Below are 230686 nucleotides of genomic sequence, written 5' to 3' on the forward strand. Positions count from 1 at the left end.
TTGGACGAGCGCAGCGATGGACAAAGACCGGAATCTCAAGGGTTCTAATTAGGCTTTAATCTGTTGGATTTCGATCTTCCTTCTTGTCTATCCTTCGACACGGCAGTCTGCGACCGCCTGCTCAGGATGACAAATTCGACATGGCAGTATGCAGAAGGTCGTGTAATTGTAAACCGGAAGGACAACCTTCTATTCTATTACCACTTTTCGTCTGTATAGCTGGGTGTCCGTTTGAATTTCCAGTAGGTATACCCCCCTTTCAAAATGTGAAACATCAATGGTTGAGGTGGCTCCACCGGATGGAATGCTTTGGAGCAGTCTTCCTTGTAGATCGAACACTCTCACTGATACCAGTTGTCGCTTTGAAGTAATCTGAATATTGTTGGACGTAGGGTTTGGAAATACACTTAATGCGAAATCCAGCGGCTGAGCACCCAAAAGGTCAACATCCAAAACATTGTCAGCTTTCCAGTTGGACGGATCATTGTTATCAGCAGTTGGGTCGATCACACTTAGAAAATAACCATCACCATCCGCCTCCGTGGGCCAGGGTGCCTCATCAAGATAGGTCACCTCGTCTATCGTCATCCCATAACCATTGAGCAAGGTGATCGTTTGGCCGCCATTGTTCAGGCTTCTGCTAAACTCATCAAAAGGATTGAAGCCATACGCTTCCTTAAACGCATCAGCTTCATTGGCCAGGTAGACACTACTGCCTGCTCCCAGCGTAATATTCGGAGGAAACTGATAGACCAGACCTGTACCCCCAAAATAGACTCCCGTGAGGTCAATGGTAGTGCTGCCAGTGTTGGTGATTTCAATGAATTCCAGGTCCTTCTCATCCTTCCCATCTTCAGTCATCGGGTGATAGTTGATCCTGGTGATGACCAGATTGGACACCGATTCTCCTTTACAAGCCTGTCCATTACCAAGTTGTGAAGTGATCCAGTCGACCCGATCCATTACCCATTGTTTCATTAAGGCGACATGCTCCGCACGATCTTCGCCTATTCCCCACCTGGCGTGATTTCTTTCGGCAGCTGCCTGTGTCTCTGCGAATACTTCATCAATGAAGGAGTTAACCGCGTCAGGATGTAGTGGCTGCCCCACGGCGGTGAGCGCCAGCCAACGCTTGCTGAAGTAGCAGTGGAACGTAGGGTCCTGGAAAAGATCTCTCCAGAACCTGGCGCCTACATTGTCCCCATCATCAAACTGCCAAACATCTGTATGGCTTCTGTCTAAGCCCCAGAAAAAGAGGTCATTCCCAAATGTCAGGTTGAAATCCCACAGTGGGCCGGCGCGAAGTTTTCCGTTTCTGTCTTTGTGAAAAAAGGTGCTAAACTGGTAGGCATCCGCATTGGATGCCAGCTCATTCATGATCATAAAATCCACGAAAGATGGTATGTCAATAATCGAGGGATAGCCACCAACCAGGGCATCATTATTATTGAATGCCTGTGTTTCCAGGTTAAAGAAAATCTCCCGAATGTAGTTGTTTTGTGAGGCAGTAACGGTGGTGGGCTTAGGGTGCTCATGCACAAAAGCCGTCTGCCATCCGGAGTAGTTGTCCATGTACCAGGCAGCCACATCGCTCCCTTCGGTTTTGTCTGACTTGGTAATGTAACCTCCGGTAAGTGCCTTCCCTTCTTTGTCTTCGGGCTCTATTTTATTGATGTCTATTCGGTTGTCATCCGCTTTCAGCTTTTCCTGCAAAACATAGACGCCCATATAGTCTCCATTCAAGATCACCTCGCAGTACCTTCCCCTTGACGCATACTCGCCTATTTTTAGTGACAGCTGATAGGCGATATAATCCCGCATCAATGAAGGGTCGAAAGCAAAACCATTCAAAATCCAGTCATTTTCTTTGGGCATACCAAACAAACTCACATTGTCTTTTTCATTGGCCTCATCGTAAGTGGTCAGGGCATATTGCTTCTTATCTGAGCAGCAATTGGAAGAGGAGCCTCTGATCTCGATCTCTATATTTCCATCATAATCAAGGCTTTCAGGGTTGGAACTGTCGGTAACGGCGTTATCCTGTCCGGGGCCATTGTCAATGATCGTCATCGTGGCCCTGATCTTGGGTTCATTCGGGATGGTTTGCCCACCAGCCGTATGGATGATGACTATGGGCAGATTGGAAGTCTCCAGCACAATGTCCTGTTGTTCCACAGGTTCATCAAACCAGTCCGGAACACTCCGATAGTGATTGGTGGTGGTGTTTATACCTACGGACATGGTGGGAATCGCTGTGAGGTCGGAGGACGTCAGACTTTCATTGTGTACCTCAACGGCCAAAATATTGGCCCCTTCTATCAAAAGGCTTCGGTCCACCATGTGCCGCTCCGGATCTGCACCCGTGTAGAGCTGTGCTTCATGCAGGCCGTCAGAAGGCTGATCAAAGGCCGGTGGCTCTCCGGATACTAACGAGCGTGCTATTTCCGTCCCATTGAGATACGCTACAAATCCATCATCATAGTCCATGTCCAACAGCAACTGCTCTACCTCTGCCAACGAGACAATGGTAAACCCTATTCGCATATAGACAGCCATAGTTGCATCAATGACCGTCTGGTCATCATCATCGCCATAACCTATTCCTGAAGGCCCCTGACTCCACTGAGCATCATCAAAATCAATCTGAGTCCAATCGGCAGCTGGCTGTGAAGTTGGCACCTGGTAGCTCCACGTGTCTCCGGGAAGGACCACGCTCTCCCAATGATTGATTTGACTTTGAGCAGCCAGAGAAAGCATGACGAAAAGGATCGTGGGAAAATGGAATGTTTTCATTATGGATTTATAAATTTTTTAAATATAAGGGAAATCGCCATTCTGACAGTTGAAATATGCCTGGGAATGGGCAAATGGATGTCAGGAAAGTTAGAAATACCTTCCTTCATGCCGGGGTTTGTGATCATGCAATTTGTTTTGATTGACAATCGTTTTAAAAGTCACCTTTTCTCTAACTTTATCCGGTGGTACGATTCGTTAGCAAATATTTTATCAGACCAATCAGCATCCTGATGAGTGTTTATATGATAAACCTCTCAATAGATGCTGCAGATATGGAAGGCCGGTTTGATCCGACAGTCAATGAGATAGAATCTGCCTTCGAATTGGTAGTGGAAGTGCTGATGGATCAAGGAGATGTCGTACCCGAACAGGATGAACCTGATCCGGAGGCAGAAACGTGCTTTCCCGGTTTGGACCACATCATTCCTGCTAATCCATTCCTGATGGAAGTAATGCTGAGGTACTACCTTCATCAAGCAGGAGCCTTGGTTTTACTGAACCATACGGATCCTTTCTTAACTTCCCTATCCCCTCCACCTGAGTTCACCTACGCCACCCTGTATTGTTAGTGTGCCAGTAACACTCCGACAGAGTGTTTCAAATTTCAAATATTCCGATTGGTGTATAGGTACTTGATTTTTAGTGCTTTAATTCTGTGTAATTAAAGTTGGTTATCAGGATGACTGTGCAGAAATTAATGATCGCCAGGGTGAACCTATGCCCTTCCCGGCAGATTGCCAGACTGCCTGATCGGATACTTTGGAGTGGATTAAAATGAAATCAAAAATTTAAAAGGATAAAGAATGCAAACAGTTAATGTCATAGAGATAGATTATAAAGGTGAAATGGCACCTGTTCAGGAGTACCAATTTGAACATTTGCCTCGTACCGATGAAAGAATAATCCTGACTAAATCAAATGGTGATCAGAAAGTATATCAGGTGAAGGATGTACATCACATGCCGTTTGACAAAACAACGATCTACATCATTGAGGATTTCAAATCGCTAAAGGGTGTGATTCAAAGCATTGCTAGCCACATGGCCTGATCGGTTATGACAGGGAGGGAATTTTGTGTTCCCTCCTTAATGTCTATTGAGTCAACCAGGTCATTATGGATCAATCTGGAAAGTTGGGGGAAAGATGAGTTGATGTTTCGCTGAAATAGAAAAGGGATCAATCTGAAAACCTATGGGGGAATTGCATTGAAGTTGGATGTTGGCATTAGTGATCTGATTCACTGTATAGTCCAGCTAACGGCTGAGCCGCTAACCCTTCATTTTCTTTGCTTGCCCCGGGCCGCGTAGGCAAAGAAAACAATTGGTTAGATGACAGAGGCACCAACCTAGCCGGTCGCACGCAAAAAATCATTTTGACTTATAAGTGTTGAGGTTTTTTTTGGAAATCTCCAAGTCAAAATGATTCACACTTGTCCCGGCCGGGCAAGGCTTGGATGCTCCGCCCGCCTTAGCGCCCAATAGTCTTCTGAATTACGAGTACATTAATGCGATTGGTAAAAATATAATCTTATGGACTTACCCCAGAAATACGGATTGATCCGTCATTATCAGCTAAGAAGACATGATTACTACCTTGATACGGTGTGGCGTGTCTATCCCTTCTGCCAATCAATAGCCCAATACCCAAATATCATCTGAAAGATTGCTGAAGGATGCGGCAGCAGATTCTGCCTGCTCACGGGTGGGATAATCTCCAACTGACACCCGGTAATAGATCAGTTTTCCGGTATCATGCTCAATGATTTTGATGGCATTTCCTTCCTTAGCCAGCTTGTTGGCGTAATCCATGGCCAAATCATCATCTATACTACTGGAGACGATGATGTGGAAGCGACCGGTACGGGTGGAAACTGATTCCACTACTCCAGCCGCTCGTCGGGCCTCAATGGCAGCTAATTCATCCAGCTTCTTATTGACAATTGCCAGTTGATCCTTGGGATACTTTTCATTTGGAAAGAGAGATGACGCTTCAGAGTACAGGGATCTTGCCCGCTGCCAGTTTTGCAGTGGCATTTCCGCATCGGCATCTTTGATCAGTTGGTCGTACTTAATTTTATTTTGTGCGGTGAGTTCTGCAGCCTTTTTTGCAGCTTCCTCCCTGGCAATTTGCTCCAGCTGCGCTCTTTCCCTGGCCTCTTGCTCTGGCTTATACATCACCCAATACCATAAGCCCACCAAACCGGCAACTATAAACACTGTGAATACAATAACTCTTATTGCCTTATTACTTCCGTTAGCTTCCTCACTCATGGTTTTAATGATTTTATGGACTAAAGGTAGTTAAATGGTATTTACAATGCCAAATCATTACAGAACACATCAGGTTTCGCAGAGAATGTCAGATCAGGATGAAGTCCTTCAGTGGGATGTTGTGCCCATAGAATTTCTTTCTCCCATATTATCCGGTTTTAGAAGAACCGCGGGCAAGCACAAATACCGGAAGCTTTTACACCTCAGTTGGAAAGATTTTGGTATTATCTTGCTTTTTAAGTTGGTTTTAACAATTCAGGTCTCTGCGATACCGGAAGGTTACGGTGTTTTACATTTACTTTGCTCAGTTCAATTTTACTTCCAATAACCCCAGTTCTCTGTAGTATGAAAAATCTTAACATCTATTACTGGATTTCCATCGGATTGATCCTTTTTTTCCTTGTTCCGGGCTCTATCATGAATATTATGAAAACCCCCGATTGGCTAGAGGTGTTTACCCAATTGGGTTACCCCGAGTATTTACTCCCTTTTCTGGGAGTGGCCAAGTTGTCCGGATGTGTTGCCTTGCTCCTTCCAAACTTTAATCGCCTTAAAGAGTGGGCATACGCCGGGTTGTTTTTCGATCTTGTCGGGGCTACTTATTCAGGACTAATGGTAGGAGGATTTGAACCTGCCATGCTGATTATGTTTATCGCATTAGCCGTGGTGCTGATCTCCTACTGGCTGTGGCACAAGAAACTAGCTCAGGGATAGCGTGCAGACTTCCGAAGACTCGCTGTCCCGTTTTAAAAACTCAGAAAGTCTCCGAACTATATGCAAAACATGAGTAGGTAAATACAGACTTCCGAAGACTAGCCGTCCGCGTTTTAAAACTTCGGAAGTCTACATTCAAACCTTGGTTGGTGCATGACTGACTATAGCGGGATAGGATGAGTATTTCCAGTCGGCAATGCTACTAACCAGACCTGCTCTCAGAGGGTTGAGATGGATGTAAGCAATGATCATTGAATAGTAAGCATCGCTATCAATCTCCTTTTTTTTGAATTTGCTTTGAAAAAGGCTGCCTGTTCTGTCGTAGCCCTTGTTAATAGACTTTGCATATGTCCGTTTTAAAAACTTCGGAAGTCTCCGAACTAAATGCAAAACATGAGTAGGCAAATCATGGGCTAATTGGCTGGTTTATGTTTGTAAATCATGTCATGAGTCCATCCCCTATTGATAGGGCGAGATTGTGATTTGAATGCAGACTTCCGAAGTTTCCAGAACTTCGGAAGTCTACACCCGCCCCTGCTTTTTCACGGCATGAGATCAGGTACTGAAGGAGTTGCAAGCGGTTTTTGAAATGATCATTCAGCTCATCGAAACCCTCGCTGGCACATTGCTGTGCGATGAGGGTAAGCTCGCTGGATGGCAGTATGGAAAGATAGGAAATGAAATCTTCGTCCACTGCGTGAAGCAGTAGTTTGAGTACCCTGGTGTTGTACCTGAATTCCGGGTGGTGCCTGAGGGGAAGTACATCCAGCAGGTTTCTAACCGCTATCTGGTTGATGTCGCTTTCCAGCACTGCTTCCTTATGGCCACTGAGGTCCAGCAGATAAAAGAACTGGATATCACCCACGACTGATTGCAACCTGTCTCTGATGGCTCGCTCATGCATGCCTGTCACATAGGCATCATCCACCACGATCACCGATTGGCCTTGCAGCTCAGACAGGACATAGTCAAACTCCAGATAATGCGTATAAGAAAGGCGCTGCTGCCGTGTGAGGGTGGCAAAATCTACTGAGGCCACCCTCCTTCTCTGGAGCATGGATCGCTTAAAGCGACTTCCCAGTTGGGGAAGCATGGTTTCCACCAGCTGATTGGCCGCATTGGGCACGGATAAATAGGAAGATGATAGCAGGATGTAGTGCTTGTGCTGGTCTATGTGATCCAGGATGAATTGTGAAAATATCGCACTGAAATAGTGCTGGCTGGTCACACATCCGTGTTTCATCAGGCTATACTGATCACCGGGGAAGGTCGTGTTGGTAAAGAGCGGGTGATAGATTGCCCTGCGTTCGTTAATGCCCATTGTATTGCCAATGCTAGTAAAATCCGTGCGTAAAGTGATGTGTTAAATATTAAGCGTTTATTGGGTTTTTGTTGACTTAAAACCCCGTTTGGCTTATGGTAATTTTACTTCCGCACACATTGATTTTTCACCGGCTCCAATTCGTTACCCTTCAAGGCTAAAGAAGTGCACAATACTAATAAAAAATAGGAAATAAAGTGAATACTCGAAAGACGAAAAATGACTTTTATTAACAAGCTGATATCTGAGGAGTTCAACGTGACTTTTTCATACTCATGGCTGGTTTCGTGCCATTCAATTACATTCTCAGATTTTTGACAAGGCTTCCATAAAACCCATGTTTTCTCCCTTATCCTTGACAATTAGTATGGGGGTGCTGCTATCCAGATATACAAGTTTTTCGGCTACAGATCCCATCAAAACAGAGGAGAGATTGGTACGCCCTCTTGAGCCGAGGATGATCATATTTGAATGTGTTCTTTCTGCCAGTGCGTATGTCAGGGCAGAATGGTTGCCATCTTTTGACAAAATATACTCACAAGGTATATCCGTTGGGAATTCATGTTGAGAAAGAAATCTCTGATACTCCTTTTCGGCTAGTGACTTCATAATCTCCGCAAATTCAGTATATGATTTTCCTGTTTTGTAATACCCTATAGGAACGGCATATACGTGCATTGTGAGTAGTTTAGCCTTGGTGCTTTCCGAGAGTTTTAATGCACGACCCATTGCCAGAGCAGAGTGTTTGGAGAAATCCAGAGGTACCAGGATATTTTTTACGCCGAGGGTATGCTCTTCTGTAACCAACAGCAGGGAGCATGGACACTTTCGGGCAATTTTACTTGAGACCAGACCAGAACCCTGAAGGTTTTTTTTGCGCCCCATGACCAGCAGGTCTATATTCTTGATCTTACACAGTTTTAGGATTTTTTCTATTGAATTACCTTCCTGCACCATGCATTCTACGGATATTTGTGAAGCGCCGAAATGCTCATAAACCTTCTTTTTGAGACCATTCTCAATGCTCTCATCCAAGGGATCCAGGAGGCTGGGGTATTTTTGGAGCAGCTCCTCCGGGAGTTCCAGTGTTTTGGCTATGTGAACAAAAAATATTCGTTCAAGAGATAATGACTCACTGATCATAGCCATGTATTTAATCAGATGATCATCCATTTCAGAAAGATCTAGGGCAACCAGGGCAACTTTGTAAGGTTCTATTTTAGTGTTTTTCATTATTAAGTCATTTTGAGTTAAAGGATTCCACGAATGAGAAACAGAGATGCAAAGGCTATGATGGCATAAAGTTCGGGAAAGACCGCCAGAATCAGTGCTCTTCCAAAAACATCATTGCCAGACCCAATACTATCAATACTGCTGGCACATACCCGACCTTGATACAACCCAGAAAAAAGCCCCGCCAAACCAAGTGCCAGTCCCCCACCCAATATGCCGGCACCTTGCATCAGTGTCATGCCCGGCCCAATGAGGTCTTGCAGAATAAAGAAACCCGCAAAACCATACAGCCCCTGAGTGCCGGGAAGCGCACTTAAGACGATAAAAGACCCAAAGGATTCTGGTCTTTTTTTGAGTGCCCCTACTGTAGCCATGGCACCAATTGCGGTTCCCATGGCACTACCACAACCGGAGAGCCCAACTAAAAGGCCAAGGCCAATAAATGCGAGCGTTAAAGGTAAAGCTTCCATATTTTTCTATTTTGAGTGTGACACATCTATTTTCCGGAAGGGCTTATAAGGCATTCCTCCGCCTCCGAATTGAGCATTATTATAAAATTCAACAAACGTAAGTCTCAGTGGGTGTACAAATGCACCCAGCGCCGCTAACGCGAAGTTGAGGCTGTGCCCTAAAAGGAGAAAGATAACCCCAATGAGTACACTCCACCATTGATCTCCCATGATTTGCATGCCTATCTGATTCACCACCAGGGCCAAAACGGACGATGCCACTCCAAGAGCAAACAAACGAACATAGGACAGGATATCCCCCAGTATACCTGTAATGATGAAAAATAACGGCAAAATAGCGCTGGCGGCCCTGGTCAGTACGGGCTTCTTTAAATCGTGAAACAGGAGGACCATCAACACTCCCATTGCTAACATGAGCTTACGAGCCCGATCATAAGGGAGAAACAAGTCTACACCCTGCATATCCGCCAGGAAAATCCAGATCAAGCTGACGACCATCAGCAGCTTCCCTATTTGTGAAAGGCTTGCTAAAATGCTCTGGTATACGATCTTATTAATAATGGACACCATTATCCCAACCAATATCTGCACCACACCGATCAACAGTGCTACATTGAAAGCGTTGAAGAAAACTTCCCGGTCTTCCGGGATCATCACATACTGTGCGAGAAATTCAAAAATGGGGTGAGCCTGATCAGCTATTATCGGTATTCCAAAAAGGCTACCCGATTTGACCACTCCCATCACGGTAGTAAAAGCCCCAAGGATCATCCCTAAAAATGCCAGATTTCTGGACTTACTCAAAAAAGTGAATACACCAATAAGCGCAATGGTGAATAGGATGAGCCCATATCCGGCATCTCCCAGACAATAGGCAAAGAGGATGGGGTAAAACACCGCTATGAAGGGAGTAAGATCCATTTCATAGTAATCTGGCAATTGAAAGATGCGGGTGATGGGTTCGAAGAGTTTGGGATATTTGGGGTTATTCAACAACACAGGGATCACATCTCCAGCAGAGGGCTCTGAAACACCATAGGACAGCTCTTCCTTTTGGAGGAAATGCAGCAACCTATCTTCCATATTGGCCGGATACCAACCCTCTAAATGTAAAATAGAGGTCTTGCCGTATGTCTTATAGCTGCCATTAGCCAGTTGTAGTTGCAGTTGATTTTCCAGATGAAGCGCTTCCTCCCGGAGCAAGGGCAAATAGGGTATGTATGAGCATATATCTTTAATAAGTTCATTCTTTTCCCCTTCCAGCTTTGCTTCTTCGGATTGAATATCAGAAATACGCATGGGTGGAAGGTGTACTCTTTCGAAAGGTAAAGACACATTCCCCCCTTTTGAAATCAGCACGAAATAAATGCGACCAGCCCCTTCATGAATAACCTGATGTACCAATGACCCAAAGTCATATTTTTTGAAGTCCCTCTTTTCACCAATATAAAAGTCAACGCTAACCCCTGATTCTGTTAATCGCTCCAGTGTATTCTCATCAAAATCACCCCAAGGCGAGCGTTTCTGTTTGTCCTTATTGAGCACTCCCTGCTGCTTATGGTTAAGTTCCAGTTGACGCTTCAATACCAGCGTTTCATCGATCACCAAATCAATAGCACCTGACTCAGACGCTGTAACTTTTAAATATTCCTGCTTTTTGTCTACATGTTCTTCAATCAGTTCAATGGCTTTGCTCAACCTTGTTTTCCTTAATTCCAGGTCTTCCACAGGCTGACTTCTAAAATCCCGATTGAGTTCTAAATGAATCACCCCCAGGTCCTGAAGCATAGTGGCAATGGTCGATTTGTCTCGATGGTGTACCAGTAGCTCTATTTTTTTGAACCTTACCTTCATACAGCTTCCCTCCTTTTTGTTCTACTTTTCACGATCTTCAGGGCCGCTTTGGAGATGTTCTCCTTATCTTCTAAGAATCGTTTGATTTTCAATATGGCGTCCTCATAGGCCGGTATTTGCACCTTTTCATAGAGGTTGACTTTTTGAGTCGTCCTTTTTCTCGCAGCATCAAGTAAGTCTATCTGAAGGGTTTTAAATTTTATTTGAAGATCCAGCGTAATCACTCGCTGCATCAGATCAATACCTGCGGGAAGCCATGCAGGATAATTCCACCAGCTTATGTCAGCTATTTTAAAAGATACTTTCCCGATTTCAGGGAGATTCACCCCGACTATCTTTTTCTGATATACGCCCGGGTCCTCCAAAGTAACAATGTCGGGAAACTCACACCAAAAAGGCTGGAAGGCAATGAGCCTGTCTTCAAGGGAGCTCCTCTCTACGCGCAGCACCTGCAATTGACTTTTGGCCTTCTTTTCTTCCTGGCGCAAGGCCGTTTCCTTATTTTTCAAAATAGGAAGTGCCTTTTCCCGGATGGTCAATTGCTTCTGGAATTGCTGAACGGTGCTTTTATTATAGTGAAACTTGATGGCCATAGGAGTATTTCTAGTGGTGTTCGGCTGTTGATTCAGATGCTTTCCAATACTTCTCTATCAACTGCTCTTTAATTCCAATCTCATACTTCTCAAAGTACCGTTGAAACAAGTACCATCCCGTATCGAGCATTTCTTCAATTGAAATGTTAATATCAATCGCTAAAAGGCGCATGGCATACTCTTCGGAGAAAGCCAGGCATTTTTTATCATATTCGTTGAGGTCAAATCCGTTTTCTCTTTTGGTTTTAGCTTCCATCGCGTCGGCATACAGCCGAATGAGGGCGTTCATCACCTGTGGGTGATCCTCACGTGTTTTTTTGCCTATTACGTTTTGTTTGAGCCTGGACAAGCTGCGAAAAGGATCTACAATGATCTTTCCAATGTCTGTGTCATGTTTTAGGAAAAGCTGCCCCTCGGTGATGTATCCGGTATTGTCCGGAATGGCATGGGTAATGTCGCCTTCATTAAGTGTGGTGACGGCAATGATGGTAATGGATCCGCCATGCACAAACTGAACTGACTTCTCGTAGATACCGGCCAGCTCACTGTAAAGCGAGCCCGGCATGGAGTCTTTGGATGGAATCTGATCCATTTTATTGGCCACTATAGTCAGAGCATCTGCGTACAGGGTCATGTCTGTGAGCAAGACCAGCACATTTTGCTTCTTATCATTGGCAAAATACTCGGCCGCTGTGCAAGCCATATCCGGGATTAAAAGTCGCTCCAGAGGTGGGTCTTCAGGTCTATTGATGAAAGAAACGATCTTGTCCAATACCCCTGCTTGTGAAAATGTGTTTTTAAAAAAGATGTAATCGTCATTGGATAACCCCATCCCACCTAAAATGATCATATCCGCTTCTGCCCGCATAGCCACCTCTGCCAGGATCTCATTGTATGGCTGATCCGGATCCACAAAAAATGGAATCTTCTGGCCGGTAACAAGTGTGTTGTTTAGGTCTATCCCTGCGATACCTGTAGCCATTAAGGTAGAAGGCTTAGCTCGCTTGACAGGATTGACGGCACTTCCATTGATCAGTCGCTTCTCACCTACCAATTCAGGGCCTCCGTCTATCGGGGAGCCGTAGGCATTAAGAAAACGACCGGCCAGCAGGTCACTTACCTGTAAAGTTGGAGGCATGCCTGAAAATATGACTTCTGATTGTGAGGATATACCCTCGGTGCCGGAAAAAACCTGAAGCGTGACTTTATCTTCAATGACACTGATCACCTGTGCAGGACGCTCATTTATCCATGCCAATTCACCATAGCGCGCTCCTCGTGCTCTGACTTCACAAGTGGCTTTTGTGATTCTTGTGATCTGTGTGTATATCCGCTGAAATGCCTTCGTTCTCATATAAGGTTGATTTCAGGGTTGACATTTTTTTCTTTCTCCACCGACAACTCCTTGTCCAGCTCGGCTGCATATTTCTTGAAACTGGCTGATTGGAAAGCAGTGTAATTCATTTGTTTTAATAGATTAATGAGCTTTTTGAAATAGGTTCTTACCTCTTCAAAGTCGGAAAATGAAAATTCTTTCTCTCCAATCTCCATCACTTTGTTGAGCATATATTGCTGCCTTTTCATAGGAGTATTCATATCTATATTGTCAAATGAATCCTGCTGAATAAGTGCAAAGTCAATGACTTCACTCTTCCAAAAACTGATATGATAGATGACAGGGACCGCATCATCACCCAGAATACTGATCTGATCTCTTGCCTCTATTCCATTTCTTATGATATCCTTGGCCCTTTTAACCAATCGAACCCACCCATCCTGTATGTTTTTATCAGTATCAGCTATGAATTCCGGGTAGTCGAGGTATTTGGAATAAGAAGCCAGGGAATCAATTGCCGGGTAGCGTTTGGCATCTGCTCGCTTCTGCGAAAGGGCGTAAAAACACCTGGCTACCTTGCTGGTGGCTTCGGTCACTGGTTCTTTGAAATTGCCACCTGCCGGAGAAACAGTGCCAATAAAGGTCACTGAACCTTTCGCTCCGTTGGTCAACTCCACCAAACCGGCACGACTGTAGAAATTGGCAATGGTAGCGGGCAGTTCTACAGGAAAGGCATCTGGCCCGGGTAATTCCTCCATCCGGTTGGACATTTCCCGAAGCGCCTGCGCCCATCGCGAGGTGGAGTCTGCCAGCATCAGCACTTTCAAACCCATGTTTCGGTAGTACTCTGCCATGGTCATACCCACGTATACCGAAGCTTCCCTGGCTGCCACAGGCATATTGGAAGTGTTACAAACAATAGAAATCTTTTCATCGAGTTTTCGTCCGGTGGAGGCATCCGTGAGCTGTGGAAACTCAGTGAAAATTTCCACCACTTCATTGGCTCGCTCACCACAAGCGACAATAATAACAATGTCGGCTTCACTGTTTTTTGCAATGGATTGTTGCAAAACTGTTTTTCCGGTACCGAATGGTCCAGGGATATATCCTGTCCCGCCCTCCACTATGGGATTCAATGTGTCTATGACTCGTAAGCCAGTCTGCAGAATGTGATAGGGTCGTAGCTTTTGGTCAAAACTATCGATGGCCATTTTTACAGGCCATTTTTGACACATGGTGATGGTCTGTTTGTCTCCTTCTTCTGAGATCAATGTGGCCATAGTATCAGAAATCTTATAGTCACCAGGTTTGGTAATGGTTTCTACTTTGAATTCACCCCTCAACTTAAAAGGAACCATGATTTTATGATCCACCCAGTTTTCCTGCACACTTCCCAACCAATCACCGGCCTTTACCAGATCCCCCTGTTTCACCAGAGGTGTAAAAGAAAAAAACACATTATCATCGAGTGCCGCGGTTTCTTCACCGATATCAATGAAAAGACCACCCATTTTGGACAAGTCATTCTGTAGTCCGTCATATCTCTTGGAGAGCATACCGGGTCCCAGCTCCACTTCCAGCAAGTGTCCTGAGAATTCTACTTCAGCACCTATTTTGATGGTCCTGCTAGACTCAAACAACTGAGCGGAGGCCACCCTGCCAATTACCCGAATCACTTCAGCCTTTAACCTCTTCCCTTCACTCAGGATCAGACATATTTCATTTTGAATCACCGGTCCTTCGGCCTCTATTGAAATAAGGTTAGATACGATCCCTGTTACTTTTCCCCTGGTCATTTATCTGATATTTTGGAGTGAACGAACATTATGTTTAATGCGCTCCTGCATTTCCACGAAACGACTTGCTCCTCTTTCTGGCAAGAGGTTTTGCCAACGTTGGACCATCAGGAGTTTTAAGGTATACTCAAAGACTTGTTCCTTGTTGAACACACCCTTTTTCTCATCCAGATAGTCCCACTTCATCTGGTTCATCAACTTTTCAATCTTTCCAGGCTCTTTGGAGGAAATAGCTTCACCAATGTCTTCAATATGAGGATGGTTTCTTAGCCAGTCTGGCGGTATGGACAGCCCTTTTCCGATCTGATTTAAGATGCCTTCTTCAGCATTAGGCACGGTTAAGAAATCAAAATTGGAATAATTATAGGCCGAAAAGAACATTTTCAGTTTCCTTTCAAATTGGTAATATGCTACAATGAATGGGTCTTGATGCTCCACCTCTTCATAAAAAAGCTCCCATAAAAGTTCTTCCGTTTCTTTCATCGTCAGAGTCGGAAATTGATCGGTGTACTCATCCAAGAAATAGCTCATATAGGCAGGGAACATCATTCTGTTTTTATGATAGTCTGCAAGCTCTTTTTCAGAAAAGATAGCCGGGTAGACTTTCGGTGTTTGAGGAATAGCTTTGTGCTTTTCGAATAAAACATGAAGCAGATTCTGATGATCATTGGGATACAAGAGGTATCGAAATTGTCTGGCATCTGAAGGTTCCAGATTTCTTTGGATGGTATCCAGAATGTCTTCATAATCAATCTTTTGTGCTTTCTTGTTTAAGCTCAACCCGGGCAAACTGGCTATTAGATAATAGTAGCTCATGTTGGTTGACTAAAGAGTAAGTCTCTCGTTTGCTTATTCAGGTAGGATGAGAACAGGATGATGAAGTCGTCTTCTGAAAATGAAATCTGATAGCCTTCTGTTTTCTCAATGATTCTAAAACCTTTGTCCAATCTGTTATTGAATGTGATTGTGAGGTTCTTGACATGCTGCACGGTACTTTGAAGAAAGCCGGCATCCAATTTATTTTCAAGCTCTTTCGATAATACTAATTCCAAATCATCTGAGGGCTTCCAGCTGGAAATGGCTTCCAGAATACAACTCTTGAGAAACGAATCATCCGCAAAAGCATCTTTTGCATCCTTCACTAAAATTTTCTTTGATAGTGTGTTTTGGATTTCTTCCTTCAGGTCGCTGATCAATTGCATCCCCTTCAGCTGGACTTCTTTTTCCGTGCTTCTGGCTATTTTTTGAGCTTCTTTTTTGGCAAGAGCCACTATACCATTGGCCTCATTATTGGCATTGTCCAATAATTTCCTGGCCTCAGCTTCAGCTTGGGAGAGAATCTTCAGTGAATCCATTTTGGCCTCTTCAATTCCCTCCTGATAAATCTTATCTGTCAGCTTATTTAGGTTATTAATTTCCACCATAATTCTACCTTATTTTAGTACCAGTAAGGGAAGTGGACTCGAAAAAGCCATCTTTTCGGTCAGACTCTCATGAAAAAGCCGTTCCATAAAGCTGTAACTTTTGGGCATCATTGCAATGAGTCCAATATTATTCTTCTTTGAGTAATCAATGATCCCCTCATTAATGTTCTCGCTGAATACGACATGAAACGAAGTGGGGACTGGTTCCAGCTTTTTACGAACCAGTTGACGATAGGCCTTTTCGTTTTCAGTCATCACTTTTTCATTTCTATTAAGTGTGATTGTGTCAATATTTAGTTTCAACTTTTCTGCCAGGGCCAACAAGAAATCAAGCGAGTGGTAATTTGCTTCTTTGCTATAGTCACATATCAGTCCTACAGTATTGATGTCAGCTAGCGAAGTATTATCCGGGATCACCAAAACAGGAATGTCTACGCTTTTTACAATCCGGGCGGTTTTGGTTCCCCAAAGCTCTCCAAGTCCATTGGCTCCTTTGGTAGCCATAATAATGAAGTCGATGTTCTCCATTTTGGAGATTTCAACAATGTTTTCAATAGAAACGCCAAGTTGTTTATGAAACTCATGCTCCACATTTTTTAGTTCTCTATTCTGATCAAATAGCTTTTTGAACTCCTTGTCAATACTATGTTCTGCTTTATGAAGCAGGGTTTCCATATGGCCAGATCCATCTCCAGTATGTACAGGTCGAGAGTAGGTATGGTGGATAATGATCTTGCTATTAAAACTTTCTGCAATGGCCACAGCCTGCTTCAATGCTCTATTTGCTCTTTCAGAAAAATCTGTGGGGAAAAGTATCTTTTTCATATTTATCAAAGTTGAGTTAGCTATTTATTGTAATAACGGTATCTAAGGGCCATGATTCAATGACTTGCATCCTGAGACATTATGATTTCTATCATGTTGGCTCTGGTCATCTATGTCCGATCCAGCCCTGTGCATTCCGATTATAACCAGCTAATCATTTTCAAGGGTAGAATAGCCTATCCATCATCTATTGGAAGGATTACCAGGTGGAATCAGCCATGGTGAGTAGCTGCTTTGCCCGGCACCCTGCTTTATATCCTCTTCGCCTACTAAGGCCTGGTTAGGATAATTGGACCAGGGCATATCTTGGTGATCATTACGATTACGCTACCGTTTGAATAGAGTGTGATAAAGGTTTTAAGCAAAAAGTAGGTTGATCGGTCTCAGTCTATCCCATCCTCACACGGCATGCCTGACATAAGTGATATATGTAACTCTTCCCTTTTTGTATGTAGCACATCCCGCAGTGTATCGTCTCACCTTTGCTCAAACAATAAGGTCACTTAAATAAGAATGAAATGAAACTTTTGAAACAAATTGGAATATTGGCGCTGATACCTCTTTTTTTACTGGTAGGCTGCAAGGACGATGAGCCCACGATTTTGGCACCGACGGTGGTGTCCTCTAATCCGGCTGAGAATGATGTGGATGTGGCGACTAACACTGCAGTGGAAATTACCTTTAATAAGGAAATGGATGCTACGACCATTAATACCACTACGTTCACTTTACTGAAAGGCACAACTGCTGTGGTAGGTACAGTAGCGTACAGTGAACAAACAGCTACTTTTAGCTCAGTTAGCAACCTGGAAGCCAGCACTTTATATACAGGCACCCTGACGAATGCTGTAAAAGATATGAGTGGCCAGGCGATTGCAAATAATTATACTTTTAGCTTCACCACAGGAGTTGTGGTGGACGAGACACCACCTACAGTGGTTTCCACCAACCCGACTAATAATGCAACTAATGTGGCGCGTAACAAAGTGATTTCCATCACTTTTAGTGAGGCCATGAGTTCGGCATCCTTTACTTCTACTTCATTTATAGTAGTTCAGGGCACTAATCCCGTTGCAGGATCTGTAGAATATGCTGATAAAGTAGCTCGCTTTATCCCGGATAATATTTTGGATGCAAGTTTAAGCTACACAGCCACCGTTACCACAGACGTCAAGGATTTGGCTGGTAATGCCATCGCCATCACCAAAGCATGGACGTTTACAACAGGTGCAAAAGCAGGTTTATCAGTCGTAAACCTTGGCGCATCCGGCAACTATGTTATTTTGGCAAAAACAGCCATCAATAACTCACCCACATCGGCAATCACCGGTGACTTGGGCCTGAGCCCGGCGGCCACGTCTTTTATTACAGGATTTGGATTGACAGATGCTACAGGATATGCCACTTCGCCACAGGTAACAGGTAAAGTGTATGCGGCTGACATGGCGCCTCCTACCAATACCAACCTGACGACTTCTGTTGAAAACATGATCACAGCGTATAATGATGCGTCTGGTCGCCCCTCTCCAGACTTCTCCGAGCTGGGTACAGGAAACATTGGTGGAATGACACTGGAAGCAGGTCTTTACAAATGGACCAATACTGTTACTATGCCTTCGGACGTCACCATATCTGGCAGTGCAGATGATGTTTGGATTTTCCAGATAGCTGGAGACATGACCATGAGTTCTGCGGTGAACATAACGTTGAGTGGTGGAGCACAAGCCAAAAACATCTTCTGGCAGGTAGCTGGTGAAGTGGTTTTGGGAACCACCTCCCATTTTGAAGGCATCATCCTGTCAAAGACTGGCATCACCTTGCAGACCGGGGCATCGATGAATGGACGTGCACTTTCACAAACGGCTGTTATTCTGGACATGAATGCTGTTACAAAGCCGTAATTGCAACAAGCGATAATTGACTGAATCAGAAAAGCCAGTCCACAAAATGTGGGCTGGCTTTTCTCTTGCGGAAAGAGGTATCATCATAAGGAACTTGATGACCATCTCGTTGACACGCCGGTTCAAAGTGGCTGTAAAGTCCCGCCGACTACAATCAATCCACTCCTCTAAATCACCCATTGGCAAGGCAGTTCCTTATGTAGTGAAGGGATGGTTTGGGATGATTCAAACTTTTAGTCTGGTGGTATGTTTTACAGCTAACACAGCGCTTAGCCGGTACTGTATCTTTTTAGGGTGCAGGCTATGTGGCAATGAAATAGTTTAAAACTTAAATAGACAGCAATATGGACTATTACCATTCAAAAAAATCAAAGGCACCACAGTGACCGCTATCCGATCAAAAGTCGAAGCGGCTTTGAAAGCTGAAGGATTTGGAGTGCTCACCGAAATTGATATCCAAGCCACTATGAAGAAGAAACTCGAGAAGGATTATTTGCCGCATCTTATTTTGGGTGCTTGCAATCCTGTTTTTGCTGACAAAGTACTTTCTGTAGATCAACATATCAGTTTGATGCTTCCATGCAATGTAACCATTCGTGAGTTAGAAGATCAAGAAGTGGAAGTAGCAGTTATTAACCCATTAGAAGCTATGAAGCCAATTGACAACCCCAGTATTGAAGGTTATGCCAGAGAAGTAAGCGATAAATTAAATCAAGCTTTAGGAAACATTTAGTCATTTAAAAATAGCAAAAACTTATCCCTTTTAAGGATCTGGAAATAGGGATGGAATCCGCGGATATGGTGATAGCCATTAATGTGAGACCAGTCTACATCCTATCCACATACCAATTTAATTCCTTTTGAATTTTATTGAGTTTCAATAAGGCAGTGATGATTTTTTGCATGCGAATAAAGGCCGTTTCGCTCTTGACCACATAGTCAGAGGCCTTGTGGTGCATACAGTTTACAGCCACCTCTATTTTGTCTTGTGCCGACAACATGATGATTGGGATATCAGGATCGATGGATTTGATCCGGTCCAGTGTTTGGAGCCCGTTCATAGCTGCTTTATCAATCCCATTGAGATGATAATCCAGGATGATGACATCAGGGCTCGTCGCCATATTTTCCAGACAGAGCTCACCCGTGGCAAAAGTCTTCACGGTATATTCGTTGAGCTGCATGAAGTCTATTTCCAACGATTTTAAGAACAAGGCGTCATCATCCACCAGAAACAATGTTGTTTTTTTATTTGATACCATTAGCTAACAATTCTAATTTCTTAAACTCAAGTTTCAATTCTTCACATGCTTGCATGCAAACATTGCCAAGCTGACGGACCAGCCCAGGTATTTCTTTCGACCGTTGCTGGTTATGCGCATATTCCTGAATCATGCGTGCCTTGTTTTCAAAATCCAGATCAATACCCATGATGGAAAAAGAAGGAATTATTTTATGTACAGCAGCTTCCAGGGCTTCCCAGTCCTTCTCCAGAATGCCCTTGTTCATCTCATTGATGAGCCGTGGTGTCATTTCCAGATAGAGAGAGATCATTTCCATCATCAGTTTGGGGTCCGACCTGGTTCGTTTGTTCAAAGAACCCAGATCTATGCAACTCTTCATACTTTCCTGATCACCGGTATTGGACAGATTCTCTGTACTTTTATCTTTTAAGGGCATCTGTATGAGGTTAAGAATCTTGCTATAAAGGAGTCTTTCATCCACGGGTTTAGCAATGTAATCGTTCATTCCCACCGCCTTGCATTTAGCCAAATCTACAGTGGTCACATCAGCTGTTAACGCAATGATTGGAATATCCAAATTCAGGTTGTTTCGGATGTATTCTGTGGCAGCAAACCCATTCATAATGGGCATTTGCAGGTCCATCAAAATGATGTCGTAGGTTTTGCTTCTAAGTTTTTCAATGGCTATTTCACCATTGTCGGCAATGTCTCTTTTAAATCCAAAATCATCGAGCAGTGTCTTCATGAGCAATTGGTTGAGGGGAATGTCTTCCACTATCAATACATTGATATTCTTGATTTCATCGTTCAGTTCGACTAGTTCTGCATCTAATTCCGCTTCTTCGTTGGTTTTGAGGAATGTTAGCACAAAACTAAAAGTTGACCCTACTCCCATTTGACTGGTCACAGCTATGGTCCCCCCCTGTGGTTCGACCAATTGCTTGACGATGGCCAACCCCAAACCTGTGCCACCATATATTCTGGAGGTGCCACTCGTAGCTTGCTGGAAATCATCAAAAATATTGTCGAGCTTATTCTCTGCGATCCCAATGCCAGTGTCCTTGATATCAAACTGGATCGTCACTTTTTCATCATCTTCACTCAACATCCGCACGCTTACAGTGATGGTCCCGGTAGTAGTGAATTTCACCGCATTACTCACCAAATTCATGATGATCTGGTGCAGCCGCACAGAGTCGCCCATCAATACATCCGGGATGTTATCATCGTACTCCTTCACCAGGTTTAAATTCCGTTCCTGAATTTTGATTTCAAACAAATGAAGCATGGCTGAAATGGATGACCTCAACTTAAATGGCGTCTGTTCAAAGACCATTTTACCAGAATCTACCTTAGCCAAATCCAGTATATCGTTGATCAGCACGATTAATGCATCCCCACTCATTTTGATGGCCGTCAGGTATTCCTTTTGCTTTGCAGTCAGATCAGTTTTCAATACCACTTTGGTAAATCCAATAATGGCATTCATGGGTGTGCGAATTTCATGACTCATATTGGATAGAAACTGCTGCTTGGCTTTTACCGCGTTTTCTGCAATGAAAGTGGCACTTTCTGCCTTCACCTTGGCCTCTTCAGCAATTTTGGTGGCAAGTTCAGCGGCAATTTTGGCATCTAGCAGTTCGGTAGCTATTCTTTTCTGCTCTGTGACATCTCTGGCTACAATCACTACACCCAGCACGTTGTCCCGGTCATCTTTGTAAATAGACCCATTGAACAAAACATCCGTTAGTTTTCCTCCTTTGTGGCGCAGCGTCAATGGTGAGTCAGCTACCGACCCATTGGCAAACACTTGCTGGTACACTTCACGTGCCTTTTGAGGTTCTGTGAAGTAATCAAAAAAGTCAGTTCCTTTTAGTTTTTCACGTGCATGGCCTGTAATGTTTACAGTGGCTTCATTCATGTCCGTGATCTTGCCTTCGGTGCTGATGGTCACCAAAGGATCAAGGCTCGCTTCGATCAAACTAAGCGAATATTGGGAAGCCAATTTGACAGATCGACTGAACGCCCCAAGTTCCTGATTGGTGATTTCTGTCTTGGTTTTGGCACCTCCCGACTGAGTAGGTAGTTTATGCTCTGGCGGCTGGCGGGCCACGAACACCGTGCCCAGTACAATGCCCTCATGATTCTTCCAAATGGTAGCATTGTAGGTCACCTCTGTTAAGATTCCACTCTTATGCCTAAAGATCAATGACTCATTGGTTATAAAACCTTCGAGCTGAGCACGTAAACAAATCTCCTTCGCTTTCTGTTTGTCGGTGAAATAATCGGAGAAGTTGCTTCCTTGCAATTCCTTGCGCGAATAACCAGTGATATTCACCATGGCCTCATTGAGATCGCTGATCTCATCGGAATTGATAACCACCGAGGGATCAAGGCAAATCTCCAGTAAGCTCCTGAAGTAATGCTCATTTTGATCGATATCTAACCTGTTATTCATTCTTTGTGATCCTTTTCTATAAGTACAGTTGAATTTCCTATCTCTTCTATCGGGGTCCTTCGTTTGTCCTTCATCTGTTTGAAATGTGAAGGTGAAAGGCCGGTATTTTTCTTGAACTGATTGGACAAGTGGGCCACACTGCTATAATTCATCTTCCAGGCTATTTCTGATATGCTCAGCTCGTCATATATGATCAACTCCTTCACCCGCTCTATTTTATGATTGATGATGAACTGCTGAATGGTGATGCCCTTTACCTCTGAAAAAATATTGGATAGATAGGTATAATCGTACGCTAATTTCTCACTGATGTAATCTGAATAGTTGACTTTGGGCACCTCAGATGAATGATGGATCATTTCGGTGATCAGGCTCTTGATTTTCTCAATGAGAATGGCCTTTTTGTCTTCCATCAGTTCTAGTCCTATCTCGTGCAATGCTGCTTTGAGCGCGGCTTCCTGCCCGGCTGAGAGGTCCTCCATGATCTCTACTTCACCTAAATCCACCACAATGAAGTGTAGCCCCAGATTTTTGAAGACCTCCTTGACAGCTATTTTGCAGCGTACACTGACCATGTATTTGATAAATAGTTTCAATGGCTATAATGGTTGAGCAATTAATAGCCAAGGTAACCCCAAATCACGACGAATGAATTGCATGATTACAATTCATACTTACATATATCACGGATTTTTGACGCACTACCTGTTTTTGGGGGTAACAGGCCTATTTGTGCGCGATTCAATGGGTAACCACAATGGCCCTACTGACCATAAGGGTTGGCTACCTCGGGAATATCCTTTTCAGTCATCAAGCCCTCTTCAAATTTTCTCCGACTTACAGCGCGATGGCAAGCGCTTTGGACATATATATTCACTTCGGCAGCATTCTGAGGGCCCCATCTGTGATAGATATAACTTATTGCCATACCTGTGTAACAATCCTGGAGCGCAGGGGAGCGAACTTTGCTTCTCAATTAAACAAAACAAATGAAGACAAATCTGATCATTTTACTTGTAGGTTTGGTGCTCGTCTTTTCGGGATGCGGAACCAAGACCGAGAACAGCGAAACAGCCACAACGGAATCGGCTATAGCTGAGCGAAGTGCGAAGCTTAAAAAGCAACGCGCCAAGATAGAAGCAGAGCGCCAAATGGAACTCGACAAGCTACTTGCAAGCACTCCCTACTATGAAAAACCTGATGGAATACTGGTCTATTATAAAGCAGAAGTGGATCCTGCTTACATCGGTGGAGAGAAGGCTTTGAATAGATTCTTGAAGGAAAATTTAAAGTTTCCGGCTGATGCTGAAGACGAAGGACTGGAAGGAACAGTCTATGTGGATTTCGTGGTGTCCAAAACCGGTGAAGTGAGTGATGCTACAGCCACCAATTATACCTATTCTGAGACAGACAATCAATTCATCATGGAAGCCTTGCGAGTGGTCAACTTAATGCCCGATTGGGCGCCTGGCAGTCAAAATGGCGATGAAGTAAATGTGAAATTTAGCCTACCGATTACGTTCGTGATGCGGTAAACTGTATTGATCCCTATTTTTTGATAAAATGACGCGAGAAGATTTCTCGCGTTTTTTGTTTGAGCGGCCCACTCCTGCCCAACCTCCCTTTTTACTGTGCCGATAAAGGTCACCTTCACTGGTGATGTCTGTCAGCTTTTATGATGTCTGAATGGTTGAATTTTATCAGAGCTAAAAAGGTTCTATTACTGAGGCACTTATCGACCCGGAGATAGTGGCCTGATTGGCAATTTTTAGATCGACTAGACATGGACATACGCATCAGGTTTCTTGGTGGAGCGGGCTCAGTTACCGGCTCTAAATTTCTGCTGACAGTAGATAGCTATAACCTACTGATAGACTGTGGATTATTTCAGGGATTGAAAGAGTTAAGGCTGAGAAACTGGGAGGATTTCCCTGTAGCTCCGGCCGCTATCGATGCGGTAATATTGACCCATGCACACATCGATCACTCGGGTTACCTTCCTCTCTTGTTTAAAAATGGTTTCAATGGGGAGATTCACTGCACAGAGCCCACCCTGGATCTTGCAGAGATCTTACTGATGGATAGCGCCAAACTACAGCAGGAAGAAGCCGATTTTGCTAACCGAAAAGGATATTCCAAACATGATCCGGCGCTGGCACTATACAAGGTGCAGGATGCCATCAATGTATTGAGTGCCTTTAAGTCGCATCCCTTCGAAAAGACTTTTCGCATCCGTGATCACATAGAGGTTCGGTTTTTTCATGCCGGCCATATCCTGGGTGCTGCCAGTGTCGAATTGAAAATCTATACCAGCCAGGGTGTCAAGTCACTGATCTTCTCAGGAGATCTGGGACCTATGCACAGCCCCCTGCATGTTGCACCAGCTGATCCTCCTGCCGCGGATGTGCTTTTTGTAGAGTCTACCTATGGCGGACGCAATCACCGTCATCAAAACCTGGAAGAAGAGCTCAGACAATTGATTCTGGAAAGTGATCGCAAAGGCGGGTGCATTTTAATCCCTGCTTTCTCGGTAGGCCGCACACAGCTCATCCTTTATTATCTATGGAAAATCTTCCAGAACATGAAATCCAGGCCCGTATATGTGGACAGCCCTATGGCCATCAGTGTAACCCGACTCTATAAGCAATACAGTGCCTACCACAGACTGGAAAGTGACAGTGAGTTTGGGCATCACATTTTCGATGCACCCTTTATCCACTATGTCAGAGAGCAAGGCAAGTCGAAGTTGCTCAATACCATCCGGGATCGGGCCATCATCATCTCTGCGAGCGGCATGGCTACCGGGGGCAGGATTTTGCACCACCTCTACCACAGACTTCCTAATGAACAAGATACGATACTCTTCTCTGGCTTTTTGCCGGAAGGCACCAGAGGCAGAGACATTGCCAATGGCGAACCCATGGTGAGAATCTTTGGAGAGCAGGTACCCGTAAAAGCCAAAGTCCACGTGCTTGATGGCCTTTCAGCGCATGCCGATCAGGATGAGCTTGTAGAATGGACCAGTCACATCAAGGAAGCCCCTAAGAAAACGTTTATCATTCACGGGGAAAAAGAGCAGGCTGAAGTCTTCAAGGCCAGGCTACAGGGCCGTGGCTGGAATGTAACGATTCCGGACTATCTGGAATCCTTTACCCTGTTTGATCATGTTTAAACTTTAAGTCCTTATGTCAAAATTTAGTGAACTTATTAATGGTGACCAGCCGGTGCTGGTCGACTTTCATGCTACCTGGTGTGCACCGTGTCATACCATGGCTCCTATTCTGGAAGCGCTGAAAACCGAGATCGGTAGTAAAGCACGCATCATCAAAGTGGACATAGATAAGAATCAGGCGGCTGCCCGGCAATACAATGTGCGCGGCGTGCCCACTTTCATCTTGTTTAAGAATGGCAAGCAGCTTTGGCGACAATCGGGAGCCATCCCCAAACAGATGCTGGAGCAGGCCATCAATGCGGCTTTATAAGTCATCTTCATAGCGACGGAGCTTGTTCTTCACCTCAGCCAGTTCTTCTTCAAGCCGCTGATTCTTTTCCAGCAGGTTGATGATGGTATCGATTCCCTCCAGATTGATGTTGAGTTCCATGTGAAGCCTGATCATTCGCTCTACCTCACTGAGCTGATCGGTATGAATATAAGGAGCCTGCTCTACAAGATGAATCTCAATAAGATTGAGGTCATGCAGTCCGGTAAAAAATGCCATCTCTACCTCATAGTGTGTAGACAGTGTACTGAGCGGTATGAGCACTTCTGGTTTCATAGGGTTCTGAGCTTAGATAGTTCGTGGAATAGATCCTTTTCCTGGTCGGTGAGCTTGGTGGGCAGCACCACACGGAAGGTTACATAGAGGTCTCCAAATTGACCTTCCTTCTTGTACATGGGAAAGCCCTTTCCTTTGAGTTTCACTCTGGTGCCATTTTGGGTTTCAGGTTTCACCTTTAGTTTGGCTTTACCATCGAAGGTATCTATAGTCACCTCCCCACCCAGCAGGGCCTCATACAAACTGAGATCTACGGTGGTATGCAGGTTGTTTCCATCCTGCTTGAACACTGTGTGATTGGAAATGGAAAAGCGCAAGAACAGGTCTCCCTTGGGGCCACCATTTACTCCAGGCCCGCCCTGCCCTTTGATTTTAATCACCTGGCCGTCTTTTACACCAGCAGGGATCGTCAGGCGGATGTTTTTGCCATCTACGGTAAGGGTACGCTTATGCGTCACATAAATGTCCCGAATATCCAGTTGCAGTTCGGCATTGTAGTCTGGTCCTTTAAACTTCACCTGCCGCCCCTGAGAGTGCCCGCTAAACCCACCGCCAAACATGGATTCGAAGAAATCGGAATAGTCACTTTCTGAAAAATTCTCCGATCCGTGTGATTGACTGCTGGCCCGCGACTGCCGGTTTCTTTCAAACTCTTCGGCATGTTTCCAATCTTTTCCATACTTATCGTATTTCTCCCGGTTGGTAGCATCACTCAGTACAGCATTGGCTTCATTGATTTCCTTAAACTTCTGCTCAGCATCCTTATCGTTGGGGTTCAGGTCTGGATGATACTTACGTGCCAGCTTGCGATAGGCTTTCTTGATTGCTTCGCTCGTTGACTTTTTATCAATGCCAAGTACCGAATAATAGTCTATGAAATCCATGTTATTTCAATACATCCGTTACTTCCGCAGTTTCCAGCACTTCAATGTTGGAGATCATGGTCACCTGTGTTTTGATGGAATTGGAGATGAGGCAGGCCCGTTCCGATTTTTGGAGTACCCGCTCTGTATGGTCCCGATCCTTTTCATGATAGATGGTGACTCTGGGCTCCAGGGTGATTTCCGTCATCAAAAACTTGCCTTCCACTTGCTCCAACTTGCCTTTTGACTTACAGCTGAAGCGGGCAAATTCCAACCTGGAGTTTTCTGCCACTGCCAGGAAGGTAGTCATCAGACAGCTATTGACAGCAGCCGTATACAAATGCTCCGGAGACCATATGTCAGGCATGCCTTTTGGAAAATCCGGTGGGGTGGCCACTTCTATATAGTTGGCACCATTTTCAAGTTCGGGAGAGCACATCACTCCTTTTCGTGCTTCACTCCAGCTAATGTCAACTTGATAATATTGAGGTTCCATAAGACGAATGATTTAGTTCTTTTACAAAGACGAAAGTCCTGGAATTTGTTGACTCCTGAGCTGACATTAGTCATGGTACGGCGGGATATTGGTCAGGGTGTAGAGGTCAATCAGGTCCACCACCTTTAGGATGTAGGATTTTTAAGGAAAATGCACGTCAAAATGGGTGGGGTAATTGAGGATTTTGGGTGTGAAAATTGACCAAAGGGAGATTTAGTAACTCTTCCAGGCCACTCCACTTTCACTCACCCTGCTACTACAGCCCATAAACAGATCACCCATCCTTCCCCATGAACAGAATCCTATCGATGAATCCAAAAAAGACCGCCACCTTTTCTGAAAAGATGGCCATGTTTTTCAAAAAGATCGCCATCTTTTTCAGAAAGACCGCCATGTTTTTCAAAAAGACCGCCATCTTTTTTCAGGAGATGGCGGAACCTCATTTTTCACTCGGTGCGCTCTTGTATCCACCCCAATAATTGGAGTTTATCCTTTACCGAAATATAGGCGAATACATCAATTTAGGATCACTTCATGCCAGGACTCAGCCAATCGGGATTGTCGTACGCTTCAGCAGGCTAAGACTGACAATGCCGGGATGAGCATGACCATGTCTGAAAGCAACGCTTGGAGCCTCCGGCCACTCCTTTGAGTTAACTCATCTAAATTAGAAATGAACTAACAACAAACATATGTAGCGGTGAGTCTTGTCAGTGTAAATGACCGCTATATAAGCCTCCTTTGTAGACAACAAATAGCATTTAAAATAAGCCTCATTATGGAAGCAATAGAAGAACAAGCAGTGGCCATGCCACGCATCGGAGATCAGGCTCCGGAATTTACCGCTATCACTACACAGGGTGAGATTCATTTCCCTGCGGATTACGAAGGCAAATGGATCATTCTTTTCAGCCATCCGGCTGACTTTACACCTGTATGTACCTCAGAATTCATGACGTTTGCCAAGAGAGAGTCGGAGTTCTCGGCCCTCAACTGTCAGCTCGTGGGTTTATCTATCGATGGTCTATATAGCCACATTGCCTGGCTGCGCACCATCAAAGACAAGATCGAGTATAGGGGTATGAAAAACATTGAGGTGACCTTTCCATTGATCGAAGACATCAGCATGGAAGTGGCCAAAAAATACGGCATGATACAACCCGGAGAAAGCACGACCAAAGCGGTTCGGGCGGTCTTTTTCATAGATCCAAAGGGCACCATTCGAGCCATTATCTACTATCCCCTTTCTACGGGTAGAAACTTCGACGAACTGAAAAGGGCGCTTATCGCCATGCAAACCGCCGATGCCTATGCCATCGCTACGCCTGCGGACTGGCAGCCTGGAGATGACGTGATCGTGCCTACGGCTGGTTCCTGTGGCGTAGCCAAAGACAGAATGGAAACTAAGGACGCCGATGTGACCTGCCTCGATTGGTTCTTCTGTACCAAAAAGCTATCATTGGATCAGGTAAACAATCCACCGAACTAAAGTAACATGGTTGAATAATGAAGGGAATGGCCAGGCAAACCGGGAAGTGCAGGTTCGCGGCCTATTCCCTTCTTCTCTTATTTTTCAAACAAACACTATTCAATAGTCACATGAAAACTTTCATTCAATCAGTCCTCTTCATCACCTTCTATGCCTTTGCCCTCGTGGGTTTCGCACAGAAAGGTGCCGGAGACGCACAAGGCGTAAGTAGCCAGGGACTGAACCCCGAACTCCTGGAAATGGAGGGCACCATAGAGCGGATAGCATCCGGTCCATGCAAGTATACCACTGGAAGGGCTGCTGCAGGCACACACTTGTTTGTGAAAACACAGGAAACCCTGGTCAATGTACACTTGGGCCCTTCTGATAAGGTGTTTCCTTTATTCACTGCCACAGAAGGCGACCGCATTGCCATGACGCTATTCCGAACCGACAAACTGCCGCCGGACGAATACATTGCCAAAGAAGTGAGCATCAATGGAAAAACTACTGTGCTGAGAGATGGGTCCCTCAAACCCATGTGGGCAGGTAAACACAAGGAAAAGTGGAGAAAGGGTAAGCAGCCCGCTCCAAAACAGGAATGAATTAACTCAAAACATAAATGATACGACCATGAAAAAGAATATGGGAATAACAGATCGAAATATCAGAATACTACTGGCAGTGAGTGTCGCTGTCCTTTACTATCTGAATGTCATCACAGGTGCTTTGGCGCTGGTATTGGTACTGGTGATAGGTATACTACTCACCACCAGCTTATTTCGGGTATGCCCGCTTTACCTGCCATTTGGGTACAATACCCTCAAGAAAACAAAGAAGTCAAAAACAAAGCATGAGGTGCACCCAACCTGATAGGCCGGAGTGCAGGTAATTTGAAGAGCGACTCAGTGCGGTTTAAATGAAAATTCAAAATCAATTGAACCCATTTGACCATCAAACACTTTCCTATACATGAAACAAGAGAGAATAGTGATCGCCAATTTGAAATGCAGTGGCTGTGCAACGACCATTCAAAACAAACTTTTGGCAATGGCCGGTGTAACCAGTGTGTCCATTGATCAGGAAGAGGACTCTGTGCTGATTCATAACGATGGCACTGCCAGTCGGGATGACTTCACCAGCGCACTGCATGCGCTGGGCTATCCGGAAGCTACAGAAGAAAATGGGTTACTGCTCCAGGTGAAAAGCTACGCCAGCTGTATGGTTGGGAGGATGAAAAACACGTTTTGACAGGTGTATTTGCAAAGAACGAGTAAGATCTTTTTGTCAGCGTAGGTCCATACGGACTCCTGCAATGCGAATACTGATGCCATGCAGGAGCAACTTTAAGGCTAAATAAGGTAATCTTCCAGGTGCCCTACTACCCAATCCTGGACTCTGAGTACAGGTTATAGGCCGCCACGAGGGATTCCCGGCCCGTAGATTCCTGATACCGCTGGTAGTCCTGCATTTGCTCACGGCGCTCGGCGTACACCGGCAGATATGCAGCCTCAAAAGCATCCCAAACGACCAGTAAGAAGGCATAGCCGATTTTACTCTGGCGGCCATTCTCCAGCCACTGATCAAAAACTTCCTCATCCAGAGGTTTTGGGAAATCCGAACCATCAAACATATTGAAAAGGGATAATCGCTAAAACAAAGCCGCAAGTTAGGGAGATCTGTGCCTTCAGCACGGCAAAAGACTCATTTTATCCCTCACCTTACCCACACTCAGTAAAAGGAAAATCTTGACTGGCGGTTTATGACGGTTTTAAAAGCACCCGTTGGTGGGTAGTCAAAATTGAGATTGAACAGTTATTATTGTAACTGGTCAGGTTTCAGCCAAACAATCATCAGGATTATGTCTAAAATACTCGTCTTGTTTGCCCACCCCAAATTTGAAAGATCCAGAGTGAATAAATTACTGGTGGAGAAAGTAAGGAAGCGGCCGGGAGTCACTTTCCATGACCTGTATGAGCACTATCCTGATTTTAACATCGATGTGGTGTTCGAAAAAAAACAATTGACGGAGCACGACATCATCATTTGGCATCATCCCTTTTATTGGTACAGCTGTCCGCCGCTGATGAAGCAATGGATCGATGTGGTACTGGAATTTAAGTGGGCCTATGGGCCGGAAGGGAACGCGCTCAAGGGCAAGCAGGCACTCAACGTCCTGACCATGGGCGGATCGAGGGAGGTCTATTGCGCTGAAGGCCGCAATAATTACACGGTCAATGAATTTTTAAGACCTTTTGAGCAGACCGCCAGGCTATGTGGAATGGATTACTTGCCGCCGTTTGCGGTCATGGGCACGCATCGCCTGTCTGATGAGGACCTGGTGAAGTACACCGCTCAGTATGATGTCATGATATCCATGCTACAGCAAGGTGTGTCCCCTAAGCTGACGGGGAAATGTGACTATTTCAATGATATTCCCGAACTCAATAACTTAAGCTGATATGAGTGGAAGTATTCTTTTTCAGGCAATTATCTTTCTGGCCGGAGCCATCATATGTGTTCCCATCGCCAAGCGCTTTGGCTTGAGTTCTGTGCTCGGGTATCTATTGGCTGGCATCCTGATCGGCCCTTATGTACTGGGTTTTGTGGGTGAGGAAGGTGAAGATATTCTCCATTTTGCAGAATTTGGAGTGGTGATCATGCTTTTCCTCATCGGTCTGGAGATTGAGCCAAGGAGTTTCTGGAAAATGCGAAAAACCATCGTGGGAATGGGTGGCTCTCAGGTGGCCATCACCCTGCTGCTGTTTTACCTGGCATTCCTTACCATGGGCTTTAGCTGGCAGGTATCCCTTGTGATTTCCATGGCGGTGGTGCTGTCTTCTACCGCCATAGTACTACAGACCATCAAGGAAAAGGGGCTGATGGATACGTCGTTTGGCACTTCCGCTTTTTCTGTTCTGCTTTTTCAGGACATCATCGTCATCCCTATGCTGGCCATCATTCCACTGCTCACCACCATGGCACCCGAAGCGGTCTCCGGCGGTCATGAGGGTGAGGCTCATACCTATATCCTCGAAGATCTGCCCCTGGGAGTTCAGACATTGGCCGTGTTTCTTTCGGTGGTGCTGGTGGTGGTAGCCGGCCGGTATCTGATAGTGCCTGTGCTCAGACTCGTGGCCACTACCCGATTGCGGGAGTTATTAACGGCCTCCGCTTTACTGATCGTTTTGGGCCTGGCCTTCACCATGGAGCTGGTAGGGTTAAGCCCTGCGCTTGGGGCCTTTCTGGGTGGTGTGGTGCTTGCCACCAGCGAGTTCAAACATGAACTGGAGAGTAACCTCGAGCCTTTCAAGGGGCTTCTTTTGGGACTGTTCTTCATGGCCGTGGGCGCTTCAATCAATTTCATTGTGATTAGTGACAACCCCCTGATGATTAGCGGGTTGGTGTTTGGCGTAATCGTACTGAAGGCAATTATTTTGTTTGTGGTGGGTTCCTTTTTCAAAATGAAAATGGATCAGAAACTGCTCCTGAGCATTGGCCTGGCCCAGATTGGGGAATTTGCGTTTGTCTTACTCTCCTTTGCCTTTCAGCTGAATATCCTGGATCGTGTACAGCTGGACATGATGCTGGTGGTGACGGCCCTCTCGATGACTTTGGCCCCTATTCTGGGCATTATCAATGAGCGGCTAATCCTACCCAAAGTAGGTACCAGGCAGTCTGCACACAGAACCATGGATCACATAGCCAAATCTCAAAAAATAATCCTCATCGGGTTTGGGCACTTTGGCAGTACCATTGGTCGCTTTCTGAGGTCCTATGGCATAGAGGCTACCATACTGGATCACGACTCCAACCGGGTGGACGTCCTGAGAAAGATGGGATTTGAAGTATACTATGGAGATGCCTCAAGGGTAGAGCTGCTGGAATCTGCCGGGATAGCAGACGCCGAGTTGCTGATTTGCGCCATCGATAACCCTGACACTAACATTAGCCTGGCCAGGGAGATCAGTGAAAAGTACCCGCACGTAAAGTTAATGATGCGTGCTAAAAACCGATCGGATGCTTCAGAACTACTCAATATGGGGATCTCAAATGTTTACAGAGAAACCCTCGAAACATCCGTAAGAGTGGCCAGCGATGTTCTTCATTACATGGGGTTCAGAAAGTACACTGTCCATCGGCAGGCACAGAATTTCATCAAATACGATGAGGAAAGCCTCAGAAAACTGGCTGCCGAGCCGATCAACGACCAGTACGTATTCAAGGTAAAAGAGGAAATGGAGCAGCAGGAAAAACTACTGGAAGAAGATCTGAAACGAGGCATCGTGGACAATGACCATCAATGGGACAGCGCACGTATCAGAAAGGACACGAACTAGACTACTTCAAAATAGTTTAGTAGCAAAGGTGTCTATCACCTCAATGACAATGAGGATGATGATGATCCACTCCAGCCGACTGCTTTCCCTATGGTGGTTATAGGACATATAGACGGTGAGATTATCTTCCACGATCTTCAGGGTATTGTCAATCTCTCTGTAGCGCGGCACCAGCTCGAAGTGACGTACCAGTGTATCATGTAGCCTGTCAAGGTATTCATTGTCCCAGGCCACATCCGGACTGTCCAGAATGTAGAGGTTTTCAGCAATGGTATTCTTAGTGTTCAGGGTTTTGCCAATAAAACTCATGGCTTTTTTCTGGCCCAGTTTCACTTTGCCATAGACCTGCATGTCCTGTGTGTAGGCCTTTATTTCACCAAGTATCGACTGACTCAGCCCATTGAAATGATCAAGGGCTACGGATTGTGCCAGGTGCATCATGATCATTTTGTTTACAGAATGATTAAAAGTACCGAGCGTTAAGGTTTCAAAACTCAAGGCAATTTCATCCTCTGTCTCACCCAATAAAACCTCCAGATCATCAGTGGTTACATGGCTTTTGGGACGAACAGCGGACGTCTCCAGCGACTTCAGATATTCCCGAATTTCGTCGGGTGTCATTCCTGTAAACACCACAGCACCGTAACTGACGATGTAGACATATCGTGTCACGTCAATCTGGTAATACAACTCGAGGGTGCTTTTGGTGATCAAATGCTCAGGGTGAAGTAACCGATGGTTGGCTACATCTATCCTGTCAGCAATGTGGTAAGCGGTGTAGAGTATTTTATCGTTCATTTTGAGGATCAGTTTAACCCTTAAACGGTAAATCAAAACAAACAATCAGCACACGTTTAAAATATTTTTATGACTAACAGATAACACCTTATCTCCTTGGAATGTCCCATTCTACCTCACCCATCACTCATATCTAATAGAGTTCACGGGATTGACCATTGCTGATTTGAGCGTTCTGAATCCCGCGATCATCAGTGATACCACAATGATGGTGGTGGAAGGAATTCCGAAAGTGAAGAAATCCATTGGCTTATAATTGTTGAATATAGAGCCAATGAGTCCGTCCACCAGGTAGAATCCGGCCGTGACACCTACCACTGAGGAGATGAAAAGAAGCAGGAAATAACTCCTGCTGATCAGGTATACAATGTGCCCTACGCTCCCACCAAGTACTTTTCGCACGCCGATTTCCTTGGTTCTTTTGATCAGGTTAATGGACACAAGGGTATAGAGACCAAGGCAGGAAAGCACGAAAGCGACGGTACCCAGAAAACCAAATATCATTAAGATGTTGCTATTCACCTCTTTGGCTTCCCGCAGGAGATCATCCTGATAAAACCCAGCAAAGGTCTTGGTTGGGATTTTACTGTTCCACTCCCTTTCCAGGTAGTCATAGACCTCCTTGACGTGGTTGATGTTGACCTTCGCTACCATAAAACTATAGGTGCCATCATCCTGAAACTTAAGGCTTTTCAGGCGCATGGCGGTGGGTTCTATGGGTGCCCAAAAACCATACATGTAGAAGTTCTTTACCACGCCCACCACGGTGAGTGTGGTGGAGTCATTGAGGTACACCCGCTGACCAATGGGATTAGTCCAGCCAAACTCTTCCACAGCACGCTCATTCACCACCAGAGAGTTCTGACTGTCAGAAGCTTCCAGCTCTTTGGAGAAAGATCTTCCATTGACGATTTTCAGTCCCATTGCTTCGATATAATCGATGCCCACATCCAACATGTTGGTCTGAACTTCCATATCCTGATTTTTGAGGAGTGCACCATAGTTTCCCCGGCCGATATGGTTCTTGGCACTGGCTATTTGTTCTATGTCGGGGTTGGCCAGCATGGAGGCATAGATTTTCTGCTGCTGGGTTTCGTTCAGCAGACTTACACCGATGATCTGGTCTCGGTTATAGCCCATGTCGAGCGTTTCCTGGTAGCGGGCATTTTGAATGAAGGCCACACTGGCAAATATGGCGATCACGGTGAAGGCATACTGCGTGGCCAGGAGCACCTTGGTAAGCTTGCCAGCTCCGCCTATGCTCAGGCTGCCGCGGAGGATGCTCACAGGCTTGTAGCGGCTGATGTAAAGCGATGGGTAAAAACCTGCCAATAAAGTGGTGAAAACCAGCAGGCCCACCAGAAACAAGTAGAACTTAAAATCCTGGGTAAGGTCTAGCTGAAGATCCAGTCCCTGCCACATGGCCCCGTAGGCTGGCACCAGGTAGGAAGCAATCCCCAAAGACATCAACAACGCCAACAGACAAACCGTAAGGTTTTCGGTCATAAACTGCTTGATCAACTGCCTTCTGGTGCCTCCAAGCACCTTTCGTACCCCTATTTCTTTCAGTCGGCGGTTAGAGTTGGCAATGGCCGTATTTGTGAAGTTGAAACACGCCACCAGCAGGATCAATAACGCCATCACCTGTGGGGTGAGAATGGCTGCGGGAGGCATGGCATTGCGCAGGTTATCCCATCTGAGCTGCCGGGATATCTGGGCGTGGTTGTTCATGGGGCTGAGGATGAACCTTTTGATGGTAAAGTCCGGGCGGGCCTCCTGTTGCACAGCGAGGTATTTATCCAATAATGGCTCGAATGTTTCTGCCTGGTTCGGATCATTGAAATACACAAAGGTGTTTTGTGCAAAAGCACCCCAATTGCCCTTCACATTGTCGTCATACATTCGGAACCGGTTCTCAAATGAAGTGAGTATTTCAAAATGTACAGAGGAGTTCTGTGGTGGCGCTTGCACCACACCCGCAATGGTAAAATTGAAACTCATGCCCGTATCATCAAACACTGTGAGCACCTTTCCTATGGGGTCCTCATCCTCATAAAACTTGCGGGCATATTCCTCAGTCACCACGGCCTGGTCCAGCTTGTGATAAGCCAATGGGTTGCCAGTGACCATCGGAAAAGTAAACGACTCAATCAATCCCGGATCGGCATAGCAAACGCTGGTGTTAAAAACCTTGTCCATGTTCACATCCCTGACGGTGAACACATGACTTTCAAAGCGAAAGACCCTTTCCACCCCGGCCAGATCATTTCTGATGGCATCAGCCATGGGCATGGGAATGCGGCCATATTCTATCAGGTCCCCTTGGGTTTCCCTGAGGTTGTGGATTTTGTAGATATGATCGATCTGCGCGTGACTTTTGTCAAAGTCCCAGTTTTGCTTGGAGTTGAGGTAGGCCACGATACAGCAGGCAAGCGCGAGGCCCAGTCCTACAATGTTGATGGTCACATAGACCTTGTTTTTCAGGAGGTTACGAAGAGCGACTTTCAGGAAATTCTTAAGCATGGCTTGTTCGGTTGTTATGGATAGTGGTGATGAGCACTTGTACTTTTTAGTTGATTTCCAAAAGCCAATCATTATGCCAACAACCATAACATTCAGAAATACAGCGAGATACAGACTTTCTATGAACATCTAACCGTTCAGAACCGAACGATCCGGTGCGGTTTTTTGTCCGGTTTGGAGCAAAGTCAGGGTGTGGAATGACTTTCCTCTCCAAGTTGATACCTGACTGGTAAGAGTAATTCCGCAATAGAAGTGATTGTAATGAATACACTTGACCTTTCAAGTGGTATCCATTATGAAGTTGGAACCAAGTGTAGGGGGCTGAGTTGATTGATTCATCTCTCCTACCCATCTTTCATAATTTGCCTCCAATAACCCGCCCCAAAATCAAAAAGGCTCCTATTTTTGCGCAAATCAAAAATTACAAATGAAAGATTTCGTAGCAGAACTAAAATGGAGGGGCATGATTCAGGACATCATGCCGGAGACGGACGAACACCTGATGGAAAGCATGCGATCTGCTTATTTGGGCATTGACCCCACTGCCGACTCTCTGCACATTGGCCACCTGGTGGGTGTGATGATGCTGAAGCATTTTCAGCAGTGCGGACATAAGCCTTATGCCCTCATTGGGGGTGCTACAGGCATGATCGGTGACCCTTCCGGGAAGTCTGCCGAACGAAATCTTTTAGATGAAAAGACCCTCCGTCACAATCAGGATGCCATCAAATCACAGCTTTCCAGGTTCCTGGATTTTGACTCTGCCGCATCCAACGCTGCCGTGCTGGTTAACAACTACGATTGGATGAAGGACTTCACCTTCCTTGGCTTCATTCGTGACGTGGGCAAACACATCACGGTCAACTACATGATGGCCAAAGACTCTGTGAAGAAGCGATTGTCATCGGAATCATCTGACGGGATGAGTTTCACGGAGTTCACCTACCAGCTGGTGCAGGGCTATGACTTTCTACACCTTTACAAGGAAGCCCAGTGTACCCTGCAGATGGGTGGTAGTGACCAGTGGGGCAACATCACCACGGGTACTGAACTGGTCCGCCGGATCGCAGGCGGCAAGGCTTATGCCCTCACCTGCCCACTCATAACCAAGGCTGATGGAACCAAATTTGGCAAAACCGAAGGTGGAAATATCTGGTTGGATGCCGAGCGCACCTCTCCCTACCAGTTTTACCAGTACTGGCTCAATACCTCCGATGCAGATGCTGAGAAGTACATCAAAATCTTCACCTTCCTCTCGAAAGAGGAAATCGAAACGCTGATTGCCACACATCGCGAGGCGCCTCACCAGCGTGTTTTGCAGAAGAAACTGGCAGAAGAAATTACGGTTAGCGCACACTCTCAGGCGGACCTGGAGATGGCCATCAAAGCGTCAGACATCCTATTTGGGAAGTCTACCACGGAGGACCTTACGTCCATCAATGAAAAGACTTTGCTTCAGGTCTTTGAGGGAGTGCCACAAGTGGAAATCTCCAAAGCTGAATACGAGGCTGTGGCTAATGTCACCGACTTGCTTAGTGAATTGACCCAGGGAGTTGTATTCCCCTCAAAAGGTGAAGCACGCAAAATGATCAAAGGCGGTGGTGTCAGCATCAATAAAGTGAAGGTAGAATCCTCTGAAGCAGCAGTCAACTATGATTTACTTCAAGGCAAATACCTCCTGGCGCAAAAAGGCAAAAAGAACTACTACCTCATCAAAGTATCCTGAGTTTCGGGTAATTGCATTATTTTTACTTTGTATTGAATTTTTACCAGCTATGAATCGAGCGCTTATTTACCTTTTCTTCTCAGTCTTTTTATTGAGTTTGTCCGTACCTGCTTTGGCACAGGAAACGGAGGAAGACCCCTACGCGGACTACTCCTACTTGTGGGAGGACACCAAAAAGAAGAAAAAGAAAAAAAAGAAGAACGATGCGCCGGAAGAAGTCAAAACCGAATCGGTTTCCGAGCCCATTCAGCCGGAAGAGGAAGTGATCTATACACCTCCCGCAGATACGCTAATTGATGAGCCCGCGACTGATAGCCTGCAGCCATCAGAGGATCTTCCGCTTGATTCACTGGAGGAAGCACCGCAGGAAGAACTCCAATACCCGGTAGATAGTCTGGATAAGCCACTGGATAAACAACCGCTTGAAGAAACAGATGAAGAGGAATATCAGGAGCCTGAAGTAGAGAAAGCGCCCAAAGAAAAGAAGGAGCGTAAAGACCGATCCGGTGCACCTCCTGTACAGGACTTTCGCTCTGGTATGGGCACTGAGACCGGCGGGGGTTCATTTGATGGTGGCTTCACCGTCACCCAGATAGACGACCAGTATTTTGTGGGACTGGTGCTCAATCCGGAGTTTTCAATTGGTAAAGTGGGTGTAGGCTTGAACGTACCCATTCTTTATGGCCTGGATGACCAGTCGATTCGTACGGAGATCTTCAAAGACGGTGTGGGAGCCGCCAGGCTCATCACTTACATTCGATATGGTGTACAAAAGGCTGATCCTGTCTATGTAAAGGTGGGTCAGCTCAACAATACCATGATTGGATTCGGTGGTTTGATTAATAACTATACCAACTCCACCAGTTTTGAGAAGCGAAAAGTGGGTCTGCACTATGACCTGAATGTAAAAGGAATTGCCGGCATAGATGGGCTCTACAGCGATTTTAGCCCCGGGTCCTTCAACCTCTTTGCCATGCGGCCGTATGTGCGACCGATGGCGTGGACACCCATACCCATTGTTCGCACCTTTGAATTCGGAGCCACCTTTATCCGGGACAAAGACCAGTCGAAGATTGTCACGAGTGATAGCACGTCAACTTCTTATCTCTTTACCCGAAATGGCATAGGTGCTTTTGGATTAGATATGGGCGTCACTTTGTTGCGGGTACCGTTTATTCAGATTGACCTTTTTGCTACCTACTCCAAGCTTAATGTTACCTCTGAGGCGCTGCGGGATTCACTACAGTTTACCTATACCACTACCAACGAACCCTCTATCATGTCTGATGGGTTTCAGGATGGAACTGGAGCCAGCGTAGGTGTCAACTTTCGGTTCCATTTCATTGCAGATCTCCTCAGTACAGATATTCGCATTGAGCGTCTGAACTATTCGGATCACTATCTGCCACAGTTTTTTGATGCCACCTATGAAATCAATAAAGATGCTAAAATCTATGCGCTGGGTGCTGCAGAGAAAATGAGTGGTTTCTACGGAAGCCTTACCGGCCACATATTGAAAAAAGTGCAGCTGGGAGGTAGCCTGATGATCCCGGATGACATCACCGAAGCTACACCTGCCACCGTGCGGGTGAATGCGGACCTGGATCGACTGGCGGATAAGTTTTCATTTCACGGGAGCTACATCAAAGGTAACCTGACGGACCTGGGAGACACCTTTAAATTCGATGAACGCTCACTGGCTAAGCTGAGGGTGGTGTATCACCTCAATAAGTTTCTGGCAGCCGGATTTGATTACTATTGGGCGTTTACTCCTACCGCGGACGGAGGCTATAAAGCCACCAAGTATGTATCGCCATACTTTGGGTTGAGCATTCAGTTTTAAAGCTGTAGAAAAACGCCAATTCCGAAGTTCGGAGCAGCCAAAATACGCTTCCCGGATGATGCGAAGCCTGCAGAGGCAGCAAAGCCCCAACCATTTTCCAAAGCGTAAATCAGCTCCGGAGTGAAAGACACATACTCTGTGTTATTGGCAAAGACACCATTGGCATTAGAGGTGTCCGCATCACCATTGTAGAGGGAGTTGACACTATACACTTTAAGAAGCGCTGTGACCGGCTTGAGAGATACACCTATTTCTCCACCATAGTGAAATTCATCAGAAAAGCCCTGAGTCCTGTTATTGAAACCCAAAATACCCGTAATGTAAGCCGGAGTCCCGCTGATCGAATGACTGGCCTCCAACTTCAATAGCTGATTGAACTCACCATCCCCTGTTTGGAGTATGCGATCGCTGGAGACCTCAGATGAACCGAATGGTAACCCAAAGATCAAACTGGCCGCCAGGTGGACAGGTTGATCCTGAAACATACCATATTTTAATCCCACGTTGGTATCTCCAAACGAGTTGATCTCGTCTCCCGGAATGGTGTTGCCACTCTGGTTAAACTCCACGCGATTCAGTGTGGACCTCACGAAAAAAGGAACATACAAGACCACGTTGAGCCGATCCGAGAGTCCATACTCGCCATAAAAGCTGGTGGTGTACAAACTCACCGTTGGTATGTCAGTGATGTTTCCTCCTGAATCGAAAAAGTATTGTGAGCGGATCATATTTTGCCCCAGCTTCAGAAAGCCTTTGTTTTTCTGATAGACCCATCCACCCCCGGCCAGTATGTGGAGTGAGTATAACAGGGACAGTAGTGAGAGTAAGATTTTTTTCTGAGCCATCATATTAGTTGAGTTCTGCTGATCCGAAAGTAATACTGGCGGGCTTGCACAGGAGAATTACGTAATTGTAGTCATTCAGGCCCACACCGGAGTTGACCAGGCTGACGTTATAAGTTTTGGCCCCGTTGGTGGTCACTTCAGCGATCTCCAGTCCTTGTGAGCGCACCACAGTTCCGCTGGTGGAGTTGGCCAGATAGACGAATGTGCCCAGTGCAAAGCTGGTTTCAAAGTCTTCACTGAAGGTAAGAATCAAAGCATCATTGTCATCAATAAATAAAGTGGCAGTGCCCACGGCTTTGTAGCTCCCACTGCCCTCAAAAACACCCGTACGCGCCTGTGTGCCGATCATGAGCTGGAAGGGAGGGCTTTTTACCTCTTCTATCTCAGCGGTGATGGACACGATTCCATTGGCATGTGCTGTCACCAGTCCTGTACTGCTCACCGTTGCCAGCGCTTCATTGGCTGAAGTCCAGCTCACAGGCTTGCCGGTCACCTCAACATCAGCCATGGTGTAAGCCCTGGCCGTGAGCTGTATGGTTTCATTGATCATCAGGGAGCTCTTTGGTGCCGTGATCTGCACCCGGGCCACATCATCCGTATTTTCTACCACGGTCACGTCCACCGTTACCGTTTCTTCATTGGCATAGCTGATCTGAATTTTGGTTTGGCCTTTTCCTACGGCTGTCACCAACCCGCTTTGATCTACAGAAGCTACGCTCCGGTCATTGCTTTGCCAGATGAGTTGAGCGTCCTCTCTGGGCACCCACATGTTGTAGTAATATGTGGCTTCTATCTGAGCCGTCTCCCCCACTTTCAAGCTGATACTGGTCACATCCGTGAGAATGGCAGCATCCTTTGGGTCATCAATGAAATCCGTCCCAATACAGGAAGCCAGATTCACAAGACAGTATAAATACATTACAGAATACCTCATGAGATAAATTTAGGAAAGTCGGTGGTCAAACCTGCCCTTTCAAATGTCATGGTTGAGGCATTTGGAGTAACTAATGTTTGGACATGTGCTTTCATTCGCATCAAAAATCACCCGATCAAGTAATACCCGGCCTTTCGCCTTGACTTTTTTGTGTAGGTTTATCGCTTCCAAATAAACAACTATGAAAAGATATTTTGCTTACCTCCTGATCACCCTTCCGCTGATGGCATTTTCCCAAAAAGTGGATATGGAGCTGCTCAAAGGGATAAAACCAAGAAGTATAGGTCCTGCTGGTATGGCCGGACGAGTAACAGCCATCGATGTGGTGAATAACCGACCCGAGGTGATCTATGTGGGTACCGCTTCCGGTGGCCTTTGGAGATCTGAAAGTGGTGGCACTGCCTGGGAGCCCATCTTTGATAAGCAGACTACCGCGTCCATTGGCGCTGTGGCCATTCAGCAGTCCAACCCTTCAGTGATATGGGTGGGTACAGGTGAAGGCAATCCAAGAAACTCCTTGAATGGAGGGGACGGAATCTACAAGAGCCTTGATGGTGGTAAAAATTGGATTAAAATGGGTCTGGATAAGACACGAAATATTCACAGGATCATCGTAGATCCCCAAAACCCAAATACAGTATACGTAGCAGCCATCGGGTCACCCTGGGGCATTCATCCTGAACGTGGAGTATTTAAGACCACAGATGGTGGTAAAACCTGGAATAAGATCCTCTATGTCAATGACAAGACCGGGGCAGCAGATATGGTAATGGATCCTACCAACCCCAATAAGTTGATGGTAGGCATGTGGGAGCATTACAGGCAGCCATGGTTTTTCACCTCCGGTGGGTCAGGATCAGGCTTGTATGTGACCCATGATGGTGGTGACACCTGGGTGAAGCGCATTGATGAAGACGGTTTACCAAAAGGTGATCTTGGTCGCATGGGCCTGGCCATTGCTCCCAGCAACCCTAAAATTGTATACGCTCTGGTAGAAGCCAAAAAGAATGCACTTTACAAATCTGAGGATGGAGGCTTCAAGTGGAACAAGGTGAATGACAAAAGTGAGATTGGCAACAGACCTTTTTACTATGCCGACATTTTCGTTGATCCTGTGAATGAAAACAGACTTTACACCGTCTACACCTATATCAATGTGAGTACAGATGGCGGCAGGTCGTTTGATCAGCTAATGCCGGCGTATAACACTACACGTGGTGTACATCCCGATCACCACGCCTGGTGGATTCATCCTACAGATCCCAATTATATCATAGAAGGCAACGATGGTGGCCTTAATATCTCCCGAGACCGAGGCACCACCTGGAGGTTTGTTCAGAACCTACCCGTGGCACAGTTTTACCACATTGCAGTGGACAATGACTTTCCGTACAATGTGTACGGTGGTATGCAGGACAATGGCTCATGGGCCGGGCCGGCCTATGTTTGGAAAGACCAGGGTATCAGAAACAGCTACTGGCAGGAAGTTTCCTTTGGTGATGGGTTTGATGTAGTGCCCGATCAGGATGATAACCGGTATGGTTTTTCTATGGCTCAAGAAGGCTGGGTGGGCAGATATGACCTAAAAACGGGTCATTTTGAATATGTGAAACCACATGCGCCGGAATTGGATGTGAAACTTCGGTTCAACTGGAATGCAGCCATTGGTCAGGATCCTTTTGATAGCAAAACCCTTTATTTTGGAAGTCAGTTTGTGCACAAGAGCATAGACAAAGGTCAAACCTGGGACATCATCTCCCCGGATCTCACCACCAATGATAAGAGCAAACAAAAACAGGATGAGAGCGGCGGGCTCACCATGGACGCCACCGGAGCGGAAAATTATTGCACCATATTGGCCATTACTCCGAGTGTGCTGGAAAAGGATGTGCTGTGGGTAAGTACCGATGATGGAAACATTCAGATAACCAGGGACGGTGGCAAGACCTGGACCAAAGTGTCTCAAAACATCAAAAACCTTCCTGTGAATGTCTGGATACCACAAATACAGGTATCCAATAAGAATCCGGGCGAGGCTTTAGTGATTGCCAACAACTATCGCAACTTTGATTTCAAACCATACGCCTATCGCACCACCAACTATGGCAAAACCTGGGAACGGATAGTAGATGAGAATGATGCGACTAGCTACGCGCTATCGATCGTTCAGGATCCTGTGGAGCCGAAGCTCATGTTTCTCGGCACGGATGATGGACTCTACATTTCCATAGACGAAGCTACCACATGGACTAAGTGGACCAATGACTACCCTACTGTGAACACCATGGATATGGTGATCCATCCCCGTGAACATGATTTGGTGATCGGAACTTTTGGTCGTGCTGCATATGTCATCGATGACATTCGTCCACTCAGGGCCATGGCATCTGCAGGTATCGGAATACTTGATAAACCCATTCATCTTTTTGAGCCCCCTACTGCTTACAACGCCATTTGGCAACAGCCCACAGGCTCTCGCTTTGGCGCTGACGCGATGTTCAATGGAGAAAACAGGAAAAGTGGCGCCATGCTATCCTATGTGATCAATGTTCCGAAAAAGGATGAAACCGAAAAGGAGAAAGGCGAAAAGAAAGATGAGGAGAAAGGACTGGACTCATTGACCCTGGAGGTGTTTACAATGGAAGGCAAGCTGATCAGAACCATTAAGCAAAAGGTGCCGGATAAGAATGGGGTGAATAGGATGTACTGGAGCCTTGATGAAAAAGGTGTGAGTGGCCTGTCCAGAAAAGAGCTTGATACCAAACGCGAACCGGGAGGTGTGGATGTAATGCCCGGCACTTACAAACTGCGCCTGTTCTATGCAGGCGAGTCATCAGAATCCCAGATCGATGTGAAATTTGATCCAAGAATGGAGGTCTCCACAGAGGCACTCAAGGCCAGATATGACGCGCTCAAGGCCCTGGAGTCTGATAAAGAATTGGCGCTCGGGCATGTGGAGCAGATCAAAGAAAAGCTGGCGATAATCGATGAATTAACCAAGCGAATGAAGGCAAAGAATGAAAAGGCTTTTGAAGCAGAGCTTAAGCTTTCGACAGAAACCAGGGATACCCTCAACAGTCTGCTAGACCTCTACCTCGGGAAAGAGGATGACCGACAGGGAATCACCGCTGATCAGACTGATAATGTCAATAGCTATTACGAAACGGCTGATTTCTATCTATCGAATGGCCTGCACGTGCCAACCAAGACAGAAAAGGCCATGGTAGCCAGATTTCAGTCGGTCATGGAAGCTGCCAATCAAAAAACAGATGACTACCTGGCTTCAAATTGGGCTACGTATAAAGCACAAATGGAGGCCCTTGACCTCAGCCCGTTTAAAGATTAGTCAACCGGATTTAAGAGTTAACAGGATATTTGGATAAATCGTATTGTTTATCGTATTTTGTACGATAAACAATACGATCATGAAAGTCACAGCACTCATTGAAGATGATTTGGTTGAGAAAATCAAGGAAGCCACAGGCGGTAGAAACATCACCGATAGCATCACCATAGCCCTCAAGGAATATTTGAGCAATAGGAATATCGACAAGGTGATAGATGAAATAGAGCGAGAGCCTTTCGTATTCAATGAAGATATGGCGGCTTATGGCATCCGCAATCTCAATCGAAACAGATGATTCTGGTAGATACCTCTGTTTGGATCAGTTTCCTTAGAAACTCAGATCCGGATCTCAGCGCTATTTTGAAATCTTATTTGAAAAGAAAGGAAATCTATGCGGTGAGCGCGGTATTTGGAGAGCTTTTGCAAGGCGTAAAGAACAAACGGGAAAGAGCGCTTGTCCTGTCCCTTTGGGAAAACCTGCCTGCTGTGAATGAGTCAGATTTATTCATTAAGGCAGGAGACCTCTCAAATAAGCATAAGTTTTACGCGCATGGAATTGGATTGATTGATTGCTACATCCTGGCGGCAGCCCTGAACAACGATCTGGCACTTTGGACGTTGGATAAAAAACTGGGTGCGGCGGCAGATAGTTTAATCCGGTAAAAGCCTTTATTTGTTTTTCTTCTAAAAAAAGACCGGCATGAACCGGTCTTCTTTCAATAATCATAATCCCTACTTATGTTATTTCACGATTACCCTGAAATCAACCAGCCCCTGACTGGTATTGAGCTTCAAGAAATAGACTCCAGCCTTAAAGCTGCTAAGAGGAATTTCCATTTCCTTCACCTTGTTGACCTGAATGATCCTGCCTGTCAAATCAACGAAATAGCTTTCATAGACTTGAACCTGATCCGCCAGCCTCAAATACAACCTGTCAGTGGCCGGATTTGGGAATACTTCTATGCCAACCTGCTCACCATCCACAGCCAGTACCATGTCTATTGTGACGCTACCTTCAGCTGGTTGTGCTACACCATCAGATACGCTCACAGTTAATACCCTTTCTCCGCCTATCGCAGGTAATTGAGTGACGTCAGCGATCTTCAGTTCCCCATCGCTGGACAATGAAAAGGCGCCATCATCATTGCCATCGGTGATCTGATAGATCAGCTCATCACCATCAGGATCATCCGCTGACAAACTACCCACGAGATGCCCATTGGTGAATCTTGAAAGGGAAAAGTGGCTGTCCTCAAGTGTAGGAGCTCCATTGTCAGCCGTCACGCTCAGCATCCAGTTGAAGTCTGTTTGAAAAGGCTCACTACCCCACTTAATTAAGAGTGTCTGATCCGCTTCCAAATCCTCTATGGTTACCTCAGCCATCAGATGGAACCAGCCGTTCTCAGGATCATCGTTCGCGGCAAGCAGGTTCCCATCGCAGGCATCATACACTTCAATGTATGAGTTGGCATACGATACGTTATCCAGACCGACAGATGTCAGGGTTACATCACCGGCTTTTGGCAGCGTATATTCATACCATTTCGGAGCGCCCTTAAACCGGTATAAGCCTGGAAGTATCTCTATGGCGCTATCGCAGTGATCACCACTTTCCAGTTCCACAATCTCCAACTCCCAGTCAAACCCCGGTCGTGTACCATCTGTCAGCTCACCAAAAAAGATCATCACTTCCTCTCCTGCCTCCAGGCCTTTCACCTCTACCCTGTCTTCACTGATCGCATAGCTGTTCAAGGTGCTGCAATCCGCACTCACCCCCATGGTGCGGTAACGTGCGGACGAAGGTTCCAACCTGGAAATAACAAGCTTTTTATCGGCTGCAGGCATCGTGTAAGAAACCCAGTAAAAATTACTCACATAGTTCGGTACGGTATTAATGCCCTCGTGCGCCTGGTACGGGAACTCACAAAATATACCCTGCTCCGGATCACCCACAAATAGTCGCCAGTCAAAGGAATACTGGGCTGAGTTCATGCTATTGGCCCACCTGATGTAGACGGTTGTACCGGCTTCCAGTTCCGGGAGGTATGCAAAGCTCTGTGGGTCACCACCGTAATCATAACTGTAAGCGATCAATTCACCATCACAGGCGTCATAGATTTCCACATATGTGTCAGTGGAAGTATAACCTACTGAGCTCACAGAAAATGAGGTGGTTACGGGCATCGTGAAAGTAAACCACGCGGGCATTGGTCTCTTACCATTGTTGACACCTTCCACCGCTACTAGTGGATCTTCACATGAATCTCCTTGTCTGGGCTCATCTGTGACAATTTCCCAATCAAAAGCCTCGTATGAGTAGGCTCCGTCCCATTTGATCAATAAAGTTTGACCTGCTTCCAGGTTTTCAAGGATCACCCTGCTTTGGAAGTATTCAATCCAATCTTCCAATACCAATATGTTATCATTACTGGCCAGCAGGTTCCCATCACAGCCGTCATATACTGACAACAGCGTGTTGGAGAAAGTGAATGGCATGGATGAAATCGTATAGTTTCCGGGAGTTTCCACAGTATAGGTAAACCACTGGGAAGCATATTCCGCATGATTTAGCCCATAACTGGCTACTAGTGGATCATCACATTGATCACCCTGCTTCACAGGAATTTCCTCCAACATCCACTCCACTCCCGGAAACGGGTAATCGATTGACCAGAAGATGAGCACTTCTTGTCCCTTGGAAAGGCCCGACATAAATGCCTCACCCACTCCACTGTAAAGAATGTCAGCGTTGGTACACCCGTCAAGTATCGCTACAAAGGGGCTCCCATCTCTATGGGCACCCTCATAAGTGAGCTTCAGACTACCGTCTTCAGCCATTTTGTAGTTATACCAAACAGGAGCTGTCTCCGAAGTGTTACTCCCTGTCACTGCTGTGATAGTGTGTTCACAATTATCACCCGGCATGATGTCTTCAACGGTAAGTTCCCAGGTAAAACTTTCATCAAAGTAATCTAAACTCCAGATAAACACGAGCTCCGTTCCTGCAGGAAGGTCAATGGCTCTGCCCTTTCCACTTCCGCTACCCACCCAGCTGAATAGCTGACAGTCATCATTCACAAAAATGGCCATTTCCACCGACTTGCTGCTGAATGCTGTAATGGTCTTTCCATTTGCCGGTACGGTATATTTATTCCAAAACAGATGACCAAAATAGTAGTGCTCCCTGTCCACTGTTACAGTGTTAGTCCCTGCGTTGGCTTGCACAGCAGTGGCGCAATTGTCTCCTGGCAGAGGATCAATTTCTTCTATGATCCAGTCAAATCCTTCGTAGGACCATTTCTCTGACCATAGAATGTAGAAGGTCTCTCCTGCCGGCACACCATATAAAATGAGCTGAGCCTGATCATAAGAATCGTAATTCGCATCATACCCCTCGTCATTGTCCATTATAATCTGACCATCACATTCCTGCTTGATCACCAGGTGAGTATTCACCTCCGTAAGACCTATAGAACTGATCATCAGATTGCTGTATTTGGTGGTAGTGAAGGCAAACCACTGCGGTGCGGCATCCGTATGATTGAGGCCTGCCTGCACCTGCTTAGCAACTGAACATACTTCACCATTTTCGAATGGTGAAGCGGTGAGAGTCCATTCATACCCAGATGCCAGGGATGCACTTTCCCATGCAATTTTGACGGTTTCTCCTCCTTGTAAAGCGGTAGTCAGTCCCACTTCAGTACCTGTGACACTGCTCAATAAAAAGCCATCACAGTCATTGAACAACTTTAAACTGACCGGTTCATCTGTGCCTTCTCCACGCAAGGTAAGGTTCCCGGTGGCAGGCATGGTGAAGGTGTACCAATATTCAAAAGGTGCATCGTAGGGAATAATGTTTGGCCCCTCTACAGCAGCAATTGCTTCGCTGCAGGCTTCACCGCTCCTGATAGACGCAGTGCTAAGTGTCCATTCTGTATTTCCGCCCTGAGGTTCAAATGAAATAAAGAGACTTTCATCAGCACTTACATCAAACACTGTCAGTGTGCCCTTTCCTCCCTTCATCAAATTGAGCTGGTTACAGTCATTTCCGTACACATTGACATCCAGGTTACCTCCTGAGATAGTGATCTTTTGATGATCCATATCGGGACTAAACTGGTACCAGTAAGTACCCAATGAAGTTGCCGGAAGTGTGTTGGTGCCTTCTATCGCCACAGCAGCCACCCCACAGGCAGCTCCTTCCTCCGGGGTGTCGGTAGACAGCTGCCATGTGAAAGGATCCCACTGTCTGTTCTCCCAAAGGATTCTAATGGTTTCCCCAGCTTCGAGTGCCATAGAAAGCTCCGATTGTAGCGTGCCATAGGCATCATCACTTACATTTATCGGATGTGTTTGACATTCCCTGAACAGCGACAGCTTCGTATCAACGGAGGCTCCCAATGAAGAAACAGTGATCACCTCCTGATCAGCTGCAGTATACTGATACCAGGAAAGTGGCATTTCTGCGGTGTTGTTTCCGGCGATGGCCGGAGGTGCAAGCTGGCAAACCAACAAGGCATTTCGCATTGGGCTCATTTCTAAAACCGTACGCATGCGCCAGCGCTGATCATTGGTAAAGATATTCATACAGCCATCGGTGCTGTAATCCATGTAATTTTCGATCATGTCCGAAGCTCCTCCGGGACAGCTGTCTCTGACCTGACAGGAGCGGTTGGGGCCATCGGCAGCTGGAGTATCTTCACAATAATCATCCGCATTGCAATCCCCATCTCCCCATATATGTCGAAGACCGAGCCAGTGGCCCACCTCATGAGTGGTAGTCCTCCCCTGATCAAAAGGAGCTGATACCTCGCCTGTTCTTCCAAAAAACTGGTACCCAATCACAATACCATCGGTAAAATCAAATCCATCTTCAGGAAGACCGTCCAGTCCTGATAAGTTGGGAAACTGAGCATATCCAAGTAACCCTGAGTTCCCGAAGTTGAGCACCCAAATATTAAAGTATCGATAAGGATCCCATTGGGTATTAGGCTTCAACTCTTCCTCAATCGTAGTATAATCATAAGTGGAATTATAGCCAGTAATGCGATCAATCCCCGGCTCCTCCAGAAGGTGGCCGTAAGGGTCCGTCAGCACGGGTACAAACTCTATATGGATGTCAGCCCCATCAGGGTGTTCGTTGAATCCCGCACCTAATCTTCTGAAATCTTCATTGAGTACGTCAAACTGGGACATAATCTGCTCCTGACTGATATTTGATCCGATACCACGGGGCTCACCACTGTGAACCACGTGAACGATGGTCGGGATTCTATAAATAGTCTCCGGATCAGAAGACATTCTGGTCACGTTCAGCTGCCTGGAAAGCCGCTCTTCAAAATCCTCTGTAGACAATCTTCCGGAATACTTTTCCCTCAACTTCTGCTCGTTTTCTACAGTGAAGCAGGTTCTGACTTGCGGAGAGGAATCAGCCGATTGAAAAGGGTTCCAATGCGCTGAAGTTGAACCCTTACTCCCGGAATTTTGCGCGCCAAAAGATGAATGAGTAGTCTTGGGTTCCGCTTGAGCATTCGAAGGAATTTGCGAACCGAATTGGCTTTGAGTAATCGGAACCGGGTATTCCCGATGCTGGTCAAAAGGATTTTGCCCGTATATTAAGTTGTAATGGCTGCATAAAATGGTGAAAAGAAAAATCATGCATACGTGTTTCATATTGGATTAAATTATGGTTGTTTAAACAGACAAAAACACGCGTTGAAATCAATCCGTTGGAACGGAGGTTTGAAATTTTGATGGGTGGCAAAATGAGGATGTGAACGATAATTCTGAGGGTAAAAAAACCTGGTGAGTTTTACGATTACCTCATGTTAGCTCGCTGTTCTTTTTGACTGAAACGTATCGATGGCCTCAAAAAAAAGCGCCACATTCCTGTGGCGCTTTCCTGTTATCCTTTGTTTTTATTTGATCAACCTGTATTTCTCATAGCTGATGCTATGCCATTGATGGTGAGCATGAGCTGAGTCTGAGTGATCTCCGCTGCGGGATCGTTGGCAGCCTTTTCCTTTCTCCACTTGGCCAGCAACTTCACCTGACGCTTATGCAGGTACATCATGAGGGAAGCACGGAGCTGATTAGAGTAATAGTGGTTTTTTCTTCGTTTCTCGATGTCCTGTCCGAGCAGATCCATAAGCATCTCTCTGGTGAGGGCCAATTCTCCAAGGAAAAGACCCAGGAATTTCTCTCTGAGCTTGGTGTCGCTAACGAGTGACGCGTATTCAGTCATCACTTCTTCATCAGTGGCGGCCAGACTGGTATCCACATTGGTGAGTACGTACCTGATAAACGGATCATAGACCAGCACCTTTTTGAACTCTTCATAAGCCTTATTGTCTTTGTCTCTCAGCTCACTCAGGGCAGTACCCAGACCGTACCAGCTGGTCATGTTGTAGCGCGACTGGCTCCATGAAAACACCCAGGGAATGGCCCGGAGATCTTCCAGAGAATTAGCTCCGGTTCTTTTGGCCGGCCTGGACCCTATCTTGCTGGTTTCAATAGCATCAATCGGGGTGGCTTCTCTGAAGTACGGAATAAACCCTTCCTCACGCATGAGGTTCTCGTAGTGCTTTTTGCTATCGTCTGCCAGCCGCTGTAGTACATGAGCCAACGGATGTGGCTTGCGCTCTGTAAATTGACTGAGTATGGCTGTGGCAGCCGTACTGGCCATCAATAGTTCAATGTTATACTCAGCATTCACCTTGTTAGCATATTTCTGTGCTATGGTTTCTCCCTGTTCGGTCAGCCTCAAATCTCCTCCAATACTGGAATGCGGCAGTGAATTGATAAAATAGTGCGTAGGGCCAGCTCCACGGCTAATGGAACCGCCTTTCCCATGGAAAAACCTGATTTTTACATCGAAGTTCTTTCCAGTTTCATATAACCTGGATTGTGCTTTATAAAGGTTCCATTGGCTTGCCATGATCCCTCCATCTTTGTTGCTGTCGCTATAGCCCACCATTACCTGTTGCACAGGTTTGTCCAGTTCTTCTTTTTGCTTGAAGTGATTCAGGCTGCGCTGGGTAAACGGGTGTTGTAAAAAACCTCTCATAATATCCGGACCATTTTCCAGGTCTTCAATGGTCTCCAAAAGCGGTACCACGGGCAGCTCAGACACCAGGCCTTCCTTGGTCTGCCTGGTAAGGCCTGCTTCCCTGGCCAGAAGGTATACCAGTAGCAAATCTGAAACGCTCCGCGTCATACTTACGATCAGCGATCCTATGGAATCAGTACCGTATTTTGATATATGACTCTCCAATACCCTGTAACAGTTGACCACAGCCTCTGCATTGGGGCCCAATTTGATTTTTTGATGAGTAAAAGGCCGGTTGGATTTCAACTCCTGATTGATGAACTCGATTCTCTCCTCTTCACTCCACTCAGGGTAATTGGTTTTCTCAAAGCCAGCGGCCTCCAGCAGCTGCTGCATGGCCTTGTCGTGGAAAGCGCTATTTTGTCTCACATCCACTTTGGCCAGATGAAAACCAAAGGTCTCTACACTCCTGATCGCTGTATGAATGTCATCATAAGCTATTGATTTAGAGCCATATTCAATCATTGCCTTTTGAAGTAACTTTAAATCATTCAAAAGTTCTTTGGATTCCACATAACATCCGGGGTACTCCATGATCTCGGTGGCATGGCCACGTCGGGTGTCTACCGGTAGTTTGGTGATGAGCACATTCACAAATTGCCGGAAGGCCTCGCCCCTGTTTCTCGAAAAAGCCTCATCCCCTCTGGAGCCGAGTTCCGACTGAATCTGAAGCATTCGTTTTTTCAGATCAGCATTGACCTCATCCATTTCAGCTGTAAAACTCAGATGCCTTACGAGATCAGTAAGCTTTCTTCTGATCACCACGATTGCATTGAGTCTGAGCGATTTAAGTGTTTCCTCGGTCACCTGCTCCGTGACCAGTGGGTGACCATCACGGTCTCCGCCCACCCAGTCGCCAAAGGACAGCTTTGGCCACGCATTGAGCTCATAGATGGTTTGAGCGTTAAAGCCCTGATCTTCCCATGCCTGAATCATTCTGCGATCCATCACCGGGATTACCTCCGGGAATACATTGATGAGGTAGTGCATAATGTTTCGCAGCTCAGACTGCACATCCGGCTTCTCCAGAAAAATCTCCCCCGTCTTCCACAGCCTGTAGAGTGTCTGCTTGATGTTGTGGCGGATATTGGCAATCTCTTTCCTGGTATACATGGAGTTTTCCCTGTTCACCATCAGTAGGTATAGTTCCCTATGATGCTCCAATACGGTAGCCCTTTTGGCCTCTGTCGGGTGAGCGGTGAGTACAGGCTCCACCCGGATGTCTTTCAGGCGTATGGCAATATCCCTTTCGTCGATGTTGTGCGACTTTAGCTTTTGTAGATTGTTGGCCCACAGACCGTTCACAGAAGCCAAATCCTGATCTTCCAGGCTTCTTCTATGCTGAACTGCACCATTAATCTCCACCATGTTGACCAGCTGAAAAACAAGTGAGTAAAGCTGTATGTGCTTCTCCGTTAGTTCCTGAGAGGCAAGTTCCGGGATATCATTGATCCAGGGAATCTGTGAAGCCATGGCTTCCTCTCCATTTTCCAACAAAATCTCTTTTAATGCATTCAGCAGGTACTCTAAATCCTCATATGGTTTCCCCAAAGTTTCCTTCAATAGGTTCAGCGTGGCTTTCATTGTTATTATTTTTATGAAATGATGCAAATTACATGATATTTTGCAATGAAAATTAAAATAATTTGAAAAATCAATAATTTAACTTTAGATCTTGGTATTCGCCAATAGATAAGCTTCCCCGTATTAACTTTACGTTTCATTTATACCAAAAACCACAAAATGGATAATCGCAAGTACCTACCCCTTATTATAGTCACAGCAATCGTTCTTATTGTTTTACTGACCATTTCCAACAGTATAATTTATAAAGTAAAGTCTGGAGAAAGAGCAGTCATTTTCAACACATTGACAGGTGAACTGGACAAGTCAAACATTATCGGACCGGGCTTTCATGCTAAGGTGCCCTGGAGTGATGCCTACATCTATGATGTAACTGAAAATCAGATAGAGGAAACCATGGATGTTCTGGATAAAAATGGTCTGAACATCAATGTTGATATCACTGTGAGGTTTCACCCGGTATACGATAGCATTGGAGAAATTTATGAAACATTCAGATTGGATTACATACGTCGCCTGGTCATTCCTGAAGTGAGGTCCACTGTAAGACAAGTGATGGGTAGGTACACTGCCGAAGAAATCTACTCCACCAAGAGACCTGAAGTAGAGGGCTCAATAAAAACCGAAACGGATGCCATCTTGGGTGCTCCTGGAAATAACATTGAAATGAGGGCTTTGCTCATCAGATCCATCAAACTTCCTGAGCAAATCAGATTAGCCATTGAGAATAAGTTGAAGCAGGAACAAGAGGCCCTTGCCTACCAGTTCAGGTTGGACAAAGAAAAAAGTGAAGCCGAAAGAAAGCGGATTGCTGCTGAAGGTGAGGCCGTGGCCAACAAGATCATCAATAGCAGTTTGACAGATGAGTTATTGAAAATGAGAGGCATTGAAGCCACTATTGATATTTCTACTTCCGCCAACTCAAAAGTTATCGTGATTGGTAGTGGAAAAGAAGGTCTTCCATTAATTTTAGGCGGGAATTAATTTTCGCCAAACAGTCAGTGCCGTCAGGAGTTAAATGAGGATAAATAATTATTTTAGAGTAAATTCTAGCAATTAATAAACACGCAAGCAGATGTCGAATACAGCCGAAATCAAAGTAGATGGTAAAAGTTATGAGCTGCCTCTTATTGAAGGAACCGAGAACGAAAAAGCAATTGATATTAGTAAACTAAGAGGTGAATCAGGTATCATTACCATTGACCCGGGTTTCAAAAACACCGGATCCACGAAAAGTGCCATTACTTTTCTGGATGGTGAAAAAGGAATCCTGAGGTATCGTGGATACCCCATCGAGCAGCTGGCTGAGCACTCCACCTTTTTGGAGGTCGCGTATTTGTTGATCTACGGAAGTTTGCCTGAAGCTTCCCAATTCGAGGCCTTCAAATCTCAAATCACCAACCATACGCTGGTGCATGAAGACATTAAGAAACTCTTAGATGGTTTCCCTTCTACTGCGCACCCAATGGGCGTTCTATCCTCTTTGGTGACTTCATTGACTGCTTTTTATCCTCAGAGTCTGGATCCGAACAGGTCCGGTGATGATGTGAATCTTAGCATTATCAGAATTATCGCCAAGATGCCAACTTTTGCGGCATGGTCTTACAAAAATCAAATGGGGCATCCGGTGGTTTATCCGGATAACCGACTTGATTATTGTGCCAACTTCATGAAAATGATGTTTGGGCTGCCTACCGAGGAATACAACGTGGATCCTGTGGTCGTAAAAGCTTTAGATAAATTACTCATCCTGCACGCTGATCACGAGCAAAACTGTTCGGCTTCTACTGTTCGGATTGTTGGAAGTTCTCAGGCCAGCCTTTATGCTTCGCTTTCTGCCGGCATCAATGCACTCTGGGGCCCTCTTCATGGTGGTGCCAACACTGCAGTAATTGAAATGCTGGAAGCCATTAAGGCAGACGGTGGCGATACCAAGAAATGGATGGCCAAAGCCAAAGACAAGGATGATCCTTTCCGTTTGATGGGATTTGGTCACAGAGTTTATAAGAATTTTGACCCGCGTGCTAAAATCATCAAAAAAGCTGCGGATGATGTATTGGAGAAGTTGGGTGTGAATGATCCGGTATTGGATATCGCCAAAGGCCTGGAAAGAGAGGCGTTGGAGGATCAATACTTCGTGGACAGAAAGCTTTATCCTAACGTTGACTTCTACTCCGGTATTATCTATAGAGCACTTGGAATCCCGGCGGAGATGTTTACCGTAATGTTTGCCCTTGGCAGGCTCCCGGGTTGGATTGCTCAGTGGAAAGAAATGCGAGAGAACAAAGAACCAATCGGAAGACCCAGACAAGTGTATGTCGGAGAAAACGAAAGAGATTATGTGGCTGTAGCGAAGCGGTCATAAAAGCAAAAGCCCTTCAGGAAATTCCTGAAGGGCTTTTTTTATTTGGGATTTTAACTTTCAGTACTTTCGGTTGAGTATTTCGCTCAGGATCACCGCTTTCTTGGCGGAGTTGGTATCCTGAAGCATCGATTTTATATCGGCACCCAGAGACTGCCCATCGCCCTCATCCTGCTCACGTTGCATTTTGGATTTGAAGTGCTCATCACGTTTAAACTCCAGATTAGCTCCTTCAGCCAATTTTATGGACTCCTGATAGACGCGTCGGCTCTCCTCATCTGCAAACCTGCGGGTGCGGCCTTCTTCGAACTCCTTCGGTTTTTGTTGCTCCACCCACTCCCGCTCTTGGACCAGTTGCCGCGCCTCTACAGGCTCAGGCACTTCCCGCTCCGGTTCTTGTTTGCCCTCTGTAAACTCTTTCAAAAGATCCTCAAAAGAAACCGGTTTGGTGCGCCTTTCGGTATGCACTGGTTCTCTTTCATCCCCTTGTGTGGGCTCAGGAGCGTTCTTCTTTTTCATCATCCGTGTGATGAAATATATCGCAGCAAAAGCGAGGTAAAGCCAGAATTGAATATCATCCATATACGTCGTAAAATATAAAATTAATTCTAAATTTGTTAGCTTCATTCGAGCTTAACATCACAAGCACTTCATGCAATTAACACGTTTAGAAATAAAGGGATTCAAGAGTTTTGCTGATAAAGTTACCATTAATTTTGATGAGGGCATTACAGGCATCGTTGGACCCAATGGATGTGGAAAGTCTAACGTAGTGGATTCGATCAGATGGGTGCTTGGTGAGCAGAAAACCCGCGTGCTTCGCTCCGACAAAATGGAGAATGTAATTTTCAACGGGACCAAAGCAAGAAAAGCTACCCAGTTGGCAGAGGTTTCTCTCACTTTCAATAACACTAAAAATCTCATTCCTACTGAGTATTCAAACGTGACGATTACGCGTCGTTATTTCCGTTCTGGCGAAAGTGAATACCTGCTCAATAACGTGCCCTGTAGATTAAAGGACATCACCAACTTGTTTCTGGACACTGGAATTGCCTCCAATACCTATGCTATTATAGAGCTGAAAATGGTAGATGACCTCCTGAATGATAAGGATAACTCCCGAAGAAGCCTTTTTGAAGAAGCTGCAGGTATTTCCAAATTTAAGATCAGGAAAAAGGAAACCATGCGTAAGCTTCAGGATACTGACGCTGACCTGGATCGTGTAGAGGATTTGCTTTTCGAAATAGATAAGAACCTTAAGTCACTGGAAAAACAGGCTCGTCAGGCTAAGAAGTACTATGAAATCAAAGAGGAATACAAGCAGTACAGCATTGCCCTGGCCAAGAAATCCATTGGGGATCAGAATGCTGTGTTTGAACGCATTGAAAAGCGAATCACTGAAGAGTCGGACCGAAAAAACTCCCTAAACACCCAGCTACTCGAGAAGGAGGCCAATCTGGAGAAGACGAAGGCTGAATTGATTGGGAAAGAAAAACTCCTCTCCTCCCGACAGAAGACGCTCAACGAGCATGTGGGCAAAATCCGGAATTATGAGAGTGAGAAGAAGATCAAGAACGAGCGGCAGCGTTATCTTCAGGATAAGATAGAAAAACTGCAGGAGCAACTTTCACAGGATAAGCTAAGCAATGAGCGGGCTGCATTTTCGCTCAAAAGTCTGGATAAAGAAAGTGATCAGGCCCGACAGATCCTCTCCGATATAAGTAACAAACTGGAGCAGCTCCAGGCCGACTATGACGCGCAAAAGGCCAAAACTCAGGAAGCTCAGGAAATACTGAATGAGTACAATCAACAGTACAACACTAAACGAGAGCAGGTTTATCAGGTAGGCAAAGATCTGGAAATCAAAGAAGTGCAGATAAAGTCGCTTCAGAGTGAGCTCAACCGGTCCAGAGAGGACTCCTCTCAGCAATCAGAGAGTCTGAAGGATTTTGATCAGAAACTGGCTGAGATCCGGAAGGAGAAAGAGCACAAAACAGAGGAATTTCAGGCGCTCAAAGCAAAGGAAACTGCCCTCAAAGATAAGATAGAGTCTAATCAACAGCGAATAGACCTGATCCGTGAAGAACTTACCCAGGTCAACAGAAAGCTGGACTCCAGACAAAACGAGTATAACCTTACCAAGTCGCTTGTGGACAGCCTGGAGGGATTCCCGGAAGCCATCAAGTTTCTGAAGAAGAGCAACCAGTGGAAAAACGCCCCGCTCCTTTCGGATGTCATTGCCTGTCCTGAGGAATACAGAATCAGTATCGAAAATTTCCTGGAACCCTACATGAACTACTATGTGGTGGAAACCCGGGAGGATGCCCTCAAAGCCGTGAACCTGCTGAGTGACTCAGCCAGAGGAAGGGCTCATTTTTTCGTGCTGGATCAGCTGGAAAAATATCACGCCAATTCGGCGCACATCTTTGCCAATACCCGTCCTGCCACAGAGGTGGTGGAGTACGACGAGAAGTACCGAAAACTGATCGCCCACCTCCTGGACAATGTGTACATCTATGAAAACGAAGCACCTACCACCGAGGATGATGATGTTGTTTTTGTAGATAAGAGCGGAAAGATTACCAAGAGAAAATTCTCCATGTCAGGTGGTTCTGTTGGACTCTTTGAGGGAAAGCGTATTGGGAGGGCTAAAAACCTGGAGAAATTAGCTTCAGAAATTAAAATCCTGACCAAGAAACAGGAGCAGGCAAAATCCAACCTCAATGAGCAACTGAATGAGCTGGAGCAACTGAAGAAATCTACTCAGACCAGTCTTCTGGAGGAGCTGCGGGGGGAACTCAACCGGATCAATGAAACCTTTGTTTCTATCCAGACAAAGCAGGAGCAATATAGTAACCTCCTTAACTCCAACGAGACCAAGAGAGAAGACATAGAGGAGCGGATAGAAACCCTGGGCAGTGAAATAGAAAGCCTTAGACCCGAATTTGATCAGTCGGCAGGTATCCTGTCAGAGTTGGAAATGCAGGTGGTGAATAAGCGCGAAGAACTCAACGAATTGAATGAATTGTTGACGCAGAAGTCGTCTGCTTATAATGAGGAAAATGTCCTCTATCACCGTCAGCAAAACAAGGTAAATAGCATCACTCAGGAAATCAGTCATAAGGATGAGACCTTCATTAGTAGCTCTGCCAGAATAGAGCAGAACACTGAGGAGCTCCAGAAAGCTACCCAGGATCTGAATGAACTGGTGAAAAAGTCAGAAGAAAGCGATGACGATCTGGTGGCTATGTATGAAGAAAAAGAGTCCATTGAAGTGGGAGTCAATGAAGCTGAAAAGGACTACTATGCCGTGCGCAATGCCATAGACGAAGCGGAAAAAAATGTACGTGAAATCCAGCGCATGCGAGAATCTGCAGATCAGGTGCTGATGGAGTGGCAGAATAAGCTGAATGAAACCAAAATACAGCTTAATTCCATCAAAGACCGACTCTCAGTAGAATTTAACCTGGACATGAAGCAGGTTGAGCTGTTTGATAATGAAGAGCTCCTCAGTCAGCCTCTGGAGGATCTTCGTGAGCGGGTGGATAAAATGAAGAACCGCCTGGAGAATATGGGGCCGATCAACCCCATGGCCATGGAGGCCTACGAAGAGATCAAAACCCGTCACGACTTTATTTCCGAACAAAAGGAAGATCTCATCAAAGCCAAAGAATCGCTCCTCACCACCATTGGTGAGATTGATGAGGTGGCCAGAGTGACCTTTCTTGATGCTTTCAATAAGATTCGGGACAACTTTATCAAGGTGTTCCGCACGCTCTTCACAGAAGAGGATGACTGTGAGCTTAAACTGACCGACCCTGATAATCCGCTGGAATCTTCCATTGAGATCATGGCCAAGCCAAAAGGTAAGCGACCCCTTACGATCAATCAGCTCTCCGGCGGAGAAAAGACACTAACGGCCACCTCACTCCTTTTTGCCATTTACCTCCTAAAGCCTGCACCCTTCTGTATTTTCGATGAGGTGGATGCACCACTGGATGATGCCAACATTGATAAATTCAACCAAATCATTCGGGAGTTTTCAAAGGACTCACAGTTTATCATCGTCACGCACAACAAGCGAACCATGGCCAGCACAGATGTGATCTACGGAATCACAATGATAGAACAGGGTGTATCGAGGGTCGTGCCTGTGGATTTGAGAGAGCTCGCATAAACCGGCATCTGCTCATACACATTATCTTTGGTGTATGAAAACACTGTGGGGATACTCTTCTGAAATCGATTGGTTTGATCCTGGTGATTCGATGCGCGCCACGATTCGACAACAGGTGCAACCACTTCTTCACAGAGCCTCAGTGAATAACCTGTCGGGTGGTCAGCACACTCATGCTGTTGGAAATCTACTCTCCGGTAAACTCCATCTCACTTACAACCCTGAGCCCTCCAGCCACGAGGTGTGCTTTGCGGACAGTTACGAAGTACGGCCTGAATTCAGAACTTCATTTCGCACTGCTGATCTGATCGATTATGGCTACGCCATGGTGTTCAGCGATGTTTTTAAGCATGAATTTAATGATTTTCTTACTCAGAATTTCTCGATACCAGCACCACCCGATGTGCAGTTCTTCTGGAAAATGAGCCATGTGGGCAACCAGTTAAGATTATTGCATACACACGAAAGTGTCAATAGTTCTTCAGGATACCGCTTTGAAAAAAATGTATTGATCGGGAAGTGTGAATACAGGAAGAGGGCCATTTACATCAACCAGGAACCCCTGATTAATGATGTAACGGAGGGAGTATGGAATTTTAAACTTGGAACGATATACCCCGCTCAAAAGTGGCTGCATGGCTATCAGGGTCAGGTGATGGGCCCTAAGGAGTTTTCTGATTATACATACCTGCTTGAAGTACTTAAAAGAACAGAGGCCTTGAGCAGAGCAATAGACCTGATCTGTGCGGGTGAAGTGGAGTTTTGAAGGAAATATTCGGTCATTTGCTTCAACCAAATATCAAAAATGTCGTTATTGCATTCGCCCGTAAAGTTGACGGGACTTGAACCTTAAAAACACGACCATGTCCAAATCTCAAGACGCCAAGAAGAGCGTAAAAAAGGAACCGGCCAAAACTCCTAAGGAGAAGAAAGCTGAGAAGCGAGAAAAAAAAGCCAGTAAGAAAGGCTGATTCGGGCCCTTATAAAAACATGCGCCCTGTGACACAATCGCAGGGCGTTTTTTTATCGCTTGTTTTTCTTCTTTTTCTTCCGGTTCTGCTCAAATGCTTCCGCTTCTCTGATGAGGGATTGCACATCATAGGCGTTCTCTTTAGAGAAATCCATGGTATTCTTATACTCCCCTTTGGTGATTTCAATTCGTTGGATGGGTTTACCCAGATTCTCTTCGATTTCCTTCAGCACGGCTTTCTCCTCGGTGCTGCAAAAGGAAATGGCCTGTCCCTTTTGGGTGCCGCGTCCGGTTCTTCCTACCCTGTGCACATAGTTTTCGGATGATTCAGGGAGGTCATAGTTCACCACAAACTCCACATTAGGAATGTCAATGCCACGAGCCGAGATATCTGTAGCGATGAGCACCTTTAATTCCCCACTACGGAACTTCTTCATGGCCTGATCGCGCTCTTTTTGCTCTTTGTCACTGTGAATGGTATCTGACTCCAGTCCCACCCGCTCCAGAGCTTTCTTCACTCGCTCGGCTCGGACCTTTGTACGAACAAAAACCAACAGCTTACTCTCGGGGTGATTATTGATAAACCCTTCCAGAAAGAAACGCTTGTCATCCATTTCGATAAAACCTACCGCGTGTTCAATGTTCTTAGCCACAGGGTCCTTTGGGGATACCTGTATACGTATGGCATTGGTCACTAATGAATAAGCTAGTTTTTTGATCTCAGGGTTGATGGTGGCGGAGAAAAACAGGGTCTGACGTTTCTTCGGCAGGTGCTGCATAAGGTCCCTAATGTCCTTGATAAATCCCAAATCAAGCATATGATCTGCTTCATCCAGAATGAGCGTATCCACATCTTTGAGCACCAATGCCCCCTGACTGACCAGGTCAAACATTCGACCAGGAGTTGCCACTACCACATCCACGCCCTTGCCCAGCTGTGTTATTTGTGAATCCTGTTCGACTCCACCATGCACGCAAAGGGTTTTCACCTTCGTAAACTTACCCAAAGTGTCAAAGGCACTGGTGATCTGAAGGGCCAGCTCGTGAGTAGGTGCCATTACCAGGCAGCTCACCCGCTCACTACGTTTGCTGGATTTCCGCTCATCAATCATACTTATGACAGGAATGGCAAAAGCAGCAGTCTTCCCGGTGCCAGTCTGAGCAATGGCCAGCACATCCTCCCCTTTCAGCACCGCTGGAATGGTTCTGAACTGTATGTCTGTTGGCTTCTTATAACCCAACTCCTTAATGCTTCTTTTAAGTGCATCCCCGATGCGGTAGTCTTCAAACTTCATATCAATGCGAAAGCTGCAAAGATAGCGTGTTATTACAGTTTAGGGCTCCGTTTTCATTCTTTACCAAAGAGATGACCAGAGGATGAGCACACATGTCTTGCCCAAATATATTTCAGGTTGATATTTGGGCTTCCATCTTTTAATCAAAAAACAGTTACCGAGGTAGCTTCTGACTTTTGAGGCTCAGAGAAATGGATAATATTTACCTGCCTATTCACTAAACTAACCCGGGTAAAGTCTACATTACACGGTAAACCATTACGGACCTTATTTATGCCTGTTACTACCCTTATTATCATTGGTGCCGTATTGGCAGGTTTGTGGTTCTTTACTTTCATCTTCCCCATCAGTCTTTGGATTAGTGCCATTTTCTCCGGGGTTCAGGTCAATCTCCTCGATCTGGTATTCATGCGCTTCAGGAAAGTACCTCCCGCGCTCATTGTGAAGTCTCTGATTCTTGCCACCAAAGCCGGTATCAAAGACGTGGACACGGCCAAACTGGAAACCCATTTCTTGGCCCACGGCAACCTTATGAAAGTTATTAAGGCACTGATAGTGGCTGACAAGGCCAATCTCAATATGAATTTCCAACAAGCCACAGCCATTGACCTGGCGGGCAGAGATGTATTGGAGGCCGTTCAGGTATCGGTCACACCCTATATCATAGTTGTACCTGCCATCACGGGAGTCTCAGTGGACGGTATCCAGCTAATCGCTGAGGCCAGAGTGACCGTGCGAACCAACCTTCAGCAATTGGTGGGTGGTGCCGGTGAGGAAACCATACAGGCAAGGGTTGGCCAGGGGATCATTTCCCGAATTGGTGAAGCTACGAACTACATGGAAGTACTGGAAAAGCCGGAGGAAATCTCAAAAAGAGTATTGGCCAATGGGCTGGATGCGGGTACAGCCTTCGAGATCCTATCCATCGACATTGCTGACATCAACATTGGTAGGAATATTGGCGCGATTCTCCAGATTGATCAGGCGCAGGCAGACCTGGTCATTGCCAATGCCAAAGCGGAAGAAAGAAGGGCCATGGCCGTGGCGCTGGAACATGAGATGCTTGCCAAAATACAAGAAGCACGTGCTCAGGTGATAGAGGCCGAATCTGAAATACCTGCAGCGCTTTCAGAAGCATATCGAAAAGGCAACTTCTACAAATCCAATTAATCAGCATAGCCCCTATCAGTTGAATTTCGTTTGAGTCTTTGAGTATACACACTCAAATCAAAACCCCGGTTAGAAAATAAGGCACAAAAAAAAGCCATTGACGAATCAATGGCTTTCATTTTTATGTATTCGGAGGAGAATTAGTCAACCAACTCTACGTTGACTGCATTCATTCCTTTTCTTCCTTTTTCTACATCAAATTTTACTTTGTCATTCTCACGGATATCATCCACAAGGCCACTCTCGTGAACAAAGATGTCTTCACTTGAGTCATTTGGTTTAATAAAACCAAAACCTTTGGAGTTATTAAAGAATTTTACTGTTCCTTCTTGCATTGTACTAGATTATTATTAATTGTAATGTTTCTTGTTTGAATGCTCAATTTTCAACTAAAATGAGCGATAAGGAAGGTGTAAGGATCAAATATTGAATCGTGTGGATTTAATACGTAAAGGTTTACTCCTGCTTTACGAGGCAAAGATATAGTTTAATTTATTAGAAGCCCTCTTTATTTAAAACATTCTTGAAGGTGGGTTAAAGAAGGTAACTAACACTTCCACACCAAAAAGGCCCAATTCACGGCCCAAACCGCCAAAAGAGGCCTTCCCACCACTCTCATTGGACATTCAAATTAATTTCAGGAATACCGTTAAATTTAGTTTTTGGCTGGTAGAATCTTTACTTTTGCACCTCGAAAACCAAGGGAGCATATGATTTCAACTCAAAATATATCACTTCAGTACGGCAAAAGGGTTCTTTTTGATGAAGTAAACGTAAAATTCACTGGCGGTAACTGCTATGGCATAATTGGAGCTAATGGTGCTGGTAAATCCACTTTTCTTAAGATTCTCTCCGGAGAGATTTCACCCAATTCAGGATCTGTACATATAGAGCCTGAAAAGCGTATGGCTGTGCTCAAGCAGAATCACTTTGAGTATGATGAATTTCAGGTGTTAGATACCGTGATGATGGGCCATGACAAGCTTTGGGCCAACATGAAGGAGAAGGAAGCCCTGTATTCGAAACCTGATTTTTCAGAAGCCGATGGCAACAGGGTTTCTGACCTGGAAGCGGCATTTGCTGAGATGGATGGATGGAATGCTGAGTCTGATGCCGCAGCCCTACTGAGTGGCCTGGGTATTGTGGAAGCTGACCACTACCGGATCATGGGCGAGTTGAGTAATCAGCAGAAAGTAAGGGTATTGCTGGCTCAGGCCCTTTTTGGCAACCCTGACATCCTGATTCTGGATGAGCCAACCAACGACCTGGACCTGAAAACCATCGAGTGGTTGGAAAACTATTTGTTAGATTTTAAAAATACGGTGATCGTTGTATCTCACGACAGACACTTTCTGGATACAGTATGTACGCACATCGCCGATGTGGACTTTGGGGCGATTAAAATTTATACAGGAAATTACACCTTCTGGTACGAGTCCAGTCAGTTGGCATTGACCCAACGGTCTTCAGCCAATAAGAAAGCAGAGGAAAAGAAGAAGGAATTGCAGGAGTTTATTGCCCGCTTCAGCGCCAATGCGTCTAAATCCAAGCAGGCTACCTCCAGAAAGAAACTGCTTGAAAAGATCAATGTGGACGATATTCAGCCTTCCAATAGAAAATATCCGGCAATCATCTTCAACCAAAGTCGTGAGGCCGGCGATCAGATTTTGGAAATCAAGGGGCTTACCAAGAGCATTGATGGAAACACACTCTTCAAGGATTTTGATCTTTTTGTAAACAAAGGGGAGAAAATCGCCTTTGTTGGTGACAATACTCTTGCGCTCACTACCCTTTTTAAAATCTTGATGGGAGAAGCCAAAGCGGACTCTGGTACTTTTAAGTTTGGTCAAACGGTGACAACCGCCTATTTACCCAACGAAAATGCCGAGTTTTTCAAAAGTGATGAAAATTTGATCGACTGGTTGAGAGAGTTCTCTCCAGGAGAAAAGGATGAAGTATACATCCGCGGGTTCCTCGGTAAAATGCTCTTTTCAGGTCAGGAAACACTGAAAAAATGTAATGTACTCTCGGGAGGTGAAAAAGTGAGGTGTATGCTCAGCCGCATGATGCTGCAGGAAGCCAATGTAATGGTCTTGGATGATCCTACGAATCACCTGGATTTGGAATCCATCACAGCGCTCAATAATTCCTTGAAGGATTTTCCGGGCACACTCCTATTCACTTCTCATGACCACACGTTTACGCAAACCATCGCTGATCGTATCATAGAGATCTCACCGAATGGGTTCATAGATAAACTTGGAACCTATGATGAGTACCTGGAAAGCAAACGTGCTGCCGAACTGATTTAAACATAGTGGCATGGAATAAAAAAAGGCCATTCTAACAATTTTAGAATGGCCTTTTACTTTTAGAAGGGTTATTTATTGGTTTTCATCTTTCTTTTCGTCCTTCTTCTCATCTTTCTTTTTGTCTTTGGCCTTTGGCGGCTCTGGTGGCTCGTCACTGAAGTTGCCAAACTCATCTACATAGACAATCATATCATCCAAAGTTCCCCCCTTGTCATTATTTTCCTGACGTTCCTTTTTCTTCTCTTGCTTCTCCTTCTTCTTCTGGAGCTTTTTCTTCTCCTTCTGTTTTTTGATAAAGCTATTTTGTGATCTTGCCATAATTGTAGAAATATTAAATGTAAAACATGCTGCCCTATCCCTCCCCGGATGTGCCGGGTAAGTCCAGCATTCAGGCTTATTAAAATAAAGGGCTCATCAGTACTTTAGAAGAAAGATATTAAGTTGTTGTTAATCAACTTTTTATGAGCCCAAATGAACAAAAGCGATGATAATGCAACATTATCTATTGCCGCTTTCATACTGCAAAGATAAACTTTTTCCGATGGTTTCCAGAGATGATCTACCCACAGAGTTTGGCGCTCAGGTCAACTGATTGATTTACGCAGGGTTAGGGCATAAAAAAGCGTTCCCCACTGGTTGTCGGGAACGCTTTTCGGCTCTGAAATCTTATCTTCTTCTACTTGATCTTCTTCCGAAATCCTTCTTGGGTCGAGCCGAACGGCGTCCGCCACCTCCACCACCGGATCCGTAGCTCTTCTTAGGTCCTGAAGGACGTTTGGATCGTTGTCCACCATCGTCATCCCTATTGACACGAATGCTGCGACCTTCTATCTCCACACCTTCAAACTTCAGGTTCATCCCCTTATCGTGTCCATTGTCCACATCAAAGTAAGCACAGTTTTTCTGCAGTGATAGCTCACCAAAGTACTTTCTATCCACGCCTGATACATCAGACAAGAAGTGAATAATGTCAGCGTTGGTCATACCGTCGATACTCCCAATATTGACAAAATAGCGGTGAAACTTGCTCTTGTCGCGCTGATCCGGAGATCCACCCGCTGCCTCATTGAGGTTGTTACTATCACCACTCTGGCTCATAATGTGATCCAGCTGGGTAGTGATCAAACGCTTCAGGAGATCATCCTTGCTCAGGTCAGCAAAGCGACCCTGCATGTCTTGTAGGATAGCATCTGCCTGATCATCCACCTTCGTATTGATGATGAAATTGGCCCAGTTGTGAATGCGGTTGGACTTAAGCGCTTCCAAAGTGGGAACTTCTATTCGCTCGAATTTAACTTTGATTTTCCTTTCAAGTTCTTCTATTCTACGGCCCTCCCTTGGGTTGATAAAAGCCAGGGAAATACCTTTCTTTCCTGCTCTTCCGGTACGCCCACTTCGGTGCGTATAACTTTCGAGCTGATCCGGTAGTGTGTGGTGGAGCACGTGGGTGAGGTCATTTACATCGATCCCTCTGGCCGCCACATCGGTTGCAATAAGCAGCTGCATGGACCGTGTTTTGAATCGCTTCATTACCGCGTCTCGTTGTGCCTGGGACAGATCTCCATGCAGTGCTTCCACTCCATAGCCAATTGCACTCAGATCATCCGCAATTTCCTGTGTTTCGCGCTTGGTGCGACAAAACATGATTCCCCTCATTTCGGGTTGCATATCCAAAAAGCGACGTAACGCGGGTATCTTATTGCCCGTTTTGGTGGTTACGTACTGATGAGTGATGTCCTTGTTACTTTTCTCTTCACTGTTTACAGAAACTTCCAACGGAGAGTCCATGTACTTTTTCACGATCCGTCTGATCTCAGCGGGCATGGTGGCTGAAAAAAGCCAGGTGACCCTTTCGTCCAGGGTATGGGATAATATGGTGTCTATGTCTTCCTTGAAGCCCATATTGAGCATCTCGTCAGCTTCATCCAATACCACATACTTGACACTGTCCAGGTTGACTGCCTTGCGCTTAATCAAGTCAATCAGTCGGCCAGGAGTGGCTACTACGATCTGAGTTGGTTTTTTGAGGGCTTTTATCTGATTCATGATAGCCGCTCCGCCATACACCACCTCTATGTTGATGGCTTTATTGTTTCTGGAAAAATCCATGAGTTGCTTGGCTGTTTGCTGACCAAGCTCTCTGGTAGGTGCCATGATCAATGCCTGAGTAGCTTTATTGTTCTCATCGATTAAATCAATCAATGGAAGGCCAAAAGCGGCAGTTTTACCCGTACCTGTCTGAGCCAAGCCGATAAAGTCGGTTGGGTTTTGGGTAAGGAGCATCGGAATGGCTTTTTCCTGGATGGGTGTTGGGTTCTCAAACCCAAGTTGATCAAGAACTTCAATAATTGATGCTGAAAGTCCTAGTTTGCTGAAATTATTCAAAAATATTGTGTTAAATGAGGCACAAAGGTAGCCAGAACCAACGTATAAGTTGGGTTATTCAATTATTTAGTTTAAATCACACGGGAAATGGATTCATTTTAATCCCTTAACAATTTACTTGTGATTCTTTTTTTATAGATTCCGTTGTCTAAAATTTAATTTCCAATGGACGCAGGACGAATTCTTGAAATTGTGACCGTGCTGGTACTCAGCAGCTACTTCCCCATCCTTACATATTCCTTTTTCAGGTATCGGCTTACACGTAAACAGCAGGAGTTGGAGTTGCTCCTGGATCGGGTAAATTTGCTCAAAAATCGACCTGGGGCTGTAAAGGAGCACATGGCCAGGGAATTCACTTCACGTGATTATTTCTTGCCAGTCACTTTTGTGACGTTTATCACCTTTGTAGGAATGGTGATATTATTAGCCTCCTGGGTGATCTATGGCCTGCCGGGTGCTCACAATCCTGATGGTTACCGAAGTGTCATATTCTCTGGCAGCGCCTTTTGGGAAACCGCTAGCGTCTACTCGATAGAAAAGCGCAATCTTGCAGTGGTTGCTTTTTCCATCATGGGGAGCTTCATAGGAGCCTCTCAATACATTTATCGACGATTTTCCACCATTGACCTCACACCCGGTAACTTTTTTTCTGTGGGTATTCGCATGGTCAATGCTGCCTTGATTTCCTTAATGTTAGCATTTTTAAGCAAAGACGTTGGATTTTCAGAAGGCAACCATATTCTCGCAATCTCCTTTTTGGTGGGCTTGTTTCCAGAACGAGGCATGCGACTTCTATTAAATAAGGTAAAATTCTTCCCGAAAGAGGAAGATGAATTCAAAAATCGGCCGGTGGATGTGGTGGAAGGAATCAGTGCCCTTCATAAACAAAGGCTAGCAGAAGTTGGTATTGATAATATTCAGAATCTCGCCTATTTCAATTTCCTAATTCTGATAATTAAAACCCCCTTTCCGGTGCAAATGCTTTTGGATTGGACAGCTCAGGCCAAGCTGGTGGTTGAATTTCAGCACGAATTTGAGCTTCTACAAAAAGCGGGGATACGTAACGTATTGGATTTTCTGGATGCTCTACAAAATGGCACCAATCGCCTTGAGGAAATTGCTCAGATCACCGGTATCAGCCGGTTGGCGTTGGAAGTCAATCATGAAAACCTCCGAAATGATCAGTCCGTGCAACTATTGGTTCATTTCAAATCGGAGTTGGAAACGTTTCGGGTGGAATAGCAGTGTCATATGAAATTAGATTTTGCTTTCAGCTTGTTGAAATTATCCGGGGTTTGTTCTTACTTAGATAAGTCTGTATAATCGCTATTTTTTCCTGGCTAGCCGTGTCTGTGTTGAGATAATTTCTGAAATCATCCAGCGTACTTACAGTGTGGAGTTCCTGGTTTACCACACCATATCCAATGTATTCATGATCCTCGATCATCACAAATGCCTGCTCATTGGACATCAACCCCTTTTCTACGATCACAAAATCACTCTTGCTAAAGCTTCTTTCGGCAAGGGCCGTTTGAATCCTGGTATTGTGACTCCCGGCAGGCTCCAGTTGCCGACATGCACCCAGGCATATGTGCTCAGCACATCGCTCACCTGGTTTTAATCCGCATAGCTGAGGACATAGTTCATATTGTTTGCACAACTTTTCCAAATAGGCCTCTCCCTCCCTTCTGGTGTTGAAAATCAGTCCATTGTCATTGTTTGATGCACGTGGAGACACCTGAAGGTGAATGTACCCAAAGAGGTCTGTGCTCACACTCACCGAATAAGCTGCCTTGCGGTTGGGAACGTGATTAAACACTGGCTGATGCTCCTGAATGGCAGACATCACTTTGAGTCGGGCGATCAACTCACTCCCGGTACCTTCAAAATCAATATCAGCCAATAAGGACTTCATCTCCATGGCCTTTCTGGCTTTACTCACCAGCAAGGTTTTGACCTTTTTGAAAAGGTTACCAGCACTGCCAATAAAGATGGGTGTGCCCTGATCATTATAAAAATAGTACACCCCTGCCCCTTCCGGCAAGCGATCCACCTGCTCTCTTTTGAGCTGATGCGGGAGCGACTTTACCCATTTCTCACTGGCCAAATTAAAATCGCCGCCAGAAGCTTCCATGATCATTCTAAAGAGTTGGACGGTAGCTTCTGCATCGCCACGAGCCCTGTGTCTTCCGTGAATGGGTATTCCCAGGTCCTCACAGATCTTTCCCAGACCGTAGCTCCTGTGACCGGGAATAAATTGTCTTGACAATCGCACCGTGCATAATTTCGGCCGCTCATAGGCATACCCCAACCTCCTGAATTCAGAGCTGATCATCCCAAAATCAAAATTGACATTGTGGGCCACAAAAGTGGTGCCTGCTGTGATATCCAGCACCCGCTGGGCCACTTCTGAAAAGGTGGGGGCGCCTGTCACCATCTCATTGTCAATACCCGTGAGTTGTGTAATGAAGCCCGGGATAAACATCTCCGGATTAATCAGGCTGGAAAATTCATCGAGGATCTCCTTACCATCAGTTACGAAAATGGAAATATCCGTAACCCTGGAGGAATGCGTCGTCCCGCCAGTCGTTTCAACATCGATTACAGAATATAATTTAGCAGACAAATCTTCACTTTTAAGGAGGCCATAAAGCTAATAAAAACTGAAGGGTGTATGAGCGATTGGATGCACTTCATTTTTATATTTGCCATTCGAAACATTTCTCCCCTCCTGGAGATTTATAGATCAAAAAAGAACTTATGATTGCTGTACTCTCACCTGCCAAGACATTGGACTTTGAAACTGAAACAACCCTTGAGAAAAGTAAGGCCCGGCTGTTTGACAGGTCCAAAGTACTGCTGGACACCCTGAAAGATAAAAACGAGCAGGACCTGCAAAGCATGATGAGTATCAGTGACCAGTTGGCAGCGCTCAATGTGAAACGTTTTCAGAAATTTTCCACCAGGCACACACCCAAAAACTCAAAGCAAAGTCTTTTTGCGTTTAGAGGAGACGTCTATGTGGGGTTAGACGCTGATGATTTCTCAGCTGATGATACGGCGTTCGCTCAGGATCACTTGCGGATATTATCAGGGCTTTATGGACTTTTGCGGCCCTTGGATGGTATACAGCCCTATCGATTGGAAATGGGCACACAACTTCATGTAAACGGTTATAAAAACCTGTACGAGTTTTGGGGAGACACCATCTCTAAAACCCTCAACAAAGATTTGAGAAAGCAGGGCGATAAGGTATTGGTCAATCTGGCATCAGTGGAGTACTTCAAGTCAGTGGACCGGAAAGCCCTGAAAGCGAAAGTAATTGACGTGGATTTTAAGGATTTCAAAAACGGAGAGTATAAGATCATCTCCTTTTTTGCTAAGAAAGCCAGAGGTCTCATGGCCAGATATATGATCAAAAATCGAATTAGCCAGGTAGAGGATCTAAAAGGATTTAATTACGAAGGCTACTATTTTGATGAGCAAAACTCCACTGACACCTTTCTGGCGTTTAAGCGAGGGTAGCCTACCTGTACCTGGCCAGTGCTTTTTTTGTAAAATCTGAAAGCACCAGCCGGCCACTCATGGCCGCCCTTTCCGCCAGCAGTGCATCCCAGTTTTCACAGCCATCCCAGAACACTCTTTTGAGCGCCGTTCTGGCCTCCGGACTGGTGGCAGCCAATGATGAGGCAATTTTCATGACCGCCTGATCAAGCTGTTGCACATCCGCATGGATTTCAGCGTACAGTCCTTTTTCCTTGGCCCACTGAGCCGACTGAAACTCAGTAGCATTAATAGAGAGCTGTGAAAACGCTGCCAGGCCTATTTTTCGCTCCACCGCAGGCCCTATCACAAAGGGACCGATACCTATGGTAATTTCACTTAATCGGATAGACGCATGTTCAGTAGCCAGGCAATAATCTGCAGCAGCAGCGAGGCCTACTCCACCCCCTACCACCTTGCCCTGTACCCTGCCGATGATCAGTTTGGGGCACTTTCTGCAGGCGTTGATTACATTGGCAAAACCAGAAAAGAATGCCGTGCCTGTTTCGAGGTTATCTATCTGAACCAGTTCATCGAAACTAGCCCCTGCGCAAAAAGTGCGATCTCCCCCACTTTTCAAAACAATAACCTCTACAAGATTATCCTTGCCACATGCATCAATGGTCTCCGCCAGTTCCGAGAGCATCCCGCTGGGCAGCGCATTATGCTGTGGGTGAAAAAACGCTATTTCGGTAATGCCATCCTGTAGATCCTTTCGTGTGACGTATGCTTCCATTTTTGGTGTTTCGGGGTGTTTGTTTTATGGGTGGAAATTTAAAGGGAATTTCCAAAAGGACCCTAGCAACCACCAGTTAAACCAGAGGCGATTTCATGATTTGACAGCCACATCTGTAACTTAAAGCTGACTCAGTTCAATTTACCGTACGCATAAATGTTTTTTCCTTTAATTTGTTAACCAAACCATCATCCACCCTATGCACCCAATTATTGGCGAATTTGTCGGCACCTTCATACTGCTACTGCTGGGCAATGGCGTAAATGCCAATGTCTCCTTGAACAAAACCTATGGTAACAGTTCAGGATGGATCGTAATCTCAATGGGTTGGGGTCTGGCGGTCTTTGTGGCAGTCTTCATCGCAGGTTCTTCAAGTGGCGCGCACATCAACCCTGCAGTGACGCTGGGGTTGGCCCTCGCAGGTCGATTTTCATGGTCAGCGGTCCCTGCTTACATACTCGCTCAAACACTTGGCGCCTTTGCCGGAGCCTGGGTTACTTATCTCCAGTACCGCCCGCACTTCTCCGCTACAGAGGATCAGGATGTTAAGCTCGGACTTTTTTGCACCGGGCCCGCCATCAAGTCAACCTTTAATAATTTTATTTCGGAGGTCATTGGCACTTTCACGCTCATATTTGCGGTGTTTTATCTGTCATCAGGTGAGGGGCTCGGTTCTCTGAATGCCTTGCCTGTGGGCCTGCTTGTTGTGGGCATAGGCTTGTCATTGGGAGGTACCACGGGATATGCCATCAACCCCGCACGCGACCTTGGCCCAAGGATTTTTCACGCACTGGCCCCCATTAAGGGAAAGCGAGATAGCAACTGGGGGTATGCGTGGGTGCCTATAGCCGGCCCGATAGTGGGTGCAGCGTTGGCAGCGGGACTCTATTTAGCCCTGATGTAGTGATCACATATTATCGAAGCCAGAAACATAGACGGGATGCCCTTTCAACTCCTCCAGGTTGGCTCCTTTAGCCACTACCGCCATTTCCTTTTCTGAGGAAAGTATCCTGATAAGCCCCTGATCCAGCTGCTTAAACTGCCCGTATAAATCAGATTTCGGGTCGAGACAGATAATGGCAGTATTCCGTCCGGAACGAGCCAATGCATCTTCCAGTAAAGTCTCTATAAGCTTCTGCCTGCCCTCCGGATAAAAAATCCCTTCAACTGACAAAAACCTAAAGTTCTTACTAAACAACCTCCGGATCAGCGGGATTCTGGAAATCAGACCAAGCAGAAGTTTTCCGCCTGGGATTTCATAGATTTTCCATGCTTCAGAGTTGGCCTGTAGCCCGGCGATCAGCTCTCCATTTTCATAATAGCCCAAATAGCCGTCTTGAAATCCTATATTCTCCGTGGTGAAGAGGCAATGCTGCTCATAGGCTTTCCTCAAAACTGCCTGCACACTATCCCATTCGCGCTCTTGGATGGATTCAATTTGAGCGTGCCTTTTTGGAAAAAAACGACTAAAAAACACCGTTCGAAACCTCCCAACTTCCTCAAAGCCAAAGGACGAAATGAGTCTTGAGGACCTTATGTTTTCCGGATCCACATAGGCATAAAATAAATGATTGTCCGGAGTGTCCAATACTCCCCCTGAGAGGACTTCAGTAATTTCATCTTTAAGAACAGACTTCTTTTCAAGCCGCATCATGGGGTTCGGTTGAGACCTGAACCGCTTTCGAAAAGTAAAATACCTGATATAGTGGCAAGGTGTATTTCGCCCAGTGTTGATGGTGGTTCTGCCCACCAGGCAACAGGCTCCCACCACACTACCCCCTAGCTCCACTGTAAGAAAAACGGGTTCCTTTATGTGATCCAGTTTTGGGCTGACCATGAGCTGCTGGTAAACCAGGCTCTCACCCGGTGTACCGATGATGTTTTCATTTAGTAACTCCCTTAGCTGCTTATTGGGAGCCCCTCTGTGTATTTTCAGAATGCGCATCTATTGAATAATCAACTTACCATTAAATGATTGATTGCCTGCCTCTATCCTGTAAAAATACAAACCACTCCGAATGCCATGGATCGGCACAGATTCCTGACTACTCAACAACCGCTGGGTAAGGATAAGTGCTCCCCCACGGTCGTACAGATGAAAGACTGGTGGCTCTGAATCAAACGCCCTGGTATACACATTGAGAAAGGGCGAGTTATTCAAAGGGTTCGGGAAGATCAGTATCGGTTGTTCTGTCAGATAATAGGTATTGTTGGCTGTTTGACTGAGCGTTTGACCATTTTGAAAATACAAGGTCACCCGGTGCTCATTATGGCCTTGCCGGGGCCGTGAGTCCAGCAGCCGGATGCTGGTGGTAGTCGGATTGATCAACTCTCCTACCCATTCAAATTCTTCATCTGATCTTCTTTCAAACAGAATCCGCTCTATCCCATAAGTAGTACTCAGACTAAGGTTAAGATAAATACCTTCCTCCAGCGCTACCTCCTGATAAAAGGAACTCAGGAAACATCCAGCACCCTGCGCCGTATAATCAAAGGTGTAGCTCGGGAGAAAAGCTTTGCCAGAACTGCTAATGGGCTGAATGGAGAACTGTGAGCCCGTGAGGTCTTGTTGGTTCAGCAGCAGAAAAGTATCCGTCACCACTGCGAAAAGTTCAAGATGCCTCTCTCCCAATACGGAAACCTTATATTGTGCCGCCTGATTCTGCCCGGGCCATTGAAGCATCAAAGAGTCTCCGCAGTTAAATCCGACCGAGGTATTGAGTCTTCTGGAAATGGTGAATACCTCCGTTTCGTATTGCACGCCATCTATGGACATACGGGCTCTGGCCATACCGGTCAGAGCATCAGGCAAAGAGTTCCATCGGAAATAACCTTTTTCCAGTGCTACAGTCTCTTCAATCATCCGCCAGTCACTTTCACCTTCCATCTGGTATTCCAGAGTGCCTGTTTCACTTCCGAAGGTACTCACCCATCTGAAATAGGTGGTAGTTTCTCCATTATAGGGAAAATGATCACTTCCCGTGGGAAAGTCCCATTCAAAGGTATCCAGTGTATCCCAGTCATAAACCACCTCAAAGTGTTGTGATTGAGTGAGGAGCCCTTCTCCTTTTATCGCCAGCTTATAAATGCCTGCTTCGGGTGTGCTCAGTGAAATCTGCTCAATGTTATTCAGATGATCTTCGGCTCTGACCGCAGGGAGGCTGAGTGCCTGGCTATCTGAAGAGGTACTGAGTACCCATGGGTGGTAGATGGTTCCCTTGGGATCAGACAAGTCCATATCCAGGTCATTGATTAGCGCGATGGCATCACCGGGATGTGCCGGAGGATCTGTCCAAACCAGCGTCATCTTCAGATTGGTTGCAGTCTCCGGAATCAATAAGTCAAAGGTCCTGACCTCATCCTGAGTAATAGCTGATGAAATAAAATTTCCCGAAATCAGGGATTGCATGGATTTCCAGGCATTGAGGCCCCCAAACCCGGTAATGTGATCGGGGCCTGTTTCACCAACATCATCTGCCCCATTAATAAAGAGAGCCTTAATGAGCGCAGATGTAGGCTGATAACCATAGAGCTTACCGAATTGCTCCTGAAGCAGGGAAGCTGTACCTGACACCAGGGCCGCCGAGTTAGAGCTTCCATACATACTGTACGATACGATTTCCGGCTTTACCCGACCATCATATGCCGGGCCACGGGATGAGAACTCCAACCTGTGGCCGGTGGTATCTACAGCGCCTACTACGAGCGCATTTTTGGCCATTTTAAAATTACCGGTTATGTTGCAAAATCCATTAACCCCAGCATAATGGCCTTCCTGAGCAGTCAACGATCCCTGATTTCCACTACTCATCACATGCAACAAAGTGGGATTATCATAGGCACTTTGGTCAAAAGCCTCAGCCTGTAACCCATAAAAGCTCTCTATACTGGTACCGTAGGAATGATTTTGAACATGGATATCGCTCTCAGTAAAATAATCATGAGGCTGTGGAAGTACATTATTGAAACCAGATGAAGAGAGCTGAATAGCCCGACTAACTCCCTTACCGGTTATAAACGAGTTACCTGCTCCACCAATCACTGTGGCCATTTCAGTGGCATGCTGACTGATTTCCGGGGAGGACACCTCCGAAATAATGCTACGCCCTATCAGGTCTATATCCTTAGGGTCAAACTGGTCTTCCTGGATGGACAGCGTAGATTTGCTACCATTTAGCAAAGGAAAAAAGTGATGAAGTTTATTGACTCTATTCGGGTTCAGGTTAAGATCGATCACCCTGCTCTCATTAATTGGTTGCACAGACTCCTTTGAGATGAACAGAACCTGTGGGTTTCCGGCGATTTCCAGCAGGTATTTCCCTTGAGTTTTTAAGGAATATAAACCTCTTGAGCGGTCAATGATTTCGGCATTTCCAAACTTTTGTAGAAAAAGCAGTATATCAATTGATGAACTTTTGAGCATATAGGTTCCCCACCTGTCAGGTGGGCTCAGGTACTCACCGGATTGTAGTTTCCAAATATTATTTGTTCGAATTTCACTAATGCCATATAATTTGTTTTTAGTAAGATTGACACCCCGCAGGATGTACGAATTTTGACCTGTTCGCCGAAGAATTTGAATGGAGGTGTCCCTCAGGTAATCCTTTTCAAAACCTTCGTGGAAAACAACCTCCAGAATAGGAACGTCATTTTTTCTTATTTCTGAGCCCATTTTATCAGAGCCTTCGCCCCTGCCTGATTCGCCAGTCATGATCTGCCCCTGAGCATAAAAACACAAAAGTGTTAACACTAAACAAGCTGGTACCTTAATCATTGATTTCAAATTAGTCATAAATTTCCCCCAAAGGCTTCAAGAATGCCCACTAAACCATCCTGAAATTAGGATTTTCAGCCTTTTATTGATTTCGTTAAACAGAATTTTATTTTGCTATACCACATAAAAGTGTTATAATATCCTATGTATCAAATGATATATAGGTAAAATAAATACAATCATTCCCTCTGCAAATAGAATCTATTTTTCTACATTCGATGCATAACTAAAACCTAATTCATTATGTCTAAATTAAAATTCACGCTATTTAGCACTGCTGTGCTTCTGGCGTCTTTCACGTTGGTGACGTCTTGTACACAAGATGAAGTAGTACCTAATAACAATGAGATTTCGTATGAAGTCTCAGCCAAGTTCGAGGAACTTGGATTTGACGTAAGCGATATCCGCAAAGTCAACACCACCAATCCACTGACCAAAGAAACCACATCTGGTTTCTTACTCGAGGGGGATATTATGATTCCTTTGGCACAGATGGAATCAATGCTAGGAAGTGAGCTCTTTCATCAGGGCCCATGCGGTGAACAGTACCGTACCAATAACCTTGTGAGTTCACCAAGAACGATCTCGGTCATTGGCTACACGGGAGGTTCTCAAGCCTTGGATAACACCATGCGTACTGCTTTGAGCTGGGCTGTAGACAACTACAATGCGCTCAACATCGGGCTCACCTTCACACTCTCCTATGGGACCAACTACGGTAGCAAGGATATCGTAGTGTATAAAGGAGGCAGTGGTGCCGGGGGATCAGCCGGATTCCCAAGTGGCGGAAATCCTTACAAGTATGTGCAAATCCTTTCCGGAACAAGCAGCTATGGAACAAACGTAACCGAGCACGTGATCACTCACGAAATTGGTCATTGCCTGGGTATGAGACATACTGACTACTTCAATAGGTCATTGTCTTGTGGCTCCGGTGGAAATGAAGGTGATGGTGGTGTAGGTGCCAACCACATCCCGGGTACTCCTACTGGTTTTGATGCCAACTCCATCATGCTATCTTGCTTCAGCTCAGGTGAAGATGGCGAGTTTGGCTCTTATGATGTGACTGCTTTTGAGTACCTCTACTAAAAGGTTCAGACCAGTCTATTGCTAATAAAAAAGGCTGCCATTCGGCAGCCTTTTTTATTACTCTGTAATGACAGGGACTTCCATCTTAATTTTGTCCCATTTAAAAACGATTTTCGCTCCCGTGTCATACAATGGCTCTAATGCAATGGTAAATTGCTCTGTATGCTCGGACGGCAACACTGGAATCATCACGGAAAGAATGTCTAACTCACTATCTGCTTCAAAAGCACCCCACTCTCCAAGTTCCGTGTTTAACCTAAACTCAAAGTATTGAGGACCAGGGATCGCATACATGCGGTAAGTTCCTTTTTCCACTGCCTGATCTACAAAAAGGACATCCTGACTGAATGTGATCTCAGTGGACTCATTAGCGCCAAGTCGCCAGTACGCTCCAAAGGGTTGCAAAGCTTCCTCTTCTTCTGTACCGAAAATCAGGCGATCCCGTACAGACGGTCTACTATATGAGATATCTACCGTCAGCTCTCCATTGGTAAGGTTGGCTGCTCCTCTCGGACTGAGTGTTCGGTTTCTGTTATCCAGATAGAAGTAGGCCACTACCAGCAGGACCACAACTACTCCAAGTGAGATTAATATTTTCTTCAGCATTTTGTTGATGTTTATTTTGGGCACAATCTAGCGATAATCTATTGTATGCAGGATACCCCGGAGATGATTTATTCCAACTCAAGCTAACCGGAAACACTGCCTATTCATTCATATTTTGGTAAGTTTAAGGCAGGATGAAAATATTAGGAATAGACATTGGTGGCACCGGGATCAAAGGGGGTATTGTAGACACTAAAAAAGGTGAATTAATCACTGAAAGGCATAGAATCGCCACACCGGATCCGGCAACACCAGCGGCTGTTATAGAGACCGTCATTGAATTGGTGAAGGAGTTTAACTGGAATGGGCCCATAGGTTGTGGATTTCCAGCTGCGGTGCGACACGACATAGTGGTTACCGCTTCCAATATAGACAAAAGTTGGATCGGCATGAATGCAGCCAAAGCCATCCAAAAAGCAACTGGTTGCCCCACTCACCTGGTGAATGACGTAGATGCTGCGGGCATGGCAGAAATGAAATTTGGAGCTGGAAAGAACCAAAAAGGCGTGACCCTCATGGTGGCGGCTGGCACGGGAATCGGTACGGCCCTGTTTATAGGTAAGCATCTGGTCCCCAATACAGAGCTCGGCTTTGTGCATGTAAAAGGGATGCCTGGCGAACACTATGCGGCCAATTCAGTTAGGAAGTCCGAAGATCTCTCCTGGCAGGAATGGGCAGAAAGACTGAATGAATATTTTAAAAAACTGGAATTCCTGTTCTGGCCAGATCTGTTTATTTTAGGGGGTGGCGTCAGCAAAGACTTTGACTCGTATAAACAATACTTTACTTTGGATACCCAATTGGTGCCTGCCGAGTCAAGAAATCATGCCGGAATCATAGGAGCTGCTCTGGCGGCTAAAGAAGCACTCAAATAGATCACTTATCTCATACAGACAACATGAAAGACTACCCATGGCTGGCCCAGTACCCGGAGGCTACTCCCCACGACATTGATCCTGACACCTACCCTTCACTGGTGGCCTTTCTGGCCGACTGTGTGGCGAAATTCGGAGATAAGAGTGCCTATGAAAATATGGGCGTGGAAATATCATTTAATGACCTGGATGAGCTCAGTAGTGCATTTGCCAACTACCTGATGCATGAAACCAATCTTGAGAAGGGCGACCGGGTGGCTCTGCAGATGCCTAATGTGCTCCAGTATCCGGTGGCGCTGTTTGGTGTCCTCAAGGCTGGAATGGTAGTGGTCAATACGAACCCTCAGTATAAGCCCTCCGAAATGGAACACCAGTTTACAGATGCGGGGGCGAAAGGCATTATTCTGCTCAACACCTTCGCCTTCAAACTGGAGGAAATTTTGCCGAAAACCCAGATTGAGACGATCATCATTGCTGAGGTGGGTGATATGTTGGGAACGCTAAAGGGTGCATTGGTTGATTTCATGATCAAAAGGGTTAAGCGAATGGTGCCTGATTACGATCTCCCTATGGCTGTGGATTTTCAAGAAGTCATCAAGGCAGGTAAACAGCATACCTATACGCAACCCGAAATTAGAAACACAGATCTGGCGCTGCTGCAATATACAGGTGGCACTACAGGGGTAGCCAAAGGTGCGGCACTCAGCCATCGCAATCTGCTCGCCAATATCGAACAGGTAGAAGCCTGGATGCGTCCAAAACTGGTGGAGGGTGAAGAGGTAACAATCACCGCCCTCCCACTCTATCACGTATTTGCGCTTACGGTGAACTGCTTTGGAATGCTGAAAATCGGGGCCAAAAGCGTCCTCATTACAGATCCCAGGAAAATGGATGATTTCATTAAGGTACTTAAAAGTCACCCGTTCTCAGTAATCACAGGGGTCAATACACTCTTTAACGGGCTGGTTCAGAGGCCTGAGTTTCAGAATGTCAATTTTGAGCACCTGAAAGTAGCCGTGGCAGGTGGCATGGCATTACAAAAAGCCGTCGCTGATAAGTGGAAATACCTCACCGGCAATGACATTGTGGAAGGCTATGGCCTTTCAGAAACATCTCCACTCCTCACCTGCAACCCCATAGACGGCACTGAAAAATTAGGAACGATTGGTTTGCCCGTCCCCTCTACCGAAATCAAAATTGTCAGCGATGAAGGCGCAACCCAGGGTGTTGGTGAATTTGGGGAGATCTGGGCCAGAGGACCGCAGGTGATGATGGGTTATTGGCAAAACCCCAAAGAAACGGACATTGTGATGGAGGGTGATTGGTTCAAAACCGGGGACATTGGTTTCTTCGATAGTGAAGGATTCATCAAAATAGTGGACAGGAAGAAAGAGATGATCAATGTGTCCGGGATGAAAGTTTTCCCTAATGAAGTGGAAGATGTGATTGCACAGCTGGAGGGTGTTTTGGAAGTAGGCGTGATCGGTGTGGCACACAAAAACTCCGGGGAAGTGGTTAAAGCCTTCATTGTAAAAAAAGATAAGAACCTGACTGAAGAAGTGATAATGAAGCACTGCCGGGATCATCTGGTGGCTTACAAAATGCCAAAGTTTATAGAATTCCGCGAAGAACTACCCAAATCCACGGTCGGGAAGATTTTACGCAAAGAACTTCGAAAAGAAGAAATTGCCAATGCCTTATAAAATTGTGGTATTGGACGGCATTTATGCCAACCCCGGAGACTTGAGCTGGGAGGCCTTAGAGACTTATGGAAACCTCACGGTATACGATCGAACCAGCCCGGAACAGGTCATGGATCGCGCAATGGATGCTGATATTCTCATTGTCAACAAGGTGGAATTAAGAAAACCTTTGCTCGACAACTTTCCACATCTGAAAATGATTGTGATCTCTGCGACAGGCATGAACAATGTAGACCTGGAAGCAGCAAAAGCCCTTGGAGTTGTGGTGAAGAATGTAGTGGGATACGGTGCCCAATCGGTAGCACAGCACACTTTTGCACTAATACTGGAATTGACCAACCGGGTTTCTGCTCACAATGACAGTGTACAAAAAGGTGAATGGGATGCAGAGAAGGGATTTAGCTACACCACTTCTCCGGTCACTGGACTGGATGGTAAAACCCTTGGTATCTATGGTTTCGGAAGTATTGGTCAGGAGGTGGCCAGCATCGGCCGGGCCTTTGGTATGCGCATCATGGTAGTGAGCAATCATGCCGTCCCGACTGATTATCCCTTTTATGAATTTGTAAACCTGCGTGAATTATTTGAGCAATCAGACCTCATCAGTTTGCATGCACCCCTGAGAGATGACAATAAACATGTGGTAAATAGTGCACTCCTCAGTCACATGAAGCCGGATGCACGCCTGATCAATACCGCCCGAGGGCCTTTGGTCCATGAAGAGGATTTAAAAAGCTGGCTCATAGCCCACCCGATGGCAGGAGCGGCGTTGGATGTACTCGAAACAGAACCACCTGGTCCGCAACACATTCTGTTTGGGTTGCCCAACTGCATAATCACCCCACATATGGCATGGACCGCTAAAAGTGCCAGAAAAAAACTCATTGTTGAGGTGACCTTATTGGTGAAAACGTTCGTTTCCTGACAAAATTCACTTTTAAGGGGTTTTTCATGGTTTCTTTTTCTACTCTGGGCCCAAGTCATTGGGCGTAGTTCCTTATTTTTGCGCCTGGTACCCAAACGCTTACTTCACTTGCTTATGAGACTTGGTCAGCTCTCCAGACAACTCAACCTGGACACTACAGATATTGTCAATTTTTTGGCTGAAAACAATATTGAAGTCAAAGATCATCCCAATGTTAAGTTGGATGAAAATGCTGAACAGATGGTGCTGGAAAAGTTTGCCGAACCAAAACCTGAGGAGCCCGTGGAGCGCATAGAAGCTTCTGAGCAACTCAACATCGATAACGAACCGGCAGAGATAAGTAGTGATGCCCTTCTGGAAGAACCGGGTGATTTAATGGAGAAGGGGCTGATTGATGAACCAACGGTGGATATCCCTGAGGTTGAACCCGTGGAGTCAGCGAATATAGAAGAAGCAGCCGACCCAGAAGAGGAAACACCTGAGTCTGAGGAAGAAATAGAAGTCATTAAAGCCCCCAAAATAGAACTCCCGGGGCTGAAGGTAGTGGGAAAAATTGACCTGCCAGAACCTAAAGCACCGAAACCGGAAGCTGATCAGGAGACCAAAGAAGAGGAAGAAAAAGAGGAATCGATTCCCAAGGTAAGGCTGGTACATCATAGCAAGAGAAACAGCAGGCCCAGACTGACTCCCGAGCAGCTTGAAGAAAAGCGACTTAGAAATAGGAAAGCGAAGGAAAAGCGAATTCGTGAAGCTGAGGAACGAGCCAGGGCCCGGGAGATTCAGCGACTAAAAGACATCAAGGCTGAGCACTATAAAAAGAAGCTGGCTAAACCAAGCACCAAAGCGACAGCAAACAAGAAGAAAGCATCCGCTAAGCCAAAGCACAGTACCAAACAAAAGCCACAGCCCAAGTCGTTATTGGGTAAATTCTGGCGATGGCTGAATACCTAAATTTTGCAGATGTAGATTAATTCCTCTCAAAAGAATCCTGAAGCTTCAATCACTTAAGCTCGCAATTCGCCTTATTTTAAGGCATTGTGCGAAATACAAAATCCCAAAGTGGAGAGGTGACGCCAAAGGCTTTATGGCCTTGACGGTAATGATGAATGCCATGGTGCACCCAGAATATCTTAAGGAAATTTTTAGGGGGGCGATAAGCATGCACCAGGTAATGAATGAACAGATAACCGGCGTATCCGAATAGAAATCCCGGCAAGAATGCAAATACCTGATCCCCTATAACCAGTTTGAACAGGAAGAGTAAAATCGTAGAGATGGTAACACTCACAATGGGAGGCATGGCCAATCTATCCTTATCCTTCGGGTAGTCGTGATGCACCCCGTGAAACTTATACTGAAAATTTTTACGAGCGCTCGTGTGGGTGCTCATATGAAAAAGAAACCTGTGAATGGAATATTCCAAAAGGGTAAAAAAGAGCAATCCTCCAAAAAACAATCCTGTAGTGACCAGGGGAGCCAGTTGCACTGTCACAATACTCCAATAGAGCAGCCCCATCCCGTACAGGATAAATATGCTGATTGGCAGGGCTATATGTGTTCTTGTCAGGCGCTCCAGGATCGGATTCTTAAACAGTCGCTTAGTTCCTTTATTGTGTATTTCCATATGAGACGCTAAGTTAATTTTTTACGGCGGGTTTTAATTCTTTTTGGTGGAAATGAAGAGAACCACAAACAAACACTACCTTCTGGCTCCGCCTCGCTTCATTTCCTCGATGGTATTGACAGCTGTTTGGAGCTCTCTCTTCAGGCGTACCTGAGTTTCTCTTGACTTATCACGGTGGGTTTCAAACTCTTTCCTCTGCTGCTCATACTCCCTTTTAATGCGGGAAGTAGTGGCATTACTTTTTACAAACATGCCATAAGCCAATACTACCGCCACCACAAGAATGAGGATGATCACCCATACCAAAATGTGATAGGCTGTCTTTTCCATCTCTATCCCCAGAAAAATGATCCCATCATTGGTTTTTTCGCTTTCAGCAAGTCGTGCACTCACCTTACGCAAATCTGACTTCAGGGAATCTATGTTCCCCTGAAGGTTTGCAATCGTTGATTGAAGGGAAGTGATTTCTTTTGACTTGGCTCTCAGTGTGTCTTCTATATTCACCCAAAACCCTTCAATTTCCGTCTGTCTGATCACCTTGTATTGCTCATAGGTGGAAGACTTCTGCATGATCTGTTCGTACTGATCTTTTAGGCTCTCCTGCGCGTGTCCTGCCTGGCTAGCGGCAGCCACGGTAAATAGTAATAAACAAAGTTTCAGTGTTCTATGAACCTTTTTCATCTAATAATCGCTGGTTTGTATTGATTGTATCTGATTAATAAAAAGTCACCTCACAGTTAGGAAAAATTTCCTTGAATTCGCCAATCTTATGGGACCGAATTCTGGTATTGTAGCAAATGAGTGATTTCAGACCGCTAATATCGTAAAGCCTGTCCAGTTGCCAAACTCTTGTGTTGCTTATATTTAATACCTGAAGCTGGTAGAGCTCTTCCAGTCCCTTTAATTTCTTGATATTGGTTCCTGAGCAATTCAAAGTGACCAGGGTCCGGTTTTCACTAATCGGCCTGAGGTCATCCACCGCGGTATTAGAGATGTCCAGGGAGCGCAAATACTGTAAAGTAGCCAGCCCTTCAAGGTCCATCAGCGGGCCATTCTTACAGGTGATCTGTTCGATATCTTCGTGCACATTCAGGTCGATCAGACTGGTGACTCCCGTATTGGAGAGCGAAATGTCTTTTAGGTTGATAAATCTATCCAGCGTCCTGAGAGACGCAATCGGAGTGTTTTCTATTTGGACAGAGCGGCTTTCGATGAGTTGATGTAAAGTGAAAGCATCTACTTTATTGAGGTCAAAGGCCTTTTTCCATGGGTCGGAGAGCTCTTCCCACCACGACAATAAAAATTGGGACTGATAAATTACTACGGTCTCCGGGTTCACTTTCAGGAAAGCTCTTACCCGATCTTCGGTGATATTGGATTGATCTGCATCCACCAGCACCAGCTTATTCAGGGATTGGATGGACCTGATGTCCTGAATAAGGCTTCCCTTCACGATAATGTATTTCAGGTTTTTGTTTTGCTCTAACCCGGCCAGTGTTTCTATGGGCAGCTTCTCTCCTACCAGGAACTCAAGGTCGGCCATCCCAGCCGTAAACCGCAGGTCGGTGAATAAGTTTTTACTCACGTTTAAGTACCTGAGTCTTGTGAATTTCTCAAGGGGTTTGGAGGACACCAGTTGCTGATTGCTCACATCCAGCGAATCGATGTTGAGGAGCCTGATCACATCCTCCTTGGAGGGATCTGAGCGCCCTACTTTCTGGGTTAAGACCGTTTTCCAGTCATAAGGCAGGTTTTTCCACCATACTATCACTTTCTCACTATTAATAACCACCACGAGCCCGGGTTTGGCTGTCATCAGTTGGGAGGCCTGACCCTCGGACACTCCTGTGTAGTCTGCATAGACTTTCTTCAGTTTAGGGCAATCCCTGAGTGGACTCAGGTTGTTGACAGTGGTCTGGTTAATATACAGTTGCTCCAGAGCGGGATGACTTTCTAGGCCTGCCAGGCTGCTGATGTAGGTCTCAGATAAGTCTAGCACTTTCAATGCCTTGAAACCACTAAGTACTGAAAGTGTCTTCACTCCGGTCCGGGACAACATGGCTTTTTGAAGTTGTATGCTTCCGCTAAGCACTTCGGGATCTGTAAAGGCAGTATTTGAAAAATTAATTGTATTCAAGCCGGTCAGATTTTTGAGCGGTGTAAATACAATCACGTTGGATCCTGAGAGGTTCAACGTTTCCAGACGGGTAAGCCCGCCAATGGCGGTGATGTCTTGCACCAGGGTCTGCGAAAGGTCAAGCACCCTGAGGTTTTCGAAGTACTGAAGCACATCAATTTTCGATAGTCGGGTATTCAATGCGCTTAATTTCTCCAGCTTCATCGCATACCGCAGTGGCCCCAGGTCATCTATTTTGGTATTGCTGATATCCAGCACCTTCAACCCCTTCAGGGCGGCCAGCGGCTGAATGTCCTGAATCATCTGATTTCCAGACAAATTGATACTGTCAATGGCTGCGATCTTAAAAAGCGCTTCATCTGATATGCTGTCAAATTCCACATATGACTTGAAAATGCGCGTCCATCCATACGACAAATTCTCCCACCAGTTTCTCAGCTCCTTTTCGCGACTGATTTTGGTAGTATAAACACTCACGATCTTCAGGTCCGACTCATCTTCATCCACGTTCACCTCCAGAAATCTCCTGGAAGTGTTTTTAAAAGGATTACCCTCAAGTGTGATGGCATCAATGGTGTTTTGGAAGGATACTAAAAAATAAGTCTTTCCATTTTCCCGCTCGGCTTTTGTAATCTGGATATCTTCAAACGAAAAAGAGATGTCCTGAAAGAAAAAATCCACATCCCTGAGATAGCCAGGTACATCCTTGTTGGTAATGGCATTTCGGTCAGGTAGCAGATCATCTTCTACCTGCACCTGTCGGTTCAAAAAGATTTTCTTATAACTCTCAGTGAGAATGGCTTCTTTGTCCCGTGTGGGGGTTTTGGAGGATCCCACAGTATTGAGCATATACTGATAAAAGGACACCAGGCCCCGCACTTCCGAGAGGTAGGCTTCGTCCGTGTCTGCAGTTTGATTCTCCTGGCCGAAGCTTTCGAAAACACCGATGAGTAAAGTGAACGTGAGGAATATGAAAACGGGCTTCAGCCTAGTTTTTGTCATAGAGGTAATCTTTCAATTGTTTTTGCTCAGTAGCCCCAACCTTCACCAGGTTAGAGATCAACCAACCGGTGTTAAATCCGGGTCTGTTAAAATTGGACAGCTCGAAATACCAGCCATCCACTTCAAAGAAGTGGAATTTTACATTTTTCACTGTTTTAAATTCCAGTGTGCCGCTTTTCATCTCATAAAGGAAAAGCGTGAGGTAATCAGGCTCCCATTTTCTGGAAGTATATTGTTCCGGATTTTGGGTGTTCTTAAAAGCTTTTTTGAGGGTCATGAAATCCAATTCATGGCTCATGGGGTGTATAAACATTTTTTGCTCAGAGGTATCCTTGCTGAAGGAGGATTTAAAGGGATCGAAGGAGACATCATCAATGACCCATTCATAACCCTGGCCTTGCTTCTGCAGGATCATGTACAGCATCAGACTGACTTCTTTGCCTTTATGGAGAAAGGTGGTATTCACTTCAGCAAACCAGTCTCCGGAGTGAAAATCCAAAAACACAGGATTCTTCTTATCCAAAACCTCTTTGATAAAAGTGTTGGCCGCCTCACTCTTCACATACCCTGTTTCGGTATCAAAAAGTATCGGCAGGTATTTCTTTCTAAGCCCGGCATCTCTGTATTTCTTATCCTCCGGATAGTAGCGATTACCCCGCTCATCTTCCTCCCCGTTGAAGCGGTGAAAGAACTGGTTGATTTGCTTGGTAGAAGCATATAATGCATCCTCGGTATCTTTCATTTCATCAGTGACCGATCGCTGGGCCACTGATGAAGTGAAAGTGATCACAAGGGCTGTAACCAATAGGCAGTACCTCATGCAGAAGTTTCGGTTACCCGCACATCACCCAGCAAGACATCCCAAAATTCGATCGTCCGTCCGGCTATTTGTGTTTCCTTCTTCTTCACGTAGATCGTGATGTCCTTCTTGGTGGTATCCTTGTAGCTCATACCATCATCCGAAGTTCCTTCAAAGCGCTGATAAATGGTAATGACTCCCACAAAACTGCCGTCTGGTTGTTGTTCCAGATCACTGATGTAGTGAATGTCGTACCATTTGATGCTTACTTTATCATAATTGAGCGCCATAAGCCGCTCAAAATACTGGCGAACTTTGTAGTAGGAGATTTCTTCTTTGGATAAAGAAGATACACCCATTTCACTGTCAGGTGCAAAGAGCTCTTCTGCCCGATCCATCACCCGTTGAGCTTCGGAATATTGGGTTTTCTTATCTCCGATAATGCTGATGTATTTACTAAGGTCCTTCACTTTTTCCAACGCCAACGAGTCAATCGCTTGCTTTCTTCTTGGATCAATATCGGACTGTGCAAATGCGTTAGAAACCAGAAGCAGCGTGGCTGCCAATGTGATGTATTTGAATATTTTCATAATTATCTGTCTTTATTTGGGTTTATTTCTTGAGCACCAACTCTTTGATTTTACCATAGTCATCCAACACCATTTCTTCCACTTTGGCCTTGTTGTTGCCGGTATCCTTCAGGTATTCCAGGTACTTTTTAATGGTGGTGGGTTCGTCATAGTCAGCTGTGCCGTCTTTCCTGTAAATCACGATAAGCACCGGTGCATCGGGTCTGCCAAACATGGTCAGTGCCTCGCTGATACTTCCATTGGCCGAGGTGGCTGAAGGAGCGTTCGCTATGGCCGTAAAGTAATTCTCGAGTTTTTGAGACTTATTAGGCTCCTTCGTTGCTATTCGCTCAGGCTCTTCCAACTCCTCCGGTTGATCCTCGGCCAGCTCTTCTTCTATCTGTGCTCTGACTTCCTGTGGGTCTGAAACTTCGGCGACCTTCTTCTTGTTTTTACAAGCTGAGAAGCCTACAATCAGCGCCAGCAAAAGAGTGGTATTGATCAGCGAAAAATTCATTTTTTTGTGTCTCATTTTATTCATTGGTTTATCATGATCGTTAAACGTTATCTCTTGAAAGATGATATTAAATTTCTCCACTTTCCAAGACTGATCTGCTCATGCAAATAGCATTCCAAACTTACAGGGTAAGGTTTAAATTAAGTTTCAAATCAGAGAAATTATCATTTTGAGAAAGTGATGGTAGAATTGAGAATATAGCTCATTCTAAATCACTATCAGATCGAGCAAATTGTTGGTCTATCTAATTTTTGGTAAATTAAATCCCAAAACCCAAAGAACCATGAAGCCATTCAGCCTGCTCCTCTTTTTTGTCGTCATTCTTTCTGGTGCCGCACCATCGTCTGCTCAGACTAATCTAGAATGGGCCACTCTGGCTGCACCAGAAGCACACCGTGAAAATGCCACAGTGTATGGATATGACGAGAACGGAACATTCGTTTTGCTCCGTGAGGGTTCCAATCACCTGGTATGTATTGGGGATGATCCTGCCAAAGAAGGATTTAGTGTGGTCGCGTACCACAAAGACCTTGATCCCTTCATGGCCCGTGGGCGTGAATTGAAAGCCATGGGTAAATCTCTTGATGAAATCTTCGCTACCAGAGAAGCCGAAGCCCAATCCGGCCAGTTGGTGATCCCTGACAAGTCTACGCTGACGGTCTATCAGGCCGATCTGGATGAAAACGGCAGCCCCATCAATCCTTACCTGAGATATGTCGTGTACATACCCTTTGCCACGGCAGAGGAGACCGGACTGCCCACAGGCCCAATGTCTGATGGTGGCCCCTGGATCATGGATCCCGGCACTCATCGCGCTCACATCATGATTACCCCTGCCAGAAAAGATTAATGCCGGTTTAAAACAATCTGGTTATATTATTGTTTAACTTAGTGGATTATTTAATGCACTGAAAAATTGCCACTTAGGCAGCTGCACTTCGACAAACGAAAAAATCATAAATTTTAAATACCTATGCTTCAACAAACTAGGAGTAAAACTTCTTACGAAGAATTATTATCAAGCGTAATCGAAAACATTAAGAAACAGGGTTACGAAAATATCAGAGCTGATCTGAGCGAATATGAATCCCCTTACCAATTGATTGGGCAAACCAAAGATGTAAATTTTACTCCAGATGTGACGGCAACGAAAAACGACGGAAAAGCTTACTTTGAAATTTCTACCAAAGTGGACAATCCGAATGATCTGATTAACAAATGGAAATTGCTGGAAACACTGGCAACGATGAAGCGAGGCAAATTTCAAATATTTGTACCTCATGGTCACATGAAGTTTACACAGGAATTGGTGAAAGATTATAACATCAACGCTGAAGTTAGAAAAATCTAGTAAAAAGCCCTTCAAATTGAATTTGAAGGGCTTTTTTGTTAAGGACGTTTTCCAATTAAAAGTAGGCCGTCTCCCTTTTCAAAAGACACTTCTCCGTTGCTCACCTCCGAGGTTTCACCTGTATAGTAATTAGTGACCACCTCTCCATCCGTGAAGATTCCACCGGTTGTCACCGCGCCACCATCATTGTCCATCACCACAATCACCCGATCGCTCGTATCTGCGCCGCTGTAGGTCCTTGAAAAGGTATACGGTGTATCTTTGAGTAGTTGATGCTTACCCGCTCCTATGGCCACGTGCTCTTGTCTGAATTTCCCCAGTTTTTGCCAGTGTGACAACAAGTCCTGAGTCTCCTGGTCATTAAGATCGCCCCAGTTCATCATGGTGCGAAGGTTGGCATCCCCCGCTGCTCCTTCTGCCAGAAGTGGTCGGGCAGTTTCATCCCCATAATATATTTGAGCCTGGCCAGGAGTCAGCATCAGCATGGTGCCAGCCAGGTAGGTTTTGGTTCTTTCTCTGTCAAAAGGCCCGCCATCATCATGAGAGCTCACATAGTTGAGCACCGTATATCCTTTAAGGCTGGTGTTAAGCTGATGGGCATAATATGAGAAAACCGCTTCCGGCACTCTGCCTGCATCTTCTTTCATGGAAAAGTTGATGAGACTCTTGAAGCCATTCCGGAAAAAGTTAACACTGTCCTCAGCGTTATAGAAATAGTTCTGACCATTCTGGATGCTGTATCCATAGACCTCACCCATCATAAAAAAGTCCTGATCATCCAGCACCTCTGCTGGTGAAGCCGACTTCCAATCCCTGAAGGCCTCACTTGCAAGCTTATAGAGGTCGGCCCAAATGGAAGCTTCTGTATGCTTAGCAGTGTCTACCCGGTAGCCATCGATTCCCATCTCCCGCACATAGTCAGTGAGCCATTTCATGACATAAAACCTAGGTACTCTGGGGTATCCTGTTCTTTCAAAAAACACATCCAACTCGGCCAATTCTTGCTCCAAACGCCCCTCCTCAGTCCATTTTTCAATCAGAAAATCTGGAAGTTCAACTTCCTCATCACTGTCCGTTCGGATGTCAGGAAGGTTCTCCACCAACGTACAGGCGATGGTGGAAGCAGCGTCTCTATAAGTACACTGGGGAGTTGTTCGCACCCAATCATCCGGCCACTGACTGTCCTCTGGAGTAACCGGCCCGGTGTGGTTCACCACCACATCCATCAGTATTCTGATCCCATGTTCGTGAGCCACCCTAACCAGGTCTTTGAGATCCTCCATCGTTCCAAAATTAGGGTCAATGGCCGTCCAATCACGTGCCCAATACCCATGATAGCCATATGTCTTTCCGGTGCCCTCGTCCACATAACTATGAATCTGCTCCACAGGCGGATTAAACCAGATGGCATCCACGCCAAGGTCATCGAAGTACCCTTCCTCTACTTTCATTCTGATCCCCTGCAGGTCTCCCCCCATAAAACTCCTCAACAAAGCCCCGTCTGGCTTGCGGTCATAGCTGATGTCATTATCAGGATTTCCATTATAGAAGCGATCGGTCAACAAAAAATAAACTGTTGCATTTTCCCATTTGAAGGCCGATGGTTTATTTTCTGAGTTGGCAGTGGGCTTTTCAGAGCAGCCTGTGATGGCCAGAGCAATGAGCAATACAATGAGGAGCTTGTACATGGGATGTTTAGTTTTAAGAAGTAGCTAAAACTAAGAGAAAGAAGTAACTCTGCCAAGTAGAAAAAAAGAAAGCCGGCCCTGGGACCGACTTTCACGTGCTCACGCACTGGTATCTATTATAAAAAGTGGGATTTTAGTGTGAGTACCTAAACCAAAAAGCCCATATTGTTAGATCTGTTTAGTAAAGCAAATATCGAATTCCGTCTCTGCAACATCCTTTCACATAAGCATTACGCGTTCATTGCAAATTGATAAACAGGATAACTTAAAAATCGATGATCACATTGCAACAAGTCTAGGATGGGATCAATTTCAGGGAAATTTTCGCCAAGAATGAACATTCGGGCCTGACCACCGAACTGTTTTCCTTTGTACAGCCCCATCGAACTTAAATAATCAAATGTTCGATGGCTATCCCTCAACCATATTAAGTCACAGGTCTCCTCAGAAACTTTCAAGTTGCTCACCATCATATCTACCTCAGTGAGACTAGATGAGATAAGAACTATTTCTGTATTCCGAATAAGATCACGTTTTCCGACCATCCTTTTTAATGCTAGTGATACAAATGTATTTAGCCTCAAAAAGAAATTTTAGGGTGTTATCCTGATTGTGAAAAAATAGGTGAATTGCCTATAAATCAAAGCGCTGAAGAATCAAATGATGCCTTTTTCAATGGCATATATAGCCAGGCCTGCCATGGTCTTGCACCCCGTCTTTTCAAGAATGTTGCGCTTATGTGCTTCCACGGTTCTCACACTAATAAATAGCATGTCAGCAATCACCTGGTTGGAGTGTTCCTCCATTATCAGCTTTACAATCTCTTTTTCTCGTTTGGTAAGGGTTACTTCCAAGGATATACGCTGTGTAGCGGGCTTCCGGCCTGCCAACTGCCCCATGATGATGTCATATACTTCACGGGAATAATAGTTATCTCCCGCACTAATGGCCTTGATGGCTTTGAGGATCTCTTCTTTTGGACTATTCTTCAACACATAACCCTTGGCGCCCAGGCTGATCATTTTTTTGATCTGGGAAACCTCATTAATCATGGAAACCACCAGAACGTCCTGTTCAATCTGCTGCTCCTGAAGAGCAGTCAAAAACTCCATTCCGTTCATATCGGGCATGGCCATATCCGTTATAATCAGATCAAAGGTTTTTTCTTTTAATTTCTGAAGGGCTTCCTGTCCATTATTGGCTTCATCCAGAATTTCGATTTCTTCATTTGTGGAAAAATATAGCCGGATGGCATCTCTGATCATGGGATGATCATCTATCAGCAGGATGTTAATCTTGTTTTTCATTTGGCGGTGTTCTTTCGTATCAGCGGCAGTGAGGGCTCCCAAGCCCACCTGATCTCTGACAATTATGTTAGTAAACTCTACTCACCAAATAATGTTTTAAACAGATTTTACCTACTTCAGGGTAACTCCCTTGTCATCAAGGGTTACGAGGCGCTTTTTATAGAGTGTACCCAGTGCTTTTTTGAAATTTTTCTTACTCATTTGGAGCAGACGTTTGATTTCTTCAGGTTCGCTCTTATCATGAAGAGGCAGGAAGCCATCGCTTTTTTTCAGCACCTCAAAAAGTTTCTCAGCATTGGGCTCAATACTTTCATGCCCAGTGCGCTCCAACACCAGGTCTATCTTATTGTCGGGCCTTATTTGCTTCACAAAAGCTGATGTGAGGTCTCCCGGTTGGATGTCCTTAAATATCTGATTTTTATAAACCAGGCCTTTGTATTTCCCATTCACGATGCACTGAAAGCCAAGGTCTGTGTCATTGCCTACCAGTATCTGTACTTCCTCACCTTCTTCCAGTTCAATATGATCGTGTTCCACAAACTTATTGAGGTGTGTGGAACCTACCAAGCGATCGGTGACATTGTCCAGGTACATATAAACCAGATAGGACTTACCCACATCCATCCTCTCCAATTGTTCCTTGAAGGGCACCAACAGGTCCTTCTCCAACCCCCAATCCATAAAAGTACCAAAGGAAGTGGCGTCCTTTACTTTCAAATAGGCAAACTCCCCACGCATGATATTTGGAGTCAGGGTGGTAGCAATCAAGCGATCTTCAGAGTCTGTATAGATAAAAACATCTATAAAGTCCCCTATTTTCAGTCCTTCGGGAATGTACTTGTTCGGCAAGAGTATCTCTTCGACACTATCCCCGAGGTACAGCCCCTGTTCAGTGGATTTTAAAACCTCGAGGCTATTGATTCTGCCTATTTCGACTAGTGGTAATGACATTGTGCACCTTATTAAGCCACAAAGGTATTCTATTTAATGAGCCTCGTTTACCTTTGCGGCGTTCATAAATAACCATACCAATGAAAAAAGCAGAAATACATACCAAAAAGGGTGTGATGAAAATCAATTTCTTTGAAAAAGACGCTCCGAAAGCTGTAGCTAACTTTATCTCTTTAGCAGAGAAAGGGTTCTATGACGGATTGACATTTCATCGCGTGATACCTGATTTCGTGATCCAGGGTGGTTGCCCTAAAGGAACCGGAGCAGGCGGGCCAGGATATACCATTGATTGTGAGTTGGATGGTGACAATCAGTATCACGACCGGGGTGTACTTTCTATGGCACATGCAGGCCGAAATACCGGTGGCTCACAGTTTTTCATTTGCCATAGCCGAAAAAACACTGCCCATCTGGATAGGAATCACACCGTATTTGGAAAAGTGGTTGAAGGTTTGGAAGTAATTGATGCCATCAGAGAAGATGATGTGATGGAGAAAGTGGTGATCACTGAAGCATAATATGGCATTTCTGATTGACGGATATACCCTTCCGTCAATCAGTTGCTTCTATTTTAACTCAAAAGACACCTCTCCTACCGACAAATAATTGATCAGTGGCGTCTCGGCCAGCTTACCCTTGAGGTGCAAAAGTCGGATATAGTTCATTCGAAGTGATGATTCGTAGTTCAGGGATTTTTCGCTCATGAAATATTCCAGCTCTGATAATTTAATGTAAGTATCCAGGTCGCCTGATATTTCACTATTCAGTTGGCGGTACTCATTCAGCTTCTCAGATCGCTCCTTCAGTAGCTGGAGTTGCAAATAGGAGGTTCCCATCTCAGAGAGGATGTTGTTCACCCGGTCTTTCTCCACACTCACAGACGTCTGTAGCTCCACCTGATCGTCTATCAATGCCAGCTTCTTGCGCTCCAGTTGTGGTTTATCGGAGTTAAAAATGGGAATGGTCAAACCCACCTGAAACCCCAGATGGTCTGCCGGTAGGTCTCCGCGATCAAGGTCATACTCGCCTTGAATGAAACCAAGGTTACTGAAAGCTTCCGCACGATCAATTTTTAGCAGTTGTTCCTTCAGGGCTAAAGATCGCCGGGCCTGATCATGCAGTATCCCGTTTGACCATTCTATTTCTTGTGCGCGTTGCCATATAGAGTCTACCGGGATGATGTCAAAACTTCCCCAGTCCAAATTCTGCACACCTGAGGTAGAAACAGATGACATCACCAATTCAATTTTGTGATCAATATCGATGCCTTCAAGCCCCAGTTTAGTCAGAGACTCTTCCACATCGATCAGGTCGTTTAGCGATCCCTGAGCCCCCAGCAGCAGCTCTGATTGGCTCTGAAGTTCATTTTGACGCATATCCAGCAGACCACTTTTTCCACTGAGAAAGGCATGTTCCAGAAGGATTTCATACCTGCGCAACATTACGTCGTTGAGGACTTCCCGCTTTTCTGCACCAAACTGCTGATCCACCAATCGTTTATAGTCCCTGTTGGCTTTAATCTCCAGGGGATTGATAAGGCCCAATCGCATTCTATACTCTTCTATACCGATCTGTGATCCGGAGGAACGCACCCTAAAATCCAGGTCCCGCAACCATGGTGAACCAAACTTGTGATCAGAGAGGAAGTCCTCCGTCATTTGGACGATTATATATTCCTCATCTGTAATCGGAGCGCTCAGGAATTCCATTTGCCCCTGACCGAGACTAGTCAACGCAGTGGTCAACGCGAGACCAAACATGAAAACCGCTCTTTTCATGGGGCTATAGATGTCTGAGGATACACAAACACCTTCTCGCCATTCAGAAAGCTATTATCTGTTGGGATGCTGATGAAGATCTCCTGGCCGTAACTCACGGCATTGGCCGTTGGCGACTGAATTTTGCCAGGATATGCCGTAATGCGAGCTCCAAGCTCCTTTACATACCCGGTAATGCTATACAGCCGGTTTTCAGAAACCACCTTCACCGTATCTCCAGGCTTCACCATGGAAGTAAAGCGCTCATTGATATAGGCTTTGATAATAGACGGATGAGATTCATAGATTGACAAAAGTGTCTTAAACGCTGGCACAAGCTCATCCAAATGCACATCAAGCGTTCCCACAATTCCCTGAAACTTAGCCACCTTCACCAGTGTGTTCCTTTCATCGTAAAGCGCCTGAAGTTCTTTTTCGATCAACTCAATCTCCTTCTTCTGAATTTCCAAACGTTCGTTTAGCTGCAACCGCTGACGCTGTATCTCCTGGGCATAGTATCGCTTCAAGTCAGATATTTCTGTTTCGATGGCTTTCAACTGAATGATTTTCAACGAGTCTGCCGTAGTGGAAAGCACCCCTCCTGAAAGCTGTTGGCGGATACGGGTTTGTTGGTTCAGCTCTGTCTGGAGCTCACTGCGCTCAGCTATTAGTCGGTTGATTTTACCCTCTCTTTCCAGGGTCAAAAGCTCTTTTTTACTCAAAAAGTCTTGATTTGCCTGAACAATTCCTGAAATCATGCGTTCCTGCTCGTTGGTCTTTTTTTCAATATCGAGATTAAGGTCCGGCCGGGATACCACCACCAGGGTGTCTCCCACGTTGACCTCCTGCCCGGGAATCACATAGATTCGCTCAATAATTACCGGTTTCTGATAGCTTACTGCAGTCACCTGCGACTCTACCACAGCCACCAACGCTTCTGTCCTGCTTTTATACCTCAATGAAATGATTGCCAGGGAGACTCCCAATGCAATCCAGATCAATACAAACAATTTTTTACTCATGTAACTTAAAGTTGTTCAGGGATTGGTTTCTTGATTATTCGCACATCGGAAATTCCCTCGAGAGATTGGAGATATTCGAAAATCTCTAAAATATGGGCTTCATCCTCAAGAAAGATGAGGTATTCGTAGCGGTTGTTCAGCTCCGTACGCTTTCGCAACTCCAGTTCGTCAAACGACTTGCTCCTGGCCATCAAATAGGCTTTGACTTCCTGAATCAGCTCATGATCGGAAGACTGGCAAATCACCTCAAACCTGTGACTCATCTTCCCCCCAGCTGGTGACCAATACAGAAGCAAGGCGGTAATGCAGAAAATAATGGTGCCGGCAATGGCCACAGCGTACCCATACACTCCGGATGCAATCCCTACGGAGAGTGCGGCAAAAATGAAAATAACATTTCTCGGGTTTTGAATATTGGTACGGAAACGGATAATCGCTACCGCTCCTATTATGCCAAATCCCACCGCGAGGTTGTTGCCCACCGCCATCATGATCATGGAGGTGACCAGTGCACTTAAAACCATCGCCTGAAAAAAGCTTTTGGAATAGAACTCATCACCATTTGTAAATCTGTAGATGTAGGCAATGGAGGTACTGAGTACCAGGGCGAGTAAGAGGGAAAAAATGGCCACCTCAAATGAAGGATAGTCATAATATTGATTGCCTTCAAGGAACTTGTCAAACATTTAATTTGGTGAAAATTTAATTTGAGTTAATAAAACGGTAATATAAGATAATATTGAAGTAATCTGAAAATGCAGTCAAGCATCAGGAATTCTATCAATGACAAAAGGGGATCACCTGAATAAACCGGGAGGTTGCGGCGGGGTTAAAAGTCAACCTAATATGACAACGGATCAACTCACATCATAGGATTCAACTTTAGAATCTGCTCAGCAAATCGGGCGGTGGAGTCCTGCACCTGCTGTACACTCCGGCCTTTCAAAGGATTGGCAATCACATGCTCTCCTGCATCCGGAAAGGTTACTACCATCCTCTGTAACTCTGGTGTGGCTGTCTGCGAAACAAACGAGCGAATCGCCTCGGTGGAGATGGTTCCATCCTGCTCCGTTTCATTCTTATAATAATACCCTACAAAATAGGGTTGAGTAATTGCCTTAAACACCTCTGGAGTCATGGTCTGGTCTAATAATGACTGTAGGGCTATAAGCCCCTCGGTTCGATAGGTCCTTGTCCAGTATTTTTGTGCATCACCATCCTCATCCGGAGCATTGGGATTCCAATATGGCCCCACCACCCATTGTATGATCTGGCTACCCCAGGGTCCCGTCACGAGTTGAGCGGTCGGGTCCTTCAATGCAATATTTGGAGAGTACATGATCAAAGCGTCAATCAGCTCCTTGTTTTCGCCCGCCAGATAAATAGCCAATGTACTACCGGTACTACATGACATCACGATGACATCCTCTCCTATCAGCTGGCCAATGGCAATGGCCTCCTTGGCATCCCGGATGAGATCATTGGGCTGAAGGTCAGCAAAGGACTCAATGCTCTTGCGCCCATGGCCGGCCAGCAGCGGAAGGTAAATATTGAATCCAAACGCTTTGGCAAAATTCAAATGCGTCGGGTTGGACTCCATCGGGCTGGCGGAGAAGCCGTGTAAGTAAACCACACTATACCTCGTCTTCCTAACACTATCCGCCCATACTATCAGGGATTCATTACCTGGTTTCAAGTCAGGAATATTAAGGTCTTTTCCCTTAACATAGCGATCCAGACTATCCAACGAAATATCCATCAGCTCAATATTTGGAGCTTCCAACTCATCAAACTGCGGTCTCGGCCCAAAGAAATAGATGAAAAAAAGGACCAGGGGGAAGATCAGGATTTTCAGCAAGCGTTTCATACATTGGCAGTGTTATCCCCGCAAGATAAGTCACCTATCCCAATGTGAGCGTATCATCGTCTCTTGTCACGGATATTCTCGTAAGTGGCCTTGACGCAGGGCCGTTGGTAACATTGCCTGAGGTATCGAACCTGGAGCCATGGCAGCCGCATAAGAACTCACCACTAAAACTCCAATCGGTAGAGCAACCTTCATGCGTACAGACACTGGAAAAGGCACTAATAGTACCCCCAACATTCACCAGCAGGATTTTTTGGGTGGGATGTAGCACCCATCCCCCGGGAGACTTGAGGCTGGAGAACGGAGAAGCGTTTAAGTCTATGGTGGTTTTAGTTGAACCGCTGGGTTTTGGTTCGTCATCAGATGAGCAACTTTCGATGGTCAGCCCAAAACTGGCCAGTACGGTCACCAAACTGGCTTTCTTTAAAAATGCTCTTTTATCCATCGTTAAATATAGTTTGTTGGAAACTTAGTTTTAGAACAAGCATGTCAAATGCATCACCTTATTTATTTATCTCAAATCTTCCAAATGGTTGATGCCTCGCGAAAGATTAACGAATTCTTTTTACCGGAACTCACATATTTGAGGTAATACCTATTATTTTTGCGCTCTTTTAGACAACGCATGACAAATATTAGAAATATCGCCATCATCGCACACGTTGACCATGGCAAAACCACATTGGTAGACAAGATCATCTACGCGGCTCAGGCAAATGACGCGAAAAGATCTCAGGACAACAATGAACTCATCCTGGATTCCAATGATCTTGAAAGAGAGCGTGGGATCACGATTCTTTCAAAAAACGTATCCATTAACTACAAAGGAACGAAAATCAACATCATTGACACTCCTGGTCACGCCGACTTTGGCGGTGAGGTAGAGCGTGTTTTGAGTATGGCTGATGGTGTGCTTTTGCTCGTGGATGCTTTTGAAGGGGCTATGCCTCAAACACGATTCGTATTGGGCAAAGCCTTGGGGCTTGGATTGAAGCCTATCGTGGTAGTCAACAAAGTGGATAAGGAAAACTGTCGTCCTGACGAGGTGCATGAGGAAGTATTCGACCTGATGTTTAACCTGGATGCTACAGAAGATCAGTTGGACTTCCCTACCCTTTATGGTTCTTCCAAGCATGGTTGGATGAGTCATGACTGGAAAAATCCTACAGATAACCTGGAGCCTCTTTTGGATACCATCCTGAAAGAAATTCCTGCTCCGGAGCAGAAAGAAGGTGTCTTGAGAATGAAAATTACTTCGCTTGATTTTTCTGCTTTCACCGGTAGAATTGCCATTGGAAGAATCCACCAGGGATCAATCAAAGTGGGACAAAGCCTTGGCCTCACAAAAAGCGACGATACCATCAAAAGGGTCAGAATCAAAGAACTTCACGTTTTTGAAGGACTGGGCAAACGAAGCGTTCAGGAAGTTGGGTGTGGCGACATCTGTGCTGTGACTGGTATTGAGAGCTTTGATATAGGAGATACCATCACCGATTTTGACAATCCGGAACCGCTGGAGCGTGTAGGTGTGGATGAGCCAACCATGAACATGCTCTTCACCATTAACAACTCTCCTTTCTTCGGTAAGGAAGGCAAGTTTGTCACCTCAAGACACTTGAGAGACAGACTGATGAAAGAAATAGAGAAAAACCTGGCTTTGAGAGTAGAGTCTACGGACAGTGAGGATAAATTCCTGGTGTATGGTAGAGGTGTACTTCACTTGTCAGTACTTATAGAAACCATGAGACGTGAAGGCTACGAGCTTCAGGTTGGTCAGCCTCAGGTGATTTTCAAAGAAATAGACGGTCAAAAACACGAGCCTATCGAGCATTTGGTTATCGACGTGCCCGAAGATGTATCAGGGAAGGCCATCGAGCTGGTCACCAAAAGAAAAGGTGAACTGACCATCATGGAACCAAAAGGTGACATTCAGCACCTTGAATTCAATATCCCGGCCCGTGGCTTGATCGGATTGAGAAATCAGGTACTGACAGCTACTGCTGGTGAGGCGGTGATGACACACAGGTTCAATGGATACGAGCCTTACAAAGGTGAAATACCGGAGCGTTTGAATGGCTCACTTGTTTCAATGGAAACAGGCCCCGGTACTGCGTATGCAATCGATAAGCTACAGGACAGAGGAATGTTTTTCGTTGCTCCCGGAGATGAGCTGTATGTAGGTCAGGTGATCGGAGAGCACTCACGTGCCAATGACCTGGCAGTGAATGTGCAGAAAGGAAAGCAGCTAACCAACATGCGTAAGTCAGGTACTGACGCCAGCATGAAAATTGCTCCACCGAAGAAATTCTCATTGGAAGAGGCCCTGGAATACATCAACAAAGACGAATATGTGGAAGTGACTCCATTGTCTTTGAGAATGAGAAAGATCAACTTCAAACCATAAGGAACTTCATTAAGATTCGATATAAACATAAGGGCGTTCAAATGAACGCCCTTCTTTGTTTATGCCCGGATGCAATCTACTTATTCATAGCCATCAACAGCGCCTTAAACACCCGACCATCCGAAATGGAGCACCCTGCCTGAATCATCTCAAAGAGTTCCAATTCTCTCACCTTGGAGTACGGCTTTTCGGTGGTGTAGACTTTTACTCCCCCTGGAGGATTTTGGGCTGCAGTTTCCAGGTATTCGTTCTCAGTAAAATCTACCTCCCGATTTTCGCTCATCATTCCCACCAAAATGATTTTTTCTTCCAGGCACTGAAAGGCTTTGAGGTCAGACTTTTCCCTGAACTCCAGGAACTTCACCTTTCGCATCACGCCTTCAAAAACCACGTCGCTGAATAAGACAATGATGTCTTCAGCCTTGTCCTTTTCCTCGTCCTTGATCTTTACCCAATCATCAGCCGTTATGCCATTCACGATCAGGTAATCAACAAATTCCTTCTCTAGCCCGCCCAGCTCATCTTGAGTAAGCGCTCTGTATTTTGGATTCACTGGCATTATTTGGCAAAAATCTGGTTCATATCTTTAAATGCTTTAAACTCCAATGCGTTACCGGAAGGATCCTTGAAAAACATAGTTGCCTGCTCCCCCACTTCACCTTTGAACCGCACATACGGCTCGATGACAAATTCCACTCCTCTGGACTTTAGCCTGGCGGCCAGGTCCTCCCAGTCACTCATTTCCAAGACCACACCAAAATGGGGAACCGGCACATCATGACCATCCACCGGATTGTGATGAGACTCATGCCGCTCTTTGGGCTTGAGGTGGATCACAAACTGGTGTCCAAACAAATTGAAATCTACCCAATGATCGGAGCTGCGCCCTTCAGGGCACCCCAGTATATCCCGATAAAAGGCACGTGTCTCTTTCAGGTCATAGACGGGCACTGCCAGATGAAATGGTGTCAATGAAGCCATAATGTAAATTTGGTCTGCAAAACTAACCCTCACCTTTCAAATGCCTAATTATCAGCTTATATTTCTCTCGGCACGCTTATCACAATTGCGATGGGGATGTTGCCACTCATTGGTCCTATCTACAAACCAACCTTACCATGCGTCATTTTGTATTGATATTTCTCATCCTGTGCTCCCAGCTGTCCTTTGGACAAATGGATAGTTTACGTACCTATTACCAACTGAGCGTAGAGGCCTACAAAGCCGGTGAATACATTGCTTTCTTGAAATATACTGTTCGAGCCAATGAAATCAGGCCGAACCATCCAGCCCTTGCCTATAACCTGGCATCGGCCTATGCGATAAATGCTCAGAAGGAAGAGGCTGTAAATGCTTTAAGCGCTTTTCTCAGAATGAACGCCAGCCTGGATTACCAACAAGACACTGATTTTGACTCGTTGAAAGGGTATGAACCCTACGAGAAGCTGTCGGAACAAGTGGCCGAATCCACCAAGAAGATGATCAATTATGCCCTGGGGTTCAGTTTGAGCCAAAAGAAAGATCATTATGAGTCCATAACGTATGATGAAAACTCGGGAGCCTTTTTTCTTGGCACCATCAACACCCGACGAATCTTGCGGTACGAAAATGGTATCGCCAAAGAATTCCTGGCTGATGAACCCCGGCTCTATTCCGTCATGGGATTAGACATAGATCGTCGATCTAACATGCTTTGGGTTTGCAGTGCGGCCCTCCCGGAAATGCAGGGCTACGCGGATACGCTCCAAAATATGTCGTCAGTTTTTGGCATTGACCTCACTACAGGAATGGTGAAATTTTCCTACCTGATACCCGAGGCTACCCTGGGAGACCTGATCAGTATAGACAATGGTACTGCACTGGCGACAGATGGTGCAGGTAACAAAATTTACGAACTGCGACCAGACGGTTATAGCGTGTTTGCTGACCTGAGTGGTACACTGCTGAACCTTCAGGGGTTATCAAAATCTGGAGACCAACTTCTCATTTCGGATTACCTGACAGGTCTTTATTCACTCGATTTGAAATCAAAATCTCTGAAGAAATTCAGTGCTAATAACCTCTACTCTGAAAAGGGTACGGACGGACTTTTGTCTTATCAGGACCACATCATCAGCTTCCAGAATGGTACCCAACCCAAGCGGGTTGCTTGCATCAGGTTCGATAAGCATAAGGTTGAGCAAATCAAAATTATTGAGCAAAACAGCTCTCTTAAAGGCGAACCCACGCAGGGACTTATTGTTGGAGATACGCTTTATTACCTGGCTACCAGTGCATGGGATGCCTACGAAGAGGGGAAATACCAATCTGGCTCAGCCACAGATCTCGAAATCAGAAAACTGAACCTAGTCAAGTTCCTGATAAAGTAACTCATCATTCAAAAAGTCATAGAGTGTCAACCTTCTCAGGTCAAAATAGGCGGCCCAGAAAGACCTCAACGCGCCAATGTAACTCCTTCTGGCATTGTCCTTTTCTGTCAGGGCAATGTTCAGGTTGGTAATGTCGATTTTACCAATCAGGTACCTGTTTTGAGCTACCTCATATCGTTCCTGAGCCACCTCATCTGACTTTTTGGTGATTTCCACCTGTAGCCTGATCACATCCATTCTGCTCACCAGGGTAATAATTTCCTGCTCGAAGTTCTGGATTTCCTGATCCAGCGTATACTGCGTCAACTCCTGATTGGCCAAAGCGGTTTGCACCCGCGACTTGCTCCTGCCCCAATCGAGTATCGGTACACTGAGGGTCAGGTTTACCCGCTGCTGATCATTCGGATTGTTGTAGGTCTGTGGAAGGTCTCCTGCGGCATTGTTCAATCCAAATGAAGCTACCAGGTTGGTTTGAAACCGCTGGGCCCTGGCACTGGCCACATCTCTGTCGGCTTCAGCTCTCCTTCGCTCAAACTCAATATAATCCGCCCGATTTTGCTTAGCATAGGTCAAAGCTTTGTCCAGCTCTATGGAAAACTCAGGAAGCTCCTCTGGGATCAATAACTCCAACTTGCTGGCAGTGGAGTCCTGTACCCCTATGTACCTTCTCAGTGCGAGCCGGGAGGTCTGTAGATCAAGATTGGCCTGAGCTACGTCTTGTTTGGAGCGTAACAGCTGTAGTTCTACCTGAAGCAGCTTGTCCTTGGAGGTGGTGCCGATGTTGTATCTTCCCTGCTCAATATTGAAAATGGTGTCATTATTCGCCAGGTTAAACTGTGCAATTTGCAGATTGATTTGGGCATCCATATAATCAAAATACAGATTGGTCGATTGCAGCGAAATAAACTCCATTTCCTCTACATAGGATCGTTTAGACTCTTCATACCTGAGCGGTTCGGTACGTTTGTCCCATTTCAGCTGATTGAACCCAAAGACCGGCTGCACCAGTTGAATATTGAATAATGTGGTGTTGTAGATGGGGTTGATCGTGGACGAACTGGCATTGAGGTCATTGAACTGATTCAGATTACTATTGATGCTAATCTCTCCTCCTGTAACCGAAATAGGCTGGATTAGCCCCAAATTGAGACTGGAAGAGAGCTGCTCACGGCTCCTGTAAGCAAACGTACCGTCATCCTGCGAAACCTGGAAAAAATCCCTGTTGTAGCCCGGAAGATTACCTGTCAGGTTGAGTGAAGGATTATAATCTGATTTAAAACTTCGGTATTGCCAATAAAGGTTCTTCTTTCTGGTTTCGGCCGCTTTGGCTGACGGTGATTGCTCTTTTGCCAGATCAATCACATCGACAAGAGAAAGCCTGATTTGGCCTGACGCATTAAACGACAGGCTCAGTATCAGGAGCAAAAAGGCGATTTTATTCATATCTAAGGGAGTCAATAGGGTTTTGAGAAGCGGCTCTTCGGGCAGGGGCTATTCCGAAAATAAGCCCCACCGCCGCAGCAACACCAAAGGATAAAACAATGGATGAAAAGGTGATCACTGTCGGAATATCTGCAAATGCACTTACCATAATTGCGATACTTACACCGAGAATAACCCCAATGAGGCCACCCGACACACTGATCATCATGGCTTCAAACAGAAACTGATTGATGATGTCAAACTTCTTGGCACCGAGCGACAACCGCAGTCCAATCTCCTTGATCCGTTCGAGTACGGAGGCCAGCATAATGTTCATGATGCCAATACCTCCTACGAGCAAAGATATTCCGGCAATGGCACCCAAAACGTAGTTGAAAATGTCGTTGGTTCGCTGCTGCTGCTTCAGGAGAAGCTCAGGAATCTCTATTTCAAAATCCACCACACTATAGTGTTTGCGTTGGAGCATTCTGCTAATTACATCGGCAGTGGCGCCAATCTTGGCGGTCTCATCCACCTGCACCACCAGCCGGTCCAGTTGGTGGTAGTTGGGATCCTGATTCTTTGTGGCTTCCTCGTCATCACTATCGTTGGAGTTGGCCCTGCGGAGCATCTCGGTAGTTACCAGTGCGCGGTTTTTGTATCTAATGAGCATGGTCTGCAAAGGAACATACACATCCATGTTGTAATCTCTGATGCCCAGGTTGGAGATACTGTTTTTACTGATCAGCCTTTCCTTGAGTATCCCGATTACTTTGAGCCAGTTGTTTCCACACTTGATATACTTACCTATGGGATCTTCCGTTGGGAAAAATTTAGCTTTTATCGATTTACCAATAATGCACACGGGCTCTCCGCTGATGAGGTGGCGCTCTGCGAACATATCCCCTTTGTCCAACTCAAAATTGAAGATTTGAAAGTAGGCCGGCTCCACTCCTACCAGTTTGGCTGTTCGCCTGAACCCATTGTTGATAATGTAGGTATCCAGCGTAATTTCCGGGCTAATGATGCTTACACCAGGCACCACTTTCCGAATGGCCTCAGTATCCTTTGAGCTGAGCCCTGGTGAGAATTTCTGGGTTTCTCCTTTGTTATCTTCATCAGTCAACTTTTCCTCGCTCTGAGGTACCACGGGTCTGATGACAATGTTATTCACCCCCACGAGTTTGATCTGATCTAGTATCTCCTGCTGAGCTCCATTGCCGATGGCCAGCATGGCAATCACTGCCGCCACTCCAAAAATGATCCCCAATCCGGTCAAAATGGATCGCATCCTGTTTGCCAATACCGCCTCGATGGCGATATATAGATTCATCAGTAACTTTTGATTCATCAGGCGTTGGGTTTCCTTTTCCTGCTTTGCTCTGGTTCCGGGGCCTTCACCGCAGGGGTCTCCTCCTGTTTTTTGCCTCGCTTGCCGTCCAGCTCAGGGAGTAACGAAACTTGTTCATCTCCCCCGTTAGGTATAGATAGGTAGAGTTGCTGTCCCTCCGAAATACCCAATAAAATCTGCGCGGAGTTGGCATTTGTTTCTCCTACCTGCACTTCTTGCTTTATATACCCCAGGCCTTGTTTCAGATATACATAAGTGATACTGTCCTCCTGATTGTGAAGGCACTCCAAAGGGATGAAAATGGTCTCCGGGATCACATTGGTGAAAATTTTATTACTGGTGGTCATACCAGGACGAAGCGAATCGTCGATCTTGTCTATCTCTATGGTGACCTGAAATACCTTGGCATCTGAGTTAGGTCGCTGTTCACCCACATTCGCCACTCTTTTCACCAGACCGGTCAATCGCTTGTCAGGAAAGGCATCCAGCCCTATATCTACCTTCTGTCCTATGGCTATGCGTCTTATATCCACTTCATTCACATAAGTCACAGAGTTCATAGACGAAAGGTCCGGCAAGGTGGCCACCACGGGATCCCAGGCACTGATTTGGCTCCCTTCCTTGATCGGTTTTCCATCCCAGCCCTTGCGGTAAATGAGCATTCCATCTTCGGGAGCGGTGATAATGAAGTTTTCCTGCAGATCCATCATGCCTTGCAGTTCCAACCTCACTTTTTTTCTGTTGGCGGCTACTTCCTGCATTTTGGCCACATTCTGCTGCCTTTTAATCTCATAGTTTTCCTTGGCCTGCTCAAATGCACGCTTGGCCTTATTGACTTCTATCTCAGCTTGCTTGATGGTGGCTGGTGGCTCAAACTGGGATTGCTCCAGCACCAATCGCTTTTCTTCCACTGCATATTCCAGGTTGATGAGTTCATCCCGTGACTCGCGCATTTGCAAAGTAGTGTCCAGCTGGGTTTGAATGAACTGTGATTCTTTCTCCTCCACCTCCAGTTGGGTATCTTTCACACGTGTGGTGAGCTCCGATGGATCCAGACGGGCGATGTATTGTCCCTTTTTCACGTAAGTACCCTCATCAATAATGTTTTGAATATTGACCTGATAGATCCGGTAGTTTCTCAGCCCCGAAGGCCCCATGATGCTGGTAGAGTTCTTCGCCTCCAACTCACCGGTAGTATTCACATCCACGATAAATTCGCCGATGGTAACTGGAACCATAATGTCGGACGAAATACCCGTGCCTGAACCCCGGAATATGAAAAACAGAATGAGTAGAAAGACGGACGCTCCTCCTACAATAAGAACCCTTTTATTCTTCAGCATGAAACTAGATTTGGTTAGTGATTACAAAACTATACCTTAAGTTTCCCGGAGGGTTACCATTTACACTCGCAAAAAACCATCAGTAAAAAAATTGTCTGTTTGGTATAACGGACAAACCTATTCACAAGTATACGTCGGTTTTCAAAAAGGGGTTTATTGGCCCGTATCAGCCTCCTTTGTGAGCTCTATTTGCACCTCGCAATCATAGGAATCCGAAGGTTCGAGTGTGAGCAGACCTTCTTGATTATTAAATGCATTCACGTTACATGTCATAGGCTCTATGGCAATGGTTTCGCCTCCGTCAGGAGTAAAGAGCTGCAGGTAACTTAGGGAATCCGAGGGTCTGAATAAAATCCTGAGATTCTCAGGCCCTTTGAGTACATAGGTCTTTTCACCTGTCAGCTGGTATGCATTATCCAGAATGTGCTCATTCAGTAGGAAAACAGAATGGGCAAGAGGTTTTCGCTTACCCGTAGGTATGGACGTTCGCCGATCAAGCTCAATCTCCTCCAACTCACCAGCGCTGAATATGTAATCCTTCACGCCCACCCCATCGATTTGAAAGTACGGATGCCAGCCAATACCGAAAGGTAAGCGCTTCTTGCCTGTATTTTTCAGCCGGAACCCCACGCTAAAGCCAGACAGATAATATCGATATGTGACTTCAAACACAAATGCAAATGGATAGTAAGGAAGATTACCTGAATATTCATGCGCCAAAGTAATCGATGCTTCCAAATCTGATTCCCTTGTCTCGGTGACCTTGAATGGTGCATTAAAAAGCATGCCGTGAAGCTGATTATTTACTTCGGGTTCATTGATTGGGAACTGGTAAGACTGCCCATCGAAGTGGTACTGCCCGTCTTTCAGTCTATTGGGAAATGGGAACAGTATAGACTGCTTGAACCATGAATTGCTCTCCAGATCAGAATCTGAGATCGGCCAGAGCACCTCATGAAATTCCCGACCAGCATTCAATTTCATATCTGTCAGCTTAGCTCCATACCACGGAGCTACCGTTAGTAAAACTTTATCGTCATGGGTGATTTGAACCCGTTGTTTAGAGTCGTAGGAAGATTGGATAATTTTCATTTGAGTTGGTTAGTTCCTTTCGGACGGCTAAAATATATCCTCAAATAATTCTATATAGAGAACCAAGACATTATTTTTGATGCCAGTTAAAGAATATTCAATAACCTAAAATCCATTATGAATAAGAAAGTCAACGTTGTGCTGCTTGTTGCGCTAAGTTTTGTGTTTACATATTGTAGCAATGCCAAAAAAGAAGCCGCATCCGAAAAGGCTGCCGAAAAGAAGCAAGAACTGGAGCAATTTGTAGAAGAGCAATTTGAATATCCTTTGCCTACCTCCTTTGAAGTCACAAAAATGCTTCAGGATGCGAATGCATCTTACAACAGTGAAATCACCAATGATGCCGGAAACGTGGATAAATACGTGGCTGAGTGGCAAAAAGCGCTTAACCTGGGTGTCTATGGGGCTGATCTTAGCTATGCCAGTACTTTTGATAAACAGCAGGAGTCAGTGGCTTTCCTCAATGCATCCAGAAGATTGATAGAAGAGTTGAATGTATCAACTGCTTTCAATAAAAGTCTGGCTAACCGCATAGAGGATAACCTTGAAAACAAAGACTCCCTTATCCTGATCATTACTGAATCATTCTACCAGACCTATAATTACCTGAACAAAAGTGGAGATGAAAAAACTTCTCTTCTGGTAGTGGCTGGCAGTGTAATAGAGGGACTTTACATCACTGCTCAGTTGATCGAAGCGAGTGATTACAACTCAGGCCTGATGAATGTACTGGCTGCTCAGAAAGATCAGGTGGGCGATTTGACCACACTTATGGAAGCGCACGCTGAGGATGAAAATGTAAATAAGGTTTTGCCATTCCTCAGATATGTGAACTTGTTTTACGATCAGATAGGTGAAGGTGCTGAAATCAGCAAAGGCCAGTTTGACGATGTATCTGCCAGTATCTCAGAAATGAGAGCCAAGATTGTAGGTTAATACCTTAGTAAATAGACTCTGAAGCCGTCTCAGGTATGTTCAGATCAGTTGAGCACTATTGGAAAGTCTTTTCGCACGAAAGCCCGGTCCGCCCAAACTTGATCTATATTTGAGACGGTTTTTTATGACCCCACACCTATGACCGAATCTATCATCAATGCATTAGTCCACCTTTTCGCGATCATCGAAAGTGTGAAAGAGGATAATGACGTGGTGGATTCAGGTGAGGTGATCATCAAACCCTATTTGAGCAAGCTGCTCAATCAGGAGCTCACCAACGAGTATCTCAGGTTATTTTATGACTATCTCTCTTTTTACAGGGAGGTAAATGCCGAGGCGAGCGATCACATCCTGGAAATAGACTCCTCCAGCATACTGCAGGTAGCCAAGATATGCAACCAGCTTAATAAAGAACTCCAATCCAGGGAGCGAATCATCGTGTTTATGCAGCTGCTGGAGCTTATCAACACCGATGAGAAGGTAATTCCTCGCGAAAACGAATTCATTTCGCTGGTGGCGATGAACTTCAACCTGAATGCGGCAGAAGCACACTCGTTGAAATCGTTCATAATAGACCCAAACGGTAAGGGGATTGATAAAGACAAAGCCATGGTCATCGACAATAAGATGACCGAGTGGCCGGAGGAAGTAGCCTGGATGATGCGCAAAAAGAGCAAAAAGCTACCGGGGGCCTCTTTTCACCACATGTATGTGGAAAATCTCTTTGGTAAAATCCTGGTACTGCACATTGCATCCGTAGATACCTATGTATTTAAGTATGACGGCCCGCTGAACCTTTACCTTGAGGGTAACAAGATTGTCCCCAGAAAATTCTATTTGCTGAAACCCGGGTCCATCATCAAAGGACCCAACATCAGGTCTATCTATGAGTCTGAGATTATCCGACAGTTCGTTCAGGAGCGGAATAAAGTCAAAATAGTACTGGCGGGAGAAGACCTGACTTACCGGTTTAAGGACAGCGCCAATGGAATCCATAAATTCAGCTTCAATGAAGAGTCCGGTAATCTCATAGGCATTATGGGCGGAAGTGGTGTGGGTAAATCTACTCTGATCAACCTGCTCAATGGAAAACTGGAGCCTTCCTCCGGGCGGATTCACCTGAACGGTCACACCATTCACAGGGCCAGCCAGGAAGGTGTAATCGGCTATGTCCCGCAGGATGACATGCTCTTCGAGGAGCTTACGGTCTACCAAAACCTACACTTCAACGCGCAAATCTGTTTCAGTGATTTTTCCCCTTCTCTGTTGGAAAAAACAGTGAACAAAATCCTGGATGATCTGGACCTGCAGGACATCAAAGACCTTAAGGTGGGTGACCCATTGAACAAGTTTATCAGCGGCGGTCAGCGCAAGCGCCTGAACATTGCCCTGGAGCTCATGCGCGAGCCTGCGGTACTCTACGTGGATGAACCGACCAGTGGGTTGTCTTCCATGGACTCCGAAAAGGTGATGCTACTGCTAAAGGAGCTGGCCCGTAGAGGGAAGCTTGTTATTGCCATTATCCACCAGCCATCATCCGATATTTTCAAGCTCTTTGATAAGCTGTGGATCTTAGACAAGGGCGGCTACCCCATCTATAACGGTAATCCCATAGATGCTGTGGTGTATTTTAAAACCATGAGCACTCAGGTAAACGCAGCGGAAAGTGAATGTACACGCTGTGGAAATGTGATCCCTGATCAGATTTTACAGATCATTGAAGCGAAAGAGATAGATGATGCCGGCCGCATGACCAATGCGAGAAGAGTGACACCTGACACCTGGTACGAAAAATACCAAACCAATCTGGAGAGTAAGCTCAAGAGAATACGATTTGAAGAGCGACTGCCCGTTACCAACTTCCACATTCCTTCACTCTTTCACCAGTTTAGGATTTTCTCCAAGCGAAACCTGTTTGCTAAGCTTTCCAACACCCAGTACATCCTGATCAACCTGTTGGAAGCTCCGCTCCTGGCCTTTATCCTTGGTTATTTCTCCAAGTACGCACCCGCTGGGGATTATGTATTCGCAGATAATAAAAACCTCCCTGTCTACCTGTTTATGGCCGTGGTGGTCGCGCTATTCGTGGGCATGTCGGTCAGTGCTGAGGAGATTTTTAAAGATCGGCGTATACTCGAGCGGGAATCGTTTCTGAACCTTAGCCGATTCAGCTACATCAATTCTAAAGTCGTATTCCTGTTTACATTATCAGCTATCCAGACGTTATCATTTGTGCTGGTGGGTAACTACGTGCTGGAAATACAAGGCATGACCTGGTATTATACCATGATCCTTTTCTCCACATCATGTTTTGCGAATATGATTGGGCTCAACATCTCCTCTGCACTCAACTCTATCATTACCATCTACATTCTGATCCCATTCATACTGGTGCCACAGCTTCTGCTGGGCGGCGCCATGATCAAATTTGATGAATTACACACGGGCATCGCCAAGCAATCACATGTGCCGCTGGTGGGTGATATTATGGCCTCCAGATGGGCCTATGAGGCCTTAAGCGTGGCGCAATTCAAACACAATGCTTACGAACGACATTTCTTTGAAGCGGATAAAGCGATGAGCCAAAACTCCTTTCAGAGATCCTACCTCATTCCTGGACTGGAGACCACCACCAGAAACATTCTCAGAGATAGCGGGGCCTATGAGACGCACCAGGCCGATTTTGACCTGATCCGAACTGAATATGACTACCTGATAGAGCACTTTGATGTGAAGCACTTTTCCATGATAGGTTCATTCTCTCCAGCACTTTTTTCTCCGTCCATCGGACAGCGGTTTTTGAACTATCTCGATGACCTCAAGAGCTCTTTTCAGGTAAAGTATAAAGACGCTGTGGCCCAGAAGGATTCGATCTATGAGGGTCTGATTGACAGAATGGGAAAGGATGAGTTTTACCAGCTGAAACGCGATCATTTCAATGAGAGCGTATCTGATCTTGTGGAAAATAGGAATGAGTTCAATAAAATCATCCGGTCAGATAACCGACTCATTCAGCGAAAGGATCCGATCTTCAAAGATCCTTACAACCATACAGGCAGGGCACATTTTTATGCTTCCGAGAAAATCATAGGGAATTGGTACATAGACACCGTTTATTTCAATGTGAGTGTCCTTTGGGTAATGATTGGCTTGCTCTACTTACTGCTCCTAAGTGATGGACTCAAACGCACCCTTGGCATGTTTGCAGGAAAAAAGAAAAATAAGAATTCTTAAACCTTTATCGGGCGATATATACTTCGTAACCCCAGGCAGGAAGTGTCAGTTGGTCTTTTTCATTGAGTGTCACAGTGGATCGACTTTTGAAGCCTTTATAGTCACCGTGAAACTGACCGGAGCTGATCGCAAAGGTGACTTCCCCCGGAGAACAGTTAAAAACAGCCAGAACCCGGTTTCCATCTTTCACACGATATATGGCGATAATCTGATCTGGATTGGAGGTCCTTAATGACTCCAAATTGCCACCCCAGGGCCCGGTCCAAAGCGCTTGATTGTCTTTTTTCAGCTTATTCAATCTGGAATAAAGCGCATTGAAGGGATGATCGCCCCAGGGAATTTCATCCTTTTCAGTCAGAGAAAGCGAGCGATTCAGTCCTACCTCCTGCCCGGAATAAATCATTGGAACTCCCTCCAGTACATAGGTCAGCACGGCATACACCTCTGCGGCCTTGCCAAACCGGTCGAATACACTGCCCTCAAGTCCGTTTTTCTCATGATTGGTCGTATAGAGCATATGGATACTCCCATCATACCCACTGTCCGCTTGTGTGGCTATAAATTCTTGAATATGCCTGGCATTGGCCTCTCCTCTACTGATGGCCTGCATGGCCCGTTCCAACTGCCATGCTCCCGCTACATCAAATACTTCTGGCACAGCCTGACCTGGGGAATCGGCTAACAAAATCACCGACTTCTCCGCTGCCAGCCTTTTTCGCACATCTGCCCAAAACGATGACATCCCAGGGCCATTCACATGAAGGCCATAACCATCAATGTCAAACTCCCTTACCCAGTAGGTCATGACCTCCTTCAGGTATTCCTTTAGCGCCCCTTGATTATAATCCAGCAATACCACATCAGGCCTATTCTCCGGCGTGATAAGCTCACCATCTGCATTCCGCAGATACCACTCAGGATGGCTTTCCATCAGCACGTGATCCCAAGCAGTGGCTTCACTCTGCCAATCCATCAACACATACATACCAGCCTCATGAGTAGCCCTGATCAGCGCTCGAAATTCATCTTGAGTTCCCATGTCTCCATTGATGCCATAATAATCCTGAACAGCATAAAAAGAACCTAAAGTACCTATACGACGCTCCTCACCTATGGGGTGTATGGGCATCAGCCAAAGTATATCCACCCCCAACTCCTTCAACCTTGGGAGATGCTTCTGAAAAGCAATGAACGTACCCTCAGGGGTGTATTGTCTGATGTTTACCTGATACAATACCGCGCTTTTCATCCATTCTGGTTGGTTCGTCAGTGCCAACGCAGGAGCCTCCGATTGCCGGGACTGTTCAGGTTTCTGGCAATGAGTGCACATGACCAGGAGTACTATAGCCGAAAAAATTCTATGCATGCAGGAAGTGTTTCATGGTTGGTTGGCCAAGATAGCTGATACCGTCCCTTCCTACCAAAAGCGGCTGAAAAACTAGATCAGTTTCAGTTTCTTGAAAAGCGCCTTTTCCGAGATTTGGGTAATTCCACCCGGCTGGAGAGGAAACACGGAAAGATCCTCTATACCTACCCGAACCAGTCGCAGTGTTGGGTGTCCAATTTTGGCAGTCATTTTTCGAACTTGTCGGTTCTTACCTTCTACAAGGCTGATTTCCATCCACGACCGAACAGGATGTTTGAGATCATTAACCGGGGGATCACGTTCTGCGAGCGCTGGCACTTCTATGAGTCTGGCTTCGCATGGCAGGGTGTGATAAATTCCTTTCACATTGATTTCCAATCCATTCCTAAGGGCATCCAGAGAAGCCTCTGTAGGAATACCCTCTACTTCCACCCAATACGTCCTTTTGTGGCTGTTTTTAGGGTTCAGCAGGGCTCCGTTCAATCCCTTATCGTTCGTAAGAATAAGCAGACCCTCACTGTCCAGATCGAGGCGACCGACAGGATAAATGTCCTTGGGCAAATCATATATGGTACCCAAACCAGGATTACCATCTTCGCTGGTAAATTGAGTAAGCACCTTAAAAGGCTTGTAGATAATGAAATACTGCTTGGTTCGGGCCATTGGGTAATCTAACTTTCGAACATGACTGTAGCCGACAAAATACTGAGCTTCTATCAATCTCTGACTCCCCCACCAGGATTGCCTCCTGAGGTGGTGGTGTTGAATCCTTACAAAGATGAGCAAGCTATGGAAGCCAGCACCCTATTTTACCGAAAATATTATGACGACCTACAGGAGCGGATCGTCCTTTTCGGGATTAATCCGGGCCGTTTTGGTGGAGGTCTTACCGGTGTACCCTTTACTGACCCTATTCACCTTGAGGAGTCTTGCGGAATAAAAAACGAATTGGACAAACGACCTGAGTTGTCGAGCAGGTTCATTTATGAAGTGATCGCAGCGTACGGAGGCCCTGATTTATTTTATCAAAAATTCTACCTCTCAGCAGTCTCTCCACTCGGGTTTGTGAGAGATGGCCGAAACCTCAACTATTATGACATTGCTGATTGGCCTTCCATTTTTGAGCAATATGCCCTGGAGTGTATCCAACAGCAATTGGCCCTGCCTCTAAGCCGAAAGGTCGCCTTCAGTATCGGCCAGGGGGAAAATCTGAAGTTCCTGAATGTGCTAAACGACAAATACCATCTTTTCGATGAAATCCTGACAGTACCTCACCCCCGTTGGGTGATGCAGTACCGACTCAAAAGAAAGGTGGAATTCGTAAATCAATACCTTGAACGCCTCTCTAAGGCCTAATTCAAGACTTAAAAAAGGATTTCCTGACCATCGGACAAGCGCTCTATCTCCAGCTTTTCCTGGCTAATCACTTCGGTACCCATATGGGTGAGTAGTAGCCTTTTAGAATTGAAAAGAGTCTGCCTGCTCAGGATGGTTTGATAACTCAAATGTCCCGGAGAATCCTCATTCAGGTTATTGCACTCTACCACAAACACATCTGCTCCATCTGCCAGATCCACAAGCGAGTCATTCCATTCTGTGTCTCCTGAGAATGCAAAGACCTTATCCTGCCACCTGATTTTCACTCCATGCGGATTGGTGGGCACCGCATGCGTAACGGTTCTGGCATAAACTTCCAGGTCATTCACGTCGATCCATTGTCTGTCCTGATATTCCACAAAGGTGATATCAAGTATTTCCAGTATGTTGGAAGTACCAGGATACAGGGCTTCCTGCAACGAGTAAACCATTCTTTTAACACCGAAAGGTCCGATAATAGTGAGTGGGGTAGCTCGTTTGTATTCTATGTGATTGCTCAATACCAGAAATGGAATGCCCCCATAGTGGTCGCCATGAAAATGCGTAATGACGATGGTATCAATGCTCGTGACTGAAACACCGAGCTGTTTGAGTCTGATGAGGGTAGAAGCTCCACAGTCTACAAGGATACGTTGATGACCTTGCTCCAGCAGAAACGAAGTATTGAACCTTCCGCCAGAACCAAATGCATCTCCGCAGCCAAGAATTGTCAATTTCATGGAAAGTAATTTACAAACTAATACGTGGCCAGCTTCAGTGATTCTTTATAGAAATGGCGGATAACCTCCGGCTTGACTCCATTTCTATACATCTGAAAGGCTCTCAGGTTTGCCCATTGGACCCTGAGGTAATGGTTACGTTCATACTTACGGGCTGATACGATCACCTCTTTAGGAATGATATGGAAATGAGTAAGTTTCTTAGCTCGTCTGATCAGGTCAAAATCCTCCATCACCGTAAAATATTCATCAAAACCACCCAACTGGTCAAAAAGTGGGCGCCTGATGAAAAGTGTCTGATCTCCCCCCCTGCACCACAACATAGAAAATCTGGTGAAATAACCATTGATGCGAAGTAGCCATTTGGTAGAATCAAAGCGATACCGATAACTACCAATCTGAGAACCGGCGAGCGCTTCCCGAAGGTCAGCATAAAACGTGTAAGGCGGCATCACATCCGCATGTACAAAATATAATACCTCAAAATGAGCCTTGGACGCTCCCAGATTCATCTGCACGGCCCTGGAGGCAACAGGGCTATTGATAATGGTGAGCTTCTGAAGATCAGAAATGGAGTCCAGGGTTCCATCAGTACTCCCTCCATCCACTACAATAATCTCAAAGTGTTCATTGGATTGATGGTTGCATAAAAAGGCACAAAGCCTTCGGATGTTATTCTCCTCATTGAGGGTAGGTATGATAATACTTATGTTCAAAACTATGGCGGCAGTTAATTGAAATCGAAACTTACTGGATTAACACGGATAAGACAAGAGTTGTTAGAAATAGAAAGGGTTTTTCATCAGAAGACCATTTTATATTAAGCGTTAATCTACCATCATGCAATTATTTAGTATTTGTTTCTACTATTCAGAACAAAATAACAAGCACCTTCGTATGAGTAGTCATACAAAATAGAAACAAAAAAAAATGAAGGGTACTAATCTGGGTGAATTCGAAGAACTTCTCTTGCTGATTGTCCTGATACTGGAAGATCAGGCGTATGTATTGAAAATTCAGGAAGAAATAAGCAATCAGGTACAACGTGACACTTCGATGGGAGCGCTGCATGCCTCTTTGACCCGACTGGAGGAAAAAGGATTTTTGACCTCTGAAATGACCGGTGCCACCGCGGAGCGAGGTGGTCGGCGTAAACGCATTTACCAGCTCTCCTCTGATGGCAAGATCGTTCTGAACCAGGTACGTACTCAGCGTGAAAGCCTTTGGCAACAAGCTCCTAAATTCTCACTTGATGCCTATGGAACCATATAACCAGAATGGCTTGCCCAGGTTTGCTGAGCTCCTGATCTCCAGGCTATGCAAAGCTGAACTTCAGGAAGAAATTCTTGGTAACCTGGAGGAGGCTTATCATGCACATGGCAGGAAAATACGCCTGTGGCGCGAATGCCTCCTGTACCTGCGTCCCTCTTGTTTGAAAAGTATTAACTCCTCAATCCATCATCCAATGTTCATATTCAATCCACTTCTGACCATTCGAAACCTGCGCAAGCAGGGAATGAACACAATCATCAATATTGCTGGGTTCACCATCGGGCTTCTATGTGTGTTTTTCCTCTACTTTTATGTGTCCAGCGAACTGAAGTACGACACTTTTCATAAAGACTACCACGAGATTTATCGGGTACTCAGAACGGCCGAAATGAATGGTAGCCCATTTAAAATCGGCGTAACATCAGGACCCTATGCCCGGGCACTGGAAACTGACTTTGAGGGAAAAATCTATACCTGCCGGGCCAGCCTGGAAACCAGCCTCGTTAAATACAAAGACAAGCAATTCTTTGAAGAACACATCCTCTTCGCCGATCCTGATTTCTTCACTTTCTTCTCCTTCCCTCTGGCCTCGGGAGATCCCAAAGACGTTTTGAGTCAGGCCAATAATGTGGTCTTTTCCAAAGCCCTGGCCAAGAAATACTTTGGCGATGAAGATCCCATCGGACAAATCATTGAAACGGAAGGTGAGCAATTCATTGTAACGGGCATTATGGATGAGATTCCCGCCAAGTCGCACCTGGAATTTAACATGGTGTTGTCATTTGCTTTTCTGGATAAGTATGAATGGATGAGCAACTGGTGGAATAACGGGCTAACCACATATGCCAAATTTAGCAGTCCGCAGGACAGGGCTTATGTCGAGAGTCAGTTGCAGTGGTTTATGGAAAAATACATGGGTGATGATTTTGACCAGACCAAGTCCAGAATGGGTTTGACACTGGAACCCCTGTCTGAAACCTATTTTGCCAGCGACGTGCGCTATGACCTTGCACGCCATGGGGACCTCAAAAGTGTCTATATACTAGCCATGGTGGCTGTTGCCATCCTGTTTATCGCATGTTTCAACTATGTGAACATGTCCGTTGCATTATCCTTTAAAAGAGCAAAAGAGGTCGGAGTAAGAAAGATCATGGGTGGCAGAAAGGGTCGCTTAATTCTTCAGTTTCTTGGAGAATCTTTGATGGTTATTCTGACGGCCATAGTGCTGGCCGGGTTATTGAGTCAGTTGTTCCTGCCTATATTCAATGGCTTGTTTGGACTGGAGGTTACTTACGACTGGTCAGATCCCAACATACTGCTTTTCATGTGCGCATTGGTAGGCCTGGTGGTCTTATCTTCAGGGGTCTACCCAGCCGTTCTTTTGTCCTCATTCAAGCCGCTCAGAGTTATGAAAGGAGAAATGGTGAAAGGAACCAAAGGGGTTTTGATCAGAAAAGGTCTTGTGGTTGCTCAATTTGTTATTGCCATTTTTCTGATGGCCGTCACTTTTTTGGTAACCATTCAAATCAGCTATATGAAAAACAAGGAGCTTGGGTTTAATCAGGAGTCCATAGTCACCATAGACCTTAATAACGGTGACATCCGCGAGCAGACAGACACCTTCAAAGAGCGACTCCTGTCCCACCCTGCCATCGAATCAGTGGCTGCGGTGTCCGGTGAACCCGGAGGCTTTCACGATGGAGCTACCATACAATTCAAAGGCATCGATGAGCAACTGAAAATACGAACGCTCTTCACGGACTACGATTTTCTGGAAACCCTCAACATTCAGCTTCTGGCTGGGAGAAATTTTGACAGGTCATTTGGTGCAGACATGAATGGAAGTGTCTTACTGAATAGAAAGGCACTTGAAGAATTGGGAATGTCAGCAGAAGAAGCGCTAGGCAAGACAGTGAATATGCCTTTGTGGGACGAATATGATCGGAAGATCGTGGGCATTGTGGAAGACTATCATTTTCAATCATTAAAAAACCCGATAGAACCACTCTGTATCATCCTGGGTGGCAGAGCCAGAAAAATTGTAGTGGCCATGCAAGCCGGCAACCTCAATCAGGGAATAGAACACATGAACAACACCTGGGAAGAGCTGATTGACGGTTTCCCCATGCACTATACTTTTTTGGATGAATCACTCTCCCGACTATACGAGAATGAGCAGAAGCAGCATCGTGTGTTTACCTCCTTTTCGATCATCTCACTTTTTCTGGCTACCCTGGGGATATTTGGGTTAGTCACTTATTCAGCACAGCGTCGCCAGAAAGAATTTGGTATTCGAAAAGTACTTGGGGCTTCTGTAAGCGAGATACTTTCCCTTATTTCAAAAGAATTTACCTTCCTGATTATCGTGGCTTTCATGGTATCCATACCCCTTGCTTGGCTATTTGTTACCAACTGGCTCCAGGCTTTCAGTTACCGGATCGTATTACAGGATTATTGGTATGTATTTGCAGCCAGTGGAATCGTGTCATTAGTTGTGGCCCTGCTGACCATCGGATTTCGGTCACTCAGCGTAGCCCTGTCCAACCCATCAGAGAGTATCAGGTGTGAATAACCCTGATGAAGCGGACAAATTGGTTTGGTTTTTGGTAAGAAATTTCGAATCATATTTACCTAAATTTAGCCAGCTAATATTGCCTTATGAGATCACTTGCCAGTCTGTTGCTTTACTTCACTGCTTTTTCATCAGTTGTTGCTCAGGAAATTGAATTAATCATACCACTGGGACACACCCGGCGTGTAGTGGATATGACCGTCTCCCCCGGGCAAAAATGGATGGCCTCCATAGACGGATCCACGGAAGTGAAACTATGGGATTTCTCCTCGGGCAAAGAGTTATACCATTTACATCATCAGCAATCAGTGAATGCCATCTCCTATCATCCGGTAGCTCAATGGTTGGTGAGTGGTGACGATAGCGGTCAACTGACCCTTTGGAGTGATAATGGTCTGAAGACATGGACAATCCAGGCACATGATAAAAAAATTGAGCAAGTACAATTTACTCAAAGTGGAGATACCCTGGTGACTGTTTCAGCCAATAAGATTGGAATATGGAATACTCCAACAGGCAGTGAGATTACTCAATGGCCGTCCCCCATTGAATCCATCGAGTCTTTGTGTATTCTGGAAAATCGCCTGATCATCGGAGGTGGTCAGGGGGATCTGGCGCTAATCAACCTGACCACCGGAAAGGTGATCAATAAGCAAAAAGTGTCAGAAGCACGCATAGGAAGTATTACTTCTGATCAGACGAGCGTTTTCCTGGGCACAGATGCTGGTGAACTCATCAAAGTGGATTTGAAAGCCTTTAATCTCTCCAAATCCACTCCATTCAGCCTTAGAAATTACCGGGTAGTTTTAGATCCGATCCAAAATCGGGTTTTCGCCTGTGGTAGGGATGCCAGTGAAAACGTTCAGGTATTTGATTCGAAAACTATGGAAGCCCGTCCGCTCCCGTTTGAAATCCACGAGGACAAAACTTCCGAACCCTTTAAGTTTGGACTTAGAGCCATGACCGTTGCTGACACCCTGCTATTCATTGCAGATTATCAGCAGGTTATACGCACTTACGATTTGAAAAACGGGCAGTGGACCGACCCTGTATTTAGGGGCACAGCCGCGGCAGTTTATGACCTTGCCGTTAATCGCTCTGGAAACCAGCTGGCCATTGCCTCAGGTCATGGTGCGATCAAAGTAATGGACCTTACTGGCACTCAGCAGGATATCACGCTCAAAGGAAGTGAATCCGGAACCCGGGCCATTGACTTTCATCCGGTGAATCCAGTCATTGCAGCTTATGGCATGGATGAGCAAATCAGGGTGCTGAACCTGATTTCACGAGAAGAGATTTTCACCCTGAAGGCCAAAGGGGAATACAGTTCGACGCCCATAACTTTCGATCCCACAGGTAATTACATCCTCAGAAAAAGCAGTGACAGTGACTTTGATTTTTATCAATTTAAAAGTAAAACACCCAAAAACCTGAAGGTAAAAGATGGCCAGCAGTATGAGTTCTCTCCGGATGGCAGAAGGCTCATCTTTCAAACTCCCACCGGCCTGAGTATATATGATCCCATCACCCTAAAGGTGATCAAAGAAGTACCGCTCAGAGAAATTCAGGACCTTTCAATTTCCGATCAGGGACTTACCGCTGCGCTCCTTCGTGACAATCAAACGATTCATGTCTTTGACAAGGATTATCAAAAAATCTCAACACTCACTTTAGGCGCAGGCGGGCAAAGTGATAAAATCTACTGGTCACCTGATGGCAAATACCTGATAGGAATCAGGAACTCCATCAAACGTGCTGAAAGTGGACCTGATTTCCGCATCAAAATCATAGATGCCAAAGACGGTCAGGTGGTATCAACACTGGATGGTCATGCGGGATTTACCAGCTCCGTTGCTTTCGTCAATGGCTACCTGCTGAGCTCAGCGGTGGATGGTAAAATTAACATTTGGGATATTGAGAGCGCAAAGAAGCCACTCAAAGGGTCTTTGGTTCCTTTAGAGGACGATCAATATGTAATCACCACGCCAAAGGGCCTGTTTGATGCCACTCCCCGTGCGATGGATCAACTGCATTATGTAAAAGATGGCCGGATCGTAGCTTTATCGCAGATGAAATCTGCCTACTATGAGCCACACCTGCTCTCCAAACTTCTGGGGCTGAATACCGAACCGGTGCGCACAGCCGCAGACCTGTCAGGGGTTGCCCTTTATCCTGAATTGTCATTGGATCATCCTCTCAAGAACAACGGTAAGTTGGGCATCAATCTCAATAATAGCGGTGGAGGCATCGGCCGGGTGATCATCATGATCAATGGGAAAGAAGTAAGCAGCGATGTGCGTGGAGCCTCGGTGATCGATGAGTCATCTGTGGAGATTGACTATGACATCACCAATCATCCTTTCCTGTACACTGACAGAGTCAATAAAGTATCTATTAAAGCCTATAACTCAGATGGTACGCTCAGTTCTGAAGAAAAAAGCTTATACATTTTCGGGGAAGAAAAGAACACGATCACCCCTCATCTTTTTGCCATCATCGCAGGTAGTTCAGACTATGCTGGCGATGCACTGGATTTGAAGTATGCTGCAAAAGACGCAGCAGACCTGGCCCATGCCATTGAGCTAAGTGCGCAAGAATACCTGGGTGCTGAAAACACCCACATCACCCTGCTCACCACTGATCAGGAAGAGGCGTTTTGGCCAACAAAACAAAATATCAGATCCGCTTTTGAAGCCTACTCAAAACAGGCCAAAGCCAATGATGTCCTTCTGGTATACCTTTCTGGTCATGGGGTCAATCAGGGTGGTGAGAACAGTGATTTTTACTACCTCACCTGCAGTGCAGAAAGTGGTGACATGAACAATAGCGTCATTCGGGAGAAGGCAGCCATTGCAAGTAGTGAATTTACAGAGTACATCAAATCCGTACCCGCACTGAAGCAGATCCTCATCATCGATGCCTGTCACTCCGGAAGGTTGGCTTCTTCACTGGCTACTTCCAGAAGTGCCATGAGTTCTACGCAAATACGGGCTTTGGAACGTATGAAAGACCGTACAGGACTCTTTGTGCTGGCTGGCTCTGCGGCGGACGCTGTGAGCTATGAAACAACCTTGTTTGGGCAAGGGTTACTCACCTACTCACTGTTGTTCGGCATGAAAGGTGCGGCACTCCATGAAGACGGGTTTGTGGATGTGATGGATCTCTTTCAGTTTGCAGCCAATAAGGTGCCTGAACTGGCCGAGGAAATCGGAGGAATCCAAAAACCCGAAATCAGAATGCCGGAAGACGGAAAGAGTTTTGATATAGGTAAACTATCAGTAGCATCCCGAGAGAAGATTGCAATTAAAGCACCAAAACCGGTGTATGTTCATAGTCGTTTTCAGGATGAAAGTGCTATCTATGATCGACTCGGAGTGAGTGATCTGATGGATAGCAAACTAGTGGAGCTCAGCAAATCAAAAGATGCCCCTATTGTTTTTGTGGATGACAAGAATTTCAGTGGAGCCACAATCATCAGTGGTAGATACAGCGAAGCAGGTGACCTCATCCGCGCAAGGGTCAGCCAGATTAAAAAAGGATCAGAACCCCGGGAAGTAAACCTGGAAGCTGTGAACATCGATCAGCTGACAGAGCGTGTGATCGAATTGATTTCTGAGGATTGATTACTGGCAAATGACGCAGTTTCCTGACTCGTTGCTCTCACAGTCACTCAACGTGGAGTAGCAGCCACCATCTAGGGTTCCATAGGGCGCATCATCTGAACAATGGGTACAGCCCTGCTCATCATCATCTCCACAGGAAATGGTGAGTGCTGCAATAGCAAATGTGCCTACAAGGGCGAAAAGTCTCAAAGTCTTATTGGTCATATCGTGGTTTCTCGGAGGTTAAAAATATGTCAATCCTATCATCAATTACAAATGACACAGTCACCCTTTTCGCCAGCTTCGCATTCTTCTATGGTCTCGTAGCAGTCGTCAGAACCAAAAACCGACCAAACAGCATCATCAGGGCACCCGGCGCAGGTACCAGTCACATCATCATCCCCACAATGAGAAAAGATGATAAGACAAGCCACAGCCAGAAAGACCAGAAAACGTTTAGAATAAATCCGCATCACATTGCCTTTCTATCACTACCAGACTCCTTATTCTTCCCTTTGGCCTTTTCCATCGGCTTCTTAGCCTTCATGATCAACTGACCAGTTGCCTTTTCCAGAAGGCCTCCATTGCCACTGTAGTCATAACCCATGCTTTTTACTTCCTTCACCACCCGGGCGTATTCTTCTACTGTAGCAGGATTGAATGGGCTTCCTCCCTGTAAATAGATGGCCTCCACTATCCCCAGGCTCCTTTTGAGCAATTGAAACAGTTTCCTCTCATCACCGTCTTCGGTCTTCATCACCTCCTGGCTATAAACTTCAGGAATCAATTCTTTGAGCCGCTCAAAGTGCTCCGCGAGTATTTGGTTTTTATCATTCATCAGGCAAAAGATTTTAAGGTTTTTATTAGCTCAGAAGCGATTTTATGATCGTTGTCTGGTGATCTAATGATGTATTGATCAATGGCATCAATGGCCTCTTTATATTTTTTTAGCGAAATCAGTACCAGGCCGAGATTGTAGTAACCATTCGGGAAATCCGGGTCGATGTTGATGGACACCTCATAATGCGTTTTCGCCAGTGGGAAATTTCCCATATCAGAGTACACATTGGCGAGGTTATAATGGGCTTCAAAATGCCGGGGATTGAGCTCCAGGCACTTAGTCAGGTAGTCAATACTCTTGGCGAGCTCGTTCTGCTGAGATTTTAGGATACCAAGATTGCAATAAGCATCTACCACTGACTGATCATGCTGAATGGCCAAAAGATAGTATTTTTCCGCCTCGGGATCATTTTGTTCATCTAAAGACAAAGCCTCTTCAAAGAAGCTGTCTGACTGAGGCAAACTCACCAGGCGCCCTTCTTTGGCAGGACCGGCAAACAGGTTCATTTGACCATAATCCTCCAGATCGGGTCGCCTTTTCTTTCTCTTTACTTTCTTGGGCCCTAGCTTTTCTGGTGGGGTTACTGGAAATTTGATCACTCTGGCCATTAGCTAGCCTTTCGTTTCTTTTTGGTTTCTTCCACTTCTTTCTTGGCCTTTTTCATCGGCTTCTTGTCTGCCTTGGCCTGCTCGATACTTTGCTTGAGGGCCGTCATGATATCTACCACTTCAGGTTCTTCTTCCGTGATGCTGATCACCTCTTTACCCTCTATCTTATTCATGATCACCTCCTTCAGTGCACCATTGTATCGATCCTCTAATTTAATGTCTTCAAAGCTTTTTGTCATAGAGTCAATGAGTGTATTTGCCATTTTCAGCTGCTCCGCATCAATAACTTCATCCAGGGAATCAAGCTTTGGCACTTGCTTAATGCTTCTTACTTCTTCCGGATAACGCAGCTTATAAAGCAAAATGCCGCTTTCATGAGGAGTGAGTAAGACCACATTTTCCCGGTCACGGAGGACCACTTTACCCACACCCACTTTACCTGAAGCTCTCAATGCCTCTGATAGTAAGCCATAGGTTTTGGCAGCCACGTCCCCATCCGGACCGGCGAAATAAGGTGAATCAAAGAGTGTAGCGTGTACTTCACTGGCATCCACAAACCCCTCAATCTCAATTACTTTTGTGCTCTTGAGTTTCACCTTTTCAAAATCATCATTATCGACAATCACAAACTGTCCGGGCTCATACTGGTAGCCTTTTACAATATCCTCTGCCCGCAAAGTCTCCCCGGTCACTTTATCCTTTTTCTCATACTTCACCGGATTGTGGGTTTCCTTCGACAGGAGGTTAAATGATATGGTCTGTTTGTTATCAATGGCATTATAAATCCGAATGGGAATAGTAACCAAAGAAAATCGGATATGCCCTTTCCAAATTGCTCTCATGACTCGTCTCGTTAACTTTCGTCAGAAAGTTAATAAAGATTCAACAATTAAACAAAGCATATAGCTTTATATAATTAACTATCAGCTATTTATGAGTAATTAATTATTCACATTCACCCTCCTACTCCTTCATGTATTTTTTATAGGTTCTCCCGTTTTTCTAGATCTCCGAATTTTCATCTTTAGGTGTCTATGGAACCTCCGCGTTTGAATATCACCTGGCAGAATAATGTATGTAGAAGAGCGAGTGAATTCTGACATCAGGCTAACTTGAAAACGAACGGCCCATTTGAGATGTTAAACATCCTCTTAAAGATCTTCTCTAAGCCGCTTGAACACGGCATCTCTGTAATGCTTGTCTTTGGTGAGGGAAGTGTACTCGATTTCACACGGAACAGGGCGAAACCAAATGGACGCCTCAGATATCTTTTCCGTAATGGGTTTCTCTATCACTTCAAGTGAATCAAAATACTCCTTAAGTTCCGAAAGCAGCTTGTCAGTAAATCCGGTGCCTACCCGACCTCTGTAGGCCAACCGATCACCCTCCTGCGCTACCAGATGCAGAGAACCAAAGTACCGCTCACGATCCCCTTCTCCCCTGGTATAACCAATTACAAAGGCATCAACGGTATTTTTCACTTTCACTTTGTACCAGGCCGTGGATCTTTTACCCGGGTAGTATTTGCCCAAAGGATCCTTGGCCATGATCCCCTCCACGCCCATTGCCTTGGCGGCATCAAAAAGCGCCTGACCATCTGCTATGTCCTCGCTGAATCGGTAGGGAGTGTTTTTCCGAAAGGAATCTTTTAACCACGCTCTACGACGCGTCCACGGATCGTTGACCAGGGACCTGCCATCCAGATACGGAACATCAAACAGGTAACAGTAGGCAGGACTCTTCCTGACCTGATAGTCGATCTCCATCTCCTTTTTGGTCATCAAACGCTTGATGACTCTGCGAAAATCAGCTTTCCCCTGCGCGTCCAGACAGACGATCTCGCCATCAAAAACACCATTATTAACACGGAAGGCTTCTTCTGGGATGTTTAGTTCCGGAAACTGGGCAGTAATATCATTCATATTCCGGCTCCTGATGATCATTTTTCCCTCATTCAGGGTGATCATGACCCGGATACCATCCCATTTAACCTCGTGGCGATAGTTTCCTTTGGGCGGCTTCTTTAAGGATTCTGCCACCATGGGTTGAACCTCCATTTCCAGAAAGTTCTGCTGAGGCTTATCCACCCGCTCCAGCAACCACTCTTTATTTTTCATCAGGTGCATCCGATATTCTGCATTGATCTGTGGACCTGATAATCTGAAGTAAAATCCGTTTTTCTTTTCCTTAGTGATCTCATACCTGCCAGCTGCATAGATCCACATCATCCCACCCCCATACTGACCTTTGGGAATCTCAGCCTCAAAAGAAAGGTACTCCAACGGGTGATCTTCGGTTTGCACCGCCAGCCGCTTTACTCCCGGTACCGGTGGCATTCCTCTGGGCACAGCCCATGACTTGAGCACCCCTTCCTGCTCCAATCGCAGGTCATAGTGCAGATGAGAAGCATGATGACGCTGAATCACAAAACGATTGCCCCGGCCATCATCCTCAGGTACATAAGGCTCGGGAGTCTTTCCAAAATCGCGCTTCTGTTCATACTCCGCCAGCTGCTCAGGACTCTTGTGTCTTGGGTTTTTGGGTAAGTTTTTATACTCCGACCTTCGCTTGGTATCTGTGTGTAACGGCACTGCCCAGCTACGAATATCTTCCCACGGATCGCCATCGCTCAGCACCCTATCTTTGACCATCTCTATGGTAAGCTCCTGAGCGCCCCGGATATCTGTAAGTTGCTCCCACGTAATAGGCGCTGATACAGGAGCACCAGCTCTGCCTCGAAGGCTATAGGGACTCACAATGGTCTGTGAGGATTTGTTTCTGAAGATATCAATAAGTACCCGCCCCTTTCTTGCTTCTTTATTCAGATGCAGTGTGGTGTTCTTGTGCTTTCTGATAAAGCTCTCGGCAATTTTCCTGGCAGTATCGAAGCACTCATCGAAACCATAGTTGACCTCCAGAGGTGTAATCAAATGCAGGCCCTTTCCGCCAGTCGTTTTTACAAACACATGATAATCATACTGTTCCAGCTCCTCTTTCAGGCTAAAGGCCAGGGATTTGACCTCTTCGAAATCATCCTTTCCTTCTGGTGGATCGAGATCGTAAACAATGTAGTCCGGTTTATCGGCATACTCACTAAAGCTATGAATCTGGTGAATTTCCAGACAAGCAAGATTAGCCAGCCAGACAAGTGTGGCCTCTTCTTTAGCAACGATGTATTCTTTCTTCCGCTCCTTTCCCAGGCGTATATAATCTATCCAGTCAGGTGTCCAGTCTGGTCGGTTTTTCTGAAAAAATTGCTCCCCATAAATGCCATCAGGATAACGAACCAAAGAAAGTGGCCGTCCTTTGATGTGTCGAAGGATGGTGGGTGCGAGGGTAAGGTAATATTCAATCACCTGGGCCTTCAATATTTCATCTTCCGGATAAAGCACCTTATCCAGATTGGAGAGCTCAAGCTTGTGTTTACCTACTTCTACATGAATTCTTTTTTTAGCCATGCACGCAAAGCACTTCGTTAAGACTCAAGATGCGAAGTTTCATTGAATAACTCAACAGAAAACTGACTTCCGGTCCAGTTAACGAGGTAAAGTCCGGTATTGGTGTGCGCAAAGTGATCCATATGGCTAAGCGGATAATTGAGCATCCAGCACATCATGATCCTGATGGCCCGGCCGTGTATACAAATCAATACAGGATTCTCATCTGATTGACTCAGAATGTGATCCATGGCCCTTTTTTGACGTTCCGCTACTTCAATCGGGTTCTCACCATTCTGGATTTTGGCAGTAAGATCACCCTGAGTCCAGGATTCACAAATCCGTTGATACTCGGTGGATGACTCAGGTGTGAAGGCTACACCCTCCTGTGACCCCCAGCTGATCTCCCGCATATCTTCCAGTGCCTCGAAAGGAATACCATCGTTGATAAACTTCTTTACGGTCTGCTGTGTGCGACCCAGGTTGGAGGTATAAATCTTCTGAAATGGGATATGATGATACGCCTGATAGAAAGCCTCAGCCTGAAGTTCCCCGGTATCGTTGAGTGGAGCGTCTATCCCACTGCCCTGCACCATGCCTAATTTATTGTACTCAGTTTCGCCGTGGCGAATGATATAAAGCTTTTTCAAAAGATCTCAATTTTTACCAAAGCCGCAAACTTAATTCATTCGGACACTTTCCCTCCATAATGACCATTCATTATCTAAAACCATCATGGTGTAATAGTGACCTTTGCTTACTTTTAGGGCAAAATAGAAAGCATGTTTCCCAAAGGAATTACCCCAGAGGGTCTGAATGAATTTTCAGTCAACACCCTCGTCTCCCATATAGACATTGAGTTTACCGAAGTAGGTGAAGACTACCTGATTGCTAAAATGCCAGTTTCTGAGAAAACCAAACAGCCCATGGGACTGTTACACGGAGGTGCTTCAGTGGCATTAGCAGAGACATTGGGAAGTGTGGCGGCTAGCTTAATCGTTACTCCCAAAGGTCAGTTTGCTGTGGGCCTGGAAATCAATGCCAATCATATTAAATCTGCCCGTGAAGGCTATGTATATGGAAAAGCAGTACCCTTGCATGTGGGGCGCAGTACACACCTTTGGGAAATCAGAATCACCAACGAAGCGGGGGATTTGGTGGCCATTAGTAAAATCACCATGGCCATTTTAGATAAGAAATAAACCTTATGAGTACGCAAATAACAGCCGGTACTATTGAGCAGATCTCTACCAGAAATCAGGCCCTGGAGCTGGTAAGAAAAACACTAAGTACAACATACCCAGTGGCGCTATGGAGGCTACCAAATACCACAGACATCCTCGCTCTGATAGACATTACCAGCGAAGAAAGTGAGTCAGATGCAGAAATAGAGCGCCTGGAACAGTGCTTTGTGATTAATAGTTATGATCAGAGTCATCCCATACACCCATTGGTGCTCAAAGGTGATATTATGATTAGCATTCACGGCGGTGAATCGGAAGTGACACTCAACACCACGTTGAAGGCCTCTGATCTTGAGTCTTTCAACCTGGCCATCGATCAGGCGAGCCTCTCCGCTGTAGGGAGGTCAGCCAGAGCAAGTGAACGCCACCCTGATTTTGAAGAAATGGTCACTGAGGCCATCAATCACATCAAATCAGGGGAATTACATAAAGTGGTGCTTTCACGTTATCAGGATTTTGATCTGCCAGAAAGCTTTGATCCCATCGTATACTTTGAAAAGCTGGAAAAGGCCTATCCTAATGCGTTTTGTTACCTTGTGCAGACGGCCACTTATGGTGCCTGGATGGGTGCTACCCCTGAAAAGCTGATTGCCATAGAGGACGAACACTATTTCAGCACAGACGCGCTGGCTGGCACACAGGTATTGGGTGAGGTGGAAGACCTCAGCGATGTCCCCTGGACGCAGAAGGAGATCATAGAACAGGCCATGGTAAGCCGGTACATCATCGAGTGCTTCAAGAAAATAAGGTTGCGGGAGTTTGAAGAAGTTGGCCCGAAAACGGTCAAAGCCGGTGATCTTGTGCATTTAAAAACCTCATTCAAGGTGGACATGAAGGAGACCAACAGCCCACTTCTGGGGAGTATCATGCTGGAACTCCTGCATCCTACCTCAGCTGTGTGTGGTTCTCCCAGGGGGCTTGCCAATGATTTCATCCACTCACATGAAGGCTATGAACGCGAGCTTTTTGCTGGATTTCTGGGCCCTGTGGGCTTAGGTGGAAATTCAAGACTGTTTGTCAATCTGCGATGTATGCAGCTTTTCAGAGAAAAAGCCCGACTCTATGCCGGGGCAGGTATCACAGAAAACTCCAGACCGGAAAAGGAACTTCAGGAAACCAACAATAAAATGCAAACCCTCCTAAAGGTGATTTATTCATGATCAGTCAAACGGTTTTTGATACCTCCAAAATATTAAGTTTGAAAGGAGTCACCCATGTGGTGCTCTCACCCGGATCCAGAAATGCGCCCCTCACCATCAGTTTTTCCAGAAATCCGGACATAAAAATCTATAACATCATCGATGAGCGATCCGCTGGCTTCATTGCCCTTGGGATGGCCCAAAAACTCCAGCAACCTGTGGTACTTTGCTGCACATCAGGTACGGCCCTGCTCAATTATGCACCAGCCATAGCCGAAGCGTGGTATCAGCAAATCCCACTGATTGTGATGTCTGCGGACAGGCCGCCGGAATGGCAGGGGCAACGAGATGGTCAGACCATCCATCAGGTGGGATCCATTGGTAATTTCGTGAAAGAGACTTTTGAGCTTCCTACGGAGACCGATCATGAAGACCTGGCATGGGAATACTCACGAAAACTCAATGAAGCGGCGAATCTCTCCACCCAGCTACCGCAAGGACCTGTGCACATAAACATTCCTTTCAGAGAGCCTTTTTATCCTCAACCAAACGATCAATTGGCATTTTCGGATCATCCCCGTATTATTTCACCTCATTATTCCGAGCCATCACCTGATTTTGCATCTCTGACTGAAGCATGGCAGCACTTTGACAAGAGGCTTATCATACCAGGGCAGCAGACTCTAAACCCTCAGCTCAATGAAGCATTGGGAAAACTAACAGGTGAGGCTGTGGTAATAGGCGATGTGATCTCTAATGTGACAGGCCAGGCGGCCATCCGACACCATGATCTTTTTCTGGCGTCGGTAGAAGGTAAACTGGCTGAAAGTCTGCAGCCCGATTTACTTGTGACCTTTGGCAAATCTGTGATCTCCAAAAACCTTAAGATTTTCCTTCGCAAGAACCCTCCAAGAGAACACTGGCACATCGATGAAGCCATGGTATCAGCAGATCCCTTTCAAAGCATGAGCAAGCTCATTCAAGCCAAACCTGAAAGTTTTTTAACAGCCATGGCTGACTCCAAAGGAGACCTTAGTGATTTTAGTTTTCAGATCAGAAAGAATTTTTCTCAAAACTGGGCTGTGGAGGACAGTAAAGGGGAAAGAAGGTTGACTGAAGCCTTTAAAAACATCGAGTTTTCGGAGTTTTCCGCTTTCGCAAAAGTGATAAAACTTCTTCCCGAATCCATAGACCTGCATGTGGCCAACAGCATGCCGGTTCGTTATGCCAACTTCATACAGGGACTACCCAGGGGCACCGAGGTGTTTGCCAACCGTGGCACCAGCGGGATAGATGGTACAAACGGAACAGCAGTGGGTGGATCACTGGTCTCTGACCGACTCACCGTGCTGCTCACAGGTGATCTTAGTTTCTTTTACGACAGAAACGCGTTCTTTCACCACCACGAATTGAGTAACCTTATTATCGTGGTATTCAACAATGGTGGTGGGGGTATTTTCAGATTGATCCCCGGTCCATCAGGCTTACCAGAGCTGGAGCAGCACTTCGAAACCCGGCACAGTCATTCAGCCAGGTTCACAGCCATGGAATACGGTTTTGATTACTACCAGGCTAAAGATGCTGCTGGGATAGAAAAAGCAATGAAGTCAATTGCAAAACATAGTAAGACCCCAAGACTGCTGGAAATTTTCACCGACCCCAAAACCAACCACGAGGTGTTTACTCAGGTAAAAAAGGCTTTTTCATCCTAGCATAAGGGGGTGTGCCCCAAATAAGAAAGGCCGGAAATTCCGGCCTTTTCTTTGTTTGATTAGCGTACAATAATCGTTTTTGCTACTTACAGCTATTCCCTGTGAACAAGACCTTGTCATTGGTTTTCACATAAGTGAAATTGAAGGTCTCAGCAATGATCTCTATCACTTCATCCACGGTTTTATCATTAAATCTAGCTGTAAGCACACAGTTTTTAAGCATCTGATTCTCATAATCAAATGTCACTCCGTAAACTTCATTCATGGTTTTAGAGACTTCATTGAGGCTGGTGGACTTAAAGGTAATCACCCCTGTTTTCCAGGAAAGGAAATTATCATCGATGATTTTTCGTTTTTTAATGCCACGTTCACCCACCTGAATGATGCCCATCTCCCCTTTTTCGAGATTGATTTTCATAGCTCTTCTGCCAAACACCTCGGGGTTTTGAGCCATAGCCACTTTTCCGCTGCTCACCATTACTTCCACTGCGCTTTTTTCTAAGCGCGCATCCACCACAAATGAAGTGCCCAGAACCTCCACCAGTACATTGGTGGTATTCACAACAAAGGGTTTCTCTTCATTGCGCTCCACTTCAAAAAATGCCTTCCCGGTCAGAAACACCTCCCGCTTGTCTTTGAAATCTCCTATGGTAATACTGGCGCCTCGCTGTAGTGTAGCAACAGACCCGTCGGGCAGCTCAAAGGGTGTCACCTCAGCGACCACCTGACCATAAGGGTTATCCGCCTTCTTAGGATAGAGCGCAAACACTAAGCCCAATGCCACAATGATGGCCGCAGCAATTCTGAAAAATTTTTGGTTCCAAATCGGAATTATTTTCGGTGCGCTCTCCTCATCAGCCAAAATACTGTTCAACATTGCCTGATTTCCCTCTTCCAAAGGTTGTGCGCTAAGCCAAATTTTCTTGAACTCCAGAAACTCTTTTGAGTTATTTTCTGTGGCACTCCTCCACTCGTGCACAGATTTAATTTCTTCATCTGTGGCTTCTCCCGAAAAATACTTTGATAATACTTCTTCCATTTCCTTTAATACTCCGACAAATAAACAAATAACATGGATATACCCCCTATTCTTTTTTAGAGATTATCTGCTTTAGGATTGTAATCAGCTGGCATCAAATCCGCCACGCGCTCCCACGACCAGTACCCGATGGTCGTTAAACCAAGGGGTTCCTTTATCTGACCGTTATGATCCAAAGTGACATAAGTGCGCCTGAGCTCCAGCATGGATTTCTGAGCGCCAGGCTTCTGGCTGTTGATACCGGAGGTCGGCCCCAGTCCATTGGCTGAAATTTCAGATTCATTGAGACTGCTCAGGTACTGGGTGCTTTCCACTTCCTTATCATAGCTCACCATCACATAATTGTCAAAATCCAGCTTCCACTCATACCGGTTGGTACCCGGCAAAAGGATATCATCAGCCCCTATCTCCACCATTTTCTTGTTAAAAATTTCTGAAACATCTTTGAGACTATAAATTCTAAAACCCTCTTCTTTTAGCTCATCAGCAATCAGTGACTTGAAAAAATGGGTGATTGACCCGTAATAACTTTTCATTCGATTCTTACGCCACTTCTTACGGATGCGATTGCTCTCAGGGTTTAATGGCGTAAATCGGGCTTTGCCATAGAAGCTGGTACGGTCATCATCCTTTTCAAAATGCTCAAGTTCATAACTCACCTGATAGCCAAGCGCTTCGTTCATGATGATGAGTGGTTCCTGTGCTTCTCCGGTAAATACCTGGGTGTCCTCATTATAAGAAAAGTCGAGAGATTCGGCATTCACTATCTCACATCTGGAGGCATTGGCAGAGGATCCCAAAAACTCTTTTTTGAACATCCTGTAATATCTGGGCCATTCGTCCTCAGATACTATGGGATCAGAAATGATCTCTATTTGGTCGAGGGTTCGCACCTTGAAATCCAACAACCCATTGATGGCATAGGAATTATTGTTTTCTGCTTTAAAAGAATAGGACGCCAGTTCATAGGCCACATGGGAAAACACCAGAATATAACTCCCGTGGGGCACATCCGTCAACCGATAGTTACCGTATTGATCTGTCACAGTGCCTATGGTGGTTCCATTAATGAATACATTCACCCCTTCTATGGCGTTTTTAGAACGGTATTCCCGGACCCAGCCGGTAATCTGTACCTTCCCACTACTGCCATCTCCCCCCTCCTTCGAAACTCCTTTCTTTGCTCTGATAATGATCTGATCCTCGTATCTCGAATACTCCAGCATAGTGCCGACCAGAAGAATGTTAAGCAGGCCGTCAATATCAATGCCTTCCCTGGTCAGGGTGTATAAACTCCCCTTGGGAATGGCGTCAGCATTGTAAGAAAAATAGTAACCAGTTTTGTAAGTAATACTGTCCAGTACAATTTCCAGTGGCAGGTCCTTAAATGACATGGAAAGGGTATCGGTGGTTTCCTGTCCTTTTACCGAATGGAGAAAGGCAAGCAGAACCAATCCAAAAAGCCATTTCCATCTCATCTGCTCAATTAAGGTCTTTAAGTTTCTCTCTTAATGTCTTGAGTGCCTTCCCCATCTGTACTTCCACTGTTTTGATAGAGATGCTCAGATGATCAGCTATTTCCTGATACTTCAGTCCTTCAAACCGGCTGAGTTTAAAGATCTCCGAGCACCTCGGGGGAAGGTTATCGATAGCCTCAAAGATGCGCTCCTGTACATTGCTCTTTTCACCATCCGGTGAAGGACCCTCTACGGCTTCTTCCATGAAGGTGATCACATACTGGCGATAAGAGTCCTTTACTTTTTGATGCTTGATGAAATTAAGACAGGTATTATGCACGGACCTGTACAAATAACTTTTGATGGACGAGTCAGGAGCCAGTGTATCACATTTCTCCCAAAACTTCACAAAAACCTCCTGAATCACCTCTTCGGCATCATCAGGATCATCCATAAATCTCATCGCATAGGATTTTAACAATCCATAGTACTCATTGAACACAAGTTCAAAAGCGCGCTTATCTTTGTTGCGTAGGCGTTCTACCAGTACTTGATCAGGGTCTTGCAAACTATACCAGATTAATGTTATTCAAATTTGAAAGGCAAAAGCTAACCATTGGCGAGCTTAAAAGCGGAAAAATAAACCAAAATATTCTTTCCGATCTTGAATCTCGCGTGGTAAAATTTATATTCTTATGGCTCTCGGGACAGAAGCAATTTGCCATGCGTACTTCCGGCTCCACAGGTGCCCCGAAAGAGACACACCTAAGCAGGGAGTCGTTGCAATACAGCGCCCGTCAATCCATGGAGTACATAGACTCCACCGGAAAATACAAAACCACCTTACTATGCATCAACCCGGACTATATAGGCGGTCTGATGGTGGTGATTCGCTCTCTGGTGTACGACCTGGACATCAGCATGGTGACACCAACGGCTCGATTGGCTGATGTCGTGGGTGATGAGTACTACGACCTGGTGTCCATGGTACCCATGCAAGTCCAACACTTACTTGATCATCACCCGGAAACACTTTCACAATTCAAAACCATCCTCATTGGTGGAGCTCCCTTGCCTCCTGAGTACATACTCAAACTCAGGTCTTTGAAAGCCGTAAGGTGTTTCCAAACCTATGGAATGACTGAAACAGCCTCCCACATTGCATTGAAAAACCTGACCAACGGTGACGACTGCTTCGAAGTACTGGGAGATGCTGAGGTACAGCTGGATCATCGTGGTTGTCTCAGGGTCATGGGCTCAGTGACGGATCACCAATGGATACAAACCAATGATGTGGTGGAACTCATAGATCCGCGCCATTTCAGGTGGTTAGGCAGAGCTGATTTTGTCATCAACTCCGGTGGCGTGAAGGTTCATCCCGAAATATTGGAAGCATCCCTCAGTTCTCAACTGAAAATGCCGTTCTTTGTGGCCGGATTACCAGATGCTTCCCTGGGACAAAGGGTAGTGATGGTGGTGGAATCCCCAGTACCTGTTGCCTTGGATTTTAGCCACATCAGCAAATACAATCAACCCAGGGAAGTTTATTATAGTCCGGTGTTTTCCTATACCCCATCGGGCAAGGTAAACCGAACTGAAACACTCAAAAAATTGAACTTATGAAAGTAAAAGTATCTTACCAGACCCTGCAGTTACCTCCCCCTCTGGCCTTTGCCTATACGCTGGAGATGGAGTTTTTTGACGAGGAAATAAGAATCCAATATGATTTGGAGTTTTTAAACAGGGATGAGATCACACTTGAAGAAATTGAAGAAGAGGGATTCAGTGCGAACGATGATTTTAGCTGGACCGGCACCCTCGGCAAAGCCTGGGTGGAAGATCTTTATGATGACCTACTGGAAGCGGACCTGGAAGACGAAAGCGAGGATTTCAACATCTACCTACACATGGAGATATCCCATAAAGGAGAAGAGGATAGCGGCATTGCAGTGATGGCAGAAGACTGGGACTACAGACTTCAGGAGGTGATCCAGGCCATCTATGAGAAGGCAGGTATTGAAGAAAAACTAAAGCTCAAGTTTATCAATCAGGCCGGAGGTGAAAGTACTTTCTATCAGCTGGAGGGTTCATTTGAGCATAAGACCTGTCAAATCAACAAGAAAGACATCAACTGGGAAGATCTCCATCAGCTAATGAGCGATGTGTACACCATAGATTTTGAAGGAGAATCGGTAGAAAAGCCGTCCGGAGACGGGCTATGGATTGATCAGGATGCCATGTCAGGTTATCAGCTGTTTGATGAGCAAGCCGGCCCTAAAGCGGATAAAATCAAATCAAGAATATTGGAGATACTGGAACGATAATCGCGCCCATTTGGTATTCATCTCTTTAATGGTTAATTTTTATGTTGATACATTTACTTCAACCATTAACCTTTATTGATTATGAAAAGTCTTGGATTCATTGGGAAACTGCTCTATGCTCTACCCTTTGCCATGTTTGGTTTTTTCCATTTTATGAATGCCTCCGGCATGGCGGGTATGGTGCCATCTGTGTTTCCCGCTCCTGAAGCATGGGTATACCTGACAGGTCTTGGTCATATTTTAGCCGTCGTAGCCATCGTGATAGATAAGAAAGCAAAGCTGGCAACTATGCTCCTTGGAATCATGCTGCTTTCATTTGCGCTGTTGATTCATTTCAGTGGATTTATGGACGGTGACCAGATGGCTACAGGCAATTTCCTGAAAGATACTTCTTTGGCAGGCGCTGCGTTTTTCATGAGCAGCAAGCTGACTAATTAAGTCTCGAACAAATTATAATTGCCTCCCTTTCTGAAAATGTTAAGATTCAGGGGAGGCATTTTTTTATCCCCAAAGTGCTTTTTTCTTGACTTCTGGAAAAGCTGATCGATCATCAGCGCATAGTTACCAGCCCCGTGTAGTCTTCTCTCCCAATCAGTGTCATTGGCCTTACCCCCATGAAGTTCTTTGATCTGATTCATTGTTTTCTCGGCCCGATCCGCAAAAGTCTTCTTCACCCAATCTTCAAAAATTTCTTTGATTTGACCATTGAGCCTCACCACTGTGTATCCGGCGGCAAGGGCACCATGGTCTGAAGCGCTCTTCAAAACAGCGGGTATCTCAGTGTCATTCAGACCAGGTATTATCGGGGCATTCATGATCCCCACCGGCACACCCAAGGCACTCAACTCCCTGATGGCTGTCAGCTTTTTAGAGGCTGTGGCGGTCCTTGGCTCAAGTTTGGCCCTGAGCGACTCATCCAGTGTGGTAATGGAGAAGTACACATGAACAAGTGACTTTTCGGCAAGTGCTTGTAGTAAATCACTATCACGAAGAATCAAGGCATTCTTGGTGATAATGCTCACCGGGTTTCGATACTTCAGCATAACTTCCAGAATGCCACGGGTAAGCTTCAGGTCTTTTTCTATTGGCTGATAGCAATCGGTATTTCCGGAAAGCATAATAGGCTGTGGTTTCCATGTGATTTTACTTAGCTGAGCCTCCAGCATAGCGGCTACTTTATCCTTCACGATAATTTTACTCTCAAAATCCAACCCGGCGCTAAACCCCCAGTAAGTATGAGAGTTGCGGGCATAACAATACACACATCCATGCTCACAGCCCTGATACGGATTCACCGAGTAAGTAAACTGTAAATCCGGACTGTTGTTTTTGCTCAGTACATTTTTAGGGGATTCGTGAAAGATGGTAGTGGTCGGGCGCTCCTCATGCGTGTACTCATCTATGCCCTCGTCATGGAACTGACCTACTGCATGTTTAAAAAACGGATTAGAGGGATTGAATTGCGCGCCTTTACCTTTCATATTAGTAAATATACTAATATTATTAGTATACATAACCCTCTTAGCTATATACCTTTCGTATTTTGCTAAGCCCAAAGGCACTCCCCATCCCTACGATAAAGCCCATCAGGTGAGATTCCCAGCTTATAAAGGTGTTTTGCGGATAAATCCCGTAAATGAGTCCGCCATAAATGATCAACACAATGGATGAAATGATAATAGACCGAAAATTACGCCGAAATATGCCAAAGAAAATCAAGAAACTGGCCAGGGCATACACCAGTCCGCTGGCACCAATGTGATAATAAGGCCTGCCAATGACCCACACCAATACATTGGTAAGAAAGTAGCCATGGAAAAACACCTGTGTGGCGATCCTGTCATAAAAAATGTAAACCGCACTGCCCAAAAACAATACGGGGAAAGTATTGCTCACCAGGTGAGAAAAAGAGCCATGAATAAGCGGCGCGGTAAGAATTCCAGTCAACCCACTGACGGTCCGGGGAAGGATCCCAAGAAAACCTAAGTCTACCTGACAATAAAGCTGGATACTAAAGCTGAGCCACATCAGAAAGACTAATCGCAAGGGCGGTATGATACTGGATTTGTGCACTAAGATGCTAAGAAACAAAAAAAGCTGCCAGTGGCAGCTTTTCTTCATGATTTATTGATTATTTACCGGGCTCCTTGATCATTTGAAGCTCGATCAATTTTGACTCTTCATAGCTCACAGACAAATATCCCAGTACGCCACCGGAGGCCTCAGCTATTTTTTTGGCCAGCTCCTTGAGTGAGGCATGAAGCTTCACCCCAAAGTTCTTATCCATCTTTGGTAAGATGAAATTAAGTTTTCTCAATTCTGCTGTCAACACTTTGTTTCGCTCTTCAGCATTTTCAGGAAGCTCATCGATCAATTTATTGAATTTAGACTCAAAGCTTTCCCCTACCAGCTTGTAATAATCTACCAGCTGCTCCCGTGCTCTGCTCTGCTTACTATGTGCCACGTCTATGGCTTCTTTTCTTTCGCTCTTGTCAATATTGCCATCAGCGCCCGCTATTAGGATTGCTACGTACACCGGGGCAGTTAGCAAAACATCAATCTCTTCTTCTCTTAGGTTTTCGAATTCTTTGATCATTATTGTGTCTATTGAAACTCGCTCGAAAATAGTAAAAAATGAGTGTTTACCCGTAATTAATTCTCATCATTTTCACCCCTCAGCACAAACTTCATCAGCACAGGCAAGTGATCAGAAACCTCTCCTGTTCTGGAGATCACGCTTTGTTCCACCCTTGTGATGAAATTTTCATTGTAAAGTATATAGTCGATCATCTGATAGGGCTGTCTGCTGGTGAAGGTATTGAATGACATGGGCGAATTCTGGTACGTCACCGAGTCAACTGCAGACCTGATGTGTTTGGCGGACATAATCACATTCATGGCATCATCAGGTTCCAAATAGGCCGGCGGGCTGTTGAAATCCCCTATTAGCAACACCGGGAGTTGATCCGAATAAGATTCAAAAATCTGCTTCACGGTCTCTGCCTGCGCCAGTCTGGTTTCCTTATCAAAGGCTTCCAAATGAAGGTTCATCATGCGAATGGTATCGCCCGGAGCCAAAACAAGATCACACACCTGTACCAGCCGGTCTATATAGAAGGCATTGTACAGAAATGAAGTATTCATGGGTTTGATCAAGGTGACCGTCTGCTCATTAAGCACCGGAAACATGGATAAAACTGCCTGGCCGGATAGCATTTTCCCAAACTGATGCCCCAACGGCCAATAAGGAAATGGCACAAACTTTTTATCCCAGTTCACTGAACGATAAGCATAAGGGTAATCGAGCGGTAAAGCCAGGCTATCCAGTTGGTTGTACATAAAGGAGCGATTAGAACCAAAGTCGATCTCCTGAAGGCCTACCATATCCGGCCTGATATGCTCGAAGGTCTCCAATACCACTGATAAGTTTTGACGATACAAGTCCTCTGCACGATCTACGCCCAGATTATTGGTCATCCCAGACAGATAGCCTATATTGAAGGTCATAACACTGAGGGTATCTGATCGCTCAAATTCCTTTATCTTACTGTTAAATTGTGTGGTGCTGAAGTGTTGATCTTTTTCCAGATTACCCTCCGAGGCAACAATAAAAAACGAGGTGATTCCCAGGGTAACAAAAAAGAGTAGAGTAATAATTATTCTCGCCATTCGTGCGTGTTAACTGGGAGCAAGTTAAATTTATTAGAATTTACAATGCCTGATAATATGGATTTTTCATACTTGATTTCGATCAGTGATGGTGATACGGCGTTCATTCAAGAGTTTATATCGACATTTGAATCCAACTCCACCAGCATCATTGAAAAACTCAAAATTTCACTGCAGACGGGTAATTTTGATAGCAACAAGAAACTGGCACATCAGCTGAAGCCTTCACTGGAGATGCTCGGGTTATCCAGCTTGCAAATAGTGATAGACATACAGAACAGCCCTGAAACTGTCACACAGGAGCAGGTCCTGCAAATAGAAAGCGAGTGCAAGGCTGCAGTGGTGGAAATGAACAATCAGTTCAATCTATAGGGAGTTTCTCCTTTTCGCCTAAAAACTTGGGCGCCTTATTGAACACATAAAGATCCAGCACCGTATTTGTGCGTGCCAATATCTCGCGAATGGCCAATGACAGAGGTAGCTGGTCCTTATTGTCAGCAGAAAAAGCCACTGCATCCATACCGTAATAATCTGCAATAAATAAAGCCCGGTAGCAATGAAAATCCTGTGTAATAATAATCAGTTCGTCCTGACCGAAAATGAGCTTTGACCTGACCACTGAGTCAAGTGTTCGAAACCCCGCAAAATCCAGAGTAATATCAGCCTGAGACACCCCAAGCGCCATAAGAGCGTTGAGCATATCTTTGGGTTCGTTATAATACACCGTGTTATTATCGCCACTTACAATGACATGGTCAATCACCCCCCGATGATACAATTCAGCGGCGGCATCTATTCGCTCTTTGAAGTATTTGTTGGTGCCACCTTTAACAGTCCGCTTACTGGTTCCCAGTAAAAGGGCCACCTTCTTGCTTGGAACTTCTGTGATGTTATAATAGATGTGACTACTGGTACTCGATATGATCCAGAAATTAAGCCCTAAAACGAGAACGCTCAGAGCGCCAACAATGATCACTGTGTACTTAGCGATTTTCTTGAGCAATTGCATTTAGCTTTTCATTGATTTGGCCCTTTCAGGCTTAGTCTTCTTCGTCTTTGCTTTTCCCTCCAAAAAGTCCCAGCTGATTGTCCTCTTCCTCCACTTCATGCTTAATGTTGCTCTTCAATGCCTCCAGATCCACTGCGGATTCGCCGTTATCTTCGTCCAGCTCATTTTCTTCATCATCCACCTCCTTTTCATCATTCTTTGGGATGATCTCGGTAGCAGAAAGTATGTTTTGATACGGACACTTATTCCCCAGTGCCTTCCACCCTTTCACATCGATGACTTCCGCCAGGTCCAGTTCAGCGGTCTCATTTTTCCTGCCATCCTTATAAGTAACGGAGATCAGCGCATTATCGCTATTGTTGGCAAAGATTAGTTTGGATCCTTTGGCCTCAGACACAAAACTGAATCGTTTGTCCTGAGAAGTCGTCTCGATCAGGAAGCGCTTGACATAATAGACCTTGTTTCCTGCATCATAATGAACCGCATTGATCGGTAAGTCCTTTTCATGTTTAAAAAGTCCAAGAACCTGATTGGGCTCATACCTGTTGGTAAGTTCAAAACTCGTAAGCTCATAGCTCCCGTCCTTGTAAAACACTATGATATGATCTTCGGCTTTAAAATTGCCCAGGTGCTTACCTCTCTTGTCAGTATTCAGTCTGCCAATCACCTCATCATACCATACATCCAGGCCACCAAGTGTAGACACTCCCGCTGATTTAAACTGCACCTTTCTTACGGGTTGCTTAGTGAGTATATTTCCTCCAGCCGCTCTTCCTTTGATTTCTATCTCTGCAAAATCAAAATCAAAAACTTTCTTACGAGCCTTGCTTGCCGGTGTGAGATACACGGTTACCACTTCGGCTTCTCCATTCGGATTGGCAGAGAAATAATGAACCCGTGAACCTTTCCCCCCTTTGGTCAGGTCGTATTCTCGATCCCTGGTCACAGACAGCACCTGAAAACGTTTCACCATGCTGCGCCCACTCTTACCGTCTACATAAGCCAGGTTATATACCATGCGCTCATCAGCTTTATTAAAAACCCCGGCATAGATGATGTTCTTACCTACAAAGACTTTATCCTGTATTCTGGTGACCTGACACACGCCATCCTTGCGAAAAATGATGATATCGTCAATGTCAGAGCATTCGCAAACAAACTCATCTTTTTTGAGGCCATAGCCAATAAATCCATCTTCCCGGTTCACATAAAGCTTGGCATTGTTAGCTGCTACCACTGTGGCGGAAATGGTATCAAAATTGGCAATTTCAGTTTTGCGTTCACGCCCTTTGCCGTATTTGTCCAGCAGATTCTTATAGTAAGCAATAGCAAACTCAGTAATGTGCGCCAGATGGTGCTCAGTCTCCTGTAGTTCTTCTGTGAGCTTGCGCATCAGTTCATCTGCCTTAAAGGCATCAAACTTGGAAATTCGCTTAATCTTAATTTCTGTGAGTCTGACGATATCATCCTGTGTGATGTCCCTGTAAAACTGAGGCTTGAAGGGATCCAAACCTTTGTCAATAGTCTGAATGACAGCTTCCCAGGTTTCACACTCCTCTATATCACGGTAGATCCTGTTTTCAATGAAAATCTTCTCCAAGGAAGAAAAGAGAATCTTCTCCATCAACTCACCGCGCCTGATTTCCAACTCCTGTCTCAGCAACGCTACTGTCTGATCCACAGAGTGTTTTAAGATCTCAGTAACGTCCAAAAACTGTGGCTTATCGTCGTAAATCACACAAGCATTGGGTGAAATAGACACCTCACAATCCGTAAATGCATAAAGTGCATCAATCGTGATATCGGGAGAAGTGTTGGGTGCCAGCTGGATCTGTATCTCAATATCCTTGGCTGTGTTGTCAATTACTTTCTTGATCTTGATTTTACCCTTGTCATTGGCTTTAATAATGGACTCAATAAGCGAAGTAGTGGTAGTGCCAAATGGAATGTCCTTGATGATCAGTGTCTTGCTATCCAGCTCCTCAATGACCGCCCTCACCCTCACCTTTCCACCACGCTTCCCGTCGTTATAGTCGGAAACGTCTATTTTTCCTCCAGTCAGGAAGTCTGGATAAAGCACCACTTTTTTACCTTTCAGAATATTGATCGCCCCCTCTAAAATCTCACAGAAATTATGCGGGAGTACCTTGGTGGAAAGACCTACGGCAATCCCCTCTACCCCTTGTGCCAGCAGCAGCGGAAACTTAACCGGAAAAGTTACTGGCTCCTTTTTCCGACCATCATAAGATAGCTGCCAGGTGGTAGTTTGAGCATTGTAAATGACATCCAGCGCAAACTTTGAAAGGCGGGCTTCTATATACCTGGCTGCAGCTGCGCTGTCCCCTGTGCGTACATCTCCCCAGTTACCCTGTGTATCGATCAGGAGATTCTTTTGCCCAATATTCACAATGGCATCGCCTATAGAAGCATCACCGTGTGGGTGATACTGCATGGTGCTACCAATGACGTTGGCCACTTTATTGAACCGCCCATCATCCATTTCCTTCAGGGCATGGAGTATCCTCCGCTGAACTGGCTTTAAACCATCCTCTATGGCCGGCACGGCACGCTCCATGATCACGTAGGAGGCATAGTCCAGAAACCAATTTTCATACATTCCCGAAACCGGGATTACTTCATGCAGCTCTTCTTCTTCTCTGCCGTTTTCTTCACTCATGACATCCTGTATTTTGACTTGCTATAGAATTTAAATTTTTGATCCAAATTCCACACGTTACTCTTTTGCATTCTCGTCAACTCGCCTATCGGAGTTTCTAATCTGTTTACATCCTTAATTGAGTATTTGACCTGCCCCTCCACTCTTGACTGACATTACTGTGCTAAAATCTTCTTAAGTTCATCATCCGAAACATTCAGCACACCATTGTTAATGAGTCGCGGAGTGAGCGTTCGCCAATGCTCATCCTTCTTAAATATCGCTTTAAACATAGGGAGTGCCTCACTCATTTTATCAGTGTTGGCCAGGTTGATCGCATGCCAGTACTGCATTTCCAGATTATCAGGAAACATGCCCTCCGCTTTCTCATACAGTTGACTGGCTGACTCAAAATCACCCGCCTCTACAGCCTGATCACCTTTATTCATATATTCGTAGGCCTGATGCACCTCCCATAGCCGCCTGATTTCTACTAGCGGCTCTGTATGGTCATCCACCCGAATGTCCACTTTTCTATCTAACCATACTTTACCAGTGGGTGACCCGGAGACCACCAATACGGCCGCTGACTGCTTACCTCGGATATCCCCACCTGTAGCTTGCGCCGCTTCCAGTGCGACAATCATCCGCTCAGCCAATGGGCCTTTAGCATTTTTATAAGCCTCCGCCATGGCCGGCCAAACCGTGTCATTGTCCATGAGGTTAGCCTGAACGGCAAAGTTTTCCCCAATCAGGTGCCCTGCCGCCGGGATGTTTTTGGCACCCGTATGAGAAGCTGCCAGCCCATTGGCATCCACAATGCCCAGTTGACGGAAAGCCTCTCCTTCATCACTTTTAATCAAAGCATCTAGCACTTGCTTGGCATTCAATCCCGTTTTCAGCAGTGCAAGGCCTTGCGGACCGAAAGCCGGATTGGAAAATGACTGGGTAGCGATGGCCCCCACTCCTGCTTCAGCCCAGGTAACCACCGTGCCAACCGAGAACCAATGTGACTGAACCGCCACACCCAAATCTCCGGTCTCCGGATCATAGGCAACGATCGAGTAGGTATGAACCAATGGATGTTCCTTATTATACTGTGCATTGGCTACCCAAAACACCATCAGAGAAACACAACTCAGAACGATTTTTCTCATCTTAGTCATTTTCTAATCTGAATATTTCACTTACAAAAAGCTCTATATATGGGCCCACACCAGTTCCATGAGTGCCTCCAGACAATGTAGTGAACGACACCACATCAGCAGAAGCTCCGTTGGCGAGTAGCCTTGCATATACATCCACCGAGTTTTGATAAGGAACGGTGATGTCGGCATCACCATGATACATAAACATTGGGATGGACGGTGTCCAGTCCGTCAGGCTATTTTCAAGAAAGGCTTCCTTCACAAAGGCATATGCCGGCATGTCAACCCCGGCAATAAACTGGGGGTTCAGTAATACGGAAAGCTCGTCATTTAAGAGGGCATTGATTTCACTCCCACTTTTAGATCCATCGAAATAGCCAGGAATGGACTCTGCAAAAGGTGCATTGAAAAATAAATCCAGATCATGGTCCCAATCAAAAGTTTCTTTATAGGCATAAGCCACATAAGCCAGAAAAAAGGGCTGATGGTACGTATCCAAACTAAAGAAGTACTCCTGAAACGCTTTGATGTCATATCCACCGGAAGAGGGAAAAGAAGCTTTCAGGTCATAGAATGCCATCCCCGATTCTTCAAAATACTTGTGGGTGGCCATGGTGGCATATCCTCCTTGCGAGTAGCCTGCCAGATACAATTCATTATCAATAGACATCTCCAAATCCCCTACGAGCTGCCTGGAAGCATAGATGGCATTGAGCACCGAAGTGGCAGTAAGATCTTCCACATAATAAGGATGCATGAGGTCGCCAGATGCACCAAAGCCAATGAAGTCCGGTAAAACTACCACCAACCCTGTACTGGCCAGTGCAGATGTGAAAATGATCTGACCATCCGAGAGTTCCAGATTGGTTGGGGCCTCAGCCTCTGACGCAATGGTGCCGTGCTGAAAACTGACTGTAGATACAGTATCATCGGTATTTGGCAGCATAATGACTGCCGAAGCGGTGATAGAATCTCCTTTATAGTCTGTCTTATAGGTGATTTTATACAACGTCACATCGTGAACCATCAGGTCTACATCTACATCCAGTCCGGATAGTGAAATAAAAGCTCGCAAATCTCCTGCCGGGCGAGAAAATATGCGGGTGGCTTCCACCAGTGTAAGTGGAGTGGTCTCTACCTGCTCTTCCTCAGGAGTAACCTCTTCATCCCTGCAACCGCTGATAAGCATCAACATTAGCAGGCCACTGCACAATATCCATAATTTTATATCCTTCATCATCCTGAGGTTAAAAGTACTAGGCCAAAATAGGCGCGTCTGATTCCTTATCCACCACATCCTTCTCTATGCGGAGCTTATCTATGATAAACTCCTGACGATCAGGTGTGTTTTTTCCCATATAAAACCTAAGAAGATCCTTGATCTTGGTGTCTTTCTGAAGGATGACTGGTTCCAGACGGATGTCCTCCCCAATGAATCCACCAAACTCCTCCGGAGAGATCTCACCCAGTCCTTTAAATCGAGTGATTTCTGGTTTATTCCCTAATTTTTCAATGGCCGCCTTTCGCTCATCGTCACTGTAGCAATAGATCGTCTCTTTTTTGTTTCTCACCCTGAACAACGGGGTTTCCAGAATATAGACGTGATTATTTCTCACCAACTCAGGGAAAAACTGAAGGAAATAAGTCAGCAGCAGTAGTCGGATGTGCATCCCATCTACATCCGCATCGGTAGCTATCACTATCTTTCTGTAGCGCAGGCCTTCCAGACCGTCTTCAATATTGAGCGCATGCTGGAGCAGGTTGAATTCTTCGTTTTCATACACCACCTTCTTGGTCTGCCCAAAACAATTGAAAGGCTTGCCTCGCAAGCTGAAAACTGCCTGAGTTTGTACGTCTCTCGATTTCGTGATAGACCCACTGGCACTGTCCCCCTCGGTGATGAACACCATGGTCTTCTCCAGCAACTCATCAGACCCTTTCTTGTCATCATAGTGAATGCGACAGTCCCTTAGCTTCTTATTGTGAAGGTTGGCTTTCTTGGCACGTTCATTGGCCAGCTTTTTGATGCCTGCTATCTCCTTGCGCTCTCGCTCAGACTGCATAATACGCTTGAGTAGTGCCTCGGCTATCTGACTGTTTCTGTGAAGAAAATTATCCAGCTCCTTTTTCAAAAAATCATTGATGAAGGTTCGCATGGTGGGCCCTTCTTCAGCCACATTGATAGAGCCCAGTTTGGTTTTGGTCTGACTCTCAAAAACGGGCTCCTGAACCCGTACCGCAACGGCACTCACAATGGATGCCCGGACATCAGATGCCTCAAAGTTTTTGCCATAGAAATCCCGAATGGTTTTCACAACAGCTTCTCTGAAGGCCGCCAGGTGCGTGCCACCCTGTGTAGTGTGCTGCCCGTTCACAAAAGAATAGTACTCTTCCCCATATTGATTGGCATGGGTCATGGCCACCTCTATGTCATTGCCCTTCAGGTGGATGATCGGATATCGCAAAGCTTCCTCGTCGGTTTTGCGCTCCAGCAAATCAAGCAGACCATTCTCAGAATGGTATTTTTTACCATTGAAATTGATGGTGAGCCCCGCATTAAGAAAGGCATAGTTCCAAAGCAGGTTTTCGAGGTATTCGGGTATGAAATGATAGTGCTTAAACACCGTATCATCTGGTTCAAAGCTAATAGCCGTTCCATTGCGCTCTGTGGTCTTTTCCACTTTGGCGTCATTGGTGATTTCACCTCTTACAAACTCCGCTAACTTGGTCTCTCCATCCCTGAACGACTGCACTTTAAAATAGGAACTCAGTGCATTCACTGCTTTGGTACCCACACCATTCAGTCCTACGGACTTCTGAAAGGCTCCTGAATCGTATTTTCCTCCGGTATTTATTTTACTCACACAATCCACCACTTTGCCCAGTGGAATCCCACGACCAAAATCCCGTACCTCCACCTTTCGGTCAGATACTTTGATGTTGATGGTCTTCCCGTGCCCCATCATGTGCTCATCGATGCTATTATCGATGATCTCCTTCACCAATACATAAATACCATCATCGTGGGCCGAGCCATCGCCCAGCTTCCCTATGTACATCCCGGGTCTCAGTCTGATGTGTTCTTTCCAGTCTAGCGACTTGATACTATCCTCGGTATATTGTACTTCTGCCATACGCGCGTTTGAAATCGGATGATTAAACCATTGATTTGATCAACTCAAATCGGAATTTATACAAAAAAACAGATTTAGAAAGGCCTTAAAATCAACAGTGACTTGAGCCTTTAAATGAATTGAAAAGCCTTAAAATATTGCAAATCAAGTAGTTTTAAGCCTTTTTATAGATCAGATAAAATAATCCTAAAATCCATGAAAAAATGAGCACCGGCCCCATGTAGTTCAAATAGGCAAAACCCGAGGGGTTCAGGTGTCCGCTGTTATTGAGCACCCCAATGAATCCAACGAGAAGCGTCAAGCAGATATTAATCACAAATGCTCCACTTCTCACCCAGGCCTTTACATCCTCATTTTCAATTTTGCCCTCAAAGAGTTTCTGAAAAGCCAGCATCACGAGATTCACAATCACGAAACCAGCCACCACATAATAGAAAAAAGTCTCCTTGTGTAGCTGCAAACCACCGGTACCGGGCTCCATTGCGACCATAATGGGTAGGTAGGCGTATACCAGCACGAGAATGATTAGAAAAAGAATGATGGAAAGTAACTTGAGGAAACTAACGACTCTAAGCATATTTTAATTGAACGAAGCTGTAATTTTCAAATGTCAAATCTTACTAACGGCACAAAAGTAGGTCACCCCAAGCACAATCACCTTGACTGAAAAAGAATTTATAACAGCAATTCAAAATCACACCGGGATCATCCACAAGATCCTTTATCTGTACGTGGATGACCCTGAAGACAAGCGTGACCTGAAACAGGAAATTCAGCTGCAAGCCTGGCGAGCCAAGGATAGGTTCAGGGGTGACTCACAGTTTAGCACATGGCTATACAGAGTGGCCCTCAATACGGTATTTACCTTTAACAGAAAGCGGAAAATCACCTCCACCAGCCTGGACTCCGCCGTGGAGGCCATCCATCAGGTACCTGAAAAAACAGAGCGATCAGATCTGCTCATGCGGGCTATCAAAGGGCTGAATGATGTAGACAAAACCATCGTAACGCTGCACCTGGAAGATTATGACAATGGAGAAATCGCCGATATCACCGGACTGAGTAAAAACAACGTGGGGGTTAAACTCCATCGGATCAAAGAAGCATTGAAGAAAAAACTTAACGAAAAAGCCCAATGGACGAACTAAAAGAAGCCTGGGAAGAATTGAACTCCAAAAGTGAGGAGTTTACTCGTATTTCGGCAGAGGAAATCAAGCAAACCGCCACATTGAAATCTGCCGGAGTGATAGAGAAGTTGCGATCCGGGGTTAGGAAGAAATTGGCGTACGCTGTTTTTTTTACGTTGGCCATCGGGGCTGGTATTCCATTTGCCTTTCCGTTGGCTTCTCAGGTCCTGCTAACCATCCTGCTTGCAGCCTATCTGGTGGGTGCCGTTCTGCTCTATCAGGAATTACAAATACTCAACAGAGGTGTGGACATGACTCAAGATGTTCTGCACGGTCTTACCACCTACCGCGACCGCATCAAACGGGTGCTCAGGTATGAGGAGTCTACAGCGCTGGCCCTCTACCCTGTCTCTATTTCCGGTGGCTTCTTTCTGGGATTCCAGATTGTGGATCGGGATGCACAGATCATGACTCAAACAATCCATTGGATATTCCTTGTAATGACCATTGTACTGTTAACGGTAGGAGGCCACTGGTTGGCGAGGTGGATGAACCGCAAGGCTTTTGGCAAATACCTCGACCGGCTGGATCAAACAATTAATGAGTTGGAGGGTGATCGTGAAGAGATGAGATAAAGTAAGCTTTTATTTATACAACCAGTCTCCTTGCCGGAGTTATAATCTTAACTCCTATTTTTGCCACCTCAACTCATGAGCGAATGAAAGAAATACGACTGATGAGCCCTGGTGCCGGCGGTCACATCATCAATGAATATGGACTACCCGAAAAGCCACCCCATGATTGGGCTTTTCTACCTGCCGGAGATGCCGCCCTCACCAGAAAGGTGACCGCAGCGGGCGCTTGCTGGCGCATACAAATCAAAAAAGGCAGGCGACTACAGTCTCTGGGGATATGGGCCCCAAAAGATCACATAGCCCTCGCAAAGCAGGAAGTGGACAACATGCGCTCCGCTCCTGATTACGCCCGGAAAATGGCCAGTGCCGCCAAATCAAGAGACAAGAAACAGTCAGCATACACCACTGAATTCGAACAGGCGGTAATTGGCTATTTGAACTTTCACCCCATCCATCGTGTGTATGAAACTACCATGGCCCGTTTGATCACCGCACATGCTACTCCTGTAGGTAGCGGAACGGTAGCCCGCACACAGAGGATCCCACTGACGGAAAGAGCTGCAAGGGCGGTAACGGCATGGATGCGTCACCAGACAACGGAATATGATCGAATGAAAATCGCCAGGGTGAAAGGAGAAAGGCGAGCTGTACGCCGACAACTTGCAGGACGCTCAGTGGAGCTCCTGAAAGCCTACAGAAAGGGTCAACCCATTTCTCCTGAATGCCCCCTCCGGCAGGCTTTGGCTAACCAATAGTTCAGTCTTTTGGTAAGAACGGCCCCATCTTCTCGGCATACTCCGGGTTATAAAATAGCATCGGTGATCTCAACTTTTTAATGGCCGCCTCCAGGTTCGTAAAATTGGATTGTGGGATATGAAGGGGGATTTTGTAGAGTATGGGGTCCTTTTTATCAATGGGGAAAGGTACCCTGGATTGGTACAAATATGGGATAAGGGTGGTGTTGCAATTCAATGCGATCCGGGATATCTCATAGGTCTCCAACAGCTCAGTCAAAGTGGTGTTTATTTTCTCGAAAAACTCCGTAGTAGCGGCCAATCTTACTCTTGAGCCGGCCCTTGATTTCCCTTTTTTATTTAAGTATTTAATCTGACTATATCCCTGCTTCTTACGGGTCATGTAGGCAGAGAAGGTGGTGTGATACCGATTCTCGGTACCTTCCATTATGGAAATAGCCGCATTCCCTGATTCAATAGTCAAATAAAGCACACTCGCGGTTTCTTCCACAACCGATAAGTCCTGATGAATAGTCAGATGTAAGGGCAACCGGATAAATCCCAGAGATTCGTGCGCTTCATCGTTGAGCACCACGATGTGTTTCTTAAAATCATAGACCGCATGGGGGAACTCCACCTTAACCATCTCCAGCAACTGACTAATTGGTATGTGGTACAAGTTGATTTTGAACTGATCCATGACTGGCAGATTTTTAAGAGCTCAAAGCTAATGATCCGACAGCATGCTTTACCTTTGGTTCATGAATATTGACCCCATTATTCTTTCCATCCCCATTTACTTTCTGCTCATTGTGGTGGAACTTCTGGTTCAGTTTTTCCACAACCAAAAGATTTATCGACTTAATGATGCGGTCACTAATATCTCGTGTGGCATCACCCAGCAGATTACGGGTGCCTTTTTCAAAGTGATAACCATCGCTGCTTATCAGTTTGTCTACGAAAACTGGAGCCTTTTCCACATCGAAAATACCTGGTGGTCTGTAACCCTCCTTATCCTGGCCGTAGACCTGTGCTACTACTGGGCGCACCGAATGAGTCATGAGGTGAATCTCTTCTGGGGTGGACATGTGGTACATCACCAGAGCGAAGATTACAACTTTTCAGTAGCCCTTCGGCAGGGGTCCTTTCAGGTGGTGTGGACCTTCTGGTTTTACATCCCATTGGCATTTCTAGGATTCAACACAGTTACTTTTCTCCTGGTGGCAGCGCTTAATACAGTCTATCAGTTTTGGATTCATACCGAAACCATAGGTAAGCTCCCCCGCCCCATTGAGCTCATTTTCAATACGCCATCTCATCATCGGGTGCACCATGGTCGTAATCCAAAATACATCGATAAGAACCATGCCGGGTCTCTGATCATCTGGGATCGAATGTTTGGCACCTTTCAGGAGGAAGAAGAAAGACCCACCTACGGCATCACCAAGCCCATCAATACCTGGAACCCCGTATGGGCCAATCTGCAGCACTATGTAGATATGACCAGCCAGCTTAAGAGTACACCTGGTTTAATGAACAAGCTGGGCATCCTGTTCAACAAACCGGGATGGAGACCTGTGGCCCTCGGAGGCTATCAGCCAGCTCCGGAAGTAGATAAGGCCAACTACCGTAAGTATGACACACATCCGGCGCTTAAAATAAGCATATATGTCCTTGTTCAGTTTGTGATTGCATTGGGTGTCACTTCAGTTTTTTTATTCACTCTGCCTGATCAGGAGCTGATTAACAAACTTGTGTTTTCTCTGGTGATTGTGTGGTCGGTAGCTCAGTTTGGGTTATTACTAGACAATCATCCCGACTGGAGCAGATTGGAATACCTACGCATTCTGTTTTGTGGTGGTATCTTTTCCTTACTGTATCCGCTCCCCATCGTGATGATCATATCCGTCCTATACACCGTAACCTCTTTGATTACATTTTTCTTTATATATAAACCTGCAGCCGGCAGAGTCAGGTCGGTGATCAACTCATGAAATACTTTTTTCCACTGTTATTAGTTTTCCTGTTAAGTGCCTGTTATTCCATACCAAAAATCGAGGGTTTTGACAAAGTCGCCTGGGGATCTGAATTGAGTTGTAATGCCAACCGCCTGAGCGATGCCCAGCTTCTGGTCTCTCAACAGGATAAACTGTTGGGTGAAGGCCAGGCGGAAATAAAGCTACTTTTGGGAGCTCCCGATGAGCATGAGCTTTACAATAGAAATCAGAAATTCTTCTATTATAACCTTACTCCATCTTCAGGTTGTGAAAATGGAACGTTCCGCCGCTTGAGTGTAAAATTTGACGCACTGGATCGGGTGAAGGAAGTGATGATTATTGAGTAACAATATCACCTCTGCGCAGGAGAGGTCGCATCATCACAAGTCAGTCACTTAACTGTCTTGATGTGATGCCTGCCTACGCAGGCATGACGGCCTTTACTTATATTTGTTTATGACTGCTAAAGGAGGATACGTTTACATCGTAGCCAACCAATACCGTACAACCATCTACATTGGTGTAACTTCTAATCTTTATGCCCGTGCCTACCAACACCGCAATGGTGAAGGCTCTGAATTCACTCAAAAATATCAATGTTACTATTTGGTATATTTTGAATTTCATGACAGAATCGATGCAGCAATAGCTCGGGAAAAACAACTGAAAAAGTGGAAGCGTGACTGGAAAGATCGATTGATCGCAGAGTTTAATCCAACCTGGAGAGACCTATTTGATGATGTCTCTGATTACCAATAGCTACCAATACCGTCACCTCTGCGCAGGCAGAGGTCGCATCACCACAAGTCAAATCACTACCTCAAACGGATTGATGTGATGCCTGTCTACCAGGTGAGCAGAGGACTTTTCAAGCCTCAACGCAGCCATCAATCACCTAAAAAGTAACCAACGAATGCACTTCGCCGGAACCTTTCAAACGTTCCTGGCCTTTGAGAAAAGACAACTCCACCAAAAAAGAATAACCAACCACCTCACCACCAATCTTCTGAATCAGTTCTGCTGCAGCTCTTGCAGTCCCGCCAGTAGCCAATAGATCATCATGAATGAGCACACGCTGACCTTTAGAAATCGCATCTACATGAATTTCTATCTCAGCGGATCCATATTCCAAATCATAAGAATGCTTAATGGTCTCATATGGCAGCTTCCCGGCTTTTCTCACAGGAATAAATGGCACTCCCAACTGCTGTGCTAATTGCAAACCATAGATGAACCCACGGGATTCAATGCCGACAACCCCTTCTACATTTCTCGTACTCCAGTAATCAAAGAAGGTCTGGCTCACCTCGGCACTCAGTGCAGGATTGGCCAGTACGGGGGTTATGTCTTTGAATAGAATACCGGGTTTTGGAAAGTCAGGTACGTCACGAATGACTTTGGAAAGTTTTTCTGAAATCATCCGGCTAAGTTATTCAAATCTCAATGACTCGATAGGATCGAGCTTGGAAGCCTTATAAGCAGGCAGGTATCCTGAGATAAGCCCCACAGTCATCCCAATGATCACCCCCACAAGAATCCACAACCAAGGGATCACAAAACCCCCGCTACTGATCAGACTGGAAGTAAGATTGCCGATAACAATACCCAGTACAATTCCTCCAACACCACCCATCTGACAGATAACAATGGCTTCTATCAGGAACTGCTGACGAATCTTTAATGGTGTGGCCCCCAATGCTTTACGAACACCTATTTCGCGTGTTCGTTCTGTCACAGATACGAGCATGATATTCATCAGGCCAATGGAGGCACCCAGCAGGGTAATGAAACCAATGGTGAATCCTCCAATCTTCAGATAGCCTGTAATTTCACCGAGTCGCTCAGCCAGTGACTGGTTCACTGTCACCTGAAAGGAGTTCTCCTGCTTCACAGGATCACGTCTGATGGCGCGCATAAGGCCCGTAGCCAGCCCGGTAGCGGCATCCATTTGTGTGGGATCATGCACCGCCACTGTGGCTTCGTAATCCAGCTGTCTCCCGGCCGCCAGACGTCTCGCAGTTAGTGTGGGTACCAGACACATACGGTCCACGCTTCCATTACCACCAGTTCCACCCTGGGCACCAAGCAAGCCAACCACTTTGAAATTGGAGCCCATGAATTTAATCTCTTTATTAATCGGGTCTTCCTCTTTTTCAAACAAGGCATCCTTAATCTCCGAACCAATAATCACCACCATGGCTCCATTCTGCACTTCAATCTGTGAGAACCCACGCCCCTCCTTGATGTCATAACCGTCCACCAGCAGGTAATTGTCGTCACCGCCCTGGACACGTGAATTCGGATTAGTCTTTTTGGATCCACGTTTGATCTCCGCAGCAAAGGACACATAAGCATTTACACTCACTACCCCGGCAGTGTACTTCTCTTTGAACCTCATTAAATCCTCATAAGTCAGTGGTGGAAAGACTTTGGCCTCTTTCCCCTCACGAGAACCCCGATTCTGACGTACACTCTCCATGTCAAATGTATTGGCTCCAAGATTGGAAAAACTATCGTTAATGGAGCTTTGAATACCCTCAATGGCTGTGAGAATACCCACCAGCGAAGTGATCCCAATGGCAATAATGGCCGCCGTGAGGAAGGTTCTGAGCTTATTGGCCCGTACCGATTTTATTCCTTCTTTTATATTTTCTCTGAGATCCATGGGTTACCTTTATCGCTTTGGAAAGTTAGTGAGAACTATGCTTTATGATTGACTGTTGCTGTATTAAATTTTGATAGTGGGATGCGTAAACTCTTTCTGATTCTAATCCTTTTTGTTGGCTTTCAGGCCCAATGTGCCTACATCCTCATTCCCATGGATGAAACACAGACCGATCACCTAAAGGCATACGGAATTACTTACTGGATGTTGACCCAGGAAGTACCGGCCGACTGGTTGCTCAATTACCGCGGTGGCAGTTTTATGGTCAAACACCTTCAGAGTATCGAAAATGAATGTGTCATACGCAATGTGTCCTATGAGATCATCTCCGATGCACAAGCCAATCAGATCCTGAATGAGATCGCCAGCCCGGCTTCCAATATGGACGTAATGAAGCTGGAGAAATATCCAAAAATTGCGGTGTATTCCCCTAAGAGCAAACAGCCCTGGGATGATGCAGTAACACTCGTCCTGACTTATGCCGAGATACCCTATGACGTGATCTTTGATGATGAGATCATGTACAACGAACTTCCTAAATACGACTGGCTACATCTACACCACGAAGATTTCACGGGTCAATATGGTAAGTTCTATCGCACCTACCAGCACTTCCCATGGTACCAGCAGCAGCAGCGCGAATATGAAGAGTCTGCGCGCAAGCATGGTTACTCTAAGGTATCTCATCTCAAGCTGGCTGTCGTGAAGAAAATACACGGATTCGTTGCAGGGGGCGGCTTCCTTTTTGCCATGTGCTCAGCCACAGACACTTATGATATAGCACTGGCCGCAGAGGGCCTGGACATAGTAGAGTCTATGTATGATGGTGATCCTGCTGACCCGAACGCTCAAAATAAGCTGGACTTTGAAAAGACCATGGCGTTTCAGAATTTTCGATTGGAAAGAAACCCCTATGAGTATGAATATTCAGACATAGACATGCAGGCGCGTGAACGTGGACTGAAGCAGGAAACAGACTTTTTCTCCCTCTTTGAGTTTTCCGCCAAATGGGACCCCATCCCTACCATGCTCACACAAAATCACGAACACATTATCAAAGGGTTTATGGGGCAGACTACTTCGTTCAGGAAGTCACTCATCAAGTCGGATGTGGTGATTATGGGTGAAACCCGCTCAGTAGGTGAAGCGCGTTATATTCATGGGATCATGGGCAAGGGATTCTGGACGTTTTATGGCGGACACGACCCGGAGGATTACCAACATTTCGTCAATGAACAACCAACAGACCTGAACCTCCACCCCAATTCTCCGGGCTATCGACTCATCCTCAACAACATCCTCTTTCCTGCAGCAAAAAAGAAAAAGCAGAAGACCTGATGGGAGCTTAGATCTGCCTTTTCAATGCATCCGATCTCCCCTAACTTCGAGGCTTCTGATGATATCAGCCTCTGCATGTAGTATCTCCTCCCAACGTGATTTCACATACTCTTCGGGCATATAGACCTTGGCCAATTCAATAAAATTGACGTAGTGCCCGGCTTCAGAGACCATCAGTTCATAGTAAAAGGTCTGCAACTCTTCATCAGCAATGTTTTTCCAGAGTAACTTGAATCGCTCACAACTTCGCGCTTCTATCAGGGCATTCATGAGTAGCTTTTCTACCAACTGCTGATCCCTGCTCCCTCCTTTGTTCAGTACTTTGTTGAGCGCCGTGACATATTCATCTTTGCGGGCATACCCCAAAGCATAACCCCTCTTTTTGAGCTGCTCAATCACCCGTTCAAAATGAGCCCATTCCTCGGCCACCACGGGAGTAAGGACATCCACCAGCTCCGCCTTTTCAGGATACTGAATAATCAGGGAAATACAAGAGGAGGCGGCCTTCTGCTCACAGTAGGCATGGTCTACAAGGATATCCTCTATCTGCATTTCAGCAATATTGACCCACCGTGGGTCGGTCGGTAGTTTAAGCCCCAATACTGTCTTGTGGTCGTCCATCATTAATCAAAAAACATCCATCTCACACCAAAATCCATCACCTGAGACTGCCCCGGGTAATAAGGCGTCACAAAATAGCCATCGTTACTCTGCTGGTTGATATTGGTCATTTTCACAAAGGCCCGAAGATTGTTGATTTTCATACTCAAAAAGAGATCGGCGGTATAAAACTGCTCGATAAGAAACTCACGCTGCAAATGAAACTGCTGTAGTTCGGGTGCATATCCCATCGCATAGTATTGACTTTTGGCGTGCACATCTATGCCCACTTCCACACCCATGGTGTCTTTAAACCAGTATCCGCGCCAAAAAAAACGACCATTATAGAAAAACTGCGGGACCACCATATTGTCAGCGCCCCCACCAGAGATACTCGTATAGTAAACCTCATTCTCCAAATGGAAGGCTTCTTTGAGCGCTTTGTTGGTATAAAGTTTGAAATTAAAGTCACCCCCTAATGAAGCCATAATGGCCACATCACTACTTTGCTGAGCAGTTTTATTCTCATCAAAATAGAAAAACTTGTCCAGACTAAGCAACCGTCCCAGAGGTCTGATTTTCAAAAACCCTAAATCCACCTGCAGACCAGCAGTAATTTCATTGCTAAAGGCTGAAGCAAAAGTCTGATTCCACTCATGGTGATTACCAAAATACTTCTCGTAGATAAAAGCAGGCTTATACCTTACAGACTTATAGGATCCAAAAAGGAAGTCGGAGTTGAGTTGACCGGTCAGTTGATACTCTCCACTCTGCATCAGCTCACCTTTGGCTTCTATATTAAACTGGTCTTTCCAGTCAAACCGGGTGTAGCCTCCCAAAAACATCTCACTGAAACGGGGTGTAGGGTCCTGATAGAGGTTGTCAAAATCAAGGTCTCTCCTCTTTAAGTATAATCTGTAAAAGATGTTGGCCAGATCTCCTTTAATTCCCACTTCATTCACCATTTCCTTCCAGGTGAATCGCTCATAGGTACTGTCCGTCCCTAACAAAAACTGATCATAATAACCGCCGTATGTGAGATCAGTCCCACTGGACACATCCTTGAAGTCCTGAAAGCCTACCTCCTGATTTTTCAGGTCAAACTGATGATAAAATTGCAGCGGGGTAGTCCAGTTGTACTGGTGATAAAGATGAAAATTAAGTCGGTCATCATTTGATCGGGCTTCCGAAAGCTGAATGTCAGAGTCCTGATATTCAAAAAGATCTGCCTTGGTGGCCTGAGACAAATCCTCTACATAAATGCCTCCGGTTTCCTCTATATCATAGCTCATGTTCACCATATGAAATAAGGCATTGTAGGGCTTATCCTTATGTTTGTAGTACGTATATAGGTCGAAAACCGTACCCACCACATTGCGATCCTGCTGCCCACTTTTACCTATCTGCTTATCAGAGGTGATCCGATAAATATCAAATCCTACGTTCCAGTTTTCATTGACATTCCGGCTAAAAGCCATGTCCACCACGGAGCGACCTTCACCTCCAAAAACCACCATCAGGTTGATATGCGGCGACTTGGAGTCATAGTATTTCAGTTGCTCAGGATTGATCATGTACGGATCATATGCAGAAAGCCCACTGGTACGTCCTATTTGCTTGGGGGCCGGGTAAAAAATTGGAAAAAGGGCCGTCCCATTGTTACCCAGATCCTGATATTTTCTGCGCTCAAGATCCAACTTGGTAAATTTCTCTAACTCATACAGTGTGGTATCAGGGTGCCTTTCCTTCTCCTGATTGTTCTTCAAATCGCTTTCATAAATGATCAAAGTGGTTTTTGACCCGTAGACCAGTTCACTGGAATCATCCGTGATTTGAGCGACCGAAAGCACACTCATCAAAAGAAGTATTGCCGATAGTGATTTTTTCACAGCGCAAAAGTATAATCAAATAGGTTCTTGGGCATAGTTTTTCAGTTTCGACTCCAGGTTTGACAGGAATAACGATTCGTCCTTCAAAAATTTCATACGAATGGGTAGATAAAAACAGGAATAATCGCGTAACTCCTGAAACTGCTTAAGCTTCACCATATCTTTCTCAGTGGTGATCAGGCTCGTATCTTCATCCATTTCCCGGAGAATGTCCCGCACATCCCCTAGCTTGTAGCGATAGTGGTCTCTGTAGTTATAGGTATGCTTCACGGCATAGTTTCGGCGGAGATAATGCTCAAATGGCTCAGGATTGGCCATTCCGGAAATGCCCAACACATTTCTTTTGAGCTCACTCCCATTCTGAAAAACAGGAACCAGAGGGTCATACTGTACCGTCATAAAATACACGGATGCCGAGGTATACTCCTGAATCTCATACCGCATCCTCACCTGATCTGCCGCGCTCATATATTCCGGGCACTTGGTCACCACTATGATGTCTGCACGCCGCACCCCACGGCGGGCTTCACGTAGCCTGCCTGCTGGCAGCAGATAGTCCTTGTGAAAGGGATTTTGATAGGTGGTCAGGACAATGGATACGGAAGGTGAGACTCTTCTGTGCTGAAAAGCGTCATCCAGGAGGATGGCATGTGCATCCGGCACGTGCCCCAGGAGCTCCGAAATGGCCAGATCGCGCTCAGCTCCTACCGCCACCGGTACCAGACCATGATACTTCTGCAAATACATAAAGGGTTCATCCCCGATGGTATCAGGCGTATCAGCAACAGTAGCTAACCTAAACCCATAAGTCTTTCGCCCATAACCACGGCTGAGGGTACATACCTTCTTGTCCTGCGGATGAAAATACCTGACCAGATAGTCAATCATTGGTGTTTTCCCGGTACCACCTATGGATAGATTACCCACGACCACTACATTTGTATCAAAGCGCACCGTTTTCTTTACCCCAAGATCATAGAGCAGGTTTCTGAGCCTGGTGATCAGGTCAAATAACAGCGCAAAAGGAAATACAATAACTTGCCACCAATACATAAAGGGAGTTTACTATGCGAATCAAAGATATTACAGATTTCTTAGAGCAATTTGCACCACTCAGCTATCAGGAGTCTTATGACAACTCAGGGCTCCTGGTTGGTGATGCCAATGCGGAGCTGTCCGGGGTCTCCATTACCCTCGATGTGACAGAGCGGGTGATTGACGAGGCCATTCGCAACAGAGACAATCTGATCATCGCCCACCATCCCTTGATTTTCAAAGGGCTCAAAAGCCTGACCGGCAAGCACTGGGTAGAACGATGCGTGATCAAGGCGTTGAAAAACAACATTGCTCTTTATGCCATCCATACCAACCTGGACAACGTGCACCTGGGAGTAAACAGAAAGATCGCAGAGCAATTAGCTTTGAAAAACATTCGCATTTTGAGCCCCAAATCGGAGATCCTCTCCAAACTGGTAACTTTCGTACCGCATGAGGATGCACAGCGGGTGTTGGATGCTTTGTATGCAGCCGGTGCCGGGCAGATCGGTCAGTATGATCACTGTAGCTTTCAGTCAGATGGCACAGGCACTTTTCGCCCCGGAGAAAATTCCAATCCCCATATCGGCACACACAATGTGGACGAAACAGTCAGTGAGAAGCGAATTGAGCTCGTTTTTCCCACCTATCTCAAAAGTAAAATAGTCAGTGCCCTTCACAATAGTCACCCCTATGAAGAAGTAGCCTATTACCTCTCTGCGCTCAGCAATACTCATCAGGAAGTGGGATCAGGCATCGTGGGTGAGCTCTCATCCCCTATGGACACGCTGGAATTCCTCAGGCATCTCAAACAAACCATGCGCACCGAGTGTGTCCGCCATACCTCGATTTGCAATGAAAAAGTATCGAAAATAGCCCTCTGCGGGGGAGCAGGAAGCTTCTTGCTGAGTAAGGCAATAGGTGCCGGAGCTGATGTGTTCATCACCGGAGATTTCAAATATCACGACTTCTTTGAAGCCGATAGTCGGATCGTTGTAGCGGATATTGGACACTTCGAAAGTGAGCAGTTCACAAAGGACTTGCTTTATGATATTATAAGCGAAAAATTCACTAATATTGCACTCCGTTTATCGGAGGTACAAACGAATCCTATCAATTATTTGTAATACTACATGGAAAACACCGTAGCGAAAAAGCTCGAAAGCCTCGTAAAATTACAATCCATCGATTCTGAACGTGACGAACTACTGAAGATCAGAGGAGCCTTACCCGATGAGGTAATGGATCTTGAAGATGAGATTGCTGGTTACCAGACGAGAGTTGAGAAACAAAACTCAGAGCTTGCGGAACTAGAAGAAAATATAGCGAGCAACAAGACCGCCATCAAAGACGCTGAGAAGCTCATCAAGAAGTACGAAGAGCAGCAAATGAATGTTCGCAACAACCGCGAATATGATGCCATCACCAAAGAGGTGGAATTGCAGCAGCTCGAAATTCAAATTCTTGAAAAGAGAATCAAAGAAGCTTACGTAAAGATCGACTCGAAGAAAGAAGAGATCGCCCAGACAGAAGGAATTTTATCTGAGCGTACAAAGGATCTTGATTCTAAGAAAAACGAACTGGATACTATCGCCAGTGAGTCTGAAGCCGATGAGCAGAAGCTCATGAAAGACAGAGACAAAGCGGCCAAGCAGGTAGAAGACAGATTGCTGAAATCTTACGAGAAAGTAAGAGAGAACATGCGAAATGGTCTGGCTGTAGTACCTGTGAAGCGTGGCGCCTGTGGTGGCTGTTTCAACGTGGTACCCCCGCAAAAGCAAGCCGAAATACGCGAGAAGAAGAAAATTATTGTTTGTGAGCACTGTGGCCGAATCCTCTCAGATGTTGAGGATGAAGTGATTGAGGAAGAAAAACCAAAACGCAGAACCAAACGAACAACTACTAAGAAATAATGAAAGCGCCCTTGAGGCGCTTTTTTTTATACTACCCCTTTCTCCGGGTGCTTACCTTTGATGGATCTATAGTAGGATTTAATGAATTCAAGGTCCGCCTCCATATCCCCTGTTGGGTAAAAGGGCTCACGATACTCCACCACTTTGTGCTCAAAGTCAAAACCCACCATCACGATGGGTACACCCGCTTTATGCGCAATCCGGTAAAAACCTGTTTTCCACTCCGGCACATAAGACCGTGTGCCCTCCGGAGTAATGGTGATAATGAACTCCTCATGCTGCTGAAATAGCTCTACTACCTGATCCACCATATTGGTGTTTTTTGACCGATCCACAGGAAATCCGCCAATCACCCTCATAAACCAGCCCACCACAGGAAGATCAAACAGCGATTTTTTAGCGAGAAAATGGCTCTTCAATCCGCTTATGCTCCTGGCTGCTACCCCCACGAAAAAGTCCCAATTGCTGGTATGTGGTGCTACAATCACAACATATTGCTTCAGGTCTGGACGCTGCCCTTTCATCTTCCAGCCTGTCAGCCTAAAGCAAAAACTAAAAAAGATTTTCTTCATGGGATTAAAGTTTATTCAATGCGCCTTCTTTAATGGCTTTTCGGGCGTACTTATATCCGAATTTGTAAATAGCCTGAGCCTGTTTGAAGTCAAACACCTTGAACTTACTCAGCCCCGGGGGCTCCAGAAACACATCACAATGTTTCTTTCTGGCATGAACATTCTGAGTAACTGTCAGCATCATCGATCGCTCCATCAGGTCGCGCCAATTGCCCAACTCATATCCTTTGTCAATGGGATTACAGTGCAGGGCTACAATTTTATCACAACTCTTCTGAATAGACGCGTATGGGAGGTTGTCAAGGATCCCCCCATCTACCAAGGTCCTTTTACCTATTACGATTGGGTCAAATACCACGGGGATACTACAGGAAGCCAGAATGGGTTTGATTAGTTGGCCCTTCTTATAGACTTTCACCTTTCCTCGTTTGATGTCTGTGGTAGATACACATAAGGGAATTTTAAGGGCCTCGAAAGAATCCTCTGGAAAATACTTTTTCAGTTCGTGTGAAGCGCGTTCTATATTCAGCAGGCTGCGCCAGTTAAAAGACGGCCGAAAAGCAGTGAGAAAGTTAGTTTTTTCAATAAAACCACAAATCTCCGAGGGGGTGTATCCTGCGCAATAGAGCCCACCGGCCAGCGCACCGGCACTCGCACCAGAGACAACGTGAAACGAGAGCCCCTCTTCCTCCAGAGCCTGGATGATCCCCAAATGCGCGATACCTCTTGCACCCCCTCCGGACAATACCAGACCCAGCTTCATAAAATCAAAGCGCTATGAATATCGATTTCAGTAAATAAAGAGCTCCATGCCCCTTTGTGAATGATTATGTCCATCAGGCCACCACTCCCATGTTGGAGAACTTATCGATTCGCTCAGCTATTCGCTTCTCTACCGTTAGCTTCTCCAGACTTTTGATGTGCTTGACAATTTCTTTCTTCAGCTCCTTTGAAGCAGCCTTCATATCCGCATGAGCTCCACCAAGCGGTTCCTTGATGATGCCGTCTATCAACTTATGCTGAAGCATGTCTTTAGCAGTTAATTTAAGCGCCTCTGCTGCCTGTTCTTTATAATCCCAGCTTCTCCACAGAATAGACGAGCAGGACTCAGGAGAGATTACCGAATACCAGGTGTTTTCCATCATCAGCACCTTATCAGCTATCGCAATACCCAAAGCTCCACCGGAAGCTCCCTCTCCGATTACCACACTTACTATAGGCACAGTCAGAGTCATCATCTCTTTCAGGTTTCGGGCAATAGCCTCTCCCTGTCCACGCTCCTCGGCCTCTATGCCAGGATAAGCTCCGGGAGTATCAATGAGGGTGATGACTGGGGTATTGAATTTTTCTGCCAATTTCATCAGGCGAAGTGCCTTGCGGTAGCCTTCAGGATTGGCCATACCAAAATTACGCTCCTGGCGCTGCTTGGTATTGCGACCTTTCTGCTGACCAATGATCATGACCGAGAGTCCGTCCACTTTGGCAAACCCGCCCACCATGGCCTTGTCGTCTTTTACCGTACGATCACCATGTAGCTCTATAAAGTCATCTGAAATTTCATAAATATAATCCAGTGTATAAGGACGATCAGGATGTCTGGATAACTGTACTTTCTGCCACCTGGTCAGGTTTTCAAAAGTATCCTCTTTCAACTTCACAATCTTCTCTTCCAATTTTGTGATAGCCGCTGATACGTCTACATCACTCTGCTGGGCCAACAGTTTCATGTCGGCCAGTTTGCTTTCTAATTCTACGATTGGTTTTTCGAATTCTAGGTGCATGTATTGAAAAATTTTGAGGTACAAATGTAGCCATAAATACCCTTTTCAGACATTTTAACGGAATTGAAAAACACATTTAAAATATTTGAAATGAAGTGTTGCATTTAAAGAAGTAAGGGTATAGTTTTGCAACGCAATTGAGCAAACGGTGTGGTAGTTCAGTTGGTTAGAATGCCTGCCTGTCACGCAGGAGGTCGCGGGTTCGAGTCCCGTCCATACCGCTAAAAATTGCAAAACCCTCTGATTTTCAGAGGGTTTTTTTGTTTATATGCGCTTGCGGAAAAGTATGATCCCCGACATCTCAATTCCAAAGTGCAAATTCTAGCCAGTAGGTATAGGAATACCACCGATGACCTTTTCAAACTCCACTTCTAAACAATTCGATAGAACACCTTGTCTCAGTTTAATTACCCACGCTGAACCACCGAATCTCTCAAAATCAATTTAGGTACAATATCCAGCGGCTCTGACTCGGTTTCATTGAGCAAGTCCAGCAATGTAGTCACGGCCATGCGGCCCATCTTACTGGTGGAATGCTCTATGCTTGACAGTTTAGGAAACGTATACTCACACAATGGCCGGTTGTCAAAACCCAAAACTGAAACCTCTTTGGGGACCTTCACGCCTATCTCATTAAAGTGGGCAATCACCTGTGCACCGATCAGGTCATTATAACAGACCACGGCATCAAATGCGCCCTCCTTCCAATGTTCTTCGAGGATCTCTGATGCGCTACCATCCGAGTCTAAAAAACTCACCTTACAATGTGGCAAACCACTTTCATCCAAAGCCTTATTATAGCCACTTAGTCTGGCCACGCCATTCTTTAGCGCTTGAGAGAGCCCTATAAACAACAACTTTCGGTGCCCCAACGCTATGAGGTACTTACCTCCCATATATCCCCCATGTGCATCATCAAAAGAGATGTGCGGAAACACATCCTGTTCTATGGTGCGATCGAAAATCACCGCCTGTTTACCCAGAACTGTTAGATTTTTAAGAAAATTAATATTGTGTGTTTCCTTTGATGGAGCAATCAGAATCCCTTCCACATTACATGCAACCAGGGATTTAACCAGTTGATTTTCCTTCTTTTTAGACTCATTGGACTGGCAAACCAGCAGGTTATACCCAAGCTCCTCAGAAGCCTCCTGCATACCTGAAAGAATGGCTGCAAAGAAATCATCTCCAATCTCTGGAACAATGATTCCAATCAGTTTTGTCTTGTTCGTTCTCAGTCCTTTTGCGGCGGTATTCACCTGATAATTCAGCTTGCGGGCCATGGCCTTCACATCTTTGACCAACCGGGCATTGCTTTGATTTTTACCATTGAGAATGCGGGATACAGTAGAGGTGGACACTTCCAGCGCACTGGCAATATCTTTGATGGTGGCGACACGTTTCATTTTGGGTATTCTGGGCTCAATCTAATTTTAAATTCTTCAATAATAAACGTAAATTTAACGCTTATAGTTGACTATCAATATCTTAAAAACACGATTCATCATGACTTATCAGCATCCAACCATGTGGGTTTCCATAGATTGTCTGGTGTTCGGCTATGATGTCTCTGAAGAGAACCTTAAGTTACTTTTATTTCAAAGAAAAGTAGATCCATTTGCAGGGCAATGGTCCCTTATCGGTGGATTTGTGAATGAAAACGAAGACCTATCCGCTGGCGCTCAGCGCGTACTGAAGACATTCACGGGACTCGACGGAGTGTTTCTGGAGCAACTTTCCACTTTTGGTAAAGCCAGCCGTGATCCCGGTGGCAGAGTGGTGTCTGTACTGTACTGGAGTCTGATCAAACTCGATTCCATTCAAAAGGAAGTGGTGAATAGTCATGGTGCCGGATGGTTCGATCTGGATCAACTCCCAGAGCTGGTCATGGATCACCTCGACATGACCCACCTGGGCATTGAGCAGCTCCAGCGCAATGCCACCACTACCCCTATCGGCTTTGAACTACTCCCGGAGAAGTTCACCCTTCCACAACTATTAAGGCTCTATGAGGGCATTTATGGCAAAAGTATTGACGACAGGAACTTCAGAAAAAAGATTCTGGCCACAAATGTACTGGTGCGATTGGATGAAAAGGATAAATCCGGATCTAAGAAAGGGGCTTATAAGTACATGTTTGATGAGAACAAGTACAATGAACTGAAGCAACGCGGGTATCACCTGGATTTTTCCATCAGGTGAGGGCACAAAAAAAACCCGACCGAAAGGTCAGGCTTCTAAATCAGTAAGTACTGTTAAACACTTATTTTTTAGCTAAATCCACTACAGCTTTGAAAGCATCAGGGTGATTCATTGCCAAATCAGCAAGAACTTTTCTGTTGATCTCTACATTGGCAGCTTTCAACTGACCCATGAACTGAGAGTATGACAAGCCATATTCTCTCACGGCTGCATTGATTCTCTGAATCCAAAGTGCTCTGTATTCTCTTTTCTTAACTTTTCTGTCACGGTAAGCATACTGCATACCTTTTTCGATGGCATTCTTTGCTACCGTCCAGACATTTTTTCTTCTGCCCCAGTACCCTTTGGCTTGCTTCATCGTCTTCTTACGACGTGCTCTGGATGCTACATGATTTACTGATCTCATTTGTTTTTCTTTTTTGACAATTGGCGCCAGTCATTACTGAGCTTGTTAGCCAGATTATCGGGTTAAACTATTGAACCTTAATTAGAGGTTAAGCATGTGCTTAACGTTTCTCTCGTCACTTGGATGAACCAAAGCAGCGTGCGTCAGATTTCTCTTTTGCTTCGTTTCTTTTTTGGTCAAAATGTGACTTTTGAATGCGTGCTTTCTTTTGATTTTACCTGTACCTGTCAGTTTAAATCTTTTTTTAGCACTGGAATTGGTTTTTACCTTCGGCATTTCCTACTATTTATTTCTTACTTACTGATTTCGCTGCAATGATGATAGACATGCGCTTACCTTCCAACTTGGGAAGTAGTTCTACCTTACCATAGTCCTCTACGGCCTGCGCAAACTTCAAAAGAAGGATTTCTCCACGCTCTTTGAAAACGATCGTTCGACCAACGAAGTGTACGTAGGCTTTCACCTTGGCTCCTTCTTTTAGAAACTTAATCGCATGATTCAACTTGAAGTTGAAATCGTGCTCATCCGTATTGGGTCCAAATCTGATCTCTTTTACGACAGTTTTCTGAGCTTTGGCTTTGATCTCCTTTTGCTTCTTCTTCTGCTCATATTTGAACTTTGAATAGTCGATCACCTTACAAACAGGCGGTTCGGCCTTGGGAGAAATCTCCACCAGGTCTAATCCTTGTTGTCTGGCTAATTCCAATGCCTTTTCGATGGGATATACATCCACTTCAACATTGTCTCCAACTACCCGCACTTCACGAGCTCTGATCTTTTCGTTCACTTTATAAGGCTCTTCTACGCGACCCCTATACGGCTTTCTGTATGGTCTACTAATTGTAATCCTCCTTTTTTGGTTCTACCATTGAAAAATAAAACGCAAATATCGTTATTATTTCTCTTTATATAAAATGCTAATTTCCTTTATTTAACAGTTCTTTTACTGTGTTGTTAAAGAAATCTTTAAATTCTTTGATTTTCATACTCCCCTGATCCCCCTTGCCATGAGCGCGGACAGACACGCTATCACTCTCTGACTCCTGCTCGCCTACTATGAGCATGTAAGGTATCTTCTTTACTTCGGCATCCCTTATCTTTTTACCGATTTTCTCGTCGCGTTCATCAATATATCCCCGAATATCTTCTTGCTGAAGAAAAGAGTATACTGAATGGGCATAATCATGATACTTTTCAGAGATGGGCAATACGGCAATTTGTTCCGGCGCCAGCCAGATCGGGAAATCTCCGGCGGTACTTTCGATCAAAATGGCTACGAAACGTTCCATAGAGCCAAAAGGAGCTCTGTGAATCATCACTGGCCGGTGCTTCTGGTTGTCAGTGCCGGTGTACTCCAACTCGAAGCGCTCAGGCAGGTTATAATCTACCTGAATAGTTCCCAGTTGCCATTTTCTCCCCAAGGCATCTTTCACCATGAAATCGAGCTTAGGACCATAGAAGGCCGCTTCACCTAGCTCCACCACCGTTTTCAGGTTTTTCTCGGCAGCCACTTCCGTGATCTCGCGCTCGGCTCGGTCCCAGTTTTCATTGCTACCGATGTACTTATCCGGGTTCTCAGGATCCCTGAGAGATATCTGAGCTGTAAAATCCTCAAAACCCAGTGTATTGAAAACATACAACACAAGGTCAATCACTTTAGCAAACTCAGCTTTCACCTGGTCCGGACGACAGAAAATATGTGCATCATCCTGCGTAAAGCCCCTTACCCTGGTCAGTCCGTGAAGCTCGCCACTTTGCTCATATCTATACACGGTACCAAACTCGGCGTATCTGACAGGTAATTCCTTATACGATTTTGGGCTGGACTTATAGATTTCGCAGTGGTGCGGGCAGTTCATGGGTTTCAGTAAAAACTCTTCGTCCTCTGCCGGAGTATGGATTGGCTGAAAGGAATCTTCACCATATTTGGCATAATGCCCTGAAGTCACATACAATTCCTTACTGCCAATATGGGGAGTCACCACCTGCTCATATCCTGCTTTTACCTGTGCCTTCTTCAAAAAGTTTTCCAAGCGCTCACGGAGCACAGCTCCTTTTGGTAACCACAAAGGAAGTCCTTTGCCCACCTTTTCTGAAAAAGTAAAAAGCCCAAGCTCTTTACCGATCTTACGATGGTCTCTTTTTTTGGCTTCCTCCAGAAGGGTGAGGTATTCAGTTAATTCTTTTTGCTTGGGAAAAGTGATGGCGTACAGCCTGGTAAGCTGCTTTCGCTTCTCGTCCCCACGCCAGTAGGCACCGGCTATATTGAGTACTTTAGCTGCTTTAATGAAACCCGTGTGGGGAATGTGTGGGCCCCTGCAAAGGTCAGTGAAATTGCCTTGCTCATAAAAGGTAATGTTTCCATCCTCCAGGCCTTCAAGCAATTCCAGCTTGTACTCATCTCCCTTTTTCTGGTAATAATCCACCGCATCCTGCTTGCTGATATCCTTTCTGACATAAGGATTCTTTTCCCGTGCCAGTTCAAGCATTTTGTCTTCTATAGCTTTTAGGTTTTCAGCATCAAAAACCTGATTTCCAAAATCCACGTCATAGTAAAATCCATTTTCTATGGGCGGACCTATACCCAATTTCACACCAGGGTAGAGCGCCTCCAGTGCCTCAGCCATGAGGTGGGCGGAAGAGTGCCACATGGTGGACTTTCCTTCGTCATCATTCCAGGTGAGCAGACTGAGTGTAGCATCTTCGTTAATAGGCCGGGTAGCATCTCTTACTTCGCCATTTACCTTGGCGGCCAATACATTTCTGGCCAGTCCTTCGCTAATGCTCGTGGCCACATCCATGGCAGTTATGCCCTTTTCATAATGCCTTTCACTACCATCCGGTAAAGTGATTTTAATTTCACTCATTCTCAGTCTCTTTCTTTGATGAAATATCTAATATGGGGATTCTCTTCTCTCTTTCCCTCAAACTCCGCAAATATGCAATTTTTCGACCAACATTTCGAGCCATTTCTTCGGCAATTGAATTGGTGGAATCTTTTTCAAAAACCAGTGATGAGATGGCATAGGATTGGTTCAGGTAGCCCTGATTTTCGTAGATTTCGGCCTTGGCCAGTAAAGCCCTTGACGAACTGTCTTTCTGTATCACCAAATCCAGATAATGTGTCGCTGAATCCCACTGGTTATCCAATTTGTACCACATGGCACGCCGATAATAAACTTCCGAACTCTTCAGTGCCCGCAACCTGGAGTGGGCCTGCTCACTCTTACCCAACTCATAAAATGTCTTTGCGGCAAGCATTTGTCCCTCCGGGTCATCGTCATTGATCTGCAGTCGCTCCAGTACCCTACCTGCTTCTTCAAACTGGCTGTGTTCAAGGAGTAACGGCACATAATCATGCAGTACGGAGGGATGATTACTATCTGCTCTGGAAAGGTTGCTAAATGCATAAAGCGCTCTGGTAGTGTCCTCCATTCCCAGGTAGGTTCGGGCTGCAAAGGTCAACTTCTCTGGATCACCTTTACTCACCTGCACCAAATCCCACAGGTGATTCTGGGCTTCCCTCTCCCGCCCCAGACCTGACAGAGCAATAACTCTCCATTGGAGGTTATCACCAGAAAAGCCGTTCAGTTCTTCCCAAAACCCCACATAATCAAGCATTTTTTCATACAAATGATGGGTTCTGAAATAATCCTGACCATATGAATAGATCTCCTGATCCAATCCGGCATTGGAAATGATAAAATCAAGGTCAGCGTCTGCTTCTTCAGGCCATCTAAGTTTTTGATTGATAAACAGGCGCTTCTTTCTTAGCAGTACATCCCTGGGTTTGTCCCTGATTTCGGAGTTGATTGACCTCAAAGCTGTGAGGTAATAATCAGGGCCCACTGAGACTTCTGTAATAGGATATTTCTGATGGTCTGCGCAACCAGCCAAAATCAAAAAACAAATGAGGACTCGGTATATCACTACAGGATGAGTTGGATATTAAATTTCAAACCAAATTTACGAACATCCTGGCGATCGAGGTAAGTGAGTCGGTGAAAGGCTTCGACAGAGAAAACTTTAAAGATATTTTCTACCCCATAACCCAGCTCAATGTAGGGTCTATGATCAAGCTGATAAAAGGGCAGCACCTCCACCCCATCCACCATCTTATTTTTGGTCATGGAAAGGTTGCGATCGCTAATGTCCCCATAAAGCATATTGGCACTACCGATCAGGCGCCATTTCAGTTTCTTCATCAGCGGAATGGTATTTAGAATGAATCCTTCAAAGGAATGTCGATATCTGAATTCAACGTATTTATCCGTACTGAACTCAAAATAATCCATCAGGTTGTAAGCGAAATTCACATAAAAGAAAGTCTCATTACCGATGGTATTATACAGCAGTGTGTAGGGTAAATCTCCAGCAATATATCCACCCGTAAGTCTGATCTTAGATACTCCAAGGATGCCCATTTTCTGATCCTTCTCGACTGAGAGCTTTATTTTATGGTATTCGAAATCACTTCCCAATATGCCCTTGAAGCCATAGGTATAATCCAGGTTGAACGCTGGCCATCGGACGGTCCCCAGACTAAGGCGTTCATTGTCATTGATTACAAAAAGCTCGTCCTTGGCATACCGCATAGATACAGAAGCTTCACTTACTTCGTAGGCATCTGAGGTCTCCGTATCCCCGGGGTTGCGATAGTACTGAAAATCAAAGAATGGATCAAAAGATTCATGCTTGAACGCAAAAGTGGCTCCGAACCCGGCACTGATCTGCCTAAAGAGACTCAGCCTGTACTTATTGATGAGAAAGGGCTGGGTGAGGGTACCGAATCTGCTCAGAGAGTAAAAAAGACTATTAGGCTCAATGTGTTCATTGAGCAGCCATACCTGCTCTACCTCCCGTTGTTGCTCGTATTTGATGTTGGTCCAGGGCTGCCTGTCCAGTATCCGGTCGGCATAAAAGCGGTACTTGATGCGCTCATCATCGAATCCATAACCTACATGACCACCAAAGGTCCACTTCCTGCTGAGGTCTATGGTGGTGCGGCCTCCAAAACCTACACGTACCCCTTCGATGTTGTTGTTACCAAAAAACGTAGAATATGGCCCAACATCTATCGGGCCCACTTTATAGTATCCATTCACCGCAAACTTGGCCAGGTCCATGTAGGTTTTAACCACCGGTATTCGTTTCATTGAATCGATCATGCTGAAAACATTGATTTCTGTGGGTGACAATGAATCATGTCTGTTTTCGGCCCAATACTGCTCATCGTAATCGCGAACGGTTTCCTCCATCACTACCGGGTTTAGATAGAAGCCATTGGGCTTAGGTTGGTTTACTACGTGATCTTTGGTAGAAACATAGAATTTGGCCAGCATTCCTGCCGTCTCCTTTGTGACCTGTGACACATCCACCACCACCCTTGTCTTTTCCGGTAACCATGGGCCAGCGGTAGTCTTGATGAGATCTTGCTGAATCTTGATCTTCTCGATATAATTGAGATTGGCGGCTTTGGGCACTGAAGCATCTATCCGTTTAAGCGCATACTCCTCCCTGGTAATCCACATGGTGCCAGTAAAGGCCAAGTCCTGTTCCCTTTTGGGATAAAAATCAATCCGATAACAGTAGTGATCGTTGATATAAGCGCTGTCCTCCAGGTAAACATCATAGTAGAGTCTCCACCCATCTGTGAGTGGAGAAACAAATTCTTTGGTGACAATATTGAGCCAGTTCTGGTAGAAGTTGTACTCCTGAAACGTGGAACCAATGACCTGTGAGGTCAAGGTACCATCGGTGATCCCCACCCCGCTTACTTTAGTTTTGATGATGTTTTCATGCTTGAATTTTGGGTCCTTTTTGTAATAGAAGTCAGAAATGGCCTCTGAGATAAACACAGGTAAGATGGGCATTCCATCTTCTCCGGCAATCTGTTCTATACTGTCCAGCACATTGGTGATCTTTTTAACAATCTTCCTGTTCCTAAACCGATCAGAGATGTTATCTACATCAAATTCAACTTTCGTATAACTTTCATACTGATAGGCACTTAAGCTGCGCTTGTCATTCAGGTCCTTATTACGGATGATATTTCGCATGATCGGCCAGGCCGGATTCTCTCCGGCATACACCACCACCTCCCCCAGGGTCTTAACATCCTCATCCATTTGAAAATTGATGATCTGATCACGGCCTCTCTCAAGGGGCTTAGCACGCATGACAAAACCAATGTAGCGTACCTCAATTGAATCCACCTTTTGGTTGGTCCTGGCTATGAAGTTGCCATCAAAATCCGTGATGGTACCATCTTGTGTCCCAGTGAAAATCACATTAGCAAAAGGTATAGGGGTACCTGTAGCAGATTCAATCACTTTGCCAGAAACCGTGGTGGTCTGTGCAAACGCAACGAGAGAAAACAAGGAAAACGCAATAAAAAGAAACTTCTTCAAGGATAGTCGTGAGCTAGAGCTGAAACGAACGCAAATCAAGTCTATTATTACGAAGGTGGGAAAAATGAGATGTTGTTTATCTGATATTTTTCTTAATCTCATTCACATCGTGCTGAAGATTGAGCACCATGCCTGCTATTTTATCAATAGAAAGTTCGTTTGCCGACTCAGGATCAGGAAACTGAATACTTATGTAAGCCCTGGCTTCCCAAATCTCCATTACTTCTTTCGGATCGACTTCATAAGCCGAAAAAGACTTGTTATCAGAAACCAGGTAAAGTGTACCCTTCTCCTCGATGTAGTTGAACACTCGCTTATAAACCACACCTTCCCTATCAGTCACCAGCACATAGGTTTTACCATTTTTGATCTCTGTGATGCTTTCAAGGTACTTACCTATCACTATAGAACCGGAAGTGATTGGCAACATTGAATCTCCGGAAATCTCAAAAGCTCTGTAAGTGGCGTTCTTAGGAAGCATTGGAAGGTTAAACTTGGGAAGCTCGGAGATGTATTCCGGATCCGAATACCCATTCATGTAGCCAGCAGCAGCCTTTTGAGGAACCAACTCAATATTTTCATTGTCCTCCTTATCTACAGTAATGGATAAGATTCGGACTTTATCCCGCGACGAACTTCCTTTTCCAGTGGTCAGATCAGTAGCGATCAAATCATCGGTGGTCACCTTGAGTACTTCAGCAATGCTCATGAGGGTTTGAAGCCTGGGTTCTGCCCTCGCCTCTTCATAGGCACCCACCACAGACCGTTTAATGCCCACCTCATTGGCAAACTGCTCCTGAGTGTACCCGGCCTGTTTCCTTAAAAATTTGATGTTTTCAGCTATTATGCTCACAACTCTACTTGATTAATGGTACGGTGTATCGTTTTACCCATGAGGGAATCAGCTATCGAAAATAATGAAATTCATATCATCCCGTCCTGACTTGCCAATAGAATACAAATGTAGATGATGAAACTCTTTGGTCTGACGGATGGTGTGAAGTTTTTCCTTAATGGTAACCACCACATCCCGGAGGGTCTTATTGGCATCCACCAATACATACCCATACATATCCTTACGCTCCCGTATGGTGGCATAAAACTTCACCTGACACTTGCCGGATTTCAGTTTCTTGGAATTAAGCTTAAGGGCATACTCGTCATCAAATGAGACATCTGCGGCCACTGTCAGCAGGTCTTTAACCCTAAATATATTAGCATTTTTATTCATAGCTTCCACATTATGGAAGTAAATAAGATCATTATTTTAGTAAAAAGCAAATAATGATGGTAAAAATACTAATTAAATGAGATATTTCCTCTGGCTTTATTTACCAGCTATTCTGAAATAGACACTCATTCCCATATTGGCTGTATTAACCCCCATGTCAAAGTACTTCTCCTTAAAGTCATAAGAAATGCCTCCACCACGAAGAACAACCACGGTGCTTTTGTGAACACGATAGCCCAACCCTGGACTAACACCAGGCGCTACTCTTTCCTGATCGCCAAAGCTCAAATCAAGATAGCCATTCAAAAACCAGAAAAAATTATCTTCAATTGGGAATGTCTTGGTGTAACTGGGACGAAAAATGGTGTAGGAAACATCAGGGACTGAACGTGAAATATATCCTATAGCGAGTCCAAGTATATCCTGATCACCAATGGCATACCAGTACTCTGGCAATAAAGTAAGCGACCCAGACCCATCATTATCACTAATATTCACAGTACCTCCCAAAAAGTGTTCTCCTTTGGAAATTTGGGCATTGGCTAAGCCAAACATTGACAGACAAAAGGCGAGTAAAGCTATTTTTTTCATTGAAGTATGGGTTAAAGATGCCAAAATAATACAGTTCATTCAACCTAACGCAATTTCATCTTCCCTATTTTATGATAAAGCTTTAGATCACATAGCCCAAACTATCCATAAGTCTGATTATCTCTGGCCTCTTCATGATCTCCTCTACCCGGGCCTGATGAACCTGGTTCTTCCACTTGTCCAACGCCTTAGGATAAACTTCCTTCACACTGCCAAACCAGGCCCTGTTATTCCTAACCCTGGCATGTTCATACCAATGGTGCATTTCTTCAGTCATGGGCTCTTCTATAAAATGACAGAGGCGTGACATCTGTGCGGCATAGTCCGTGATAAGGTGTTCATATTTTAATGTAAATACCTGGGGATGGTCCGCAAAAGTCAGCCCTGCCGCTACATCCCCTATATACCTATCCACCGGGATCCAGTACTCATGGGGTCTTTCGGGGTGAATGGAAGTACACACAGCACGTGGGTCTCTCACCAGGTGAATAAACCTGGCATCCGGCCCAAAATACCGGAGGATTTCAGAAATATACCGGACATTAGCCGGACGCTTCTCACACCAACGATGACTTTGGGTAGGAATTCTGTGTGTCAGAATAGCCCTGTAAAGTCGATCAAGGCGTGTGGGCACCAGCCCCCCACTGCCCTCATGCCATTCGGTAAAGGCGTCTAGTTCCTTGGGAAAAGAGAATATTTTCGGGTGAGCCGAAAGCATGGAAAGGAGTAAACTGGTACCTGATCGGCCACACCCACCAATCAATATAGGAGCCCTGCTGAAGTGATTCAATTCCTTTATCCGGCCCAGCCGGTTGATCACCGGGCTGGTAATATTGGTTTTCCACCAATTATTCATTGACTAAACTAATTTCCAACATAGAATATGGCATTGGTAAACAGCAATTTTCCATTTTGCCAAAAAGACCTGAATAATGGATTATCAGCCATATAGACCATATTACCTGCCCCGACAGACTCTACCCCAAACACCAATGAACTTCCTACTTTGTCCCTTACCAATTGACCTGCAAAACCACTCAAATGATCCTCAGAGGATTTGATCACGCCTACATTCCCTGAGGGTAAATAGCCATACCTGGAAGCCGAGGTTTTCAAAGAAAAATAGGAATCACCATAGCCAAATGCCAAAGGGTGTGTTTTGTCCAGATGAACTTTAAACACGGCACCGGCTACATATTCCCTGATTTCATAGCGTTCCCTATCAGCATCAGGCACCAGTTTCAGTTCTTCTTTGACCATATTATCCATGTCTTCAAATGCTGCCTTTTCCGCATCTGAGTTGAAGGTGCTCAGTTCGCTGTAATCACTATCTGCCAATTTCCCGAGTGCGCCCTGCACGGCAATCAAAGTACCCCCATCTGCCACCCAATCGCTGATTTTTTGCATGGTATTATCCTTAAAATCACTGTACCAGCCATTTTGCATGATAAGTACGTCATATTGATTCAAATCCACTCTATTGAAGTATTCTGTCGAGAGGGTGGTAATGGGGTACCCAAGCTCCTGCTCGAAAAAATGCCAGGTAGCTCCAAAATCAAGCGATGAGGTCCCGGGACCTCCAATCAAAGCCACTTTGGGAGCCTTTAGGAACCGTACATCGGCTGATCCTATGTCTGGTCCGGAAGAAACAAAACCAGAAGTAATGGCTGTAGCAGAGCGTCCATATTCAGCACTCAGGTCACTAACAAAAGTCGTGAAATCGGGGATTTTAGCATTGTCTCGTTGAGTCACCAGAAAAGACCCCTGATTAAAGACCTTATCTCCCAAACGAATAGGTTTGGTGGTAAAACGAACCTGCACCTTCTCTTTCAGCAAAGCTGTCAGTAAGCGAGCATCCTGCATATTCTCCCACCTGAAGATATACCCATAAGCATCAGAAAGTTTCGTTGACTCCAGAGGCGTAGTCTTGCTTGCTCCCACAGAAAGAGCAGCACTTGTAGCATAAGCCTCCACGCCGTAAGCATAAGGTACCGCCCAGGCTGTGATATCATAGGTAAGTGAATCAGAGAGTTTTGTTTTCGGCTCGAACAAGACAGACGTTAGTACCGACTTTGGCTGATCCGCAGAGATCACGATATCCTCTGCGCCTATGGAGAAGCTCTTCGTTTTCCCAGAGCCATAGTGATAGCCACTGAGCGGTTTAGAAGTACTGGCAGACCCATAGCGGATTCCCTGTGCATCCAACCAACGCCTCAGTGCATCAAACTTACCCTGGTTACCATCATATTTCAGGACATAGCTCTTATAATTGGAGGTAGCCTTTTGATTGAAGAACTTTGAAAACTCACTGAGCACCTTTTCATTATTCTGAGCAGTAATCTCTATTGTGGACAATCCTGTAGTATAATGGTGATCTATTCGGTCTTTCAGCGTGAGGGTATCTCCCTCCTCTTTCAATACCCCAAGGCCTGCTCTCCCTGAGCCGCCCTGCTCGTAGGTCATTCCTATGGCACCATTGTAAATCGGATAGGTATCTCCATAACTTGGATAGAGTAAATCAAAATACTGTTTGGTGAAGTAAAACCAGTTGTTCGCATCAAAATACTTTGAGTGATTCTTACCGATCTGTGTCTGAAAATCTCGCTGCCAGTCCGTAATCAACTCATGAAAGGGCTCTGCCGCAGGAGCAAAATAATAGGGAGCGTTGATTCCCTGCTCATGAAAGTCCACGTGAATCTGCGGGAGCCACTGGTTGTATACGGCCATTCGCTGCTGACTTTCCACCTGGGTCTGCCAGGCCCAATCCCTGTTCAGGTCAAACAGATAGTGATTGGCTCTGCCTCCAGGCCACGACTCATTGTGCTCCCACGAGTCAGGGTTGGCATTGTAGGGCTGATTGCCATATTGCCAGTAAAAATTTACATAGCGCTCCCTCCCATCAGGGTTGACACATGGATCCATCACGATGAGGGTATTTTTAAGCCATTCGGCCTTATCGGATCCATCTCTCACCAGCTCATACACCGTGGCTAAAGCAGCTTCTGTTGATACGGATTCATTGCCGTGTACATTGTAGCTCAGCCAAACCACGCTGACAGACAACTCAGGGGATCCACTCATCAATCCGGCACGCTTCAGATTATCTGTACGAATGGTTTCCAGTTTGTCGAGGTTTTCCCCGGTGGACACAAACGCCAGATACAAAGGTCGCTTTTCATAAGACGCTCCATACTGCTGAAGCACGACCTGAGGTGAAGCCTCAGCGACGTGCTGAAAGTAGCTTACCACCTGATGATGGCGACTAAACTGATCACCAGGCTCATAGCCTAAAAAACCGGTTGGTGATTTCAACTGACTATAGCCATTGAGCATACCAGCAAAGGCCATTAGCACAACTATACTTTTTTTCATTGGGTCATTTCATCGAATACTGAGTACTGCTAAAATAGCTCAATTCATTGGACAACTCATGCCATACTTATATAGACGGTAGACAAAAGCCGGAAACAGGTATTTTCTAAAAAAAGTGTTAAATAATGCCCCTACGTGTAACTTTTTTCATGTCTTCATTTTGAGCAAGTGTTCAAAAATGTGAACATTTTCATTCGATCATGAACACCACACAAAGCTCAAAATACCATTAAATAACTCATTATCAGCTAGTTAAAATTATGGCACAGAATTGATGCCTGGAAATTCCAAATATTCAATTCTCAACTATAAATACAAACAGGTATGAAATCAATTCAAAGAATGATGGGAGTAGCAGCACTGCTAATGGTTTTCACTTACGGCACCCAGGCTGCTCCAGATGACAGTAATGCAGTGAAAAAAGCAAAAGAAGCTGTGGAGGATGCAGCACCTTACGACTGGAAGACGATGGCTCAGAGTGCCAAGGTGTGTTTCAGAAAACAGGAAAACGTGGAGCAGGCTCTGGACTGGATCAACAAATCCATAGAAATCAACAAAGACCCATTTAATCTGGAAATAAAAGGTGACTACTATCGCGATAAGGGTGAAAGAGATGAAGCGCTAAAGCTATACTCTGAAGCACTGAAGGTAGGCAAAGAACAAAACTTCTGGTTTGATGGCACGGACATTCAGGCGAAAATCTGGAAACTCCGAGAGTAATACTCACTTCTAAACGAAAAGGGCCTCGATCATGAGGCCCTTTTTTTGAATCAATCTTTTTTCAGCTTATCAGCAAATACCTCCTTGAATTTCTTCACCTTGGGAGCCACCACAAATTGGCAATATGGCTGGCTGCCATTCTCGTTGAAGTAATCCTGATGGTAATTTTCTGCAGGATAAAACACCTCAAATGGTGTGATTTCGGTAACAATGGGATCTCCCCATGCTCCTGATTCATCCAGCGTCATTTTCAATCGCTCGGCCACCTCCTTTTGCGCCTGATCATGATAAAATATAGCCGATCGGTACTGAGTACCCACATCGTTGCCTTGTCGGTTTAGCGTGGTAGGATCGTGGGTCTTCCAAAACACCTCTAAAATCTCCTCCAGACCAATTACCGCCGGATCATAGGTCACCTGCACCACTTCGGCATGACCGGTCCTGCCTGTGGTCACCTCTTTATAAAAGGGATCTTTGGTCTTTCCACCGGAATAACCAGACACAGCAGACTCCACCCCATTTAGCCGCTGAAACACAGCTTCCGTACACCAGAAACACCCTGAACCTAACGTTATTTTTTCCATTGTTTATCGAGAAAATTTGGCAAGAATAACCTCCTGATCTCTCAAAAGGTTCACGAAATAAACAACATTTTATCTACTCCGCAAGTACTCCTCTTAAAACTCAATTTTACCTGAGCTTCCCTTCCGCCGAGGATCCTTATTTTTAGTTTGAAAGTCAAAATATTTGACATCATTCACTGGCTAATGGATGCCAAACTGATTCATTATCACTAATATTAGACATTATGCATAACCTCAAATAGGCTTCACTCTTCTTAAATGACATCATTTAAACCCACACTTGGCTGGCTCAAACAAGTACTGTTAATACTTACAGTATTTGCCGGGCTGAACCTTCATGGACAAAAAGCTGACAGTACGGTAAAGAAAAAAGGCTTTATCGTCCTTCCCGCTGTTTTCTATTCACCCGAAACAAGTCTGGGATTCGGTGCCGCCAGCCTCACCTACTTTCGTTCCAGGAAGAATCCGGATGTACGGCCATCAAATATTCAGAATATTTTCATTTACACCCTGGAAAGTCAAATTCTCTTCACCAACCGCTACAATGTGTTTCTGAACAACGAGCAGTACTGGATCAATGGTGAGCTGGGCTTTTATGTTTACCCATATGAATACTATGGCGTGGGTAACGACCTAAATGAAGCCGAGTTTTATACGGCCGATTTTCTTAGGGTGGAAATAAATGCACTCCGCCAGGCTCAAAAAGACTTTTATCTGGGCCCAACACTCTTTTATGATCATTATTTCAAAATATCCACCGATCCGAATGGGGCCTTAGAGGGCAATGACGTCCTCGGAAATGATCCGGGAGTTTTGATGGGTTTTGGTGCTTCATTTATATTGGACAAACGAAACAATGTCTTTTGCCCTTACAAAGGATACTACCTGGAAGGGAGACTCCTGAAGTATGAAAAATCCCTGATTGGAGATTATGCATTTACAGACATCTTTCTGGATGTCCGTAAATACTTTCATGTTGGAGAGCGGCTGGAGACAGCTTTTCAGTTCTATCAGCAATCTGTATTGGGGAACCCACCATTTTACAACTATGCCCTGATGGGTGGATCGAAAAGAATGCGTGGCTACTACAAAGGCGCTTACCGGGATCATCATTTTACAGTGGCCCAGACCGAACTGCGTCATTACATTTTTAACAAAGTGGTTTTGAGCGCTTTCGGAGGATTGGGAGCAGTGTCTGACAACTTTATGCAATATGAGAAACTTTTAGGAAGCTATGGTGTTGGTCTGAGGTATGAAATCAACTCAGTAGAGCGAATAAGAATCCGTCTGGATTATGCTCGCGGCCACCTGACGGATGGTTTTTATATCAACATCAATGAAGCATTTTGAAAGCGAATAAAAAAGACCTCACCACTGGATCCATCCCTAAGAAATTAATAGGGCTTACCCTGCCCATGATGATGGGAATTCTGAGCATGGTAGCCTTTAACCTGGTAGACACCTATTTTGTAGGCAAGCTGGGGAGTCTGCAGCTGGCGGCACTCAGCTTCACCTTCCCTGTGATCCTGGTGATCTTCAGTATCATTCAGGGATTGGGCATTGGGGCTACAGCGTTGATCTCCCGATCTATCGGCAGAAATGACCGGCAAAAAGCCGCTCGTGAAACCACAGATAGCCTGGTCTTATCGGTACTGATCGCAGGAGTATTTATTATCATCGGGCTATTCACCATCACTCCTACTTTCAAACTACTGGGTGCAAGTGACGAAATTCTGCCCTATGTGATCGAATACATGTCTATCTGGTACCTGGCCCTATTTTTCGTGATTATCCCGTTTGTGGGTAACAGTGCCATCCGGGCCACAGGTGATACCCGAACCCCTAGCTTGATCATGATCTTTGCCGTGCTGATCAATGCCGCGCTTGACCCTCTTCTCATTTTTGGCTATGGTCCTTTCCCGGAGCTGGGAATGAAAGGTGCCGCGATAGCCACGGCCATCTCGCGTGCCATGACTATGGTACTCTCACTTTGGGTATTGGCCAGACGAGAAAAACTGATCATTAAGGCCATCCCCGCCTGGAAAACTCTGATGGGATGCTGGAAAGCCATCCTGCACATCGGCATCCCTTCAGGACTTAGCAAAATGATTGTTCCCATCTCTACTGGGGTGATCACCGCCCTCCTGGCTGGCTATGGAGATTTCATGGTAGCTGGCTACGGCGTGGCTACCAGAATAGAGTTTCTCTCCATGAGTATATTATTTGCCCTTTCTGCCTCCATAGGTCCGTTCACGGGGCAAAACTTTGGCGCCAACCATTTTGACAGAATTCGTACTGGTGTTTTCTATGGAAATGTCTTTAGTGTCCTCTGGGGTCTGGGCATGGCGCTGATTTTATATCTGTTCAATGACCCTATTGCCAGCATTTTCACCGATAATCCTGAAGTAATCCGGTCCACAAAGATGTACCTGACCATCGTATCTTTTTCTTTCGGTTTTCAGGGCATAGTCCAGGTGGTGAATAGCAATATTAATACGCTCAGCAAACCTCTGGCGGCATCTTTGATCATTTTTGTACAGATGGTCGTTATCTGTATTCCTTTGCTCTATCTGCTGGATTATTCCTTTGGAGTGGCGGGTATATATTCTGCTGTAGCCGTCACCTACGTGGCTGGCGGACTTATTTCAGCATTTTTCAACAGAAGGATTGTGGCCCAAATGCAGTCGGACTATACCCGACACGCTACAGCACAGTAGATGGTAAAACGTTTTGGTAATTGATCTAAAATTGTAAATTTACCATGAAGCACTAGATACCACCCTATGAAGATTTTAGCACCACTGGCCGAAAATGGAAGAATCAATCCTGATGCGAGCATTAGAGACAGCCAATCTGTCATCATCAATGCACCCATTCAAAAGGTCTGGGAGGTATTAATCGATATGTCGAAATGGCCGGAGTGGAATAAAGACATCAAGTCTGTGAAAATTGATGAGGTGAAAGATGGCGCTGAATTTCGCTGGACCATTAATGGCTCCACAGCAACTTCCACTCTCAGAAAAGTACAACCTCCTGAGCTCCTGAGCTGGACAGGTTCCAATAAAGGGGTCAAGGCCATTCAGGTATGGCGCCTGGAGGATTCCGGAGACAATCAAACCATTGTATCCACAGAGGAGTCACTTCAGGGTTTTCTGACCCTGTTTTTCAGTCACCAGAAACTGCACACCACGTTGCTCAAATGGCTGGAGCGACTCAAGCAACGTGTTGAACAGTAGCAATTACTTCTTATCGAGTGCTGCGATTTGCTCCTTGAGCATGGCAAAATCAGGCTCCATGTCCAGCGCTTTCTGATAAAGCTCTCTGGCGAGTGATGTGTTTCCCTTATCTGCTTCGATCATTCCTTTCATACGCACGGTAGCTGCTTTTAAAGAAATCTCCTGTGTTCTGGAGTTGTCTATCGGAAAAACCAGCTTAAGTTCGTCTGACTTAGGAGAAGCAATGATAACATCAGCGTTGTTAATGGCTTCACCATGTCGCTTCAGCTCCAGCTGCAAAAAGGCGATCTTATAAAGCGTCCCCAGGTCATTATTCGCCAGATACAGCTTCTCATAGTTATTGACTGCTCTGGTTTTCACCCCCAGGTTATCAAAAGCCACAGCGGCCACTTCGGTAGCAAATAAGTCATTCGGATCGATCTTCATGGCATCCTGGGCTACAAGAGCGGCAGAAGCATACTGCTGATAATCGAAATAAAGCAACGCCAGTGAGTCAAGTACAGCACTGCTGTTGGGGTTAGTAGCAATCAGATTGTAGAGGGCCATCCTTGCTACATCCGGATCATTGTATTTTTTGGCAAGGGTGTAGATATATGCCTGTTTTCTCAGCTCATAAGGAATACTGTCCTTAGGGGCCTGCTGCTGTGCGGATGCGGAGATTGCACATAGGGCAATCAATAAAGTGGCAAGGTATTTCATGTTATTTGTTTAGTGTGAAATTTTCAGAAGTTGCAAAAATAGAAATTACTTTGATTTGACAGTCAGCCCTTTGGCTTTTCCTATCTCCAGCATCAAATCATACGCCTCTGTAGGGTTGTTTTTGATCTGCCCGTCCAGAATTGCTTCTTTAATGGCGTTTTTAATCTCACCCACAATTACGGAGGGCTTGATACCAAACGTCTCAATGATGGTTTCCCCTGATACCGGAGGTTGAAAATTGCGAAGATGATCTCTTTCCTCTACTTCCCTGATCTTGTTCTGCACATTAATGAAATTGGCCAAATAACGCCGTACCCGATCCATGTTCTTGGAAGTAACATCTGCCCTGCACAGGGTCATCAGGTCTTCAATATCATCACCGGCCTCATAAAGCAGTCTCCTTATCGCCGAGTCTGTCACCTTTTCATTCACCAAAGCGATGGGCCTCAAATGAAGTCTCACGAGCTTTTGTACATATTTCATTTTGTCATTCAGCGGCAGCTTCAGATTTTTAAAGATCTTCGGCACCCATCGGGCTCCCATGTCTTCATGCCCGTGAAAAGTCCATCCTGCTTTGTCATGAAAACGCTGTGTGGCGGGCTTGGCAATGTCATGAAGAATGGCCGACCATCTCAACCAGAGGTCATCGGTATCCTCACTGATGTTGTCCAACACCTGGAGGGTATGGTAAAAATTGTCCTTGTGGGATTTCCCATTCACCTTCTTCACACCCTGGAGTCGTGCCATTTCCGGGAAGATGATCTCTAATAAACCTGAAGAAAACAAAAGTTTAAAACCATAAGAAGGAGTATCAGCCAGGATGATTTTATTAAGCTCATCAGTGATCCGCTCCTGAGAAATGATATTGATACGCTCCTTCTGACTCACAATGGCATTGAAAGTATCCGGATCTATGTCAAATTTCAACTGGGTGGCAAACCTGATGGCCCGCATGATCCGAAGCGGATCGTCTGAGAAGGTTACTTCCGGCTCCAATGGTGTTTTGATCAGCTTCTGACTCAGGTGCTCTACTCCACCAAAGGGGTCTATTAATGATCCAAAGTCGTTCTCGTTAAGACTGATCGCCAGTGCATTGATCGTAAAATCGCGTCTATTTTGATCATCCTCCAGGGTGCCATCCTCTACAATCGGTTTTCTGGAATCCGCTCTATAGCTCTCCTTTCTGGCGCCTACAAATTCCAGCTCATAGCCATCATAAGTGATGGCCGCTGTACCGAAGTTTTTATACACCGCCAATTTAGCTTCCTTGCCGAGTTCTTTCTTCAACTGCTCTGCCAGACGGATACCACTACCTAAACACACAAAGTCGATATCCTTGGAATTTCTACCCAGAATAAGATCCCGTACATAACCGCCCACTATGTAAGCTGAAACACCCAAATCTGCCGCTACCTTCCCTACCCGGTGTATCAATGGATGAAAATCCACTTGCCTATCCAAAACCTCCGTTACCATCATTGGCTCAAAATTATAACAATCAATCCAATGCAGGTTTGTAGGCTGGTGAATAAAAACACACTCCAGGTGAAAATCATCCTCTGTAAATCTTAAACGCATACGCAATAAACCCTCTGCACACGTCTGCTTATTTGTTCTACTTATTAGATTTGTAAGGACGAAATCTGACCCATGAGCACATCACCACAAGAGAAAATAGCCAGCCTCACGCAGGAGCTGAATCACCATAGTTATATCTACTATCAGGAAAACAGGTCTGAGATTTCAGACTTTGAGTTTGACCAGAAACTGAAGCAGTTGGAAGAGTTGGAGGCAGCCTATCCTGAGTTCAAGCTGGAGGATTCCCCCACTCACAGAGTTGGTGGTACCATCACTAAAAATTTCAACACCGTCTATCATAAACATCGGATGCTGTCACTAGGAAACACGTATTCCAAAGATGACCTCATTGAGTTTGATAAACGCGTGATGAAAGGATTGGGAACGGAAGATTATGAATACTTCTGCGAGCTCAAATTTGATGGTGTGGCCATCAGCCTGCTGTATGAACAAGGAGTTTTGAGCCAGGCAGTCACCCGGGGTGATGGAGAAAAAGGTGATGAAGTAACCAGCAATGTGAAGACCATACGCACCATCCCTTTGAGACTAAAGGGTGATTATCCCGACTCTTTTGAAGTACGGGGTGAAGTATTTATGCCCAAGAAGGTATTTAAATCGCTCAATGAGGAACGCGAGAAGAATGGTGAAGCACTACTCGCCAATCCCCGAAATACAGCCTCAGGCACACTCAAAATGCAGGATTCTTCAGTGGTCGCCAGCAGGAAACTGGACTGTTACCTGTACAGCCTCTTAGGAGATCCCATTAACACCCGTACCCATGAAGAGTCCATTCATATGCTGGAGCGTTTGAATTTTAACGTATCCCCCACCTATGCCCGATGCAATAGCCTGGAAGAGGTTTTTGCATACATCAACACCTGGGAGCAAAAGAGACACGAACTGCCTGTAGAAACTGACGGTATCGTGATCAAGGTGAATAGCACCGCCCATCAGGAAGAGCTCGGATTTACAGCAAAAACCCCACGATGGGCCATTTCTTATAAGTACAAATCTGAAGCTGCAGAGACCCGACTGAATAACATCACCTATCAAGTGGGGCGCACAGGAGCCATCACCCCTGTAGCGGAGCTGGAACCAGTACTCCTGGCAGGTACCACCGTCAAGCGCGCATCCCTGCACAATGCCAATGAAATAGAGCGACTGGATATCAGAATTGGAGACTATGTGTTTGTGGAAAAAGGCGGTGAAATCATCCCCAAGATTACTGGGGTTAATCACGATCGTCGACCGTCAGATTCTCTGGAAACAACCTATCAGGAAGTTTGCCCGGAGTGCGGCACTGCGCTTGTGCGAAAAGAGGGTGAGGCCAATCACTACTGTCCAAATGCTGACGGTTGTCCTCCCCAGGTCATGGGACGGGTAGAGCATTTTATTTCCAGAAATGCCATGGACATTGCCCACCTGGGCCCTAAAACCATAGAGGGGCTCTTCCAAACGAACAAAATCTCCGGCATAGCCGACCTCTATGACCTCACCTTTGAAGACTTAAACGGATTGAAATTTGAAGACAGGGATGAGCTCACGGGAGAAGTGAAAATCAGATCGATTAAGGATAAGTCTGCACAAAACATTGTAGAATCACTCGAGGCATCAAAGCAAATTCCCTTTGAAAACGTCCTGTTCGGACTTGGCATTCGCTATGTAGGCCGCACAGTGGCTGAGAAACTGGCCGAGCATTTCAAAACCATCGATGCTCTTAGAGGTGCCAGTATGGAGGAAGTAATAGCCGTTCACGAAATCGGTGAGCGTATAGCAGAGAGCGTGGTGGAATTCTTTAGCATTCCTGATAACATAGAACTGGTGGAGCGCCTGAAAGCTTCGGGGCTGCAGATGAAGATGGTGGAAACCCAAACTTCGGATCATCAGACACAAATATTTCAGGGGAAAACAGTTGTGGTCTCAGGTGTTTTTGAGAGTTTTGAACGTGAGGAATTGAAAAAACTCATCAAAAGCCTGGGCGGAAAGGTCTCCAGTTCCATTTCGGGAAGCACAAATTTTTTGATTGCCGGTGCCAATATGGGCCCAGCCAAACTGGAAAAGGCTCAAAACCTGGGCACCCAAATACTCTCAGAAAAAGAGTTTAGTGAGATGATTAACCAATGACATGCTAAAGAAAGCCATCCTCAATTTTAAAGCGAAACGGATTTTGAAGAAGAGATCCCAGGAGCTAATGACCGATTTCAAATCGAGCCAGAAAATTGCGATCATCTACTCCGATCTTTTTGAGAATGAAAAGCAAATAGGTGAGATCGTCAATGAACTCAAAAAGGAGGGAAAGGAAATCAGTATGATGGTGTACTGTCACAGCATCAAAAAGAAAACCACCGCCCTCCCTCATTTTCATTCGAAAGAAATATCGATTACCGGCGAAATCAAGAGTGACGACCTCAATTTTTTCCTGCGTCAGAGCTACGATTTTGCATTATGTTTTGATCAGTCACGGCATTTCGTCATTGACTATGTATTTTCGCAGGTGAAAGCCAAATGTCGGGTTGGCATTAGGACACCTTCGCGCGACCATCTCTTTGAGATGATGATTCAGGCTGATGATCAGCAGACCCCACTGAGTAGTGAAGTATTAAGATATTTAAAAATGATTCAATCTTATGAATACTGAAATTTTCAAAGGTACCGGAGTTGCCTTGATTACCCCTTTCAATAAGGACCTGAGCATTGACTTTGATGGGCTAAAGGCGGTAATAGATCACGTAAGTGAAGGTGAGGCAGACTATCTGGTTATTTTGGGTACGACAGGCGAGGCACCCACAATTACTGCAGAAGAAAAGAATCAGGTGACCGAATTTGTCATTGCCAATAACCCACGCAATTTACCCATCGTTTACGGCCTGGGTGGAAATAGCACCAAATGGGTGACAGATCAGCTCGACCTGATCAAAGACTATCCTCTGGCAGCCATTCTGAGCCTTAGTCCCTACTACAACAAGCCATCACAGGCTGGCATTGTACAGCACTATGAAGCCATCGCAGACGCGAGCCCATTTCCGGTGATATTGTACAACGTACCCGCCAGAACCAGCTCTAACATCACCACTGATACCACCGTAGCGCTTTCAAAACATCCTAATATCATTGGAACCAAGGAGGCTTCCGGAAACCTCACCCAATGCATGGAAATCCGAGCCAACACAGATGAGGACTTTTTACTGATCTCCGGTGACGATGCGCTCACTCTTCCTATGATGTCTTTTGGTTGTGTAGGTGCCATTTCGGTGATCGCCAATTTACAACCGGCTGCCTTTTCAAGAATGGTGAAACTGGCCCTTGCAGGTGATTTCAAAGAAGCTTCAAAACTGCACTTTGAGCTATTGCAGGGCTATGAACTGGTCTCCGCAGAGGGCAATCCGGTTTCTGTTAAATCCGGACTGGATGCTTTTGGACTTATTCAAAATACTGTAAGGTCGCCGCTATATGCGGGCAGCAAAGAACTTATCAGGCATTTCAAAATGTATCTTAACAAGTAAAGAGTCTTATTTCAAAACAGAAAAGCCAGATACCGAGTCAATCCAGTATCTGGCTTTTTTATGTCCTCTCACCCAGAAAAGAGTGTTAAGGGCAATAAAAAAGGGGCTTAAAAGCCCCCTTCCTATTTTATAATCTTTTGGGATTATGCCTTGTTTTTCATGTCCTGCACTTCGATTCTGATCTCTTGTGAGAGGTTCTTCAGCTCTTGCATTCCTTTTCTAACTCTTGTTCCTGCTGCAGAGTTTTCTTTGTCATAAAATTTGCTGAAGTCTGCTTCAAGAGAATCCACTAATTCTTTAAGTTGTTCGAATCTTTTCATATTGATAAATCTTTAAGGTTACTGATAATTATTCGATGAGGCAATTTATATAAAATGTTCAAAAACCAAGCATATTGAGCTAAAAAAGCTAAATATGGCCTAAAGTTGTGCCAAAGTAGCACCCTCTACTCCTGCTTTTTTGTACACTCCATCATCCAGTTTTTTCTTAACTGCCTCAAAAGCTGTAATCGTCTCTGCCACATCATCCAAACTATGCACTGCTGTTGGGATGATCCTCAGAATAATCGTGCCCTTGGGTACCACAGGATACACCACTACAGAACAAAATATGCTATGCTCCATTCGCAGATCTTTTACAAGGTTCACTGCCTCCATGGTATCTCCATTCATAACCACAGGGGTCACCGGAGACTGTGTAGTTCCGATTCTGTAGCCTTTTTCTCTGAAACCGGACTGAATGGCATTCACAATCGTCCAAAGGTTTTCTTTCAATTCGGGCTTGGTTCTCAGGAGTTCCAATCGCTTCAGGTTACCGATGACCAGAGGCATAGGCAACGACTTGGCAAAAATCTGAGACCTCACATTGTACTTGAGCACATCGATGATGGCCGCATCTCCCGCAATAAATGCCCCGATGCTGGCCATAGACTTAGCGAAGGTAGAGAAGTAGATATCAATACCATCCTGTACACCCTGCTCCTCACCTGCTCCGGCTCCCGTAGCTCCCATGGTACCAAAACCATGCGCATCATCTACCAACAGCCTGAAGTTAAATTTCTCTTTCAGTTTCACGATAGAAGCGAGATCTCCCATGTTACCAGACATCCCGAAAACACCCTCTGTAATCACAAGGATACCTCCACCTGTTTCACCCACGAGCCTTTCAGCACGTTTTAGCTGCTTCTCCAAGTTCTCCATGTCATTGTGCGGATAAACAAAACGCTTACCCATGTGCAACCTCAAGCCATCAATAATACAGGCGTGAGATTCACCATCATACACAATCACATCTTTTCTGTCTACCAAAGCATCAATCACAGACATTACGCCCTGGTAGCCAAAGTTTAAGAGCATCGCTGAATCCTTCTGTACAAAGGCTGCCAATTCTCTTTCCAGCTGCTCATGATACACGGTATTTCCAGTCATCATTCTGGCCCCCATCGGGTAAGCCATTCCCCATTCAGCAGCTGCCTCAGCATCTGCTTTTCTTACTTCAGGGTGGTTAGCCAAACCCAGGTAGTTATTCAAACTCCAGGTCAGCACTTCCTTTCCTCTAAACTTCATTCGTGGAGCAATCTCGCCCTCCAGCTTAGGGAACATATAAAAGTTATCGTCAAAATAAGAATGCTGTCCTAGCGGCCCCCTATCCTGTAGCAATTTTTCAAATAAATCCATCTAACGTGTATTAATAAACCTTACCAATTTGGAAATACAAAACTAACACTTATTAAAGATTGGACAAATGTTATACAGGCATTTAACCTGCGGTCATTTTTTATAAATATTCATTAGCATTGTGTCATAACCCAGAAAAATGAAAATCAAGAAAATACTCATCGCCAACAGAGGCGAAATCGCCATAAGGGTGATGCGCTCTGCCAAAGAAATGGGGATAAAAACCGTGGCAGTATATAGTGAAGCAGACAAAGCAGCAGCTCATGTACTCTATGCAGACGAAGCTGTACTGATCGGGCCACCCCCCTCCGCTCAGTCCTACCTGGTCGCTGAAAAGATCATAGAAGCCTGCAAGCTCACGGGTGCTGATGCCGTACACCCCGGATATGGTTTCCTTTCAGAAAACGCTCATTTTGCTGAGAAAATAGCTCAGGCCGGGATCATTTTCATTGGTCCATCCGTGGAAGCCATTAAAGTGATGGGCGACAAACTGGCCTCCAAGCAGGCGGTAAAATCATTCGATGTGCCGCTCGTGCCAGGTATGGATGAACCCATCAGTGATGTGGAAAAGGCAAAAGCTGTAGCACAAGAAATTGGCTACCCTGTAATGATCAAAGCCAGCGCAGGAGGCGGTGGCAAGGGCATGAGAATAGTCACTGACCCCAAAGACTTTGACGAGCAAATGACCCGGGCTGTCAGTGAAGCCCGAAGTTCTTTTGGCGATGAAGCAGTCTTTATAGAGAAGTTCATTACTTCCCCAAAGCATATTGAGGTACAGATACTTGGTGACCAGCACGGTAATATCGTCTACCTGTTCGAAAGAGAATGCAGCATACAGCGCAGAAACCAGAAAGTAATAGAGGAAGCTCCCTCGGCAGTACTGTCTCCGGAGCACAGAAAGCGATACGGAGAGGCTGCCGTAAATGTGGCCAGGTCATGTAACTACTATGGGGCAGGTACCGTGGAATTTATCGCAGATGCCCATCTGGATTTCTATTTTCTGGAAATGAACACCCGACTACAGGTAGAACACCCCGTAACAGAACAAATCAGTGGCGTGGATCTGGTAAAGGAACAAATCAAAATCGCTCAGGGTGAACCCTTGTCTTTCACTCAGGAAGACCTTCAGATCAATGGCCACAGCATAGAAGTGCGCGTATATGCCGAAGATCCCGAAAATAACTTTTTGCCAGACACGGGCACTTTGAGCACCTACAAACGTCCACAGGGTGCAGGTGTAAGAGTGGATGACGGGTACGAAGAAGGAATGGAGATTCCCATCCACTACGACCCGATGATTGCGAAGCTCATTACCCATGGCAAAGACCGGCCAGAAGCCATCGAAAGGATGAAAAGGGCCATTTCTGAATACAAAATCATTGGCATCAAAACCACCCTCCCTTTTTGCGAATTTGTGCTGAACCATCAGGATTTCATTGACGGATCATTCACCACCAAGTTCGTAGAAGAGCACTTTACACCGGATCATGTAAAAAAAGAACCTTCGGAGGATTTGGAGAGAGTAGCCGCTATTTTTGCTTTTGAGCAGTATAAGGACAAAAAGCAAAGGCTGCAGTATACCCCCTCTGCTGGTCAAAAGACCGGATGGAAAAACCGGATGAAGCGAGATTAATATGGCGGAAATCAGACCATTTGCTGGCTGGAGATACCATCATGATCAGGCAGGACAGATAGAGAAGCTCACTTCTCCGCTCTTTGATGTGGTCTCTGACAAACAGCGGGAGGTGCTCTACCAAACTGAATACAATAGCATACACCTCTCGGTGCCTCAAGGTGAGCACCCGGCAAAACTGGCCAGAAAAAAACTGGATCAGTGGAAGAAAGATGGGGTGATTGTTCAGGATCGGCTTCCAGGTATATATGTGTACTTCCAGCATTTTTCATTGGCAGGCAGCGACCAGACTTACATCCGGAAAGGCTTTATCTGCAACATCAGAATCTATGAGTGGAGTGAGAAAAAAATCCTGAGACATGAGAGTACCATGCCATTTTCAGTAGATGATCGGAAGCAGCTCCTACACGAAACCCAGCTGAATGTGTCCCCTACTCATGGACTCTATACAGATGGTGAGAAGGAAATAGAAAAGTACCTCGACGAGAGCATGAAAGCCCCTATCTATGAGTCTGAAGACTATCAGGGGGTGAGAGACGTGCTTTCGGTAATACAGGATGCCAAAATCATTCGTCGGATTCAGGAGATTATTTATGAAAAGCAAATCATCCTGGCAGATGGTCACCATCGCTACGAAGGATCGCTCAACTACATGAAGGAGCAACGAAAGAACAATCCGGAGCACACGGGTAGTGAAGGTTATAACTACCACATGATGCTCCTGACCAACACTGAAGCGGAGGACCTGAGGATTCTGCCGACCCACCGGGTGGTTCGTGGTTTGGAAAACTTCTCTGAAGAATGGCTCCTGAAACAGCTGGAAGAAGATTTCATCATTAAAACAGTGGAAAATGCACCAGATGTGAATGAGATTATCCTGGGCAAGCAATGGGCTTTTGGGCTTTTGATTGGTGATAACGCCTACAAAATCCGCCTGAAACCAGAGAAAATAACTGAGATAAAATGGAACTTTCCTGATGAAGTAAAGGCCCTTGACCTGACCGTAATGCATTACTTTGTATTTGAAAAAATACTGAGTGTCCCGGGCCATAAACAGGTGAATGCCAGAAACATCACCTTTCAGCGCAATTTCACAGAGTGCTTAAGGGAGGTACTCAAGGGAGAGGCCCAGTTTGCGCTGATCACGAAGGATATTTCCATTGACACAGTGAAGCAGGTATGTTACAGTGGGTTCACCATGCCTCAAAAGTCCACCTATTTTTATCCTAAGGTGATTAGCGGTTTTGTATTTAGCTCCATAGACGATCATGAATTTCACACACCCTTTGATTCTTGCTTCCAATAGTCCACGTCGCCGGGAACTACTGAAACAAGCTGGCTTTACCTTCGACGTATTTGTCAGGGACTTTGATGAGAGTTATCCTGAGGAAATGCCGGCTGAGCAAGTGGCAGAATTTTTAGCGGTAAAAAAGAACAAAAATTATCGTGAACTGCTTGATGAACAAGTGGTCATTACAGCTGATACCACAGTGATTTTGGGTCATCAGGTCCTGAACAAACCGACAGATCATTCGGAGGCTTATCGCATGCTAAAATCCCTTTCCGGAAACACCCACCAGGTGATCTGTGGAGTTTGTATCTCCTCTCCCAGCAAACAAATTGCCTTCACGGAAATTACAGAGGTCACCTTTGGACAAATCTCTGATGAAGAAATCAACTTTTACATTGAAGAATATCAGCCATTCGACAAAGCCGGCGCCTACGGCATCCAGGAGTGGATCGGGCAAGCAAAAGTAGTGTCTATCAAAGGATCTTACTTCAACGTGATGGGGTTACCTACACATAAGGTCTATGAAGTGCTGAAATCGGAATTCAAGGATCAGATTTAACGCAAAAAGGGGCTCAAGGCCCCTCTTTTTTGATGTTTTATTACCAATTGTTTAATCTTCAGAATCCCCCTCTTTCTTATCATTTTCTTCTTTTTTGGCTTCAATGCCATCTCCATCCTTCAATCGTTTGGATACGGCCAGGAATGGCCCTGAAACCACTTCATCACCCGCCTTCAGTCCGTCCACAATTTCGATTCGCTCAAAATCACTTATTCCGGTCTTCACGATAGTCTTCACGGCCTTTCCTTCAGCAACTGTAAACACTACCTCATCCAATTCCTGATCCAAGGCGGTTTCGGAACCCTCAGAGTCCTCTTCACCCTCGCTGTTGGCCTTTCGGGTGGTCACCGCTGAAAGGGGCACTGTCAATATATCTCGTTTCGTCTCCGTAATGATGTCTACACTGGCGGTCATGCCGGGTCTGAAAGGATATTTCATTCCGTTTTCCTTGATCAGATCCTGATAAGAAGAATTCAAAATCTTGATTCTCACCTCAAATTCTGTCACTGCATCGGAAGACACTTTGGTATTGGCTGAGTTGGCTATCTGTGTAACCACTCCCTTAAAGGTCTTATCCATATAGGAATAAGAATCCACATCAATGATGGCTGTGTCACCCTCTGAGATGCGTATGATGTCATTTTCATTCACATCCACCCTCACTTCCATATTGGAAAGATCCGCTATGCGAAGCATCTCCGTACCCTGCATCTGGGAGGTCCCTACTACCGTCTCGCCCTCTTCCACATCCAGCTTAGATACAATGCCACTCATCGGCGCCTCGATCTCCGTTAACCGGAGATTTTCCAGTGCCTCATTTACCGATGCCTGAGAACTCTGTACGATGTATTTCCCGGCTTCCACATTCTGAGTAGCGGATTCCAAATCCTGAAAGGCGACATTGTAATTAGCTTCTGACAGCTGAAAATCAGCATCAGAAATCACCTTCTCAGCATATAGTTTCTTTTGCCTTTCATATTCCAGCTCGGCTCGCTTGTAATTCGCCTTGGCACGTGCCTCCCTTGCTTTGGCATCCGCCAGGTTGGCTTTCTGTTGATTCAGATTGGCCCTGGTACGCTCCAATACGGACATGAAATTGTCCGGTCTGATTTTCAGAAGGAAGTCTCCTTTGGTAACAGAATCCCCTTCTTCAATGGATAGCTTAATAATCTCCCCAGGTACTTCGGGGCTGATTTTCACCTCCACTACTGGCTGTACAGAACCAGAGGCGCTTACTTTCTCTACGATGGTAGCTTTCTCCACCTTCCCAAACTCCACCTCAATGGCCTTTTTCTGTCCTACCCAACCCTGGGATTTTCCCACCATGGCAAACACGATGAGTAACACGACAATCCCAATCAGGATATATAATATCTTGTTATTTGATTTCTTCTTTTTGGCCATGGTGATTAGAATGATAAGGAGTTACCTTGATAAAAGTCTAAGATTTTTTTCTTGAAAATGAAGTCAAATTTAGCGCGAACAAGATCCGATTTGGCACGAAACAAATTATTAGACGCCACCTGATAGTCGGTGAAATTCGCAGCCCCTAAGTTATACTGGTTTTCCACAGAACGAAAAGTTTCTTCCAATGCTTCCACTTGTCTTAAAGATGCTGCATAGGTTTTGGACGCAGCAAAAGCGTCATTGTAAGCCGTTTCGATTGTTTGTCTCAGTAGGTTTTTTTGTTCCAGTACGGTGATTTCTGCCTGCTGCAAATTGATCCTTGCGTTTTGAACGCTGGATTTAGCCTGGAGGTTATTGAAAATAGGAATGGACAAATTCAAAGTGAGGGATTTACTGAAGTTTTGGTTCATCTGATCATTAAACCCTACGGTCTCCAAAGATCCGTTAGGAGAAATGGAAATCTCTTCCACAGGAGTTCCATCATTAGTTTGATAAAAAGTGGGGTTTGTGATGATGTTACCATTATTGTCTCTGTTAATGGTATAGGGGTTATCCTCATCGATATTAAACTGCTTAAAGGCGTCCGAATAGTTGGATCGGAAGCTACCGTTCAAAGAAAGTGTGGGTGCATAGCCTGATTCGGCCACCTTCACTCCCATCAGGGCACTTTGCACCTGCAGTTCGGCACTTTGTATCTCCGGCATGGACGTCATTGCGGCTTCATACACATCATCAGAAGTCACCATCAGATCAGCTTCTCCTTCCAGGGTCAGATCCGGGATGATTAGCTCAATGTCCTGGGAGGTAGATATAAGCATGGCCTGCTTCAGATTCAACATGGCGAGATCCAGGTTATTTTGAGCGGTCACCAACTGCACTTCATTGGTAGCCACCTGTGAGATCAGTTCCAGCTCGTTGGTCCGGGGCAGTGCGCCACCAGCTACCAGTTTTTTAGTACGCTCCAACTGCTCCTGGCTGGACTGTAGTTGGTATTCGGCATTTTCAAGAAGCTCCCTGTTAAAAATCACGTTCAGGTAAAACGTAACCACATTTAATGAGATGTCATTCTCAGCCTTTTCTACCGCATACTGAGAAGACTCCAGACTCATTCGGTTTTGCTTGATGGTGTTGGTAATCCTAAACCAGTTGAACAAAGTCATATTGGCGCTACCGCTCACCCCTGTAAAGTTGATCTGTTGGGTGATGAATGAGTTGGTGGTAGGATCTATAGATCTACCCCAGTTGTAGCCGTAGTTTCCTCCCACGTTAAGGCTTGGAAGCTGGCTGGCCCTGGATTGATTCAATGTGACCTGGGCAAGCTGCTCCTGGAGGTTACTTCGCCTCACAGACAGGTTATTTTCTATGGCAATGTCGATACACTGCTGAAGATCCAGCACATACAGTGAATCATTTTGGGCAAAGGCTGTAAAAGTAAAGAAGAGAATCAGTAGGGTTAGGTTCAGTTTTTTCATGAGATCATTGATCAATGTCGGGTATATAGAGGACACTCCTCACCCAGTTAAGGTTACGTAAATATTCTAAAGTGATGGGTTTTATGCCTGAGTCCATTTCAAAAACCAGACAAGCCAGATCGTTCTTTCCTTTTCTGGAAACGGTCATGGTGGCAATGTTGCAATCGTCATGCGAAAGGACATCTGAAATGAAGGCAATGCTACCTTTCTGATCGTCCGCATGTATGATCAGGGTGTGGGCACTGGCCGTGAAATTACAATCAAAGCCATTGACTTCCCTGATCCTGATCACTCCGCCTCCACGGCTCTCACCCACCACCTCGGCCTGATGGTCTTTAGAGGTAAGGTTTAGCCTTACCGTATTGGGATGCAGTGTAGAGGCATTACCTACGGATTTAAACTTGTATTCAATACCAGCCTCCTTAGCCAGGTCCAGGGCACCTTTGATGCGCTCATCATCTGTAGGAAAATCCATGAGTCCGGCCAAAATGGCCCGGTTACTCCCATGTCCTTCATATGTTCTGGCAAAAGAATTGTAGAAAGTAATAATGGCTTTGGAGGGCTTGTCTTTTAGGATTTTTCGTGCTACCCTGCCGATACGCACCACGCCAGCTGTATGCGAGCTGGACGGGCCAATCATAACAGGGCCAATCATATCAAATACACTGCTTCTTTCAGACATAACAGGAAATTAAACGATTAAAGAACGAATACGATACTTTAAAATGTCACTTATTGTAAAAAGTTGACTTAAACTGCCACCTGGGCCTTGATGTGCGGGTGTGGGTCGTAGTTTTCAAGGGTAAAATCATCTATAGTGAAAGAAAAAATATCTTTCACGCCGGGGTTTAGCTTCATTACCGGAAGCGGACGCGGGTCACGCGACAGTTGCAAGCGAGCCTGCTCCAGGTGGTTGGAGTAAAGGTGGGTATCTCCAAAAGTATGAACGAAATCACCATATTCCAGCCCACACACCTGAGCTATCATCATCGTGAAAAGTGCATAAGAGGCAATATTAAATGGCACCCCTAAAAACACATCGGCACTTCGCTGATATAGCTGGCAGGAAAGTTTGCCATCAGCTACATAAAACTGGAATAAGGTATGACACGGCGGCAATGCCATTTTTTCAATCTCGCCCACATTCCAGGCACTGATGATCATCCTCCGTGAATTGGGATTGTTCTTAATCGTCTCAATCAGGCCTGAAAGCTGATCCACAGTAGTGCCATCACTCTTGGGCCAGCTGCGCCACTGTACCCCATAAACAGGGCCCAATTCACCATCGGCATCTGCCCATTCATCCCAGATGGTCACCTTGTTATCATTCAGGTATTTAATATTAGAGTCTCCTTTGATAAACCAAAGCAACTCATGTATGATGGATCTGAGGTGAACCTTTTTGGTGGTCACAAGTGGAAAACCCTCTTGCAGATTGAACCTCATCTGATGTCCGAATATGCTCAGAGTACCTGTGCCTGTTCTGTCTCCCTTTTCCACACCGTGGTCCAGGATGTGCTGCATCAAATCGAGGTATTGTTTCATAATTAATCGTTTGTGATTGGCTACTTTCGTAAAGGATAACGCTAAATTAAGGCCTAAAAAGTAGAAACCTGAACGCTTTACTAAATAAGTACTTTGGAAATTTCAGGAGTGGTAAATTCCGCTTTTTACTGGCAGGTCTGTGGGTCATCCTCACACTTTTTTTCGCCTATCACCTCCAGTTTCTCCAGGCAGATTTCGAATTCGAGAAGTTTTTTCCTCTGGATGATCCGGACATTGCCTTTTACGAAACTCATCTAAATCATTTTGCTTACGATAACGATTACCTCCTGATCATTCTCGAAAATAATGAAGGGGTATTTGAACGAGACTTTCTTCACAAAACACAAATCCTGACGGCCGGCATAAAACAAACAGAGGGTGTCATTCAGGCTGCTTCACCTCTGGATTTCCAGCAACTCATCAAAGCACCTATAGGGGTGACTTCCGTTCCCTTGATTCATTTGGAAAGACCCGAGATGTACACCTCCGATAGTATCCGCATTTTTGCCCATCCAGTGTACAAAACCTTCTTTGGAGAAAACGGCCGTTCCCTGCTCATACAGGTCACTCATCAGCATTTTGCTGATCCGGCTCTGGCAGACCGTCTGGTGGACAGCCTGAATGAATTACTCACCCAAAATCATTTTGATCAGTACAGAATGGCTGGCAAGCTCATCGCTCAAAAGGCTTTCATTGGGTATATACAGAATGATTTCGTTCTTTTCCTCGCCTCAGCGCTGGTGTTGAGTTTTCTGCTTCTTGCCCTTATTTTCCGCTCTGTTAAGGTGTCGCTTATGCCCTACCTGATCAGTGTCAGTAGCCTTATTTGGTTACTTGGGTTGATGGCTATGCTCGGACAGACCATTTCCATCCTGGGTTCGCTCATTCCTCCGGTGATTCTTTTTGTATCCACCTCTGATGCCATTCACCTCATCAACGCCTTCAGGTCCGATGAACAGGGAGATTTTATCAACAGGCTAAAGACTGCCGTCCATAAGGTGCTGGCACCTACTTTTCTTACCTCTGTGACCACTGCCATAGGTTTCGTTAGCCTGGTGACTATCGACACTGAACCGATCCGCTTTCTGGGCATTTTTTGTGGAATTGGCATCATGCTCTCTTTTATCATCACCTTCGCTTTTGGGCCATTGCTCATTCATCAGAGCTATCCACCGCGCAAGCCTGCCATAGGCACAAAATTTCTGGCTATTTGGGTGATTCGACATTCTAAAGTCATTTTTATTGGCGCTACGCTCCTTGTGATTTTATCAGGTACAGGTCTTTACTACCTAAAAACTGATGCCCGCCTGCTCGATGACCTTCCCGAAGGTTCAGAAGTCCGTCAGGACTTCACATTTGTGGACGACCACTATGGAGGATCCAAGCCCTGGGAAATGGCCTACTGGCCTAAAAATCCTGAACAAGACATTTGGGATGAAGCGGTCATGCGGGAAGCTGATAAGATTCATCAGTACTTGCTAAAGGAGTACCCCATGGAGCGGGTTTGGTCACCGGTGACCTTTGCCATGTACGGGCAGCAAATGATCAGTGGTGGGGGTTCGGAAACATTTGAGATGCCAGACACGCAGAATTACTACCAAGCCATTCGAACCATACGTCCTTATACTCGAAAATCAGAAGTACCGGACCTGATCAGTAGAGAAGACCACTATGCCCGGTTTGCGGGATTCATTCCAGAATTTGGATCCCTGGAGACCATCCGGAAAGACCAAAAACTGCTCACATACCTTCATTCACATATTGACCATGACGTAATCGGGTACAGGCTCACTGGCACCACTTACCTAATTGATAAGAGCCACGAACTGCTCTCCTTCAACCTGATGCGTGGACTTCTGATTGCCATTTCAGTCATTTCCTTAATTCTTGGAATTTATTTTCGTTCGCTTAAAATCCTGTTGATCAGCCTTATTCCCAATATCATACCCCTTTTAGCCACGGCCGGGTATATGGGACTTACAGGAATTTCGTTAAAACTCACAACCTCCATTATATTTGCTGTTGCATTTGGTATAGCAGTAGATGACACCATTCATTTTATCTCGGTGTACCGAAGGCAAAAAGCTAGAAATAGGATTTACAGAATGATCAATACTTTTCAGACTGCTGGTAAGGCCATGAGTATTACCACCCTGATAATTGTTTCGGGTTTCGTTTTATTCCTTTTTTCCTCATTTGGAGCTACTTATTACCTGGGCTTGTTTTTGTCCTTGTCCCTGACAATAGCCCTGATCATCGATCTTACCCTACTTCCACTACTCCTTCATTTTACAGAAAACAAGAACAGTTTATAGTTGTTAACATTACAATGAATAAAGGATTAAAAATAGGCGATGACATTCCTGAAGTAACCCTCAAAGACCAGGAAGGCCATCTGATTGATTTAACCGCGTTCAAAGGGAAGCATTCTCTTGTGGTATATTTCTATCCAAAGGACGATACTCCCGGGTGCACCCTGGAAGCTTGTAGTTTTAGAGACAGTTATGATGAGTTCGAAGAAGCCGGTGCCAAGGTGATCGGTATCTCAGGGGATTCTGTGGGTTCTCACAGCCGTTTTGCCTCCCGTCATGGCCTCAATTTCATGCTTTTGAGTGACATCAACAGGGTGGCTGAAAAAGAATTCGGAGTGCCGAGAAATCTGCTGGGATTACTGCCTGGTCGGGTGACTTATGTCTTTAACAAAGAGGGCAAGTTGGTATCCACCTTTAGTTCGGCCGTAAAAACCACCAGGCACATCAAGGAATCCCTTAAGGCTTTATCCGCCTGTCAATGAAGCAACTGGCTTATGAGCCAGTTGGCCCACCTTTTCCCTGACCCGTTCTACCACTTCTGCACTTCCATCGCAGGTGATGGGATCAGCTACACTCACTACCATCTGAGTACTACTCCATTTGCCCCAGGTAAAAGTCTTTCCGGTTTGCCTGATGCCTATGGGGAGTATCGGGACATTCGCCTCTTTGGATAAAATAAACGGTCCTTTTTTGAAGGGGGCAATCTGATGCTCAAAAGTTCGTGTGCCCTCCGGAAACATCAAGACTGACTTGCCCTGATTGATCAATCTAGCTGAGCGTTTCAGGCTTTCCATAGATTTCTTTCGGTTGGACCGGTCAATGAATATCATGCCCGTGGCCATCATGTACCACCCAAGAAATGGAATAATTCTCAACTCCTTTTTGGCAACAAAATACAGGTTGGTGGGAATCGCACGGAACAGAATAGGAATGTCCAGATATGACTGGTGATTGCAAACAAACACGTAAGGTTTGTCTGACTCAATCACTTCCATCCCACCCTTTTCTATTCGGATGCGAAAGGCCCACAAAATACCCGGAGCCCAGCAGCTTCGAGCCATTGCCACCGGTATGGCCGTGCGAAATGTGAAAAGATATATGATGAGCGACAGGCTAATCCAAAAAACACTCCAAATCGCACAAAAGAAAACTCTTAAAAATACCAGCATTCAATTCATAAAATTCCTCCCCAAAGCTAAACACTCTCCAATAAAATGGTATCCACTTAAAAGCTTTGATTTAATACTCGTTTTTCAGGGCATCGTTTAACTTTGCGCACTTTATAAAAAGCGAGAATCGATGGCCGAATACAAACACCTGGAAGTAGAGAAAAAATGGCAACAATACTGGCAGGAAAACAAGATCTATGAAGTAAGCATAGATCCTTCCAAGCCCAAATATTACATACTGGACATGTTTCCCTACCCTTCAGGTGCCGGACTACACGTGGGTCATCCTCTTGGCTATATCGCTACAGACATTATTTCGCGCTTCAAAAGGCTCAAGGGGCACAATGTCCTTCACCCTATGGGGTTTGATGCTTTTGGGCTTCCGGCTGAGCAGTATGCCATTCAAACTGGCCAGCATCCTGCCATTACCACAGAAACGAACATTGGCCGCTATAAAGAGCAGCTCACCAATCTGGGCTTTAGCTATGACTGGTCGCGTGAAGTACGTACTTCCGAACCGTCCTACTATAAATGGACACAGTGGATATTCAAACAGCTATTTAATAGCTGGTATAACAAAGACTCAGATAAGGCTGAGCACATCGACACCTTGATTGCGTCTTTCACAAAAACTGGAAACCACTCAATCAATGCTGTGTGTGATGATGACGTGCCTGCCTTCTCATCTGCTGACTGGAATAGCTGGTCAGAAGAAGCACAACAAAGAATGTTGCTCAAGTACCGACTGACCTACATCGCAGAGACCACTGTCAACTGGTGTCCAGCTTTGGGTACTGTCCTTTCTAATGATGAAGTAAAAGACGGGTTTTCTGAACGAGGTGGCCACCCTGTGGTGAAAAAGAGCATGGCGCAGTGGAGCATGCGCATCACCGCATATGCTGACAGGCTCATCACCGGACTGGATAAAATAGACTGGCCGGAACCCATCAAAGACATGCAGCGCAACTGGATCGGCAAATCCTATGGTGCTGAAGTGGATTTTGCCATTGAGAATTCTGACAAAAAGATCCGGGTTTTCACCACAAGGATCGATACCATCTATGGGGTGAGCTTCATGGTGGTGGCACCCGAAGCTGAAATCGTGCAATACCTGACCACTCCTGAACAAAAACAAGTGGTAGAAGATTACATTGCTGTGGCCAAAAACCGCTCTGAGCGTGAGCGAATGAGTGATGTAAAAACTGTTTCGGGTGTTTTCACCGGTAGCTATGTCCTTCATCCGTTCAGCGGCGAAAAAATCCCCGTATGGATTGCCGACTATGTACTGGCCGGATACGGCACCGGAGCAGTGATGGCCGTACCTAGCGGAGATCAGCGGGATTTTGACTTTGCCAAACACTTTGACTTGCCAATAGTGCAAATCATAGATTCACAAAAAATTACCGATACGGAAGCCGATGCCACCAAAGAGGGCAGGATGATTAACTCCGGTATTCTGGATGGACTTACTCCACCAGAGGCTATTGATAAGGCCATTGCAGAGGTGGAGCAAAAGGGAATTGGGGTGAGAAAAGTGAACTACCGCTTACGTGACGCCATCTTTGGTCGCCAGCGCTACTGGGGTGAGCCTATTCCGGTGCACTTCAAAAATGGCATCCCCTATCTGCTGGAAGACAATGAACTCCCATTGAACCTACCGGAAGTAGACAAATACCTACCCACAGAAGATGGTGCACCACCTTTGGGCCGGGCTGACAACTGGCAATACAAAGACGGTACGCCCTATGAACTAACCACCATGCCTGGCTGGGCCGGATCGAGCTGGTATTTTTTCCGTTACATGGATCCTGACAATGACCAGGAATTTGCATCTGAAAAAGCACTGGACTACTGGCAGCAGGTGGACTTCTACATGGGCGGTAGTGAGCACGCTACCGGGCACCTCCTTTACTCACGCTTCTGGACAAAGTTTCTTTACGACATGGGCTTCATCAAGGTGGATGAATATGCCAAAAAGCTGGTGAACCAGGGAATGATTCAGGGTCGGTCAAACTTCGTATACCGGGTAAAGAACGAGAACAAATATGTATCCTTTGGATTGAGAAAGGAATTTGACACCTATCCGGTGCATGTGGATGTCAACATTGTAAAAGATGACATCCTGGATATGGAGGCGTTTAAGTCTTTCAGACCGGATGCCGAAGACGCAGAATTTGTGTTGGAAAATGGAAAATACATTTGCGGATGGGAAGTGGAAAAGATGTCCAAATCCAAGTATAATGTAGTCAACCCGGACGATCTGGTAGAGAAATACGGTGCGGATACCCTCAGAATGTATGAGATGTTTCTGGGTCCCATCGAGCAGAGTAAGCCCTGGAATACCAATGGCATTGAAGGGGTTTACAAATTTTTGAGAAAATTCTGGACTCTTTTCCATAACAACCGCGAGGATGAGTTTGTAGTCTCGGATGAGCCTGCCTCTAAAGAAGAGCTGAAGATACTTCATGGACTGCTGAAGAAAATAGAGGACGACATTGAGCGGCTTTCGCTCAATACCTCAGTGAGTAATTTCATGATTGCTGTGAACGAGCTGGGAGCTCTTAGCTGCAATAAGCGAGCTATCCTGGAACCTATGGTCATTACCCTGGCTCCTTTTGCTCCACACCTCTCTGAGGAACTTTGGAGTTTATTGGGACATAATGAGACCATTTTCAATGCTTCCTTCCCCGTTTTTGATCCGACCCATCTGGTGGAAGACAGTTTTGAGTATCCCATTATGGTCAACGGGAAAATGCGTGCCAAAATCCAGCTGGGTGCTGACCTGTCCAAAGAAGAGATTGAATCACAGGCCCTGGCTCACCCTAATGTACAGAAATGGACCGAAGGCAAGCCACCTAAAAAGGTGATTGTGGTGCCTAAAAAGATTGTGAATGTGGTGGTTTAATCCTGGCACTGTTTCTGTAAAAGGACTCTTCATGAACAAAGTAACCACAGTAGTCATATTGCTGCTCCTGGCGGCCTGTACACGTCCGGAAGAGGCTCCGCAGTTTCGGGGAATCGAAAACATAGCAATTTCCAAGATCACTGGCACCAATGCAGTACTGAAGGCCGAGGCTATCTTCTTTAATCCAAATGACGTCAAAATGAAGCTTCGCAAGGTAGACATAGACATATCACTGGAAGGAAAAAAGATCGGAGTTATCAACCAGGAATTTACGACCAGAGTACCTGCGTTATCAGAGTTCCGGGTGCCATTAAACGCCAGCTTTGACATGACGGAAATCGGGCTACTGAATGGAATCATCAGCATTCTGGGAGGAAAGAAAGTAGCTGTCCATTATAAGGGTTTTGTGAAAGTCTCCGTTCACGGTTACCCGGCCACAGTTCCCATCGATTTTGAAGAAGAAGTAAGAATGTAAGAACCCATTTTCGGGGAGGTTAGCACCAATAAATACGGAGACAAAAATCCCTAAAACGTGGTATTGAACTGGATTTGGCTTTTGTCTAGCTTTATGGAATAATTTAGCACAAAAATGAAACGCCTTATCTCCACCGCCCTGATTCTTTTGATTTCCAGTGTGTTTGTATTACTGGGATTTAAGAAATTCCGTCCTTCGGCACAGAAGCCCTCCTCGAAACTTTTCGTATGATCTGACTCAAACCGTCAGTTCGATGATGTTTCCTTCAGGATCCAGTATGACACTTTCGTAGTAACCATCACCTGTGGTGCGTGGTTCGCTATGAACGGTAATGCCGGCACTTCTGAATCGCTCCGTGTATTCATCCACAGCCTCTTTGCTTCCCAAGCTTAGGGCCATATGCGCCCACCCCAATTGAGTCGAAGTACCCTTTTGATAATGATCAGGCTGCTGCATCAGTTCTATACGGGTATCTCCATCTGCAAAAGTCAAGAAGTAAGATTTGAAATTCTTTTTGGGGTTGTGATAAAGATTGGAGGCGATCGCTCCAAAGTATTTCACATAAAATGATTTGATAGCTTCCAGGTCACTAACCCAGATAGCCAGGTGTTCTATTTTCATCTTTAAAATCCAGAATTGGGGTCTTCTTTAATGGCGTCATCCAATGGGGGCTCTACTTCCGCTTCTTCCACAACAGGATCTGATTTGGTCTTTTTACCTTTGAACAGCCCTTTAAAAAAGCCACCTGAGGCAACTGAATCAGCAGGATTGTCGGCCAGAGGCTCAGAAACTTCCTCCTGTATAGGTACCCGCGTATACAGATACTGTCCAAAATGTTTGTTGTAATAAGCCTGCTCCACATTCAAGGCCTTGTCATTTGGATCATACCTGTAGAGGTATTTGAGCTCCGTTTTAGGCTTGGCAGGTTCCACAATCGCCAATGTAGGGATATCGAGGGTATCTTCCTCAGAAGAAACGATGGCAGCCGTAGAATCCATCACCACAGCCGCTGAATCAGAAAAATCACTGGCAACAAACTCACCAACATCCTCCACTACCGGAGGCTCCTCTATAGGCTCAGGTGCCAGGATATTCTCCTTGGGAGCCGTCCTGAGTTCATAGTTTTTAAGCCAATAGGGCTCATATTTCACCATTCCGAATTTTGTCTTCTTCACCTCATCCGGTATCACCACATAGGGTTCTACATAGGCAAAATAGTCTATGCCTTTACCGACAGACGCCACTACTGCTCCAACGCTATCCAATGTGACAGGTTTCTGATCCGCCAGGTATTTCAGTCGCGCATCTTTGTCGATTTTCCAGAGGTAGGAATAATAGGCCATGCGCACAGAATCATCCAGAATATATGTGCTCTGAAAAGCCGGACAAATGATCTTGTCACGACAGGAAGCCAGGCATAAGATGATGATAATAAGAGCGGAAAGTTGCCTCATAAATATGGCGATCGGCGAATACAACCCCTAAAATAGGATTATTTTAATTATGGTAAAAGTTTAGAGGGCAGAAAGAAAGTGATTCAATATCACTCATCCAAGATTTCCAACGCATATGGAAGAATCATTTCTACCCATGCCGCATACATTTCTCCCGACGGATGGAGGCCATCCTCAGCCACATATTCGGGTTTGGTGGCGGCTTCTCTTGATATCGGCGTGATATTAAAAAATCTCACTCCGTAAGCATCTGAAAAGCCTCTGGCCATGTTGTTGTAATCATCTATTTCACGAGCGATTTTGGCACGATCACTATTAGCGGCAAAGGGCGTGACTCCATAGTCAGGGATGCTCACCACAATCACCCTGCTCTTATCTCCGCCAGCAAAGGCAATGGCCTGCTGTAACAACGACTCAAACTCAGTCCGGTAAATGGATATGCTGTATCCGCGATATTGATTATTCACACCAATGAGTAACGACACCCAATCGTACGGTGCCTTTATTTCCGAGTTATTAATGTCATTCTGAAGCTCCGCTGTGGTCCAGCCAGTCCGGGCAATGATTTCCGGACCATTCATATCCACCCCACCTTCCCGGAGCCGGGTAACCAACTGTACCGGCCATCTTTTGGCTGTTTCCACGCTTTCTCCAATGGTGTATGAGTCGCCCAGGGCGAGAAAACTTATGCTTCCATTTATCATAGTGGTGTCCTCGTTGTTTTCTTCATTTTCAGAACTTTCCTCGTTCTCTGGCTCAGAACTGTCACCCACAGGTGTTTGATCCTCTGTGTTCCCCTTGTTTTCAGGGCGTGCATCGTCTGCCTCCATACAGGAAAGAGGGAAAATCAAGCAAAGCAAATAAATTAACCTCATAGGTTCTTCAAATCTTCTTTCAATTTCGCCGGTAGGCCGGAAACTACCAGATCATATGAATCATCCACCCACTCACGAATTTGTTGGTCAGAAAGCATCCCAACCGTCATCACCGTATTCCAGTGCTTCTTGTTCATGTGATAACCAGGCAATACATCCTCAAACTCCTCTCTTAACCTAACGGCTTTTTCAGGATCACATTTCAGATTAACACTGACAAAATCTTCCACATTGGCCAGAGCGAACATTTTGCCCATCACTTTAAACACCAATGTATCGGCATCAAAAGGGAACTCCTCGGTGACTCCAGGCTTGGCAATACAGTGATTTCTCAGGTCTTCGATGTTCATGGATTGAAGGATATACGATGTACAGACTATGACCGGATGATGTACCGTACGATGATGACGATCACGCAGATCAAAAACATGATCATGGAAATCTTATTTACTCCATGCATCATCTTGATGCTGGTATTGGAAGGCCTCGTAGGATCCTTCTTCCTAAAAAAGTAGGTTAGCACTTCTTTGAAATTGAAATAGTAACCAACATCCTGTTTTTCCTCGTTCTGCTTTTGTGCTTCTGACATGACCTTATATTGAAATCGTTACAGGACAGCCTGTGGCTCTGTCCATTTGCCATCTTCCTTGATTAACTCTATTAGTTCATCCAGGGCATGCGCGGAAGGCACCCCCCGTTTCATTACTTCTTTGCCTTTATAGAGTGTGATCTTTCCCTTACCAGACCCTACATAGCCATAATCTGCATCGGCCATTTCTCCCGGGCCGTTTACTATGCATCCCATGATTCCGATTTTCACACCCTTCAGGTGATCCGTTCGCTTCCTGATCATGGCTGTGGTCTCCTGCAAGTCAAACAAAGTACGCCCGCATGAAGGGCAGGAAATATACTCTGTCTTGGTGATCCTGGTTCGGGCAGCCTGCAAAATCCCAAATACGGTACTATTGTAAAGTTTCGCTTTCGCAAGTTTTTCATTCCTGTCTCCTTTTACCTGCGCCATACTCAATAGTGCTCCATCACCAAAACCATCTATAAGCAAACCACCAATGTCTGTAGCAGGATACATCATCATGGCGTCAGGGTCAAGGTCTGGAAAAGAGCGTTCAATAACCACTGGTATACTCACTCCGGCATTCACCAGACCAACGAATGATTGACGCAAATCTGCATAAGCATGGGGATTATTTGTTTTAAGGATCAACACAGCGTTAGGCATGTGCCTGATCTTTTCAACGACCGATGGAGTGAGATCGTCGGTTGATAGTTGTATAAAAAATAACTTTGATTGAATAGGTTTATCTATCTGATTTACAGTTATTAATGGAAATTTATTATTATCCGAATTGATAGTCAACCATGTTTCATAATCAAGTATCTCTTTAAGTCCATTGGGTAACATAAAGCTGATGGGCCGGGTGCCACTGTAGATGTAATCACACCCCAGATCATTCATTGTCCACTTGTCCAGTTCCGGCAGGTAGAAGTGTCCGATGGCTTTAAGGTCCTTCATGTCTACGACCTCCATATCAGAAAAATCAGCGATCACCCTGGGCACATTTCCTGCACCAAAATTTTCTACCTCATCGGTCAGGCGTTTCTGATATTCATAGGGATAGTAAGCGCTAAAATCACGATTAGTAATTGGAGCATGTCCCAGCCTCCCGGTCAACCGGTCTACCAGGATTTGTCCTACCGGAGCCTCTACCTCCGGTGCCTCGGTGAGTGAGACGCGCACAGTATCTCCCAGTCCATCCTCCAGAAGCACACCTATTCCAAGGGCACTCTTGATTCGGCCATCTTCTGCTTCGCCTGCTTCCGTCACACCAAGGTGCAATGGATAGGGCTGCAACCCTTCCTCATCAAGTTTCTGAACGAGCAGTCTATAAGCCTGCACCATGACCTGCGGATTACTGGACTTCATCGAGATCACAATATCGAAGTATTCCAACTCTTCGCAGATTCGGATAAACTCCAACGCCGACTCTACCATACCTAGTGGGGTATCGCCATATCGACTCATGATTCTGTCAGACAGTGAACCATGATTGGTACCTATCCGCATAGCGGTGCCATATTCTTTGCAGATTTCCACCAATGGCGTGAACTTTTCGCGAATGCGCTCCAGCTCAGCATTGTAAGTTTCATCGGTATACTCTATTTCTTCAAATCGCTTCTTATCGGCATAGTTTCCCGGATTCACCCGAACCTTTTCCACGATAGTCGCAGCAAGTTCTGCGGCATTGGGAGTGAAATGAATGTCCGCCACCAGCGGCACAAAACATCCTCTTTTGCTCAACTCACTCTTTATTTCTCTGAGGTTTTCAGCCTCCTTGATACTAGGTGCTGTGATTCGCACATATTCGCACCCACTCTCCACCATCCGCAGTACCTGCTCCACAGACCCCTGAGTGTCCATGGTATCTACTGTGGTCATAGACTGAACCCTGATGGGGTTATCTCCCCCCATAGGCACATCCCCGATGTATACCTCACGGGTCTTTCTCCTTTTGTATTGAGTCAGGCTATCGCAAAAATTGACCTTTCCGGTCAGGAGCTCATCGGCAGGATTCATAAAATAGTATTTATGGTCTAAACACCATACAAAGATAAAAGTTGCGAGATCATAAATCTCCTAATTGTGGCCTGATTACCAGATCTTCTACCACTGTGCGATCACTAAGCTGGTAAGTGGTAAAAATCAACTCTGCCACATCTTCAGGTTTCATAAAGCGATCCTCTGGCAGGTCTACCCCTTCCCAGCTGGCAGTAAAGGTAGCTCCCGGCATGACTGAGGTCACTCTGATCTGATCTGCTTTCAATTCCTCTCGTAGTACCTTACTCATCCCATACATCGCAAACTTGGAGATGCAGTAAGATCCACCATTGGTGTAAGCCGTAATACTGGCTGTAGAACAAATATTGAAGATGTGCCCTTTCTTCCTCTTTTTCATTTCTGGAATCAGTCCTCTACTGAGGCGATACGCACTGTAAAGATTAGTTTCAATTTGTGACTCCAACACTCCCTCTTCTTCTGTGTGTACCTGGCCGGGCACAAATTTGCCTGCATTATTAACCAAAATTACCACAGGCTTGCCAGCCAATCGAATAAACTCAATGAAGTCATTAACCTGTGCTTTTTTAGACACATCTGCAGTGTGAATCAGCACTTTGTTTCCGTACTTCCCTTCCACGGTCTTTTTCAAATCATCCAGATCGGCCTCATTTCTGGCGCAGGTGGCAATGGTATAGCCGGCTTCAGAAAATTTTTCAATGATGGCCCGGCCTATACCTTTGGTGCCGCCAGTTACCACTACTATTTTATCTTTCAGGTCACTCATAATTCTATAAAGCAACCAAAAACCACATTGTTATTAAAGAAAACAAAATCTTCATTTTGTGCTTTACTTGCCTAAACGGTTTGTGTTTGCTTCGTTCTTATTAATTTCGGCAAAGCTAACACATCTGACGCAAGAGAATACTTCATGAAATCACTGGGTAAATTTTTGATTTTTGCTGGTCAGCTTTTCGTAAGACGCGAAAATTTTTCCACCTATGTTACACTGACCATTGATGAGTGCATCAAGGTGGGTTATAATTCTCTTTTTATTGTCACCATCGTCTCTGTATTTATGGGTGCGGTTACCACCATCCAGACCGCATACAATCTGGTGAGTCCTTTCATTCCTGATTATGTAATCTCTCTTGTGGTGCGGGACATGACTGTTCTGGAGCTGGCCCCTACCATCATGGCCATCGTGTACGCGGGGAAGGTAGGCTCCAACATAGCCGGCGAACTGGGAACCATGCGGATCACAGAGCAAATCGATGCGCTGGAAGTGATGGGTATCAACTCTACCTCTTATCTGGTGCTTCCCAAAATCATCGCTTCGATGCTGATGTATCCTATGCTGGTGGTACTGTCGGCATTTTTATCCATCTATGGTGGGTACCTGACCAGTCTGGCTACGGGCATCATCTCTGGTCATGACTACATCTATGGTATCCGATATGATTTTATTGAATTTAATATCGCGTTTGCCCTCATTAAGGCATTTGTGTTTGCTTTTCTGGTAGCAGCCATTTCAGCCTACAAGGGATACTTCACCTCAGGCGGAGCCCTGGAAGTAGGCCAATCCTCCACTGCGGCCGTTACCAATAGCTGTATTGCCATTTTGCTTGCAGATTATCTTCTTGCTCAACTACTACTCGGATGATCGAAATCAACAACATAAAGAAGTCATTTCAGGGCAAAGAAATCCTAAAGGGTATCAATGGTACATTTGAGCCTGGAAAATGCAACCTGATTATAGGTTCCAGTGGGACTGGAAAAAGTGTGCTCCTGAAGTGTATTGTGGGGCTGTTTAAACCAGACGAAGGAGACGTGCTATATGATGGACGTGACTTTTCTCACGGAGACAAAGAAGCCCAGACGGAAATAAGGAGAGAAATTGGAATGCTTTTTCAGGGCAGTGCGCTGTTTGATAGCAAAAATGTGGAGCAGAACGTCATGTTCCCGCTCAATGTGCTCACAGACATGGGCAAGGAAGAAAAGCTCGACCGTGTCAACTTCTGCCTGCAGCGTGTAGGCCTGGAGAATGTGAACACAAAAATGCCATCTGAGATCAGCGGAGGTATGAAAAAACGTGTGGGCATAGCACGTGCCATCGTCAATCAACCGAATTATCTCTTTTGCGATGAGCCCAACTCCGGACTAGACCCTCAGACGAGCATGGTCATTGATGAACTCATTGATGAAATCACACAGGAGTATCAAATGACCACCACCATCGTCACTCATGACATGAACTCGGTGATAGAAATTGGTCAGAAAGTAATGTACCTGTACCAGGGTGAAAAGCTATGGGACGGTACCAACAAAGACATCACCCACTCTGGCGTGAAGGAATTGGACGACTTTGTCTTTGCCAACAGAATGATGAAGGAGTTCAGATAGCACTTCGGCATCCTCAAAAACCACTAGTTTTATACAATGAAGGAATGGATGGACTGGCCCTGGCCCCAAATGTTACTTGCCTGTACGGTGGTTCATGGCGTGATGGCAGCCCTTCTTCTGTTATTCAATAAGTTTCCGGCCAGTCAGTTTCTCGCAAGACTACTCATCTTCTTGCTCATTTTTCTGGTGAGCCGCCTCGCTACTTCCTATCTTTTCCTTGATCAGCTTGCCCTTGCTTCAGTTGCGATCAGCCTTTTCCTCTACACGAGATCTTTTTTTACCCAAAAAACCCGCTACAACAATAAGCACCTGCTAACACTGATGATCCCTGCTTTCTTCTCTTTGCTTTCGGGATTGGAAATCAATTTTGAATACACCAGGGTCTTACAAGATGTCAGCTTAATCATCATAGTCGTGATCTACCTAATAGCTACCCTCAGGACTGCACAGAGCGAAGGAAACCAGCGCGGTATCTATTGGTTTCAAAATCCAGGAAGCCGTCTCGTTTGGTTTAGAAACTTCCTGATTTTTTCAGTAATCCTCATTGCCACCTGGCTCACAACTATTAAAAGCGTCAGTGTATGGGAAATCTCTCTAGGCGTACTGACCTTCTGCTACTTCATTTATTTTCAGATTTTCAGAGAATCAACTTTCCTTTCGCCCATTCCTTTGGGAAATAAGTACCAAAAATCAACGCTTACTCCCGGACAAAAAGCTGCCATCCTGGAGCGCCTGGATGACCTGCTGATGAAAGATAAATTTTACCTTCAAAGCACCATATCTCTGAGTCAGCTGGCCGATCAGCTACATACCAACACCCACCACCTTTCTCAGGTTATCAATGAGACCAAAAACACTTCCTTTCAGGAGCTCATCAGTCTGTACAGAGTCCGGGAAGCTAAGCTGCTGCTGAAATCGCCAGACCAGCAGCAAACCAAAATTGAGAACATTGCCGCCATGGTGGGGTACAACTCCAAGTCCGCCTTTAACACGGCTTTTAAGAAATACACAGGCCTCACACCATCTGAATTTAAGGAAGCCAAAGGTGTTCGATCTTATCGGGAAGAACGTCTGCCCGGCCAGAAAAGACCATTCTATCGATACTTAGACGTTAGTTCGTACCATGTTTTACCAAACCTCAAAACAAACATGGTTAGCAACTTCTTGAAAATCTTCTATCGCAGAATGGTGAGAAACAAAGTGTTTTCAGCCATCAATCTCTTTGGCCTCACTGTAGGGTTTTCCTGCAGCATCCTGATCTACTTATTCATCGCCGACCAACTCTCCTACGATAAGGAGTTAAAGGACAGCGAACGAATCTACCGCATTGCCTGGTTGAACGAAAACCCTCAGACACGCACCCCACACCCAATGGCTCAGGGGATGGCCAGAGACCTGCCCGAGGTGGAAGCGGCTACTAGTCTTTCACCCTGGAATGGTGTAGGGCAAATCAATGAGACTGTGAAAGTAGAAAATGTGGAACAGGAAATTCTGTTTCAGGAGCCTGATTTCTTTTTTGTGGACTCCACTTTTCTGGATGTATTCTCATTAGAAGTCCTTGCTGGCGACAAAGACGCCCTTAGGAAACCATGGAGCCTCGTCATCACAGACAAGATGGCCAAAAAGTACTTTGGCGATGAAGACCCAATAGGGCGAGAGCTGAACGTAAATGACATGCCTGTGGAAATAGCAGCCGTTATCGAAGGAATGCCTGAAAAATCGCATTTTCATATTCAGGGGCTGGTTTCCTACGTAACCATCAAGAGCATTAACCCCAATAACCCCTGGTTCACCTGGGATGATTTTGGCCATTTTAATTACATCAAAATCAAGCCAGGTGTGGATCATCAGCTGTTAGAGTCCAAAATTCCCAACTGGGTACTCCCCTATCTGAATTGGCCTCAGTCCTGGAAGGAGGCGCTCATGGAGGGAAATCCCAGATTTGACCTGCAGCCTATTCAAGACATTCACCTTACCTCTCACCTGAGGTGGGAATTGGAAAACAATAGCAACATCCTGTATGTGTATATTCTTACGGGCACATTGATTTTCTTACTCCTCATCGTCTGTATCAACTATATCAACCTCACCACGGCCAAGTCGCTGGAAAGAGCCCGGGAAGTGGGTATTAAAAAAACACTCGGTGCCTTTTCAGAAAACCTTACCTTTCAGTTTTATCTGGAGTCACTCCTGTTTTGTCTAATGGCTTGGGTTCTTTCCCTCTGTCTTGCAGTGCTATGCCTGGACACCTTCAATTACCTTTCTGGTCAGGCATTTGAGCTTTCTGATATCTTCAATACCTCTTTCCTGTTAAAATCTGTTGGTTTGTGTTTAATCCTGGCCCTTTTGGCCGGTTTCTATCCTGCCTTCATGTTGTCTTCCTTTCATCCCATTCAGGTGCTCAAAGGCAAGTTCTATTCCTCTTTTCAGGGAAGACAAGTTCGAAATGGGCTGGTGGTCTTTCAGTTTTGTATTTCCAGTATTTTGATCATCTCCAGCCTGATCATCGTGAAGCAGATCAACTTTATGAAAACCACCTCCCTCGGCTTTGATCATGAGGCGGTCATTTCCATTCGCATACATCCGAGCGTGGAAATTGGTGGAATTGACCTGCGGCAGGTTGAAACCCTCAAGGAACAATTTGGTAGTATTCCCGGTGTGAGCACTACAGGTACCCTGTCTAATTTACCGGGAGGCCAGTTTAATCAGAACCCAATTTACCTGGAAGAGTCCCCCGAAAATCGGGTGGACGCCTCCGAGCTGTATGTGGACTATAGTACTGCAGAATCACTGGGCCTGAAAATGGCAATGGGGCGATACTTTGACCCTTCCTATGCAGCAGATTCGGCGGGTACAAGTTTCCTGATTAACGAAAGTGCTATGTCGGCCCTCCGTCTGGAAAATCCAATCGGAAAAAATCTGGCATGGGATAGCGATCCGGTAGCACAAAAAGGAATCATTGTGGGGGTAATCAAGGATTTCCATTACAAATCACTTCATGAGTCGATTCAACCTCTGATCATCCAGCTAAACCCCGGGTATGCCAGTCACTTACTGGTGAAAATGGATGGCCGGAACTTCCAGCAAACGCTCGAGTCTATCCAAAAAACCTATGAGCAAATAGAAAGTGAGTTGCCATTTAGCTACCGTTTTTTAGATGAGCAACTGGCCAACCTCTATTTAGCGGAAGAACGCACGTTAAGTGTTTTTTCCATTTTTGCCGGACTGGCCCTGTTCCTGGCTTGTCTTGGATTGCTCGGCCTTGCACTGGCGCTACTGAATCAAAAAGCCAAAGAAGTAAGCATACGCAAAATTATGGGCGCTACTCCCAATCACATTTTGGGGATGGTGTTTTCCCAATTCGCCCGACTCCTCGGTCTGGCACTCCTCCTTGGCCTGCCATTAGGTTATTTTCTGATGCAAAGATGGATTGGTGAGTTTTCCTATCAGGTGGCATTGGGAATGACTCCCTTTTTACTGGCATCCGGGCTCCTGCTTCTGGTGGCCCTTGGAAGTGTGAGTTTGGTGGTACTGAAAATCTCCAGGGCCAATCCTGCAGATAACCTGAGGTACGAATAGGCTTTTAAAAATAGGCGGTCACTTGTACCGATCCGGTATGGACCGCCGCACTTTCAGCTGACTTTCTTCCGAAATATTGAAGCGAAAGCTGCAACCCTTTGCCCAGTGACTGCTGCCAGTTGACATTCCACCTCTGGTTAGTGCCTGGCTGGAGTGCCTCCAGCAACTCATACCCCAGGTATGAGTTGCTTTCTCCTTCAAATTGTATTTCCAGCCAGTTAAAAGAAGCGTTCAAATTGCCCTGTCCCGATCTTACCCAGGTCACTTCCAACTTGTATTCATTGATCTGTGTATTCTCATCGCCCTCTTCCAGCCTTTGCTTGGCTCGCCTGCCATAGCCGGTGATCAGCCTGAAAGTATTCAGTGGCTGCCAGACCACTTCGCTTTCAATGGTCCTTCTCGCGAGGGTAAAATTTCTACTCTCCAGAAAATCCGAACGGATATCCGTTTCTCCGAAACCCCCACGCCCTCTTAGGGTAACCACAGCACCGAACCCTATGCGATACGCAGCCAACCAATCGTGCTTCTCTCTAATCTCAAACCCACCGCTGAGCAACGATTTGCTACTCTGCCCCGAACGGGTCACGTCCATGCCCAATCCGGGAGCATTCCTATTATAGAAAATGGTATGACGGTAGAGGTTTCTTGCGGAGACCACCTGCTCTTCATTGAGGTCAAGGGAGAATGGATCCAGCCTCGAAACCAAACCCGGAGCGGTTGTTTTAAAATCATACTTGAGATTCGTATTGAATGACACTCTTGACAAGACTGGCAAAATTCCACTTTCATCACGCCAACCCTCAGGCATTTTAGCATCCACAGTGTGCAGGTAGGTAGACTGGTAGGCATTGATGTACTCATCTGTAGGTGTGAACAATTTAATATAGGTCTTCTCATCAGGGTTAATGGCTTCATAAAATTCATTGATGTCCTGTATTCCATCTTCATTTTCGTCGCGCCAGGTATGAGTACCCTCCCCGGTGGCCACATTCAGGAAAACAAATTCCCGTTTGAGCTCACGGATGTTAGCCGTAGCAAAGGTCAGATTGCTGGTAATGTGCCTGTCCGCAAAGTGCCCTAGCCAGGACACCCTACCGAGGACATTCTCATTGGTCTCTCTGGTACCAGCCTGTTCCTTCACCCTTCTGTAGTTGAACTGAGTGCCAATTTGGTGATTGGTCAGGCTTTTTGAATTCATGGTCAACCGGTATTCCTCTGCTTTGGTATAGGGACTTATCGTTCCTTCTACAGGGAGTTGATCCTTCCTACGGATGTAGTCTGCCCTGAAGGTGGTTCTCAACGAATCCCCACTCTCCATAAAAAAGTCATGAGCATCAAAATACATCAATGTGCTAATCACTTCTTCAGTGGCCACATCGGTGGTGGTATTATGATCTAATGAAAAGTTATAGCCGGGGCGTAGTACCCAATCCATTAGTTGAATTTGCTGACTGGACCGGAACCATTCTGACTGATAGCCCGAGGGTTGATTGGTCATTAGGAAGTTACTGGACCTGACTTCCATGGGGCCAATCCTGTGACCGACGTTCAACTCTTGCTGGGTACCCGCAACAACCTGAGATCTATTTCTTAGGGTGAACGCATATTGGCCTCCATTGCGGTCATCTTTCCTTAATCCTATCTGAGCTGAAATAATCTGATCCTGGCGTGTCTTTAACGTGTCGGTGAACACATCATAACCCCAGTCTCTATCGTAATCAGCACTTCTGAATCGATCAATAAAAGTGAAATGCTTGTGATCAAACTCATAAGTCAGCTGTGCATTGACCGGGTAGCCGGGCAGAAATGAAATCTCCCGACCAGAGGATATCAAGCCCCCCTTCCAGGCAAAGCCGCTATTATCAGAGTCGTCTATGGGAGAATACAGATTCTGATCCAGGTTGGAGACTGCCAGTTCCTGATAGACCTGCTCATAAGTGCCTATTTTGGCCCGCAACCCGGAAACAAACATCCGCTTTTGGTTGGGTGTGGGAACGACCTGTATGGGGGCATAACTACCAGCACCTGTACCCACCCATTCATAGATTCGCCCATTGGAGGTAGTACTCGTAAGCATGTAGTCTCCGTTGCCCGGTCCTAGCTCGGAAAAACTAATCCTGAACACAGCCATTTCAGGGTCAGTACTTTGCTGGTAAATGGTGATCTTATTGCCTTCAGCATCGACGGTGTCCAGCTTTTGATAAAGAATGGCATTTTCAATATAAGCGGTGGAATCTACACCAGAAATACTCGAGACACCACCATTGTCGCCCGCCAGTCTCAGGTTTTGTACATCGGATTCGTTCAGGTCGAAGGCCAGGGTATTGGATGGATTGTCTTTTTCCTGATAGTAATTGAAGTACACAGAAATGTGCTCATTGCTGAGCTGCTGAGCTGCGGAAAGGTTGGTTCTGGTATAAAACTGATTAGCAAACTCATAATCCACACGAATTCTGGAAAAACGGGTGATGATGACTGCACTACTAAAGGTGACTTCCCCAAGGTTATAATCTATCACATAATCACGATCAAATCCACGCTCCAGCAACCTCCCATCCAGATAAACCCGCTCAGAATTGGCCATCACGATGATGAATCGCTCTCCATTGGCTCCTCGCAGTTTATAGGGTCCCTGCACACCTTCCTGTGGCTGTATCACCGCAGAGGTAAACTGACCTTTGGCCAGTGCCCCGGATACCTGAGAGGTGGATTTCCACTCCTTGCCCACGGAGGTGTGAGCCTTCATAGACAGCCCCTGCACATTTTTATAATACTTCAGGAAGTAACTTTCCTTCACTGGATTCTGAAGCACAATGTCTCCTGCGATAATCTCAAACTGATCATTGTATAACTTGATAAACACATTATCAAAATCTCTGATTTGCTGTGTATTGCCTTCGGGCTGATACGGAATGTTTTGATCTGTAATGACAGCACTTACTTTCAGGTCTTCGCTGAGGTTGCCTTCCATTTGAAGATTGAGTGCTGAGTTCACAAATACATTCTGGCGGTTACCGAAAGTGACCCCCCGGGTGATCGCCCCAAAGGTGCTGACTGTACCGAAAGAAAAAATCTCCTCTTCTCTGATCGGGGAAATGGCAGTACCTCTTTCTCTCAGAGCTCCTGCAGTGTATTTATTCACATCTCGGTTGAAAACCGGCTGATGGATGACCTCAGAAACCGAACGAAAACAAATCTCTACAGAGTCCTGAGAGATTGTCTGCAAAAGGGTGATGGTGCGGTGATCAGATTCCAGGCGAAATCCTACATCAGGATTGATGGAAATGCTGGCCGCTTCCACTGGCAACGTATCCAGTAAAACAGCTCCCTCAGCCAAATATGTACGGCACTTATAAGACTGGGACTGAACTGACAGAGTGATCAGCCCCAACGAGAAAATGAGGCTAAACCGAATAGACAGGTAACGAGATATAGAAGGTAGTGCCTTTCCCCTGCTCCGATTCAAACCATATGTTACCGCCTGCGTTTTCAATTCCTTTTTTAGCTACAGCTAAACCTATCCCACTTCCTTTAGATTTTGTACTAAAATAAGGAGTAAATACTTTTTCTTTTTGCTCGTCGGAAATTCCCATTCCTGAATCCGCCACAGAAAGAATCATTTTATCTCCACTTACCCGTACCCCCACCTTTATTTTATGCATTTCGGTGGTCTCCTTTGACTGTATGGCATTGAGTAAAATATTGGTAATGATTCGGCTGAAAATTTTCGGATCCAGGTAAACCATAACCGACTTTACCTCATACGCCTTCTTCAACGCTACCTCATTGCTTTGATAGAGGTCTATAGTCTTATTCAAAAGACCTATCACCTCCACTGGCTCATTATTGGGTGCCGGCATTTTGGCAAACTCCGAAAAAGAGTCTGCAATGCTACTGAGCGAATCCACCTGACTGATAAGCGCTTCACAAGTCTTATATTCTTTGCTTTCGCTTTCGAATGATCGCATCATTTGTTGGATCTTCAGGCGCATAGGGGTCAGAGGGTTCTTGATCTCATGCGCCACCTGCCGGGCTATTTCGTTCCATGCCGACTCCTTCTGTATGGCTGCCAGAGCCTCTTTACTCTCCTCCAGTTTTACCAGCATGATGTTGTATTCTTTGACCAAACTTCCAATCTCATCCTGTGCTTCATAGTGGATGGGTTGATTGGTCTCTTCAAGGCTGATTTTTCTGATTCTCTCTCCTATCTTCTTCAGTGGTCTTACCAACTGACCGACAATGACGTTACCTCCAAGGAGTGAGATGAGAAATATAATTGAGAAAATAACCACAAGGCTATTAAACACTTCTACCTGCTGCTGGCGAAGGTGATTTTTAGAATCAAAATATGGCATGGATAAGAAAGCCATGAGGCGGCCATCTTTGTAAGACCTCAGGGCCGTATAGGACGTCTTGAAGTCCAACTTTCCGATGGTCTCATCCAATATAATATTCTGTTCCCGTTTATTTTTAATCTGGTAATATGCTTTCGTATCCAGCAATCTGGAAAGCAACCCCAACCTGAAAATCTCAGGTTGACTGGTAGTGACCAACCGCCCATTGAGGTCATAGATATTGAGATCAGACTGTGCCAGAGTAGCGGCTTCCACTATCTCGTTGGCATATTCATCGATATTGATCTGGTTCGAGAAAAACATCTCAGACTGATCAAGGATGTTCTCAGCAATATTATAGCTCCGCTTCTGGAAGTTTCGGTCTATCTCTTCCCGGTAAGAAGAGTTCAATGTGTTAATCAAGGCTACACTCACCACCAGCATAGGCAATAAAAAGGACAAACCCAGGTAGATCTGAATTTTGGTAGAAAGATTGAGCTGGCCTCCTGATATGAAAATGCGGGCCCCAAGAAAAAGAAAACCGGTGAAGAAAACCAGTAGCAAAAACATAAAGCTTGAATTGGCGAGGATCGCCTGAGTCCCGTAGGTGGGAGACACGATAATCACCGTGCGATTGTCTACGGTCTTTAGTCCAAAGTAATGGTACCCTCCTTTCTCAAGCCCTGCGTCATAAAGCTCCTCATCCTGAAACTCCGCACCTGAAAGCTTATTTTCAAAGCTATATCGTCCTTGCTTGTACAGCATCTCACCATTCTTGTAAACTGCATAGTCAAACTCCACTTTACTCCCCAGGTAATATTTACTTTCCAAAAGTAACTCCGGAAACACACTGGATGGAATATACTTCTTAAGTGTAAGCTCCAGTAAAATGTAACCTACCTGGCGCCCATATGCCGAAATTTCCAGAAAACACAGGTATTTGTTGCGAACGTTCTCTTCCCTGTCCTCCATGAAATAAATGCCGTCATAGTCGGTATGATACTCAGGAATGGCATACTCCCGCTGCCAGGACTCATATGATTTCGTTGAAACATCGGGTTGCAGAGATTCTCCAGCTGCATCGAACAGATAAACATCTATGTCATACTTCTTAAAATAGGATGCCAGAAACTGCCTTTTGATCTTCTCCCTGATATTCTGCCGGGCCAAAATCTTACTCATAAGGCGTGTTCGGACATATCGGTCCTGAGAAATTTCCTGGATTATTTCACTCAGATAATACTCACCAATGATGTCATTTCTGATCAAAAGCCTGTTGGCAAACTTCTCTTTGGCTACCAAATCGTCCTTTTCGTAATGTTTGTAAACTGCCAGGGCACTGACAATGGAAATGGTTGCGAAAATCATGACCAGAAATATGAAAGTCTGATAACGGAGCCTATTGATGGCTTTACTGAACTTCCAGAAGTCAACCAAACAGGAAAGCAGCACAAAAGCACTCGCGTACCCAATAGCCGGACCGGGTAGAAAAATGGTCAGAGGGAGCGCGCTCACCATGAGCATATACTTGAGCTTTTTATCAACTGGGAGGATGAACAGTATCAACTGACACATACTGAAAATAAGCATCACCGATAGGCCTATTAATATCAAAAATGCATAGGCACTGATTCTTAGCTCATTAAAAACGATAGAGCTACTAATATCCAATTCCACCTGCGAATGTTCTAACAGTAGCCAAGTGGAGCCATAAACCAACCATCCAGCCACAACGATGACAATAGAAACTAGTACTCCTGTCCCAATGGCTCTTTGTCTGGACAACTTACTCACCCAATCCGGCAGGTCACCAACTACAGAGCTATATACTATGGCAGAGATGGTAAAAAGTACAAGCCCATTGGCCAGTAAGTCTCCAAGCGTAGGATTGAGCAGATCAGCTGCAAAAAATACCGGATTGAAGAGGTCCCAGTCACTAACACCCGTCTGTGTATACCAGTAAAGAATCAGCCTCCATCCCACAATAGTCAACACTAAAAGCGCAGATTTTTGAAGTTTGGAATAGTGATACCTCACCGAAACTTCCATAAAAAACCAAACACAAAGCATACCGATGAGTAGCAAAATGATCAATCCAATCCACTCACCATTGGGCCGTCCCTGCACAGGAATATCGGCCTTAAACAAGGGAGTGTCATTGAAAGCAAAAGAATGAAGGCCACTCTCAGTAACTCTCAACTCATAAGCCTCAAAAACTTCACTATTGAGGTGGTCTGACAGGTATTGGTTTTTGACAGGTGGGCTTTCATATAGGGTAACGATCGAAAAAATTTCAATCAGATCCCGGTCTGTTACTACCTGTCTTCTCTTGACAATCCTCCCACCAAAATCATCCTTGATGGTATAAAGGGTATCTGACTTCTTTAAAGTGCCGTATTCAGGATAAAACTGATTGTCAGTCCAGTATACCAATCCACCATTCACAAATACCCGCTTACTAAAAGTGGCATCTCCTTTAATGGAAAAAGGATTAGTATACACAGCCAGCTCATTCTCAAATTGATCAATGTCTTGCTGCTGGGCCCGAAGAACCGTTTGCAAATTAGCGGTTACGATCTCCTCTATTGCGCGAGGAGAGCGGTTGCTTGTCATCCAATAGAAAAGGACACCCAAAACAACTATTGAGAAGAAAAAAAAGCTGATTTTTAGCCGCATATCTTAGACAATCACTCCCAAGATACACTATTTGAACTTTTCCGGGTCGTAAGTCACTCCACCGAAAACATAGGTAAATATGACCCTGGAATACCTAAAGGTGAAGGGGTACAAAAGGAGTGCCACAACCGATATGCTAATAATGTAAGTTTCAAGTGACGGATCTCCTGCAAAAACATATAGGACAAATACGGACGTCAAAAAAATACCGACGGAGAGTGCATAACTCACGTACATGGCGCCATAGTAAAACCCGGGTTCCTGCTCAAAGCGATGACTACAATGTGGACAGTTCTCATGCATGGCGCCAAACTTCCTCAAGTTCAATACAGGGTACAGAAACATATTCCCCTCCCGACACCTGGGACACTTCCCTTCAACTATGGCCTGTAATGGCCCTTTTTTTGTCATTGACTTTTGCATTGCGATACCAGATGAACGCCACCAGTCCTATGATCAGATATGGAGCGCAGAATAGATAGAGAATACCGAAATTTAGCCCAGCAGCCAGGGCTGTGTCACCATGACTCACATTATTCACCACCTGGGTCCTACACATGGCGCATTGCGCATGAGCCAGCACAGGTGTCGAGAACAGAACAATAACAGATAGTAGATATTTGAGTCGTTTCATGCCGAAAAAACAGCCTTCAGGTTATTAAGGTTCAAAGGTAATAAGGACTGATCATAAGGTAAACGATAACTCCGGTTACCGACACATATAACCACACCGGGAAGGTATACTTTACGATCTTTGTATGTTTAACAAACTGACCGGTAAGCGCATAATAAAAAGCGAATAATACAAATGGAACCACCACTATCGATAATGCGATGTGCGAAAGTAGAGTAAGCAAATAAACTGTTCGATACCCCCCTATTTCAGCGCGTTCCGCATCACTTAATACACCATCGTGATTGATGTCTCCATAAACCGTGGACACTGTAGAGGCATGATATAAGACATAGGACAGTAAAAAAAGTGTCCCGAGCCCCAGGGCTGTCATCATCAGGTTACGATGCAGGGTGGTGCGCCGGGCTTTTATGGCAGCCAAAGCCGCGAGCAACAGAACGGCTGTAGCACTGTTGATCACAGCATTCAGCGTCGGTAAAAGCTGTATCCAACCTCCCTTCTCAAATGACAGATTAACAGGTGCAAATAACAAGACGGCTACCACCACAGGGATCACCACAGAGATCACCATAATCCACTTTGAGTAGGACTTACTCGATTGAAGTATCTGTTCCATTTTCAAGGTTTAATAAATAAATATCAATTTCAGCCAGCAGTCTATCCACTTCCTCACGATTCAAATCGAATTCCCCTCGGATCATTCCCCTATGATCAACTAAATAAATGGCTGCAGGCAAATGGCAGGAATCCAACGGGTACTCCAGGTAGCCAATCTTCTTGAGCCCTTCCATTTTTGACACAATTCGTTTGCGCTCATTCACAAAATTCAGGGCTTCATCAGCATCCAAAACCACGAAACTGCTGTCGTTGATACAGGAGGTCTTCCACTCACCCAGCACAGGTAATTCAAAACGGTTCTCACCAAATGCTTGTAAGAAGAAATACCAGGCAACAGGTAATCCAAAAACAATCACAAAAAAGACAATAACTATGGGCCTGTTTTTGTTCATAATCATTCAAAAAAAAATCATGTCCAACAAAATTAGACATGATTTAAATATTCATTCCTTCTATTAATTTATTGGAGTACTTCCAAAATGGCCGCTCCCTGATACATCAAAATAAAAATCAGGAATACGATAAATATAATGGGAAGTAAAATGGACATCTTCAGCGACTTCTTTTCATGCCCAAGGTGCATGAACTCAGCCACAATGTAGAACGCCTTAACAATGGTCAGTATGATAAACACTGATGTCCTGAATGCTCCCGCTGACACTGTGAAGGCGATTACGAATTCTATGGCCGTAACCACGCCTAAAATCAAGGCCACTCTTAATATCTTGTTTATCTTGGACTTATCTGCAGGGATTACCTGAACTTCTGTAGTTTCTAATTCCATGTTTGTGTCTATTTAAAAATCAGATGAGGTAAAAGAAGGTAAAAACAAATACCCAAACCAAATCAACAAAGTGCCAGTAGAGACCTACTTTCTCCACCATTTCATAATGTCCTCTTCTCTCAAAAACACCTATCACTGCCTGGTAGAATATGATGAAATTGAACATTACTCCACTAAAAACGTGAAAACCGTGAAATCCTGTAATGAAGAAAAATAACGCCGCAAAATTGGATGGGCCATATTGATTCATAGTCAGACTAGCTCCCTGGATGATATTAGATCCCACATTTTTGCTCAGGTCTGTGCCATGGATAAAGTGCGACCACTCCCATGCCTGACATCCAAGAAATGCAAAACCACCGACAATGGTCCACAACATCCACTTCTCTACACCCTTCTTATCCATTCGGTGTCCGGCTTCCACAGCCAATACCATGGTTACACTACTCAGGATCAATACGAAAGTCATGATCCCTACGAAAACCAACGGGGCTGTCAAACCATGTAGAAAAGGCACGGCATCAAATACTTTCTCCGGGATAGGCCAGTATTCCTGAGAGAATGCAAAATCAGCAACAGCTCCCTCATATGCCGGGTGACTGTATCTGATCATCCCGTATGTAATCAGGAGAGCCGAGAACGTGAAAGCATCAGAAAGCAAGAAAAACCACATCATGAGCTTTCCATAGCTCGCTTTCATTGGAGCCACTCCACCACCCCAAGGGTTGCTGGTGCTTTCATCTACTATAACTGCTGTGTTTGCCATAGCGCGTGTCTAATTGTTTAAAATCAAAAATAAGTATAAATACAACCAAAGTCCACCCAGATAATGCCAGTAAGTGAGGCACATTTCGATCTGTGCCAGGCTCTTTGAATGTACTTTGTATCTGAATGCGTTCACCAAAACGATTGCTAAGAAAACAACTCCGCCGATTAAATGCAAAGCATGCAATCCTGTAAAAACATAAATAAAAGAACCTGCAGGGTTACCTACAAAATAGACATCCTGGCTAACTAACTGACTCCAAGAGAGGTACTGTCCAATTACAAAGCCCGCAGCCAATAGTCCGGTCAATGTCAGGTTCATTCTCAACCAAAATAAATTATTCTTTTTTGCAAAAACATATGACAGCTGCATGGTCACACTACTTAACACAATCAGGACAGTCGTCACTTTGAACAGTGAGGGAAATTCAATAAGCGGCCAGTTTCCTTCGGCCCGCTTTACTATATAAGCACTTGAAAGCGACACAAAAATCATCGTCACCGTAATGATGAAAAGCCACATGGCAAACTTCTTAGGGTGCATTGACCGCACTCTCACATTTCCTACAGGTATATCTGCTGCTCTATCCATTTCACACTTTATCTAATAAATACGCTATCTGAACGATCGGTAAATAAATAAATGATCCAAACATGATCTTCAATGCCGACTTCCGTGAGTAATCCTTCATCAGTGAAAAGGTCTGGCTCAAAAAAAGTGCACCACAAACCGTGGCCACCACTCCACTGGTGATTCCCACCAACCCAAAATATGTAGGCAACAAGCCCAAGGGAAGGAGAAACAGTGTGTAGATCATTATATTAATTGCTGTATTCAGGTCTTGTTTTCCACCGCCCGGAAGTAATTTAAAACCGGCTCGCTTATAGTCCTCATCAGCCACCCATGCAATCGCCCAAAAGTGTGGAAACTGCCAGATAAACTGAATTCCGAAAATAATCAGGGCCTCGTGAGATATGCTCCCCGTGGCGGCCACCCAGCCAAGCAATGGAGGCAAAGCACCAGGAATGGCACCGACAAACACAGCTATTGGACCCACTCGCTTTAATGGGGTGTAGACAAACGAATACAGCACCATTGATAAAAAGGAAAGCAAAACGGTCAGGAGATTGGTTTGCCAAATAAGAATCCCAAATCCCAAAGCTCCAATCAAAAGCGCATATTGAATGGCTTCATTTGATGAAAGTCTTCCTGTCGGCAAAGGCCTGTTCTCTGTCCTTTTCATCAACTTATCCAAATCCTTTTCGATAATCTGATTAATGACAATAGAAGTACCGGAAATCAAAAAACCTCCAAAAACCAGCCAACTAAAATGCACCCAGTCTATGCGCCCCTGATTACCCAATAAATAGCCAAAACCACAGGAGAAGGCTACCAGAAATGACAACCTAAACTTAAGCAGTTCATAAAATGCTTTTACTTTTTCCGTGAAGGGAGTGCTATGTAATTCAATGGATTGCATTAACTCTTTTGGGCATTTGAATTTGCGTACAAAAATAGGTAAAATATAACTCCGAAGGCCATAGTTCCAAGAAGCAAATGAAGGGGCTGAGCAAAAGCAGGGAAACTAAAATATGCCATAATTACACCCAAACCAATCTCGACCAAAATAATAACCAGAAGCGCACTCATAAACGTACAAACACTCCCCCTTTTCCAATTTAGGTACACCACATAGCCCACAATGGCTGTTAGTAAGAGTGAATACGAACGATGCACATAAAAAAGAATGCCTAACTGATCAAGCCATCCTGAACGCTGGATGTCAGAAGTATTTTTGATCACATCTATCTCCTCACGAACCTGCACACCCAATACAATCTGAATGGTAAATAACACCAGCAGCACAAGTAACCAACCTCCGCCCGACACTTTTTGCTCATCCCGTGAAGACATGAGATATCGCTGTGTGAGAAGCAGGGCTACCAGCAACAAAGCCAACATCATGTGAAAGGAAATGAACCCGGGCAACAGATTAGTGGAAACGACTAAAGAGCCAATCCACCCCTGAAAGACGACCAATATAAAGGACATGATACCAAGGATGGTCACCCACTTATCAGTCCTTCTGTACCTGAAAGCAAATATCATATTGATGATAATCAGAAACCCTATGATCACACCCACTAAACGATTGATATATTCCACCCAGGCTTTTTGAGTGTCAAAGTAAGTGGCTTTCCCTATCGACGGATCATTTGTTACGCTCTCAGCCAAATCCTCCCAACCAAGCCACCTAAGCGTGGCAGCCAATCGCTCATTCTTCTCCACCCTGGAAGACACAAATATATCTTCATAATTAGCTGGAAGCTCGGTAACACTAGCTGGAGGAACATAAGATCCAAAGCATTTAGGCCAATCCGGGCACCCCATACCAGCCCCCATACTACGAACAATGCCGCCTACTAGTATTAAAAAGTAGACGGCAATGATCGTATATAAATTAACGTTTAATGACTTGTTATTTCGTCTCATTGACCTGAGCACTGCCCTCAGTTTTCGCTACCTCAGCTTCGTGCGCAAGATTCGATTCAGGTGTCTGGCTAAAAGGAATGTGTTGAGGAATGAAATCGTCAGGTGCACCTGGCTTACTATAATCATACGGCCATCTGTATACCTTGGGGATAGCTCCAGGCCAGTTTCCATGTCCAGGTTCTACAGGAGTAGTCCACTCCAAAGTGTTGGACTTCCATGGGTTCTGAGGCGCTCTCCTACCTCTGTACATACTATAAAAGAAGTTGAACAGGAAGATAAACTGTGCACCAAACGTTACGATAGCCGCCACACTCACAAATGAGTTGAGATCGGTAAACGAACTGAAAGCATCAAAGCTGGTA

General features: G+C 45.4%; 209 protein-coding genes and 1 tRNA gene (1 of these 210 cut by a window edge). 80 read left to right on the forward strand and 130 right to left on the reverse strand.

What is annotated here, in order from left to right; all coding sequences use genetic code 11:
• Nucleotides 1-189 precede the first annotated feature (189 nt).
• Nucleotides 190-2793 (reverse strand): CotH kinase family protein, encoded by a 2604-nt coding sequence (locus RIH33_RS02040; RefSeq protein WP_406651014.1) that lies wholly within the window; start codon nucleotides 2791-2793, stop codon nucleotides 190-192.
• Between the two features lie 245 nt (nucleotides 2794-3038).
• Between RIH33_RS02040 and RIH33_RS02045 the strand changes: the two genes are divergently transcribed.
• Together RIH33_RS02045 and RIH33_RS02050 are read left to right on the forward strand one after the other, a co-directional pair.
• Entirely contained in the window at nucleotides 3039-3365 is a 327-nt protein-coding gene (locus RIH33_RS02045) for a hypothetical protein (protein WP_406651015.1), read from the forward strand.
• A gap of 234 nt (nucleotides 3366-3599) precedes the next feature.
• A complete protein-coding gene (locus tag RIH33_RS02050; protein WP_406651016.1) occupies nucleotides 3600-3845 on the forward strand; it encodes a hypothetical protein in 246 nt (81 codons plus the stop codon).
• 579 nt (nucleotides 3846-4424) lie between these two features.
• Here RIH33_RS02050 and RIH33_RS02055 read toward each other — a convergent pair.
• Nucleotides 4425-5066, reverse strand: coding sequence for an SPOR domain-containing protein (locus RIH33_RS02055; protein ID WP_406653332.1), 642 nt, complete (start codon nucleotides 5064-5066; stop codon nucleotides 4425-4427).
• Between the two features lie 345 nt (nucleotides 5067-5411).
• Between RIH33_RS02055 and RIH33_RS02060 the strand changes: the two genes are divergently transcribed.
• Nucleotides 5412-5780, forward strand: a complete 369-nt coding sequence (locus RIH33_RS02060) for a DoxX family protein (protein WP_406653333.1) — start codon at nucleotides 5412-5414, stop codon at nucleotides 5778-5780.
• A gap of 439 nt (nucleotides 5781-6219) precedes the next feature.
• Here the strand turns inward: RIH33_RS02060 and RIH33_RS02065 are convergent, their stop codons facing one another.
• The 10 genes from RIH33_RS02065 to RIH33_RS02110 all read right to left on the reverse strand — a co-directional run bounded on the left by RIH33_RS02065 (nucleotide 6220) and on the right by RIH33_RS02110 (nucleotide 16632).
• Complete coding sequence (locus tag RIH33_RS02065; protein WP_406653334.1) at nucleotides 6220-7101, reverse strand: phosphoribosyltransferase family protein; 882 nt, start codon at nucleotides 7099-7101, stop codon at nucleotides 6220-6222.
• Between the two features lie 306 nt (nucleotides 7102-7407).
• Complete coding sequence (locus RIH33_RS02070; RefSeq protein ID WP_406653335.1) at nucleotides 7408-8334, reverse strand: universal stress protein; 927 nt, start codon at nucleotides 8332-8334, stop codon at nucleotides 7408-7410.
• 17 nt (nucleotides 8335-8351) lie between these two features.
• Complete coding sequence (locus RIH33_RS02075) at nucleotides 8352-8804, reverse strand: ATPase (RefSeq protein WP_406653336.1); 453 nt, start codon at nucleotides 8802-8804, stop codon at nucleotides 8352-8354.
• A gap of 6 nt (nucleotides 8805-8810) precedes the next feature.
• On the reverse strand, nucleotides 8811-10658 hold the full coding sequence (locus RIH33_RS02080) for a V-type ATP synthase subunit I (RefSeq protein WP_406653337.1): 1848 nt from the start codon (nucleotides 10656-10658) through the stop codon (nucleotides 8811-8813).
• Nucleotides 10655-11251 carry a V-type ATP synthase subunit D gene (locus RIH33_RS02085; RefSeq protein WP_406653339.1) on the reverse strand — a complete coding sequence of 199 codons (597 nt, stop codon included), beginning with the start codon at nucleotides 11249-11251 and terminating at the stop codon, nucleotides 10655-10657. Before RIH33_RS02085 ends, RIH33_RS02080 begins: the two co-directional genes overlap by 4 nt.
• Nucleotides 11252-11261: 10 nt before the next feature.
• Nucleotides 11262-12605, reverse strand: coding sequence for a V-type ATP synthase subunit B (locus RIH33_RS02090; protein WP_406653340.1), 1344 nt, complete (start codon nucleotides 12603-12605; stop codon nucleotides 11262-11264).
• Nucleotides 12602-14383, reverse strand: coding sequence for a V-type ATP synthase subunit A (locus RIH33_RS02095; RefSeq protein WP_406653341.1), 1782 nt, complete (start codon nucleotides 14381-14383; stop codon nucleotides 12602-12604). Before RIH33_RS02095 ends, RIH33_RS02090 begins: the two co-directional genes overlap by 4 nt.
• Entirely contained in the window at nucleotides 14384-15199 is an 816-nt protein-coding gene (locus tag RIH33_RS02100) for a DUF2764 family protein (protein ID WP_406653343.1), read from the reverse strand.
• Nucleotides 15196-15807, reverse strand: a complete 612-nt coding sequence (locus RIH33_RS02105; RefSeq protein WP_406653344.1) for a V-type ATP synthase subunit E — start codon at nucleotides 15805-15807, stop codon at nucleotides 15196-15198. The genes RIH33_RS02100 and RIH33_RS02105 overlap by 4 nt, the downstream gene beginning before the upstream one ends.
• A 9-nt stretch (nucleotides 15808-15816) precedes the next feature.
• Nucleotides 15817-16632, reverse strand: coding sequence for a universal stress protein (locus RIH33_RS02110; RefSeq protein ID WP_406653346.1), 816 nt, complete (start codon nucleotides 16630-16632; stop codon nucleotides 15817-15819).
• A gap of 518 nt (nucleotides 16633-17150) precedes the next feature.
• Here RIH33_RS02110 and RIH33_RS02115 point away from each other — a divergent pair.
• Both RIH33_RS02115 and RIH33_RS02120 read left to right on the forward strand, forming a co-directional pair.
• Nucleotides 17151-18533 carry an ice-binding family protein gene (locus RIH33_RS02115; protein ID WP_406653347.1) on the forward strand — a complete coding sequence of 461 codons (1383 nt, stop codon included), beginning with the start codon at nucleotides 17151-17153 and terminating at the stop codon, nucleotides 18531-18533.
• A 415-nt stretch (nucleotides 18534-18948) separates the two neighbouring features.
• Nucleotides 18949-19266, forward strand: coding sequence for a DUF302 domain-containing protein (locus RIH33_RS02120; RefSeq protein ID WP_406653349.1), 318 nt, complete (start codon nucleotides 18949-18951; stop codon nucleotides 19264-19266).
• A 94-nt stretch (nucleotides 19267-19360) separates the two neighbouring features.
• Here RIH33_RS02120 and RIH33_RS02125 read toward each other — a convergent pair whose 3' ends face one another.
• From RIH33_RS02125 to RIH33_RS02135, 3 genes are read right to left on the reverse strand one after another with little or no spacing between them, the layout of a single operon-like run.
• Nucleotides 19361-19795: a response regulator gene (locus RIH33_RS02125; protein ID WP_406653351.1), complete on the reverse strand. Its 435-nt coding sequence runs from the start codon at nucleotides 19793-19795 to the stop codon at nucleotides 19361-19363.
• The gene (locus tag RIH33_RS02130) at nucleotides 19782-22235 is read right to left on the reverse strand and encodes an ATP-binding protein (RefSeq protein WP_406653352.1); all 2454 of its coding nucleotides are present in this window, start codon (nucleotides 22233-22235) and stop codon (nucleotides 19782-19784) included. The genes RIH33_RS02125 and RIH33_RS02130 overlap by 14 nt, the downstream gene beginning before the upstream one ends.
• Nucleotides 22232-22831 carry a helix-turn-helix domain-containing protein gene (locus RIH33_RS02135; RefSeq protein WP_406653353.1) on the reverse strand — a complete coding sequence of 200 codons (600 nt, stop codon included), beginning with the start codon at nucleotides 22829-22831 and terminating at the stop codon, nucleotides 22232-22234. The genes RIH33_RS02130 and RIH33_RS02135 overlap by 4 nt, the downstream gene beginning before the upstream one ends.
• 393 nt (nucleotides 22832-23224) lie before the next feature.
• Between RIH33_RS02135 and RIH33_RS02140 the strand changes: the two genes are divergently transcribed.
• From RIH33_RS02140 to trxA, 3 genes are all read left to right on the forward strand, one after another.
• On the forward strand, nucleotides 23225-23770 hold the full coding sequence (locus RIH33_RS02140) for an energy transducer TonB (RefSeq protein ID WP_406653355.1): 546 nt from the start codon (nucleotides 23225-23227) through the stop codon (nucleotides 23768-23770).
• A gap of 248 nt (nucleotides 23771-24018) precedes the next feature.
• Nucleotides 24019-25407 carry an MBL fold metallo-hydrolase RNA specificity domain-containing protein gene (locus RIH33_RS02145; RefSeq protein ID WP_406653356.1) on the forward strand — a complete coding sequence of 463 codons (1389 nt, stop codon included), beginning with the start codon at nucleotides 24019-24021 and terminating at the stop codon, nucleotides 25405-25407.
• A 13-nt stretch (nucleotides 25408-25420) separates the two neighbouring features.
• Nucleotides 25421-25717 carry a thioredoxin gene (gene trxA, locus RIH33_RS02150; protein ID WP_406653358.1) on the forward strand — a complete coding sequence of 99 codons (297 nt, stop codon included), beginning with the start codon at nucleotides 25421-25423 and terminating at the stop codon, nucleotides 25715-25717.
• On the opposite strand, the gene RIH33_RS02155 is transcribed toward trxA, so the two are convergent.
• Genes RIH33_RS02155 through RIH33_RS02165 form a run of 3 tightly spaced genes read right to left on the reverse strand, consistent with a single transcriptional unit; the run spans nucleotide 25712 to nucleotide 27370 of the window.
• A complete protein-coding gene (locus RIH33_RS02155) occupies nucleotides 25712-26011 on the reverse strand; it encodes a chaperone modulator CbpM (protein WP_406653359.1) in 300 nt (99 codons plus the stop codon). The genes trxA and RIH33_RS02155 overlap by 6 nt on opposite strands.
• Entirely contained in the window at nucleotides 26008-26895 is an 888-nt protein-coding gene (locus tag RIH33_RS02160; protein ID WP_406653360.1) for a DnaJ C-terminal domain-containing protein, read from the reverse strand. The genes RIH33_RS02155 and RIH33_RS02160 overlap by 4 nt, the downstream gene beginning before the upstream one ends.
• Nucleotide 26896: 1 nt before the next feature.
• Nucleotides 26897-27370: an OsmC family protein gene (locus tag RIH33_RS02165; RefSeq protein ID WP_406653362.1), complete on the reverse strand. Its 474-nt coding sequence runs from the start codon at nucleotides 27368-27370 to the stop codon at nucleotides 26897-26899.
• A 290-nt stretch (nucleotides 27371-27660) separates the two neighbouring features.
• Between RIH33_RS02165 and RIH33_RS02170 the strand changes: the two genes are divergently transcribed.
• The 5 genes from RIH33_RS02170 (at nucleotide 27661) to RIH33_RS02190 (ending at nucleotide 30089) form a co-directional block, all read left to right on the forward strand.
• Complete coding sequence (locus RIH33_RS02170) at nucleotides 27661-27849, forward strand: hypothetical protein (protein ID WP_406653363.1); 189 nt, start codon at nucleotides 27661-27663, stop codon at nucleotides 27847-27849.
• A gap of 299 nt (nucleotides 27850-28148) precedes the next feature.
• Nucleotides 28149-28859, forward strand: coding sequence for a peroxiredoxin (locus RIH33_RS02175; protein WP_406653364.1), 711 nt, complete (start codon nucleotides 28149-28151; stop codon nucleotides 28857-28859).
• Between the two features lie 110 nt (nucleotides 28860-28969).
• On the forward strand, nucleotides 28970-29443 hold the full coding sequence (locus tag RIH33_RS02180) for a hypothetical protein (RefSeq protein WP_406653365.1): 474 nt from the start codon (nucleotides 28970-28972) through the stop codon (nucleotides 29441-29443).
• Between the two features lie 28 nt (nucleotides 29444-29471).
• Nucleotides 29472-29711: a DUF2892 domain-containing protein gene (locus RIH33_RS02185; RefSeq protein WP_406653367.1), complete on the forward strand. Its 240-nt coding sequence runs from the start codon at nucleotides 29472-29474 to the stop codon at nucleotides 29709-29711.
• A 99-nt stretch (nucleotides 29712-29810) separates the two neighbouring features.
• Nucleotides 29811-30089 carry a heavy-metal-associated domain-containing protein gene (locus tag RIH33_RS02190; RefSeq protein WP_406653368.1) on the forward strand — a complete coding sequence of 93 codons (279 nt, stop codon included), beginning with the start codon at nucleotides 29811-29813 and terminating at the stop codon, nucleotides 30087-30089.
• A 130-nt stretch (nucleotides 30090-30219) separates the two neighbouring features.
• Here the strand turns inward: RIH33_RS02190 and RIH33_RS02195 are convergent, their stop codons facing one another.
• Nucleotides 30220-30471: a hypothetical protein gene (locus tag RIH33_RS02195; protein WP_406653369.1), complete on the reverse strand. Its 252-nt coding sequence runs from the start codon at nucleotides 30469-30471 to the stop codon at nucleotides 30220-30222.
• A gap of 228 nt (nucleotides 30472-30699) precedes the next feature.
• Between RIH33_RS02195 and RIH33_RS02200 the strand changes: the two genes are divergently transcribed.
• Nucleotides 30700-31299: an NAD(P)H-dependent oxidoreductase gene (locus tag RIH33_RS02200; RefSeq protein WP_406653371.1), complete on the forward strand. Its 600-nt coding sequence runs from the start codon at nucleotides 30700-30702 to the stop codon at nucleotides 31297-31299.
• A gap of 1 nt (nucleotide 31300) precedes the next feature.
• Nucleotides 31301-33178, forward strand: a complete 1878-nt coding sequence (locus tag RIH33_RS02205) for a monovalent cation:proton antiporter-2 (CPA2) family protein (protein WP_406653373.1) — start codon at nucleotides 31301-31303, stop codon at nucleotides 33176-33178.
• Between the two features lie 6 nt (nucleotides 33179-33184).
• On the opposite strand, the gene RIH33_RS02210 is transcribed toward RIH33_RS02205, so the two are convergent.
• Together RIH33_RS02210 and RIH33_RS02215 are read right to left on the reverse strand one after the other, a co-directional pair.
• Nucleotides 33185-33976, reverse strand: a complete 792-nt coding sequence (locus RIH33_RS02210) for an RMD1 family protein (protein ID WP_406653375.1) — start codon at nucleotides 33974-33976, stop codon at nucleotides 33185-33187.
• A 123-nt stretch (nucleotides 33977-34099) separates the two neighbouring features.
• On the reverse strand, nucleotides 34100-36499 hold the full coding sequence (locus RIH33_RS02215; protein WP_406653377.1) for an FtsX-like permease family protein: 2400 nt from the start codon (nucleotides 36497-36499) through the stop codon (nucleotides 34100-34102).
• A 427-nt stretch (nucleotides 36500-36926) separates the two neighbouring features.
• Here RIH33_RS02215 and tyrS point away from each other — a divergent pair, with 427 nt between their 5' ends.
• Entirely contained in the window at nucleotides 36927-38225 is a 1299-nt protein-coding gene (gene tyrS, locus RIH33_RS02220; RefSeq protein ID WP_406653378.1) for a tyrosine--tRNA ligase, read from the forward strand.
• 49 nt (nucleotides 38226-38274) lie between these two features.
• Nucleotides 38275-40068, forward strand: coding sequence for a hypothetical protein (locus tag RIH33_RS02225; protein WP_406653379.1), 1794 nt, complete (start codon nucleotides 38275-38277; stop codon nucleotides 40066-40068).
• Here the strand turns inward: RIH33_RS02225 and RIH33_RS02230 are convergent.
• Both RIH33_RS02230 and RIH33_RS02235 read right to left on the reverse strand, forming a co-directional pair.
• Complete coding sequence (locus RIH33_RS02230) at nucleotides 40065-40916, reverse strand: hypothetical protein (protein ID WP_406653380.1); 852 nt, start codon at nucleotides 40914-40916, stop codon at nucleotides 40065-40067. The two genes, RIH33_RS02225 and RIH33_RS02230, sit on opposite strands and share 4 nt — an antisense overlap.
• A 1-nt stretch (nucleotide 40917) precedes the next feature.
• Nucleotides 40918-41847, reverse strand: a complete 930-nt coding sequence (locus RIH33_RS02235; protein ID WP_406653381.1) for an Ig-like domain-containing protein — start codon at nucleotides 41845-41847, stop codon at nucleotides 40918-40920.
• A gap of 181 nt (nucleotides 41848-42028) precedes the next feature.
• Here RIH33_RS02235 and RIH33_RS02240 point away from each other — a divergent pair, with 181 nt between their 5' ends.
• The 3 genes from RIH33_RS02240 (at nucleotide 42029) to RIH33_RS02250 (ending at nucleotide 45856) form a co-directional block, all read left to right on the forward strand.
• Nucleotides 42029-45193 (forward strand): WD40/YVTN/BNR-like repeat-containing protein, encoded by a 3165-nt coding sequence (locus RIH33_RS02240; RefSeq protein WP_406653382.1) that lies wholly within the window; start codon nucleotides 42029-42031, stop codon nucleotides 45191-45193.
• A gap of 79 nt (nucleotides 45194-45272) precedes the next feature.
• Complete coding sequence (locus tag RIH33_RS02245; protein WP_406653383.1) at nucleotides 45273-45488, forward strand: DUF2191 domain-containing protein; 216 nt, start codon at nucleotides 45273-45275, stop codon at nucleotides 45486-45488.
• Nucleotides 45485-45856, forward strand: a complete 372-nt coding sequence (locus tag RIH33_RS02250) for a PIN domain-containing protein (protein WP_406653385.1) — start codon at nucleotides 45485-45487, stop codon at nucleotides 45854-45856. Before RIH33_RS02245 ends, RIH33_RS02250 begins: the two co-directional genes overlap by 4 nt.
• Before the next feature lie 78 nt (nucleotides 45857-45934).
• Here RIH33_RS02250 and RIH33_RS02255 read toward each other — a convergent pair whose 3' ends face one another.
• Nucleotides 45935-50572, reverse strand: coding sequence for a M43 family zinc metalloprotease (locus tag RIH33_RS02255; RefSeq protein WP_406653386.1), 4638 nt, complete (start codon nucleotides 50570-50572; stop codon nucleotides 45935-45937).
• A gap of 547 nt (nucleotides 50573-51119) precedes the next feature.
• Nucleotides 51120-53885, reverse strand: a complete 2766-nt coding sequence (locus RIH33_RS02260) for a phosphoenolpyruvate carboxylase (RefSeq protein WP_406653388.1) — start codon at nucleotides 53883-53885, stop codon at nucleotides 51120-51122.
• A 159-nt stretch (nucleotides 53886-54044) separates the two neighbouring features.
• Between RIH33_RS02260 and RIH33_RS02265 the strand changes: the two genes are divergently transcribed.
• The gene (locus RIH33_RS02265; protein WP_406653390.1) at nucleotides 54045-54869 is read left to right on the forward strand and encodes a prohibitin family protein; all 825 of its coding nucleotides are present in this window, start codon (nucleotides 54045-54047) and stop codon (nucleotides 54867-54869) included.
• A gap of 91 nt (nucleotides 54870-54960) precedes the next feature.
• A complete protein-coding gene (locus tag RIH33_RS02270; RefSeq protein ID WP_406653392.1) occupies nucleotides 54961-56250 on the forward strand; it encodes a citrate synthase in 1290 nt (429 codons plus the stop codon).
• A 57-nt stretch (nucleotides 56251-56307) separates the two neighbouring features.
• Here the strand turns inward: RIH33_RS02270 and RIH33_RS02275 are convergent, their stop codons facing one another.
• Entirely contained in the window at nucleotides 56308-56829 is a 522-nt protein-coding gene (locus RIH33_RS02275; RefSeq protein WP_406653394.1) for a hypothetical protein, read from the reverse strand.
• A gap of 70 nt (nucleotides 56830-56899) precedes the next feature.
• Between RIH33_RS02275 and smc the strand changes: the two genes are divergently transcribed.
• Nucleotides 56900-60424: a chromosome segregation protein SMC gene (smc, locus tag RIH33_RS02280; RefSeq protein WP_406653395.1), complete on the forward strand. Its 3525-nt coding sequence runs from the start codon at nucleotides 56900-56902 to the stop codon at nucleotides 60422-60424.
• A gap of 34 nt (nucleotides 60425-60458) precedes the next feature.
• Entirely contained in the window at nucleotides 60459-61190 is a 732-nt protein-coding gene (locus RIH33_RS02285) for a type ISP restriction/modification enzyme (RefSeq protein ID WP_406653397.1), read from the forward strand.
• Between the two features lie 257 nt (nucleotides 61191-61447).
• Here RIH33_RS02285 and RIH33_RS02290 read toward each other — a convergent pair whose 3' ends face one another.
• Complete coding sequence (locus tag RIH33_RS02290; protein WP_406653399.1) at nucleotides 61448-62689, reverse strand: DEAD/DEAH box helicase; 1242 nt, start codon at nucleotides 62687-62689, stop codon at nucleotides 61448-61450.
• 273 nt (nucleotides 62690-62962) lie between these two features.
• Between RIH33_RS02290 and floA the strand changes: the two genes are divergently transcribed.
• A complete protein-coding gene (gene floA, locus RIH33_RS02295; protein ID WP_406653400.1) occupies nucleotides 62963-63859 on the forward strand; it encodes a flotillin-like protein FloA in 897 nt (298 codons plus the stop codon).
• 140 nt (nucleotides 63860-63999) lie between these two features.
• Here floA and RIH33_RS02300 read toward each other — a convergent pair whose 3' ends face one another.
• Nucleotides 64000-64194: a cold-shock protein gene (locus tag RIH33_RS02300; protein ID WP_159579893.1), complete on the reverse strand. Its 195-nt coding sequence runs from the start codon at nucleotides 64192-64194 to the stop codon at nucleotides 64000-64002.
• 375 nt (nucleotides 64195-64569) lie between these two features.
• Between RIH33_RS02300 and RIH33_RS02305 the strand changes: the two genes are divergently transcribed.
• Complete coding sequence (locus tag RIH33_RS02305; RefSeq protein ID WP_406653401.1) at nucleotides 64570-66171, forward strand: ABC-F family ATP-binding cassette domain-containing protein; 1602 nt, start codon at nucleotides 64570-64572, stop codon at nucleotides 66169-66171.
• 72 nt (nucleotides 66172-66243) lie between these two features.
• On the opposite strand, the gene RIH33_RS02310 is transcribed toward RIH33_RS02305, so the two are convergent.
• Together RIH33_RS02310 and RIH33_RS02315 are read right to left on the reverse strand one after the other, a co-directional pair.
• Nucleotides 66244-66489, reverse strand: coding sequence for a cold-shock protein (locus tag RIH33_RS02310; RefSeq protein WP_406653403.1), 246 nt, complete (start codon nucleotides 66487-66489; stop codon nucleotides 66244-66246).
• 348 nt (nucleotides 66490-66837) lie between these two features.
• The gene (locus RIH33_RS02315) at nucleotides 66838-68556 is read right to left on the reverse strand and encodes a DEAD/DEAH box helicase (protein WP_406653404.1); all 1719 of its coding nucleotides are present in this window, start codon (nucleotides 68554-68556) and stop codon (nucleotides 66838-66840) included.
• Between the two features lie 165 nt (nucleotides 68557-68721).
• On the opposite strand from RIH33_RS02315, the gene RIH33_RS02320 reads away from it, so the two are divergent.
• Entirely contained in the window at nucleotides 68722-69798 is a 1077-nt protein-coding gene (locus RIH33_RS02320) for a hypothetical protein (protein WP_406653405.1), read from the forward strand.
• A gap of 28 nt (nucleotides 69799-69826) precedes the next feature.
• Here RIH33_RS02320 and RIH33_RS02325 read toward each other — a convergent pair whose 3' ends face one another.
• The gene (locus RIH33_RS02325) at nucleotides 69827-71182 is read right to left on the reverse strand and encodes an exonuclease domain-containing protein (protein WP_406653406.1); all 1356 of its coding nucleotides are present in this window, start codon (nucleotides 71180-71182) and stop codon (nucleotides 69827-69829) included.
• A 134-nt stretch (nucleotides 71183-71316) separates the two neighbouring features.
• Between RIH33_RS02325 and yaaA the strand changes: the two genes are divergently transcribed.
• Nucleotides 71317-72081: a peroxide stress protein YaaA gene (gene yaaA / locus RIH33_RS02330; protein WP_406653407.1), complete on the forward strand. Its 765-nt coding sequence runs from the start codon at nucleotides 71317-71319 to the stop codon at nucleotides 72079-72081.
• A 1-nt stretch (nucleotide 72082) separates the two neighbouring features.
• Here the strand turns inward: yaaA and RIH33_RS02335 are convergent, their stop codons facing one another.
• Complete coding sequence (locus RIH33_RS02335; protein WP_406653408.1) at nucleotides 72083-72835, reverse strand: enoyl-CoA hydratase/isomerase family protein; 753 nt, start codon at nucleotides 72833-72835, stop codon at nucleotides 72083-72085.
• A 199-nt stretch (nucleotides 72836-73034) separates the two neighbouring features.
• On the opposite strand from RIH33_RS02335, the gene RIH33_RS02340 reads away from it, so the two are divergent.
• On the forward strand, nucleotides 73035-73739 hold the full coding sequence (locus RIH33_RS02340; protein WP_406653410.1) for an MIP/aquaporin family protein: 705 nt from the start codon (nucleotides 73035-73037) through the stop codon (nucleotides 73737-73739).
• Between the two features lie 3 nt (nucleotides 73740-73742).
• Here RIH33_RS02340 and RIH33_RS02345 read toward each other — a convergent pair whose 3' ends face one another.
• The gene (locus tag RIH33_RS02345) at nucleotides 73743-74780 is read right to left on the reverse strand and encodes a hypothetical protein (RefSeq protein ID WP_406653411.1); all 1038 of its coding nucleotides are present in this window, start codon (nucleotides 74778-74780) and stop codon (nucleotides 73743-73745) included.
• On the reverse strand, nucleotides 74781-77609 hold the full coding sequence (locus tag RIH33_RS02350; RefSeq protein ID WP_406653413.1) for a S8 family peptidase: 2829 nt from the start codon (nucleotides 77607-77609) through the stop codon (nucleotides 74781-74783).
• 243 nt (nucleotides 77610-77852) lie between these two features.
• On the opposite strand from RIH33_RS02350, the gene RIH33_RS02355 reads away from it, so the two are divergent.
• Nucleotides 77853-78698 (forward strand): M57 family metalloprotease, encoded by an 846-nt coding sequence (locus RIH33_RS02355; RefSeq protein ID WP_406653414.1) that lies wholly within the window; start codon nucleotides 77853-77855, stop codon nucleotides 78696-78698.
• Between the two features lie 57 nt (nucleotides 78699-78755).
• On the opposite strand, the gene RIH33_RS02360 is transcribed toward RIH33_RS02355, so the two are convergent.
• Nucleotides 78756-79304 (reverse strand): DUF2911 domain-containing protein, encoded by a 549-nt coding sequence (locus RIH33_RS02360; RefSeq protein WP_406653415.1) that lies wholly within the window; start codon nucleotides 79302-79304, stop codon nucleotides 78756-78758.
• A gap of 134 nt (nucleotides 79305-79438) precedes the next feature.
• Between RIH33_RS02360 and ppgK the strand changes: the two genes are divergently transcribed.
• The 4 genes from ppgK to RIH33_RS02380 all read left to right on the forward strand — a co-directional run bounded on the left by ppgK (nucleotide 79439) and on the right by RIH33_RS02380 (nucleotide 83758).
• Entirely contained in the window at nucleotides 79439-80179 is a 741-nt protein-coding gene (gene ppgK / locus RIH33_RS02365) for a polyphosphate--glucose phosphotransferase (RefSeq protein WP_406653416.1), read from the forward strand.
• Between the two features lie 23 nt (nucleotides 80180-80202).
• On the forward strand, nucleotides 80203-81882 hold the full coding sequence (locus RIH33_RS02370; RefSeq protein ID WP_406653417.1) for an AMP-binding protein: 1680 nt from the start codon (nucleotides 80203-80205) through the stop codon (nucleotides 81880-81882).
• A complete protein-coding gene (locus RIH33_RS02375; RefSeq protein WP_406653418.1) occupies nucleotides 81872-82807 on the forward strand; it encodes a D-2-hydroxyacid dehydrogenase in 936 nt (311 codons plus the stop codon). Before RIH33_RS02370 ends, RIH33_RS02375 begins: the two co-directional genes overlap by 11 nt.
• A gap of 114 nt (nucleotides 82808-82921) precedes the next feature.
• A complete protein-coding gene (locus RIH33_RS02380) occupies nucleotides 82922-83758 on the forward strand; it encodes a hypothetical protein (RefSeq protein WP_406653419.1) in 837 nt (278 codons plus the stop codon).
• A 76-nt stretch (nucleotides 83759-83834) separates the two neighbouring features.
• Here RIH33_RS02380 and RIH33_RS02385 read toward each other — a convergent pair whose 3' ends face one another.
• The 6 genes from RIH33_RS02385 to RIH33_RS02410 form a co-directional block, all read right to left on the reverse strand.
• Nucleotides 83835-84431 carry a sterol desaturase family protein gene (locus RIH33_RS02385; RefSeq protein WP_406653420.1) on the reverse strand — a complete coding sequence of 199 codons (597 nt, stop codon included), beginning with the start codon at nucleotides 84429-84431 and terminating at the stop codon, nucleotides 83835-83837.
• Nucleotides 84432-84506: 75 nt separating this feature from the next.
• Nucleotides 84507-85112, reverse strand: coding sequence for a hypothetical protein (locus RIH33_RS02390; RefSeq protein WP_406653421.1), 606 nt, complete (start codon nucleotides 85110-85112; stop codon nucleotides 84507-84509).
• 34 nt (nucleotides 85113-85146) lie between these two features.
• Nucleotides 85147-87570: a leucine-rich repeat domain-containing protein gene (locus RIH33_RS02395; RefSeq protein ID WP_406653422.1), complete on the reverse strand. Its 2424-nt coding sequence runs from the start codon at nucleotides 87568-87570 to the stop codon at nucleotides 85147-85149.
• A complete protein-coding gene (locus RIH33_RS02400) occupies nucleotides 87557-88390 on the reverse strand; it encodes a hypothetical protein (protein ID WP_406653423.1) in 834 nt (277 codons plus the stop codon). Before RIH33_RS02400 ends, RIH33_RS02395 begins: the two co-directional genes overlap by 14 nt.
• Entirely contained in the window at nucleotides 88387-88959 is a 573-nt protein-coding gene (locus RIH33_RS02405; RefSeq protein ID WP_406653425.1) for a hypothetical protein, read from the reverse strand. The genes RIH33_RS02400 and RIH33_RS02405 overlap by 4 nt, the downstream gene beginning before the upstream one ends.
• A 22-nt stretch (nucleotides 88960-88981) precedes the next feature.
• Nucleotides 88982-89470 carry a nucleoid-structuring protein H-NS gene (locus tag RIH33_RS02410; protein WP_406653427.1) on the reverse strand — a complete coding sequence of 163 codons (489 nt, stop codon included), beginning with the start codon at nucleotides 89468-89470 and terminating at the stop codon, nucleotides 88982-88984.
• 268 nt (nucleotides 89471-89738) lie between these two features.
• Here RIH33_RS02410 and RIH33_RS02415 point away from each other — a divergent pair, with 268 nt between their 5' ends.
• Together RIH33_RS02415 and RIH33_RS02420 are read left to right on the forward strand one after the other, a co-directional pair.
• Nucleotides 89739-90305, forward strand: coding sequence for a hypothetical protein (locus tag RIH33_RS02415; protein ID WP_406653429.1), 567 nt, complete (start codon nucleotides 89739-89741; stop codon nucleotides 90303-90305).
• 123 nt (nucleotides 90306-90428) lie between these two features.
• Nucleotides 90429-90806 (forward strand): hypothetical protein, encoded by a 378-nt coding sequence (locus tag RIH33_RS02420; RefSeq protein ID WP_406653431.1) that lies wholly within the window; start codon nucleotides 90429-90431, stop codon nucleotides 90804-90806.
• A gap of 38 nt (nucleotides 90807-90844) precedes the next feature.
• Here RIH33_RS02420 and RIH33_RS02425 read toward each other — a convergent pair whose 3' ends face one another.
• From RIH33_RS02425 to RIH33_RS02435, 3 genes are all read right to left on the reverse strand, one after another.
• Nucleotides 90845-92494, reverse strand: a complete 1650-nt coding sequence (locus RIH33_RS02425; RefSeq protein ID WP_406653432.1) for an alpha-amylase family glycosyl hydrolase — start codon at nucleotides 92492-92494, stop codon at nucleotides 90845-90847.
• A 656-nt stretch (nucleotides 92495-93150) separates the two neighbouring features.
• Nucleotides 93151-93801, reverse strand: coding sequence for a response regulator (locus tag RIH33_RS02430; RefSeq protein ID WP_406653433.1), 651 nt, complete (start codon nucleotides 93799-93801; stop codon nucleotides 93151-93153).
• A 111-nt stretch (nucleotides 93802-93912) separates the two neighbouring features.
• A complete protein-coding gene (locus tag RIH33_RS02435; RefSeq protein ID WP_406653435.1) occupies nucleotides 93913-94752 on the reverse strand; it encodes a S1 RNA-binding domain-containing protein in 840 nt (279 codons plus the stop codon).
• Nucleotides 94753-94832: 80 nt separating this feature from the next.
• Here RIH33_RS02435 and RIH33_RS02440 point away from each other — a divergent pair, with 80 nt between their 5' ends.
• Entirely contained in the window at nucleotides 94833-95270 is a 438-nt protein-coding gene (locus tag RIH33_RS02440; RefSeq protein ID WP_406653436.1) for a peptidylprolyl isomerase, read from the forward strand.
• Nucleotides 95271-95318: 48 nt separating this feature from the next.
• On the opposite strand, the gene RIH33_RS02445 is transcribed toward RIH33_RS02440, so the two are convergent.
• From RIH33_RS02445 to RIH33_RS02465, 5 genes are all read right to left on the reverse strand, one after another.
• Complete coding sequence (locus tag RIH33_RS02445) at nucleotides 95319-96530, reverse strand: hypothetical protein (RefSeq protein WP_406653437.1); 1212 nt, start codon at nucleotides 96528-96530, stop codon at nucleotides 95319-95321.
• Nucleotides 96527-97531: an HlyD family secretion protein gene (locus RIH33_RS02450; RefSeq protein WP_406653438.1), complete on the reverse strand. Its 1005-nt coding sequence runs from the start codon at nucleotides 97529-97531 to the stop codon at nucleotides 96527-96529. Before RIH33_RS02450 ends, RIH33_RS02445 begins: the two co-directional genes overlap by 4 nt.
• Nucleotides 97532-97536: 5 nt before the next feature.
• Nucleotides 97537-98217, reverse strand: coding sequence for a DUF4956 domain-containing protein (locus RIH33_RS02455; protein ID WP_406653439.1), 681 nt, complete (start codon nucleotides 98215-98217; stop codon nucleotides 97537-97539).
• Between the two features lie 176 nt (nucleotides 98218-98393).
• Complete coding sequence (locus tag RIH33_RS02460; RefSeq protein WP_406653440.1) at nucleotides 98394-99398, reverse strand: alpha/beta hydrolase; 1005 nt, start codon at nucleotides 99396-99398, stop codon at nucleotides 98394-98396.
• Nucleotides 99399-99432: 34 nt separating this feature from the next.
• Nucleotides 99433-99843: a ubiquinol-cytochrome c reductase iron-sulfur subunit gene (locus RIH33_RS02465; protein ID WP_406653441.1), complete on the reverse strand. Its 411-nt coding sequence runs from the start codon at nucleotides 99841-99843 to the stop codon at nucleotides 99433-99435.
• 180 nt (nucleotides 99844-100023) lie between these two features.
• On the opposite strand from RIH33_RS02465, the gene typA reads away from it, so the two are divergent.
• Entirely contained in the window at nucleotides 100024-101802 is a 1779-nt protein-coding gene (gene typA, locus RIH33_RS02470; protein ID WP_406653442.1) for a translational GTPase TypA, read from the forward strand.
• Between the two features lie 76 nt (nucleotides 101803-101878).
• Here typA and RIH33_RS02475 read toward each other — a convergent pair whose 3' ends face one another.
• Both RIH33_RS02475 and RIH33_RS02480 read right to left on the reverse strand, forming a co-directional pair.
• The gene (locus RIH33_RS02475; RefSeq protein ID WP_406653443.1) at nucleotides 101879-102355 is read right to left on the reverse strand and encodes a DUF6495 family protein; all 477 of its coding nucleotides are present in this window, start codon (nucleotides 102353-102355) and stop codon (nucleotides 101879-101881) included.
• Nucleotides 102356-102360: 5 nt separating this feature from the next.
• Nucleotides 102361-102783, reverse strand: a complete 423-nt coding sequence (locus tag RIH33_RS02480; RefSeq protein ID WP_406653445.1) for a VOC family protein — start codon at nucleotides 102781-102783, stop codon at nucleotides 102361-102363.
• Between the two features lie 137 nt (nucleotides 102784-102920).
• Here RIH33_RS02480 and RIH33_RS02485 point away from each other — a divergent pair, with 137 nt between their 5' ends.
• Nucleotides 102921-104171, forward strand: a complete 1251-nt coding sequence (locus tag RIH33_RS02485) for a hypothetical protein (RefSeq protein ID WP_406653446.1) — start codon at nucleotides 102921-102923, stop codon at nucleotides 104169-104171.
• Here the strand turns inward: RIH33_RS02485 and RIH33_RS02490 are convergent.
• The 4 genes from RIH33_RS02490 to RIH33_RS02505 form a co-directional block, all read right to left on the reverse strand.
• Complete coding sequence (locus RIH33_RS02490; RefSeq protein WP_406653447.1) at nucleotides 104148-105614, reverse strand: TolC family protein; 1467 nt, start codon at nucleotides 105612-105614, stop codon at nucleotides 104148-104150. The genes RIH33_RS02485 and RIH33_RS02490 overlap by 24 nt on opposite strands.
• Nucleotides 105607-106944, reverse strand: coding sequence for an ABC transporter permease (locus RIH33_RS02495; protein ID WP_406653448.1), 1338 nt, complete (start codon nucleotides 106942-106944; stop codon nucleotides 105607-105609). Before RIH33_RS02495 ends, RIH33_RS02490 begins: the two co-directional genes overlap by 8 nt.
• Nucleotides 106944-108287 carry an efflux RND transporter periplasmic adaptor subunit gene (locus RIH33_RS02500; RefSeq protein ID WP_406653450.1) on the reverse strand — a complete coding sequence of 448 codons (1344 nt, stop codon included), beginning with the start codon at nucleotides 108285-108287 and terminating at the stop codon, nucleotides 106944-106946. The genes RIH33_RS02495 and RIH33_RS02500 overlap by 1 nt, the downstream gene beginning before the upstream one ends.
• Before the next feature lie 153 nt (nucleotides 108288-108440).
• The gene (locus tag RIH33_RS02505; RefSeq protein ID WP_406653451.1) at nucleotides 108441-109379 is read right to left on the reverse strand and encodes an aldose 1-epimerase; all 939 of its coding nucleotides are present in this window, start codon (nucleotides 109377-109379) and stop codon (nucleotides 108441-108443) included.
• Between the two features lie 117 nt (nucleotides 109380-109496).
• Here RIH33_RS02505 and RIH33_RS02510 point away from each other — a divergent pair, with 117 nt between their 5' ends.
• Complete coding sequence (locus RIH33_RS02510) at nucleotides 109497-110315, forward strand: hypothetical protein (protein WP_406653452.1); 819 nt, start codon at nucleotides 109497-109499, stop codon at nucleotides 110313-110315.
• 138 nt (nucleotides 110316-110453) lie between these two features.
• A complete protein-coding gene (locus tag RIH33_RS02515; protein WP_406653453.1) occupies nucleotides 110454-113549 on the forward strand; it encodes an ATP-binding cassette domain-containing protein in 3096 nt (1031 codons plus the stop codon).
• Nucleotides 113550-113553: 4 nt separating this feature from the next.
• On the opposite strand, the gene RIH33_RS02520 is transcribed toward RIH33_RS02515, so the two are convergent.
• Both RIH33_RS02520 and RIH33_RS02525 read right to left on the reverse strand, forming a co-directional pair.
• Complete coding sequence (locus RIH33_RS02520) at nucleotides 113554-114915, reverse strand: alpha-amylase family glycosyl hydrolase (protein WP_406653455.1); 1362 nt, start codon at nucleotides 114913-114915, stop codon at nucleotides 113554-113556.
• A gap of 72 nt (nucleotides 114916-114987) precedes the next feature.
• The gene (locus RIH33_RS02525) at nucleotides 114988-115578 is read right to left on the reverse strand and encodes a pseudouridine synthase (RefSeq protein ID WP_406653456.1); all 591 of its coding nucleotides are present in this window, start codon (nucleotides 115576-115578) and stop codon (nucleotides 114988-114990) included.
• A 21-nt stretch (nucleotides 115579-115599) separates the two neighbouring features.
• Here RIH33_RS02525 and RIH33_RS02530 point away from each other — a divergent pair, with 21 nt between their 5' ends.
• Nucleotides 115600-116271: a uracil-DNA glycosylase family protein gene (locus RIH33_RS02530; RefSeq protein WP_406653457.1), complete on the forward strand. Its 672-nt coding sequence runs from the start codon at nucleotides 115600-115602 to the stop codon at nucleotides 116269-116271.
• Nucleotides 116272-116279: 8 nt separating this feature from the next.
• Here RIH33_RS02530 and RIH33_RS02535 read toward each other — a convergent pair whose 3' ends face one another.
• Entirely contained in the window at nucleotides 116280-117011 is a 732-nt protein-coding gene (locus RIH33_RS02535; RefSeq protein WP_406653458.1) for an MBL fold metallo-hydrolase, read from the reverse strand.
• A gap of 17 nt (nucleotides 117012-117028) precedes the next feature.
• Nucleotides 117029-117727: a TIGR04283 family arsenosugar biosynthesis glycosyltransferase gene (locus RIH33_RS02540; RefSeq protein ID WP_406653459.1), complete on the reverse strand. Its 699-nt coding sequence runs from the start codon at nucleotides 117725-117727 to the stop codon at nucleotides 117029-117031.
• A gap of 214 nt (nucleotides 117728-117941) precedes the next feature.
• On the opposite strand from RIH33_RS02540, the gene RIH33_RS02545 reads away from it, so the two are divergent.
• From RIH33_RS02545 to RIH33_RS02555, 3 genes are all read left to right on the forward strand, one after another.
• The gene (locus tag RIH33_RS02545) at nucleotides 117942-118283 is read left to right on the forward strand and encodes a PadR family transcriptional regulator (RefSeq protein ID WP_406653460.1); all 342 of its coding nucleotides are present in this window, start codon (nucleotides 117942-117944) and stop codon (nucleotides 118281-118283) included.
• The gene (locus RIH33_RS02550; RefSeq protein WP_406653462.1) at nucleotides 118270-120855 is read left to right on the forward strand and encodes an ABC transporter permease; all 2586 of its coding nucleotides are present in this window, start codon (nucleotides 118270-118272) and stop codon (nucleotides 120853-120855) included. The genes RIH33_RS02545 and RIH33_RS02550 overlap by 14 nt, the downstream gene beginning before the upstream one ends.
• Before the next feature lie 86 nt (nucleotides 120856-120941).
• A complete protein-coding gene (locus tag RIH33_RS02555; protein ID WP_406653463.1) occupies nucleotides 120942-124478 on the forward strand; it encodes a caspase family protein in 3537 nt (1178 codons plus the stop codon).
• Here RIH33_RS02555 and RIH33_RS02560 read toward each other — a convergent pair whose 3' ends face one another.
• The 7 genes from RIH33_RS02560 to RIH33_RS02590 form a co-directional block, all read right to left on the reverse strand.
• The gene (locus RIH33_RS02560) at nucleotides 124479-124682 is read right to left on the reverse strand and encodes a hypothetical protein (protein WP_406653464.1); all 204 of its coding nucleotides are present in this window, start codon (nucleotides 124680-124682) and stop codon (nucleotides 124479-124481) included. It lies immediately after the preceding gene.
• A 41-nt stretch (nucleotides 124683-124723) separates the two neighbouring features.
• A complete protein-coding gene (locus RIH33_RS02565; protein WP_406653465.1) occupies nucleotides 124724-124930 on the reverse strand; it encodes a hypothetical protein in 207 nt (68 codons plus the stop codon).
• Nucleotides 124930-125295, reverse strand: coding sequence for a hypothetical protein (locus RIH33_RS02570; RefSeq protein WP_406653466.1), 366 nt, complete (start codon nucleotides 125293-125295; stop codon nucleotides 124930-124932). Before RIH33_RS02570 ends, RIH33_RS02565 begins: the two co-directional genes overlap by 1 nt.
• Complete coding sequence (locus tag RIH33_RS02575; protein ID WP_406653467.1) at nucleotides 125295-125906, reverse strand: tetratricopeptide repeat protein; 612 nt, start codon at nucleotides 125904-125906, stop codon at nucleotides 125295-125297. The genes RIH33_RS02570 and RIH33_RS02575 overlap by 1 nt, the downstream gene beginning before the upstream one ends.
• Complete coding sequence (locus RIH33_RS02580; protein ID WP_406653468.1) at nucleotides 125906-126748, reverse strand: Ku protein; 843 nt, start codon at nucleotides 126746-126748, stop codon at nucleotides 125906-125908. Before RIH33_RS02580 ends, RIH33_RS02575 begins: the two co-directional genes overlap by 1 nt.
• A 309-nt stretch (nucleotides 126749-127057) precedes the next feature.
• Nucleotides 127058-129364: a non-homologous end-joining DNA ligase gene (gene ligD, locus RIH33_RS02585; RefSeq protein WP_406653470.1), complete on the reverse strand. Its 2307-nt coding sequence runs from the start codon at nucleotides 129362-129364 to the stop codon at nucleotides 127058-127060.
• 17 nt (nucleotides 129365-129381) lie between these two features.
• Nucleotides 129382-129993, reverse strand: a complete 612-nt coding sequence (locus RIH33_RS02590; protein WP_406653472.1) for a histidine phosphatase family protein — start codon at nucleotides 129991-129993, stop codon at nucleotides 129382-129384.
• A 132-nt stretch (nucleotides 129994-130125) separates the two neighbouring features.
• On the opposite strand from RIH33_RS02590, the gene RIH33_RS02595 reads away from it, so the two are divergent.
• Genes RIH33_RS02595 through menD form a run of 3 tightly spaced genes read left to right on the forward strand, consistent with a single transcriptional unit; the run spans nucleotide 130126 to nucleotide 133438 of the window.
• Nucleotides 130126-130545 carry a hotdog fold thioesterase gene (locus RIH33_RS02595; protein ID WP_406653473.1) on the forward strand — a complete coding sequence of 140 codons (420 nt, stop codon included), beginning with the start codon at nucleotides 130126-130128 and terminating at the stop codon, nucleotides 130543-130545.
• A gap of 5 nt (nucleotides 130546-130550) precedes the next feature.
• Nucleotides 130551-131747 (forward strand): isochorismate synthase, encoded by a 1197-nt coding sequence (locus tag RIH33_RS02600; RefSeq protein WP_406653475.1) that lies wholly within the window; start codon nucleotides 130551-130553, stop codon nucleotides 131745-131747.
• Complete coding sequence (gene menD, locus RIH33_RS02605; protein ID WP_406653477.1) at nucleotides 131744-133438, forward strand: 2-succinyl-5-enolpyruvyl-6-hydroxy-3-cyclohexene-1-carboxylic-acid synthase; 1695 nt, start codon at nucleotides 131744-131746, stop codon at nucleotides 133436-133438. Before RIH33_RS02600 ends, menD begins: the two co-directional genes overlap by 4 nt.
• A gap of 82 nt (nucleotides 133439-133520) precedes the next feature.
• Here menD and RIH33_RS02610 read toward each other — a convergent pair whose 3' ends face one another.
• Genes RIH33_RS02610 through RIH33_RS02620 form a run of 3 tightly spaced genes read right to left on the reverse strand, consistent with a single transcriptional unit; the run spans nucleotide 133521 to nucleotide 136502 of the window.
• Entirely contained in the window at nucleotides 133521-134477 is a 957-nt protein-coding gene (locus RIH33_RS02610; protein ID WP_406653478.1) for a FecR family protein, read from the reverse strand.
• 56 nt (nucleotides 134478-134533) lie between these two features.
• Nucleotides 134534-135955, reverse strand: a complete 1422-nt coding sequence (locus RIH33_RS02615) for a carboxypeptidase-like regulatory domain-containing protein (protein WP_406653479.1) — start codon at nucleotides 135953-135955, stop codon at nucleotides 134534-134536.
• Nucleotides 135956-135959: 4 nt separating this feature from the next.
• Nucleotides 135960-136502, reverse strand: a complete 543-nt coding sequence (locus tag RIH33_RS02620) for an RNA polymerase sigma-70 factor (protein WP_406653481.1) — start codon at nucleotides 136500-136502, stop codon at nucleotides 135960-135962.
• A gap of 14 nt (nucleotides 136503-136516) precedes the next feature.
• Here RIH33_RS02620 and RIH33_RS02625 point away from each other — a divergent pair, with 14 nt between their 5' ends.
• From RIH33_RS02625 to RIH33_RS02635, 3 genes are all read left to right on the forward strand, one after another.
• On the forward strand, nucleotides 136517-137557 hold the full coding sequence (locus RIH33_RS02625; RefSeq protein WP_406653482.1) for an AMP-binding protein: 1041 nt from the start codon (nucleotides 136517-136519) through the stop codon (nucleotides 137555-137557).
• Nucleotides 137554-138258 (forward strand): hypothetical protein, encoded by a 705-nt coding sequence (locus tag RIH33_RS02630; RefSeq protein WP_406653483.1) that lies wholly within the window; start codon nucleotides 137554-137556, stop codon nucleotides 138256-138258. Before RIH33_RS02625 ends, RIH33_RS02630 begins: the two co-directional genes overlap by 4 nt.
• Nucleotides 138259-138339: 81 nt before the next feature.
• Nucleotides 138340-138696, forward strand: coding sequence for a DoxX family protein (locus RIH33_RS02635; RefSeq protein WP_406653485.1), 357 nt, complete (start codon nucleotides 138340-138342; stop codon nucleotides 138694-138696).
• On the opposite strand, the gene RIH33_RS02640 is transcribed toward RIH33_RS02635, so the two are convergent.
• The 4 genes from RIH33_RS02640 to RIH33_RS02655 all read right to left on the reverse strand — a co-directional run bounded on the left by RIH33_RS02640 (nucleotide 138693) and on the right by RIH33_RS02655 (nucleotide 141927).
• The gene (locus RIH33_RS02640; RefSeq protein ID WP_406653487.1) at nucleotides 138693-139739 is read right to left on the reverse strand and encodes a PA0069 family radical SAM protein; all 1047 of its coding nucleotides are present in this window, start codon (nucleotides 139737-139739) and stop codon (nucleotides 138693-138695) included. The genes RIH33_RS02635 and RIH33_RS02640 overlap by 4 nt on opposite strands.
• Nucleotides 139740-139779: 40 nt before the next feature.
• Complete coding sequence (locus RIH33_RS02645; protein ID WP_406658519.1) at nucleotides 139780-140205, reverse strand: rhomboid family intramembrane serine protease; 426 nt, start codon at nucleotides 140203-140205, stop codon at nucleotides 139780-139782.
• A gap of 184 nt (nucleotides 140206-140389) precedes the next feature.
• Nucleotides 140390-140854: a hypothetical protein gene (locus RIH33_RS02650; protein ID WP_406653489.1), complete on the reverse strand. Its 465-nt coding sequence runs from the start codon at nucleotides 140852-140854 to the stop codon at nucleotides 140390-140392.
• A 56-nt stretch (nucleotides 140855-140910) separates the two neighbouring features.
• Nucleotides 140911-141927 carry an endonuclease/exonuclease/phosphatase family protein gene (locus RIH33_RS02655; RefSeq protein WP_406653490.1) on the reverse strand — a complete coding sequence of 339 codons (1017 nt, stop codon included), beginning with the start codon at nucleotides 141925-141927 and terminating at the stop codon, nucleotides 140911-140913.
• Nucleotides 141928-141984: 57 nt separating this feature from the next.
• Here RIH33_RS02655 and RIH33_RS02660 point away from each other — a divergent pair, with 57 nt between their 5' ends.
• Nucleotides 141985-142299, forward strand: coding sequence for a hypothetical protein (locus tag RIH33_RS02660; RefSeq protein WP_406653492.1), 315 nt, complete (start codon nucleotides 141985-141987; stop codon nucleotides 142297-142299).
• On the opposite strand, the gene RIH33_RS02665 is transcribed toward RIH33_RS02660, so the two are convergent.
• The 6 genes from RIH33_RS02665 to RIH33_RS02690 form a co-directional block, all read right to left on the reverse strand.
• Nucleotides 142289-142936: a vancomycin high temperature exclusion protein gene (locus RIH33_RS02665; protein ID WP_406653493.1), complete on the reverse strand. Its 648-nt coding sequence runs from the start codon at nucleotides 142934-142936 to the stop codon at nucleotides 142289-142291. The two genes, RIH33_RS02660 and RIH33_RS02665, sit on opposite strands and share 11 nt — an antisense overlap.
• Nucleotides 142937-142967: 31 nt before the next feature.
• The gene (locus RIH33_RS02670; protein WP_406653494.1) at nucleotides 142968-145613 is read right to left on the reverse strand and encodes a DNA gyrase/topoisomerase IV subunit A; all 2646 of its coding nucleotides are present in this window, start codon (nucleotides 145611-145613) and stop codon (nucleotides 142968-142970) included.
• A gap of 155 nt (nucleotides 145614-145768) precedes the next feature.
• Nucleotides 145769-146749 carry a DUF1028 domain-containing protein gene (locus tag RIH33_RS02675; RefSeq protein ID WP_406653495.1) on the reverse strand — a complete coding sequence of 327 codons (981 nt, stop codon included), beginning with the start codon at nucleotides 146747-146749 and terminating at the stop codon, nucleotides 145769-145771.
• 1 nt (nucleotide 146750) lies between these two features.
• Complete coding sequence (locus tag RIH33_RS02680) at nucleotides 146751-147977, reverse strand: alpha/beta hydrolase family protein (protein ID WP_406653496.1); 1227 nt, start codon at nucleotides 147975-147977, stop codon at nucleotides 146751-146753.
• Between the two features lie 19 nt (nucleotides 147978-147996).
• Nucleotides 147997-149874 (reverse strand): DNA topoisomerase IV subunit B, encoded by a 1878-nt coding sequence (locus RIH33_RS02685; protein WP_406653498.1) that lies wholly within the window; start codon nucleotides 149872-149874, stop codon nucleotides 147997-147999.
• Between the two features lie 154 nt (nucleotides 149875-150028).
• Entirely contained in the window at nucleotides 150029-150451 is a 423-nt protein-coding gene (locus RIH33_RS02690; RefSeq protein WP_406653500.1) for a hypothetical protein, read from the reverse strand.
• Between the two features lie 82 nt (nucleotides 150452-150533).
• Between RIH33_RS02690 and RIH33_RS02695 the strand changes: the two genes are divergently transcribed.
• The 3 genes from RIH33_RS02695 to RIH33_RS02705 all read left to right on the forward strand — a co-directional run bounded on the left by RIH33_RS02695 (nucleotide 150534) and on the right by RIH33_RS02705 (nucleotide 152391).
• Nucleotides 150534-151022, forward strand: coding sequence for an RNA polymerase sigma factor (locus RIH33_RS02695; protein WP_406653501.1), 489 nt, complete (start codon nucleotides 150534-150536; stop codon nucleotides 151020-151022).
• Nucleotides 151010-151636 (forward strand): hypothetical protein, encoded by a 627-nt coding sequence (locus RIH33_RS02700; RefSeq protein WP_406653502.1) that lies wholly within the window; start codon nucleotides 151010-151012, stop codon nucleotides 151634-151636. Before RIH33_RS02695 ends, RIH33_RS02700 begins: the two co-directional genes overlap by 13 nt.
• An 83-nt stretch (nucleotides 151637-151719) precedes the next feature.
• On the forward strand, nucleotides 151720-152391 hold the full coding sequence (locus RIH33_RS02705) for a DUF2293 domain-containing protein (RefSeq protein ID WP_406653504.1): 672 nt from the start codon (nucleotides 151720-151722) through the stop codon (nucleotides 152389-152391).
• Nucleotide 152392: 1 nt separating this feature from the next.
• Here RIH33_RS02705 and RIH33_RS02710 read toward each other — a convergent pair whose 3' ends face one another.
• Entirely contained in the window at nucleotides 152393-153070 is a 678-nt protein-coding gene (locus RIH33_RS02710) for a hypothetical protein (protein WP_406653506.1), read from the reverse strand.
• A gap of 43 nt (nucleotides 153071-153113) precedes the next feature.
• Between RIH33_RS02710 and RIH33_RS02715 the strand changes: the two genes are divergently transcribed.
• The 3 genes from RIH33_RS02715 to RIH33_RS02725 all read left to right on the forward strand — a co-directional run bounded on the left by RIH33_RS02715 (nucleotide 153114) and on the right by RIH33_RS02725 (nucleotide 155126).
• Nucleotides 153114-154364 (forward strand): sterol desaturase family protein, encoded by a 1251-nt coding sequence (locus RIH33_RS02715; protein ID WP_406653507.1) that lies wholly within the window; start codon nucleotides 153114-153116, stop codon nucleotides 154362-154364.
• Nucleotides 154361-154714 carry a hypothetical protein gene (locus RIH33_RS02720; protein WP_406653509.1) on the forward strand — a complete coding sequence of 118 codons (354 nt, stop codon included), beginning with the start codon at nucleotides 154361-154363 and terminating at the stop codon, nucleotides 154712-154714. The genes RIH33_RS02715 and RIH33_RS02720 overlap by 4 nt, the downstream gene beginning before the upstream one ends.
• A gap of 109 nt (nucleotides 154715-154823) precedes the next feature.
• The gene (locus tag RIH33_RS02725; protein WP_406653510.1) at nucleotides 154824-155126 is read left to right on the forward strand and encodes a GIY-YIG nuclease family protein; all 303 of its coding nucleotides are present in this window, start codon (nucleotides 154824-154826) and stop codon (nucleotides 155124-155126) included.
• 136 nt (nucleotides 155127-155262) lie between these two features.
• Here RIH33_RS02725 and RIH33_RS02730 read toward each other — a convergent pair whose 3' ends face one another.
• Entirely contained in the window at nucleotides 155263-155787 is a 525-nt protein-coding gene (locus RIH33_RS02730) for an adenine phosphoribosyltransferase (protein ID WP_406653512.1), read from the reverse strand.
• 9 nt (nucleotides 155788-155796) lie between these two features.
• Nucleotides 155797-157032 (reverse strand): ABC transporter permease, encoded by a 1236-nt coding sequence (locus RIH33_RS02735; protein ID WP_406653514.1) that lies wholly within the window; start codon nucleotides 157030-157032, stop codon nucleotides 155797-155799.
• 81 nt (nucleotides 157033-157113) lie between these two features.
• On the opposite strand from RIH33_RS02735, the gene RIH33_RS02740 reads away from it, so the two are divergent.
• Nucleotides 157114-158370, forward strand: a complete 1257-nt coding sequence (locus RIH33_RS02740) for an asparagine synthetase B (protein WP_406653515.1) — start codon at nucleotides 157114-157116, stop codon at nucleotides 158368-158370.
• 21 nt (nucleotides 158371-158391) lie between these two features.
• On the opposite strand, the gene RIH33_RS02745 is transcribed toward RIH33_RS02740, so the two are convergent.
• Genes RIH33_RS02745 through lpxK form a run of 3 tightly spaced genes read right to left on the reverse strand, consistent with a single transcriptional unit; the run spans nucleotide 158392 to nucleotide 161912 of the window.
• Nucleotides 158392-158991 (reverse strand): tRNA-(ms[2]io[6]A)-hydroxylase, encoded by a 600-nt coding sequence (locus RIH33_RS02745; RefSeq protein WP_406654031.1) that lies wholly within the window; start codon nucleotides 158989-158991, stop codon nucleotides 158392-158394.
• Nucleotides 158992-158993: 2 nt separating this feature from the next.
• Complete coding sequence (locus tag RIH33_RS02750; protein ID WP_406653517.1) at nucleotides 158994-160859, reverse strand: putative porin; 1866 nt, start codon at nucleotides 160857-160859, stop codon at nucleotides 158994-158996.
• Between the two features lie 15 nt (nucleotides 160860-160874).
• On the reverse strand, nucleotides 160875-161912 hold the full coding sequence (gene lpxK / locus RIH33_RS02755; protein WP_406653519.1) for a tetraacyldisaccharide 4'-kinase: 1038 nt from the start codon (nucleotides 161910-161912) through the stop codon (nucleotides 160875-160877).
• A 14-nt stretch (nucleotides 161913-161926) separates the two neighbouring features.
• Between lpxK and RIH33_RS02760 the strand changes: the two genes are divergently transcribed.
• A complete protein-coding gene (locus RIH33_RS02760; RefSeq protein ID WP_406653520.1) occupies nucleotides 161927-163021 on the forward strand; it encodes a Nif3-like dinuclear metal center hexameric protein in 1095 nt (364 codons plus the stop codon).
• Nucleotides 163022-163027: 6 nt separating this feature from the next.
• Complete coding sequence (locus RIH33_RS02765) at nucleotides 163028-163807, forward strand: zinc ribbon domain-containing protein (RefSeq protein WP_159580067.1); 780 nt, start codon at nucleotides 163028-163030, stop codon at nucleotides 163805-163807.
• Between the two features lie 26 nt (nucleotides 163808-163833).
• On the opposite strand, the gene RIH33_RS02770 is transcribed toward RIH33_RS02765, so the two are convergent.
• From RIH33_RS02770 to RIH33_RS02780, 3 genes are all read right to left on the reverse strand, one after another.
• A complete protein-coding gene (locus RIH33_RS02770; protein ID WP_406653522.1) occupies nucleotides 163834-164379 on the reverse strand; it encodes a lysophospholipid acyltransferase family protein in 546 nt (181 codons plus the stop codon).
• Between the two features lie 4 nt (nucleotides 164380-164383).
• The gene (locus tag RIH33_RS02775; protein WP_406653523.1) at nucleotides 164384-165142 is read right to left on the reverse strand and encodes a patatin-like phospholipase family protein; all 759 of its coding nucleotides are present in this window, start codon (nucleotides 165140-165142) and stop codon (nucleotides 164384-164386) included.
• Nucleotides 165143-165215: 73 nt separating this feature from the next.
• Nucleotides 165216-166160 carry an acetyl-CoA carboxylase carboxyltransferase subunit alpha gene (locus tag RIH33_RS02780; protein WP_406653526.1) on the reverse strand — a complete coding sequence of 315 codons (945 nt, stop codon included), beginning with the start codon at nucleotides 166158-166160 and terminating at the stop codon, nucleotides 165216-165218.
• Nucleotides 166161-166307: 147 nt separating this feature from the next.
• Between RIH33_RS02780 and RIH33_RS02785 the strand changes: the two genes are divergently transcribed.
• Nucleotides 166308-166381: transfer RNA gene (locus RIH33_RS02785), tRNA-Asp, on the forward strand.
• A gap of 186 nt (nucleotides 166382-166567) precedes the next feature.
• Here the strand turns inward: RIH33_RS02785 and RIH33_RS02790 are convergent.
• Nucleotides 166568-167566, reverse strand: coding sequence for a LacI family DNA-binding transcriptional regulator (locus RIH33_RS02790; protein ID WP_406653527.1), 999 nt, complete (start codon nucleotides 167564-167566; stop codon nucleotides 166568-166570).
• Nucleotides 167567-167666: 100 nt separating this feature from the next.
• Here RIH33_RS02790 and RIH33_RS02795 point away from each other — a divergent pair, with 100 nt between their 5' ends.
• The gene (locus RIH33_RS02795; protein ID WP_406653528.1) at nucleotides 167667-168362 is read left to right on the forward strand and encodes an NUDIX hydrolase; all 696 of its coding nucleotides are present in this window, start codon (nucleotides 167667-167669) and stop codon (nucleotides 168360-168362) included.
• Between the two features lie 61 nt (nucleotides 168363-168423).
• Here RIH33_RS02795 and rplT read toward each other — a convergent pair whose 3' ends face one another.
• From rplT to RIH33_RS02850, 11 genes are all read right to left on the reverse strand, one after another.
• Nucleotides 168424-168768 (reverse strand): 50S ribosomal protein L20, encoded by a 345-nt coding sequence (gene rplT, locus RIH33_RS02800; RefSeq protein WP_406653529.1) that lies wholly within the window; start codon nucleotides 168766-168768, stop codon nucleotides 168424-168426.
• A gap of 81 nt (nucleotides 168769-168849) precedes the next feature.
• Complete coding sequence (rpmI, locus tag RIH33_RS02805) at nucleotides 168850-169044, reverse strand: 50S ribosomal protein L35 (RefSeq protein WP_406653530.1); 195 nt, start codon at nucleotides 169042-169044, stop codon at nucleotides 168850-168852.
• Nucleotides 169045-169054: 10 nt separating this feature from the next.
• Nucleotides 169055-169555, reverse strand: coding sequence for a translation initiation factor IF-3 (gene infC, locus RIH33_RS02810; protein ID WP_159580083.1), 501 nt, complete (start codon nucleotides 169553-169555; stop codon nucleotides 169055-169057).
• Nucleotides 169556-169685: 130 nt separating this feature from the next.
• On the reverse strand, nucleotides 169686-171635 hold the full coding sequence (gene thrS, locus RIH33_RS02815; RefSeq protein ID WP_406653531.1) for a threonine--tRNA ligase: 1950 nt from the start codon (nucleotides 171633-171635) through the stop codon (nucleotides 169686-169688).
• Complete coding sequence (locus tag RIH33_RS02820) at nucleotides 171628-172698, reverse strand: tetratricopeptide repeat protein (RefSeq protein ID WP_406653532.1); 1071 nt, start codon at nucleotides 172696-172698, stop codon at nucleotides 171628-171630. The genes thrS and RIH33_RS02820 overlap by 8 nt, the downstream gene beginning before the upstream one ends.
• Nucleotides 172698-175178, reverse strand: a complete 2481-nt coding sequence (locus RIH33_RS02825) for a DUF5686 family protein (protein WP_406658518.1) — start codon at nucleotides 175176-175178, stop codon at nucleotides 172698-172700. The genes RIH33_RS02820 and RIH33_RS02825 overlap by 1 nt, the downstream gene beginning before the upstream one ends.
• A gap of 76 nt (nucleotides 175179-175254) precedes the next feature.
• Nucleotides 175255-176031 carry an XRE family transcriptional regulator gene (locus tag RIH33_RS02830; protein ID WP_406653534.1) on the reverse strand — a complete coding sequence of 259 codons (777 nt, stop codon included), beginning with the start codon at nucleotides 176029-176031 and terminating at the stop codon, nucleotides 175255-175257.
• 48 nt (nucleotides 176032-176079) lie between these two features.
• The gene (locus tag RIH33_RS02835; protein WP_395416092.1) at nucleotides 176080-176409 is read right to left on the reverse strand and encodes a hypothetical protein; all 330 of its coding nucleotides are present in this window, start codon (nucleotides 176407-176409) and stop codon (nucleotides 176080-176082) included.
• A gap of 96 nt (nucleotides 176410-176505) precedes the next feature.
• Nucleotides 176506-177000, reverse strand: coding sequence for a hypothetical protein (locus RIH33_RS02840; RefSeq protein ID WP_406653535.1), 495 nt, complete (start codon nucleotides 176998-177000; stop codon nucleotides 176506-176508).
• An 82-nt stretch (nucleotides 177001-177082) separates the two neighbouring features.
• The gene (locus tag RIH33_RS02845) at nucleotides 177083-177856 is read right to left on the reverse strand and encodes a sulfotransferase family protein (protein ID WP_406653536.1); all 774 of its coding nucleotides are present in this window, start codon (nucleotides 177854-177856) and stop codon (nucleotides 177083-177085) included.
• 8 nt (nucleotides 177857-177864) lie between these two features.
• On the reverse strand, nucleotides 177865-180372 hold the full coding sequence (locus tag RIH33_RS02850; protein WP_406653537.1) for a M14 family metallopeptidase: 2508 nt from the start codon (nucleotides 180370-180372) through the stop codon (nucleotides 177865-177867).
• Between the two features lie 324 nt (nucleotides 180373-180696).
• On the opposite strand from RIH33_RS02850, the gene RIH33_RS02855 reads away from it, so the two are divergent.
• On the forward strand, nucleotides 180697-181092 hold the full coding sequence (locus RIH33_RS02855; protein ID WP_406653538.1) for a tetratricopeptide repeat protein: 396 nt from the start codon (nucleotides 180697-180699) through the stop codon (nucleotides 181090-181092).
• A gap of 50 nt (nucleotides 181093-181142) precedes the next feature.
• Here RIH33_RS02855 and msrA read toward each other — a convergent pair whose 3' ends face one another.
• Nucleotides 181143-181676: a peptide-methionine (S)-S-oxide reductase MsrA gene (msrA, locus tag RIH33_RS02860; protein ID WP_406653539.1), complete on the reverse strand. Its 534-nt coding sequence runs from the start codon at nucleotides 181674-181676 to the stop codon at nucleotides 181143-181145.
• 258 nt (nucleotides 181677-181934) lie between these two features.
• Between msrA and RIH33_RS02865 the strand changes: the two genes are divergently transcribed.
• The 3 genes from RIH33_RS02865 (at nucleotide 181935) to RIH33_RS02875 (ending at nucleotide 184912) form a co-directional block, all read left to right on the forward strand.
• Nucleotides 181935-183026 carry a BamA/TamA family outer membrane protein gene (locus RIH33_RS02865; protein ID WP_406653541.1) on the forward strand — a complete coding sequence of 364 codons (1092 nt, stop codon included), beginning with the start codon at nucleotides 181935-181937 and terminating at the stop codon, nucleotides 183024-183026.
• Nucleotides 183023-184393 (forward strand): MATE family efflux transporter, encoded by a 1371-nt coding sequence (locus tag RIH33_RS02870; protein ID WP_406653542.1) that lies wholly within the window; start codon nucleotides 183023-183025, stop codon nucleotides 184391-184393. Before RIH33_RS02865 ends, RIH33_RS02870 begins: the two co-directional genes overlap by 4 nt.
• A 66-nt stretch (nucleotides 184394-184459) precedes the next feature.
• Nucleotides 184460-184912 (forward strand): SRPBCC domain-containing protein, encoded by a 453-nt coding sequence (locus tag RIH33_RS02875; RefSeq protein WP_406653543.1) that lies wholly within the window; start codon nucleotides 184460-184462, stop codon nucleotides 184910-184912.
• A gap of 3 nt (nucleotides 184913-184915) precedes the next feature.
• Here the strand turns inward: RIH33_RS02875 and RIH33_RS02880 are convergent, their stop codons facing one another.
• A complete protein-coding gene (locus RIH33_RS02880; RefSeq protein WP_406653544.1) occupies nucleotides 184916-185611 on the reverse strand; it encodes a tetratricopeptide repeat protein in 696 nt (231 codons plus the stop codon).
• A 45-nt stretch (nucleotides 185612-185656) separates the two neighbouring features.
• Nucleotides 185657-187090 carry a CCA tRNA nucleotidyltransferase gene (locus tag RIH33_RS02885; protein ID WP_406653545.1) on the reverse strand — a complete coding sequence of 478 codons (1434 nt, stop codon included), beginning with the start codon at nucleotides 187088-187090 and terminating at the stop codon, nucleotides 185657-185659.
• 171 nt (nucleotides 187091-187261) lie between these two features.
• Between RIH33_RS02885 and ligA the strand changes: the two genes are divergently transcribed.
• The 3 genes from ligA to dapA are packed head-to-tail and all read left to right on the forward strand — an operon-like array spanning nucleotide 187262 to nucleotide 190692.
• The gene (gene ligA, locus RIH33_RS02890) at nucleotides 187262-189313 is read left to right on the forward strand and encodes an NAD-dependent DNA ligase LigA (protein ID WP_406653547.1); all 2052 of its coding nucleotides are present in this window, start codon (nucleotides 187262-187264) and stop codon (nucleotides 189311-189313) included.
• A gap of 43 nt (nucleotides 189314-189356) precedes the next feature.
• Complete coding sequence (locus RIH33_RS02895) at nucleotides 189357-189827, forward strand: DUF6913 domain-containing protein (RefSeq protein WP_406653548.1); 471 nt, start codon at nucleotides 189357-189359, stop codon at nucleotides 189825-189827.
• A complete protein-coding gene (dapA, locus tag RIH33_RS02900; RefSeq protein ID WP_406653550.1) occupies nucleotides 189817-190692 on the forward strand; it encodes a 4-hydroxy-tetrahydrodipicolinate synthase in 876 nt (291 codons plus the stop codon). The genes RIH33_RS02895 and dapA overlap by 11 nt, the downstream gene beginning before the upstream one ends.
• A gap of 143 nt (nucleotides 190693-190835) precedes the next feature.
• On the opposite strand, the gene RIH33_RS02905 is transcribed toward dapA, so the two are convergent.
• Nucleotides 190836-191012: a histone H1 gene (locus tag RIH33_RS02905; protein WP_159580119.1), complete on the reverse strand. Its 177-nt coding sequence runs from the start codon at nucleotides 191010-191012 to the stop codon at nucleotides 190836-190838.
• Between the two features lie 99 nt (nucleotides 191013-191111).
• A complete protein-coding gene (locus RIH33_RS02910; RefSeq protein WP_406653551.1) occupies nucleotides 191112-192368 on the reverse strand; it encodes an aminotransferase class I/II-fold pyridoxal phosphate-dependent enzyme in 1257 nt (418 codons plus the stop codon).
• 139 nt (nucleotides 192369-192507) lie between these two features.
• Between RIH33_RS02910 and accC the strand changes: the two genes are divergently transcribed.
• Genes accC through RIH33_RS02925 form a run of 3 tightly spaced genes read left to right on the forward strand, consistent with a single transcriptional unit; the run spans nucleotide 192508 to nucleotide 195851 of the window.
• The gene (gene accC / locus RIH33_RS02915; RefSeq protein ID WP_406653553.1) at nucleotides 192508-194001 is read left to right on the forward strand and encodes an acetyl-CoA carboxylase biotin carboxylase subunit; all 1494 of its coding nucleotides are present in this window, start codon (nucleotides 192508-192510) and stop codon (nucleotides 193999-194001) included.
• 1 nt (nucleotide 194002) lies between these two features.
• Entirely contained in the window at nucleotides 194003-195307 is a 1305-nt protein-coding gene (locus RIH33_RS02920; protein WP_406653554.1) for a DUF1015 domain-containing protein, read from the forward strand.
• On the forward strand, nucleotides 195270-195851 hold the full coding sequence (locus RIH33_RS02925; protein WP_406653555.1) for a Maf family protein: 582 nt from the start codon (nucleotides 195270-195272) through the stop codon (nucleotides 195849-195851). Before RIH33_RS02920 ends, RIH33_RS02925 begins: the two co-directional genes overlap by 38 nt.
• Before the next feature lie 51 nt (nucleotides 195852-195902).
• Here the strand turns inward: RIH33_RS02925 and RIH33_RS02930 are convergent, their stop codons facing one another.
• From RIH33_RS02930 to RIH33_RS02950, 5 genes are all read right to left on the reverse strand, one after another.
• On the reverse strand, nucleotides 195903-197255 hold the full coding sequence (locus RIH33_RS02930; RefSeq protein WP_406653557.1) for an efflux RND transporter periplasmic adaptor subunit: 1353 nt from the start codon (nucleotides 197253-197255) through the stop codon (nucleotides 195903-195905).
• A 5-nt stretch (nucleotides 197256-197260) separates the two neighbouring features.
• Nucleotides 197261-198730 (reverse strand): TolC family protein, encoded by a 1470-nt coding sequence (locus tag RIH33_RS02935; protein WP_406653558.1) that lies wholly within the window; start codon nucleotides 198728-198730, stop codon nucleotides 197261-197263.
• Between the two features lie 4 nt (nucleotides 198731-198734).
• Nucleotides 198735-199412 carry an L-serine ammonia-lyase, iron-sulfur-dependent subunit beta gene (gene sdaAB / locus RIH33_RS02940; RefSeq protein ID WP_406653560.1) on the reverse strand — a complete coding sequence of 226 codons (678 nt, stop codon included), beginning with the start codon at nucleotides 199410-199412 and terminating at the stop codon, nucleotides 198735-198737.
• 68 nt (nucleotides 199413-199480) lie between these two features.
• Nucleotides 199481-200275, reverse strand: coding sequence for a thymidylate synthase (locus RIH33_RS02945; RefSeq protein ID WP_406653561.1), 795 nt, complete (start codon nucleotides 200273-200275; stop codon nucleotides 199481-199483).
• A 125-nt stretch (nucleotides 200276-200400) separates the two neighbouring features.
• On the reverse strand, nucleotides 200401-200529 hold the full coding sequence (locus tag RIH33_RS02950) for a hypothetical protein (protein WP_406653562.1): 129 nt from the start codon (nucleotides 200527-200529) through the stop codon (nucleotides 200401-200403).
• 96 nt (nucleotides 200530-200625) lie between these two features.
• Here RIH33_RS02950 and RIH33_RS02955 point away from each other — a divergent pair, with 96 nt between their 5' ends.
• Complete coding sequence (locus RIH33_RS02955; protein WP_406654032.1) at nucleotides 200626-202590, forward strand: RND family transporter; 1965 nt, start codon at nucleotides 200626-200628, stop codon at nucleotides 202588-202590.
• 14 nt (nucleotides 202591-202604) lie between these two features.
• Complete coding sequence (locus RIH33_RS02960; RefSeq protein WP_406653563.1) at nucleotides 202605-203069, forward strand: peroxiredoxin; 465 nt, start codon at nucleotides 202605-202607, stop codon at nucleotides 203067-203069.
• Here RIH33_RS02960 and RIH33_RS02965 read toward each other — a convergent pair.
• Nucleotides 203052-203648: a lysophospholipid acyltransferase family protein gene (locus tag RIH33_RS02965; RefSeq protein WP_406653565.1), complete on the reverse strand. Its 597-nt coding sequence runs from the start codon at nucleotides 203646-203648 to the stop codon at nucleotides 203052-203054. The genes RIH33_RS02960 and RIH33_RS02965 overlap by 18 nt on opposite strands.
• 238 nt (nucleotides 203649-203886) lie before the next feature.
• Here RIH33_RS02965 and leuS point away from each other — a divergent pair, with 238 nt between their 5' ends.
• Together leuS and RIH33_RS02975 are read left to right on the forward strand one after the other, a co-directional pair.
• Nucleotides 203887-206661 carry a leucine--tRNA ligase gene (gene leuS, locus RIH33_RS02970; RefSeq protein WP_406653566.1) on the forward strand — a complete coding sequence of 925 codons (2775 nt, stop codon included), beginning with the start codon at nucleotides 203887-203889 and terminating at the stop codon, nucleotides 206659-206661.
• Nucleotides 206648-207136: an LEA type 2 family protein gene (locus RIH33_RS02975; protein WP_406653567.1), complete on the forward strand. Its 489-nt coding sequence runs from the start codon at nucleotides 206648-206650 to the stop codon at nucleotides 207134-207136. The genes leuS and RIH33_RS02975 overlap by 14 nt, the downstream gene beginning before the upstream one ends.
• Before the next feature lie 237 nt (nucleotides 207137-207373).
• On the opposite strand, the gene RIH33_RS02980 is transcribed toward RIH33_RS02975, so the two are convergent.
• The 7 genes from RIH33_RS02980 to RIH33_RS03010 all read right to left on the reverse strand — a co-directional run bounded on the left by RIH33_RS02980 (nucleotide 207374) and on the right by RIH33_RS03010 (nucleotide 212824).
• Nucleotides 207374-207757, reverse strand: a complete 384-nt coding sequence (locus RIH33_RS02980; protein WP_406653568.1) for a VOC family protein — start codon at nucleotides 207755-207757, stop codon at nucleotides 207374-207376.
• Nucleotides 207758-207759: 2 nt separating this feature from the next.
• A complete protein-coding gene (locus RIH33_RS02985) occupies nucleotides 207760-208590 on the reverse strand; it encodes a hypothetical protein (RefSeq protein ID WP_406653570.1) in 831 nt (276 codons plus the stop codon).
• Nucleotides 208591-208679: 89 nt separating this feature from the next.
• On the reverse strand, nucleotides 208680-209420 hold the full coding sequence (locus RIH33_RS02990) for an SGNH/GDSL hydrolase family protein (protein WP_406653572.1): 741 nt from the start codon (nucleotides 209418-209420) through the stop codon (nucleotides 208680-208682).
• Between the two features lie 41 nt (nucleotides 209421-209461).
• Nucleotides 209462-209815 carry an MmcQ/YjbR family DNA-binding protein gene (locus tag RIH33_RS02995; RefSeq protein WP_406653573.1) on the reverse strand — a complete coding sequence of 118 codons (354 nt, stop codon included), beginning with the start codon at nucleotides 209813-209815 and terminating at the stop codon, nucleotides 209462-209464.
• 26 nt (nucleotides 209816-209841) lie between these two features.
• Complete coding sequence (locus RIH33_RS03000; protein ID WP_406653575.1) at nucleotides 209842-210054, reverse strand: DUF6728 family protein; 213 nt, start codon at nucleotides 210052-210054, stop codon at nucleotides 209842-209844.
• Nucleotides 210055-210072: 18 nt separating this feature from the next.
• Nucleotides 210073-212058: a (E)-4-hydroxy-3-methylbut-2-enyl-diphosphate synthase gene (ispG, locus tag RIH33_RS03005; RefSeq protein ID WP_406653576.1), complete on the reverse strand. Its 1986-nt coding sequence runs from the start codon at nucleotides 212056-212058 to the stop codon at nucleotides 210073-210075.
• Nucleotides 212059-212107: 49 nt separating this feature from the next.
• Nucleotides 212108-212824, reverse strand: coding sequence for an SDR family oxidoreductase (locus RIH33_RS03010; RefSeq protein ID WP_406653578.1), 717 nt, complete (start codon nucleotides 212822-212824; stop codon nucleotides 212108-212110).
• Nucleotides 212825-212968: 144 nt separating this feature from the next.
• On the opposite strand from RIH33_RS03010, the gene RIH33_RS03015 reads away from it, so the two are divergent.
• The 3 genes from RIH33_RS03015 to RIH33_RS03025 are packed head-to-tail and all read left to right on the forward strand — an operon-like array spanning nucleotide 212969 to nucleotide 218019.
• Nucleotides 212969-213700: an MlaE family ABC transporter permease gene (locus tag RIH33_RS03015; RefSeq protein ID WP_406653579.1), complete on the forward strand. Its 732-nt coding sequence runs from the start codon at nucleotides 212969-212971 to the stop codon at nucleotides 213698-213700.
• Nucleotides 213697-214440: an ABC transporter ATP-binding protein gene (locus tag RIH33_RS03020; protein ID WP_406653581.1), complete on the forward strand. Its 744-nt coding sequence runs from the start codon at nucleotides 213697-213699 to the stop codon at nucleotides 214438-214440. Before RIH33_RS03015 ends, RIH33_RS03020 begins: the two co-directional genes overlap by 4 nt.
• A 36-nt stretch (nucleotides 214441-214476) precedes the next feature.
• Complete coding sequence (locus RIH33_RS03025; RefSeq protein WP_406653582.1) at nucleotides 214477-218019, forward strand: FtsX-like permease family protein; 3543 nt, start codon at nucleotides 214477-214479, stop codon at nucleotides 218017-218019.
• A gap of 4 nt (nucleotides 218020-218023) precedes the next feature.
• Here the strand turns inward: RIH33_RS03025 and RIH33_RS03030 are convergent, their stop codons facing one another.
• From RIH33_RS03030 to RIH33_RS03085, 12 genes are all read right to left on the reverse strand, one after another.
• The gene (locus RIH33_RS03030) at nucleotides 218024-221356 is read right to left on the reverse strand and encodes a hypothetical protein (RefSeq protein ID WP_406653584.1); all 3333 of its coding nucleotides are present in this window, start codon (nucleotides 221354-221356) and stop codon (nucleotides 218024-218026) included.
• Nucleotides 221357-221423: 67 nt separating this feature from the next.
• Nucleotides 221424-224966 carry an ATP-binding protein gene (locus RIH33_RS03035; protein WP_406653585.1) on the reverse strand — a complete coding sequence of 1181 codons (3543 nt, stop codon included), beginning with the start codon at nucleotides 224964-224966 and terminating at the stop codon, nucleotides 221424-221426.
• 90 nt (nucleotides 224967-225056) lie between these two features.
• The gene (locus tag RIH33_RS03040; RefSeq protein ID WP_406653586.1) at nucleotides 225057-225452 is read right to left on the reverse strand and encodes a DUF983 domain-containing protein; all 396 of its coding nucleotides are present in this window, start codon (nucleotides 225450-225452) and stop codon (nucleotides 225057-225059) included.
• Nucleotides 225406-225663, reverse strand: coding sequence for a hypothetical protein (locus RIH33_RS03045; RefSeq protein ID WP_406653587.1), 258 nt, complete (start codon nucleotides 225661-225663; stop codon nucleotides 225406-225408). Before RIH33_RS03045 ends, RIH33_RS03040 begins: the two co-directional genes overlap by 47 nt.
• A gap of 31 nt (nucleotides 225664-225694) precedes the next feature.
• Nucleotides 225695-226279: a DUF420 domain-containing protein gene (locus RIH33_RS03050; protein ID WP_406653589.1), complete on the reverse strand. Its 585-nt coding sequence runs from the start codon at nucleotides 226277-226279 to the stop codon at nucleotides 225695-225697.
• The gene (locus RIH33_RS03055) at nucleotides 226254-226679 is read right to left on the reverse strand and encodes a hypothetical protein (protein WP_406653590.1); all 426 of its coding nucleotides are present in this window, start codon (nucleotides 226677-226679) and stop codon (nucleotides 226254-226256) included. The genes RIH33_RS03050 and RIH33_RS03055 overlap by 26 nt, the downstream gene beginning before the upstream one ends.
• 62 nt (nucleotides 226680-226741) lie before the next feature.
• Nucleotides 226742-227065 carry a cytochrome C oxidase subunit IV family protein gene (locus RIH33_RS03060; protein WP_406653592.1) on the reverse strand — a complete coding sequence of 108 codons (324 nt, stop codon included), beginning with the start codon at nucleotides 227063-227065 and terminating at the stop codon, nucleotides 226742-226744.
• A 19-nt stretch (nucleotides 227066-227084) separates the two neighbouring features.
• On the reverse strand, nucleotides 227085-227831 hold the full coding sequence (locus tag RIH33_RS03065) for a cytochrome c oxidase subunit 3 (protein WP_406653593.1): 747 nt from the start codon (nucleotides 227829-227831) through the stop codon (nucleotides 227085-227087).
• Nucleotides 227832-227840: 9 nt separating this feature from the next.
• On the reverse strand, nucleotides 227841-228422 hold the full coding sequence (locus RIH33_RS03070; RefSeq protein ID WP_406653594.1) for a heme-copper oxidase subunit III: 582 nt from the start codon (nucleotides 228420-228422) through the stop codon (nucleotides 227841-227843).
• A gap of 1 nt (nucleotide 228423) precedes the next feature.
• On the reverse strand, nucleotides 228424-229311 hold the full coding sequence (gene cyoE / locus RIH33_RS03075; RefSeq protein WP_406653595.1) for a heme o synthase: 888 nt from the start codon (nucleotides 229309-229311) through the stop codon (nucleotides 228424-228426).
• Nucleotides 229311-230324: a COX15/CtaA family protein gene (locus tag RIH33_RS03080; protein ID WP_406653596.1), complete on the reverse strand. Its 1014-nt coding sequence runs from the start codon at nucleotides 230322-230324 to the stop codon at nucleotides 229311-229313. Before RIH33_RS03080 ends, cyoE begins: the two co-directional genes overlap by 1 nt.
• Nucleotides 230311-230686: the final stretch of a cbb3-type cytochrome c oxidase subunit I gene (locus RIH33_RS03085; protein WP_406653597.1), read on the reverse strand. It continues 1481 nt past the right edge of the window; only the last 376 of its 1857 coding nucleotides appear in the window; its start codon lies beyond the right edge, outside the window — the gene reads right to left on this strand; the stop codon is at nucleotides 230311-230313. The genes RIH33_RS03080 and RIH33_RS03085 overlap by 14 nt, the downstream gene beginning before the upstream one ends.

Source organism: Marinoscillum sp., assembly GCF_040222955.1.
Lineage (GTDB): Bacteria > Bacteroidota > Bacteroidia > Cytophagales > Cyclobacteriaceae > Marinoscillum.

Coding starts and splice junctions, on each gene's coding strand:
- RIH33_RS02040 (WP_406651014.1), bottom strand. CDS start 2,793: ATGAAAACATTCCATTTTCCCACGATCCTTTTCGTCATGCTTTCTCTG.
- RIH33_RS02045 (WP_406651015.1), top strand. CDS start 3,039: ATGATAAACCTCTCAATAGATGCTGCAGATATGGAAGGCCGGTTTGAT.
- RIH33_RS02050 (WP_406651016.1), top strand. CDS start 3,600: ATGCAAACAGTTAATGTCATAGAGATAGATTATAAAGGTGAAATGGCA.
- RIH33_RS02055 (WP_406653332.1), bottom strand. CDS start 5,066: ATGAGTGAGGAAGCTAACGGAAGTAATAAGGCAATAAGAGTTATTGTA.
- RIH33_RS02060 (WP_406653333.1), top strand. CDS start 5,412: ATGAAAAATCTTAACATCTATTACTGGATTTCCATCGGATTGATCCTT.
- RIH33_RS02065 (WP_406653334.1), bottom strand. CDS start 7,101: ATGGGCATTAACGAACGCAGGGCAATCTATCACCCGCTCTTTACCAAC.
- RIH33_RS02070 (WP_406653335.1), bottom strand. CDS start 8,334: ATGAAAAACACTAAAATAGAACCTTACAAAGTTGCCCTGGTTGCCCTA.
- RIH33_RS02075 (WP_406653336.1), bottom strand. CDS start 8,804: ATGGAAGCTTTACCTTTAACGCTCGCATTTATTGGCCTTGGCCTTTTA.
- RIH33_RS02080 (WP_406653337.1), bottom strand. CDS start 10,658: ATGAAGGTAAGGTTCAAAAAAATAGAGCTACTGGTACACCATCGAGAC.
- RIH33_RS02085 (WP_406653339.1), bottom strand. CDS start 11,251: ATGGCCATCAAGTTTCACTATAATAAAAGCACCGTTCAGCAATTCCAG.
- RIH33_RS02090 (WP_406653340.1), bottom strand. CDS start 12,605: ATGAGAACGAAGGCATTTCAGCGGATATACACACAGATCACAAGAATC.
- RIH33_RS02095 (WP_406653341.1), bottom strand. CDS start 14,383: ATGACCAGGGGAAAAGTAACAGGGATCGTATCTAACCTTATTTCAATA.
- RIH33_RS02100 (WP_406653343.1), bottom strand. CDS start 15,199: ATGAGCTACTATTATCTAATAGCCAGTTTGCCCGGGTTGAGCTTAAAC.
- RIH33_RS02105 (WP_406653344.1), bottom strand. CDS start 15,807: ATGGTGGAAATTAATAACCTAAATAAGCTGACAGATAAGATTTATCAG.
- RIH33_RS02110 (WP_406653346.1), bottom strand. CDS start 16,632: ATGAAAAAGATACTTTTCCCCACAGATTTTTCTGAAAGAGCAAATAGA.
- RIH33_RS02115 (WP_406653347.1), top strand. CDS start 17,151: ATGAAACTTTTGAAACAAATTGGAATATTGGCGCTGATACCTCTTTTT.
- RIH33_RS02125 (WP_406653351.1), bottom strand. CDS start 19,795: ATGGTATCAAATAAAAAAACAACATTGTTTCTGGTGGATGATGACGCC.
- RIH33_RS02130 (WP_406653352.1), bottom strand. CDS start 22,235: ATGAATAACAGGTTAGATATCGATCAAAATGAGCATTACTTCAGGAGC.
- RIH33_RS02140 (WP_406653355.1), top strand. CDS start 23,225: ATGAAGACAAATCTGATCATTTTACTTGTAGGTTTGGTGCTCGTCTTT.
- RIH33_RS02145 (WP_406653356.1), top strand. CDS start 24,019: ATGGACATACGCATCAGGTTTCTTGGTGGAGCGGGCTCAGTTACCGGC.
- trxA (WP_406653358.1), top strand. CDS start 25,421: ATGTCAAAATTTAGTGAACTTATTAATGGTGACCAGCCGGTGCTGGTC.
- RIH33_RS02155 (WP_406653359.1), bottom strand. CDS start 26,011: ATGAAACCAGAAGTGCTCATACCGCTCAGTACACTGTCTACACACTAT.
- RIH33_RS02160 (WP_406653360.1), bottom strand. CDS start 26,895: ATGGATTTCATAGACTATTATTCGGTACTTGGCATTGATAAAAAGTCA.
- RIH33_RS02165 (WP_406653362.1), bottom strand. CDS start 27,370: ATGGAACCTCAATATTATCAAGTTGACATTAGCTGGAGTGAAGCACGA.
- RIH33_RS02170 (WP_406653363.1), top strand. CDS start 27,661: ATGAACAGAATCCTATCGATGAATCCAAAAAAGACCGCCACCTTTTCT.
- RIH33_RS02175 (WP_406653364.1), top strand. CDS start 28,149: ATGGAAGCAATAGAAGAACAAGCAGTGGCCATGCCACGCATCGGAGAT.
- RIH33_RS02180 (WP_406653365.1), top strand. CDS start 28,970: ATGAAAACTTTCATTCAATCAGTCCTCTTCATCACCTTCTATGCCTTT.
- RIH33_RS02185 (WP_406653367.1), top strand. CDS start 29,472: ATGAAAAAGAATATGGGAATAACAGATCGAAATATCAGAATACTACTG.
- RIH33_RS02190 (WP_406653368.1), top strand. CDS start 29,811: ATGAAACAAGAGAGAATAGTGATCGCCAATTTGAAATGCAGTGGCTGT.
- RIH33_RS02195 (WP_406653369.1), bottom strand. CDS start 30,471: ATGTTTGATGGTTCGGATTTCCCAAAACCTCTGGATGAGGAAGTTTTT.
- RIH33_RS02200 (WP_406653371.1), top strand. CDS start 30,700: ATGTCTAAAATACTCGTCTTGTTTGCCCACCCCAAATTTGAAAGATCC.
- RIH33_RS02205 (WP_406653373.1), top strand. CDS start 31,301: ATGAGTGGAAGTATTCTTTTTCAGGCAATTATCTTTCTGGCCGGAGCC.
- RIH33_RS02210 (WP_406653375.1), bottom strand. CDS start 33,976: ATGAACGATAAAATACTCTACACCGCTTACCACATTGCTGACAGGATA.
- RIH33_RS02215 (WP_406653377.1), bottom strand. CDS start 36,499: ATGCTTAAGAATTTCCTGAAAGTCGCTCTTCGTAACCTCCTGAAAAAC.
- tyrS (WP_406653378.1), top strand. CDS start 36,927: ATGAAAGATTTCGTAGCAGAACTAAAATGGAGGGGCATGATTCAGGAC.
- RIH33_RS02225 (WP_406653379.1), top strand. CDS start 38,275: ATGAATCGAGCGCTTATTTACCTTTTCTTCTCAGTCTTTTTATTGAGT.
- RIH33_RS02230 (WP_406653380.1), bottom strand. CDS start 40,916: ATGATGGCTCAGAAAAAAATCTTACTCTCACTACTGTCCCTGTTATAC.
- RIH33_RS02235 (WP_406653381.1), bottom strand. CDS start 41,847: ATGAGGTATTCTGTAATGTATTTATACTGTCTTGTGAATCTGGCTTCC.
- RIH33_RS02240 (WP_406653382.1), top strand. CDS start 42,029: ATGAAAAGATATTTTGCTTACCTCCTGATCACCCTTCCGCTGATGGCA.
- RIH33_RS02245 (WP_406653383.1), top strand. CDS start 45,273: ATGAAAGTCACAGCACTCATTGAAGATGATTTGGTTGAGAAAATCAAG.
- RIH33_RS02250 (WP_406653385.1), top strand. CDS start 45,485: ATGATTCTGGTAGATACCTCTGTTTGGATCAGTTTCCTTAGAAACTCA.
- RIH33_RS02260 (WP_406653388.1), bottom strand. CDS start 53,885: ATGAAAGCCACGCTGAACCTATTGAAGGAAACTTTGGGGAAACCATAT.
- RIH33_RS02265 (WP_406653390.1), top strand. CDS start 54,045: ATGGATAATCGCAAGTACCTACCCCTTATTATAGTCACAGCAATCGTT.
- RIH33_RS02270 (WP_406653392.1), top strand. CDS start 54,961: ATGTCGAATACAGCCGAAATCAAAGTAGATGGTAAAAGTTATGAGCTG.
- RIH33_RS02275 (WP_406653394.1), bottom strand. CDS start 56,829: ATGGATGATATTCAATTCTGGCTTTACCTCGCTTTTGCTGCGATATAT.
- smc (WP_406653395.1), top strand. CDS start 56,900: ATGCAATTAACACGTTTAGAAATAAAGGGATTCAAGAGTTTTGCTGAT.
- RIH33_RS02285 (WP_406653397.1), top strand. CDS start 60,459: ATGAAAACACTGTGGGGATACTCTTCTGAAATCGATTGGTTTGATCCT.
- RIH33_RS02290 (WP_406653399.1), bottom strand. CDS start 62,689: ATGAAGTTTGAAGACTACCGCATCGGGGATGCACTTAAAAGAAGCATT.
- floA (WP_406653400.1), top strand. CDS start 62,963: ATGCCTGTTACTACCCTTATTATCATTGGTGCCGTATTGGCAGGTTTG.
- RIH33_RS02300 (WP_159579893.1), bottom strand. CDS start 64,194: ATGCAAGAAGGAACAGTAAAATTCTTTAATAACTCCAAAGGTTTTGGT.
- RIH33_RS02305 (WP_406653401.1), top strand. CDS start 64,570: ATGATTTCAACTCAAAATATATCACTTCAGTACGGCAAAAGGGTTCTT.
- RIH33_RS02310 (WP_406653403.1), bottom strand. CDS start 66,489: ATGGCAAGATCACAAAATAGCTTTATCAAAAAACAGAAGGAGAAGAAA.
- RIH33_RS02320 (WP_406653405.1), top strand. CDS start 68,722: ATGGACGCAGGACGAATTCTTGAAATTGTGACCGTGCTGGTACTCAGC.
- yaaA (WP_406653407.1), top strand. CDS start 71,317: ATGATTGCTGTACTCTCACCTGCCAAGACATTGGACTTTGAAACTGAA.
- RIH33_RS02335 (WP_406653408.1), bottom strand. CDS start 72,835: ATGGAAGCATACGTCACACGAAAGGATCTACAGGATGGCATTACCGAA.
- RIH33_RS02340 (WP_406653410.1), top strand. CDS start 73,035: ATGCACCCAATTATTGGCGAATTTGTCGGCACCTTCATACTGCTACTG.
- RIH33_RS02345 (WP_406653411.1), bottom strand. CDS start 74,780: ATGCGCATTCTGAAAATACACAGAGGGGCTCCCAATAAGCAGCTAAGG.
- RIH33_RS02350 (WP_406653413.1), bottom strand. CDS start 77,609: ATGATTAAGGTACCAGCTTGTTTAGTGTTAACACTTTTGTGTTTTTAT.
- RIH33_RS02355 (WP_406653414.1), top strand. CDS start 77,853: ATGTCTAAATTAAAATTCACGCTATTTAGCACTGCTGTGCTTCTGGCG.
- RIH33_RS02360 (WP_406653415.1), bottom strand. CDS start 79,304: ATGCTGAAGAAAATATTAATCTCACTTGGAGTAGTTGTGGTCCTGCTG.
- ppgK (WP_406653416.1), top strand. CDS start 79,439: ATGAAAATATTAGGAATAGACATTGGTGGCACCGGGATCAAAGGGGGT.
- RIH33_RS02370 (WP_406653417.1), top strand. CDS start 80,203: ATGAAAGACTACCCATGGCTGGCCCAGTACCCGGAGGCTACTCCCCAC.
- RIH33_RS02375 (WP_406653418.1), top strand. CDS start 81,872: ATGCCTTATAAAATTGTGGTATTGGACGGCATTTATGCCAACCCCGGA.
- RIH33_RS02380 (WP_406653419.1), top strand. CDS start 82,922: ATGAGACTTGGTCAGCTCTCCAGACAACTCAACCTGGACACTACAGAT.
- RIH33_RS02385 (WP_406653420.1), bottom strand. CDS start 84,431: ATGGAAATACACAATAAAGGAACTAAGCGACTGTTTAAGAATCCGATC.
- RIH33_RS02390 (WP_406653421.1), bottom strand. CDS start 85,112: ATGAAAAAGGTTCATAGAACACTGAAACTTTGTTTATTACTATTTACC.
- RIH33_RS02395 (WP_406653422.1), bottom strand. CDS start 87,570: ATGACAAAAACTAGGCTGAAGCCCGTTTTCATATTCCTCACGTTCACT.
- RIH33_RS02400 (WP_406653423.1), bottom strand. CDS start 88,390: ATGAGGTACTGCCTATTGGTTACAGCCCTTGTGATCACTTTCACTTCA.
- RIH33_RS02405 (WP_406653425.1), bottom strand. CDS start 88,959: ATGAAAATATTCAAATACATCACATTGGCAGCCACGCTGCTTCTGGTT.
- RIH33_RS02410 (WP_406653427.1), bottom strand. CDS start 89,470: ATGAGACACAAAAAAATGAATTTTTCGCTGATCAATACCACTCTTTTG.
- RIH33_RS02415 (WP_406653429.1), top strand. CDS start 89,739: ATGAAGCCATTCAGCCTGCTCCTCTTTTTTGTCGTCATTCTTTCTGGT.
- RIH33_RS02420 (WP_406653431.1), top strand. CDS start 90,429: ATGCTTCAACAAACTAGGAGTAAAACTTCTTACGAAGAATTATTATCA.
- RIH33_RS02425 (WP_406653432.1), bottom strand. CDS start 92,494: ATGTACAAGCTCCTCATTGTATTGCTCATTGCTCTGGCCATCACAGGC.
- RIH33_RS02430 (WP_406653433.1), bottom strand. CDS start 93,801: ATGAAAAACAAGATTAACATCCTGCTGATAGATGATCATCCCATGATC.
- RIH33_RS02435 (WP_406653435.1), bottom strand. CDS start 94,752: ATGTCATTACCACTAGTCGAAATAGGCAGAATCAATAGCCTCGAGGTT.
- RIH33_RS02440 (WP_406653436.1), top strand. CDS start 94,833: ATGAAAAAAGCAGAAATACATACCAAAAAGGGTGTGATGAAAATCAAT.
- RIH33_RS02445 (WP_406653437.1), bottom strand. CDS start 96,530: ATGAAAAGAGCGGTTTTCATGTTTGGTCTCGCGTTGACCACTGCGTTG.
- RIH33_RS02450 (WP_406653438.1), bottom strand. CDS start 97,531: ATGAGTAAAAAATTGTTTGTATTGATCTGGATTGCATTGGGAGTCTCC.
- RIH33_RS02455 (WP_406653439.1), bottom strand. CDS start 98,217: ATGTTTGACAAGTTCCTTGAAGGCAATCAATATTATGACTATCCTTCA.
- RIH33_RS02460 (WP_406653440.1), bottom strand. CDS start 99,398: ATGAAACGCTTGCTGAAAATCCTGATCTTCCCCCTGGTCCTTTTTTTC.
- RIH33_RS02465 (WP_406653441.1), bottom strand. CDS start 99,843: ATGGATAAAAGAGCATTTTTAAAGAAAGCCAGTTTGGTGACCGTACTG.
- typA (WP_406653442.1), top strand. CDS start 100,024: ATGACAAATATTAGAAATATCGCCATCATCGCACACGTTGACCATGGC.
- RIH33_RS02480 (WP_406653445.1), bottom strand. CDS start 102,783: ATGGCTTCATTGACACCATTTCATCTGGCAGTGCCCGTCTATGACCTG.
- RIH33_RS02485 (WP_406653446.1), top strand. CDS start 102,921: ATGCGTCATTTTGTATTGATATTTCTCATCCTGTGCTCCCAGCTGTCC.
- RIH33_RS02490 (WP_406653447.1), bottom strand. CDS start 105,614: ATGAATAAAATCGCCTTTTTGCTCCTGATACTGAGCCTGTCGTTTAAT.
- RIH33_RS02495 (WP_406653448.1), bottom strand. CDS start 106,944: ATGAATCAAAAGTTACTGATGAATCTATATATCGCCATCGAGGCGGTA.
- RIH33_RS02500 (WP_406653450.1), bottom strand. CDS start 108,287: ATGCTGAAGAATAAAAGGGTTCTTATTGTAGGAGGAGCGTCCGTCTTT.
- RIH33_RS02505 (WP_406653451.1), bottom strand. CDS start 109,379: ATGAAAATTATCCAATCTTCCTACGACTCTAAACAACGGGTTCAAATC.
- RIH33_RS02510 (WP_406653452.1), top strand. CDS start 109,497: ATGAATAAGAAAGTCAACGTTGTGCTGCTTGTTGCGCTAAGTTTTGTG.
- RIH33_RS02515 (WP_406653453.1), top strand. CDS start 110,454: ATGACCGAATCTATCATCAATGCATTAGTCCACCTTTTCGCGATCATC.
- RIH33_RS02520 (WP_406653455.1), bottom strand. CDS start 114,915: ATGCATAGAATTTTTTCGGCTATAGTACTCCTGGTCATGTGCACTCAT.
- RIH33_RS02525 (WP_406653456.1), bottom strand. CDS start 115,578: ATGGCCCGAACCAAGCAGTATTTCATTATCTACAAGCCTTTTAAGGTG.
- RIH33_RS02530 (WP_406653457.1), top strand. CDS start 115,600: ATGACTGTAGCCGACAAAATACTGAGCTTCTATCAATCTCTGACTCCC.
- RIH33_RS02535 (WP_406653458.1), bottom strand. CDS start 117,011: ATGAAATTGACAATTCTTGGCTGCGGAGATGCATTTGGTTCTGGCGGA.
- RIH33_RS02545 (WP_406653460.1), top strand. CDS start 117,942: ATGAAGGGTACTAATCTGGGTGAATTCGAAGAACTTCTCTTGCTGATT.
- RIH33_RS02550 (WP_406653462.1), top strand. CDS start 118,270: ATGGAACCATATAACCAGAATGGCTTGCCCAGGTTTGCTGAGCTCCTG.
- RIH33_RS02555 (WP_406653463.1), top strand. CDS start 120,942: ATGAGATCACTTGCCAGTCTGTTGCTTTACTTCACTGCTTTTTCATCA.
- RIH33_RS02560 (WP_406653464.1), bottom strand. CDS start 124,682: ATGACCAATAAGACTTTGAGACTTTTCGCCCTTGTAGGCACATTTGCT.
- RIH33_RS02565 (WP_406653465.1), bottom strand. CDS start 124,930: ATGCGGATTTATTCTAAACGTTTTCTGGTCTTTCTGGCTGTGGCTTGT.
- RIH33_RS02570 (WP_406653466.1), bottom strand. CDS start 125,295: ATGAATGATAAAAACCAAATACTCGCGGAGCACTTTGAGCGGCTCAAA.
- RIH33_RS02575 (WP_406653467.1), bottom strand. CDS start 125,906: ATGGCCAGAGTGATCAAATTTCCAGTAACCCCACCAGAAAAGCTAGGG.
- RIH33_RS02580 (WP_406653468.1), bottom strand. CDS start 126,748: ATGAGAGCAATTTGGAAAGGGCATATCCGATTTTCTTTGGTTACTATT.
- ligD (WP_406653470.1), bottom strand. CDS start 129,364: ATGGCTAAAAAAAGAATTCATGTAGAAGTAGGTAAACACAAGCTTGAG.
- RIH33_RS02595 (WP_406653473.1), top strand. CDS start 130,126: ATGTTTCCCAAAGGAATTACCCCAGAGGGTCTGAATGAATTTTCAGTC.
- RIH33_RS02600 (WP_406653475.1), top strand. CDS start 130,551: ATGAGTACGCAAATAACAGCCGGTACTATTGAGCAGATCTCTACCAGA.
- menD (WP_406653477.1), top strand. CDS start 131,744: ATGATCAGTCAAACGGTTTTTGATACCTCCAAAATATTAAGTTTGAAA.
- RIH33_RS02610 (WP_406653478.1), bottom strand. CDS start 134,477: ATGGAAGAAGTATTATCAAAGTATTTTTCGGGAGAAGCCACAGATGAA.
- RIH33_RS02615 (WP_406653479.1), bottom strand. CDS start 135,955: ATGAGATGGAAATGGCTTTTTGGATTGGTTCTGCTTGCCTTTCTCCAT.
- RIH33_RS02625 (WP_406653482.1), top strand. CDS start 136,517: ATGTTATTCAAATTTGAAAGGCAAAAGCTAACCATTGGCGAGCTTAAA.
- RIH33_RS02630 (WP_406653483.1), top strand. CDS start 137,554: ATGAAAGTAAAAGTATCTTACCAGACCCTGCAGTTACCTCCCCCTCTG.
- RIH33_RS02635 (WP_406653485.1), top strand. CDS start 138,340: ATGAAAAGTCTTGGATTCATTGGGAAACTGCTCTATGCTCTACCCTTT.
- RIH33_RS02640 (WP_406653487.1), bottom strand. CDS start 139,739: ATGAAAGGTAAAGGCGCGCAATTCAATCCCTCTAATCCGTTTTTTAAA.
- RIH33_RS02650 (WP_406653489.1), bottom strand. CDS start 140,854: ATGATCAAAGAATTCGAAAACCTAAGAGAAGAAGAGATTGATGTTTTG.
- RIH33_RS02655 (WP_406653490.1), bottom strand. CDS start 141,927: ATGGCGAGAATAATTATTACTCTACTCTTTTTTGTTACCCTGGGAATC.
- RIH33_RS02660 (WP_406653492.1), top strand. CDS start 141,985: ATGGATTTTTCATACTTGATTTCGATCAGTGATGGTGATACGGCGTTC.
- RIH33_RS02665 (WP_406653493.1), bottom strand. CDS start 142,936: ATGCAATTGCTCAAGAAAATCGCTAAGTACACAGTGATCATTGTTGGC.
- RIH33_RS02670 (WP_406653494.1), bottom strand. CDS start 145,613: ATGAGTGAAGAAAACGGCAGAGAAGAAGAAGAGCTGCATGAAGTAATC.
- RIH33_RS02675 (WP_406653495.1), bottom strand. CDS start 146,749: ATGAGAAAAATCGTTCTGAGTTGTGTTTCTCTGATGGTGTTTTGGGTA.
- RIH33_RS02680 (WP_406653496.1), bottom strand. CDS start 147,977: ATGAAGGATATAAAATTATGGATATTGTGCAGTGGCCTGCTAATGTTG.
- RIH33_RS02685 (WP_406653498.1), bottom strand. CDS start 149,874: ATGGCAGAAGTACAATATACCGAGGATAGTATCAAGTCGCTAGACTGG.
- RIH33_RS02690 (WP_406653500.1), bottom strand. CDS start 150,451: ATGCTTAGAGTCGTTAGTTTCCTCAAGTTACTTTCCATCATTCTTTTT.
- RIH33_RS02700 (WP_406653502.1), top strand. CDS start 151,010: ATGGACGAACTAAAAGAAGCCTGGGAAGAATTGAACTCCAAAAGTGAG.
- RIH33_RS02705 (WP_406653504.1), top strand. CDS start 151,720: ATGAAAGAAATACGACTGATGAGCCCTGGTGCCGGCGGTCACATCATC.
- RIH33_RS02710 (WP_406653506.1), bottom strand. CDS start 153,070: ATGGATCAGTTCAAAATCAACTTGTACCACATACCAATTAGTCAGTTG.
- RIH33_RS02715 (WP_406653507.1), top strand. CDS start 153,114: ATGCTTTACCTTTGGTTCATGAATATTGACCCCATTATTCTTTCCATC.
- RIH33_RS02720 (WP_406653509.1), top strand. CDS start 154,361: ATGAAATACTTTTTTCCACTGTTATTAGTTTTCCTGTTAAGTGCCTGT.
- RIH33_RS02725 (WP_406653510.1), top strand. CDS start 154,824: ATGACTGCTAAAGGAGGATACGTTTACATCGTAGCCAACCAATACCGT.
- RIH33_RS02730 (WP_406653512.1), bottom strand. CDS start 155,787: ATGATTTCAGAAAAACTTTCCAAAGTCATTCGTGACGTACCTGACTTT.
- RIH33_RS02735 (WP_406653514.1), bottom strand. CDS start 157,032: ATGGATCTCAGAGAAAATATAAAAGAAGGAATAAAATCGGTACGGGCC.
- RIH33_RS02740 (WP_406653515.1), top strand. CDS start 157,114: ATGCGTAAACTCTTTCTGATTCTAATCCTTTTTGTTGGCTTTCAGGCC.
- RIH33_RS02745 (WP_406654031.1), bottom strand. CDS start 158,991: ATGGACGACCACAAGACAGTATTGGGGCTTAAACTACCGACCGACCCA.
- lpxK (WP_406653519.1), bottom strand. CDS start 161,912: ATGTATTGGTGGCAAGTTATTGTATTTCCTTTTGCGCTGTTATTTGAC.
- RIH33_RS02760 (WP_406653520.1), top strand. CDS start 161,927: ATGCGAATCAAAGATATTACAGATTTCTTAGAGCAATTTGCACCACTC.
- RIH33_RS02765 (WP_159580067.1), top strand. CDS start 163,028: ATGGAAAACACCGTAGCGAAAAAGCTCGAAAGCCTCGTAAAATTACAA.
- RIH33_RS02770 (WP_406653522.1), bottom strand. CDS start 164,379: ATGAAGAAAATCTTTTTTAGTTTTTGCTTTAGGCTGACAGGCTGGAAG.
- RIH33_RS02775 (WP_406653523.1), bottom strand. CDS start 165,142: ATGAAGCTGGGTCTGGTATTGTCCGGAGGGGGTGCAAGAGGTATCGCG.
- RIH33_RS02780 (WP_406653526.1), bottom strand. CDS start 166,160: ATGCACCTAGAATTCGAAAAACCAATCGTAGAATTAGAAAGCAAACTG.
- RIH33_RS02790 (WP_406653527.1), bottom strand. CDS start 167,566: ATGAAACGTGTCGCCACCATCAAAGATATTGCCAGTGCGCTGGAAGTG.
- RIH33_RS02795 (WP_406653528.1), top strand. CDS start 167,667: ATGACTTATCAGCATCCAACCATGTGGGTTTCCATAGATTGTCTGGTG.
- rplT (WP_406653529.1), bottom strand. CDS start 168,768: ATGAGATCAGTAAATCATGTAGCATCCAGAGCACGTCGTAAGAAGACG.
- rpmI (WP_406653530.1), bottom strand. CDS start 169,044: ATGCCGAAGGTAAAAACCAATTCCAGTGCTAAAAAAAGATTTAAACTG.
- thrS (WP_406653531.1), bottom strand. CDS start 171,635: ATGAGTGAAATTAAAATCACTTTACCGGATGGTAGTGAAAGGCATTAT.
- RIH33_RS02835 (WP_395416092.1), bottom strand. CDS start 176,409: ATGAATAAAAATGCTAATATATTTAGGGTTAAAGACCTGCTGACAGTG.
- RIH33_RS02840 (WP_406653535.1), bottom strand. CDS start 177,000: ATGAAAAAAATAGCTTTACTCGCCTTTTGTCTGTCAATGTTTGGCTTA.
- RIH33_RS02845 (WP_406653536.1), bottom strand. CDS start 177,856: ATGAATAATTGGTGGAAAACCAATATTACCAGCCCGGTGATCAACCGG.
- RIH33_RS02850 (WP_406653537.1), bottom strand. CDS start 180,372: ATGAAAAAAAGTATAGTTGTGCTAATGGCCTTTGCTGGTATGCTCAAT.
- RIH33_RS02855 (WP_406653538.1), top strand. CDS start 180,697: ATGAAATCAATTCAAAGAATGATGGGAGTAGCAGCACTGCTAATGGTT.
- msrA (WP_406653539.1), bottom strand. CDS start 181,676: ATGGAAAAAATAACGTTAGGTTCAGGGTGTTTCTGGTGTACGGAAGCT.
- RIH33_RS02865 (WP_406653541.1), top strand. CDS start 181,935: ATGACATCATTTAAACCCACACTTGGCTGGCTCAAACAAGTACTGTTA.
- RIH33_RS02875 (WP_406653543.1), top strand. CDS start 184,460: ATGAAGATTTTAGCACCACTGGCCGAAAATGGAAGAATCAATCCTGAT.
- RIH33_RS02880 (WP_406653544.1), bottom strand. CDS start 185,611: ATGAAATACCTTGCCACTTTATTGATTGCCCTATGTGCAATCTCCGCA.
- RIH33_RS02885 (WP_406653545.1), bottom strand. CDS start 187,090: ATGATGGTAACGGAGGTTTTGGATAGGCAAGTGGATTTTCATCCATTG.
- ligA (WP_406653547.1), top strand. CDS start 187,262: ATGAGCACATCACCACAAGAGAAAATAGCCAGCCTCACGCAGGAGCTG.
- dapA (WP_406653550.1), top strand. CDS start 189,817: ATGAATACTGAAATTTTCAAAGGTACCGGAGTTGCCTTGATTACCCCT.
- RIH33_RS02905 (WP_159580119.1), bottom strand. CDS start 191,012: ATGAAAAGATTCGAACAACTTAAAGAATTAGTGGATTCTCTTGAAGCA.
- RIH33_RS02910 (WP_406653551.1), bottom strand. CDS start 192,368: ATGGATTTATTTGAAAAATTGCTACAGGATAGGGGGCCGCTAGGACAG.
- accC (WP_406653553.1), top strand. CDS start 192,508: ATGAAAATCAAGAAAATACTCATCGCCAACAGAGGCGAAATCGCCATA.
- RIH33_RS02920 (WP_406653554.1), top strand. CDS start 194,003: ATGGCGGAAATCAGACCATTTGCTGGCTGGAGATACCATCATGATCAG.
- RIH33_RS02925 (WP_406653555.1), top strand. CDS start 195,270: ATGAATTTCACACACCCTTTGATTCTTGCTTCCAATAGTCCACGTCGC.
- RIH33_RS02930 (WP_406653557.1), bottom strand. CDS start 197,255: ATGGCCAAAAAGAAGAAATCAAATAACAAGATATTATATATCCTGATT.
- RIH33_RS02935 (WP_406653558.1), bottom strand. CDS start 198,730: ATGAAAAAACTGAACCTAACCCTACTGATTCTCTTCTTTACTTTTACA.
- sdaAB (WP_406653560.1), bottom strand. CDS start 199,412: ATGTCTGAAAGAAGCAGTGTATTTGATATGATTGGCCCTGTTATGATT.
- RIH33_RS02945 (WP_406653561.1), bottom strand. CDS start 200,275: ATGAAACAATACCTCGATTTGATGCAGCACATCCTGGACCACGGTGTG.
- RIH33_RS02950 (WP_406653562.1), bottom strand. CDS start 200,529: ATGAGTTTCGTAAAAGGCAATGTCCGGATCATCCAGAGGAAAAAACTT.
- RIH33_RS02960 (WP_406653563.1), top strand. CDS start 202,605: ATGAATAAAGGATTAAAAATAGGCGATGACATTCCTGAAGTAACCCTC.
- RIH33_RS02965 (WP_406653565.1), bottom strand. CDS start 203,648: ATGGCTCGAAGCTGCTGGGCTCCGGGTATTTTGTGGGCCTTTCGCATC.
- leuS (WP_406653566.1), top strand. CDS start 203,887: ATGGCCGAATACAAACACCTGGAAGTAGAGAAAAAATGGCAACAATAC.
- RIH33_RS02975 (WP_406653567.1), top strand. CDS start 206,648: ATGTGGTGGTTTAATCCTGGCACTGTTTCTGTAAAAGGACTCTTCATG.
- RIH33_RS02980 (WP_406653568.1), bottom strand. CDS start 207,757: ATGAAAATAGAACACCTGGCTATCTGGGTTAGTGACCTGGAAGCTATC.
- RIH33_RS02985 (WP_406653570.1), bottom strand. CDS start 208,590: ATGAGGCAACTTTCCGCTCTTATTATCATCATCTTATGCCTGGCTTCC.
- RIH33_RS02990 (WP_406653572.1), bottom strand. CDS start 209,420: ATGGAGGCAGACGATGCACGCCCTGAAAACAAGGGGAACACAGAGGAT.
- RIH33_RS02995 (WP_406653573.1), bottom strand. CDS start 209,815: ATGAACATCGAAGACCTGAGAAATCACTGTATTGCCAAGCCTGGAGTC.
- RIH33_RS03000 (WP_406653575.1), bottom strand. CDS start 210,054: ATGTCAGAAGCACAAAAGCAGAACGAGGAAAAACAGGATGTTGGTTAC.
- ispG (WP_406653576.1), bottom strand. CDS start 212,058: ATGAATCCTGCCGATGAGCTCCTGACCGGAAAGGTCAATTTTTGCGAT.
- RIH33_RS03010 (WP_406653578.1), bottom strand. CDS start 212,824: ATGAGTGACCTGAAAGATAAAATAGTAGTGGTAACTGGCGGCACCAAA.
- RIH33_RS03015 (WP_406653579.1), top strand. CDS start 212,969: ATGAAATCACTGGGTAAATTTTTGATTTTTGCTGGTCAGCTTTTCGTA.
- RIH33_RS03020 (WP_406653581.1), top strand. CDS start 213,697: ATGATCGAAATCAACAACATAAAGAAGTCATTTCAGGGCAAAGAAATC.
- RIH33_RS03025 (WP_406653582.1), top strand. CDS start 214,477: ATGAAGGAATGGATGGACTGGCCCTGGCCCCAAATGTTACTTGCCTGT.
- RIH33_RS03035 (WP_406653585.1), bottom strand. CDS start 224,966: ATGACAAGCAACCGCTCTCCTCGCGCAATAGAGGAGATCGTAACCGCT.
- RIH33_RS03040 (WP_406653586.1), bottom strand. CDS start 225,452: ATGCAAAAGTCAATGACAAAAAAAGGGCCATTACAGGCCATAGTTGAA.
- RIH33_RS03045 (WP_406653587.1), bottom strand. CDS start 225,663: ATGAAACGACTCAAATATCTACTATCTGTTATTGTTCTGTTCTCGACA.
- RIH33_RS03050 (WP_406653589.1), bottom strand. CDS start 226,279: ATGGAACAGATACTTCAATCGAGTAAGTCCTACTCAAAGTGGATTATG.
- RIH33_RS03055 (WP_406653590.1), bottom strand. CDS start 226,679: ATGATTATGAACAAAAACAGGCCCATAGTTATTGTCTTTTTTGTGATT.
- RIH33_RS03060 (WP_406653592.1), bottom strand. CDS start 227,065: ATGGAATTAGAAACTACAGAAGTTCAGGTAATCCCTGCAGATAAGTCC.
- RIH33_RS03065 (WP_406653593.1), bottom strand. CDS start 227,831: ATGGCAAACACAGCAGTTATAGTAGATGAAAGCACCAGCAACCCTTGG.
- RIH33_RS03070 (WP_406653594.1), bottom strand. CDS start 228,422: ATGGATAGAGCAGCAGATATACCTGTAGGAAATGTGAGAGTGCGGTCA.
- cyoE (WP_406653595.1), bottom strand. CDS start 229,311: ATGCAATCCATTGAATTACATAGCACTCCCTTCACGGAAAAAGTAAAA.
- RIH33_RS03080 (WP_406653596.1), bottom strand. CDS start 230,324: ATGAGACGAAATAACAAGTCATTAAACGTTAATTTATATACGATCATT.